The 230,686-nt window shown below is 51.2% G+C and carries 191 protein-coding genes, 6 tRNA genes, 6 rRNA genes, 5 pseudogenes, 1 riboswitch and 1 other annotated feature (2 of these 210 only partly in view); of the genes and pseudogenes, 61 read left to right on the top strand and 147 right to left on the bottom strand.

Annotated features, from left to right (window positions below):
* From carA to ribF, 7 genes are all read right to left on the bottom strand, one after another.
* Positions 1 to 303 carry the 5' portion of a glutamine-hydrolyzing carbamoyl-phosphate synthase small subunit gene (gene carA / locus JC793_RS02315; RefSeq protein ID WP_218427368.1) on the bottom strand. 837 nt of this gene lie to the left of the window's left edge, so only the first 303 of its 1,140 coding nucleotides appear in the window; the start codon lies at positions 301 to 303; the stop codon falls past the left edge of the window.
* Positions 304 to 738: 435 nt separating this feature from the next.
* Positions 739 to 1,554: a 4-hydroxy-tetrahydrodipicolinate reductase gene (gene dapB / locus JC793_RS02310; protein WP_218427366.1), complete on the bottom strand. Its 816-nt coding sequence runs from the start codon at positions 1,552 to 1,554 to the stop codon at positions 739 to 741.
* A 177-nt stretch (positions 1,555 to 1,731) separates the two neighbouring features.
* Positions 1,732 to 2,682: a 4-hydroxy-3-methylbut-2-enyl diphosphate reductase gene (gene ispH / locus JC793_RS02305; RefSeq protein WP_218427364.1), complete on the bottom strand. Its 951-nt coding sequence runs from the start codon at positions 2,680 to 2,682 to the stop codon at positions 1,732 to 1,734.
* 112 nt (positions 2,683 to 2,794) lie between these two features.
* Positions 2,795 to 3,226 carry an FKBP-type peptidyl-prolyl cis-trans isomerase gene (gene fkpB, locus JC793_RS02300; RefSeq protein ID WP_046894117.1) on the bottom strand — a complete coding sequence of 144 codons (432 nt, stop codon included), beginning with the start codon at positions 3,224 to 3,226 and terminating at the stop codon, positions 2,795 to 2,797.
* Positions 3,227 to 3,448: 222 nt separating this feature from the next.
* Positions 3,449 to 3,970 (bottom strand): signal peptidase II, encoded by a 522-nt coding sequence (gene lspA / locus JC793_RS02295; RefSeq protein ID WP_046894116.1) that lies wholly within the window; start codon positions 3,968 to 3,970, stop codon positions 3,449 to 3,451.
* 3 nt (positions 3,971 to 3,973) lie between these two features.
* A complete protein-coding gene (gene ileS / locus JC793_RS02290; protein ID WP_218427362.1) occupies positions 3,974 to 6,787 on the bottom strand; it encodes an isoleucine--tRNA ligase in 2,814 nt (937 codons plus the stop codon).
* A gap of 27 nt (positions 6,788 to 6,814) precedes the next feature.
* Entirely contained in the window at positions 6,815 to 7,759 is a 945-nt protein-coding gene (gene ribF / locus JC793_RS02285) for a bifunctional riboflavin kinase/FAD synthetase (RefSeq protein ID WP_166706954.1), read from the bottom strand.
* 351 nt (positions 7,760 to 8,110) lie between these two features.
* On the opposite strand from ribF, the gene rpsT reads away from it, so the two are divergent.
* Positions 8,111 to 8,371: a 30S ribosomal protein S20 gene (gene rpsT / locus JC793_RS02280; RefSeq protein ID WP_015422441.1), complete on the top strand. Its 261-nt coding sequence runs from the start codon at positions 8,111 to 8,113 to the stop codon at positions 8,369 to 8,371.
* A gap of 61 nt (positions 8,372 to 8,432) precedes the next feature.
* Here rpsT and nhaR read toward each other — a convergent pair whose 3' ends face one another.
* Positions 8,433 to 9,362: a transcriptional activator NhaR gene (nhaR, locus tag JC793_RS02275; RefSeq protein ID WP_046894114.1), complete on the bottom strand. Its 930-nt coding sequence runs from the start codon at positions 9,360 to 9,362 to the stop codon at positions 8,433 to 8,435.
* A 90-nt stretch (positions 9,363 to 9,452) separates the two neighbouring features.
* Complete coding sequence (gene nhaA, locus JC793_RS02270) at positions 9,453 to 10,631, bottom strand: Na+/H+ antiporter NhaA (RefSeq protein WP_052926318.1); 1,179 nt, start codon at positions 10,629 to 10,631, stop codon at positions 9,453 to 9,455.
* A 252-nt stretch (positions 10,632 to 10,883) separates the two neighbouring features.
* Here nhaA and JC793_RS02265 point away from each other — a divergent pair, with 252 nt between their 5' ends.
* Positions 10,884 to 11,726: a DMT family transporter gene (locus tag JC793_RS02265; RefSeq protein WP_218427360.1), complete on the top strand. Its 843-nt coding sequence runs from the start codon at positions 10,884 to 10,886 to the stop codon at positions 11,724 to 11,726.
* Positions 11,727 to 11,738: 12 nt separating this feature from the next.
* Here JC793_RS02265 and JC793_RS02260 read toward each other — a convergent pair whose 3' ends face one another.
* From JC793_RS02260 to tal, 6 genes are all read right to left on the bottom strand, one after another.
* Positions 11,739 to 12,317, bottom strand: a complete 579-nt coding sequence (locus tag JC793_RS02260; RefSeq protein WP_218427358.1) for a hypothetical protein — start codon at positions 12,315 to 12,317, stop codon at positions 11,739 to 11,741.
* 132 nt (positions 12,318 to 12,449) lie between these two features.
* Entirely contained in the window at positions 12,450 to 13,595 is a 1,146-nt protein-coding gene (gene dnaJ / locus JC793_RS02255; RefSeq protein WP_107680755.1) for a molecular chaperone DnaJ, read from the bottom strand.
* A gap of 102 nt (positions 13,596 to 13,697) precedes the next feature.
* Positions 13,698 to 15,620, bottom strand: a complete 1,923-nt coding sequence (gene dnaK, locus JC793_RS02250) for a molecular chaperone DnaK (RefSeq protein ID WP_107680754.1) — start codon at positions 15,618 to 15,620, stop codon at positions 13,698 to 13,700.
* Positions 15,621 to 15,947: 327 nt separating this feature from the next.
* Positions 15,948 to 17,246 carry an MFS transporter gene (locus JC793_RS02245; RefSeq protein WP_218427356.1) on the bottom strand — a complete coding sequence of 433 codons (1,299 nt, stop codon included), beginning with the start codon at positions 17,244 to 17,246 and terminating at the stop codon, positions 15,948 to 15,950.
* 121 nt (positions 17,247 to 17,367) lie between these two features.
* Positions 17,368 to 17,952, bottom strand: a complete 585-nt coding sequence (mog, locus tag JC793_RS02240) for a molybdopterin adenylyltransferase (RefSeq protein ID WP_052926315.1) — start codon at positions 17,950 to 17,952, stop codon at positions 17,368 to 17,370.
* Positions 17,953 to 18,057: 105 nt separating this feature from the next.
* Positions 18,058 to 19,011, bottom strand: coding sequence for a transaldolase (tal, locus tag JC793_RS02235; protein ID WP_004237118.1), 954 nt, complete (start codon positions 19,009 to 19,011; stop codon positions 18,058 to 18,060).
* A gap of 321 nt (positions 19,012 to 19,332) precedes the next feature.
* On the opposite strand from tal, the gene yaaA reads away from it, so the two are divergent.
* A complete protein-coding gene (gene yaaA, locus JC793_RS02230; RefSeq protein WP_218411142.1) occupies positions 19,333 to 20,115 on the top strand; it encodes a peroxide stress protein YaaA in 783 nt (260 codons plus the stop codon).
* A 91-nt stretch (positions 20,116 to 20,206) separates the two neighbouring features.
* On the opposite strand, the gene thrC is transcribed toward yaaA, so the two are convergent.
* The 4 genes from thrC to thrL all read right to left on the bottom strand — a co-directional run bounded on the left by thrC (position 20,207) and on the right by thrL (position 25,080).
* Positions 20,207 to 21,499 (bottom strand): threonine synthase, encoded by a 1,293-nt coding sequence (gene thrC, locus JC793_RS02225; RefSeq protein ID WP_218427354.1) that lies wholly within the window; start codon positions 21,497 to 21,499, stop codon positions 20,207 to 20,209.
* Positions 21,500 to 21,508: 9 nt separating this feature from the next.
* Entirely contained in the window at positions 21,509 to 22,441 is a 933-nt protein-coding gene (gene thrB, locus JC793_RS02220; protein WP_166706948.1) for a homoserine kinase, read from the bottom strand.
* Positions 22,442 to 22,444: 3 nt separating this feature from the next.
* Positions 22,445 to 24,904 (bottom strand): bifunctional aspartate kinase/homoserine dehydrogenase I, encoded by a 2,460-nt coding sequence (gene thrA, locus JC793_RS02215; RefSeq protein ID WP_218427352.1) that lies wholly within the window; start codon positions 24,902 to 24,904, stop codon positions 22,445 to 22,447.
* A 29-nt stretch (positions 24,905 to 24,933) separates the two neighbouring features.
* Positions 24,934 to 25,049 (bottom strand) — a sequence feature (Thr leader region).
* On the bottom strand, positions 24,991 to 25,080 hold the full coding sequence (thrL, locus tag JC793_RS02210; RefSeq protein ID WP_071243218.1) for a thr operon leader peptide: 90 nt from the start codon (positions 25,078 to 25,080) through the stop codon (positions 24,991 to 24,993). It overlaps the preceding feature by 59 nt.
* 615 nt (positions 25,081 to 25,695) lie before the next feature.
* Here thrL and arcA point away from each other — a divergent pair.
* Complete coding sequence (gene arcA, locus JC793_RS02205) at positions 25,696 to 26,412, top strand: two-component system response regulator ArcA (protein ID WP_004237112.1); 717 nt, start codon at positions 25,696 to 25,698, stop codon at positions 26,410 to 26,412.
* 78 nt (positions 26,413 to 26,490) lie between these two features.
* Here the strand turns inward: arcA and creA are convergent, their stop codons facing one another.
* On the bottom strand, positions 26,491 to 26,982 hold the full coding sequence (gene creA / locus JC793_RS02200; protein WP_146257328.1) for a protein CreA: 492 nt from the start codon (positions 26,980 to 26,982) through the stop codon (positions 26,491 to 26,493).
* Between the two features lie 211 nt (positions 26,983 to 27,193).
* Between creA and robA the strand changes: the two genes are divergently transcribed.
* Positions 27,194 to 28,114 (top strand): MDR efflux pump AcrAB transcriptional activator RobA, encoded by a 921-nt coding sequence (gene robA / locus JC793_RS02195; protein ID WP_166706946.1) that lies wholly within the window; start codon positions 27,194 to 27,196, stop codon positions 28,112 to 28,114.
* Positions 28,115 to 28,187: 73 nt separating this feature from the next.
* On the opposite strand, the gene gpmB is transcribed toward robA, so the two are convergent.
* Entirely contained in the window at positions 28,188 to 28,835 is a 648-nt protein-coding gene (gpmB, locus tag JC793_RS02190) for a 2,3-diphosphoglycerate-dependent phosphoglycerate mutase GpmB (RefSeq protein ID WP_107680494.1), read from the bottom strand.
* 187 nt (positions 28,836 to 29,022) lie between these two features.
* Between gpmB and yjjX the strand changes: the two genes are divergently transcribed.
* Complete coding sequence (gene yjjX, locus JC793_RS02185; protein WP_004242112.1) at positions 29,023 to 29,559, top strand: inosine/xanthosine triphosphatase; 537 nt, start codon at positions 29,023 to 29,025, stop codon at positions 29,557 to 29,559.
* Between the two features lie 50 nt (positions 29,560 to 29,609).
* Here the strand turns inward: yjjX and JC793_RS02180 are convergent, their stop codons facing one another.
* Entirely contained in the window at positions 29,610 to 30,152 is a 543-nt protein-coding gene (locus JC793_RS02180) for a GNAT family N-acetyltransferase (RefSeq protein WP_054423606.1), read from the bottom strand.
* Positions 30,153 to 30,321: 169 nt separating this feature from the next.
* Here JC793_RS02180 and JC793_RS02175 point away from each other — a divergent pair, with 169 nt between their 5' ends.
* Positions 30,322 to 31,185: a helix-turn-helix domain-containing protein gene (locus JC793_RS02175; RefSeq protein WP_166706944.1), complete on the top strand. Its 864-nt coding sequence runs from the start codon at positions 30,322 to 30,324 to the stop codon at positions 31,183 to 31,185.
* 1 nt (position 31,186) lies between these two features.
* Here JC793_RS02175 and trpR read toward each other — a convergent pair whose 3' ends face one another.
* Entirely contained in the window at positions 31,187 to 31,492 is a 306-nt protein-coding gene (gene trpR / locus JC793_RS02170) for a trp operon repressor (RefSeq protein WP_004237105.1), read from the bottom strand.
* A gap of 110 nt (positions 31,493 to 31,602) precedes the next feature.
* Positions 31,603 to 33,528, bottom strand: coding sequence for a murein transglycosylase (gene sltY / locus JC793_RS02165; RefSeq protein WP_218427350.1), 1,926 nt, complete (start codon positions 33,526 to 33,528; stop codon positions 31,603 to 31,605).
* Between the two features lie 613 nt (positions 33,529 to 34,141).
* On the opposite strand from sltY, the gene ettA reads away from it, so the two are divergent.
* The 3 genes from ettA (at position 34,142) to JC793_RS02150 (ending at position 36,449) form a co-directional block, all read left to right on the top strand.
* Entirely contained in the window at positions 34,142 to 35,809 is a 1,668-nt protein-coding gene (gene ettA / locus JC793_RS02160; protein ID WP_046894053.1) for an energy-dependent translational throttle protein EttA, read from the top strand.
* Positions 35,810 to 35,946: 137 nt separating this feature from the next.
* Complete coding sequence (yefM, locus tag JC793_RS02155; RefSeq protein WP_046894052.1) at positions 35,947 to 36,198, top strand: YoeB-YefM toxin-antitoxin system antitoxin YefM; 252 nt, start codon at positions 35,947 to 35,949, stop codon at positions 36,196 to 36,198.
* Positions 36,195 to 36,449: a Txe/YoeB family addiction module toxin gene (locus JC793_RS02150; protein WP_052926004.1), complete on the top strand. Its 255-nt coding sequence runs from the start codon at positions 36,195 to 36,197 to the stop codon at positions 36,447 to 36,449. The genes yefM and JC793_RS02150 overlap by 4 nt, the downstream gene beginning before the upstream one ends.
* Before the next feature lie 330 nt (positions 36,450 to 36,779).
* On the opposite strand, the gene nadR is transcribed toward JC793_RS02150, so the two are convergent.
* The 3 genes from nadR to serB are packed head-to-tail and all read right to left on the bottom strand — an operon-like array spanning position 36,780 to position 40,449.
* The gene (nadR, locus tag JC793_RS02145; RefSeq protein WP_046894050.1) at positions 36,780 to 38,042 is read right to left on the bottom strand and encodes a multifunctional transcriptional regulator/nicotinamide-nucleotide adenylyltransferase/ribosylnicotinamide kinase NadR; all 1,263 of its coding nucleotides are present in this window, start codon (positions 38,040 to 38,042) and stop codon (positions 36,780 to 36,782) included.
* A gap of 15 nt (positions 38,043 to 38,057) precedes the next feature.
* Positions 38,058 to 39,446 (bottom strand): DNA repair protein RadA, encoded by a 1,389-nt coding sequence (gene radA / locus JC793_RS02140; protein ID WP_046894049.1) that lies wholly within the window; start codon positions 39,444 to 39,446, stop codon positions 38,058 to 38,060.
* A 25-nt stretch (positions 39,447 to 39,471) separates the two neighbouring features.
* Positions 39,472 to 40,449 carry a phosphoserine phosphatase gene (gene serB / locus JC793_RS02135; protein WP_166706942.1) on the bottom strand — a complete coding sequence of 326 codons (978 nt, stop codon included), beginning with the start codon at positions 40,447 to 40,449 and terminating at the stop codon, positions 39,472 to 39,474.
* A 101-nt stretch (positions 40,450 to 40,550) separates the two neighbouring features.
* On the opposite strand from serB, the gene JC793_RS02130 reads away from it, so the two are divergent.
* Positions 40,551 to 41,210 (top strand): YtjB family periplasmic protein, encoded by a 660-nt coding sequence (locus JC793_RS02130; protein ID WP_046894048.1) that lies wholly within the window; start codon positions 40,551 to 40,553, stop codon positions 41,208 to 41,210.
* A gap of 8 nt (positions 41,211 to 41,218) precedes the next feature.
* On the top strand, positions 41,219 to 41,362 hold the full coding sequence (locus tag JC793_RS02125; protein ID WP_218427348.1) for a hypothetical protein: 144 nt from the start codon (positions 41,219 to 41,221) through the stop codon (positions 41,360 to 41,362).
* 41 nt (positions 41,363 to 41,403) lie between these two features.
* Here JC793_RS02125 and crcB read toward each other — a convergent pair whose 3' ends face one another.
* From crcB to JC793_RS02045, 16 genes are all read right to left on the bottom strand, one after another.
* Positions 41,404 to 41,787 carry a fluoride efflux transporter CrcB gene (gene crcB / locus JC793_RS02120; RefSeq protein ID WP_046894047.1) on the bottom strand — a complete coding sequence of 128 codons (384 nt, stop codon included), beginning with the start codon at positions 41,785 to 41,787 and terminating at the stop codon, positions 41,404 to 41,406.
* A 40-nt stretch (positions 41,788 to 41,827) separates the two neighbouring features.
* Complete coding sequence (locus tag JC793_RS02115; protein WP_107680486.1) at positions 41,828 to 42,910, bottom strand: FUSC family protein; 1,083 nt, start codon at positions 42,908 to 42,910, stop codon at positions 41,828 to 41,830.
* Positions 42,911 to 42,922: 12 nt separating this feature from the next.
* Positions 42,923 to 44,089 carry an NAD-binding protein gene (locus JC793_RS02110; protein WP_052926006.1) on the bottom strand — a complete coding sequence of 389 codons (1,167 nt, stop codon included), beginning with the start codon at positions 44,087 to 44,089 and terminating at the stop codon, positions 42,923 to 42,925.
* A gap of 12 nt (positions 44,090 to 44,101) precedes the next feature.
* Complete coding sequence (yut, locus tag JC793_RS02105) at positions 44,102 to 45,094, bottom strand: urea transporter (protein ID WP_046894045.1); 993 nt, start codon at positions 45,092 to 45,094, stop codon at positions 44,102 to 44,104.
* Positions 45,095 to 45,187: 93 nt separating this feature from the next.
* Positions 45,188 to 46,153 (bottom strand): urease accessory protein UreD, encoded by a 966-nt coding sequence (locus JC793_RS02100; protein WP_052926007.1) that lies wholly within the window; start codon positions 46,151 to 46,153, stop codon positions 45,188 to 45,190.
* Positions 46,150 to 46,785, bottom strand: a complete 636-nt coding sequence (gene ureG, locus JC793_RS02095; protein ID WP_046894043.1) for an urease accessory protein UreG — start codon at positions 46,783 to 46,785, stop codon at positions 46,150 to 46,152. The genes JC793_RS02100 and ureG overlap by 4 nt, the downstream gene beginning before the upstream one ends.
* A 32-nt stretch (positions 46,786 to 46,817) precedes the next feature.
* Entirely contained in the window at positions 46,818 to 47,504 is a 687-nt protein-coding gene (locus JC793_RS02090; RefSeq protein WP_004237086.1) for an urease accessory protein UreF, read from the bottom strand.
* Positions 47,505 to 47,528: 24 nt separating this feature from the next.
* On the bottom strand, positions 47,529 to 48,206 hold the full coding sequence (locus JC793_RS02085) for an urease accessory protein UreE (RefSeq protein WP_218427347.1): 678 nt from the start codon (positions 48,204 to 48,206) through the stop codon (positions 47,529 to 47,531).
* An 85-nt stretch (positions 48,207 to 48,291) separates the two neighbouring features.
* A complete protein-coding gene (locus tag JC793_RS02080) occupies positions 48,292 to 50,010 on the bottom strand; it encodes an urease subunit alpha (RefSeq protein ID WP_046894041.1) in 1,719 nt (572 codons plus the stop codon).
* A gap of 67 nt (positions 50,011 to 50,077) precedes the next feature.
* Positions 50,078 to 50,500 (bottom strand): urease subunit beta, encoded by a 423-nt coding sequence (locus JC793_RS02075; RefSeq protein ID WP_080948011.1) that lies wholly within the window; start codon positions 50,498 to 50,500, stop codon positions 50,078 to 50,080.
* A gap of 29 nt (positions 50,501 to 50,529) precedes the next feature.
* Positions 50,530 to 50,832 carry an urease subunit gamma gene (locus JC793_RS02070; RefSeq protein ID WP_025153862.1) on the bottom strand — a complete coding sequence of 101 codons (303 nt, stop codon included), beginning with the start codon at positions 50,830 to 50,832 and terminating at the stop codon, positions 50,530 to 50,532.
* Positions 50,833 to 51,232: 400 nt separating this feature from the next.
* Positions 51,233 to 52,021: an ATP-binding cassette domain-containing protein gene (locus JC793_RS02065; RefSeq protein ID WP_046894038.1), complete on the bottom strand. Its 789-nt coding sequence runs from the start codon at positions 52,019 to 52,021 to the stop codon at positions 51,233 to 51,235.
* Positions 52,021 to 52,827 (bottom strand): ABC transporter permease, encoded by an 807-nt coding sequence (locus tag JC793_RS02060; protein ID WP_107680484.1) that lies wholly within the window; start codon positions 52,825 to 52,827, stop codon positions 52,021 to 52,023. Before JC793_RS02060 ends, JC793_RS02065 begins: the two co-directional genes overlap by 1 nt.
* A complete protein-coding gene (locus tag JC793_RS02055) occupies positions 52,824 to 53,792 on the bottom strand; it encodes an ABC transporter permease (RefSeq protein ID WP_046894036.1) in 969 nt (322 codons plus the stop codon). Before JC793_RS02055 ends, JC793_RS02060 begins: the two co-directional genes overlap by 4 nt.
* Entirely contained in the window at positions 53,792 to 55,387 is a 1,596-nt protein-coding gene (locus tag JC793_RS02050) for an ABC transporter substrate-binding protein (protein WP_054425513.1), read from the bottom strand. Before JC793_RS02050 ends, JC793_RS02055 begins: the two co-directional genes overlap by 1 nt.
* Positions 55,388 to 56,057: 670 nt before the next feature.
* Positions 56,058 to 56,834, bottom strand: a complete 777-nt coding sequence (locus JC793_RS02045; RefSeq protein WP_166708902.1) for an energy transducer TonB — start codon at positions 56,832 to 56,834, stop codon at positions 56,058 to 56,060.
* A gap of 192 nt (positions 56,835 to 57,026) precedes the next feature.
* Here JC793_RS02045 and JC793_RS02040 point away from each other — a divergent pair, with 192 nt between their 5' ends.
* The 5 genes from JC793_RS02040 to JC793_RS02020 all read left to right on the top strand — a co-directional run bounded on the left by JC793_RS02040 (position 57,027) and on the right by JC793_RS02020 (position 65,899).
* Positions 57,027 to 57,569 carry an RNA polymerase sigma factor gene (locus tag JC793_RS02040; protein ID WP_046894033.1) on the top strand — a complete coding sequence of 181 codons (543 nt, stop codon included), beginning with the start codon at positions 57,027 to 57,029 and terminating at the stop codon, positions 57,567 to 57,569.
* Positions 57,566 to 58,528, top strand: coding sequence for a FecR family protein (locus JC793_RS02035; protein WP_218427345.1), 963 nt, complete (start codon positions 57,566 to 57,568; stop codon positions 58,526 to 58,528). Before JC793_RS02040 ends, JC793_RS02035 begins: the two co-directional genes overlap by 4 nt.
* A gap of 65 nt (positions 58,529 to 58,593) precedes the next feature.
* Positions 58,594 to 61,380 carry a secretin and TonB N-terminal domain-containing protein gene (locus JC793_RS02030; protein WP_218427343.1) on the top strand — a complete coding sequence of 929 codons (2,787 nt, stop codon included), beginning with the start codon at positions 58,594 to 58,596 and terminating at the stop codon, positions 61,378 to 61,380.
* Between the two features lie 42 nt (positions 61,381 to 61,422).
* Positions 61,423 to 63,123 (top strand): ABC transporter ATP-binding protein/permease, encoded by a 1,701-nt coding sequence (locus JC793_RS02025; protein ID WP_218427341.1) that lies wholly within the window; start codon positions 61,423 to 61,425, stop codon positions 63,121 to 63,123.
* Positions 63,113 to 65,899: a M16 family metallopeptidase gene (locus JC793_RS02020; protein WP_218427340.1), complete on the top strand. Its 2,787-nt coding sequence runs from the start codon at positions 63,113 to 63,115 to the stop codon at positions 65,897 to 65,899. The genes JC793_RS02025 and JC793_RS02020 overlap by 11 nt, the downstream gene beginning before the upstream one ends.
* Positions 65,900 to 66,754: 855 nt before the next feature.
* On the opposite strand, the gene deoD is transcribed toward JC793_RS02020, so the two are convergent.
* From deoD to JC793_RS01960, 12 genes and pseudogenes are all read right to left on the bottom strand, one after another.
* Positions 66,755 to 67,474, bottom strand: coding sequence for a purine-nucleoside phosphorylase (gene deoD / locus JC793_RS02015; protein WP_024475051.1), 720 nt, complete (start codon positions 67,472 to 67,474; stop codon positions 66,755 to 66,757).
* Positions 67,475 to 67,542: 68 nt separating this feature from the next.
* Entirely contained in the window at positions 67,543 to 68,766 is a 1,224-nt protein-coding gene (deoB, locus tag JC793_RS02010; protein ID WP_046894029.1) for a phosphopentomutase, read from the bottom strand.
* 62 nt (positions 68,767 to 68,828) lie between these two features.
* Positions 68,829 to 70,151, bottom strand: a complete 1,323-nt coding sequence (gene deoA / locus JC793_RS02005; protein ID WP_107680476.1) for a thymidine phosphorylase — start codon at positions 70,149 to 70,151, stop codon at positions 68,829 to 68,831.
* Between the two features lie 92 nt (positions 70,152 to 70,243).
* A complete protein-coding gene (gene deoC / locus JC793_RS02000; protein ID WP_107680475.1) occupies positions 70,244 to 71,023 on the bottom strand; it encodes a deoxyribose-phosphate aldolase in 780 nt (259 codons plus the stop codon).
* 445 nt (positions 71,024 to 71,468) lie between these two features.
* Positions 71,469 to 72,734 (bottom strand): NupC/NupG family nucleoside CNT transporter, encoded by a 1,266-nt coding sequence (locus JC793_RS01995; protein ID WP_171819742.1) that lies wholly within the window; start codon positions 72,732 to 72,734, stop codon positions 71,469 to 71,471.
* 359 nt (positions 72,735 to 73,093) lie between these two features.
* Positions 73,094 to 73,888: a TatD family hydrolase gene (locus JC793_RS01990; protein ID WP_218427338.1), complete on the bottom strand. Its 795-nt coding sequence runs from the start codon at positions 73,886 to 73,888 to the stop codon at positions 73,094 to 73,096.
* Positions 73,889 to 73,892: 4 nt separating this feature from the next.
* A pseudogene (locus tag JC793_RS01985) lies at positions 73,893 to 74,970 on the bottom strand (patatin-like phospholipase family protein).
* A gap of 32 nt (positions 74,971 to 75,002) precedes the next feature.
* The gene (locus JC793_RS01980; protein ID WP_218427336.1) at positions 75,003 to 75,440 is read right to left on the bottom strand and encodes a BON domain-containing protein; all 438 of its coding nucleotides are present in this window, start codon (positions 75,438 to 75,440) and stop codon (positions 75,003 to 75,005) included.
* Between the two features lie 228 nt (positions 75,441 to 75,668).
* A complete protein-coding gene (gene prfC, locus JC793_RS01975; RefSeq protein WP_046894183.1) occupies positions 75,669 to 77,258 on the bottom strand; it encodes a peptide chain release factor 3 in 1,590 nt (529 codons plus the stop codon).
* 125 nt (positions 77,259 to 77,383) lie between these two features.
* Positions 77,384 to 78,616: a flagellin lysine-N-methylase gene (gene fliB, locus JC793_RS01970; protein ID WP_218427334.1), complete on the bottom strand. Its 1,233-nt coding sequence runs from the start codon at positions 78,614 to 78,616 to the stop codon at positions 77,384 to 77,386.
* Between the two features lie 99 nt (positions 78,617 to 78,715).
* On the bottom strand, positions 78,716 to 79,168 hold the full coding sequence (rimI, locus tag JC793_RS01965) for a ribosomal protein S18-alanine N-acetyltransferase (RefSeq protein WP_054423847.1): 453 nt from the start codon (positions 79,166 to 79,168) through the stop codon (positions 78,716 to 78,718).
* Complete coding sequence (locus tag JC793_RS01960; protein ID WP_046894021.1) at positions 79,137 to 79,547, bottom strand: DNA polymerase III subunit psi; 411 nt, start codon at positions 79,545 to 79,547, stop codon at positions 79,137 to 79,139. The genes rimI and JC793_RS01960 overlap by 32 nt, the downstream gene beginning before the upstream one ends.
* Positions 79,548 to 79,638: 91 nt before the next feature.
* Between JC793_RS01960 and rsmC the strand changes: the two genes are divergently transcribed.
* The 3 genes from rsmC to JC793_RS01945 all read left to right on the top strand — a co-directional run bounded on the left by rsmC (position 79,639) and on the right by JC793_RS01945 (position 80,976).
* Entirely contained in the window at positions 79,639 to 80,652 is a 1,014-nt protein-coding gene (gene rsmC, locus JC793_RS01955; RefSeq protein ID WP_218427332.1) for a 16S rRNA (guanine(1207)-N(2))-methyltransferase RsmC, read from the top strand.
* 102 nt (positions 80,653 to 80,754) lie between these two features.
* Positions 80,755 to 80,841, top strand: a tRNA-Leu gene (locus JC793_RS01950).
* Positions 80,842 to 80,889: 48 nt separating this feature from the next.
* Positions 80,890 to 80,976, top strand: a tRNA-Leu gene (locus JC793_RS01945).
* Positions 80,977 to 81,017: 41 nt separating this feature from the next.
* Here JC793_RS01945 and JC793_RS01940 read toward each other — a convergent pair.
* The 7 genes from JC793_RS01940 to JC793_RS01910 form a co-directional block, all read right to left on the bottom strand.
* Positions 81,018 to 81,278 (bottom strand): DUF1435 family protein, encoded by a 261-nt coding sequence (locus tag JC793_RS01940; RefSeq protein WP_004237051.1) that lies wholly within the window; start codon positions 81,276 to 81,278, stop codon positions 81,018 to 81,020.
* A gap of 179 nt (positions 81,279 to 81,457) precedes the next feature.
* Positions 81,458 to 81,778: a hypothetical protein gene (locus JC793_RS01935; protein ID WP_431739823.1), complete on the bottom strand. Its 321-nt coding sequence runs from the start codon at positions 81,776 to 81,778 to the stop codon at positions 81,458 to 81,460.
* Positions 81,750 to 83,405, bottom strand: coding sequence for a Na/Pi cotransporter family protein (locus JC793_RS01930; protein ID WP_166706925.1), 1,656 nt, complete (start codon positions 83,403 to 83,405; stop codon positions 81,750 to 81,752). The genes JC793_RS01935 and JC793_RS01930 overlap by 29 nt, the downstream gene beginning before the upstream one ends.
* 404 nt (positions 83,406 to 83,809) lie before the next feature.
* Positions 83,810 to 85,246, bottom strand: a complete 1,437-nt coding sequence (gene phoA / locus JC793_RS01925; protein WP_247717305.1) for an alkaline phosphatase — start codon at positions 85,244 to 85,246, stop codon at positions 83,810 to 83,812.
* 81 nt (positions 85,247 to 85,327) lie between these two features.
* On the bottom strand, positions 85,328 to 86,908 hold the full coding sequence (locus JC793_RS01920; RefSeq protein ID WP_247717304.1) for an alpha/beta hydrolase-fold protein: 1,581 nt from the start codon (positions 86,906 to 86,908) through the stop codon (positions 85,328 to 85,330).
* Between the two features lie 79 nt (positions 86,909 to 86,987).
* A complete protein-coding gene (locus tag JC793_RS01915; protein WP_218427330.1) occupies positions 86,988 to 87,614 on the bottom strand; it encodes an ATP-binding cassette domain-containing protein in 627 nt (208 codons plus the stop codon).
* Between the two features lie 40 nt (positions 87,615 to 87,654).
* On the bottom strand, positions 87,655 to 88,551 hold the full coding sequence (locus JC793_RS01910) for a LysR family transcriptional regulator (protein WP_166706922.1): 897 nt from the start codon (positions 88,549 to 88,551) through the stop codon (positions 87,655 to 87,657).
* 104 nt (positions 88,552 to 88,655) lie between these two features.
* Here JC793_RS01910 and JC793_RS01905 point away from each other — a divergent pair, with 104 nt between their 5' ends.
* A complete protein-coding gene (locus JC793_RS01905; RefSeq protein ID WP_166706921.1) occupies positions 88,656 to 89,099 on the top strand; it encodes a PACE efflux transporter in 444 nt (147 codons plus the stop codon).
* 59 nt (positions 89,100 to 89,158) lie between these two features.
* Here JC793_RS01905 and JC793_RS01900 read toward each other — a convergent pair whose 3' ends face one another.
* A complete protein-coding gene (locus tag JC793_RS01900) occupies positions 89,159 to 91,318 on the bottom strand; it encodes an autotransporter outer membrane beta-barrel domain-containing protein (RefSeq protein ID WP_218427328.1) in 2,160 nt (719 codons plus the stop codon).
* A 174-nt stretch (positions 91,319 to 91,492) separates the two neighbouring features.
* On the opposite strand from JC793_RS01900, the pseudogene JC793_RS01895 reads away from it, so the two are divergent.
* Together JC793_RS01895 and umoC are read left to right on the top strand one after the other, a co-directional pair.
* Positions 91,493 to 93,380 (top strand): annotated as a pseudogene (locus tag JC793_RS01895) (glycoside hydrolase family 3 protein).
* A gap of 192 nt (positions 93,381 to 93,572) precedes the next feature.
* Entirely contained in the window at positions 93,573 to 93,950 is a 378-nt protein-coding gene (gene umoC / locus JC793_RS01890; RefSeq protein ID WP_247717301.1) for a lysozyme inhibitor LprI family protein, read from the top strand.
* A 354-nt stretch (positions 93,951 to 94,304) separates the two neighbouring features.
* On the opposite strand, the gene rrf (JC793_RS01885) is transcribed toward umoC, so the two are convergent.
* The 8 genes from rrf (JC793_RS01885) to pepQ form a co-directional block, all read right to left on the bottom strand.
* Positions 94,305 to 94,420: ribosomal RNA gene (gene rrf, locus JC793_RS01885) — 5S ribosomal RNA — on the bottom strand.
* 107 nt (positions 94,421 to 94,527) lie between these two features.
* A 23S ribosomal RNA gene (locus tag JC793_RS01880) occupies positions 94,528 to 97,434 on the bottom strand.
* 320 nt (positions 97,435 to 97,754) lie between these two features.
* Positions 97,755 to 97,831: transfer RNA gene (locus tag JC793_RS01875), tRNA-Glu, on the bottom strand.
* An 80-nt stretch (positions 97,832 to 97,911) separates the two neighbouring features.
* Positions 97,912 to 99,453: ribosomal RNA gene (locus tag JC793_RS01870) — 16S ribosomal RNA — on the bottom strand.
* The 16S, 23S and 5S rRNA genes sit together here with 1 tRNA gene alongside, the layout of an rRNA operon.
* A 422-nt stretch (positions 99,454 to 99,875) precedes the next feature.
* Positions 99,876 to 100,400, bottom strand: a complete 525-nt coding sequence (hemG, locus tag JC793_RS01865) for a menaquinone-dependent protoporphyrinogen IX dehydrogenase (RefSeq protein ID WP_218427324.1) — start codon at positions 100,398 to 100,400, stop codon at positions 99,876 to 99,878.
* A gap of 11 nt (positions 100,401 to 100,411) precedes the next feature.
* Positions 100,412 to 101,863, bottom strand: a complete 1,452-nt coding sequence (gene trkH / locus JC793_RS01860; protein WP_166706917.1) for a Trk system potassium transporter TrkH — start codon at positions 101,861 to 101,863, stop codon at positions 100,412 to 100,414.
* Between the two features lie 20 nt (positions 101,864 to 101,883).
* Positions 101,884 to 102,510 (bottom strand): IMPACT family protein, encoded by a 627-nt coding sequence (locus JC793_RS01855; RefSeq protein ID WP_052927771.1) that lies wholly within the window; start codon positions 102,508 to 102,510, stop codon positions 101,884 to 101,886.
* Positions 102,510 to 103,844, bottom strand: a complete 1,335-nt coding sequence (gene pepQ, locus JC793_RS01850) for a Xaa-Pro dipeptidase (RefSeq protein ID WP_218427322.1) — start codon at positions 103,842 to 103,844, stop codon at positions 102,510 to 102,512. Before pepQ ends, JC793_RS01855 begins: the two co-directional genes overlap by 1 nt.
* Positions 103,845 to 104,131: 287 nt before the next feature.
* On the opposite strand from pepQ, the gene fadB reads away from it, so the two are divergent.
* The gene (gene fadB / locus JC793_RS01845; protein ID WP_218427320.1) at positions 104,132 to 106,309 is read left to right on the top strand and encodes a fatty acid oxidation complex subunit alpha FadB; all 2,178 of its coding nucleotides are present in this window, start codon (positions 104,132 to 104,134) and stop codon (positions 106,307 to 106,309) included.
* Between the two features lie 7 nt (positions 106,310 to 106,316).
* Positions 106,317 to 107,483, top strand: coding sequence for an acetyl-CoA C-acyltransferase FadA (gene fadA / locus JC793_RS01840; protein WP_218427318.1), 1,167 nt, complete (start codon positions 106,317 to 106,319; stop codon positions 107,481 to 107,483).
* A gap of 143 nt (positions 107,484 to 107,626) precedes the next feature.
* On the opposite strand, the gene fre is transcribed toward fadA, so the two are convergent.
* The 3 genes from fre to pepE form a co-directional block, all read right to left on the bottom strand.
* The gene (gene fre / locus JC793_RS01835; protein ID WP_218427317.1) at positions 107,627 to 108,328 is read right to left on the bottom strand and encodes an NAD(P)H-flavin reductase; all 702 of its coding nucleotides are present in this window, start codon (positions 108,326 to 108,328) and stop codon (positions 107,627 to 107,629) included.
* An 8-nt stretch (positions 108,329 to 108,336) separates the two neighbouring features.
* Complete coding sequence (gene ubiD, locus JC793_RS01830; protein WP_046892766.1) at positions 108,337 to 109,809, bottom strand: 4-hydroxy-3-polyprenylbenzoate decarboxylase; 1,473 nt, start codon at positions 109,807 to 109,809, stop codon at positions 108,337 to 108,339.
* A gap of 73 nt (positions 109,810 to 109,882) precedes the next feature.
* Positions 109,883 to 110,608 carry a dipeptidase PepE gene (gene pepE / locus JC793_RS01825; protein WP_218427315.1) on the bottom strand — a complete coding sequence of 242 codons (726 nt, stop codon included), beginning with the start codon at positions 110,606 to 110,608 and terminating at the stop codon, positions 109,883 to 109,885.
* 204 nt (positions 110,609 to 110,812) lie between these two features.
* On the opposite strand from pepE, the gene rfaH reads away from it, so the two are divergent.
* Complete coding sequence (gene rfaH, locus JC793_RS01820) at positions 110,813 to 111,304, top strand: transcription/translation regulatory transformer protein RfaH (protein ID WP_046892764.1); 492 nt, start codon at positions 110,813 to 110,815, stop codon at positions 111,302 to 111,304.
* Positions 111,305 to 111,373: 69 nt separating this feature from the next.
* On the opposite strand, the gene tatC is transcribed toward rfaH, so the two are convergent.
* The 10 genes from tatC to udp all read right to left on the bottom strand — a co-directional run bounded on the left by tatC (position 111,374) and on the right by udp (position 119,958).
* Entirely contained in the window at positions 111,374 to 112,129 is a 756-nt protein-coding gene (gene tatC, locus JC793_RS01815; protein WP_046892763.1) for a Sec-independent protein translocase subunit TatC, read from the bottom strand.
* Positions 112,130 to 112,151: 22 nt separating this feature from the next.
* Complete coding sequence (gene tatB, locus JC793_RS01810; RefSeq protein ID WP_218427313.1) at positions 112,152 to 112,682, bottom strand: Sec-independent protein translocase protein TatB; 531 nt, start codon at positions 112,680 to 112,682, stop codon at positions 112,152 to 112,154.
* 3 nt (positions 112,683 to 112,685) lie between these two features.
* On the bottom strand, positions 112,686 to 112,946 hold the full coding sequence (gene tatA, locus JC793_RS01805; protein WP_218427311.1) for a Sec-independent protein translocase subunit TatA: 261 nt from the start codon (positions 112,944 to 112,946) through the stop codon (positions 112,686 to 112,688).
* 105 nt (positions 112,947 to 113,051) lie between these two features.
* Entirely contained in the window at positions 113,052 to 114,689 is a 1,638-nt protein-coding gene (ubiB, locus tag JC793_RS01800) for a ubiquinone biosynthesis regulatory protein kinase UbiB (protein ID WP_218427309.1), read from the bottom strand.
* Complete coding sequence (locus JC793_RS01795; RefSeq protein WP_218427307.1) at positions 114,676 to 115,350, bottom strand: ubiquinone biosynthesis accessory factor UbiJ; 675 nt, start codon at positions 115,348 to 115,350, stop codon at positions 114,676 to 114,678. Before JC793_RS01795 ends, ubiB begins: the two co-directional genes overlap by 14 nt.
* Position 115,351: 1 nt before the next feature.
* Positions 115,352 to 116,107, bottom strand: coding sequence for a bifunctional demethylmenaquinone methyltransferase/2-methoxy-6-polyprenyl-1,4-benzoquinol methylase UbiE (gene ubiE / locus JC793_RS01790; RefSeq protein WP_046892759.1), 756 nt, complete (start codon positions 116,105 to 116,107; stop codon positions 115,352 to 115,354).
* A gap of 60 nt (positions 116,108 to 116,167) precedes the next feature.
* On the bottom strand, positions 116,168 to 117,592 hold the full coding sequence (gene rmuC, locus JC793_RS01785; RefSeq protein WP_166706911.1) for a DNA recombination protein RmuC: 1,425 nt from the start codon (positions 117,590 to 117,592) through the stop codon (positions 116,168 to 116,170).
* A gap of 138 nt (positions 117,593 to 117,730) precedes the next feature.
* Positions 117,731 to 118,264 (bottom strand): DedA family protein, encoded by a 534-nt coding sequence (locus JC793_RS01780; RefSeq protein WP_166708899.1) that lies wholly within the window; start codon positions 118,262 to 118,264, stop codon positions 117,731 to 117,733.
* Between the two features lie 23 nt (positions 118,265 to 118,287).
* Positions 118,288 to 119,070: a tyrosine-protein phosphatase gene (locus JC793_RS01775; RefSeq protein ID WP_046892756.1), complete on the bottom strand. Its 783-nt coding sequence runs from the start codon at positions 119,068 to 119,070 to the stop codon at positions 118,288 to 118,290.
* A gap of 132 nt (positions 119,071 to 119,202) precedes the next feature.
* Positions 119,203 to 119,958 (bottom strand): uridine phosphorylase, encoded by a 756-nt coding sequence (gene udp, locus JC793_RS01770; RefSeq protein ID WP_004238238.1) that lies wholly within the window; start codon positions 119,956 to 119,958, stop codon positions 119,203 to 119,205.
* A gap of 442 nt (positions 119,959 to 120,400) precedes the next feature.
* On the opposite strand from udp, the pseudogene JC793_RS01765 reads away from it, so the two are divergent.
* A pseudogene (locus JC793_RS01765) lies at positions 120,401 to 121,538 on the top strand (RNA ligase RtcB family protein).
* Positions 121,538 to 122,146 carry a peptide chain release factor H gene (gene prfH / locus JC793_RS01760; RefSeq protein WP_218427305.1) on the top strand — a complete coding sequence of 203 codons (609 nt, stop codon included), beginning with the start codon at positions 121,538 to 121,540 and terminating at the stop codon, positions 122,144 to 122,146. The pseudogene JC793_RS01765 and the gene prfH overlap by 1 nt, the downstream one beginning before the upstream one ends.
* 62 nt (positions 122,147 to 122,208) lie before the next feature.
* Here the strand turns inward: prfH and metE are convergent, their stop codons facing one another.
* Positions 122,209 to 124,494, bottom strand: coding sequence for a 5-methyltetrahydropteroyltriglutamate--homocysteine S-methyltransferase (metE, locus tag JC793_RS01755; RefSeq protein ID WP_218427304.1), 2,286 nt, complete (start codon positions 124,492 to 124,494; stop codon positions 122,209 to 122,211).
* A 105-nt stretch (positions 124,495 to 124,599) separates the two neighbouring features.
* Between metE and metR the strand changes: the two genes are divergently transcribed.
* Entirely contained in the window at positions 124,600 to 125,562 is a 963-nt protein-coding gene (gene metR / locus JC793_RS01750; protein ID WP_054426156.1) for an HTH-type transcriptional regulator MetR, read from the top strand.
* Here the strand turns inward: metR and JC793_RS01745 are convergent.
* The 3 genes from JC793_RS01745 to JC793_RS01735 all read right to left on the bottom strand — a co-directional run bounded on the left by JC793_RS01745 (position 125,447) and on the right by JC793_RS01735 (position 129,617).
* Positions 125,447 to 126,346 (bottom strand): carboxylate/amino acid/amine transporter, encoded by a 900-nt coding sequence (locus tag JC793_RS01745; protein WP_218427302.1) that lies wholly within the window; start codon positions 126,344 to 126,346, stop codon positions 125,447 to 125,449. The two genes, metR and JC793_RS01745, sit on opposite strands and share 116 nt — an antisense overlap.
* A 3-nt stretch (positions 126,347 to 126,349) precedes the next feature.
* A complete protein-coding gene (locus tag JC793_RS01740; protein ID WP_046892750.1) occupies positions 126,350 to 127,999 on the bottom strand; it encodes a Na+/H+ antiporter in 1,650 nt (549 codons plus the stop codon).
* A 271-nt stretch (positions 128,000 to 128,270) separates the two neighbouring features.
* On the bottom strand, positions 128,271 to 129,617 hold the full coding sequence (locus tag JC793_RS01735) for an NCS2 family permease (protein WP_046892749.1): 1,347 nt from the start codon (positions 129,615 to 129,617) through the stop codon (positions 128,271 to 128,273).
* A 264-nt stretch (positions 129,618 to 129,881) separates the two neighbouring features.
* Between JC793_RS01735 and JC793_RS01730 the strand changes: the two genes are divergently transcribed.
* Positions 129,882 to 130,673, top strand: coding sequence for a M15 family metallopeptidase (locus JC793_RS01730; protein WP_247717300.1), 792 nt, complete (start codon positions 129,882 to 129,884; stop codon positions 130,671 to 130,673).
* A gap of 6 nt (positions 130,674 to 130,679) precedes the next feature.
* Here the strand turns inward: JC793_RS01730 and JC793_RS01725 are convergent, their stop codons facing one another.
* Positions 130,680 to 131,429: a sulfite exporter TauE/SafE family protein gene (locus tag JC793_RS01725; protein ID WP_218427298.1), complete on the bottom strand. Its 750-nt coding sequence runs from the start codon at positions 131,427 to 131,429 to the stop codon at positions 130,680 to 130,682.
* Positions 131,430 to 131,599: 170 nt separating this feature from the next.
* On the opposite strand from JC793_RS01725, the gene JC793_RS01720 reads away from it, so the two are divergent.
* Positions 131,600 to 132,157 carry a helix-turn-helix domain-containing protein gene (locus JC793_RS01720; RefSeq protein WP_046892746.1) on the top strand — a complete coding sequence of 186 codons (558 nt, stop codon included), beginning with the start codon at positions 131,600 to 131,602 and terminating at the stop codon, positions 132,155 to 132,157.
* Between the two features lie 42 nt (positions 132,158 to 132,199).
* On the opposite strand, the gene ilvN is transcribed toward JC793_RS01720, so the two are convergent.
* The gene (ilvN, locus tag JC793_RS01715; RefSeq protein ID WP_004238249.1) at positions 132,200 to 132,484 is read right to left on the bottom strand and encodes an acetolactate synthase small subunit; all 285 of its coding nucleotides are present in this window, start codon (positions 132,482 to 132,484) and stop codon (positions 132,200 to 132,202) included.
* A gap of 17 nt (positions 132,485 to 132,501) precedes the next feature.
* Positions 132,502 to 134,193, bottom strand: a complete 1,692-nt coding sequence (ilvB, locus tag JC793_RS01710; protein ID WP_046892745.1) for an acetolactate synthase large subunit — start codon at positions 134,191 to 134,193, stop codon at positions 132,502 to 132,504.
* A gap of 1,334 nt (positions 134,194 to 135,527) precedes the next feature.
* Between ilvB and JC793_RS01705 the strand changes: the two genes are divergently transcribed.
* Positions 135,528 to 135,995, top strand: a complete 468-nt coding sequence (locus tag JC793_RS01705; protein WP_218427296.1) for a hypothetical protein — start codon at positions 135,528 to 135,530, stop codon at positions 135,993 to 135,995.
* The gene (locus JC793_RS01700) at positions 135,992 to 136,921 is read left to right on the top strand and encodes a histone deacetylase family protein (RefSeq protein ID WP_348772305.1); all 930 of its coding nucleotides are present in this window, start codon (positions 135,992 to 135,994) and stop codon (positions 136,919 to 136,921) included. Before JC793_RS01705 ends, JC793_RS01700 begins: the two co-directional genes overlap by 4 nt.
* Before the next feature lie 68 nt (positions 136,922 to 136,989).
* On the opposite strand, the gene JC793_RS01695 is transcribed toward JC793_RS01700, so the two are convergent.
* Positions 136,990 to 137,511, bottom strand: a complete 522-nt coding sequence (locus JC793_RS01695) for a single-stranded DNA-binding protein (RefSeq protein WP_218427292.1) — start codon at positions 137,509 to 137,511, stop codon at positions 136,990 to 136,992.
* Positions 137,512 to 137,787: 276 nt separating this feature from the next.
* Here JC793_RS01695 and uvrA point away from each other — a divergent pair, with 276 nt between their 5' ends.
* A complete protein-coding gene (uvrA, locus tag JC793_RS01690) occupies positions 137,788 to 140,622 on the top strand; it encodes an excinuclease ABC subunit UvrA (RefSeq protein WP_218427291.1) in 2,835 nt (944 codons plus the stop codon).
* Between the two features lie 131 nt (positions 140,623 to 140,753).
* Positions 140,754 to 141,020, top strand: coding sequence for a DksA/TraR family C4-type zinc finger protein (locus JC793_RS01685; protein WP_052927756.1), 267 nt, complete (start codon positions 140,754 to 140,756; stop codon positions 141,018 to 141,020).
* Positions 141,021 to 141,071: 51 nt separating this feature from the next.
* Here JC793_RS01685 and JC793_RS01680 read toward each other — a convergent pair whose 3' ends face one another.
* The 3 genes from JC793_RS01680 to dnaB all read right to left on the bottom strand — a co-directional run bounded on the left by JC793_RS01680 (position 141,072) and on the right by dnaB (position 144,889).
* A complete protein-coding gene (locus JC793_RS01680; RefSeq protein WP_218427289.1) occupies positions 141,072 to 142,268 on the bottom strand; it encodes an amino acid aminotransferase in 1,197 nt (398 codons plus the stop codon).
* A 55-nt stretch (positions 142,269 to 142,323) separates the two neighbouring features.
* Complete coding sequence (alr, locus tag JC793_RS01675; protein ID WP_046892739.1) at positions 142,324 to 143,403, bottom strand: alanine racemase; 1,080 nt, start codon at positions 143,401 to 143,403, stop codon at positions 142,324 to 142,326.
* Between the two features lie 79 nt (positions 143,404 to 143,482).
* Entirely contained in the window at positions 143,483 to 144,889 is a 1,407-nt protein-coding gene (dnaB, locus tag JC793_RS01670; RefSeq protein WP_046892738.1) for a replicative DNA helicase, read from the bottom strand.
* A gap of 230 nt (positions 144,890 to 145,119) precedes the next feature.
* On the opposite strand from dnaB, the gene JC793_RS01665 reads away from it, so the two are divergent.
* Together JC793_RS01665 and JC793_RS01660 are read left to right on the top strand one after the other, a co-directional pair.
* Entirely contained in the window at positions 145,120 to 146,103 is a 984-nt protein-coding gene (locus tag JC793_RS01665) for an NADPH:quinone reductase (RefSeq protein ID WP_046892737.1), read from the top strand.
* 492 nt (positions 146,104 to 146,595) lie between these two features.
* Positions 146,596 to 147,075: pseudogene (locus JC793_RS01660) on the top strand (Hcp family type VI secretion system effector).
* Between the two features lie 237 nt (positions 147,076 to 147,312).
* Here JC793_RS01660 and JC793_RS01655 read toward each other — a convergent pair.
* The 4 genes from JC793_RS01655 to JC793_RS01640 form a co-directional block, all read right to left on the bottom strand.
* Positions 147,313 to 147,645, bottom strand: coding sequence for a hypothetical protein (locus JC793_RS01655; RefSeq protein WP_218427287.1), 333 nt, complete (start codon positions 147,643 to 147,645; stop codon positions 147,313 to 147,315).
* A gap of 35 nt (positions 147,646 to 147,680) precedes the next feature.
* Positions 147,681 to 147,986, bottom strand: a complete 306-nt coding sequence (locus JC793_RS01650; RefSeq protein ID WP_218427285.1) for a hypothetical protein — start codon at positions 147,984 to 147,986, stop codon at positions 147,681 to 147,683.
* A 461-nt stretch (positions 147,987 to 148,447) separates the two neighbouring features.
* Positions 148,448 to 149,494: a tRNA dihydrouridine(20/20a) synthase DusA gene (dusA, locus tag JC793_RS01645; RefSeq protein WP_218427283.1), complete on the bottom strand. Its 1,047-nt coding sequence runs from the start codon at positions 149,492 to 149,494 to the stop codon at positions 148,448 to 148,450.
* Between the two features lie 86 nt (positions 149,495 to 149,580).
* On the bottom strand, positions 149,581 to 150,762 hold the full coding sequence (locus tag JC793_RS01640) for a multidrug effflux MFS transporter (protein ID WP_218428320.1): 1,182 nt from the start codon (positions 150,760 to 150,762) through the stop codon (positions 149,581 to 149,583).
* Between the two features lie 728 nt (positions 150,763 to 151,490).
* Here JC793_RS01640 and JC793_RS01635 point away from each other — a divergent pair.
* A complete protein-coding gene (locus tag JC793_RS01635) occupies positions 151,491 to 151,733 on the top strand; it encodes a helix-turn-helix domain-containing protein (protein WP_107680339.1) in 243 nt (80 codons plus the stop codon).
* 55 nt (positions 151,734 to 151,788) lie between these two features.
* Complete coding sequence (locus JC793_RS01630) at positions 151,789 to 152,139, top strand: helix-turn-helix domain-containing protein (protein WP_247717299.1); 351 nt, start codon at positions 151,789 to 151,791, stop codon at positions 152,137 to 152,139.
* A 42-nt stretch (positions 152,140 to 152,181) separates the two neighbouring features.
* On the opposite strand, the gene JC793_RS01625 is transcribed toward JC793_RS01630, so the two are convergent.
* Entirely contained in the window at positions 152,182 to 152,652 is a 471-nt protein-coding gene (locus tag JC793_RS01625; protein ID WP_218427279.1) for a YbaK/EbsC family protein, read from the bottom strand.
* Between the two features lie 176 nt (positions 152,653 to 152,828).
* Here JC793_RS01625 and zur point away from each other — a divergent pair, with 176 nt between their 5' ends.
* A complete protein-coding gene (gene zur, locus JC793_RS01620) occupies positions 152,829 to 153,347 on the top strand; it encodes a zinc uptake transcriptional repressor Zur (RefSeq protein WP_218427277.1) in 519 nt (172 codons plus the stop codon).
* Between the two features lie 79 nt (positions 153,348 to 153,426).
* On the opposite strand, the gene lexA is transcribed toward zur, so the two are convergent.
* Positions 153,427 to 154,041: a transcriptional repressor LexA gene (lexA, locus tag JC793_RS01615; RefSeq protein WP_025155151.1), complete on the bottom strand. Its 615-nt coding sequence runs from the start codon at positions 154,039 to 154,041 to the stop codon at positions 153,427 to 153,429.
* A 117-nt stretch (positions 154,042 to 154,158) separates the two neighbouring features.
* The gene (locus tag JC793_RS01610; RefSeq protein WP_218427275.1) at positions 154,159 to 154,530 is read right to left on the bottom strand and encodes a diacylglycerol kinase; all 372 of its coding nucleotides are present in this window, start codon (positions 154,528 to 154,530) and stop codon (positions 154,159 to 154,161) included.
* Positions 154,531 to 154,668: 138 nt separating this feature from the next.
* On the opposite strand from JC793_RS01610, the gene plsB reads away from it, so the two are divergent.
* Positions 154,669 to 157,143: a glycerol-3-phosphate 1-O-acyltransferase PlsB gene (gene plsB / locus JC793_RS01605; protein ID WP_218427273.1), complete on the top strand. Its 2,475-nt coding sequence runs from the start codon at positions 154,669 to 154,671 to the stop codon at positions 157,141 to 157,143.
* Positions 157,144 to 157,318: 175 nt separating this feature from the next.
* On the opposite strand, the gene JC793_RS01600 is transcribed toward plsB, so the two are convergent.
* From JC793_RS01600 to pgi, 5 genes are all read right to left on the bottom strand, one after another.
* On the bottom strand, positions 157,319 to 157,573 hold the full coding sequence (locus JC793_RS01600) for a colicin E3-like toxin immunity protein (RefSeq protein WP_046892728.1): 255 nt from the start codon (positions 157,571 to 157,573) through the stop codon (positions 157,319 to 157,321).
* 14 nt (positions 157,574 to 157,587) lie between these two features.
* The gene (locus JC793_RS01595; protein ID WP_218427271.1) at positions 157,588 to 159,486 is read right to left on the bottom strand and encodes a colicin E3/pyocin S6 family cytotoxin; all 1,899 of its coding nucleotides are present in this window, start codon (positions 159,484 to 159,486) and stop codon (positions 157,588 to 157,590) included.
* Between the two features lie 401 nt (positions 159,487 to 159,887).
* On the bottom strand, positions 159,888 to 160,742 hold the full coding sequence (ubiA, locus tag JC793_RS01590) for a 4-hydroxybenzoate octaprenyltransferase (protein ID WP_218428318.1): 855 nt from the start codon (positions 160,740 to 160,742) through the stop codon (positions 159,888 to 159,890).
* A 37-nt stretch (positions 160,743 to 160,779) separates the two neighbouring features.
* Complete coding sequence (gene ubiC / locus JC793_RS01585; RefSeq protein ID WP_046892727.1) at positions 160,780 to 161,280, bottom strand: chorismate lyase; 501 nt, start codon at positions 161,278 to 161,280, stop codon at positions 160,780 to 160,782.
* 158 nt (positions 161,281 to 161,438) lie between these two features.
* Positions 161,439 to 163,091 carry a glucose-6-phosphate isomerase gene (gene pgi, locus JC793_RS01580; protein ID WP_218427270.1) on the bottom strand — a complete coding sequence of 551 codons (1,653 nt, stop codon included), beginning with the start codon at positions 163,089 to 163,091 and terminating at the stop codon, positions 161,439 to 161,441.
* A 281-nt stretch (positions 163,092 to 163,372) separates the two neighbouring features.
* On the opposite strand from pgi, the gene lysC reads away from it, so the two are divergent.
* A complete protein-coding gene (gene lysC / locus JC793_RS01575; protein WP_218427268.1) occupies positions 163,373 to 164,740 on the top strand; it encodes a lysine-sensitive aspartokinase 3 in 1,368 nt (455 codons plus the stop codon).
* 448 nt (positions 164,741 to 165,188) lie between these two features.
* On the opposite strand, the gene JC793_RS01570 is transcribed toward lysC, so the two are convergent.
* Both JC793_RS01570 and metH read right to left on the bottom strand, forming a co-directional pair.
* Positions 165,189 to 165,773, bottom strand: a complete 585-nt coding sequence (locus JC793_RS01570; protein ID WP_054423567.1) for a hypothetical protein — start codon at positions 165,771 to 165,773, stop codon at positions 165,189 to 165,191.
* 693 nt (positions 165,774 to 166,466) lie between these two features.
* Positions 166,467 to 170,147: a methionine synthase gene (gene metH, locus JC793_RS01565; RefSeq protein WP_218427266.1), complete on the bottom strand. Its 3,681-nt coding sequence runs from the start codon at positions 170,145 to 170,147 to the stop codon at positions 166,467 to 166,469.
* A gap of 321 nt (positions 170,148 to 170,468) precedes the next feature.
* Between metH and edd the strand changes: the two genes are divergently transcribed.
* Positions 170,469 to 172,328, top strand: a complete 1,860-nt coding sequence (gene edd, locus JC793_RS01560; protein WP_166706889.1) for a phosphogluconate dehydratase — start codon at positions 170,469 to 170,471, stop codon at positions 172,326 to 172,328.
* The gene (locus JC793_RS01555) at positions 172,321 to 172,962 is read left to right on the top strand and encodes a bifunctional 4-hydroxy-2-oxoglutarate aldolase/2-dehydro-3-deoxy-phosphogluconate aldolase (protein WP_052927737.1); all 642 of its coding nucleotides are present in this window, start codon (positions 172,321 to 172,323) and stop codon (positions 172,960 to 172,962) included. The genes edd and JC793_RS01555 overlap by 8 nt, the downstream gene beginning before the upstream one ends.
* Before the next feature lie 53 nt (positions 172,963 to 173,015).
* On the opposite strand, the gene metA is transcribed toward JC793_RS01555, so the two are convergent.
* The 7 genes from metA to JC793_RS01520 all read right to left on the bottom strand — a co-directional run bounded on the left by metA (position 173,016) and on the right by JC793_RS01520 (position 179,550).
* Positions 173,016 to 173,945: a homoserine O-acetyltransferase MetA gene (gene metA, locus JC793_RS01550; RefSeq protein ID WP_046892718.1), complete on the bottom strand. Its 930-nt coding sequence runs from the start codon at positions 173,943 to 173,945 to the stop codon at positions 173,016 to 173,018.
* Positions 173,946 to 174,092: 147 nt separating this feature from the next.
* A tRNA-Asp gene (locus JC793_RS01545) sits at positions 174,093 to 174,169 on the bottom strand.
* Between the two features lie 50 nt (positions 174,170 to 174,219).
* A 5S ribosomal RNA gene (gene rrf / locus JC793_RS01540) occupies positions 174,220 to 174,335 on the bottom strand.
* A gap of 108 nt (positions 174,336 to 174,443) precedes the next feature.
* A 23S ribosomal RNA gene (locus JC793_RS01535) occupies positions 174,444 to 177,348 on the bottom strand.
* A 315-nt stretch (positions 177,349 to 177,663) separates the two neighbouring features.
* Positions 177,664 to 177,739: transfer RNA gene (locus JC793_RS01530), tRNA-Ala, on the bottom strand.
* A gap of 124 nt (positions 177,740 to 177,863) precedes the next feature.
* Positions 177,864 to 177,940, bottom strand: a tRNA-Ile gene (locus JC793_RS01525).
* A 66-nt stretch (positions 177,941 to 178,006) separates the two neighbouring features.
* Positions 178,007 to 179,550: ribosomal RNA gene (locus tag JC793_RS01520) — 16S ribosomal RNA — on the bottom strand.
* Positions 179,551 to 180,145: 595 nt separating this feature from the next.
* On the opposite strand from JC793_RS01520, the gene purH reads away from it, so the two are divergent.
* Complete coding sequence (purH, locus tag JC793_RS01515; RefSeq protein ID WP_218427264.1) at positions 180,146 to 181,735, top strand: bifunctional phosphoribosylaminoimidazolecarboxamide formyltransferase/IMP cyclohydrolase; 1,590 nt, start codon at positions 180,146 to 180,148, stop codon at positions 181,733 to 181,735.
* Between the two features lie 16 nt (positions 181,736 to 181,751).
* Positions 181,752 to 183,035: a phosphoribosylamine--glycine ligase gene (gene purD / locus JC793_RS01510; RefSeq protein WP_218427262.1), complete on the top strand. Its 1,284-nt coding sequence runs from the start codon at positions 181,752 to 181,754 to the stop codon at positions 183,033 to 183,035.
* 25 nt (positions 183,036 to 183,060) lie between these two features.
* Here the strand turns inward: purD and JC793_RS01505 are convergent, their stop codons facing one another.
* The 6 genes from JC793_RS01505 to nudC all read right to left on the bottom strand — a co-directional run bounded on the left by JC793_RS01505 (position 183,061) and on the right by nudC (position 187,529).
* On the bottom strand, positions 183,061 to 183,720 hold the full coding sequence (locus JC793_RS01505; protein ID WP_309297279.1) for a DUF1481 domain-containing protein: 660 nt from the start codon (positions 183,718 to 183,720) through the stop codon (positions 183,061 to 183,063).
* Positions 183,721 to 183,764: 44 nt separating this feature from the next.
* A complete protein-coding gene (gene hupA, locus JC793_RS01500; protein WP_046895341.1) occupies positions 183,765 to 184,037 on the bottom strand; it encodes a nucleoid-associated protein HU-alpha in 273 nt (90 codons plus the stop codon).
* Between the two features lie 183 nt (positions 184,038 to 184,220).
* Positions 184,221 to 184,811: a YjaG family protein gene (locus JC793_RS01495; protein WP_046895342.1), complete on the bottom strand. Its 591-nt coding sequence runs from the start codon at positions 184,809 to 184,811 to the stop codon at positions 184,221 to 184,223.
* 6 nt (positions 184,812 to 184,817) lie between these two features.
* Positions 184,818 to 185,552: a deoxyribonuclease V gene (gene nfi, locus JC793_RS01490; protein ID WP_247717354.1), complete on the bottom strand. Its 735-nt coding sequence runs from the start codon at positions 185,550 to 185,552 to the stop codon at positions 184,818 to 184,820.
* Between the two features lie 34 nt (positions 185,553 to 185,586).
* Positions 185,587 to 186,654, bottom strand: coding sequence for a uroporphyrinogen decarboxylase (hemE, locus tag JC793_RS01485; RefSeq protein WP_166706885.1), 1,068 nt, complete (start codon positions 186,652 to 186,654; stop codon positions 185,587 to 185,589).
* 92 nt (positions 186,655 to 186,746) lie between these two features.
* Positions 186,747 to 187,529, bottom strand: a complete 783-nt coding sequence (nudC, locus tag JC793_RS01480; RefSeq protein ID WP_127378520.1) for an NAD(+) diphosphatase — start codon at positions 187,527 to 187,529, stop codon at positions 186,747 to 186,749.
* Positions 187,530 to 187,729: 200 nt separating this feature from the next.
* On the opposite strand from nudC, the gene JC793_RS01475 reads away from it, so the two are divergent.
* From JC793_RS01475 to JC793_RS01450, 6 genes are read left to right on the top strand one after another with little or no spacing between them, the layout of a single operon-like run.
* A complete protein-coding gene (locus JC793_RS01475; RefSeq protein WP_218427259.1) occupies positions 187,730 to 188,800 on the top strand; it encodes an ABC transporter substrate-binding protein in 1,071 nt (356 codons plus the stop codon).
* 10 nt (positions 188,801 to 188,810) lie between these two features.
* Complete coding sequence (locus tag JC793_RS01470; RefSeq protein ID WP_218427258.1) at positions 188,811 to 189,635, top strand: alkaline phosphatase family protein; 825 nt, start codon at positions 188,811 to 188,813, stop codon at positions 189,633 to 189,635.
* A gap of 22 nt (positions 189,636 to 189,657) precedes the next feature.
* Positions 189,658 to 190,521 carry an ABC transporter permease gene (locus JC793_RS01465; RefSeq protein ID WP_247717353.1) on the top strand — a complete coding sequence of 288 codons (864 nt, stop codon included), beginning with the start codon at positions 189,658 to 189,660 and terminating at the stop codon, positions 190,519 to 190,521.
* On the top strand, positions 190,508 to 191,308 hold the full coding sequence (locus JC793_RS01460; protein ID WP_431739822.1) for an ABC transporter permease: 801 nt from the start codon (positions 190,508 to 190,510) through the stop codon (positions 191,306 to 191,308). Before JC793_RS01465 ends, JC793_RS01460 begins: the two co-directional genes overlap by 14 nt.
* A 10-nt stretch (positions 191,309 to 191,318) precedes the next feature.
* Entirely contained in the window at positions 191,319 to 192,347 is a 1,029-nt protein-coding gene (locus JC793_RS01455; RefSeq protein WP_166706880.1) for an ABC transporter ATP-binding protein, read from the top strand.
* Between the two features lie 9 nt (positions 192,348 to 192,356).
* Positions 192,357 to 193,031, top strand: a complete 675-nt coding sequence (locus JC793_RS01450; RefSeq protein WP_166706879.1) for an HAD family hydrolase — start codon at positions 192,357 to 192,359, stop codon at positions 193,029 to 193,031.
* A gap of 67 nt (positions 193,032 to 193,098) precedes the next feature.
* On the opposite strand, the gene JC793_RS01445 is transcribed toward JC793_RS01450, so the two are convergent.
* Positions 193,099 to 194,676 (bottom strand): methyl-accepting chemotaxis protein, encoded by a 1,578-nt coding sequence (locus JC793_RS01445; RefSeq protein ID WP_166706878.1) that lies wholly within the window; start codon positions 194,674 to 194,676, stop codon positions 193,099 to 193,101.
* Between the two features lie 256 nt (positions 194,677 to 194,932).
* A riboswitch (TPP riboswitch) is annotated at positions 194,933 to 195,052 on the top strand.
* Between the two features lie 142 nt (positions 195,053 to 195,194).
* On the opposite strand from JC793_RS01445, the gene thiC reads away from it, so the two are divergent.
* From thiC to thiH, 6 genes are read left to right on the top strand one after another with little or no spacing between them, the layout of a single operon-like run.
* Positions 195,195 to 197,144: a phosphomethylpyrimidine synthase ThiC gene (gene thiC, locus JC793_RS01440; RefSeq protein ID WP_218427254.1), complete on the top strand. Its 1,950-nt coding sequence runs from the start codon at positions 195,195 to 195,197 to the stop codon at positions 197,142 to 197,144.
* Entirely contained in the window at positions 197,131 to 197,796 is a 666-nt protein-coding gene (gene thiE / locus JC793_RS01435; protein WP_218427253.1) for a thiamine phosphate synthase, read from the top strand. The genes thiC and thiE overlap by 14 nt, the downstream gene beginning before the upstream one ends.
* Positions 197,786 to 198,544, top strand: coding sequence for a HesA/MoeB/ThiF family protein (locus JC793_RS01430; protein ID WP_166706875.1), 759 nt, complete (start codon positions 197,786 to 197,788; stop codon positions 198,542 to 198,544). Before thiE ends, JC793_RS01430 begins: the two co-directional genes overlap by 11 nt.
* The gene (gene thiS / locus JC793_RS01425; protein ID WP_166706874.1) at positions 198,535 to 198,735 is read left to right on the top strand and encodes a sulfur carrier protein ThiS; all 201 of its coding nucleotides are present in this window, start codon (positions 198,535 to 198,537) and stop codon (positions 198,733 to 198,735) included. The genes JC793_RS01430 and thiS overlap by 10 nt, the downstream gene beginning before the upstream one ends.
* A gap of 2 nt (positions 198,736 to 198,737) precedes the next feature.
* Positions 198,738 to 199,505 (top strand): thiazole synthase, encoded by a 768-nt coding sequence (locus JC793_RS01420; protein ID WP_218427251.1) that lies wholly within the window; start codon positions 198,738 to 198,740, stop codon positions 199,503 to 199,505.
* Positions 199,505 to 200,632 carry a 2-iminoacetate synthase ThiH gene (gene thiH, locus JC793_RS01415; protein WP_166706872.1) on the top strand — a complete coding sequence of 376 codons (1,128 nt, stop codon included), beginning with the start codon at positions 199,505 to 199,507 and terminating at the stop codon, positions 200,630 to 200,632. The genes JC793_RS01420 and thiH overlap by 1 nt, the downstream gene beginning before the upstream one ends.
* 37 nt (positions 200,633 to 200,669) lie before the next feature.
* Here the strand turns inward: thiH and JC793_RS01410 are convergent, their stop codons facing one another.
* Positions 200,670 to 202,106 (bottom strand): alanine/glycine:cation symporter family protein, encoded by a 1,437-nt coding sequence (locus JC793_RS01410; protein WP_166706871.1) that lies wholly within the window; start codon positions 202,104 to 202,106, stop codon positions 200,670 to 200,672.
* Between the two features lie 14 nt (positions 202,107 to 202,120).
* Positions 202,121 to 203,293 carry a trans-sulfuration enzyme family protein gene (locus tag JC793_RS01405; protein WP_166706870.1) on the bottom strand — a complete coding sequence of 391 codons (1,173 nt, stop codon included), beginning with the start codon at positions 203,291 to 203,293 and terminating at the stop codon, positions 202,121 to 202,123.
* A 185-nt stretch (positions 203,294 to 203,478) separates the two neighbouring features.
* Between JC793_RS01405 and JC793_RS01400 the strand changes: the two genes are divergently transcribed.
* The gene (locus JC793_RS01400; RefSeq protein ID WP_218427249.1) at positions 203,479 to 204,282 is read left to right on the top strand and encodes a MerR family transcriptional regulator; all 804 of its coding nucleotides are present in this window, start codon (positions 203,479 to 203,481) and stop codon (positions 204,280 to 204,282) included.
* Between the two features lie 68 nt (positions 204,283 to 204,350).
* On the opposite strand, the gene JC793_RS01395 is transcribed toward JC793_RS01400, so the two are convergent.
* From JC793_RS01395 to fkpA, 18 genes and pseudogenes are all read right to left on the bottom strand, one after another.
* Positions 204,351 to 205,664 (bottom strand): polysaccharide deacetylase family protein, encoded by a 1,314-nt coding sequence (locus JC793_RS01395; RefSeq protein ID WP_218427247.1) that lies wholly within the window; start codon positions 205,662 to 205,664, stop codon positions 204,351 to 204,353.
* 84 nt (positions 205,665 to 205,748) lie between these two features.
* On the bottom strand, positions 205,749 to 209,975 hold the full coding sequence (gene rpoC / locus JC793_RS01390) for a DNA-directed RNA polymerase subunit beta' (RefSeq protein ID WP_107680699.1): 4,227 nt from the start codon (positions 209,973 to 209,975) through the stop codon (positions 205,749 to 205,751).
* A 108-nt stretch (positions 209,976 to 210,083) separates the two neighbouring features.
* Positions 210,084 to 214,112 (bottom strand): DNA-directed RNA polymerase subunit beta, encoded by a 4,029-nt coding sequence (gene rpoB, locus JC793_RS01385; protein WP_107680700.1) that lies wholly within the window; start codon positions 214,110 to 214,112, stop codon positions 210,084 to 210,086.
* Between the two features lie 347 nt (positions 214,113 to 214,459).
* Positions 214,460 to 214,825, bottom strand: coding sequence for a 50S ribosomal protein L7/L12 (gene rplL, locus JC793_RS01380; protein WP_004242306.1), 366 nt, complete (start codon positions 214,823 to 214,825; stop codon positions 214,460 to 214,462).
* A 66-nt stretch (positions 214,826 to 214,891) separates the two neighbouring features.
* The gene (gene rplJ, locus JC793_RS01375; protein ID WP_004242307.1) at positions 214,892 to 215,389 is read right to left on the bottom strand and encodes a 50S ribosomal protein L10; all 498 of its coding nucleotides are present in this window, start codon (positions 215,387 to 215,389) and stop codon (positions 214,892 to 214,894) included.
* Between the two features lie 319 nt (positions 215,390 to 215,708).
* Positions 215,709 to 216,410, bottom strand: coding sequence for a 50S ribosomal protein L1 (rplA, locus tag JC793_RS01370; RefSeq protein WP_046893914.1), 702 nt, complete (start codon positions 216,408 to 216,410; stop codon positions 215,709 to 215,711).
* Between the two features lie 3 nt (positions 216,411 to 216,413).
* Complete coding sequence (gene rplK, locus JC793_RS01365) at positions 216,414 to 216,842, bottom strand: 50S ribosomal protein L11 (protein WP_004238484.1); 429 nt, start codon at positions 216,840 to 216,842, stop codon at positions 216,414 to 216,416.
* A gap of 148 nt (positions 216,843 to 216,990) precedes the next feature.
* Positions 216,991 to 217,536, bottom strand: a complete 546-nt coding sequence (gene nusG, locus JC793_RS01360) for a transcription termination/antitermination protein NusG (protein WP_004238483.1) — start codon at positions 217,534 to 217,536, stop codon at positions 216,991 to 216,993.
* 10 nt (positions 217,537 to 217,546) lie between these two features.
* A complete protein-coding gene (gene secE / locus JC793_RS01355) occupies positions 217,547 to 217,924 on the bottom strand; it encodes a preprotein translocase subunit SecE (protein ID WP_004238482.1) in 378 nt (125 codons plus the stop codon).
* A 274-nt stretch (positions 217,925 to 218,198) separates the two neighbouring features.
* Entirely contained in the window at positions 218,199 to 219,383 is a 1,185-nt protein-coding gene (gene tuf, locus JC793_RS01350; protein ID WP_166706867.1) for an elongation factor Tu, read from the bottom strand.
* A 77-nt stretch (positions 219,384 to 219,460) separates the two neighbouring features.
* On the bottom strand, positions 219,461 to 221,587 hold the full coding sequence (gene fusA / locus JC793_RS01345; protein ID WP_218427245.1) for an elongation factor G: 2,127 nt from the start codon (positions 221,585 to 221,587) through the stop codon (positions 219,461 to 219,463).
* A gap of 80 nt (positions 221,588 to 221,667) precedes the next feature.
* A complete protein-coding gene (rpsG, locus tag JC793_RS01340) occupies positions 221,668 to 222,138 on the bottom strand; it encodes a 30S ribosomal protein S7 (protein WP_107680779.1) in 471 nt (156 codons plus the stop codon).
* A gap of 96 nt (positions 222,139 to 222,234) precedes the next feature.
* Positions 222,235 to 222,609: a 30S ribosomal protein S12 gene (gene rpsL, locus JC793_RS01335; RefSeq protein WP_004236497.1), complete on the bottom strand. Its 375-nt coding sequence runs from the start codon at positions 222,607 to 222,609 to the stop codon at positions 222,235 to 222,237.
* Positions 222,610 to 222,741: 132 nt separating this feature from the next.
* Positions 222,742 to 223,032 carry a sulfurtransferase complex subunit TusB gene (gene tusB, locus JC793_RS01330; RefSeq protein ID WP_025154801.1) on the bottom strand — a complete coding sequence of 97 codons (291 nt, stop codon included), beginning with the start codon at positions 223,030 to 223,032 and terminating at the stop codon, positions 222,742 to 222,744.
* Positions 223,033 to 223,051: 19 nt separating this feature from the next.
* A complete protein-coding gene (gene tusC, locus JC793_RS01325; protein ID WP_052927228.1) occupies positions 223,052 to 223,411 on the bottom strand; it encodes a sulfurtransferase complex subunit TusC in 360 nt (119 codons plus the stop codon).
* A 9-nt stretch (positions 223,412 to 223,420) separates the two neighbouring features.
* Positions 223,421 to 223,817: pseudogene (tusD, locus tag JC793_RS01320) on the bottom strand (sulfurtransferase complex subunit TusD).
* 14 nt (positions 223,818 to 223,831) lie between these two features.
* Positions 223,832 to 224,533 carry a helix-turn-helix transcriptional regulator gene (locus JC793_RS01315; protein WP_046894370.1) on the bottom strand — a complete coding sequence of 234 codons (702 nt, stop codon included), beginning with the start codon at positions 224,531 to 224,533 and terminating at the stop codon, positions 223,832 to 223,834.
* Positions 224,534 to 224,870: 337 nt separating this feature from the next.
* Positions 224,871 to 225,629 (bottom strand): FKBP-type peptidyl-prolyl cis-trans isomerase, encoded by a 759-nt coding sequence (gene fkpA / locus JC793_RS01310; RefSeq protein ID WP_218427243.1) that lies wholly within the window; start codon positions 225,627 to 225,629, stop codon positions 224,871 to 224,873.
* A 243-nt stretch (positions 225,630 to 225,872) separates the two neighbouring features.
* On the opposite strand from fkpA, the gene JC793_RS01305 reads away from it, so the two are divergent.
* A complete protein-coding gene (locus tag JC793_RS01305) occupies positions 225,873 to 226,091 on the top strand; it encodes a SlyX family protein (RefSeq protein ID WP_046894372.1) in 219 nt (72 codons plus the stop codon).
* Between the two features lie 78 nt (positions 226,092 to 226,169).
* Here the strand turns inward: JC793_RS01305 and slyD are convergent, their stop codons facing one another.
* The 4 genes from slyD to kefG form a co-directional block, all read right to left on the bottom strand.
* Complete coding sequence (slyD, locus tag JC793_RS01300) at positions 226,170 to 226,805, bottom strand: peptidylprolyl isomerase (protein ID WP_046894373.1); 636 nt, start codon at positions 226,803 to 226,805, stop codon at positions 226,170 to 226,172.
* Between the two features lie 126 nt (positions 226,806 to 226,931).
* The gene (locus JC793_RS01295; RefSeq protein ID WP_046894374.1) at positions 226,932 to 227,135 is read right to left on the bottom strand and encodes a YheV family putative zinc ribbon protein; all 204 of its coding nucleotides are present in this window, start codon (positions 227,133 to 227,135) and stop codon (positions 226,932 to 226,934) included.
* Between the two features lie 3 nt (positions 227,136 to 227,138).
* On the bottom strand, positions 227,139 to 228,986 hold the full coding sequence (gene kefB, locus JC793_RS01290) for a glutathione-regulated potassium-efflux system protein KefB (protein ID WP_166706864.1): 1,848 nt from the start codon (positions 228,984 to 228,986) through the stop codon (positions 227,139 to 227,141).
* Positions 228,973 to 229,539 (bottom strand): glutathione-regulated potassium-efflux system ancillary protein KefG, encoded by a 567-nt coding sequence (gene kefG / locus JC793_RS01285; protein WP_182105885.1) that lies wholly within the window; start codon positions 229,537 to 229,539, stop codon positions 228,973 to 228,975. Before kefG ends, kefB begins: the two co-directional genes overlap by 14 nt.
* 148 nt (positions 229,540 to 229,687) lie before the next feature.
* Between kefG and JC793_RS01280 the strand changes: the two genes are divergently transcribed.
* Positions 229,688 to 230,686 carry the 5' portion of an ABC transporter ATP-binding protein gene (locus JC793_RS01280; RefSeq protein WP_218427241.1) on the top strand. 930 nt of this gene lie beyond the right edge of the window, so 999 of the gene's 1,929 nt are visible here — the first part of the coding sequence; it begins with the start codon at positions 229,688 to 229,690; the stop codon falls past the right edge of the window.

The raw sequence follows: 230,686 nt of genomic DNA, 5'->3' as shown, positions 1-230,686 counted from the left end.
GTATTCAGAGAGGCTTTCTTCACTGCGGAAATTACTGGTGGTCAGCGGCAGGTCACGGATAACGAGGCCTTGCGCATACACATCCGGGGATTCTTCATCAGCACTGTTAGTGCCGGTATTACCAATATGGGGATAAGTGAGAGTGACTATCTGGCGGGAATAAGAGGGGTCGGTGAGAATTTCCTGATACCCCGTCATCGAGGTATTAAAAACGACTTCGCCGGTAACGGCACCCTCTGCGCCGATGGCGCGTCCGTGAAATGTGGTTCCGTCTTGCAGAACCAGGATTGCTGACTTAAACACAACACCCTCCGGAGGAATAATAAATCACAATTAGTGCATATTAATTCAGAATTGGGGCTATAAAGCAATGCCAAAATAAAAATTTAACCAATTTTTGACAAATTGCGGCGCATTCTAAAGATCGAACGGGCAGTTGTCCAGAAAAAATCGACTTTTTTATATTTTTTTACTCATCACGATCAAAACAGTCAGGAAGACAGCGATAAAACATCTTCATTATCAGATTTATGCTGAATTTATGATGAGATTACTGAAAAAAAGGCTCACAACCGGAAAAAGGGATGAGAAAGGCAAAAACAGAGATAAAAAAGCGCTGAAAACAGATGATGATACTTACAAATAACAATTATTGGTAAAAAACAGAAAAAACAGAACCAAAAGCAGTGACAACTAAAAATATCACTGCTTTATCATCCTGTTATAATTTATATTTTATTATAAATTTTCCAGATCAAGCACATCCTTCATGGTGAATAAACCGTTATTTTTATCACTCAGCCATACCGCTGCCTTAACTGCACCATTTGCAAATGTCATCCGGCTTGAGGCCTTGTGACTGATTTCAACACGTTCGCCGATATCCGCAAACATCGCGGTGTGCTCACCCACAATATCTCCGGCGCGTACAGTGGCAAATCCGATAGTATTCCGCTCCCGTTCGCCGGTGTAACCTTCACGGCTGTAAACCGCGCAATCCTTAAGGTCACGCCCCAGCGCCCCGGCAATCGATTCTCCCATCGCCAGTGCTGTTCCGGACGGAGCATCCACTTTGTGACGATGGTGTGCTTCAATAATTTCAATATCAGTATAGTCGCCCATGACTTTGGCGGCCTTTTCCAGCAGTTTCAGCACCAGATTGACGCCAACACTGAAATTCGCCGCAAAAACCACAGGAATGTGTTGTGCAGCCTGTGTAATGGCGGCTTTTCCGGCATCATCAAACCCGGTGGTGCCGATAATCATTCCCTTTCTGTTAGCGGTACAGAACGCCAGGTGTGTCAGCGTGCCTTCCGGGCGGGTGAAATCAATCAGGATATCAAAATTGTCTTTCTCGCTGTTCAGGTCAGCCGTCAGGAGCACGCCATTACGGCCAATACCAGCCAGTTCACCGGCATCGGTCCCGGTGAGTGAGGAGCCTTCGCGCTCAAATGCCGCCCCCAGCACCACATCATCATTCTGCGCAATTGCCTGAATCAGCTGGCGTCCCATGCGGCCACCGGCACCCGCTACCGCGAGCCGTAACTTACTCATATTTGTTATCCTCAGTTTTCTGTCTGTATGTCAGCAGATTAACGGCTGTCCGGCCGGATTACCAGTTACCCGCCGTTATCATCAGAAAATCACAATACAGCCCGCAGATTATCAGTAAAACTGTATTCACCGGGCAGCAGACAAAAAAAAGCAGAACCTCTGTTCTGCTTTTCGGTATCAGACCTCTTTGATATCCATCCGTAACTCTTTCGGGACTTCAAAGATAATATTTTCCTCACGCCCTTCAAGCTGGCTGATCTCATCCGCCCCCAGTTCCTGAAGACGGCTGATCACCTGCTGCACCAGCACATCCGGTGCGGATGCCCCGGCTGTCAGGCCGATAGTATCGACATCACGCAGCCAGACGGGATTGATGTCATCAGCAGAATCAATCAGATAAGAGGGTTTTCCGACCCGCTGCGCCAGTTCCGCCAGCCGGTTGGAGTTAGATGAGTTTTTAGAGCCGACCACCAGCACCAGATCCGCCTGACCGGCCAGATCGCGTACCGCTTCCTGACGGTTAGTCGTGGCATAACAGATATCATCTTTACGCGGACCGATGATTTTCGGGAAGCGGGCATTCAGCGCATCGATAACTTCCGATGTATCATCAACGGACAGTGTGGTTTGCGTCATAAAGCTGAGGTTTTCCTCATCTTTGACTGTCAGTTTCCACACATCCTCCGGGGATTCCACCAGATACATACCGCCTTCCGGGTTGTTGTACTGCCCCATCGTCCCTTCCACTTCCGGATGCCCGGCGTGGCCGATCAGAATGGCTTCTTTGCCTTTGCGGCTGGCGCGGGCGACTTCCATATGCACCTTGGTGACCAGCGGACAGGTGGCATCAAACAGCATAGTGAGGTTGCGGGAACGTGCTTCCTGACGGATCGCCTGCGAGACACCGTGAGCGGAGAAAATCAGAATGGCGTTATCCGGCACTTCCGAAATTTCCTCAATGAAAATCGCACCGCGCTCACGCAGATCATTGACCACATAGCGGTTGTGCACGACTTCATGACGGACGTAGATAGGCGCACCGTATAACTCCAGCGCCCGCTCCACAATACTGATTGCCCGGTCAACACCTGCACAGAACCCCCGCGGGTTAGCCAGTAAAATACGCACGTTCAGCCTCCAAACCATCGCCCGGACGGGCAGTAAAACAAAAATTCAACATTTGCGCGCTACTATACCAGAGCCATCCCCCGGACCGTAATGCTAATTATTGCTCTGTGTATCAGGCAGTGACGTCACGGACGCTGATATCAAACGTCACATCCTGCCCGCACAACGGATGGTTAAAATCCACTTCAACGGAGTCCTCTGTGACAGATTTGATAATTCCCGGCATTTCGCTGCCGTTCATTGCGGTAAACAGCATGATCGTGCCGGTTTCCGGCAAACCAGCTTCCAGGAAATCGGAGGCGGAGAAAAACTGAATCAGATCCGGGCTAGGTTTGCCGAAAACCGCCTCACCGGGCAGTGTGAAGGTTTTTTTATCTCCGGCAGATAAACCGAGTAATTGCTGCTCCAGCGCCGCTGACAAACTGCCGTCACCGAGACGGAACAGTGCCGGTTTACCCTGCGCCTCAGTGGAATCCGCCACCGAGCCGTCAGACAGTTTCAGGGTGTAATCCAGTAATACGCTGTGATGTTCTGCAACCTGCATATGATTATTACTCTCTGTATCAGATAAAAAATATCCGCCCGGCGGCGGATATGAGATTGCTGACAAAGCAGGATAAAACGTGGTTTTTCCTGCTTTGTGTTATCTGCCGAAAATCAATAAATTGATTTTCCTGGTTTATTTTTACAACCTCTGTCGGCCGTTGCCAATCCCTGCAGGTTTGTCAACGGCCGGATATCCGCCTGGCGGCGGATATCCGGGTCATCAGTCTGATGATGTCTTGTTCTCTGGTTTGTCGCCTTTCTTACCGTCAGGGATAAAGCTTTCAATAATGATAAGCCCTGCCCCGATGATGATCCAGCTGTCCGCCAGGTTGAACGTCGGCCAGTGCCAGTCACCGACATAGAAGTCGATGTAATCCACCACAAAGCCGTGCATCAGGCGATCGAGCAGATTGCCGATCGCCCCGCCGATAATCAGTGCATACGCAATATTACTGAGTTTGTTGCGCGCACTGGTACGGTACATCATCACTAATAATGTCACGGAGATACCGATAGCCACCGCTGTGAAGAACCAGCGCTGCCAGCCGCCCTGAGATGCGAGGAAGCTGAATGCGGCACCGTAATTCCGCACATAGGTCAGATTAAAGTACGGCATCAGAGATGTGGATTCATGCAGCCCGTAATTCGCTAAAATCAGCTGCTTTGAAATAGCATCCAGTACCAGTACCAGGACCGCCAGCCACAGCCAGCGTAATCCGGTCGAACACAGTGGTTTTTTCATTTATCAGGCAAACTTACGTTCTTCACCGTTTCCGGCTACGTTAGTCACACAGCGGCCGCACAGTTCAGGATGTTCACTGTCCTGACCGATGTCAGTCGTATAATGCCAGCAACGCGGGCACTTACTGCCTTCCGCTTTGCCGAAGCCGATACGCAGGCCGGCCAGCTCACTGTTTACCGCACTTTCCGGTGCCGCAGACAGTGGTTTCACATCAGCCTGAGAGGTCAGCAGTACGAAACGCAGTTCATTACCCAGGCTGTTCAGCTGTGCCGCCAGGGCATCATCCGCATACAGGGTAACGGCTGCTTCCAGCGAGCCGCCGATCAGTTTATCAGCACGGGCCTGTTCCAGTACCTTGTTAACTTCACCACGTACTGACAGCAGGACTGCCCAGTAATCATCATTCATGCTTTCCTGTGCATTCAGCCCGAACAGGCCGTCATACCACTCTTCGGTGAAGACGTACTGCGGACGTTTGCCCGGCATCACATTCCAGATTTCATCTGCGGTGAAGGACATAATTGGTGCCATCCAGCGAACCAGTGCTTCCGCGATGTGGAACAGCGCGGTCTGACAGCTGCGGCGGGCCAGGCCATCACTTTTCGCGGTGTACTGACGATCTTTGATGATATCCAGATAGAACGACCCCATTTCCACTGAGCAGAACTGCATCAGACGCTGCACAACTTCATGGAAATCATAGGCTTCATAGGACTTCAGGATATCTGCCTGTGCAGCCTGTGCACGGCCGACAGCCCAGCGGTCTGCCACAATCATCTCTTCCGGTTTCACCATATCGGTTTCCGGATTGAAGCCATTGAGGTTGGCCAGCAGGAAACGCGCGGTGTTACGGATACGGCGGTAAGAATCCGCAGAGCGTTTCAGGATTTCATCCGAAACGGCGATTTCACCGGAGTAGTCAGTAGAAGCCACCCACAGACGCAGAATATCTGCACCGAGTTTGTTCATCACGTCCTGCGGACTGACGGTATTACCCAGAGACTTAGACATTTTGCGGCCCTGACCATCCACGGTAAAGCCGTGAGTCAGCACTTCGCGGTACGGCGCTTTGCCTTTCATCGCGGTGGAAAGCATCAGTGAGGACATAAACCAGCCGCGGTGCTGGTCAGAACCTTCCAGATAGATATCCGCAGAATTGCCATGGAACTCCGGACGAGCATCCACTACCGCAGAATGGGTAGAACCGGAGTCAAACCAGACATCCAGCGTATCCGGCACTTTTTCATAGATATCGGCATCATCACCCAGCAGGTCGCGCGGGTCGAGATCCCACCACGCCTGAATACCGTGCTCTTCCACACGTTTGGCGACGTCTTCCATCAGTTCCAGCGTGCGCGGATGCAGCTCCTGAGTCTCTTTGTGAACAAACAGAGACATCGGTGTGCCCCAGGTGCGCTGACGGGAAATACACCAGTCCGGACGGTTTTCCACCATCGCGGTGATACGTGCTTCACCCCAGCCCGGAATCCATTTCACGCCTTTGATTTCATTCAGAGACTGCGAACGCAGGCCGTTCACATCCATTCCGATAAACCACTGCGGTGTTGCACGGAAGATGACCGGCGTTTTGTGGCGCCAGCAGCACGGATAGCTGTGCGAGATATTTTCGCTGTGCAGCAGTGCGCCTTTCTCTTTCAGCAGTTCCAGGATGATGTCATTGGCTTTCAGCACAAATACGCCATCCAGTGACGGATAGGTGCCGCTGACATAACAGCCGTTCGGACCGACCGGGTTAGCGGTTTCCAGACCGTATTTCTGACCGATTACATAGTCGTCAGGGCCGTGGCCCGGTGCGGTATGCACAGCACCGGTACCCGCATCCAGGGTGACGTGATCGCCGAGGATAGCCGGGATATCAAAGCCCATAAACGGATGATTAAAACGCAGCAGTTCCAGGTCGCTGCCTTTACAGTCATTTTCCACGATCCAGCTGGTGATACCGGCGCGTTTCATCACGCTTTCCACCAGATCGGCAGCCAGAATCAGGCGCTCATCGTTCACACGGACTAACTGATAATCAAATTCCGGGTTCAGAGAAATAGCGCGGTTCGCCGGTAAGGTCCACGGAGTAGTGGTCCAGATAACCAGAGAGACCGGCAGACCGTCATTTTTCACGCCGAATTTGGCGCAGACGGCATCCGCATCAGCGGCAGTGAAGCGCACGTCAATGGACGGAGAGGTTTTGTCGTAATATTCCACTTCCGCTTCCGCCAGGGAAGAGGCACAGGAGGTACACCAGTGAACCGGTTTCGCCCCTTTGACCAGATGGCCATTGGCAATCACTTTTGCCAGTGCGCGGATAATGTGCGCTTCGGTTTTGAAGTCCATGGTCAGGTACGGATGATCCCAGTCACCCAGCACGCCCAGACGGATAAAGTCTTCCTTCTGGCCTTCAATCTGCTCTTTTGCGTATTCGCGGCAGGCGGCACGGAACTCAGCCGGCGTGACTTTGTCACCCGGTTTGCCAATCACCTGTTCTACTTTGTGTTCAATCGGTAAGCCATGGCAGTCCCAGCCCGGAATATACGGGGAATCGAAACCGGCCATGCCTTTGGATTTAATAATAATATCTTTGAGAATTTTATTGACTGAGTGACCAATGTGAATGCTGCCGTTTGCATACGGAGGACCGTCATGCAGGATAAAGGTTTTTTTACCGGTTTTGGCTTTACGGATCGCCTGATACAGACCTTCTTTGTACCAGCGTTTCAGCATGTCAGGTTCGCGCTTTGCTAAGTCCCCGCGCATAGGGAACCCTGTCTCCGGGAGATTCAGGGTATTTTTATAGTCACTCATTCGATTCTCAGTTCCAATATTATTCCGTTAAACACATAACGAGGGGTTGGATTGTAAAAATTCCCTTGCCGCAATCTCATCCCGCGCAATTTGCGCTTTCAGCTCATCAAGTGAGGCAAACCGCTGTTCATTTCGCAATTTCTTGCGCAGTACCACATCCGGATGCTGCCCGTATAAATCCATAGACGCATCAATCAGATGAACTTCCAGTTGCTGGCCCTTACCCTGTACTGTCGGGCGGGAGCCGATATTGGCCACACCCGGCAGCGGATGCGGCCCGAGGCCGTATACGTCCACGGCATACACACCGTGCACCGGTGCAGCCAGACGTTTCAGGGGGATATTGGCGGTCGGAAAGCCGATGGTACGCCCGAGCTCATTGCCGTGAACCACCCGTCCGCTGATGCGGTAAGGGTGACCGAGCAATGCTTCGGCCTGTGCCAGATCGTCGTTTTCCAGCGCACGGCGGATGGCCGTGCTGCTGATCCGTTTGCCGTTATCACAAAAACTTTCCGTGCTGCGGACCGTGAAACCATACTGTTTCCCCGCTTCACACAGCCCGTTAAAATCGCCCTGACGATTTTTTCCGAAACGGAAATCATCGCCGACCACCAGAAACTTCACCCCCAGCTGTTCAACCAGCAGGTGTGAGATAAAGGCATCCGGTGTCAGTGATGCGAATTGTTTACTGAATTTAACACACAATAAGTAGTCCACACCGTACTGCGCAAGATATTTTACCTTATCGCGCAGCCGGGTCAGGCGTGCCGGCGCTTTATCCGGTGCAAAAAATTCCAGCGGCTGCGGCTCGAAGATCATGACGACCGACGGCAGCCCCAGGCGTTTTCCTTCCTGCGCCAGATGTGACAGTAATGCCTGATGTCCGCGATGAACGCCATCAAAATTACCGATAGTCAGCACGCAACCATGGTGACGCGCACGAATATTGTGAGTACCGCGAATTAGCTCCATAGCCGGCTCAATACAGTCAAAATTAGTCTGATTATACCTTGTCCGCCGCGTCAGGTTAACCCACTAATGCGGCTGAATCGCGAATTCTCTGCACAAAAAGCGGGGCATCTCTCTGCGCGGAAAGTGAAAAATCATTTTTTTCGTCAGAATCTTACCATTCAGACGACTTTTTTCCGCGTAAGGGCTGTATTCCCGATGAGTAAACTGATAAAATCCCCGCCCATCACAACGTACATTTGCGTCGCTGTACAACGACGCATATTTGCACAAATCCATTGACAAAATAAAGCGGAGCAGGCATATTCCTCCACCTTTGTATTGTCCTCGAAGAATATATTTGGGAGTTGGACCTTGGCTAATATCAAATCAGCTAAGAAACGCGCCATTCAGTCTGAAAAACGTCGTCAGCATAACGCTAGCCGTCGTTCTATGGTGCGCACCTTTATCAAGAAGGTTTACGCTGCTATCGCTGCCGGCGACAAAGAAGCTGCTCAGAACGCATTTAATGACATGCAACCACTTGTGGATCGTCACGCTGCTAAAGGCCTGATCCATAAGAACAAGGCTGCCCGTCATAAGGCGAACCTGGCTGCTCAGATCAAAGCAATGTAATCTGATTGTGCAGACATAAAAAAACCGGCTCACGCCGGTTTTTTTATGTCCTTTTTCTGCCTCAGTCCGGCAGACCGATATCCGCGGCTGACTGCGAACCGCTGAACAGTGCAGAGAAATCTTTGTTACACACCCGCTGAACCGCCGGATGCTGGATCATGCGCTCAGCAAAAATCACATAATACTCTTCTTTGATAGTGTCCACCGTTCCCAGCTCGACAATATCACTGTCAGCAAAAATACCTTTCGTGTAGAGCGACGGCGCCACAAAAATCGCATTGTGATACATACCGAATGCTTTCATCAGCGCCGCATCATCGAATTCACCCAGAATTTCCACTTCCAGGTTTTTATTGCGTATCCAGGTCAGTAACTGACGGCCGAGCATTGAGCGGCGGCCGGGAACCAGCAGACGGCGCTCTTCCAGACATTCCGGGAACGGCTTCTGCGGCGCGGGCTGGCGGCAGTAAAAACTCATACTGCACTCCCCGAGCTTCACGGAAAACAACCCTTCCTGCTGAGTGGAATCCACCGGACAGTCGGAGAGGATCATGTCCAGTTTGTGCTGGCTGAGCTGCTCGAGCAGCATTTCGTGAGTGGATTCAAAACAACGCAGATGGATTTGTTCATGCTCCATCACCGCCGTTTCCAGCACCTTGCTGACCAGACGTTTTGACAGCGCATCGGCGACCCCGACATCAAACAACAGATTGGATTCGCGGCTGTAAGTGACAATATCCAGCATTTCCTGGCTGAGCATAAACATCTTATCCGCATAGCGGAATACCAGCTGGCCCAGCTCCGACGGCACCAGGCCGCGTCCCTGGCGCTTAAACAGCTTGCCATCAAGGCGCTCTTCCAGTGCTTTGATTTGGCCGGTGATGGTTTGCGGGGTCAGATAGAGGGCTTCTGCCGCCCCCACCACCGAACCTTCTTTACAGACATGCCAGAAATAATAGAGGTGATTGTAGTTTAAATGGGAGACTCGCATAGTTTTTCCCGGACAGACCTTATCTTTTTTTGATGTTTAACTCGGAAATTCTGTTGTATTCACCGGCCGGGAAGGCCGGTGAATCACAGGTTACTGCCGGACTGTTTTCTTCGGTAACACGGAATGGAGCAGGAACAACCCGACAACTGCTGCCATCGTGGAACCAATCAGAATTCCCAGCTTGGAGTAGGTGTTAAATGCCTCAGGAAGTCCGGTAAATGCCAATCCCGCGATAAAGATAGACATTGTAAAACCGATCCCGCATAACACCGATACGGCAAATATATGGTTAAGAGTAATCCTCTCCGGCAGTTTTGCAAAGCCCAGTTTTACCGAAATCAGACATGCGGTGAAAATCCCCAGCGGTTTCCCGATAAACAGGCCGAGCAGGATCCCCAGCGGCAGTGTTCCCATCAGTGCGTCGAATGAAATTCCCTGAATACTGACACCGGCATTAGCAAAGGCAAACAGCGGCAGGATCAGATACGCCACCCACGGATGCAGCACATGTTCCAGCTCCTCTGACGGTGAGTGCTCACCATCTTTGCTCCGCAGCGGGATCAGGAAGCCGACGATCACCCCGGCCAGTGTGGCATGTACGCCGGATTTAAGAATACACACCCACAATATCAGCCCCGCAATCATATAGGCGGCGGTATTGCTGACGTTGCGCAGGTTCATCACACACAGTACAACCACCATCAGCGCAGCCAGCAGCAGTGCTGTCAGTGAGACAGTTTTGGTGTAAAACAGCGCGATAATGACGATAACCCCGAGGTCATCAATAATCGCCAGCGCCAGCAGAAAGACTTTCAGTTCTGTCGGCACCCGCTTGCCCAGTAAAGCCATCACGCCGAGTGCAAATGCAATGTCTGTCGCGGCCGGAATCGCCCAGCCCTGTGCGGCGGCGGCATCCCCGCCGTTAAACAGCAGATAGACCAGTGCCGGCGCGACCATACCGCCGAGTGCGGCAATCGCCGGAAACATCGCTTTATCGCGCCCGGCCAGAGAGCCGACCATCAGCTCCCTTTTTACTTCCAGCCCGACGACCAGGAAAAATATCGCCATCAGGGCGTCATTAATCCATAATAACAAGGGCTTATCAATTTCCAGTGCCGCAAATTTTACAGCAACAGGAATATCAAGAAACGACTGATACACCGCTGACAGCGGCGTATTCGCCATTACCAGCGCGATCAGTGCGGCAATAATCAGCAGTATGCCGCCTGCGGCTTCGAGTTTTAAGAACTGTCGGATAATTGCGGTCATGAGTTAACTCCTTTAAGACTGTCGGCGTTAATAATATGCAAACAATCAACTCGAAAAAAGCAGATTATTCAGCAATAATAACTCGGTTATTACTGGCAATAAGAGGCTTATATCACGGAATTTCCTGATAGATCCGCATAAATTAACTATATATTAACATTTTTATTTCTGTGAAATGCATTGTATAACCCCGCTTTCCGGCAGATATTCTGCTATCGTTACTGCCGTTCACTGAATAAAACGGGTTACCCCATGTCCGCCACGCTGTTTATTGCTGTTCTGTTTGCTGCTTTTTTTCATGCATCCTGGAATGCAGTGATTAAATTTGGTCAGGATCGCTTCCTGGGTATCGCAGTGATGACCATCTGGTCCGGTGCAGTCTCTGTTCCCGCCCTGTTCTGGTTGGGCCTGCCGGATCCGGCAGCCGTAAAGTGGCTGATACTGTCCGCCCTGTTTCATATCGGTTATGCCATCTGCCTGAGCAAAGCGTATTCAAAGGGTGATCTCAGCCAGATTTACCCGGTTTCCCGGGGTTGTGCCCCGCTGCTGACGACCCTGTTTGCGGTACTTCTGTTTGGTGAACATCTGCCTCTGCTCTCTCTGGCCGGTATTCTGCTGATTATTACCGGTGTGCTTCTTCCCGCCCTCAGACACAGAGCATCCGGGCATATCCGCAGCGGGTTGATATATGCAGTTATCACCGCCTTTTTTACGGCCTGTTACACACTTTCCGACGGCTTCGGTGCCCGCAGCAGTACAGATTCACTGACTTATATTTTCTGGCTGTTCGCCCTGAACGGTCTGGTGATGGTCGTCATGGGTTTTGCCCGTTACCGCCACCACTTCACCCGTGATTTTCTGCGTTACAGCAAGCCCGGACTGACCGGCGGCATCCTGCAAATCTTCAGCTACGGCATTGTGATATGGGCGATGGGACAAGCACCGATCATGATTGTCGCGGCGTTACGGGAGACCAGTGTGCTGTTCGCACTACTGCTCTCCGCGTATTTCCTGAAAGAAAAACTGACACCCACCCGGATTCTGGCCGCCTGTATTATTGTGGCCGGAGTAATTGTGACAAAACTGGGCGGTTAGTCCGGTTTTTTATCATACGACCGGCTGAGGTACCGGCAACTCAACTGTACCACTGGTCTGTATTGTAACTTGTGTACGTTTATCCGGATCGGCCAGATTTACCGGAGCACCATACTTTACGGCGCGCAGGCTTTTCTCAAGCACAAAAAGTCCCAGATCCTTATGTTTCCCCATAATCTCTTTGGTCGTATAAACCGCGGAATCCGGCAGTGTTGCGTCATGGAGCGATACCGGGGAACGGCTGCATTCCTTATTGATTTCAATAATTTTGGTGCATTGTTTCTGAATTTTATCCAGAACACGGCCTTTGAAGAAACGGCAGAAAGCTGACTGCCTTTCCCGGTACACCTTAATTTCATCCGAAATATTTTTGAAAGGAGTTATATCCCCAATGTCAGATGCGAACATATTCTTCAATACAATAAAGTTTCTGGTTCCTAATAGTTCAGCCCGCTCGGGTGTATCGCCAAACAGTTGTTCCTGCGAATTTTTAATCTCTGAGATAAAACGACGAAGTCCGCCGTTTCCGAACTTTTCTGATGTATCCTTAATTAATTCTGTAACAGATACTGCCTGACCGGTGATTTTCATATTGTTTGCCTTAACGAATAAATGGTTAAAACAGAATAAAAAAACCGGCGCTGAATGCTTGTATAAAGCACACAAAAAAACCGGCCGGAAAAATTTTCCGGCCGGTTTTGATATAACTTATCTGACAGTGACTTATTTGGTCAGGTCATCAAAGAATTTCTTCACGCCGTCAAAGAAGCGTTTTGCTTTCGGGGTATTGTCCTGACCGCTCTGGCCATCAACGGATTCACCGAACTCACGTAACAGTTCTTTCTGTTTTTCGCTCAGTTTCACCGGAGTTTCCACCACGACACGGCACATCAGGTCACCCTGCATTCCGCCGCGCGCCGGTCTGACACCTTTGCCTTTCATACGGAACATTTTGCCGGTCTGGGTTTCTGCCGGGATCTTCAGCTTAACGCGTCCGTCGAGTGTCGGTACTTCAATCTCACCACCCAGCGCCGCAACAGTAAAGCCAATCGGCACTTCACAGTAGAGATTGCTGCCGTCACGTTCGAAGATATTGTGCTGACGGACATGAACCTCGACATACAGATCGCCTGCCGGAGCCCCCATTTCGCCTGCTTCACCTTCACCGGTCAGACGGATACGGTCGCCGCTGTCCATCCCGGCCGGAATTTTGACCGACAGGGTTTTATAACGTTCAACACGTCCGTGACCATGACACTTGCTGCACGGATCTTTGATGATTTTGCCGCGACCATGACAGGTCGGACACGCCTGCTGCACCGCAAAGAAGCCCTGGCGCATCTGCACCTGGCCCATACCGTGACAGGTCGGACACTCCTGCGGCTCAGTACCTTCTTTCGCCCCGCTGCCGTGACATTTATCACAGGTTTCCAGGGTCGGAATACGGATCTCTTTGGTCACACCACGAACCGCTTCTTCAAGGGTCAGTTCGATGTTGTAACGCAGGTCTGCTCCGCGTGCCGCGCGTTGCTGACGGCGACCACCACCAAAAATATCACCGAAGACGTCACCAAAGATATCACCGAAGTCAGCACCGCCGAAACCGCCGCCGCCAAATCCGCCGCCGCCGCCCATACCGCCCTGCTCAAATGCCGCGTGGCCGTACTGGTCATAAGCCGCACGTTTTTGTGCGTCGGTGAGGATTTCGTAAGCCTCTTTAACTTCTTTAAATTTATCTTCCGCGTCTTTATCGCCCTGATTACGGTCAGGGTGATATTTCATCGCAAGGCGTTTGTAGGCTTTTTTAATCTCTTTATCATCCGCAGATTTCGAGACGCCCAACACCTCATAGTAATCTTTTTTTGCCATCCGTTTTGTCCCTTAACACACAGACACGGGCGCAGAGTTTCCTCAACGCCCGTGCCGGTTTTCAGTGATTAATAACAGTCATCACCGCGCCCGCTAAGGGCCTTATTTTTTGTCTTTGCTGTCGTCAACTTCTTCGAATTCAGCATCAACAACATCATCATTTTTACCTGCATCCTGCGCGGCATCAGCACCTGCTGCACCTGCCTGCGCCTGCTGCTGGGCAATTTCCATCAGTTTGGCAGAGGCGTCGATCAGAGCTTTCGTTTTCTCTTCGATAGCCGCTTTATCTTCACCTTTGGCTGCGATTTCCAGCTCACTTACCGCCTGCTCGATTTTCACTTTATCGTCGCCCGGCAGTTTGTCACCCGCTTCTTCAATCTGTTTACGGGTGGCGTGAACCAGCTGATCAGCCTGGTTACGAACCTGTACCAGCTCTTCGAACTTACGGTCAGCTTCGGCGTTCGCTTCCGCGTCACGTACCATTTTCTGGATCTCTTCCTCGTTCAGACCGGAAGAGGCCTTGATGGTGATGTTCTGCTCACGGCCGCTGTTTTTGTCTTTCGCAGACACATGCAGGATACCGTCGGCGTCGATGTCAAAGGTGACTTCGATCTGCGGCATACCGCGTGGTGCTGCCTGAATACCATCCAGGTTAAACTGACCCAGCGATTTGTTGTCACCGGAACGTTTACGCTCACCCTGCAGAACATGGATAGTTACCGCAGACTGGTTGTCTTCCGCTGTGGAGAACACCTGGCTGTGTTTGGTCGGGATAGTGGTGTTCTTCGCGATCAGCGGAGTCATCACGCCGCCCATGGTTTCGATACCCAGAGACAGCGGGGTAACATCCAGCAGCAGCACGTCTTTAACATCACCACCTAACACACCGCCCTGTACCGCAGCACCAACAGCCACAGCTTCGTCCGGGTTCACGTCTTTACGCGGTTCTTTACCGAAGAAATCAGCAACGGTTTTCTGAACCAGCGGCATACGGGTCTGACCACCTACCAGGATAACATCATTGATGTCATTCACTGACAGACCGGCATCCTGTAATGCAACTTTGACCGGGTCCATAGAGCGTTTAACCAGATCTTCAACCAGTGATTCCAGTTTTGCACGGGTCACTTTGATGTTCATGTGTTTAGGACCGGTCGCGTCCGCCGTGATATACGGCAGGTTAACGTCAGTCTGCTGTGCGGAAGAAAGCTCGATTTTTGCTTTCTCGGCAGCTTCTTTCAGACGCTGCATTGCCAGCGGGTCGTTACGCAGATCGATACCCTGTTCTTTCTTAAACTCTTCAACCAGATAGTTGATCATGCGGCTGTCGAAGTCTTCACCACCTAAGTGAGTGTCGCCGTTCGTTGCCAGCACTTCATAGGTTTTTTCGCCGTCAACTTCATCGATTTCGATGATAGAGATATCGAAAGTACCACCACCGAGGTCGAAGACCGCGATAGTACGGTTACCCACTTCACGATCCAGGCCGTAAGCCAGTGCCGCTGCAGTCGGTTCGTTGATAATACGTTTTACATCCAGACCTGCGATACGGCCGGCATCTTTGGTTGCCTGACGCTGAGCATCGTTAAAGTAAGCAGGTACGGTGATAACCGCTTCGGTTACCGGTTCGCCGAGATAATCTTCAGCGGTTTTCTTCATTTTTTTCAGGACTTCAGCAGAAACCTGTGGTGGTGCCATTTTCTGGCCTTTCGCTTCCACCCATGCGTCACCGTTATCAGCGCCGACAATTTTGTACGGCATGATGTTCATATCGCGGCGCACTTCTTCATCGTCAAAACGACGACCAATCAGACGTTTGATTGCAAACAGTGTGTTCTGCGGATTGGTAACAGCCTGACGTTTTGCCGGCTGACCGACCAGGATTTCACCATCCTGTGTATACGCGATGATTGACGGCGTTGTGCGGTCGCCTTCTGCGTTCTCCAGGACACGTGCCTGATTACCATCCATTACAGCAACACAAGAGTTGGTTGTACCTAAGTCGATACCAATAATTTTACCCATTTAAAGGCCTCCGAATAATTCTGTTCGTCTTACGCTACCGATGTATATGAGGTTCAATTTTCACTTTTCAAGAAAAAATTTTTACTCACCCGTCACCCGGAACATTTCCTGACGGTACCGGACATCCGCAGCGTTAAAGGGGATTCAACTGAGTTTCAGTTTCCGATGACAACTAGATGGGGCCATAAATGCATTCATCAAGGGGAAAATGAAAAAAAAACAGATTATTTAAAAGAAAATGATGAAACACTGAAAAATGCCGCGCTGACAGTCATATCAGCACGGCATTAAAACAGCATAATTGATACAGCATAAAAGCGGATGTTATCAGGAGCTGAACACCATCATCCGCTGACGCACCGCCGCTTTCCCCATATACAGCCCCAGCAGCAGGCCGATCAGAGAGAGCCCCAGCATGTAGTACGCCGGTGCCAGCGGGGTCCATTTCAGGAACAGCGTGACCACAACCGGTGTCAGTCCGCCGAAAATGGCATAAGAAAGATTGTAGGAGAAGGAAATACCGCTGAAGCGGATCTCCGCCGGATAGCTGTTCACCATCACAAACGGCACTGCCCCCACCACGCCGACACTGAATCCGGCCAGTCCGTAGGTCAGTGACAGCGGCGTACCCGGCTCACCGGCGGTCAGATAAAAATAGCCGGTACAGACCGCCAGCAGCAGGCTGCCGAAGGTAAAGACCACTGACGCACCCAGTTTGTCACACAGATAACCGGCGACCAGACATCCGCCGCACAGCGCCAGAATCGCCGTCATATTAGCAACAGACACCACCGCTTTTGCCAGGCCGAACTCCGTCTGCAAATAGGCCGGTGTCAGCAGGATCACCACCACAACCCCGGCGGAGAGCAGCCAGGTCAGCAGCATGGAGATCACAATCGCTTCTTTGTGGTTCACCACGACGGTTTTCAGCGGCAGCTCTTTCGCCAGTGCTTTTTGCTGTTTCATCTCCTGAAAGATCGGCGTTTCCGCCAGCCAGCGGCGCAGATAAAGTGCCACAAAGCCGAAAATCCCCCCGAGGAAGAACGGCACACGCCAGCCCCAGGCCAGTTGCTGTGCTTCAGTAAAGATTGTCGCCATCATCATCGCCACCAGCGAGCCGAGCAGAATACCGACCGTCAGCCCCGCTGTCAGCGTGCCGCAGGCAATACCGATACGGTGCTTCGGCACATGCTCGGAGACAAATACCCAGGCCCCCGGGACTTCCCCGCCAATCGCAGCCCCCTGCATGACCCGCATCAGCAGAAGCAATAACGGCGCGGCGATACCGATAGATTCATAAGTCGGCAGCAGACCGATACAAAGTGTCGGCACCGCCATCAGCAGGATGCTGAGAGAGAACATTTTTTTACGGCCGACCAGATCACCGAAGTGAGCCATCACAATGCCGCCCAGCGGACGCACCAGATAGCCGGCAGCAAAGATCCCGAAGGTCTGCATCTGCACCAGCCACGCAGGGATATCCGGCGGAAAGAACAGTTTGCCGATGGTAACGGCAAAGAAGATGAAAATAATAAAATCGTAAAATTCGAGTGCGCCACCCAGGGCCGCGAGAGAGAGTGTTTTATAATCCTGCCGGTTGAGTGTCCGGGGAATGGTCTGTGCCATGGGTTCACCTTTCCTGTCTTTACATTGCTGTTATCTTTACTTTACATAAACGGATAACCGCATCATAGGACAAGAAAGGTGTCCGGGGGAATACTTTTTATTTTATGCTAAAAACGCAGTATTACTGCGGCTTTATTGCTGATTTCGGACGAAATGCCGCGACAATTTCAGGGTCGGTTTCAATGTAAGGCCCGTCAAGCAACTGTATACAATACGGTACACTTGCGAAAATACCGGAAACGATCACTTTACCGTTTTCATCTTTCAGCCCTTCCAGGGTTTCAGCAATGGCTTTCGGCTGCCCCGGCAGATTAAGGATCAGCGACTGATTACGGATCACGCCCACCTGACGGGATAAGATTGCCGTCGGCACAAATTTCAGGCTGATCTGACGCATCTGTTCGCCGAAGCCCGGCATTTCGCGATCTGCCACCGCCAGTGTTGCATCCGGAGTCACATCACGCCGCGCCGGGCCGGTTCCGCCGGTTGTCAGCACCAGATGGCAGCCGAATTCATCCACCAGTTCGCACAGCGTCTGGCTGATCATCGCTTCTTCATCCGGGATCAGGCGGGTTTCTGTCTGAAAAGGCGTGGTGATAGTTTTTGCCAGCCATGCCTGTAAGGCCGGAATGCCTTTATCTTCATAAATACCACCGGATGCGCGGTCAGAAACCGAGACAAGACCGATGCGCAACACATTGTTCATAGTCACCTCAACGTCATTTTGACTCCGGGGCACAGCATAGCATTGCCGCCGGAAACAAAAAAGGCAGCCCCGGGGCTGCCTCCTGAATCTGACGTATTATAACGATTACAGCAGATCGGCGATCATTTTTTCCAGTTTGCCCTGGTCTACCGCAAACTTACGGATACCGTCCGCCAGTTTCTCGGTTGCCATCGCATCACTGTGGTGACCCCAGTAGAACTCAGCTTCTGTCAGCGGTGCAGGACGCGCTTTCACTTCGCCTTTGTATTCCAGCTTGCGTTCAACCGCACCGGTCGCTTCTGACAGCTCTTTCAGCAGTGCAGGGGCGATGGTCAGGCGGTCACAACCGGCCAGTTCCAGGATTTCACCTGAGTTACGGAAGCTTGCGCCCATAACCACGGTTTTGTAGCCGTGCTCTTTGTAGTAGTTGTAGATTTCAGTTACTGAAATCACGCCCGGATCTTCTGCCGGTGCGAACTCTTTCTTGTCGCTGTTTGCTTTGTACCAGTCGAGGATACGGCCGACGAACGGAGAAATCAGATACACACCTGCTTCCGCACAGGCACGCGCCTGAGCAAAGGAGAACAGCAGTGTCAGGTTACAGTTGATGCCTTCTTTTTCCAGCTGTTCCGCAGCACGGATACCCTGCCAGGTGGAGGCCAGTTTGATCAGGATACGATCGTTGCTGATACCGGCATCGTTATACAGTTTGATGAGACGTTTTGCTTTGGCGATACTTGCCTGCGTGTCATAAGAGAGACGGGCATCCACTTCGGTGGAGATACGACCCGGAATCAGTTTCAGAATTTCCAGACCGATATTCACCGCCAGTTTGTCACCGGCATCGATAATCTGCTGTTCACGTGAGTCGCTCTGTGCACGCGCCCAGGTTACCGCATCATCAATTAACTTACGGTATTCCGGAATCTGCGCCGCATTGAGGATCAGAGAAGGGTTGGTGGTGGCATCCTGTGGTTTATACAGTTTCATCGCTTCGATGTCACCGGTATCGGCCACGACCGTGGTCAGATTACGCAGGGAAGTTAATTTATCGGTCATTTTCGTCTCTCATCTTATGTCAGAAGATACCCGGAATAATTCGGGATGCCTGCCGGTGAACTTTGCGTAGTCAACACCCGGAAACCCTGAAGTATAACGAGTACAGATGGCAATATGCCGCAACTGCATTTGATAATATCACGGACAGCACGCCGCGCAAGCAGGGAAAATCCGGCTTGTCCCCTTTGCTCCGCCGTTATTCCGTTGTTATCCGGAGCGTTTCCTGTTTTGTGCGCCGTCACCGATTACAGTGATTTGCCCGTTATCCTCTTTTTTTTGTTAAAGTAACCGGAGAATGACAACATCAGACCGGAGCCGACTATGCTGCTGACTATTTCTCCTGCAAAAACCCTTGATTATGACAGCCCGTTAGCCACTGAGCGCCATACTCAGCCTGAGCTGCTGGCACAATCAGAAACCCTGATAGAAACCTGCCGCAAACTGACCCCGGCGGATATCGGCTCGCTGATGCATATCAGTGATAAGCTGGCCGGACTGAATGCCGCCCGTTTCGGGGAATGGCAGCCGGATTTCACGCCGGACAATGCCCGCCAGGCCATTCTGGCATTTAAAGGGGATGTCTATACCGGAATGCAGGCGGAGACCTTCAGTGAAGCCGATTTTGATTTTGCCCAGCAGCACCTGCGTATGCTTTCCGGCCTGTACGGCGTGCTGCGCCCGCTCGATCTGATGCAGCCTTACCGCCTGGAAATGGGAACGAAACTTGCCAATCCGCGCGGCAAAGATCTGTATACGTTCTGGGGGGATATTATTACGGATAATCTGAATCAGGCGCTGGCTGCACAGGGTGATAATGTACTGGTCAATCTGGCCTCTGATGAATACTTTAAAGCGGTAAATCCGAAGAAACTGAATGCGGTGATTATCAAACCGGTTTTCCTCGATGAGAAAAACGGCAAGTACAAAGTGATTAGTTTCTATGCCAAAAAAGCACGCGGGCTGATGAGCCGGTTTATTATTCAGAACCGCCTGACGCAGCCGTCTCAGCTGACGGAGTTTAATCTCGACGGTTACCGTTTTGATGAAAGTCAGTCCGGTGAACGGGAACTGGTGTTTACACGGCCGGAACACCACGCAGCATAACTGCCGGGTCATTCAGCTGCGCCATCCGTGGCGCAGTATGCTTTTTGTTCTCTTACCCGTTATCATCACACTGGTGACAATTGACAGGAAGTTACGGTTTCACCGTCTTCAGCAGATAGTCCCGCAACGCCGCAAAATCAGCCGGTAATACCGCAGACAGCAGCGGCAAATCAGCCCGCTCAGCCAGTTCCGCCGGTAACGGCAGTTTCCTGTCCAGAATCGCTTCCACACTCTCCAGGAATTTGGCCGGATGCGCTGTGCCGAGGAAAATACCGTACTCGCCCGGCTGCAAATCACTGCGCAGCAGACGATAAGCGATCGCGGCATGCGGCTCGGAAATATACCCTTTCGCAGCCAGTTCCCGCATGGTTTCGCGGGTTTCATCGTCGCTTACCGCGCCGGAACGCAGGTCTTTCAGTGACCAGCCTTTGCGTGCAAACAGCGCTTCAATACGCGGCCAGTTGTTCGGCTGGCTGACATCCATGGCATTGGATAACGTTGCCACGGTTGCCGCCGGTTTCCACTGCCCGTCCGCCAGATAGCGCGGTACGGTGTCATTGGCATTGGTTGCGGCGATAAAGCGTTTCACCGGCAGCCCCATCGCTTTTGCCAGCACTCCGGCGGTCAGGTCACCGAAGTTACCGCTCGGCACCGAGAACACCAGTTCACCGCGTTTTTCCGCCGGAACCTGTGCCACCGCTTCAAAGTAATAGCAGATTTGAGCCAGCAGACGGCTGATATTAATGGAGTTTGCCGAGTTCAGATGCAGCGTCTGTTTCAGTTCCTCATCATCAAACGCCTGTTTCACCAGCGCCTGACAGGCATCGAAATCATCCTGCACCGCCACGGTGTGAATATTGCCGCCGAGGGTACAGAACAGTTTTTCCTGTAACGGGCTGATTTTTCCCTGCGGATAGAGGATCACCACCTGCACGTTTTTCAGGCCGTAAAAAGCATGAGCAACCGCTGCACCGGTATCGCCGGAGGTGGCGGTAAGAATGGTGACTGGCTTGTCACCGGCAACGGCAGCCAGCGCCTGGGCCATAAAACGTCCGCCGAAATCTTTGAATGCCAGTGTCGGGCCGTGAAACAGCTCCAGACAGGCCACATCCGGCTCCACCGGACTGAGCGGTGCCGGAAAAGCAAAGGCGGCACGGACACGCGCTGCCAGCTCAGCTTCCGGAATCTCATCACCAATCAGTGCATGCTGAATGGCCGTGCTGCGGCTGACAAAATCCATCGCCAGCAGCTTATCCATTTCCGTTGCATCAAAAAACGGAATCTCACGCGGGAAGAACAGCCCCTGTCCGCGTCCCAGCCCCTGTTTTACCGCCTGTGCAAAACTGACTTTCTCACTCTCATCTTTTAAATTGTACAGTTCCATTTTTTACCTTTATGCACTTATCTGACGTGCGCCTTTGAGATCGAGACGGCACAGATGGACAAACCCTTCGCTGTTCTGCAAATACTGTGTGTTGAAGACATCCGCTGCCTGCTCTGCCGCTGATTTACTATCGCAGACCGCAAACAGCGTCGGCCCGGAGCCGGAGATACCGCATGCCTTCGCGCCGCGGGCAAGTACCTGCTCACGGACAGCATCAAAATTCGGCAGCAATTCACGGCGGTACGGCTCCGCCACCACATCGCGGATCATGGCGGCGGCCAGATCGGCCTGTCCGGTGTGGCAGGCGTGGATAAATCCGGCCAGGTTGCGCCCGTGACTGACAATATCCGCCCGTGAATAGGTGGCCGGTAAAATCGCCCGTGCCTGCGCCGTGGAGACTTTAATGCCCGGATACGCCATCACCCAGTACCAGTGTTCAAAGCCCGGTACCGTCTGGCTGACGCTGTCGCCGGTTTCAATATTGAGCTGTAATCCGCCCAGGAAACAAGGTGCGACATTGTCATAATGCACACTGCCGGAGATACGCCCTTCCATCTCACCCATCAGGCGCAGCAGTGACATCTCATCCAGCGGCCTGCCGGTGTATTCATTCAGTGCCACAAGAGCGGCCACCACCGAGCAGGCGCTGGAACCTAATCCTGACCCCACCGGCATATTTTTCTCCAGCACCATGGCGACCGGCAGATCGTCATTAATGATCTCACTGAACCGCTCATGGCACTGATATACAATATTGTGCTTCGGATTCACCGGCAGTTTACCGGCAAAATGACCGCTGTTTCTGAGTGAAAACGTCTCTGCTTTCGCGATGGACACACAGTCACCAAGCAGCGCCCCGCTGACCGGAGACACTGCCGCACCCAGCACATCGAACCCCACACTTACATTCCCGATTGACGCCGGTGCATAAATTTTTATCACGTTTTACACTCCCAGTTTCCATGACATTGTCCGCAGCACGTCCGCAAACACCCCTGCCGCTGTCACATCATTCCCCGCGCCGTAACCGCGCAGTACCAGCGGGATTGGCTGATAGTAGCGGGTATAAAACGCCAGGGCGTTTTCGCCGTTTTTCACTTTATACAGCGGATCATTGCCGTCTGCTTCCGTGATTTTCACCTGACAGCGGCCGTGATCGATAATGCCAACATAGCGTAAAACGCGCCCTGCTTCTGCGGCTTTCGCCACACGCGCAGCAAAGGCCGCATCCAGTGACGGCAGATTCGCCATAAAGGTGTTCACATCCCCGGAGGCATCAAAATCCGGCGGCAGCACAGAATCCACCTCAATATCCGCCAGCTCAAGAGAGAGTCCCGCTTCACGGGCGAGGATCAGCAGCTTACGTGCCACATCCATCCCGGAAAGATCATCACGCGGGTCCGGTTCGGTAAAGCCTTTGGCTTTAGCCGCCGCAGTTGCCTCAGACAGTGACATCCCCTCATCCAGCATGCCGAAAATAAAGGAGAGCGAGCCGGACAGAATGCCGCTGAACTGCACCAGTTCATCCCCTGCATTGAGCAGATTTTGCAGGTTTTCAATCACCGGCAGCCCGGCACCGACGTTGGTGTCATAACGGAACTGACGTTTTGAGGATGCCGCCGCACGGCGCAGTTCATGGTAATAATCCATGGACAGCGTGTTAGCTTTTTTATTCGGCGTCACCACGTTGAAACCGTCTTTCAGGAAATCCGCATATTGCAGGGCGATTTCCTCATTCGAGGTACAATCGACAATCACCGGATTGAGGAAGTGATATTCTTTTTCCAGACGGATCAGACGGCTGAGACTGAACGGCTCTTTGGCCTGCGACAGCGACTGACGCCAGTCCTGTAAATCAATGCCGCGCATATTGGTCAGCATCGCTTTGGAGTTGGCGATACCGCAGACCCGCAGATCGATGTTTCTGGCTTTCAGCCGTGCCTGCTGACGATGGATTTGTTCCAGCAGCGCACTGCCGACCCCGCCGGTCCCCACCACAAACACTTCCACAATGCGATCGGTGTTAAACAGCATCTGGTGGCACAGGCGGACTCCGGCAGCGGCAAGATCATTATCCACCACCGCAGAGATTGAGCGTTCGGACGAGCCCTGTGCGATAGCAATGATATTGATATTGGCGCGGGTCAGTGCCGAGAAGAACCGGGCGGAAATCCCTTTGAGTGTCCGCATACCATCCCCGACCACGGAGACAATAGCCAGGTTATCCAGCACATCCAGCGGGTCGAGTACGCCCTCTTTCAGCTCCAGATAAAACTCCTCTTCCAGCGCCTGCTGAGTACGTGCCTTGTCTTTCTGCGCCACACAAAAACTGATGCTGTATTCGGAAGATGACTGTGTAATCAGCACGATGGAAATATTACGGCGGGACATCACGGTAAACACCCGTGCCGCCATCCCGACCATTCCTTTCATTCCCGGCCCGGAGACGTTAAACATCGCCATGTTATTCAGGTTGGTGATCCCCTTCACCGGCAGGCTGTCGTCACGCTGGCCGTCACCGATTAATGTGCCCGGCGCATCCGGATTGAGCGTGTTTTTAATCAGGCACGGGATCTGGAACTGCGCAATCGGCGCGATAGTGCGCGGATGCAGGACTTTTGCCCCGAAATAAGAAAGCTCCATCGCTTCCTGATACGACATGCCTTTCAGCAGACGGGCATCCGGCACAAAACGCGGATCGCAGGTATACACACCGTCCACGTCAGTCCAGATCTCACAACAGGAGGCGCGCAGACAGGCAGCCAGCACCGCGGCGGAATAGTCGGAACCGTTACGCCCCAGCACCACCAGTTCGCCGTTTTCATTACCGGCTGTGAATCCTGCCATCAGAATGATGTGATCCGACGGAATATTCAGTGCGGAAATACGTTTTGTTGATTCATGGATATCAACAGTGGATTCCAGATAACCGCCGACCGCCAGCAGATTCACCACCGGATCAATCACCGTAACCTTATGACCGCGGGCTTTCAGCAGTGATGCCATCACGGCAATGGAAAAACGTTCACCGCAGCTGATCATATTGGCATTGATGCTGTCCGGACACTGCCCCAGCAATGACACGCCGTGCAGAACCTGACGTATCCGGCTGATTTCCTGCTCTGTTTCGTGCTTCAGCCGGTCATATTCAAAGCCCGGCACGGCATCACGCAACCCGTCCAGAATCGCCCCGAGAACAGCTGCGGCATCGTGTACCAATGTGTTTGCTTCCTGCCCGCTGACGGTCTGCTCCACCATCGCCACTAAGTAATTAGTGATTTTCGCCGGTGCCGAAAGCACCATAGCGAGCTGTCCCTGCGCGAGTTTTTTCTCTGCGATTCCTGCGATGTTCAGTATGCGATCCGCGTTTGCCACGGATGTTCCGCCAAATTTAAGTACACGCATGTGTTACCTGCTCCTGCCATTTTTAGTCCAAAAAAAAAGCCCGCACAGTCAATTGTGCGGGCTTTTTTCGTGATTTCAGATATGCGTCAGCCCGCACCGCCGGTGGTAATGGTGGTGGTGGTCGTAATAATAATCATGGTCAGGCTGTGATTACGCATGGAGTTCCTGTCTGTCATTTATCTGGTTAACCCTATTACGGTTAAAGGAAAGGCAGTGTGATGTCAAATTATTCTTCATATTTGCCGTCAGAATCAGACAGTTTGAAGCTGATCACATATCAGAATAAAAAGAAATGACGGTAAATTAACGCAGGTATCGCATCATCAACCGGCATTTAATTTTACAGAACCCTGAATTTCTGTATTTTTTCACTTTTATCGTGCAAGTTACGTTTTTCGCGGTTTATCCGGCAAAAAAATGTACAATAATCAGACAAGTCAGATATAATGCTTAACATTGTAGCTCTATTTATTTGACAATCATTAAAACCCGCAATTAACAATTGAAAATAGTGTTAACGTGCTACAATTGATTTTGATATGTATCAACAAAGGTTAGATTTCCGGATGGTAAATGATTGGGTTGCTGTTATATTGGTGTTAATAGACTAATATTGGTACGAATCGTTTCAATTCTTTACTTTTTGAATTGAGTGATTGTTAAAATGCGGTCTGAACAAGATTTTTTTCTGTTCGTGGTGATGTACCGGACATAACCACAACGATACCGGTACAGGTTACACGGACAGATAATCAGATTTCTTATTATTCTAAGTAATTTAGGTAGCGACTATGCAAACCCCGCATATTTTAATTGTTGAAGATGAGATCGTCACACGTAACACCCTGAAAAGTATTTTTGAAGCAGAGGGTTACGTGGTACATGAAGCCACTGACGGTGCAGAGATGCATAACGTACTGTCAGACCATGATATCAATTTGGTTATCATGGACATCAACCTCCCGGGAAAAAATGGTCTGTTGCTGGCGCGTGAGCTCCGCGAACAGGCAAATGTGGCACTGATGTTCTTAACCGGCCGTGATAATGAAGTAGATAAAATCCTCGGTCTGGAAATCGGTGCTGATGACTATATCACCAAGCCGTTTAACCCGCGTGAACTGACTATCCGCGCGCGTAACTTACTGTCACGGACCATGAATCTGGCCGGTGGCAGCGAAGAGCGCCGCAGTGTGGAAAGTTACAAGTTCAACGGCTGGGAACTGGATATCAACAGCCGCTCATTAATCGGACCAACCGGCGAGCAGTACAAACTGCCGCGCAGTGAATTCCGTGCAATGCTGCATTTCTGTGAGAATCCGGGCAAGATTCAGACCCGTGCTGAACTGCTGAAGAAAATGACCGGCCGTGAACTGAAACCGCATGACCGTACTGTGGATGTCACCATCCGCCGTATCCGCAAGCATTTCGAGTCCACACCGGATACCCCGGAAATCATCGCCACCATTCACGGCGAAGGTTACCGGTTCTGCGGCGACCTCGAAGAGTAATCTTCCGCTGCGGTAACATTATACGATATTCCCGGTGCCGCTCAGCGTCACCGGGGATTTTTTGATCCTGCTATCCGCTTACTTTGTCCACGGCATAATCGGGACCGCACTCAGGGCATTCTTCGGTGAACCGTCGACCACTTTATCTGAATAGGTCAGATAAATCAGCGCGTGACGTTTCTCGTCATAGAAACGAACCACCTGTAACTTCTTGAATACCATAGATGTCCGTTTCTGGAATACCACCTGACCTTTATCTTTGCGGCCTTTTTTCACTTTGTCACTGACCGTGACCGGACCGACCTGCTGACAGGAAATCGCGGCATCAGAGGTATCTTCCGCCAGACCAAGCCCGCCTTTTATCCCGCCGGTTTTTGCCCGGCTCAGATAACAGGTAACATTTTCCACATCAGGATCATCAAAGGCTTCCACCACAATTTTGTGGTCCGGCCCCAAAATTTTGAATACGGTATCCACAGAGCCGACTTCTTCAGCATGGCTCAAAAAGGATAACGAACTCAATGAAATAGCTGTAATAATTCCCAGTATAGACTGGCGAGTCTGATTCATAATCTTAATAGCCCAAGAAAATCATTTGAAAATTGTATGATTTTAAAGATAATCCATGTTACCAGTTTATGATAGTCGCCCTGTTCTTAAAACATTTTTTCCGGCCAAAAGTAAGAATTGGTAAATGATTATCTCGTTGATAATCACTCAAGTTAGAATATAAATTCGTTATATCTCTTTCAGAACTTCATCAATCCAATAAGGGAGATGTATGGATCAGACCAGCATCATTCGCGATTTACTCCGTTGGTTAGATGAGCATTTAGATCAGCCACTTTCCCTCGATAACGTCGCTGCGAAGGCAGGCTACTCCAAGTGGCATTTACAACGTATGTTCAAGGACGTCACCGGTGAGGCCATCGGCGCATACATCCGTGCCCGCCGGTTGTCACGCGCAGCCATTGCGCTGCGGCTGACAGCCCGTCCTATTTTAGATATTGCATTACAGTATCGTTTTGACTCTCAGCAAACCTTTACCCGCGCATTCAAGAAACAGTTTAATAAAACACCGGCACTGTACCGCCGTCTTGACGAATGGTGCTCTGACGGTATTTGCTCTGCCATCCGGCTGGATGACACACCACTGCCTGAACACGAGTTTGTCACACTGCCGGCGCGTACCGTAACCGGAATTGAACACAGTTGTTCACACCGTCTGGAGGACTGGGCAACCGCCTGTACGCATATGCGTCAGGAATTCTGGCTGCATCATATTTCCGTGGCGAAAACCATTCCGGATTATGTTTACGGGCTGTACAGCACAACGCGCAATCCGGATAAGGAAGATGAGCAGACGGTTACTTATACCACCGCTGTTGAGAGCGAGTTTGCCGCGTTCACCACAGAGGAAAATGTCAGGGAAATGGAAATGCCGGCCGGGGAATATCTCTGCTTTACCTTCAATGGCGTTCCTTACCGCGGGGCGATGCAGGAATTTCTGTTCACCATTTACGGTCAGTGTGTACCGCACCTGGGCATCACCCGCCGCCGCGGCTACGATATTGAGCGTTATAAGCTGAGAAAAGGGACTGACATCCGCTATCCGGATGTGGCGGATGTGGATGAATCCGATCCGCGCCATCATATCGAGGAATTTAAATACTATATTCCAGTCAGACGTGACCCGCAGTAACGACTCCCGCAGAACAAACACCGCCGCCGGTGGTGTCTTGTTCACCCGGCGGTGTCTGATATCACCGAATCACTCAGCGCTGCACTTCATCCAGCGACGGCAGGCTCAGATGAGTCGTATCACCGGCCGTTTCAACCACCCAGCCATCCGCCAGCCACGGGCTTTCCTGATATTCCAGAACGGATAATGAGCAGTTACGCAGACGCAGGCGGCGTTCCGCATAAGCCGGCAACCCGAGCACAGAGCCAATCAGGCATCCCAGCGCAATACCGTGACTGACCAGCAGGACTTTACTGCCTTCCGGCAGATCCAGCGTACTTTCCAGCGCCGCCCGCATCCGGCTTTCCAGCTCTGCGAGAGACTCACCTTCCGGAATACGCCCGTCTTCCGCACCGTTAAGCAGACTTTTACGCCAGCTCTCTTCTTCTGCGGTCAGGGTATGAATCTGACGTTTTTCCAGTACGCCCATATTGAGCTCACGCAGACGCGGGTCAGCAATCACCTCACAGCCGCAGGCATCCGCAATAAGTTTTGCGGTCTGTTGTGTTCGGCCCAGATCACTGGCGATAATGTGGGTGATACCTTCATTTTTCAGACGCGCGGCAACCTGCTTCGCCTGATCGATACCACTTTGGGTTAACGGACTGTCAGAATGACCCTGGATACGGCGCTGAACGTTCCATTCAGTTTCACCGTGACGGACAAGAAATACCTGTGACATAACTATCAATCTCTGCTTTTACTGTGTGAAAGTTTGATTACCCCGCTACCATACCGTAAAAACATTCCCGGGATCACGCTTTTCCCTGAAACAATTTCACTGCACAGCCATGTCTAAAAAAATCTGCGGAAAGCCGTCAATATTCGCTATACTGCGGCAAACAAAATTACGTGGATAGTTAATTATCATGTTTCATATCATCGCAGCGACGACTAATCCGGCCAAAATTCAGGCTATCCGTTCCGCTTTTGAAGTGGTACTGGGTAACGGCAATTTTGATATTGAAGATGTAAATGTGGACAGCAGTGTGCCGCAACAGCCAATCGGGAATACTGAAACCCGTACCGGTGCCCGCCAGCGCGTCAATGCCGCCCGTCAGGTCAGACCGGAAGCAGATTTCTGGGTTGGTGTTGAGGCGGGTATTGAAGGCGATATGACATTTGCCTGGATTGTGATTGAACACCGCCAGCTGCGCGGGGAATCCCGTTCCGCCAGTCTGATGCTGCCGGAAAAAATTCTTGCGGGGATCCGTGAAGGCCGTGAACTGGGTGATGAAATGGCTGACCTGACCGGGGTCGAAGATATCAGACAAAAAGGCGGGGCGATCGGTTTCTTCACCGGCGGTGCGCTGACCCGGACCAGTGTCTATGAGCAGGCGATTATCCTGGCGCTGGTGCCTATTCAGCATGAGATTTATAAATCCCTGAATACCAAAGAATCCTGATCTGAATAACCGGACCGGTAATAACCGGCCCGGTGACCTTTCCGGCACCGTTACTGCTGTGCCAGCCACTCTTCCCGTGTAATACGGCTGATATGTTCAGTCCGGTAATCATTCAGGAACTGATTGAATTTATTTTCTTCCGTATGATGATGACGGAATCCGCATTTGGCCTGCGCACGATGCGACTGTTCATTGTTTTCAAAATAACCGCACCACAGCGCATCCAGCTCCAGCGTTTCAAATGCATGGCGCATCACCTCTCTGACCGCTTCCGGAATCAGCCCCTGCCCCCAGTACGGCACACCAATCCAGTAGGCGATTTCGCCTTCCCGCTGACTGATATCAAAGTTGCTGTTTTCACCGATCAGAATCCCGATGCATCCCACCGCCCGTCCGCTATCCTTCAGTTCTGTGGCATAAACCTCATCGAGGTTAAAGACGGTACGGATAATATCCGCACTTTCCGCAACGCAGCTGTGCGGCGGCCAGCCTGCTATCGGGCCGACACGGTCATCTTTTGCCACTTCATATAAATCTGCGGCATCGGTTTCTGCCCACGGGCGCAAAATCATACGTTCTGTTTCTAATTTCATACTGCTTACCTTACTTCAGTTATACATCCAGCCATACCGGCTCTCTCTGTGATGGCAGGCAGTGTAAACTGACGATGGTTATCCGGTAAGCAACAAACCTCCGCACTTTCGGTACTTTTGAAAACTATTGTGATAAATTTTCGCTTATATCTGTTTCAGGATGGCAAAAATGACAACTCATGACAGCGAACTGACAGAACTGGTTCCGGTATTAACAGAAGAAACAGACACGCTTCTGACAGGAGAGAGCACACTGGCGGATCATGGCGGAGTACCACTGACGTTCGGCAGCGCCTATCTTGCCCTGCTGATTTGCCGGGCGGGATACGCGAATATGACACTGAATTTTAAACCTCATGCAGTGAGGGCGGGGGATATTCTGGTGCTGGCGGAAGACACGATTGCGCTGCTGAAAAAACGCTCACGGGGTTTCCGGGTATTTTACTGTCTGATCCCGGCGACCTTTTCAGCCGAAATCGCCTATGTTCTGCCTAACCCGCTGTTTCTGTTTCTGCATGAATATCCGCGCTGTATTCCGTTACCGGCAGAAAAACCGCTGCTGTCGATGTGGCTGGCACAAATGCGTGACATCACCCGCAACAGTCCGGTTTACCGGCATATCATGCAGCGTAATCATTTACAGAATCTGTTTTTGCGGATAGCGGAAAGAATGCCGCCGGATGCCCTTGCCGCCACACAGAAATACAGCAGAAAAGAGACACTGTGCTGGCAGTTCTGGGAGCTTATCTGCCGCCACAGCCGGGAGCACCGGGATGTGCAGTTCTATGCGCGGCAGTTAAATATCACGCCGTTTTATCTGTCACAGCTGACTAAAACGTTTTTTAATCATTCGCCCAAATCACTGATCAACCGCCGGGTTGTTCCGGAGATCAAAACACTGCTGCGGTACAGCACGCTCTCTGCGGAGCAGATCGCAGATAAGCTGCATTTTAATGATCCGTCTTATCTGTGCCGCTATTTCAGGCGGGAGACCGGCGTTTCTCTGACCGCTTACCGGCGGCAGCATACCTGAACTATTTTTTACCGGAGAGCAGCTCCTGCTCCAGCCAGGCTTTTACCTCTTCCGGGGCATATTTCAGGCTGTTGGAGCCGCGGGTGATGGTTGCAATTCCGACGCCCAGCTCACTTTTCAGTTCACGCTGGCTCATCTTACCGCGCAGGAGTTCCTCGACGATCCGCACGCGTGTTCCGAGTGCCGTGCGCTCATCAGGGGTAAACAGCAGCTGAAAAAGATGGGATTCAATATCCTGTGAATAGGCGTTGCGCAGCAGGCTGACAAAGCGCTGCCAGTCACTGTCCTGAAGTTGGTCTGTTGTCATGTGTCACCCCATAGGATCGTGAGTACAAAAAGTACCCGTTAACTAGTACAGCCAGAATAACACAAGCCCGGTGCAGCTGTCTTCTGCTGAACCGGGCCGGAAAGGGACTATCAGTAACGCATGGATTGTTCAGAAGGGGTCAGTACATCCGCCGGGCGCTGCCCTTTCAGGAAGTTCTGATAAAAGACATCAAACGCCAGCACATTCTTCACATAACCCCGTGTTTCCGCAAACGGAATGGTTTCCACAAAGGCAACCGCATCCAGCCGTCCGCCGCTGTTGCTCAGCCAGCGGGTTACCCGGTTAGGACCCGCGTTATAAGCGGCACTCGCCAGGATACGGTTCTGACCAAACTGGTTATACACGCCGTTGAGATACGCCGTACCTATCTCAATATTTTTGCGCGGATTAACCAGTTGCGCGGTATTGCTGTAATCCGTAATGCCGTTGTCGCGGACAGTCTGGCTTGCCGTTGCCGGCATCAGCTGCATCAGCCCGGTCGCACCGACCGGTGAACGCGCCTGCGGGTTCCAGGCACTTTCCTGACGGGCTATCGCCATCGCATAGCTTTTGCTGATATTTTTATTCTGTGTGAATTCATCAAACTCACTCTGCCAGGCCAGCGGGAAACGTTCTTCCAGATGATCCCACAGCTTGCCGTTGATCGTTGCCTGCACACTCAGATCCGCCCAGCCCTGTTCCAGCGCATAACGCGCCAGCTGCGCTTTGCGTGCCGGTGTCTGGCTGCTGACCAGGTTCAGCCACTCGGTACGGGCCAGCCCCTCCATCTGCCAGTACAGCAGTTCACGGATGCGCTGAATCTCAGGCAGATTACTGATCGTGTTGTCCGGTTTATCCGCTGCATTAACCATCATGACATACGGTTTGCCCAGACGCTGTGCCGCGACCATCGGGTAAAATCCGCGTCCCTGTGTGATTTTTTCCAGAATGGCATCTGCAGCCGCTTTATTACCGCCTTTTTCCAGCAGCACGGCGCGCCAGTACTGCCACTCCTCTTTCTGCTGCGCATCAGCCGGTAACCAGGTCAGCCAGCGATCCAGATCGCGATCATCGGCGTTGCTCAGTGCCAGACGCACACGGCGTTCACGCAGCGTCACCGAATCCGTTTCCTGAATCACCTCATCACGCCAGGCAGCCTGCTCCGGGGTGACATCACTTCCCATATACTGCCATGCAATGGCATCTTTCAGTTGCTGCCGCTCGCTGTCATTCATTTTCTGGGCGCGCGCCACACTGTTCAGATCCGCGCGGGCGGCATCCGGTGATTTGCGGGCGTAAGCGGAAAATGCAGAAATGGTAGCCTGACGGGTAAAATCAGTCGGGCTCAGTTGTGCAAATGTCACTACCGATGCCGGATTTTTCTGTAAATTAATCAGACCATTACTGATGGTCTGATAAGAAGCAGGTAAACGTTTTGCCAGATAACTGACCAGAGAGGAATTGCCGTTTTTCAGCGCGAGACTGATACGTTCGAGGATACGCTCCGGTGTCAGCCCGCCCGACTGATCCCAGACATCAAATAACTTGTCGCAGGAGGACGGCAGAGAATTACCTGCCGGCCAGATCGATTTTGCCCCGTCGAGCGCAACCTGACGGTTTCCGGTCTGCCAGTTGGCATAATAGTAATCACACTTCGCACTGACCGGTTTCGGCACGGTGGTGCTGAAGCTGATCAACCCCTGCCAGTCATTGCGTTTGGCCAGTTCACTGATAAATTTATTTTTCAGGCTTGCCGCTGACGGCAGATTCGGATGAGTATCCGTAAAGGTTTTCACCTGACCGGCTGTCAGCAGGCTCATATCCTGTGTCAGCTCACGGTATTCCAGATAAGGATAGAGCGGGTAGTCCCGCAGTGACGGCATCAGGCGTTCCACTTCCGCCATATTATTGGCATCCCACGCAGATTTGACATCCTGATAGCGCTGACGCTGCTCACTCAGTGAATCCGCTGACGCCAGTGCTGAAAACATCAGCATGCTGAGGGCCGCCACGCCCGGCCATGTACATTTCCTCATAATCTGCTCCTGTCTCCTTAATCCCGTTTATCTGTAGAATACTTCAGACCCTGATACACAGTGTAAGTGCCCTGCTCAGCAGACACAAATCATACCGTTGTACCGGATAACCAGACACTAAAAAATGATATTATTCAGAATATATGTCTGACTATTCATATTGTGTATTCCCTATGCCATAAATGATGGATTACCCGCCAATAAGTAGTTGTATAATCTGGCATCAGAGACGCAATTAATATATAATATTTTCAATTTAAAAATTATCATGATAACAATTTGAAATACTGCTTGCTGCGGTAAGCAGGAACCCGAACTCTATATCTATAAGAAGTGAAGATATTTAAGACGACTCCGGTCGTTTTTTTTTTTATAAAACCGCAGCTTCCGGCGCGGGGTATCACACCAGTTCCGTTCCGCTATGATACGGATCCCGCCTCCGGCACTATCATCGTGAGAATAAATCAGGCCAATGTTAGAATGCGTGATCTGCTGTACCCGCCGGTCACTGCCGGCAACCGGGCAATACTGACACCGGAGTGGCTTTAACTAAACGTAAAACTTAGTCATAATGCCCCACAGATGCCCCATCAACGAAAAAAGGTATACTACATTGGCTCAATACGTTTATTCGATGCACCGTGTCGGCAAAATTGTGCCGCCGAAGCGTCATATACTGAAAGATATCTCTCTGAGTTTCTTCCCGGGCGCCAAAATCGGTGTTCTCGGCCTGAATGGTGCCGGTAAATCAACCCTGCTGCGCATTATGGCAGGTGTGGATACCGATATTGAAGGTGAAGCACGCCCGCAGCCCGGCCTGAACATCGGTTATCTGCCGCAGGAACCAAAACTGAATCCGGAACACACTGTCCGTGAAGCAGTTGAAGAAGCGGTAGCTGAAGTGAAAAATGCCCTGACCCGTCTGGATGAGGTGTACGCACTGTACGCGGACCCGGATGCGGACTTTGACAAACTCGCCAAAGAACAGGGTGAACTGGAAGCGATTATCCAGTCTCATGACGGTCATAATCTGGAAAACCAGCTGGAACGTGCGGCAGACGCCCTGCGTTTACCGGCCTGGGATGCCAAAATCGGTAATCTTTCCGGGGGTGAGCGCCGCCGTGTGGCTATCTGCCGCCTGCTGCTGGAAAAACCGGATATGCTGTTGCTGGACGAACCAACCAACCACCTGGATGCGGAATCTGTTGCCTGGCTGGAACGCTTCCTGCACGACTACGAGGGCACCGTTGTGGCGATCACCCACGACCGTTACTTCCTCGATAATGTCGCCGGCTGGATCCTCGAACTCGACCGCGGTGAAGGTATTCCGTGGGAAGGCAACTACTCCAGCTGGCTGGAGCAGAAAGATGCCCGTCTGGCGCAGGAAGCTTCTTCCGAAGCTGCCCGCCGTAAGTCTATCGAGAAAGAGCTGGAGTGGATCCGTCAGAATCCGAAAGGCCGCCAGTCCAAAGGCAAGGCCCGTCTGGCCCGCTTTGAGGAACTGAACAGCGTCGAGTACCAGAAACGTAACGAGACTAACGAACTCTTTATTCCGCCTGGTCCGCGTCTGGGTGACAAAGTGCTGGAAGTGGAAAACCTGACCAAATCCTACGATGGCCGCACTCTGATTGATAATCTGAGTTTCTCTCTGCCGAAAGGCGCGATCGTCGGGATTATCGGGCCGAACGGTGCGGGTAAATCCACCCTGTTCCGCATGATCAGCGGTAAAGAACAGCCGGATTCCGGTACGATCACTCTCGGTGATACCGTCACTATCGCATCTGTCGATCAGTTCCGTGATGCGATGGATGATAAGAAAACCGTCTGGGAAGAAGTCTCCGGCGGGCAGGATATCATGCGTATCGGCACCACTGAAATTCCGAGCCGTGCTTATGTCGGGCGCTTTAACTTCAAAGGCGTTGATCAGGGCAAACGTGTCGGCGAATTATCCGGTGGTGAGCGTGGTCGTCTGCATCTGGCGAAACTGTTGCAGGTCGGCGGCAACATGCTGCTTCTCGATGAACCGACCAACGACCTGGATATCGAAACCCTGCGCGCACTGGAAAACGCCCTGCTGGAGTTCCCGGGCTGCGCGATGGTCATTTCCCATGACCGCTGGTTCCTTGACCGTATCGCTACCCATATCATCGACTATCAGGATGAGGGGAAAGTGGAGTTCTTCGAAGGTAACTTCAGTGAATATGAAGATTACAAGAAACGGACTCTCGGCGAGGCCGCACTGGAGCCGCACCGCATCAAGTACAAACGTATGACCAAGTAGGTCATATGACCAAAAAAGCCGCGTGGTGAAAATTACGCGGCTTTTTTTTCCCCCCGCACACATTGTACAATAACTTGTACCTGAAAGGCCGGTAAGCTATACTCTTCCTGTACAGAATTCGTACATGAGGAATCAAAATGAAAACATTAACATACAGTGAAGTACGGCAGAATCTCACCGCTGCGATGAATGAAACAGTGGATGACCGTATCCCTATTTTGATTACCCGGCAGAAAGGCACTGCATGTGTATTATTATCACTTGATGAATATCAGTCTCTGGAAGAGACCGCCTATTTAATGCGTTCACCTAATAACGCGCGACGTTTAATGGATTCCATTGATGAATTGAATGCCGGCAAGGGACTCAAAAAGGAAATCAATGAATGACATTGACGTTTTCGTCTCAGGCATGGGAAGACTATCTGTACTGGCAAAATACAGATAAAAAAACCCTCAGACGTATCAACGAATTAATTAAAGCTGCACAAAGAACGCCTTTCTCAGGTATAGGAAAGCCGGAACCACTGAAGAATAATCTCTCCGGCTGGTGGTCGCGGCGAATAACAGAAGAACACCGGTTAGTTTACCGTGTCACTAACCAGGGTGTTGAGGTGGCGGCCTGCCGGTATCATTACTGAAAATGCCGCGTGGTGAGGAACCGCGCGGCATTTTTGGTTGGATGGATAAAAGAGTGTTTTTTGTTACGGGTATTACATTGAACCTGGTACTTAAGGTACAACCGAAGCTGACTTACTACTTCATATTTACCGCTTTCTAACACTAAAACCGATCAACAAATCAATCAGTTAACACCATCAGTAAAGGGATCCTTTACTCTTCATCTTTCCTCCCTTTGTTGCCCTGAATTCTGCCGGACGCTGTGTGTTGTCCTTGTTCTTTCAGTATAGAAGAGAAAAATAATTTCTCCCGGAAATACCCCGATTAATTTTCAATTTTCTCTGTATTCTTTATTTTTGCTGATCCCCGTCACGAATTTCAGGGGTATCCAGCATCAGCAGATGCTGAACCAAATCCACACATTCAAGAAAACGGGTGTCATAGTCCCCTGATGTCACATGGACAAACTTAATGCCGTTTTCCCGCAGCATACTGATAAGCAGATCCTGAAACGCTTTACGGTCATTATCACTGCCGAGGCTGCGTAACCCGTCCGCCACCCACGGTGTGTTATTTTCCAGCAGGATCACCAGATCAAAGCGGTATTCGGCAATCAGCGCCTGCACAAACGGATGCTCTTTGCCTTCATAGCGTTTGCAAAACGCCTGTGTCGTGACAAAATCCGTATCCACAAAAGCAACTTTATTCGCATATTTTACTGCAAAATCAATGTACTGTGCATGTCCCAGTGCGATTTTGTCATAATCGGAATATTGCAGCGCCATTTCATCGCCGCCCAGATGGGAAAACACGTAATCACGCCCGTATTCCCAGGCACTGGTGGTATTGAACATATTCGCCAGTTTATTGACGAGTGTGGATTTACCGCTGGATTCCCCGCCGAGCACCGCCACGGTCCGCACAAAGAAAGGTTTTACCTCTGTCGGGATATAGTCCCAGTAGCGGAATGGCGCCTGACGGATCTGCCGTCCGCTGATATTCATAAAGGTGCGTTCCGGGTCGATAAGCACCGTTTCGATACCGAACGATTCACGGTAACGCGGCACATCCGCTTTCTCACCTGAATAGATAAAATCCGGTGTGATCCCTTTTTCCCGCATAAACTGGCACACGCCCTGACTCCAGTGTTCCCAGCCGTGCGGATACGGGTCATAGGCATGCTCATCAAATGAGTGAATACGGATATTTTTCTGATACTTAAACGTTTGCAGCAGCCAGCGCAGACGGTCACTGACTGTCGGCTGCTGAGACATAGAACTGTTGATAAATAACGCCTTATCACGCGGCTCGTCATGGCAGAGGATCACATGCAGCTCATCCACCTGGCTGCACGCGCGCTGGATCAGGTAGATATGCCCGGTATGCAGCGGATAAAACTTGCCGAACACCACTCCGACGCTTTTTTTCTTCAGCGGATAATCCAGCCCCAGCGCGCTGTGCAGACTGGCCAGTTTCTGACCGCCGGGACTTTTGATTTTGTTGTTAATCAGCTGGCTGAGATACCCTTTGGTCACCCCGCACTGATCCGCCAGTTGCTGAAGTGTCACACCGGCCTGTTTAATGGCTTGTTTCAGATAGGAAAAATCCGTCATTCTCTGCTGCCTCACTTATTCCAGTTCATCCAGTACAGACAGGGCATCCGATAATTTTTTCACTCCGAACACCTGCATGCCCGGCGGCGGATTTTTCGGGCGGTTGGCATTCGGTACAATCGCCCGCTTAAAGCCGTGTTTGGCTGCTTCCGAGATCCGCTCCTGGCCGCTCGGTACCGGACGGATCTCCCCCGCCAGTCCGACTTCACCGAAAATCACCACATCACGCGGGATCGGCCGGTCACGGAAACTGGACACCAGCGAGAGCAGCAATGCCAGATCCGCACTGGTTTCTGTCACTTTTACCCCGCCGACCACGTTGACGAACACATCCTGATCCGACATCTGCAATCCGCCGTGACGGTGCAGCACGGCCAGCAGGATCGCCAGCCGGTTCTGCTCCAGCCCGACCGCCACACGGCGCGGATTCGACATCATCGAGTGATCCACCAGCGCCTGGATTTCCACCAGCAGCGGACGCGTGCCTTCCCAGACCACCATCACTGAACTGCCGGACGTGATTTCATCCCCGCGGCTCAGGAAAATGGCGGACGGGTTGCTCACCTCGCGCAGCCCCTGCTCCGTCATGGCAAACACCCCCAGCTCATTCACCGCACCAAAGCGGTTTTTATGACTGCGCAGCGTACGGAAACGGGAATCGGCCTCGCCGTCGAGCATGACCGAGCAGTCAATACAGTGCTCAAGCACTTTCGGCCCGGCCAGAGAGCCGTCTTTGGTGACGTGACCGACCATAATGATCGCCACACCCCGGGTTTTGGCAAAGCGGGTCAGATAGGCGGCGGTTTCGCGCACCTGTGCCACACTGCCCGGCGAAGACTGAATATCCGCCATGTGCATCACCTGGATGGAGTCAATCACCATCAGCTTCGGCTGCTCCTGCTCTGCGATCAGGCAAATCTGCTCAATCGCCGTTTCCGACAGCATATTGAGGTTGTCCATCGGCAGTCCGAGACGGTGCGCCCGCATCGCCACCTGCTGCAGGGACTCTTCCCCCGTGACATACAGGGTTTTCATCTGTGCGGCGAGCTGACACATGGTCTGTAACAGCAGAGTACTTTTCCCGGCGCCCGGATTACCGCCGATCAGAATGGCACTGCCAGGCACCACGCCGCCGCCCAGCACGCGGTCAAATTCTTTGAAACCGGTGGAGAAACGCGGCAGTTCCTCAAGACTGATTTCCGACAGCTTCTGCACTTTGCTGATGCCGCTCTGTCCGGCATAACCGCTGAGACGGTCACTGCGTGCCGCCGAAGATGAAACAGAAGCCAGCCGGACTTCCGTGATGGTATTCCACGCCTGACACGCGGTGCACTGCCCCTGCCAGCGGGGATAATCCGCCCCGCACTCATTACAGACAAAGGCGCGTTTTGCTGGTTTTGCCACTCGTGACCCCGTAATAACTGATAAATTAACGTTCTTCGTGTTTCAGACCACCGCTGAGGGTACACATGACCCCCATCAGATCAGCGTGGCGGATAGCCACTTTTGCCCGTGCATAAACTTTCGGTTTGGCATGGAATGCAATTCCAAGGCCTGCTTTTTTCAGCATTTTCAGGTCATTGGCACCATCACCGATAGCCACGGTCTGTTCTAACGGAATATTGAGAAATTCTGCCAGTTTCACCAGCGCCTGTGCTTTGTATTTGGCATCCACCACCGGGCCTTTGACTTTTCCGGTCAGTTTGCCGTCTTTAATTTCCAGCTGATTGGCATAGACAGCAATCAGGCGCAGAGAATCTTTTAAATGATTGGCGTAGAAAGTAAATCCGCCTGAGGCAATCGCGACATGCCAGTCCATCGCCTGGAGTTTCCGCACCAGGCTGGTCAGCCCCGGCATCAGCGGCAGTGTATCCAGTACCTGCTGTAAAATAGCGGCATCTGCCCCGGCCAGCAGGCCGACGCGCGCTTTGAGGCTTTCGCTGAAATCCAGCTCGCCCTGCATCGCTCTTTCTGTCACGTCCGCAACTTCATCACCGACTCCGGCCAGCCGGGCAATTTCATCGATACATTCGATTTGGATCGCAGTGGAATCCATATCCATCATCAGTAGTCCCGGAGAACGCAATTTCGGAATGTTCCCCAGCGGCACCACATCCATCTGAAATTCATCAGCCACACGCTTGATACGCCCGGTCAGGCTGCCCGCAATCCGGACCACCTGATAGTCATCAATCCGCCATGACGAGACCACCACAATTGCCGCACCCAACCGGTGCTGGAAGTCGCTGATCCGCGCTTTATCCAGCCCGCGCCCGTACAGCAGCCAGCCGCTGTCGCCCGCCCGGTAGTCCAGCGGCATGACCTCATCACCGCTCAGGGAAAGAGGAAGACCCGGCCATTTATGGATTTCATTCGGCAAATAACAGTAGGTCAGACTCGTCGACATCAACAGATACTCCTATAATCCCTGATAATATTCATGATGGTAGCAGATAAAAATTGCCGCTTCTGGCAATATGGTGGCGACAACGGAAAAACGGATAAACAATGGCCAAAACGAAGTTAACATTCCGGCTGCACAAAACAGCCATTATTCTGATTTGTCTCGCCCTGATGGTGTGTCTGTTACAGGGCGTGTCTTATTTCAGCCGCGTACACCAGCAGTCGTCAATGGATCAGTTTAATGAACTGGCCTATTCACTGGCACAGCAGGTGGCGTTTAACCTTTCCGATGCTATAGACGATAACGGGAAAGTGCTCAATAAGAAACAGATTACGGCAAATTTAGAGCAACTGACCACCAACAGCCGTATTCTCGATGCCACAGTATATCAGGATGACGGGGTGCAGATAGCAGGCAGCGGCGAGAGTATTACTGTCCGTGACCGGCTGGCGCTGGACGGACAAAAAGCCGGCAGTTATTTTAACCATCAGATTGTCGCTGCTATCCCCGGGAAAAAAGGCCCGAAAGGCTTTCTGCGTCTGACCATTGATACTCACCGGCTGGCCACGGAATCCACTCAGGTGGATAACACCACGAACCTGCTGCGGGTAATGTTACTTCTCGCTCTCGGCATCGGTTTTGTCCTGGCTAATAATCTGCTGCAACTGACCCCGAGCCGCTGGCAGCAATCTCTGTATCTGCTGACCGCTAATCTGAAAAATGAAGATGAGAAGCAGGGGAATAAAGATAAAAAGGATGAATGAAATAAAGTATGGATAAAACACTTTTTGAAAATCTGGTCCGCAGCATGGAAGAGATGGTGGCAATTGAAAAAGGCCACGTTGTTCCGGCACCGGAAAATAAATACAAACTCCCGGTTCCGATGTTAAAGCAATCTGCAAACATACCGGATTAAAACAAGCAGAATTTGCAGATACTATTTTTATATTCAGCAAATTACCGGTGCTGCAACACCTGCCAGGTCAGCAGACCGAGCCAGGTCATCAGCAGGGAACTGATGACATGCAGGGCGATTTCGGCCATGCCGTGGTGGATGCGCCCGGCCTGAAAGGCCTGCACAATCTCCAGTGAGAACGTCGAGAATGTCGATAACGCACCGCAGAACCCGGTGACAATAAACAGCCGCCATTCCGCCGGGAGTGTCGGGTGCGAAGAGAAAAATGCCACAGCCAGGCCGATAATATAACCGGCAATAATATTGGCGAGATACGTTCCCAGCGGCATCATCGCCAGTACCGGATTGAATTTATTACTCAACACCCAGCGGCCAAGGCCGCCGAGTACTGATCCTGCGGAAATGCTGAGGATCACATTTAACATAGAAAAACCTTACGCCATTTTTATTTCAATGTTTCTGTGTTTATGCGCATTTCTTTAAAATGTCAATCTGAACAAGCCCGCACACTTCATCCAGCAGTTTGATAACCTCCACACTCATCCCGACCATCATGGCATCCGCCGAATTACTTTCCGGCTGTGCATTGATCTTCTGATGCAGCTCATGTGTGCTGGCACGCAGTGCCTGAAGCTTATCCATCGTGTCATCGTCTTTCCCCTGCACAAAGATATCAGAGAGAAGTTTCATAATTTCACTGTTACTTTTCTGTAACTGCACAATGTAAGGATTCTCGGTGTTCAGCGCGTGGGCGAAGTAGTTTTTACTGAAGGTGTCTGTCAGCAGTTCCAGTATCGCCACCAGCCGCCGGATGCGCCCGTGAATGGCAGTAAAAGTGGCCGCCGGGACATGGGTTTCTTTGACGGACGGCGCAATATAGGTATTACAGGCCAATAACGTCGATAACGTATCTTTCAGCTGATTATCCCATCGCTCCGGGTCTGTGCTGTTCAGTTTCATGATGTGCTCATCATATAATCTGGCGGTATCGCGCAGAATGGTACTGATATTCATCCGCCAGAACACAAACCCTTTCAGCGGCAGAATCGCCGAGAAGACCAGCGCCAGAATGGAGCCGCCCACGGTCTGCGCCGAACGGATAAGCGCGGAGTCCATATCCCCGACAGGTGCAGTGGCAACGATACTGATGGTCATCCCGATCAGCATCCCGACATACATGTTTTTGCCCAGCGCAATCAGGCCGCAGACAAACATTGCAATCGTTGCCAGCGCCAGCATCAGCGGAAAAGAGTGAGTTTCCGTGTACAGCAGCAGCATCCCTATCAGTGAGCCGATCACGGTGCCGAGCGTGCGCTGCATTGAACGTATCAGCACATTTCCCCAGTACGGCATCGGCATCAGGATAGAGATAAGTGTCATGATAATGTAATCGAGCTTATCGCTGTGTAATTCCCGGAACACCATAAACGTCAGTGTAAATGCCAGTGCAATGCGGATGCCGTGCAGCTGTTTAAACCGGGAATAAAAGAATGACTGAGCCCGGGTGATCCCGTGGCTCAGATTTATTTTTTTTTCTTTATGCTTCACAACCGGCCCTGCTTATGGCGCTTTGGCTAATAAGATGTCAGCCATGACGCTGTTATTGATGTTCTCGCCGCACAGCATTTTCATCAGCACTTCACTGCCGAGTTGTGACAGGGAGAAGGTCATATCCGCATGCAGCAGGCGCATTTTGTCGCGGTTCTCTTCCTGATTCACCACCGTCACGGTTTTCACGCCCTCACCGGCCAGCTGTTTTACCGCCAGCAGCGCAAAGGTGTTATCCGCGTCATTATCACTGATGGCCATCACACAGCGGGCGTCTTTCACATTCGCTTCATTCAGGGTCACCGCATCCGCGCTGTCACCGGCAACGGCCACCGTACCATCAGGGAAATGCGCTTTTTCGTCATCAGAACAGATCACGACCACCTGCAAACCGCGTTTTTTCAGGCCTTTATAGATATTGACCGCCAGCGGATTCGCGCCGATAACAACATAATGCTCTTTCATGTGCAGCAACCTCTTTTTGACAATCTCGCGTGTGCCGCGCAGAACGACACCCACAATGTACACAATAGATGTGGTGAAAATAGTGATACCAAACACCACCACTGTCAGGGTAAACATCCGCGCTTCCACGCTGATCGGGATGATATCCCCGAAGCCGACGGTGGTCATACAGACCAGGGCAAAGTAGAACGCTGCTGAGATGTCAGTAACATGCGGCTGGAACTCATTGCCGAGATACAGGGTGCCGAAAACGGAATACACCACCAGCAGGATAATACTGCTGACTGCCACCACGCCGGCACTGGTCAGGCTGTGATGCGGGAACTGGCGCCACAGACAGCCGCAGGCAATCAGCAGCGCCAGTGAGAACAGCCCCTGAAGTGTGTATTCATGTGCCAGCCCCAGATCCATCAGTACCATCGTGAGCAGGATAAACAGGGAGAACAGCCAGGCAATACGTGCACCTGTCATCATCAGCAGGGCCAGCAGCGCCAGCAGCAGCCCCAGCATAAAGCGGGGAATATCCAGTAATTTTATAAACCCGAGCGACTGTAACCACGCGGTGAAGCCGCCGTCCTGCCAGGCAATGTCTCCGGTATAGGAAAACAGAACCGGCGACAGGATCATCACCCCGTCAATAAACAGCAGCACCGACAGGATCACCCGCAGACTCAGTAACTTATGTAATCCTGTCTTCAGTAGATTACTCTGCATATCTCTCCCCTTTTACTGACGGTGTTCCGGCATGATGTCCTGATTCGGTACCAGGAACAGCCAGGAGGCCAGAACGAACGGCATGGTCAGTGTCGGAATGCCGAACGGCGATACCACCACATCCAGTGCACCCTGGACAAACACCGTGAAAATCACACCCACAACGGTATACACCAGTACTTTGAAGCTCGGTTTGTTAAATGTGGAGCCCAGCGCAATCGCGGTTAACACGGCGCTGAATGAATAAAGCCCGGTATGGACACTGCCGAAATCGGCTTTCAGGAATGACGCCACACCAAAGGCCAGCAGTGAACCGAGCACCGCAAAGATCGCCGCCCATACAGAGCTGACCGCCAGACCGATCACAAACAGTATCCCGACAGTGATGCTGCTCAGCAGGAAGACTTCGGATACACCGCGGAATATATCCGGGATCAGATCGGAATACGGGATACCGGCGATCGGCGCCACATACTGATCCGGCAGTGCCGGTCCCGGCAGGCTGACGCCCTTGATGCCGAAGAAACTGTAACTGGCCAGCAGAATAGTCCAGGTCACCAGCACGAAAGGCGCGGTCAGTGCTGCCACTTTCCAGTTTTTCAGAAAATCGGTCAGTGAGATGGTGGCGATCACCGCCACGATACTGCCGAGCACAATAGCCGCCCACATAAACGCTGAATTTTCCAGGAAAGTCGGCAGTGCAACACCGACCAGACAGCCGTTATAGCCGTACAGCCCGGCACGCAGTGAGGTGACATCCATTTTGCTGACGTACGCGGTCAGCGTGGATACGACCGTACCGAGCAGACAGCCCCAGCCGACTGCCGGAATGCCTTCACTGTATGCACCAATAAAAATAGCCGCAAAGAAGAACAGCCCGGTCAGCGGGTTGTTCTGAAACATCACCTGTGCGCAGCCGCGCAGTGTGATATCAATAAAATGTATGACAGGATTGGATCCGGCCAGTTTATTCCAGCCGTTCTGACTGACTGTTGAAGTTGCCATTGTCTTTCCCCTGAAGGTGAACCAGACAAAGGGACTGATTATGCTGATAATAATCAGTCCCCTGAGTAACTACCGGTATCATCCTGCGGCGCATCAGCGCCACAGGAACGGTTTCTGCAATGTGATGCCCAGGATCTCTTCCCGGGCGATTTGCCAGAAATAACGGACAGCCTCTTTGGTTTTCGGGCTGTCGATTCCCAGCACTTTGAAGACCAGGCCGCACTCGTTCGGCAACTGCGTTGCGCCGAATGCAACCTCTTCATCCGTGTCATAACGGGCTTCCAGGCGTTCCAGAATACGGGCATGATGCTCTTTCGGTGTCAGTAAAATCACATTACCGAAGACATCAAACCCGCCCATCACGCCGACGACATTCAAGGCTTCTTTTTTCGGTTCCAGAATATATTTTTCAACAAATAACTCTTTCCCCTCACTGTCTTCCGCCCTGATCTTTGATGAGAAAATATCAAATCCGAATTGTTCGTCCGGGTGGTGATATTTCCGTCCTGACATCAGGATCTCGGAATAGATCATCGTGGCCGTCGGATCAATCGTTATCTGTGTATCCGTTAAAAACCGGGCATTACGGTGCGGAATAATCGGGTCCGGCATAAACTCCAGATAACCGCCCGCTTCCACCACCACGTTCTGGTACTGCGTGGCGTAGTTCGCCTCCATCATGTGGATTTTGGTGGCGGACTGTGTGGTGACATGGGCACACGCCCCTTCTTCCACAATCAGATCCAGCGCCTGGCGGTCGCCCTGTAACAGGCAGCCGGAAGTTGAAATCATGGTGACACACGGCATCTGCGGCATCATTTCATCCCAGTACAGCGCACGCTGCACCAGAGAAGGGACCCGGCGCTCCATTTCCACCATTTCACTGCGGTATTCCCGTTTGGCAAACCGCAGTTTCAGATAGCCGCTTTTCCCGATGGCACCACTTTGCATCTGTTTTGGCTCATCCTGGTAAGGCGCCATTTCCGGCGCCTTTTCCCCTAAGAGATGAGCCCGGAGACGTGTCGGCGTCCCCGCAATCTCAGCCCTCAGTTGTGTCATGCTTTCGCTCCCGCCTGATGGGTGAACAGGAATTTATCCATGATCATATCCACCAGCTCAATCACACCTTCGCCGGTTTTGCAGTTGGTCATGACATACGGACGGTTGCCGCGCACCACTTTGGTGTCACTTTCCATGACTTCCAGACTCGCGCCGACGTACGGCGCCAGGTCGATTTTGTTGATCACCAGGATATCCGCCTGTACCAGGCCCGGTCCGTTTTTACGCGGGATTTTTTCCCCTTCCGCCACATCAATAACATAGATGTAGAAGTCAGCGAGTGCCGGACTGAAGGTCAGTGTCAGGTTGTCGCCGCCGCTTTCGATCATGATGACGTCACTGTCCGGGAAGCGCTCTTCCATATCTTCCACAGCGGCAATGTTCATACTCGGATCTTCGCGTACCGCGGTGTGCGGACAGGCACCGGTTTCAACGCCGAGGATTTTCTCTTCGTCGAGGATACCTTTCAGGGTACGTTTGACCTGTTTCGCATCTTCGGTGGTCACGATGTCATTAGTGATGATTAACGGTTTGATCCCGCGTTCAATCAGAATCGGAGTGATCACCTCAATAATCGCCGTTTTACCTGAGCCAACAGGGCCGCCGATGCCGATCCGTGTCATTTTTTTCATCAATATACTCCCGGAAATAAGTCAGCCGCCTGTCAGTTCATAAACAGGCGGACAAAAGATTTGGTATGAACTGCCGCAAGGACGTCGATCACCGGCACATAGGAAGACATCTGTTCAATGTCGCCGCAGGCTGCAATATCGCAGAAGGTTTCAATGTCGTTGTTCAGCTCAAATAAAATGTGCTGTGTTTCAAAGTGCGTAATCCGCATCAGGCGCATGGCGGCGCTGAGGATCGTCATCGCGATCCCGTACTGATGCATGACCACCACTTCGCGTTCGCCGATACCCTGTACCGCCATCACAATGGCCTGAGTCACAGGCTGTGTGCCGGGGGTGTCCCCGCTTTTAATCTGCGCCAGCCACCAGGCCACGAGCGGATCGTCAAAAATATGGACGGAAATCTCCGCCAGCTTTTTCCCCATCCGCGTTGCCATCAGACGGGCTTCTTCATTCAGTTTGCGGTTATTCACCGCCCGATCGACCCGCAGGATGGCATCATTATCCCCCGCCAGCACAGCGCGGTGTGCCGCGACAACGGCAATACCGTCACCACTGGCCGCCTGTTTCAGCGCAGTGCGGACAAACCCTTTCAGGGTTTCTGCATCATGTACCACGCCCGTCTGAATCGCCGATTCCACACCGTTTGAGAAAGTAAAGGCGCCGACGGGAAGTGCCGAATCACCAAACTGCATGATCCGGATAAGATCAGCCGCTTTCATCACACGTTCTCCCGTTCCGGTCTGTCAGTGTTTGTGGTCATGGTCGTGATCATGGTGATGATCATGGCCGTGGTCGTGACTGTGGTCATGATCATGGTTGTGTCCGTGATCGTGGCCGTGTGAATGTGAGTGCCCGTGGTTATGTGCCACATGCACATGCGTATCGGTTTCTTCCGCGCCGCCGAACAGCAGACGGGATTCTGAGTTGGTCAGGATCGGCAGAATGGTTTCGCCTTTGACAAAAGCAAACGTATCATTGCCGAAACCGTGGGTGCGCATCACGGATTCCATCACTTTTTCACTGACGGTCAGCGGGACATACACCTTGTTTTCTTTGATCACTGCTTTCCAGTGCTGGTTACCGAGCGCATGGCCCAGTTCAAAACTGATGCGGATCTGCTCTTCCGGCGTGCTGCCCTGAAGACGTTTAAGATCAACAACCATGACATCACGCAGATCGATCTGGACGACAACCATCGTATTGGTGGCATCATCGGTATGGATCACATCTCCGTCAGACAACAGCACGTTGCGATCCAGCGCGATCCCGATATCCAGCCCGTTTTGGGTATGTTTGCGGCAGCGGCTTTTCTGGGCTTCCCGCTGATCGAGGATCAGCATATCCACCGTCATATCGTTCGCTTTATCAGCCCACGCCTGCTCTTTTCTGACGTTGCCGAGAATGTGCTCAATGAGGATCATGGAATTACCTTTTTGTTATGCCCGGCAGGCTGACTGCGCCCGCCGGGGAAGTCTGTTAATCCGGGACGTTCAGCCCCGGATTCTGTTAACCAAAGAAATAACGCTGGTTCATCGCCGCCACCGAGATTGGCTGGCAGGTTGCGTGTTCTCCGTTGACTTTCACCGCGAAGGTTTCCGGGTCCACTTCAATATCCGGCGTTTCGCCGTTACGGACCAGGTCACGTTTGGTGGTGGTGCGCATGCCCTGAACCGCAACAACCTGGCGCTCCAGACCGGCTTTCTCTTTCACACCATCTTCCAGTGCAGCCTGAGAAACGAAGGTCACACAGGTATCCTGGAGGGTTTTACCCATCGCACCAAACATCGGACGATAGAAGACCGGCTGCGGTGTCGGCAGGGAGGCGTTAGGATCACCCATCGCTGCCCAGTTGATCATGCCGCCTTTGATAACCAGTTTTGGTTTCGCACCGAAGAAACGCGGATCCCACAGAACCAGGTCCGCCATTTTGCCGACTTCGATTGATCCGAGCACATGGCTGATACCCTGGGCAATCGCCGGGTTGATGGTGATTTTTGCCACGTAACGCAGAACACGGAAGTTATCGTTACCCGCCGCATCTTCCGGCAGTTTGCCGCGTGCCGCTTTCATCGCGTTAGCGGTCTGGATCACACGCAGCCAGTTCTCACCGACACGTCCCATCGCCTGGGAGTCACTGGAGAACATGGAGATAGCACCCATATCATGCAGCACGTTTTCCGCCGCAATGGTTTCCGGACGCACACGGCTTTCCGCGAAGGAAACGTCAGCCGGGACATTCGGGTTCAGGTTGTGACATACCATGATCATGTCGAACAGTTCTGCCTGGCTGTTGATACCGTACGGCAGGGTCGGGTTAGTGGAGCTCGGCAGCACGTTCGGCTGGCTGACCACTTTGATGATATCCGGCGCATGGCCACCGCCCGCACCTTCGGTGTGGTATGTGTGGATAGTGCGGCCTTCAAAGGCTTCGATGGTATCTTCCACATAGCCGCCTTCGTTCAGGCTGTCGGTGTGTACCGCAACCTGAATATCATAATCATCTGCCACACGCAGGGCATGACGGATGGCGTTGGAGGTTGCACCCCAGTCTTCGTGGACTTTCAGACCGGCAACACCGGCAATGATCTGTTCAACCAGCGGATCGCGGGCAAAAGAGTTACCTTTACCGAGCATACCGACGTTAACCGGTAAACCTTCCAGTGAACGCAGCATCGCGCGGATATTCCACGGACCGGCAGTAACCGTTGTACCGTTGGTGCCGTCTGTCGGCCCGATACCACCGCCGAAGAAGGTGGTGACACCGTTAGACAGCGCCGCATAAGCCTGCTGTGGTGAAATCAGGTGGATGTGGGTATCAATACCCGCCGCTGTCAGGATCAGATGTTCACCGGAGATAGCATCGGTCGATACACCGGCAACCATTCCCGGGGTGATTCCGTCCTGCAGGTTCGGGTTACCGCTCTTACCGATACCGACGATTTTACCGTCCTTCACACCCACGTCCGCTTTGATGACACCTAATTTGGCGTCCAGAATCGTAACGTTGGTGATCACCAGGTCGAGCACACCGTTATCGCTGGTCAGCGTGTTGTTCGCACCCATCCCGTCACGGAGGGATTTCCCGCCGCCGTAAACAGATTCTTCGCCGTAACCGCGTAAGTCTTTTTCAATTTCGATATAAAGATCAGTATCACCGAGACGGATTTTATCTCCGGTGGTCGGCCCGAACAGGCCGCAATATTCTTGTCTGGAAATCTGTGGCATAACGTGTTCCTTATTTCGTTCAGGATGCCTGAGCATCTCTGCCGGAAAATCGTATCAGGACGGAGAATTACTTCTTCGCTTCTGCTTTATGACTGAAACCGCGGGCAATCGCCTCATTCAGGGCAATCGCTTTTGCCGGACGTTCGCTGATGGCGACATTATTACCGGCCCAGCCGTCCACCAGGTTATTAAACCCGTACACTGTCTGTTTGCCGCCGTAAGGAATAAGAGAAACTTCCGTTTCATCACCCGGCTCAAAACGGATTGCGGTGGTGGATGAAATATTCAGGCGTTTGCCGTAAGCCGCTTCGCGGTCAAATTCCAGGGCATGGTTCACTTCAAAGAAGTGAAAATGCGAACCGATCTGAATCGGGCGATCCCCGGTATTACGGACTTTAATTTTGGTTTCCGGCTTACCGGTATTAAATTCAATCGGGGTATCCGCAAAAATGACTCCGCCTAACGGCGTGGGTTGTTTTGTATTACTCATAATCAGAACCTCACCTTTTTGCTGTACGTTTATTTGATTGGGTTATGAACCGTCACCAGACGGCTGCCGTCTGTGAAAATAGCCTCAACCTGCACATTCGGGATTAAATCATCCACCCCTTCCATCACGTCGGCTTTGGTCAGCACAGTAGCGGCTTCTTTCATCACATCTTCCACTGTTTTGCCGTCACGGGCGCCTTCCAGTGCTGTCACCGTGATAATCGCGACCGCTTCCGGGTAGTTCAGTTTTACCCCTCTGTCACGGCGTCGCTGCGCGACATCCGCCAGGGTGTATATCATCAGCTTTTCAACTTCTCTCGGGGTTAATTGCATAACGCCTCCACAATTGGATGAAAACAGAGTCATCAGACAGCAACCCGGATTATGATGGTTTCCGGATCACCGTGATTTCAGTTTTTATTTCAGTGACGCATCTGCTGAACAGCATGCACAATACGCCACCGGCCACCGGACATGCGCAGACGCACACCCGGAAATACAAAGCGTGAAAAAATGTAAGTGGCTAATCAGCCATAAAAAAATAAATCATTCACCGCTGTTCTCCTGAATAAGAAAACGATGTTCAGATCCTTTGATGACTATGCTGTGTTTCCGTTACCGCATATAGATGAATTAATATCTGCTACTGTGTTTAAATATAAAATCAATCACCATACTGATTTTCAGTAAATAAATAATAAATACTCAGATAAGGACGAAATAAAGCAGATTATCATCTGAGTTTATTCTGCCCGGATAAAAAACGATGCTCCGGCAGTGCATCCCACAGTGACTGCAGCCACGGACTGCCTTCTCCGTTCAGCAATGCCTGTGATGTCAGTGTTTCCTGTAAAACCCCGTGACGCAGCACCGCTATCCGGTCAGCAAAACGGGCCGCCATCGCCAGGTCATGCGTGACCCACAACACACCACGCCCGTCCGCACATAATACTTTCAGGTGCGCGAGTAATTGTGCGGCATGTTCATCATCCAGCCAGGATGTAATTTCATCCGCCAGGATATACTGCGCCCCGGTCAGGGTCGCCCCGCAGGTCAGCACCCGTTTTGCCATCCCGCCGGAGAGCCGGTTCGGAAAGGCGGCCGTCAGTTCCGGCCGGAGGTTATAACGTTGCAGCTGACGCGCCACATCATGCATCTTCACATGCATTCCGCTGAGTGTGGCTGCGCGTTCCAGCTGCGGCCCCACCCGCACCAGCGGATTGAGCGCACTGACCCCCTGCGGCACATAACACAGGGTATTGCCGCGATGCAGCTGTTTACTCTCTTCCGTCAGCGTTTCCCCCGCAAGCGAGATAGCACCGCGGCAGCGCATGTTGTCCGGCAGCAGACCCAGCGCACTTTGCAGCAGCAGGCTTTTGCCTTCTCCGCTGCTGCCGACCAGCGCCACCAGTTCACCGGGCTGAACCGCCAGGGAAATATCCGTCAGCAGCGGCTGCCAGCGTTTTTTCCGCAGCCAGCCGAACTGCGCGACATCAATGGCAAGCCGGTCAAATTTCAGCATTATGCGATCCTCAGCCAGAGCTGTTGTAACGCTTTCGCAAACTGATCAAACAGTAACACCAGTCCGACCAGCACCAGTCCCGGGAAAAATGCCAGCCACCAGGCGCCGGTACTGAGGTAACGCAGCGCATCTGACAGCAGTATCCCCAGAGATGCCTCATGCGGCGCAAGCCCGAAGCCCAGAAAACTGAGCGCCGCACTGTGCAGTACCGAATGCGGGAACATCAGCAGTGTGCCGACAATCCACTGCGGTAATAACATTGGCAGATAATGATGACGCCAGCAATACAACCGTGAATTTCCTATGCGCTGTGCCAGCATCACATAATCCGTTTCCCGTACCCGCAGAATTTCCGAGCGCAGGATCAGCGTCAGTTTCGGCCAGTGTGTCAGGGCTATCGCCCAGATCACGCCGGATTTTCCGCCGCCCAGGGTGAAACAGATTAAAATCAGCAGCAGCAGGTGCGGCAGTGCCAGCAGCGTATCAATCACCCCGCGCACCAGATAATCTGTCCCTTTGTTAATGGTGGATAACCCGGCCATGGTCAGTGCCACCAGCCCGCTGGTCAGGGCAGAAATCAGTCCGATTTGCAGACTGGTTGCCATGCCCTGAAAGGTGCGATCCCACAGATCACGCCCCAGGCTGTCAGTACCGAACCAGTGCGCGACAGAAGGTGCCTGCCGCCGCGCCAGGAAATCCATATCAATATCTGTGTGTGTGATCCAGATGGCATATACGCCCAGCAGGATCAGCATCAGTAATGTGCCCGTCAGTTTTAACAGGGCGCGGTTCGGGTTATACGTCATGACTCGCGGATCACTCCCTGATTCACGCGGCGCAGTAAAATATCCGCCGTGCTGTTACCGATAAAAATCAGGATCGCGCAAAACATCACAATACCCATCAGCAGCGGGATATCTCCCCGCAGCCCCGCATCTATCGTCGCCTGTCCCAGACCGGGATAGGCAAACACTTTCTCCGCCAGCAGTGAACCGCTCAGCAGTTCCCCCACCGAGGCAAACTGTAAACAGAGTGCCGGGGTAATAGCGTGACGCAGCACATGAAAATTAATCATCGGCCAGCCTTTATCCCCCTGCGCTCTGGCATAACGGATAAACTCTGTTCCCATCACTTCCGCCACTTTCGCCCGCGTATGCAGGGCAATGTTACCGACGCCGAGTAATCCCAGTGCCAGCACCGGCAGGATCAGGTGATGAAGTTTTTCACCGAACGTGGCAGTATCCGCATCCTCACCCATCGGCCAGGCACAGCAGATCGGTGCCCAGTTCAGGGTGACCGCAAACAGTGACAGCAGCAGCAGCCCTATCCAGAATGTCGGTATCGAAGCCAGCAGATACGACAGCGCCGAAATTATTTTGTCCGGCCAGCGGTTCAGATACCGCCCTGCCACCAGCCCCAGCAGCAGCCCGGTAATTCCCGAGAAAAACCAAGCACTGATAAGAAGTGCCAGTGAAGGCCCGAGCCGCGCCGAAATCACCTCTGAAACCGGCGCGTTATACAGCATGGAGTAGCCGAGATCACCGCGCAGCATCTGCGAGAACCAGATCCAGAACCGCTGCCACAGCGGCTGATCCAGTCCCCAGCGGGCGGCGATCGCCGGATACTGCTCCGGCGGCACATGCAGCAGATCATTTCCGATATAGGCTCTGATCGGGTCAACCGGCGAATAACTCAGGAGGATAAACACTCCCGCCGCCGTGACCGTCAGCAGACAAAAAAACCGCACGAAAAGGAACAGGGCACTGCGCATTATTTGCAGGTCCAGGCCCAGTCATCCACACTGTTGAGCAGTGACCATGATCCGTGGATCTCCGGCGCGCCTTTGCCCAGATCCACACAATCACTGACCACATAGGTATGCTGCACATTCAGCAGCCACGCCCAGGCAGCATCCCCTTTAATCCCCGTGCCGGTTTTACCGTTCCAGTCCACCTGCTGCCAGATTGGAATTGCAGCTTCCTGATCCGGCGCACTCACCGCTTTCTCAAGAATGGCATCCACCTGCGGATTTTTGTAATAGCCCGGGTTGTAGAACTCCACACCTGCCGCTTTGCTGCTGTAATGATGGACTAACTCCATCGGGTCAAGACTGCCCCAGCCGAACAGGGTCGGGTTTGCGTGCATATGGCGTTCGACGGTTTCCCAGCTGCCGGACTGTAAATCCAGTTCAATACCGATTGGTTTCAGGAATGCGCGGATAGCCTGTGCCAGGTCACGGCGGGTGGTATCCCCGCTGGTGTACCACAGCGTCAGTTTGGCGACTTTGCCGTCTTTCTCGCGCAGTCCGTCTTTATTCAGTTTCCAGCCTGCCTCTTCCAGGATCTGTTTGGCTTTTTCCGCATCACCATCTTTAAAAGCGGCTTCCGGATTGTTCCACGGCAGCCCGTGAACACCGGTAAAGGCCGGTACGGCATACCCTTCCATCACCTGCTCAGACAGTAATTTACGGTCAATGGCATAGTTGATGGCTTTACGGACAGCCACATCGGAGGTGATATCGTTACCGATCGGATTACCCTGTGCATCTTTTTCACCGGCTTTCGGAATCGGGAAGACAATACCGCGGTTTTCCACGCTGGCACGCTCTACCAGTTTCATCCCTTTGACATCACCGGCAGTCGCAGCGATCACCGGCGGAATGCGGACAACTTCAAGCTGACGGCTCTGCGCGGCTGCAAAAGCGGCATCTTCATCCAGGAAGACAAACACCAGCTTGTTAAAGTCGTTTTTCGGCCCGGCGTAATACGGGTTCGCCTCAACAATCAGCTGCTGGCCCGGCTGGAAAGCCACCAGGCGGTATGGCCCGGCACCCACCGGTTTTTGGGCATACTCTCTGGCATCATATTTATCGGCGGACACAATCCCGAGAGAGCCGAGTACGTTAATAAAGGTACTTTGCGGTTCGGACAGGGTCATTTTCACGGTCAGCGGGTCAATGACCTCCGCTTTGGCAAAATTCCCCATGTCGATTTTACCGCCGCCGGCGGCGGCATTGTTATAGGTGAAAGCAACGTCTTTGGCGGTCAGCGGGGAGCCGTCCGAGAATTTCAGATCTTTTTTCAGTTTCAGCGTCCACTCTTTGCCGTCGGCATTGTGGTCGTAACTGTCCAGCATATAGCTGTGCCAGGAAAGATCGGCCTTTTGTTTGAGCAGCGGGCTGTGCAGTAATAAGTAACTGCCGTGGCTCCAGCCGAGCATCGGGTCAAATCCCTCTGTCGGTTCTGCGCCGATAGCCAGCCGTAATGTATGACCGGTATTTTCTGCCGCAGCCAGCGCTGAAGCACTAATAGCTGTACCTAATAGCAAAGAGACGAGTGTTCTTGCAAAAACAGACTTTTTAGTCATCACTTATCCTTACCTAACTAAAATTCACGATGTTTAATTTTGAGTTAATCTGGTATTACGCAAAATCACCTATAAAAAATTAATCTATCAAAGAAAACAGAGTTTATATCACTAAAGTCACGTCCGAAAATGATGCATACTAATGAATAGTGATAAAAATCGGATTTCTTATATATTAAATTCTTTTATTCAATCCTGCTGCTGAATAATAACATTATTACATATTTTCCTGATAATTCACGGATGAAATATTTTGTAACAATATACCCTTAAACAGACTAAAAATGATTATTTGCCAAGGCATTATATTGTCCATTCACCAGCTCTCTGCCACAGTAAACACTACCATCGCCCGCTATTTTTTAGCAGTGTAACACACTCTTTTCGATAATCACCGCCGGATATCCACCAGCAATACTTATTAATTAAATTAATTATTTTCATTTTGGTACTTTTATTACGACGGGTAATAACAGAATTTTATCCGTGCCGGAACCGGCTTTACTGTGCTTGTTGCGATATGAGTGACTGAAACTCATTTAAATAAATTATGAGAACCTATAGAAAAACCGAAATGTTAAGCAGGGAAAAAATAAACAAGGAAACAAAAAAGGGGAAAATACAGACAATTCCTGGTAATAAAAATGGTATTTCGGGAATTGTCTGCTGGTTACAGGTAAAAACCGATGGGGGTGACTATCTCAATATGGCCGTTTTTGCTGCGCTCCTGTGGCGGCAGCGGGAAAGGTGATGCCCGTTGTACTGTGGCAAGCGCTTCTTTATCCAGCAGTTTTGTGCCCGATGAATTAACCAGTTCGGCAGAGACAACATTTCCCTGCATATTCAGCGTTACTCTCACATGAGAAACACCGGTGGATTTATAGCGCAGCAGTGCCCGCGGATAGCGTTTATATTTCGCCAGATGCGAATGTACTGTGCTTTCCCAGCCGGTACTGCCGCTGACCGGCTGCGGCGCATGACTGGTGAAATCAGCACGGCTGGCAGAGCTGTCGCCCTGACGCGGTGCGGATGTGCTCTCGGCAAGTACCGGTGACGGATTGTCCGTTTCCGGCATTTTAATCTCCGTTAGCGGCTTTTTCTCTGCTTTTTTCTTTGGTTTCTCCGCTTTTTTTGTCCAGGTGCCCTGATCAGATACCGCCAGTTTATCAACCGCAGATTCCCGCTCCGGTTCCGCCAACGGCTGTGGTGCCGGTTGTGACATCACCTGCCTGACCCCTTCCGCTTTTTCCGGTGGTGCACTTTCCAGCTGATAAACGCCCGGCATCAGCACAAATGCCGGCGGCAGCATGCCTTTCGGTTCTTCCGCAGAAAACGTCAGCCAGCCCAGGAACAATGCCAGCAACAGTACGTGTGCGCCCACACTGGCAACCGTACCGCCGACTGAATAGCGCCTGTTCTGATAACAGGCCGCAGCCACATTCAACATCACTCAACTCTCTTTTTTAATCGTTATTCACGTATTTCAATTTGTAAAATTACAGGCATAATGATAACGCAAATGATATTGCTTTTTATTATTAAATAATAATTCAAATAACAACAATGAGATTTTTTAGCTTTTTCTAAGCAATGCGTAATGACTCCCTCAATTACGATGACTTCGATACACACCAGAAAAATGACAACTGAAAAATCGGTAAGCAGGCTTATCGCCGGGGCTTATCACTCAACCTACCATCAGCTTGTCCGCTTCTTCCACAAGCGGCTGGGCAACAGTCAGGATGCACGGGATCTGTCGCAGGATGTGTTTGCCCGCTGGCTGAAAGGCGGCAACGATACTTCTGTGCAGGAAACCCGCGCGTTCCTGTTTAAGATCGCCAATAATGTGCTGACCGACCACTGGCGCTACAACCAGCGGAAGGGTCGTGACCGCGTCAGTGAGTGGGATGACTCGCTGACCGCGGAAGTGGCACAGGAGGAAGCCGATCCTCAGGTTCAGCTCGAACACCGCCAGCGGCTGGACAGGCTGTATCAGGTGCTGAATGAACTGCCGCCCCGTCAGCGGGAAGCTTTTGTGCTTTACCGGTTTGACGGACTTTCACAAAGTGACATTGCCGAACGGATGGATATCACTGTCAGTATGGTGGAGAAACATATCGCCCGTGCCCTGCTGCAATGTAAACGCGCCATGAATACCGAAGAACAGAAGGACGGGGAATGACTGACCGGCGTGAACAGGATGAACGGGAAGAAGCCGCCGCACTGTGGTTTACACGCTGGCACAGCCAGAGTATGACGGCGCAGCAGCAGCGTGACTTGCAGTCATGGCTGGCGGAATCTCCGGAAAACCGCCGGGCATTTGATGAGATGGCGCAACTGTGGGGTGATATGTCGGCCCTGCCGCGTCCTGACGTCACAGCCCCGGCACCTGACCGGCCGTTTTCGGTATTGCGCCCGCTGCGCCATACCCTCGCCGGGCTGTTTATCCTGGTGATGCTGTTTTTACCCTACAGCCAGTTACCTGCTTTACTGATGGATAACCTGACGCTCGCCACTGCCTCAGAGAGTAAATCCATGATCCTGCCGGACGGCAGCCGTATTTTTCTCAACCGTGACAGTGAAGCGGATATTGCCTATGAGCAGACACAACGCCGTATTACGCTGGTGCGCGGCAACGCTTTTTTTCAGGTGAAATCCAATCCGTGGCGGCCGTTTGTGATTCAGGCGGACGGCAGGGAGATAACGGTTGTCGGGACAGAATTTGATGTCAGCCGCCGGGGGACAGAAGTGGCTGTCTCTGTGGCGAACGGGATTGTCGCCCTGCGGGATGCCGCAGATAAAAAACCGGTTTATCTCCGTGCCGGGGATAACGCCGTCAGTCCCGCACCGGGGCACGCCCTGCTGCTCAGTCATATCCCGCCGGAACAGGCCGGAGAATGGCGTAACGGACAAATCACCCTCACGAATACCCCGCTGCACGATGTTGTTGCCCGCCTCGCACCTTACAGCAACCGCCCGGTGTCACTTGCCGCCAATGCGACGGATCTGACCGTCTCCGGCCGGGTCACCCTTTCTGAAACAGATGCTTTTTTCACGGCTCTGCCGCTGCTGTTACCGGTTGAAGTCACCGAGCTGCATGACGGCAGCCTGCTGATTGTGAAGAAAAATAAAAATAAATGAAAAAAAGAATGATTATCAGGTGAGGATAGTTCTCATTTCCGCGTCTTCTGATACAGGGGATAACTATGACACTTCCGGAAATGATAAAAATGACAATAACACCATCACCATTCAGCATCAGGGCGGTCAGTTCTGCCATTGTGCTGGCGCTCGGACTGACAGCGGCACCGGCAGGAGCAGCAGATCTCACTCTTGATTTGCCGGAACAGGCACTGAGCCGTTCACTGAATACTATCGCGCAACAGGGACAAATCCAGTTACTGTATGATGCCGGACAACTCGGCGCACTGCGTGCACCGGCGCTTCACGGCAGTTATTCAGCGCAGACCGCCATTCAGACACTGCTGGCAGGCTCCGGTCTGACACTGGTGCAGCAGGGCAGCAGTTATGTTATCCGCCCGCTGACCACCGAAGCGGAAACCATTTTAATCCCGGAAACACGGGTTCAGGGCGAACTGGCTTACCATCCGGCCACCGATGTCATGTCTGCCCCGCAGTATATTACCGCGGAGGAGATCCGCCAGCGCAATACCGGTGACGGTAACGTCACAGAACTGCTGCGCACCAACCCTGCCGTACAGTTTGCCGGTAATGACAGCTCGTCCCTCAACCAGGGCGAAATCAAACCGTCACGAATCTCCATTCACGGCGCCTCCAGTTTCCAGAACGCCTATAAGCTCGACGGCATCAGTTTTAACAACGATTTCGACCCGGCAAAAGATACGCTGGGCGAAACCTCCACGCGACTGGACAGCGGCGATCAGGGAATGTACATCGACAGCCGCCTGATCGACAGCGTGACCGTTTACGATAACAACATTCCGGTGGAATTCGGCGGCTTTACCGGCGGCAGTGTGGATGTCACCAGCCGCCGCTGGAACGGCGAAAACAGCGGTCATATGTATTACCGCACCACCCGCTCTTCCTGGAATCATCTGTTTGAGGATTCTTCGCAGCCGATTGATTCATCAAAAAATGATATCAGTCATCCGGCCCGTTTCCAGAATGAATATAACAAACACGATTTCGGCGGCTGGTTTGAAGTCGGTGTAACCGAAAACAGCGGCCTGACAGTATCGGCCTCCCGCCGCACCTCCACAATTCCGGCGAATACATCGGTACTGATGGCGGTGATGGAAGGTGAAGAGCTCGTCGGGTATGAATTTGATAAGCGCAAACGTAACCAGAAACGCACCTCAGACAACCTGTTTGTGAAGTATGCGATGGATCTCTCGCCGGTCACCACGGCGGATATTTCCCTGAATTACTCCGATTACAAGGCACGTTTGTTTGCCTCCAATATTGCCAACTCCGGTTATGACAATAACCATAAAGGCTTAGGTGTGACCGGTGTTCTGAAACACCAGACCAGCCTGGCTGATCTGGAATTCACCCTGGGTTATCAGAAACTGAAAGATAACCGCGTGAATGATGAGCAGAATTTCTATGAAATGAAGGATAAGTTACCGGACGGCAAAACGGTCATTAACACCAAAATGGGCGGGCTGGGTGATCTGCAGACAGAGCAGGACAATATCACCACCAAAGCCGTTGCCCGTTTCCTGCCGTCAGAGGGCTTCGGGATGACACACCGCCCGACCCTCGGGATGGAAACCACCCATACCAAAGGCCGTTATATCCGCGATAAGTCGCATTACCACACCAGCGAAGACTATGTCAGCTACGCGGAATGGGGGATTGAGGACCCGGTTGTCAATGTGCACCGCTTCCTGCCGGGAACCGCCTCGGTCAGTTATAACAACTACTCCCTGTTTGCCGATGACAATATTGAAATCGGCCGGCTGACGCTGCGTCCGGGTGTCCGTGTTGACCGTGATGACTTTGTCCGGCAAACCAATATCGCCCCGCGTCTGGCCGCAACTTATGACCTGTTCGGTAATAAAGAGACATTACTGATTGCCGGTGCCAACCGCTATTACGGCCGCTCTATGCTGACTTACGCCCTGTACGGCGCGCAGAATGCCGGGCTGGAAAAATGTTATATGTGCGGCTTTATGGGAATGGAACCGACCTGGGATAAAACCAATGATTATGAAGGTCTGGATTCACTGAAAACCCCGTATAACGATGAGATTTCTCTCGGTCTGCAACAGGAAATCCTCAGCACCACCTGGCGTCTGACCTATGTTCACCGTGAAGGTTACGATGAAGTGCGCAGCCGCACCAAATACAACAACCTGACCGGGTCGGATAAATACTCCGATAAAGGCAAAATCCGTACCTTTGATAATGCCGGACGCAGCAAACATGACTCCGTCACCCTGGCCGTCAGCAACAGTCAGCCGTGGGAATGGGGACAGGCAAGCCATGTCTTTACCTCCTCAATCGTCTGGCAGGATACCAAAACCAACTTCCCGTCTGACCAGGGTTATGCCTTCTTTGAACCGGGTACTGCCATTAACTCCGACAAAGTAATGTACGGCGGCAAAGTGATCGATGTCAGTGACCTGCCTGCCAGCAACTTTAACTCGCCGCTGAAACTGAACGTTGAGCTGACCAGTGACTGGGATAACTACAACATCTCCTGGTACAACCGCCTGCAATGGTGGGGAGCCCGTAATCAGGCCGTCCGTCATGACAACGAAGTGATCCGTGATCCGCAGTACGGTGAATTACGTGTTTATCAGAAAGAACATTTCGCATCCAAATTCACCTGGGATACCCGCGTGAACTGGAAACCGGAGTTTGCTTACGGCGCATCCGTTTCACTGGAAGTGAATAACGTTCTGAATAACAAAAATGTCGCGGATACCTTTATCTATGCCGGTAACAAGGTGATTGCCTATGATCCGGGCCGTCAGTTCTGGTTACAGCTGAATTACGATTTTTAATCTGAGCATGTGAGCAATGTCTCTTAACGTTATGAATAATCAATGAAAACAATAAAACAATTTATCTGGCTGGTGAAGCCGTTCTGGGGGCGGCGTGCCGCCCTGTTTTGCTGGTTCTTACTGTTGTTGTCTCTCGGGCTGACACTCTCTTCCGTCTGGTTCAATATCCGCATGAACCAGTGGAACGGGGATTTTTATAATGCATTACAGAAGCTGGACGGTGCGGCGCTGTATCAGCTGATCAAATTCTTTGTCGTGCTGGTCAGCGGACTGATTCTGGTGGTGGTACTCGGCACCTGGTTCCGGCAGAAACTGGCTATCCGCTGGCGGGAGGGGATGACAGAACAGATCCTCAGCCGCTGGCTGTCGCCGCAAAGCCGCCATTACCTGCTGCGCCTGACCGCGCAGGAGCCGGATAACCCGGATCAGCGGATTGCCGAGGATGTCCGCCTGCTGGTGGAATCCACCCTCAGCCTGCTGATCACATTCCTGCACTCGCTGCTGACCCTGATTTCTTTTGCCGCCATTCTCTGGCAGCTCTCCGGCAGTATTCTGCTCTCTGTTGCCGGGACGGACTGGCGGATCAACGGCTATATGTTCTGGGCCTGTATCGCTTACACCCTGGTGGGTATCGCGCTGACACAGCTTATCGGCGGGCCGCTGCGTAAACTGAATATGGAAAAACAGCAGCGCGAGGCGGATTACCGTGCGGCGCTGATCACCCGCAGACAGCATGGTGACGCCATCGCCGGACAGCGGGGAGAGTTGCAGGATAAACAGCAGTTGCTGACCCGTTTTGCCCGCGTGGCGGCCAACTGGAATCAGCTGATCCGCTGTGAGCGGAATCTGGCATTTTATACCGTGGGTTATCAGCAAGTTACCGCACTTGCGCCCATTCTGTTTGCACTGCCGAAATTCCTCGCCGGTGAACTGATGCTGGGCGGATTAATGCAGCTGCGTCAGGCATTTACCAGTGTCGCCACCTCTCTCGGCTGGTTTATTTTTGCCTATAAAGAAATTGCCGCCTGGCAGGCAACGGTAACCCGTCTGTACCATTTTGTCCGTCTTCTGGAAAATGATGCGGTGTCTGATGTCACTGAAACCCGTCAGTCGGCAGTACGCCTGGACGTTTCCGTCGATATTTTGCTGCCGGATAACCGCCCGCTGCTGGAAAATGTTTCTCTTTCCCTGCGTGCCGGGGAATTTGCCATTATCAGCGGCCGCTCCGGGCTGGGTAAATCCACCCTGCTGCGCGCGCTCAGCGGCCACTGGCCTTACTACCGCGGCAATATCAGCCGTGAACAGGATGTCATGTGGGTTCCGCAATCACTCTACCTGCCGTCAGGGACACTGAAATCCCTGCTGGCGTATCCGCATGCCGCATCACAGTTCACGACGGACGATTACCGTGATGTCCTCGGTGCCACCGGGCTTGCCGTACTCTCACCACAGCTGGATACCGATGCCGACTGGCGTCAGCGTCTGTCCGGCGGCGAACAGCAGCGCCTGCTGATAGCCCGTCTGCTGCTCAGTCAGCCGAAACTGATGCTGCTCGATGAAATTACCTCGGCACTGGATGATGACAATGCTGTCCGCATGATCCGCCTGCTCCGCAGCCGTCTGCCCGGCAGCACACTTCTGCTGGTCAGTCACCAGCGTTTTCTTCAGCAGGAGGCCGACCGTGTGATCGCCCTGTCCGCCCCTGCCGCCACCTGCACATCAGGAGTACGATATGCATTATAAACCGACCTTTGCCGGTGCGGTGCTGATCCTCACCGGCTGTACCGCAGCCGGCACCACGGGCACAGATAATCGTCCGCTGCCGCAGCGCAGTGATTTACAGCACATCCGCCTGGCAAACGGCATGAATGTGTATCTGCTGTCACGCCCGCAGCCCGGCGCGGAACTGCGCCTGCTGGTGGAAAGCGGCTCTTTGCAGGAAACAGAGGAACAGCGCGGCCTCGCACATTTTACCGAGCATATGGCCTTTAAAGGCACCACCCATTTTCCGGACACACAGAGCTTTAAACAGCTGGAAAAACAGGGGCTGAACCTCGGCAGCCATGTCAATGCCGCCACCAGCCTCAATTCAACTGTCTATAAACTGTCACTGCCGCAGGCCACGCCGGAACAAATCCAGACCGGTTTACAGGTTCTCGCCGACTGGGCACAGGGCATGACGTTTGACCCGGATGCCTTTGATAAAGAACGCTCTGTCATTATTGAGGAATGGCGGCTGCGCCAGGGTATCGGCTTCCGTATCAATAATGCTCTTGAGCAGCTGCGCTATGCAGGCAGTCTCTATGCGGAACGTGACCCGATCGGGTTATTGGATGTGATCCGCCACGCGCCGGTCAGCACGGCAAAAGACTACTATCAGACCTGGTATCAGCCGCAGCGTATGAGCCTGGTGGTTATCGGGCAGTTTAACCGCCACGATGTCAGCAATCTGGCGGAAGCGTATTTTAATCAGCCTGCCAAAAAAGACGCCGCACAGGATGATCCGGCCCGTCAGCGTTTTGCCCCTCAGCCGGGTCTGCTGGTAAAGCCGGTCTTTGATAAGGAGCAGGGACAGCGCATTATGCAGTTCGCGCTGCAGAGAGATATCCGTGCCCCGCTCAACACCCGCGACGGACAGTATGACGACCTGCTGGATAATCTCTGGGTGACAATTCTCAATCAGCGCCTGACTGCGCTGGTGGATAACGGACAGCTGCCTGCCGCCAGTATCAACCCGCAAGGGGCTATGCTGGACAGCCGCCGTCTTCAGCAACTGATGATAGTGCATCCTCAGGGCGGCGATTATCTCGGCAGCATCACCCTGTTGTGGACAGAGATTCAGCGCCTGGCGGTACAGCCGGTCACACAGGCAGAGCTGGATGATGCACGGCAGAGTCTGCTGGCAAAACTCAGTCAGCAGGCCGCCGGAGAATCCCGCTACGGCCATGATTATCTCGCGGATACCATCACCACCGCACTGGAATACCGGATGCCGGTTCAGGACAAACGTCAGCAGCTTACTACTGCCTGGGAATTGCTCAAACCGGTTACGCCGGATACGCTGAAAACGCATGTGTCCGGATTCCTGAATCAGGCATCACCACGTCTGGCGCTGCTCGGGCCGGACAGCGAACAGACACGTTTTACGGAAAAAGCGTTTACTGACCGCTGGCAGCAAATCCGCCAATCAGCCCCGGGACCGTTCTCCCTGACTGTGCGGCAGGTGGCGCTGAATGTCACCCCGGCCGCCGCCGGTACCATCGTGCAGGAACAATCACTGCCGCTGCCGTCCACGGAGTCGTGGCAGTTATCCAATGGTCTGCGGGTGATTGTGCATCAGGATAAAAATCTGAAAGACAATATTCAGATCAACCTGCGCATCCCGGGCGGTCGTTCACTGGAACCCGCCGGACAGGAAGGTCTGACCGACTGGGCACTGAAACTGCCGGAAAGCAGCGGTTATGGTGAACTGAGTGCCCGTGAGCTGACATTATTCAGTAAGCAGCACAGCCTCACACTGCGGCCGTACAGTGAACTGCTGAATCACGGCTTCCGTGGTGAGGCACCACCGGAAGAGCTGGATACGCTGCTGAAACTGCTGCATCTGAAGATCACACAGCCGCAGTTCAGCGGTGAGAAACTCCTCCGCAATCAGCAAATGATGCTGGAAAGCCTGAGCAGTACCCCGGTGGAGCGCCGTTTCCTGGATGCCATCAACCGCGAAAGCCATACTAACGGCGATCGTCTGGTGATCAGTGAAAACGGCGGCTGGCGTCAGTTTACGGCTGCACAGTTACAGAACAATCACCGGCTTCTGCTCAGCCCGGTACAGGACATGACGTTAGTGATCAGTGGTGCGGCAGATAAAAAACAGATAAAACAGGCTGTTGAGAAATGGATTGCCACCCTGCCCGCTTCCGGGCAGCGCCTGCAATGGCGGGACCCGGCCATTGCGCCGAAAATGACATCTTTCAGCCGGACTTACCCGATCGCCAGTTCTGACAAGACCATGGTAAGTATTCAGTATACCGCACCGGCACAGTGGTCACATCAAGAGAGCCTGACCCTGCAACTGGCTGACAGCATCATCAGTAAACAGCTGCGCACCGCGCTGCGTGAACAGGCCGGCGGTATTTACGCCCTGAGTTTCTCCTCTATGCTGGCAAAACTGCCATCACCGTACTACAGCGCCCGGCTGAATTTCACCACCGATCCTCAGCGCGCAGCAGAGATGACCGCATTAAGCCGGACTGTGCTGAAAAAACTGAAAGCAGAAGGTATCAGTGAAAATGCGCTGAAAGAAGCCAAAGCCAACTGGTTGCTGGAAAAACAGCAGGTTTATCAGAGTGCTGCATTCTGGACAGAATCACTGGCTCAGATTGCCGGGGATGATAATGAATTTACCCGCATAGTAACGGAAGAGGCGTTAATCAATCAGATTACCGCAGAAGATATTAACCGTGCATTATCCCGCTACAGCGGTGAGAATGAAAAATTATTTATGCTCACTCCGCCATAATAATATAAAGCCGCTTAATAGCGGCTTTATTATTTCCGCTAACTTAGCAAAATAACAATCATTGTATTAACGGATAGTGAGACTAATATTTTGTGATATATCTCCGTATTATCCCCCGAACGGGTTAGAGATAAAGAGAAACACAGTTGTTATATTTTCTGCGGGTGCCTGATTCTGTCCGGATCAGGCTATATATTCCCTTGTTCCGTACAGAAGAAAGCCCCGATTACGTTTTTCAACATAAACCGGGGCCGAATCTCTACCCAACAATAGGGATTTTGCCTCCTTAAATTAAAGGAGTCAAGAGAAATGACCGAAAGATCAATAACAACATTAGCTATAGTTGCAGTGGTATTAATAATCGCTCTTACAATTTCTGATGTTGTAAATTCGTTACTCAATAATCATCGGGTATCCGATTTTTCATTGAAAGGCGGAGACATGCTGGTTGACGCAACATTGTCCTGTAGTGATAAATGATGCTGAGGGGGGAGAAATCCCCCCGGTTTTCTCTGTTGCAGGTAGCGGTTAATCAGGCACCTTATTTTACTTTCTTATTAACTTACTTATGTGTTCTTTTAATATGATAAAAATACCAGAATTACCCATAGTTATTTTTAACTTTATAATATCCGCCGCAAGAATAATCAGCTTATCCTTTATGGTAGTATTATTGACGTTAATTATATTCATAGCCTATGCCAAAGTTCTCAATAAAACCTGTGATTTTAGTTTTAAAATTGCGATAGGAAATGGTGTTTCAGAAATTCATACCGGACCTGATAACAGTAAATAATAAAAAAACCGCTGCCGGAGAATAATACCGGCAGCGGTTTTTATAATGACTGAAATAAATTACTTCTTATCGCCCAGTAAAACAGATTCCAGCGCAATAGTGATCATTTCATTAAAAGTAGTCTGACGTTCTTCTGCCGGTAAATTTTCACCGGTACGGATATGGTCAGAAACAGTACAGATAGTCAGCGCTTTCGCTCCGAATTCCGCTGCTACGCCATAAATACCGGCAGCTTCCATTTCCACGCCCAGGATGCCGTATTTTTCCATCACGTCAAACATTTGCGGGTCCGGCGTATAGAATAAATCTGCAGAGAAGATATTACCGACACGCGCCGGAATACCGGCAGTTTCAGCAGCTTCAACGGCATTGCGTACCAGGCCGAAATCCGCGATAGCCGCGAAGTCGTTATCCTTGAAACGCAGACGGTTCACTTTGGAATCCGTACTCGCACCCATCCCGATAACCACATCACGCAGTTTGACATCACGGCTGATAGCCCCGCAGGAGCCGACACGGATAATGGTTTTCACATCAAATTCGGTGATCAGCTCTTTGGCATAAATGGAGCAGGACGGGATACCCATACCGTGACCCATCACGGAAATACGGCGGCCTTTATAGGTTCCGGTAAAACCCAGCATGCCACGCACATTGTTAACCTGTTTAATATCTTCCAGAAAATTTTCTGCAATGTATTTTGCACGCAGCGGGTCGCCGGGCATCAGAACAACATCAGCAAAATCACCACGTTCAGCATTAATGTGAGGGGTAGCCATAAAAAAATCCTTTCAGTCAATCCAAAGGGAAAGGGCAGACTGACTGTCTGCCCGAAAAAAGAAACACATTACAGCATGTTTTTGCCGTAATCCATCGGGGATAAATTAAAATAGGACGCAACTGTCTGCCCGATATCCGCAAATGTTTCACGGTAGCCCAGTGAGCCCGGTTTGACTTTCGGTCCGTAAACCAATACCGGAATATGCTCGCGGGTATGATCGGTACCCGGCCAGGTCGGATCACAGCCGTGATCAGCGGTCAGGATCAGAATATCATCCTCTTTCACCAGCTTCAGCATTTCCGGCAGACGGCGGTCAAATAACTCCAGCGCTGCGGCATAACCGGCTACATCACGGCGGTGGCCGTAGGAGGAATCGAAATCAACAAAGTTGGTAAAGACGATAGTGTTATCGCCAGCCAGTTTCATCTCTTCCAGCGATGCGTCAAACAGCGCATCAATCCCGGTTGCTTTCACTTTTTTGGTGATACCCACATGGGCATAAATATCCGCGATTTTACCGATGGAGACCACTTCCCCCTGCTTTTCCTCCGCCAGCTTTTGCAGCATGGTGGCTGACGGCGGCTCTACCGCGTAGTCGTGACGGTTGCCGGTACGTTCAAATGAACCGGCTTTTTCGCCGGTAAACGGACGGGCAATCACACGGCCGATGTTGTAACCGCCTTTGGTCAGTTCTTCACGGGCAATTTCACACAGCTCATACAGTTTTTCCAGGCCGTATGTTTCTTCGTGGCAGGCAATCTGGAAAACGGAGTCCGCAGAGGTATAGAAAATCGGTTTGCCGGTTTTCATATGCTCTTCGCCGAGCTGATCTAAAATCACGGTGCCGGATGAGTGGCAGTTACCGAGATAGCCCGGCAGATTGGCGCGTTTAACGAGAATATCCAGTAATTCCTGCGGGAAGCTGTTTTCATGATCGCTGAAATAGCCCCAGTCAAACAGAACCGGTACACCGGCAATTTCCCAGTGACCGGACGGGGTATCTTTACCGGAAGATAATTCCCCGGCGTAGCCGTATGCGCCGATGATCTCTGCATCTTTATCCAGACCTTCCGGGAAATGCCCGGTGGATTCTTCTGCGGCTTTCCCCAGTCCCAGACGGGACAGATTCGGCAGATGCAGCGGCCCTTTACGGCCTTTGTCTGCTTCACCGCGGGCACAGGCCTGTGCGATATGACCTAACGTGTCAGCACCGGTGTCGCCGAAATCAGCGGCATCATGTGCGGCGCCGATACCGAATGAATCCAGCACCATAATAAATGTACGTTTCATACTTCTCTCCTGTGTCAGATCACGTCAGGATGCAGGGCTCCGCGTGAATAACAAAATTGTTCTTATTCGCTGATCCGGCGGTAAATCAGCGGGGTATCCGTAACCGGGTGTTCACTCAGTGTGATGGCCTGACGTACTGCCTGAGCCGCTTCATTCCACGCTTCTTCATTATTGGCATGGATCATCGCCAGCGGCATCTGTCCGTCCGCAATACTGTTGATCGGCGCAATATCACTTAACCCGACGCTGTAGTCAATCGGATCGCTTGCTTTACGGCGTCCGCCGCCCAGTGCAACAACCGCCATGCCCAGTGCGCGGGTATCCATCGCGGTGACAATGCCTTCAGTTTCAGCATAGACCGGTTTGCTGAGTACTGCCGATGGCAGATAGTGCGAATAGCGTTCGATAAAATCAGCCGGTCCGCTCTGTGCGGCTACCATCCGGCCGAAAATTTCCGCCGCTTTGCCATTATCCAGCACACGCTGCAGTTTTTCTTCCGCCTCTGTGCGGTCAGCCGCCAGTCCGCCGGAGACCAGCATCTCTTTGCACAGTGCCATGGTAACGTCATACAGACGCGGATTGCGGTACTCACCGGTCAGGAAACGCACCGCTTCACGCACTTCCACCGCATTACCGGCACTGGAGGCCAGCACCTGATTCATGTCAGTCAGCAGTGCGGTCGTCCGGCAGCCCGCGCCGTTGGCAACCTGTACGATCGCCTGCGCCAGCTGCTCTGATAATTCATATGTCGGCATAAATGCCCCGGAGCCCACTTTCACATCCATCACCAGCGCATCCAGGCCTTCAGCCAGTTTTTTGCCGAGGATAGAGGCGGTGATAAGCGGGATTGAATCTACGGTTGCCGTAATATCGCGGGTTGCATAAAAACGCTTGTCCGCCGGTGCCAGAGAGTTAGTCTGGCCGATAATCGCCACACCGGTCTCTTTGATGATGCGGCGGAAGGTTTCATCATCCGGGAAAATGTCAAAACCGGGAATCGCTTCCAGTTTGTCGAGCGTACCGCCGGTATGCCCCAGACCGCGGCCGGAGATCATCGGGATATAGCCGCCGCAGGCAGCGACCATCGGTCCGAGCATCAGAGAGGTTACATCCCCGACACCACCGGTGGAATGTTTATCCACAACCGGTCCCGGTAAATTAAGGTGTTTCCAGTCCAGAACCGATCCGGAGTCCCGCATCGCCAGTGTCAGCGAGACGCGCTCCTGCGGGTTCATATCATGGAAATAAATAGTCATCGCCAGCGCCGCAATTTGTCCCTCAGAGACTGAATTATCACGTACGCCGTTAATAAAGAAACGAATTTCCTCATCAGAGAGCGGATGTCCGTCCCGTTTTTTGCGGATAATTTCCTGAGCCAGAAACACGGTGTTCTCCTTAAAAATACCGGATCCGTCCCGGTACCTGAGGTGCCGGGTTAATCAAAAAACCGGACTGCAAAGCAGCCCGGTAAATGTGATTAATACTTGCTGTCAGATTTGGCGTCTGCATAGCCCAGCGTATTAAGCAGGCTGGCCAGCAGGCTGGATGCGCCAAAGCGGAAGTGACGGGAGTCGGCCCAGCCTTCCCCCATGATGCGGTCAGCCATCGCCAGATACTGCGCGGCTTCTTCCGCAGTGCGGACACCACCGGCCGGTTTGAAACCAACGGTTTTACCAACACCCATATCACGGATCACTGTCATCATGATTTCCGCGGTTTCCGGCGTGGCGTTGACCGGGACTTTACCGGTGGAGGTTTTAATAAAGTCAGCACCGGCTTTGATGGAGATTTCAGATGCCTGACGAATTAATGCCGGATCTTTCAGCTCACCGCTTTCGATGATCACTTTCAGCAGTACATTGTGTTTGGCACAGGCTTCTTTGCAGGCTTTTACCATATCAAAACCAACCTGCGTATTACCGGCCATCAGAGCACGGTACGGGAATACCACGTCCACATCATCTGCGCCGTAGGCAATCGCAGCATTGGTTTCCGCCAGCGCGATTTCAATATCATCATTACCGTGCGGGAAATTGGTGACAGTTGCGATACGCACTTCCGGCGTCCCCTGCTCACGCAGAACTTTACGGGCTAACGGGATAAAACGCGGATAAATACAGACAGCCGCAGTCTGGCCTGCCGGACTTTTCGCCTGATGACACAACGCAGTGACTTTCGCGTCAGTATCATCATCATTCAGGGTGGTTAAATCCATTAAAGACAACGCGCGCTGCGCTGCGGCGGTTAAATCGGTCATAAAACTCTCCAACGTATGTCTGCGCCATTAGCGGGCAGACGCAATATCTGAACGATGCAAAATGTGTTGGCGAGCGGGACTTGGTTCCGTGAAGACGTTGCCTCTCTTGTGATAAGAGTTAACGCAGAGGTCCTTCTCACCGCGCTGTAATACAGGTGACTGTAAACAGAACACCGAATCCGTTATAAGGTATCCATGCCTTATTGGAGCATGTCTTGGCACTATAATACGTGCCTTTCATCACGTTTATATAACGGCATTTACATCAATACATACAGTTATGTGATAAAAATCACAATAACAGCCTGATATGCACAAAATAACAGCACATATTCACAGCATAGTATAGCGCAGGAAACAGATAGACAGGGAGAGACAGAAAGACAAGTACACCGAATCAGTAAAACGCACAGGTGAACCGGATTCACCTGTGCGGGAGGAGCAGTTACAGTGCCAGGAAGAAGCCGGCGATGGTTGCACTCATCAGGTTGGAGAGTGTACCGGCCATTACCGCTTTCATACCCAGACGTGCCACGTCTTTACGGCGGTTAGGCGCCATACCGCCCAGGCCGCCCAGCAGGATCGCGACTGAAGACAGGTTGGCAAAGCCGCACAGTGCAAAGGAGATAATCGCTTTGGTGTGATCAGACAGCGGCTGTAAACCGGCAGCAATAACCTGCGCATCCGGCTTCATGTATTCACCGAAGTTCATGAAGGCAACAAATTCGTTGACCACAATTTTCTGTCCGATAAACGAACCGGCAGTCATCGCCTCATTCCACGGTACACCGATCAGGAAAGCAATTGGTGAGAAGAGCCAGCCGAGGATCAGTTCCAGTGACAGCTGCGGATAGTCAAACCAGCCGCCGACACCGCCTAAGATCCCGTTGATTAACGCGATCAGCGCAATAAACGCCAGCAGCATTGCACCTACGTTCAGCGCCAGTTGCATACCGGAAGATGCACCGCTTGCCGCCGCATCAATGATGTTGGCAGGGCGCTCTTCTTCCGCCATACCGGCCATGGCTTCGGTACGGTCATCAAAGTGCTCGGTCTCAGGTACCATCAGTTTCGCAAACAGCAGACCACCCGGTGCCGCCATAAAGGATGCTGCGATCAGGTACTCCAGCGGAACGCCCATCTGCGCATACCCGGCGAGAACAGAACCGGCCACGGATGCCAGACCACCACACATTACCGCGAACAGTTCGGAATTGGTCATCCCGGAGATATACGGACGCACCACCAGCGGGGCTTCTGTTTGTCCCACAAAGATGTTGGCTGTCGCGGACAGGGATTCGGTACGGGATGTGCCCAGCAGTTTCTGTAAGCCGCCGCCGAGAATTTTAATCACAAACTGCATAATACCGAGGTAATACAGAACAGCAATCAGCGAGGAGAAGAACACAATAACCGGCAGAACACGCAGGGCAAAGACGAAACCGCCGCCGCCGAATACCTCAAACATTTTGTCAGAGACCAGGCCGCCGAAAATGAAGTCCATCCCTTTCTGGCCGTAGCCGATAACACTGGCGACACCGTCAGACATTGCAAGGAGGATTTTGCGTCCCATCGGGACATAAAGAACCAGCGCGCCGATCAGCACCTGAATAATAAAGGCACCGATAACAGTCCGCAGTTTGATTGCCCGGCGATCACTGGAAAACAGTACTGCGATAAAGATCAGCACTGCCATCCCGACCAGACTCATAAGGAGTTGCATGGAAGTATCCCTGTTCACGATAATGAAGATTAATAGTCCTGTTCCGCATGCAGCTCAGAGCAGGACCCTGTGGCGCTGATTATACCCGGTCAGTCCGGTTAACAATCAACTTGCGTCACAAATAACGACTGAAAAAAGTAACAAAAAATACGAAAACATGATGACAATCACATTATTGAACTGTTTTTCTCTGAAAAATCCCTGAGAATCCGGGAATTGACGGATATTTAATCAGATAACTAACATGAAATAACATCTGCTTACAATTGTAGGTGATTTCAGGTGTTTTGGCACACGGAATACCGGCTGCAACAGAACAAAATCGGGGGAAAATCGATTCAGGAATCTTAATCAGATGATTGCAGGGAAAAAAGTGTACAGCTATTGCGATAAATCTGAGCAGCAATGTCCTCCGGAGATTCACTGCGCAGTGAACAGAGCACCTCAAACGTACGGACAATCCGCTCCGGGCGGTTCGGTTCGCCCTGAAAACCGCTGAGCGGCATATCCGGAGCATCAGTTTCCAGTAATAACGCAGAAAGCGGGAGCTGTGCGATTGCCCGCCGGGTTTTCTGCGCCCGCTCATAAGTAATCGTACCGCCGACGCCGATGTAATACCCCAGTTTCACAAACGCATCTGCCTGGGCAAAACTGCCTGCAAAACCGTGAACCACACCACCGCGGGGAACCGGATGGCGGCGCAGAACAGCCGCCAGCGTGTCATGGGTTTTACGGGAATGCAGAATAACCGGTTTATCCGCCCGCGCAGCTAACTTCAGCTGAGCGATAAAAAAATCAAGCTGCTTATCCCACTGCGGGTCGTCCATATAGCGATCCAGACCGATCTCCCCGACAGCCGCGCATTCTGCTCCGCTTTCGCTGATCAGCAACTCAAGCTGTTCCAGATGCGCTGGTGTATGTTCCGCAATATAAAGCGGATGCAGACCGAATGCGGCATGCAGGCGGGGAGGCTCACTGCCGGATGAGCGGCATAACCCGGCGACAGTACCGAGATTCCAATGACTGACCGCCGGGATAATAATATCAGTCAGCCCGGCCTGTGCCGCTGCGGCTTTGTGACGGGCAAGGTCATCCGTAAAAAACGGAAAATCAAAATGGCAGTGAGTATCAATAAATGACATTTATTTAATCCGCCGGCTTTTCTGGTGAGTGTCCCGGTGAATATTCCGGTGAGTGTAATACTGCTGCGGAGCCATCAGTAACCGGTAATTGTGAATCATTGTCGTTAGAAGCAGGCGGAACACGCAGTACAGATGTCCGTACCGGCTCATAAGCTGCCCAGCGGTTACCGAGTGTTGCAAGAAAATAGCGTCCGCTGCGGCGGCCCAGGCGGTAATCCTGCATCAGGGTTTTTACCCGGCTGCCGAGTGCATTGCTCGCCAGCGGCGCATTCGGATAAATTTCGGCAATTTCAACACCCGGCGGCGGTGACTGAATAAACTTTTGTGTCCGGTAATAGCTTTTGGCGTGCTGTTTCATCATCGCCACCATCCGCTTCAGATGACTTTTTTCCAGCCAGCGCTCCATGCGTTTCACCCACTCCGGCGTGTAATAGAGCTGTGACGGGACAGTACGGATCACCACAATCCGGGTAGCCCCCCGCCGCCATGCCTCAATAACCGGCACGGCATCGCTGATCCCCCCCGTCATGATATGTAATGCCGTCAATCTCCACCCCTTCGCGGTAAAACCCGGGGATGGCGCTGGACGCTTTGATATATTCCAGCCAGTCTCCGGCCTGCGGACTAAAATAGGCGGCATCCAGATTATCCGCCCGGCTGGCACACATATAAAACTCCTGCCCCTGCTCAAAACGCCGCAAGGCATGTGCGATATCCAGCGGGCATTCCGCCGACGTCGTGTTAATCAGCCAGTCGAGATCAATAAGATTGCCGCCGCGGATAAAACGCAGCGGATTAAAGAATTGTTTATCAGTGGTATAACGGGTAATGATATGACGGGCATACCCGCGCTGGCCGCACAGATATGCTGACAGGTTTTGCGCACCGGCAGATGTCCCTATCAGTAAGTCAAACGGGTTAAACCCGGCTTTAAGGAATTCATCCAGCACACCGGCTGTAAAGATCCCGCGCTGTCCGCCGCCTTCGCAGACCAGCGCCAGTTTTCCGGTTGCCTGAAGCGGATCAGGCAACCAGGCCAGTGGTGCGATTTTCCCGGGTGTCACCGGGATATACGTTCCCATTCTCTCATCCCCCGGCACGAACAGCCGGCCGGTTATTTATACTGTCCGATGCTGACTTCCACCGCACGGACGCCGGGAATACCTTTGGCAATATTAATAATCTGTGTACGCTGAGCCTCTGTGGTGACAAACCCGGAGAGATACACAGTACCATTAATGGTTTTCACCGCGATATCATTACTGTCAATGCCATCAGCGCTTAACAGCTGACCGCGGATTTTGGCGGTAATCGTGCTGTCATCCACCAGCAGTGAGGCATCTTTTACCGCACCGTCAAATTTCTGCTCCGCTTGTTTACCCAGATCTCCAGCAGACTGAGAAGCACTGTCCCACGCCTGTCCGGCTTTCTGACTCAGGGATTCTTCCGCCATTGCGGATGCACTGAACAGCGCACCGCTGACCAGCAGGACGGCCAGTGATTTCATGGTATTGCGCATTATCTTATCCTTCTTCATTTTCATGATGAACATAATCTCTCCGTCAGTGTATCTTAACTCCGGCATAAAAAAAAACGCGCCCGGAGGCGCGCTGAGATTGCTGACAAAGCAGGATAAAACGCGGTTTTCCTGCTTTGTATTATCAGCCGAAAATCAACAGATTGATTTTCCTGGTTTATTTTTACAACCTCTGGCGGTCGTCGCCAACCCCTGCGGGTTTGTCAACGGCCTGAACGCGCCCGGAGGCGCGTTATTTTTCTGTCAGTGCTCACGGGTTTTGTGGAAGCTCACATCCGGATAGCGTTCTGCGGTGAGATTCAGGTTCACCATCGTCGGTGCGATATAAGAAAGGTTATCGCCGCCGTCGAGTGCCAGATGCAGTTCGTTTTTGCGTTTGAACTCTTCCAGTTTTTTCGCATCGTCACATTCCACCCAGCGGGCGGTAGAGACGTTAACCGCCTCATAAATAGCTTCGACGTTGTACTCGCTTTTCAGACGGGCAACCACCACATCAAACTGAAGCACACCCACCGCCCCGACAATCAGGTCGTTGTTTGCCAGCGGACGGAAGACCTGTACCGCGCCTTCTTCAGACAACTGAACCAGCCCTTTGAGCAGCTGTTTCTGTTTCAGCGGATCGCGCAGACGGATACGGCGGAACAGTTCCGGTGCAAAGTTAGGGATACCGGTGAATTTCAGAATCTCGCCCTGTGTGAAGGTATCACCAATCTGAATAGTACCGTGGTTATGCAACCCGATGATATCGCCGGGATACGCACAATCCACATGCGCACGGTCACCGGCCATAAAGGTCAGCGCATCAGAAATCACGACATCTTTTTTGAGACGCACCTGATGCAGTTTCATCCCTTTTTCATACACACCGGACACAATGCGCAGGAAAGCCACGCGGTCACGGTGTTTAGGATCCATATTGGCCTGAATTTTAAACACAAATCCGGTGAATTTGTCTTCTTTCGCCGTCACTTCGCGGACATCGGTCTGACGCGGCATCGGTGCCGGTGCCCAGGAAACCAGGCCGTCCAGCATATGATCCACCCCGAAATTCCCCAGTGCGGTACCGAAGAAGACCGGTGTCAGTTCACCGGCGAGGAACAGTTCCTCATCGAATTCATGGGATGCGCCCTGCACCAGTTCCAGTTCATCACGCAGTTGCGCCGCCAGCTCTTCACCGACAGCAGCATCCAGATCCGGGTTATTCAGCCCTTTTACGGTGCGGACTTCCTGAATGGTATGCCCCTGACCGGTCTGATACAGATAAGTTTCATCGCGGTACAGGTGATAGACCCCTTTGAACAGCTTACCGCAGCCGATAGGCCAGGTGATTGGCGAGCAGGCAATTTTCAGCTCGTTTTCCACCTCATCCAGTAACTCCATCGGGTCACGGATATCACGGTCAAGTTTGTTCATAAAAGTCAGGATCGGCGTATCACGCAGACGGGTAACTTCCATCAGCTTACGGGTACGATCTTCGACCCCTTTTGCCGCATCGATAACCATCAGACAGCAGTCAACCGCCGTCAGGGTACGGTAGGTATCTTCGGAGAAGTCTTCATGCCCCGGGGTATCCAGCAGGTTTACCAGTGCATCGTGATACGGGAACTGCATCACCGATGTGGTGATAGAGATCCCGCGCTGTTTTTCCATCTCCATCCAGTCAGATTTGGCGTGCTGGTTAGAGCCGCGGCCTTTGACCGTACCGGCTTTCTGGATAGCCTGTCCGAACAGCAGGACTTTTTCGGTAATAGTAGTTTTACCGGCATCGGGGTGCGAAATGATCGCAAAGGTGCGGCGCTTGGCCACTTCCTGTAAAAATGCATTATTTGACATCTGAGTGTTCTTCTGGGGCTGCGGGACAGAAACACGCGGTTCCCGCCCCTGATTTCTCATTAATGGCGCTTATTTTCGCCCGGATTGCCCCGTGAGACAACAAAAGCCTGAAAAATGCCCCGGGTTCAGTTATCAAGCAGGCAGATGCAGGCGACCGCATCACTCATCTGACAACGATCCATCAGTGCCAGCAAGTACGTATTAATATCACCCATATGCATTTTCAGGGCAAAATAGGCGCCCATCAGCAACTGCACATCACTTTCTTTCAGGGGCCGTTTTTCCGTTGCCGCCAGTGCCGCCAGATTGGTGCGCAGATAAAAATAATCCATCACCAGCAGACTGAAATGAGACATTGCATTACGGGTACCGGTAACCTCACCGGTGAAATTATCCGCGTGCGGAAACTGGCTGTGATACAGCAGATAAGAAAACAGATTGCGCAGTGAGTACGGTTCATTCAGACAGCTGTTCTGCTGCTGTACCTTCCATTCCGCCCGCAGACGCGCCATGTTTTCTTCTGTGCGTTCTGTGGTCTGCTGCTCATCCATTCCCAGTTGGTTCAGCGTGTTGATATAGGTGGAGAGTAAAAAAGTACCGCTGCGGGACAGTTTCGGGATAAATTTACCGTAAACACTCAGCACTGCGGTCTGAAAACTGACCGGATGCGGCAATGCTCTGCGTTCTGCTGTCAGTTCCCCGTTTTCCGTTGCATTGAGCAGAAATTCATACACGCCCTGAATACGGTCAAAATTCGCCTCAATGTCATAACTGAGTTTACTGATAAACGTCAGCAGCTGCATAACGGCATAGAGGTTATCCTCAAACTCCGGTGACGGTGCCTGCACCAGATTCAGACACCAGAGATACACCAGGTATTGCGGATCAGTCAGTGCCGCGTCATCAGGTACTTTTTTCAGATACAGGTCTTCTTCCGTCAGCTGCATGGCATCAGCGGAAAACAGCAACTGGCGGACAACTTCCGGACAGGAGAGTGACAAACGTTTAAATGTCGCATTCTGATATTTTGCTTCACTGCGCGGATACTCACGGCAGGTATCACTCATCGCGGAAGGCCCGAGTTTACTGTAGATCCCGCACAGGCGTTTTTCCGTCAGAAACGGGCACTGTTTTTCGTCAGTCAGCCGGATATAGGCATATGCATTGGTGCGCTCTGATTTAAGCACATGTTCCTGAGAAATCTGTTTAATCTCAATGCTGTCAGCACTGTGATATTTTTTATAGGTTTTCTTATCAATACTGATAAACCAGTCCTGGCAGCAGTGCGAAAGACACTCAGAACCGGCGCATTCAAAGCGCCGGATAAATATCGGTGTGATAATTTTATGGATAAACATGAGGAGGCGTACCTGTGATAGATATATACCATCACGGTAGCACGCAGAAAATTACCGAAAAGGATAAAAAAACACCGTTTTATCCGGTTTATCCTGCTATTACATTCCGAAACTCAGATAAAGCGCCATAATCAGCGCATCTTCTTTGCCCTGCGCCGCCGGATAATAATTCTTCCGGACAGAAACCTCATTAAAACCGAGCGATTCATACAGCGCAATCGCCGGTCTGTTTGACGCCCGGACCTCCAGCCAGAGTGTCGCAATCCCTTTTGCGGTCAGATCCTCAATCACTTTTTCCAAAAGCTGACGGCCATAGCCTTTTCCCTGATGTTCAGGTGAAACGGCAATGTTAAACAGTGTTGCTTCATCCAGCACAGTCTGATTGATAGCGAATCCGGCCAGTTCCCCGTCTGTTTCCAGCTTCAGGTTATGGTAGCGTTCGCCGTGATTACTGCGGAATGTGGCGTCACTCCAGGGATAGGCGTGAGCGGCCTGCTCAATACGGAATGCGGCGGCAAAATCAGCGGGAAGCAGCGGTGACAGCGTGATCATAATGATAAATTTGTGTCCATAAACCCCGTTTTGCCTGCGCATCCTGATACAGATCGGCAATACGGGGTGAGTGTAATGAAGGCAGTGAATCCGGCAGTTCAGCTTCCGTTCCCGGCAGCCAGCACAGGCAATTTGTCTGCGCCGGGATACTCTGTACATTATCCGGCGTGATGCAGTAAACATCTTCCGCCGTGATATTCAGGCTGCGAAATATATCGCTGAGTAAATCACAGGTGAGATCTGCCTGCTCATCGGTTATGATCAGCAGACGTGCCGAAGCCGGGATCTGTACAGACAGCTCCCCTTTCAGGCGCTGCGGCTGACGCAGCGTCCATTGGGTGATCCCCATCTGAGCCAGCATTCTGTCTCGTCGCGTCATAATGTATCCCTGAAATAACAAACGACACTATCTTAGCAAAGCGCGCTGCCCGCGCCAATGCTGCCGAATTATGATTTACAGGAGTTAACGGATGTCCATGCTTACCCCGGCCAGTGAAGTGATTTTACGTCATGCAGACGAATTTACCGGGAGCCGTGTCCTGCTTGCCGGGGACATTCAGGATCCCCTTGCCGCACAGCTTTCCGCACAGTCAGTGTATGTCAGCACCAGTCAGTATCATCAGTGGCAGGCTTTGCGTGCACCGCTGGGTGATCGCGCTGCCTTTGCACTGACTGTCAGCCCGGAAGCGGCTGCACAGTGCGACACACTGATCTATTTCTGGCCGAAGAGTAAACAGGAAGCCCTGTTCCAGCTGACGCAGATTTTTTCCTGTCTGCCGGTTGGCAGCAATATTTTTATTGTCGGTGAAAACCGCAGCGGTGTCCGCAGTGCGGAAAAAATGACAGAGCCGTTCACGGCACTCCGTAAAATCGACAGCGCCCGCCGCTGCGGTCTTTATTACGGTGAACTGACCACGCCGGCACACTTTGCCCTGAAAGAGTGGTTCGGCAGTTATACCGCAGAAGGTGCGCAAATCGTGACGCTGCCGGGGGTATTCAGTCAGGATAATATTGATGTCGGCAGTGCGCTGCTGCTGGAATCACTGAACCAGCCGGTGACCGGCTCACTGCTGGATATCGCCTGCGGCAGTGGTGTTATCGCAACCGTACTGGCTAAACGCAATCCGGGACTGACCCTGACACTCAGTGATGTCTCTGCCGCCGCTCTTGAGGCCGGACGCGAAACGCTGGTGCACAATCAGCTGGAAGGGCGTGTTATCGCCAGTGATGTGTATTCTGATATCAGCGACCGCTATGACTGGATCGTCGCTAACCCGCCGTTCCACGACGGACTGAACACCAGCTACAGCGCGGCACAACGCCTTATCTCCGGTGCCAAAGCCCGACTGAACCGCGGCGGAAAACTCTGCATCGTGGCGAACGCCTTTTTGCCGTACCCGGATCTGCTGGACAGCACGTTTGGTCAGCATAAGGTGCTGGCACAAACCGGCAAATTTAAGATCTACCTGGCCACAAATGCCTAATAATTAAGCGAAGTCACCAATTTTGATAAAAAATTATTGACGGCGCGGATAAAACCGCTAAAATCCGCCTCCATGCTATCAGTAACAAGATAGTTCTGAATTGCGAGGGTGGCGGAATTGGTAGACGCGCTAGCTTCAGGTGTTAGTGTCCTTACGGACGTGGGGGTTCAAGTCCCCCCCTTCGCACCAATCAGATCTTATCACACACAACTGACAGCAGATTGAATGACAGTACCTGCGAGGGTGGCGGAATTGGTAGACGCGCTAGCTTCAGGTGTTAGTGTTCTTACGGACGTGGGGGTTCAAGTCCCCCCCTTCGCACCACTGTTATGACAATCTTCTGCAATAATCTTTACTTCCGGATATCACATCCTCAGATGCTCAAACCAGAGCAGACTTCCCAGAACAAATGCAATACCTGCCGGAATCAGCAGGAAATGACGCAATACGCGGTTATACAGCATCGGCATTGTCAGCAGAATCACCACCGCTAATGCAATGCGGGCAGCATCCTGTTCATGCCCCTGTGATAAAAACAACACGACCGGTATCAGCGCCAGCATCATGCCACCGACTCCGGTTAACTGCTGCCAGAAAAACGATGAAAGCGGGTGTTTGATTTGCATCACAGCCACTCCTTACAATAACGAAATGAGAATCATTCCTGTTATCATAAATAATCTGCTGCCCGTTGCAACCGCTTTTTCACATAAAATGCAAAAAAGGTGTATGATTATATACCTTAAAATCATACACCTATAATTAATGCGTCTATAAATTGACCGGATATTAATGTGTTAAATGATCAGTCACGGAAAAAAAACACGAAATGGATATCTTCCGGTTCAAGGGCAAACAGCGCCGGGTCCGGCTTTGCAATCAGTTCGCATCCCGGGTGCTGATAAAAATGCACGGTATTTTCTGACGGAATGGATGAAATATAAAACCCTTTCGCGCCCATCTCTTTTGCCGCTGTTTTACAGCAGGCAAAGAGCTGACGCTGCGCAGAGAGCACCAGTTCACCTTTCTGATGCAGGTACAGATGTTCAATCAGTTCAGTCCGGTCGATTGACCAGACCTGCGGAATCTCCTGCCGTTCAAGCAGTCTCGTGAGAAGTGTCATCATTTGTTGTCTCTGCTTTTATATCTGCGACACCTTCTAACACATGATAGGCCACAGAGCAAAACAGAGAATTCAGACGCTTCATATCCCCCAGCAGCCCGATATGTAACCGGCTGCTGCCGATACTCTGCAGATTATTGACATGCAGCCGTTCCACGTGAGCAAAAGAATAACGCTGATTCAGCAGACGGAACCGGTGTTTTGCCCGGCGCAACCGCCGCGCATTATCCACATCCCCGGACACAAACACTGACATCGCCAGATTAAGGTTATTTTGCAGCCGCGACATCATGGTGGTCAGTTCACTGTAGCCGTCTTTTGAGAAGATGCGCTGCGGATCAGCAGTCTGATTCGCCACATCGTGCGACATCCGCCCGATAATCAGGGAAGACTGCTGAAGCGACATCGCGGTATCAATCACTTCCGCCCAGCGCCGGGAATCACTCTCTCCCAGCTCAGTCTGCTGCAACTGCGCCAGATAGAGCTTGATACTGCTGTGCAGCAGTTCCGCTTCCTCTTCCAGATGGCCGATCAGCCGTTTCTGTTCACCTTTTCCCGCAAGCTGGCTGTCAAAACGCTGTAACATCTGCTCAATCACATCCCCCAGCCGCAGGGTTTCCCGTACCGCATTGGCGAGTGCGAGAGACGGCGTATCCAGTGCGCTCTGATCCAGATAACGGGGGGCCGCCGTGTCTTCTGCCGCCTCCGGTTCAGCGACCAGCCGCTGACACAATCGTGCCATCGGTTTTACCAGTGCCAGCATCAGCACACAGCGGGCCAGGTTATACACAACATGGAACCAGATAACCACTTCCGCCGCCGGCAGATTGTACTGGCCGATCCAGAGTGCCAGCGGTTTTACCCACGGCAGTACCAGCACACAGCCAATCAGCTTGAAAAACAGGCTGCCGAGCATGACCTGACGGGCAACGGCATTCTGGCCCCGGCTGCTCATCAGCGCCAGAAAACCGCTGCCGAGATTGGAACCGATCACTATCGCCAGACTGATATGCAGCGGCACCAGACCGGTGGCACTCAGAGTGGCTGTCAGCAGAACCGCCGCCAGGCTGGAATAACTGACCATGGCGAACAGCGCGCCCACCAGCAGAGCCAGCACCGCATCCCCGCTCAGTGAAGTAAAAACGGCCTGAACCGCAGAAGCCTGTGTAATCGGCTCTGCGGAGGTAACGATCAGCTGAAGTGCCAGAAGAATCAGACCCAGCCCGATACCAACACGCCCGAGCTGCCCTGTCCGGCTCTTTTTCTGACTGAGAAACGTGCTGACCCCCGCCAGAATCAGCAGTGGTGATAACCAGGAGAGGTCAAACGTCAGTACCCGCGCCATCAGCGCCGTTCCGACATCAGCCCCCAGCATAATCACCAGTGCGGGCGGCAGTGCAATCATGCCCTGCGCCACAAATGAGATCACCAGCAATGCGGTGGCGTTACTGCTCTGCACCAGTGCAGTCACACCCAGACCGGCCAGAAACGCCCGTGATGTTTTCCGGATGCTTTTTCCGAGCAGACTCCGCAAATCCGCACCAAAAACGCGCATAATCCCGGTCCGGACAATATGTGTCCCCCAGACCAGCAGCGCAACGGATGAAAGAAGATGGAGTAATGTCAGCATAATGTTTTCGTCAGCCTGGTGTTGTCATTAGTATGGTGTTCCCGTTAAAACGATCAGATCAACGGTATATCACACGATCACCGTGTCACAATGTGATAATAGTAATAAACACCGCTGCCATCAGAAGAAAAAAATCGCATAAAACACACAGTTTTACGGAATACAGGATGTCTGTCCCCGGGCGGAGACATCGGATAAGTATACCTTATGGTAAATATATTTCAAAAATCATCATGTTACAAAAGATAATAAAAAACCGCCGGTACAGAGTACCGGCGGCAGCCACTGCTGAAATCAGCAAAATAATACCATCAACGTAAAACCATCAACGTAATACCATCAACGTAAAACTATCAACATGAAGAAAAGCATTTCAGAACATTGTGAATATCAGGTACCGCAGATTACTTCAGTTCCATCGCATCCCGCATGGTGAAGAATAAATCTGTCTGATCCGTCAGACCTACCACATTCGCCGCCCCCGGACCGTATGCCGCCACACGCAGCTGGGCACCCGTATGCTCCTGCGAATCTGATTCCGAGTTACCGTAGTTGACTGCCATCACGCTGCCGTCTTTGGTCAGCAGTGCCTGAGTCAGCCCCGGTGATACCACATCAGCTTCAATAATCTGACTGGAATGGGCATGGTCAGCGGTGACAATCACCAGTGTATCACCATGTTTTTTGGCGTATTCCATACCGATTTGTACCGCTTCATCCAGTGCAACGGTTTCGCCGATCTGACCACAGGCATTTGCAGCGTGATCCTGTTTATCGATAGATGCGCTTTCCACCTGTAAGAAGAAACCGTTTTCGTGATCTTTCAGCAGGTCAACGGCTTTTTCCGTCATCTGAGCCAGTGTCGGTGCATCCGGGTCAAGTTTTGAGTTTGGTTTGCACTCCACCACCGGCTTATCGAGACTGCCGCGGTAAGAGGCTTTCGGACCTTCCCACGCGACTTCCATATTGCCGTCACTGAATAAACCGAGTACCGGTTTATCCTGATTTGCCGCTTTTATATCCGCCAGTGATTTAGCATCTTTGACGACCAGATAACCCCGTGCCGCGGCCTGCTCTTCCAGCGTTTTCCCGGCATATTCACCGGCTTTCGCTGTCTGACGGAAACTCTTCGCCCCGCCGCCGAGTGTGACATCCGCGCGGGCATTCAGCAGTTGCTCACTGATAGAGCCCAATCCGCCGTTTTCCAGGGCATCGGCACTGCAACGCTCAGCCGTTTCTTCCGGACCGTAGCATTTACGCTGGCTGATATGAGAGATCAGGGCTGCCGGCGTGGCATCCTGAATTTCAGAAGTGGTGACATTCCCGGTCGCTTTGCCGTTTTTCTTTGCCAGCTCGAGAATCGTGGTGTGCGGTTTGCCGGTGACATCAATGCCCAGCGCTCCGTTATAGGTTTTCACGCCGGATGCCCAGGCTGTCGCGGACGCGGCGGAGTCAGTAACATAATTCGGTTTCTGTGTTTTTTTATCGAGCGCATATGTGGTGTACTGACCGGTCAGCGGCAGGGCATCAATCCCTTTAAACACACCGCCTGCACCCTCTGCGTAGTTACGCGCCACGGTAATTTCGGAATCCCCCATACCGTCGCCGATAAACAGAATCACATTTTTTGCTTTAGTCTGACCGATAGCCGCTTTCAGCGCCTCAGTCTGATCGGACGACAGGCGGCGTGCACCGCCGAACTCCGTGATATTGCCTTTCGCAGCGCGATCCTGTGCCAGAATGGCATCTGCATTCCCTGCGGCAACCGCCGGTAATGCAGAACCTGTCAGCAGTGCCAGAACGGCGGCCGCAACCCGTGTTTTCATCGTCGCATGAAGCATGAGCAGAATCCTTGTCATTAATAAAATTATCAGTTATCAACGCAGGACAGCCTAATCCGCTCTTATGACATCAGCGTGACACTATTGTGACCCCTTTGTGTCAGTCAGGTGTATCAGTCCGGACTGCAGCGTTTCACACCATGAAACATAATCATGCCCGCCCGGACGCTCCTCACGAACAACGTTATAGCCTTTTTCCTGTAACACCTGATGCAGTGCCCGGTTGTTATGTAAAATTCCGCCGGCACCGGCACGGGTTTCAAAAACACCGGCCTCCAGGAAAAACCGCAGCGGAAGTTTGTGAGTACCTGCAAACTCACGAATCAGCCATTCCGGTGGTTCTCCTTCAGGTGACCACCAATAGGAACCGGACATACTCAGCACATTACCGAAACGATGGGGTAATTTCATGGCATTCCAGGAAGAAGCCAGGCCGCCGTAACTGCTGCCGGAAATAATTGTCCGCGCCGCCGGGATATCAATACCCTGCTGAACAAGCCACGGCATCAGCTCTTTATCCAGAAACTGCGGAAACTGCTCATTCGGCGGCAATTCTTTGCCGCGCTGCTCACTGCTGATACTGTCCACCATCACCACATACAGCGGCGGAATTTCCCCGCGGGTCAGCCATTGGTCAATAAATGTGACGATATGATAGTTCTTGCGGTATATCTGCCCGTCAAACAGCACCAGCAGCCAGGGCTCTTTTCCCGGAACGGCCGGCGTGTAAACGGCAATTTCCCGCTGATTATTCAGGATCTGACTGCGCAGTGAATGTAATGCCACCGTGCCGGAAACCGGTTGCTGCCCGGCCGTCCGGAAATCACATATCCGGTTGTTATCCAATGCAATGATAGCATGACGGTTAAACTCATCTGCCCCGTCAGCCCCCGCACTCAGCGGATTACGCGGATCAGCCTGTGCAGTACTCAGCAGCGCTTTACGGCGGGCGCCTTCAACAGAACCGTCAAGCAACGGAATGTCGGGGGCAATTTTATACTGGCTGAATGTCCCGGCAGGGACAATATAGGAGCGATACCAGATATCAGTATCATTCAGTCTGGCCATCGGATCATGCTGCCCGGAAGGTGCACCAAGTATGTAAGCGTTCACTTTCGCACTACGCCAGAGGAAAGTGATTCGCTTGTGATGCTCATCATATTCCTCAACCAGCGGCGTTTCTGTCACTGCCTGCCAGAATGCAGAGGTATCACGCCCGTTGATCAGGGTTATCAGCTGCTGTAAACGCACGCTGTCCACCGGCAGAGAGATATTTTCAGCCACCGGCTGATATGAATAGTTTGTAAGTGCTAACTTCCATTCTGAACCGGGTACACCCTGCGGTGCCAGCGTCCAGGTGTCATCAAACGGTAACGTGAATGACACAGATTGCATTTCTGTGACAGGATTGTCCGTAATCAGTGTCCGGCGGGGTGTCATCTGACTGTCATAGAGTGACAAATCACGGATATTCTCACTTTCCGCGATCACAACCTGCTTTTCAGACAGCGGCACCTGCACACACGCCTGCCCATTGTGATCAAAAGTCCCGGTGACAATCATCGTCTGTTTCTCATCCGGAACAGACAATGACTGGCAGGAAGAAGAGGCCTGCGCGGAAAATGCGGAGAATGCCGCGCAGCAGAGCAGAGTTTTTTTCACGTCGCTGATCCTTCAAAATCAGTAATAATTATCATTATTATTTATCAGCTTCGTATTTTTATGTTACCGGCCGGAAAAGTCAAACTGCCAAATCAGGTAATTGCATGCCTTCCTGTTCCCCCGCAACCCAAACCGACGTACATACCTTCTCCAGTAACGCTTTATTATGACTGAACACCACCAGCCCGAGCGGCCGATTTTCCGATTCTTCAATCAGTACCTGCCAGACCTGCGCCTGAATATGTGCATCCAGCTGAGCGGTCACCTCATCAGCGATCAGAAAGCGGGTACGCGGGTCTAACGCCCGCAGCAGTGCAATTCTCGCCAGCTCGCCGCCGGACAGTTCATCCGGACGCCGTTCCAGCCAGTGAGACTCAATACAGAGCTTTTCCAGCCATTCCGCATCCGGTTTCCAGGCATCGTATAACCCGGCACCGGTTGTGCGGTACGGATTAAAACACTTCTCCGGATGCTGGGGCACCAGCTGCACCGGACAATAGCCGTTTTTCGGTACCGGCTTTCCGTCCAGCAGCAGCTCACCGGAATGCGGCTGCTGCCACTGTGCCAGAATCCGTCCCAGCGTTGTTTTACCAAACCCGCTGGGTGCGGAAATCCCCAGACGCTCCCCGGCATTCAGCCGGAAAGAAAAGCCATCCCACAATGTTTTCCCGCCCTGAATAACCTGTAAATCACGGACTTCGAACATACGCGCACCTCTCTGCTGATTCATCCCGTTATCATAACAATTAATTTCCCGCGGACACACGGCTTTCCGTCAGCAGTCCGATACACTCCTGTGCACCGCGTTTCAGCACATCTCCTTTCCGGCTGACGATATGCACCGGCAGCACCAGACCATTGCGGGTATTGCGGAATGACAGCACTTTCAGTGTACCGGCCGCCACATCTTCCCGGATCATGGATTCCGGCAGATTCCCCCAGCCGATACCGGCTTTAACCAGCCCCAGCGCCATCATAAAATTATCTGTCTGCCAGGTTTTCGTCGCCATCTGTGAACGCACATCACTGAGAGAATGGTGAAGACTGGCAATAACAATTTGTTTCGCCTGTACCAAATCCTCAATATAAACAGACTGTTGCTGTGAAAGAGAAGGATGTGCGGCAGAAATCGTGGCCACCAGGGCTTCATGGCCGATACAGTGAAACTGCTCAAGCGGGTCCACATACAGCCCGCCGAAGACCAGTGCCAGCTGGATACGCCCCTGATGCAGCAGCGGCAGAATGTCATCCTGTGATCCGGATAAAATTTCCGTCTTCAGCAACGGATAACGCTGATTCAGTATCTGCAATGCAGAAAACAGGCAATTCGGATTCACACAGGTTGCGACACCCACCGCCAGGGTACTCTCCACATCCTGTGTCAGTTCGCGGGTAAACACATTCAGCTGATGAATTTTATCGGTTATTTCTCTGGCATACGGCGCCAGCGCCATCGCCCTTTCAGTCGGAACCGGTGCCCGTCCTGATCGCTCAAATAACGCAAATCCCAGTTCCGCCTCCAGATTACTGACAGCCATACTGACAGCAGACGGCACGCGGTGCAGTGCTCTCGCGGCAGCTGAAAATGATCCCTTTTCCAGTACCGTCAGAAAGAGCTGTAAATTATCACTATTAAACGGCATATCCCCTCCTGCCTGTCAGAAAATCTGATAGTAGCTGACTTTTATTATCATCTCTATTGATTTACTTTCGCTGAATTCTTCACAGTAAGCAGCAGGATATAACTATGCAGGGTTTAAAACGAAAACTGGTCTTTATCACCACCTATGAACTCATCGGCTGGGCTATTTCATCAGTAGCACTGGCAGTCCTTTCCGGTAATTCCGCCGGTGTTACCGGGCCGCTGGCACTGGCTATTACCACCATCGCCGTCAGCTGGAATTTTATTTTTAATACCCTGTTTGAATTATGGGAATCCCGGCAGATCTCCCGTATCCGGACATTCCGCCGCAGACTGGTACACGCCGTTCTGTTTCAGCTGACACTGGTGGTTTTCCTTATTCCGCTGATTGCATGGTGGTTATCTGTAAGTTTAATACAGGCTTTCCTGCTCGATTTTGCCCTGATTATTTTTATCCCGATCTACACGTTTTTCTTTAACTGGGCATTTGACAAACTCTTCGGAGTTCCGGCCTCCGCATTACCCCGGAAAGAAAGTACCACGCATTAACGCAATAAAAACCACCATACCGGAGATACGGTATGGTGGTTTTTGTATCGGCACAAAAATTAAAAACTGACTTTCAATCCGATATAAGCATTAACAGGGGATTCATTTTTATCACCATGACGATAACCCAGGCTGCCGGTTATCAGGGTATCCGGTGTTAATGCAATAGTGGCACCCATCTGATATTTACCGGTGGTGGTTTCATTTCTGGCTGAAAAATCTTTTTTATTCAGTGTCACTTTATTGTTTTTCACAAACTCATGTGAAACACCGATATTCATAAAAGGACTTATTTTAATATCACCAATTTGTGTATCCATGCTCAGACGCGAACCCATTTCACCGTTCACACTGTCACTGTTATGTTCATGAATATCCATACCGTTGGATAATGCGTATTTAGCCTGACTGAAACGACTGTAATCTATCCGGCCATAAGGCGTTAAACTGATATCCGGCGTAATATTCAGTTTTTTACCCGCTTCCGCACTGACTGTCAGTGCATTTTGCTTAAAGGAACCGCTGACCGCCGCCCCTCCGCTGCTTTGTGTATTCAGCTGATTTTTAAAATGGGAGCCTTTCAGCATCCCGGAGATATACCAGTCCTGATACTGCCAATAGGTATACCCGCCGATAGCAAAGCTGTCGGTATGTCCCTGCCCCGGCGTATAATCAAATGTCGATTTGGTCTTTCCCGCACTGGTAAATAAACCGAATGCAATATCACCGTAACGCGCTTTATTGAGTTTGTCGTAACCGATTTCCAGAATATTCAGGCTGTTTCTGAATGCACGGCTTTCACTGTCACTGAATTTTGAATTATCGTAGCGATAATTTGCCCAGGCGCCGTATTTTTTATCCGACAAGTGATCAGTGATATGACGACGCGATGGCCCGCTCATATTTTCACTGCGCAATATCTGACGATTTACTGACGCCATGGATAATCCGGCCAGTGCACTGTTGGACAACACGTCTCTCAATTCAGGTACGCTGGTATCAGCTGTAACATCTTTTCCGGTTTCTGTATCTATTTCCTGAATATACTCATCATTTTCATCGATATCCGGTATCCCCTGGGTTTCACCGTCAGGATCAATATCAGGATACGGAATATGATCGGCTTTGGTTGCTAAATACCAGGTTGATTTTCCGTTACTTTTTATACCTTTAATCAGACGGTATTTATAAATACCAAGATCAACCACGCCATTATTCCCGGCAAGTTTAAATTCCGCATCACCTTTGTTATTTTCAATAAGTTCAACGGTTTCATCCGGATCGGAAATATCTTTTCCTGTATCATAAACATTAACCTTAAAATCGCCGGTTGCATTATTGGTTACTACCAATTTATCACTGATATCATCCGCGATCTGAGAATGGAATGAAAATGTTCCCTGTCCGCTGAGATCTTTTACAACCAGTTCATTAAATATCGCATTCGTGCCATTTATTTTGGGCTTCAGACTGACAGAACCATGGTCTAAATGAAGACTATCAATATTTGCGACCTGAAAATAGCTTATCGGATCAATGCTGATATTACGGCCTTCCCATTCTATATTAAAATCTTTATTGTCTCTCTCTGTTCTCATATCCTGAATTAAGAGATTACCCGCAAGATTAACTTTTTCTATTAAAGTATTTTTTCCGGTACTATCAAAATTATCATTATCCAGAATGAGAAATGCCTGCCGCTCAACATTCAGATCATCCCGGCTTTCCCCGCCGACATGAAAACGCAGAACCCCCATCTCTTTTACTGATGTATTACTGACAAGCGCATTTTCATAAACGTTAACGATTCCCTTACCAATAATTTGTGTATCCGTTGCCTTTCCGCCGCCAAATATACGGACTTCCCCGTCAAGATTGGTCGGCTCATATAAATTCTGGCGACTTCCGTTGTTCAGCTCAGCGGCTGTTCTCGGGGCACCCACTTTAGCTTTATCCAGTATGCCACCGTCATCCACCTCAACTGTACCGCGATCAAAAATCCAGCTATTGACTGACTTTCCGCCCCGGCCAATAACCTGCTTCCCATCGTAATAAGGATCACCCGGCCGCAGATTCGGATTCATACCGACCTGATTATCATAAACAGTTCGTCCGGTAACATCCTTTTCATATTTATACGTTATGGCCGCAGAAGCTGTGATTGAATTCAGTAATAACACACCACAGATAGCACGAGCCAATGCTGTTTTTTTCATCATTTTTTGATTTCCTTATTTATCCGTTATATCCTGCTGACAAACGGAAATTAGAGCAAAAATCCGGCAAACCGGGCTATCAGCATAAAAGGAATTATTAGCGGTCTGATTAATAAGAAAATAAAAAATTCCGGTGAAAATAAACAACAAAAATAACATCATGAAAAGGATGTCAATGTGAAAAAAAGTATACTGTTATTTATATCATTGCTGCATTTTCAGCTGGCAGCGGCTCCGCTGACACCACAGGAACTTGAAAAACTCAGATATAATCCTGAACAGAGCGCTGAATATATTGTCGCCGGCATGAGTCAGACAGAAAAAATCGGTCAGTTGATGATACTCGATTTTCGCTATTGGGATATATTCCGGAGCCCTGTTCCTGTTCCGGTTATTAATATAAATAATGATATTAAAAAAATTATTTTTCATTACAGATTAGGTGGCGTGATATTATTCCGTGAAAATTTGATTGATACGCCTCAGACGGTACAGTTAATTAATGATATTCAGTCATCCCGTTACAAACTGCCTTTATTTGTCAGTACGGATCAGGAAGGCGGTTATATCACCCGGTTACGGGTCGGTACTGAAATGCCGGGCAATATGGCCCTCGGTGCAGCCAGAGATCCGGAATTAGCAAAACTGACAGGCGATATTCATGGCAGTGAGTTATCTGCTTTGGGATTTAACATGAATTTTGGCCCGGTCGCGGATATCAACAATAATCAAAATAATCCGGTTATCGGGGTACGGGCTTATTCTGACCGAAAAGAACTGACAGAAATTCTGTCAGTGGCCTATATCGACGGAATTCATCAGCACGGCATTATCACTGCATTAAAACATTTTCCCGGGCACGGCAATGTCTCAGCAGACTCACATGTTGCCCTTCCTGTTGTGACATCAGATGAAAAAAGCTGGCGGCAAACAGAATTACCCCCCTTTACTTACGCGTTACAGCTCGGGGCTGATGCTGTTATGACAGCCCATATTATTGTTCCTGCCCTGGACGACACAAAAATAATAACCCGTGACGGATCAGAAGCCGGTACACCGGCGACATTATCCAAACCTATCCTGACCGGTATATTACGTGATGAACTTCATTTTCAGGGGCTGATCATTACGGATGCCATGGATATGAAAGCCATTAGCGATAATTTTAATCTCAATTTCGCCGTGGAACGCGCACTGACAGCAGGCGCTGATATTATTCTGATGCCGGTGAAAATGTGGGACGAGGATGCTGTTAAGCGCCTGGATAATCTGTACCGTTATCTGGATGAACAGGCACAAAAGAACCCGGAACTGCAGCAGCGTATAGATGAATCAGTCCGGAGGGTTGTTCTGATGAAGCTGAATAAAGCTATCAGTGGATCAGCCGCTGATCCGCTGATAGCACAGCATATTGTTGCTTCAGAACAGCATAAAAATCAGGAAAACTATGTGTCAGAACAAGCGGTTACTGTCATAAAAAATGACGGTATTCTGCCTTATCATCTGAAACAGAATAACCGGATTTTGGTTATTTCTGATGAACATCCCCGTAATCGGTTAATTAAGAAACACTTAGATGATATCGCGCGGGAAACAGAAACCCATATTCATGTCAGTACACAAAAAATAAAAACGGATAAAAAAAAGACTCTCAGAAAAGAAAATAAACAGCATGATCAGCGGACAGGATCTTATTTTGCTGGTTACCTACAATCTGAAAAACCGGAATACTGACGCACAATTTATTATTGATTCTGCCAATAGTGCCGGTATTCCAGTAGTCGTGATATCTGCGCGTGATCCTTATGATATTGCGTATCTGAATAATGTAAAAGCCAATATCGCCATCTATGGTATTACCGGCTTTGATATTACGAATGGCCAGCGCAACGCGCTGGAAACTAATATCCGGAGTGGCCTGAGGACACTGTTCCCCGGAAAAAACAGTGAACCGCTTAACTCTCCCGCCGGACGTTTACCTGTAGATATTAAAGATCCGGAAAGTGGCATTGTTTTATATCCTTATGGTACGGGAGAAATCTATGACAAACAGAATACTCAATAACATAACAGCACAAACAGCCATGTCAGCCGGTACAGGTATTATATTATTTTTAAATTCTGTTTTAGACGTGTTTTCATGGAATGCTCCTCAGGATGAGTTTATGAACCGGGAGCTTCTCCGGTAATAACGAATATAAAATAAGGCGTTAAAATGTATCTATCCCGTATGGCAATAATTGCAGGCGTTATCAGTATGAGTATTGGTTTTTCTGCTGTAAGCGCTGCAGAGGAAAAAAAAGCTGATCCACTGGCAGAGTGTTATCAGACTATCGGAGATATGCCACGGACAAAACTTGCAGGCTGTCTGGATAAAAAACTGAATACTGCTGAAACACAGCTGAATACTGTTCTGCTACAGAAAAAACAGGAAATTACATCACTCAATTCTGCCGGAAGCGAAGAAGCTATCCGCTCGCTGAATGCATCACAATCTGCCTTTATTACTTTCCGCGATTCTGAATGCCGGTATCGCTATGATGCAACGTTTGGCGGTAGTGGTGCGGGCGATATAATGAAAGCCTGCCAGATTGAACTGACTGAATGGCGAACGCAGCAATTGCAGGAAAATTAATTTTAAGGAATCGCAGCAGATAGTTTTATTCTGGTTTGATGATACTGCTATTCACACCGCAGGTTTTATCCATCCGTCTTCTGCCGCTTTTCAACGTCCTCTGTATCATTTCCTGTATTACTATTCTCATACTTATTTGATTATCCCAGCTATATTGATACAGACAAACAGGGCCATCAGGGGAAGAGAATCAGGCGAAATACTCAGATATTTTCAGCGGCTCCTGCGGCATAAGCGGATCCGGGTATATGTCAGGGGGGATACATTGTTTCGGCGACTATCAGGAGGAGTTATTTTTTCTTTCGCCCAAACGCAAAAAAGCCACCCAAAGGGTGGCTTCTTCACTTAATAATAACCTGGCGGTTCCCTACTCTCACATGGGGAGACCCCACACTACCATCGGCGCTACGGCGTTTCACTTCTGAGTTCGGCATGGGGTCAGGTGGGACCACCGCGCTACGGCCGCCAGGCAAATTCATTTAATCCAAAACAAGCTTTCATAATGAATGACTCTGTTGTCTCTTCACTATGCTGAAAAATCTCTTCGTCTCTCAACTCAAAACACCTTCGGTGTTGTCAGGTTAAGCCTCTCGGTTCATTAGTACTGGTTAGCTCAATACATCGCTGCACTTACACACCCAGCCTATCAACGTCTTAGTCTCAAACGTTCCTTCAGGACCCTTAAAGGGTCAGGGAAGACTCATCTCGAGGCAAGTTTCCCGCTTAGATGCTTTCAGCGGTTATCTCTTCCGCACTTAGCTACCGGGCAATGCAATTGGCATCACAACCCGTACACCAGTGGTGCGTTCACTCCGGTCCTCTCGTACTAGGAGCAACCCCTCTCAATCTTCCAGCGCCCACGGCAGATAGGGACCGAACTGTCTCACGACGTTCTAAACCCAGCTCGCGTACCACTTTAAATGGCGAACAGCCATACCCTTGGGACCTACTTCAGCCCCAGGATGTGATGAGCCGACATCGAGGTGCCAAACACCGCCGTCGATATGAACTCTTGGGCGGTATCAGCCTGTTATCCCCGGAGTACCTTTTATCCGTTGAGCGATGGCCCTTCCATTCAGAACCACCGGATCGCCAAGACCTACTTTCGTACCTGCTCGAGCCGTCACTCTCGCAGTCAAGCTGGCTTATGCCTTTGCACTAACCGCATGATGTCCGACCATGCTTAGCCAACCTTCGTGCTCCTCCGTTACTCTTTGGGAGGAGACCGCCCCAGTCAAACTACCCACCAGACACGGTCCCCGACCCGGATTACGGGTCTGGGTTAGAACATCAAACGTTAAAGGGTGGTATTTCAAGGTCGGCTCCGTGCAGACTGGCGTCCACACTTCATTGCCTCCCACCTATCCTACACATCAAGGCTCAATGTTCAGTGTCAAGCTATAGTAAAGGTTCACGGGGTCTTTCCGTCTTGCCGCGGGTACACTGCATCTTCACAGCGAGTTCAATTTCACTGAGTCTCGGGTGGAGACAGCCTGGCCATCATTACGCCATTCGTGCAGGTCGGAACTTACCCGACAAGGAATTTCGCTACCTTAGGACCGTTATAGTTACGGCCGCCGTTTACCGGGGCTTCGATCAGAAGCTTCGCTTGCGCTAACCTCATCAATTAACCTTCCGGCACCGGGCAGGCGTCACACCGTATACGTCCACTTTCGTGTTTGCACAGTGCTGTGTTTTTAATAAACAGTTGCAGCCAGCTGGTATCTGCGGCTGGCTTCAGCTCCATGGGTAAACCACTTCACCTAATGCCAGCGTGCCTTCTCCCGAAGTTACGGCACCATTTTGCCTAGTTCCTTCACCCGAGTTCTCTCAAGCGCCTGAGTATTCTCTACCTGACCACCTGTGTCGGTTTGGGGTACGATTAATGGTAACCTGGAGCTTAGAGGCTTTTCCCGGAAGCAGAGCATCAATCACTTCACCACCGTAGTGGCTCGTCGTCACGCCTCAGTGTTAACAACCGACCGGATTTGCCTGGTCAGTCCACCTGCACGCTTAAACCGGGACAACCGTCGCCCGGATGATTTAGCTTTCTCCGTCCCCCCCTTCGCAGTTACCACCAGTACGGGAATATTAACCCGTTGCCCATCGACTACGCTTTTCAGCCTCGCCTTAGGGGTCGACTCACCCTGCCCCGATTAACGTTGGACAGGAACCCTTGGTCTTCCGGCGTGCGGGTTTTTCACCCGCATTATCGTTACTTATGTCAGCATTCGCACTTCTGATACCTCCAGCATGCCTCACAGCACACCTTCACAGGCTTACAGAACGCTCCCCTACCCAACAATATTTACATATCGCTGCCGCGGCTTCGGTGCATAATTTAGCCCCGTTACATCTTCCGCGCAGGCCGACTCGACCAGTGAGCTATTACGCTTTCTTTAAATGATGGCTGCTTCTAAGCCAACATCCTGGCTGTCTGAGCCTTCCCACTTCGTTTCCCACTTAATTATGACTTTGGGACCTTAGCCGGCGGTCTGGGTTGTTTCCCTCTTCACGACGAACGTTAGCACCCGCCGTGTGTCTCCCGTGATAACATTCTCCGGTATTCGCAGTTTGCATCGGGTTGGTAAGTCGGGATGACCCCCTAGCCGAAACAGTGCTCTACCCCAGAGATGAATTCACGAGGCGCTACCTAAATAGCTTTTGGGGAGAACCAGCTATCTCCCGGTTTGATTGGCCTTTCACCCCCAGCCACAAGTCATCCGCTAATTTTTCAACATTAGTCGGTTCGGTCCTCCAGTTAGTGTTACCCAACCTTCAACCTGCCCATGGCTAGATCACCGGGTTTCGGGTCTATACCCTGCAACTAAGACGCCCAGTTAAGACTCGGTTTCCCTGCGGCTCCCCTATTCGGTTAACCTTGCTACAGAATATAAGTCGCTGACCCATTATACAAAAGGTACGCAGTCACACCATAAAGGTGCTCCCACTGCTTGTACGTACACGGTTTCAGGTTCTTTTTCACTCCCCTCGCCGGGGTTCTTTTCGCCTTTCCCTCACGGTACTGGTTCACTATCGGTCAGTCAGGAGTATTTAGCCTTGGAGGATGGTCCCCCCCATATTCAGACAGGATAACACGTGTCCCGCCTTACTCATCGGACTCACAACACCAGTGCTTTCAGATACAGGGCTATCACCTGCTGTGGCCAGCCTTTCCAGACTGTTCTCTTAACACTGATACTGATTAAGGTCCTGGGCTGCTCCCCGTTCGCTCGCCGCTACTGGGGGAATCTCGTTTGATTTCTTTTCCTCGGGGTACTTAGATGTTTCAGTTCTCCCGGTTCGCTTCATTACCCTATGTATTCAGGTAATGATAGTGTGACGAATCACACTGGGTTTCCCCATTCGGAAATCGCCGGTTATAACGGTTCATATCACCTTACCGGCGCTTATCGCAGATTAGCACGTCCTTCATCGCCTCTGACTGCCTAGGCATCCACCGTGTACGCTTATTCGCTTAACCTCACAACCCGAAAGTGTCTTTCTGTACGGGTCGCTGCGCGTCATAATTTCTTTGTCGGGCGGTGCTCGCAATGCTCACATACCTGAGTATGCTCCGCTTGCTGTGCGCCGGCCTTCGCGAAATTATTTAGCTCGCTTCCCTCGAAAGTGAGTACTTTCAAAGTTGTTCGGCTGAGAGACTCATCAATATTACCTCGGTGATAATATTGATTGTTTCAATTTTTCAGCTTGTTCCGGATTGTTAAAGAGCATAATTGTTAAGCTGACTCTTGAATCAGCTTAATCATTATTTGCAGATGACTTTCACTCACCCGCGCAGACTGGCGTCCCCCTAGGGGATTCGAACCCCTGTTACCGCCGTGAAAGGGCGGTGTCCTGGGCCTCTAGACGAAGGGGACATTAGTCAGCTTCGCAGACGCTCTCTGCTCATTTTCTATCAGACAATCTGTGTGAACACTCACATTCCAAATCAACTAGGTAAGGAGGTGATCCAACCGCAGGTTCCCCCTACGGTTACCTTGTTACGACTTCACCCCAGTCATGAATCACAAAGTGGTAAGCGCCCTCCCGAAGGTTAAGCTACCTACTTCTTTTGCAACCCACTCCCATGGTGTGACGGGCGGTGTGTACAAGGCCCGGGAACGTATTCACCGTAGCATTCTGATCTACGATTACTAGCGATTCCGACTTCATGGAGTCGAGTTGCAGACTCCAATCCGGACTACGACGTACTTTATGAGTTCCGCTTGCCTTCGCAGGGTCGCTTCCCTTTGTATACGCCATTGTAGCACGTGTGTAGCCCTACTCGTAAGGGCCATGATGACTTGACGTCATCCCCACCTTCCTCCGGTTTATCACCGGCAGTCTCCTTTGAGTTCCCGCCATCACGCGCTGGCAACAAAGGATAAGGGTTGCGCTCGTTGCGGGACTTAACCCAACATTTCACAACACGAGCTGACGACAGCCATGCAGCACCTGTCTCAGAGTTCCCGAAGGCACCAAAGCATCTCTGCTAAGTTCTCTGGATGTCAAGAGTAGGTAAGGTTCTTCGCGTTGCATCGAATTAAACCACATGCTCCACCGCTTGTGCGGGCCCCCGTCAATTCATTTGAGTTTTAACCTTGCGGCCGTACTCCCCAGGCGGTCGACTTAACGCGTTAGCTCCGGAAGCCACGCCTCAAGGGCACAACCTCCAAGTCGACATCGTTTACAGCGTGGACTACCAGGGTATCTAATCCTGTTTGCTCCCCACGCTTTCGCACCTGAGCGTCAGTCTTTGTCCAGGGGGCCGCCTTCGCCACCGGTATTCCTCCACATCTCTACGCATTTCACCGCTACACATGGAATTCTACCCCCTCTACAAGATCTCTAGCTGACCAGTATCAGATGCAATTCCCGGGTTAAGCCCGGGATTTCACATCTGACTCAATCAACCGCCTGCGTGCGCTTTACGCCCAGTAATTCCGATTAACGCTTGCACCCTCCGTATTACCGCGGCTGCTGGCACGGAGTTAGCCGGTGCTTCTTCTGTCGGTAACGTCAATTGTCAAGGTTATTAACCTTAACACCTTCCTCCCGACTGAAAGTACTTTACAACCCGAAGGCCTTCTTCATACACGCGGCATGGCTGCATCAGGCTTGCGCCCATTGTGCAATATTCCCCACTGCTGCCTCCCGTAGGAGTCTGGGCCGTGTCTCAGTCCCAGTGTGGCTGATCATCCTCTCAGACCAGCTAGGGATCGTCGCCTAGGTGAGCCGTTACCTCACCTACAAGCTAATCCCATATGGGTTCATCCTGATGGTGCGAGGCCCGAAGGTCCCCCGCTTTGGTCCGGAGACATTATGCGGTATTAGCTACCGTTTCCAGTAGTTATCCCCTCCATCAGGCAGACCCCATACATTACTCACCCGTCCGCCGCTCGTCAGCAGAGAAGCAAGCTTCTCCCTGTTACCGCCCGACTTGCATGTGTTAGGCCTGCCGCCAGCGTTCAATCTGAGCCATGATCAAACTCTTCAATTAAAAGTGTTTGATGCTCAAAGAATTAAACTGTTTACTGCTGCTTATTTCTAAGCTGCTGTATTGGTCACTCTTCAAGACTTCTCAAAAGTATATTTTTTGTGATATGTCCTGCGAGTGCCCACACAGATTGTCTGATAAATTGTTAAAGAGCAGTTGCAACATTCGCTGCCGTTGCCGGTCTTCTGCGTTGTTGCGAGGCTGCGTATATTACGTTTCCAGCCCCTTCGAGTCAAGCGTTGTTTTTCAATTTTTCGCTTTTTCTCTTTCTGCCGGAACCGCGTGTTATCGCGTTGTTCCGTGTCAGTGGTGGCGCATTATAGACACTCGCTGAGATCACGCAAGTGTTTATTTCAAAAAAATGTTTGTTCGCCACTTTTTTCACCACAACGGTGGTTTACCGGGCAAAAAGCCCGTCACTTGCTTTAAATCTGTACAAATTCTGCTGCGAATACTTCAACCTGCAGCCAATCCGTGTATTCCACTTCTTTACTTGTATCTGTTTCACCTTTTGTCATCTTCATAATCAGGCGAATCATCATCCGGTCAAACCAGCCGTAACGCGGATACAGCAATGCGCCGGCAAAGACAGTGCAGACCGTCGGCTTCCAGGGCGTTGCTGCAAGGAATTTCCGTACATACACATTTGTCTCCGGTGTCCGCTTCTCCGGTTTACGGGCTGTCAGGTTCACGCCGAAGAATGCGGTTTTCATCTGATTCAGTTGTCCCGCATGCAACTTCGCAAATTTATCCAGCGCGCGGTTAAAATGTCCGTAACGGATAGACGCGCCGACCAGCACTTTTTCATACGGTGCCAGATTCAGTGACTGATTGTCCTGTAAAGAGCGGACATCACATTCCGCTCCCGCTTTGCGCAGATGCAGCGCAATTTCAGTAATGATTTTTTTTGTCTGCCCGTCATGGCCGGAATAAAGCAACAAGTACGACATGAAACACTCCGTTAATCACGCCAGAAAGTCGGCGTCAGTAATACCAGCAAAGTAAAGACTTCCAGACGACCAAATAACATCGTCACGACAAGGATCCATTTCCCGGCCGGATTCAGGGTTGTAAAGTTCTCACCCAGAGTTCCCAGCCCCGGCCCCAGGTTATTCAGAGTGGTCGATATTGCTGAGAAAGCAGAAAACTCATCAACGCCTGTCGCTATCAGTAACAGCATACTGACCACAAAGACCAGTGCATAAGCGGAGAAAAATCCCCAGACAGCTTCGATGATTCGTTCCGGTAATGCCCGGCGGCCCAATTTGATTGTGTAAACCGCATTCGGATGCACCAGACGTTTCAGCTCACGCGCCCCCTGAAGGAACAGCAGCATAATACGGATAACCTTCAGGCCACCACCGGTTGACCCCGCACATCCGCCGACAAACGCCGCGCACAGCAGCAGCATCGGCAGGAACAGCGGCCACTTGTAGAAACTGTCTGTAGAGAACCCGGCCGTCGTCGCCATTGAGACAACCTGGAAAAAAGCCTGGTTGAGGGTTTGTCCCTCCGTAGCATAAACATCAAACTTCCACAAAACCAACGCACAGATCACGACCAGCACACACTGAAGGGAAATAAACATCCGGAATTCCAGATCCCGCCAGTAAACCCCGAGGCTGCGCCCGGTCAGCACCGCAAAGTGCAGGCCATAGTTACAGCCGGAGATCAGCAGAAAGATGGCAATAATGGTATTAATGGCCGGGCTGTTAAAGTAACCGATACTGGCATCATGCGTGGAAAACCCGCCGATGGCGATAGTGGAAAAGCTGTGGGATATCGCATCAAAGACATCCATCCCCGCAAACCAGAGGGCAATTGCGCAGACGATGGTAAGGAAAACATAAATAAGCCAGAGTGTTTTTGCAGTTTCCGCGATCCTCGGACGCATTTTGTTATCTTTCAGCGGGCCCGGCATTTCCGCGCGGTACAGCTGCATTCCCCCGACACCCAGCAGCGGCAGAATAGCAACAGCCAGTACGATGATCCCCATCCCGCCCAGCCACTGCAGCATCTGCCGGTAGAACAAAATCGCTTTTGGCAGTGTATCCAGCCCGACAAGAGTGGTGGCACCGGTTGTGGTTAACCCGGAAAATGATTCAAAAAACGCATCTGTCACTGACAGATTCGGACGTTCTGAAAAGATAAAAGGTAATGCCCCGACACTGCCCAGCACCGTCCAGAACAGAACCACAATCAGAAAACCTTCTTTCGGTTTTAATTCACTCTTTTTATTGCGGTTCGGTATCCAGAGCAGCAGGCCGATAATCAGTGCTGCCAGGAACGTCTGACTAAATGCTTTACCTGCACCGTCTTTATAGATAAGCGCCACGATCCCGGGGATGATCATGGTGACAGAAAAAATAATGACGAGTAACCCGACAATACGGGTTATGGCGCGAAAATGCATTGCGGCAGAGTCCTCAGAAATCAGTTTCCGGTGGTGTCTTCAGAGCATTTAAGCTCAAACATCCCCCGGCTCAGGTCACGTAATTTAGCATTAACCTCACTCAGTAAGGTAGCAGGAATCGAAATACGTAACGTCACATCCGCACCGAACTCACTGTTGATTACCGTGCCACCCACCTGCCGGACTAATAATTCAGCCTGGCTGATAAAGCTGTAATCACAGGTTATTTCACCGATCACCTGCGGGATTTTTGTTTTGGTCACCAGGAGTTTCAGTGCCTGCTGAACCCCGCTGCCGTAAGCCCTGACCAACCCGCCGGTACCCAGTTTTATTCCGCCGAAATAGCGGACAACCACTGCCGTAATTTCCCCTATTCCGCTGCCGAGCAACGGGGCAATCATAGGTTTTCCGGCTGTTCCTGTCGGCTCACCGTCATCAGAAAATCCCAGTTGCTGCGAATCATCCGGACGCCCTGCAACAAATGCCCAGCAATGGTGCCGGGCATCGGGATATTCATCTTTGACGGACTGAATAAACTGCTTTGCTTCATCCACCCCGTCCGTATGCTGCAACAGGGTGATGAAACGACTTTTTTTTATCTCTTCAGTAAACATAACCGGCTCAGCCGGTATAAGGTACGATTTCATTACGGCAGATTCAGATCCCGTGTCATATTTTCCACACTGTTTCCATGGATAATAATGTTATCCTCAATGCGGATCCCGCCACAAGGTTTAAACTGCTCAATGCGTTTCCAGTCAAAGTGCTGACTGAACTTCCCTTCACGCCACGGTGCCAGCAGAGACTCAATAAAATACAATCCCGGCTCAATAGTCAGCACCATACGCGGCTCCAGAACACGGGTGCAGCGCAGGAACGGGTACATTTCCGGCGCAGCCAGGTGTTCACCCCGGTCATTCTGCATAAACCCGGCAGCATCATGTACCTGAAGACCCAGAGGATGCCCCAGACCGTGCGGCAGGAACGGGGTGGTTACCCCTTCGCTGACCATGGCTTCTTCAGACATACCGGTAATGATCTTATGTTTTCTCAGCAGCTTAGCGATTCGGTGATGCATCTGAATATGGTAATCGGTATAGCGGACACCGGCTTTGATATCACTGATCAGTGACTGCTGTTCATCATTGAGATCAGAAACCAGCTGAGCAAAATCACTGTCCGCATCAGCAGCATATGTCCGGGTTAAATCAGCGGCATAGCCGTTGAATTCAGCGCCTGCATCTATCAGGAAACTGTGCCGTACACGCGGTGTATGTTTATTCAGTTTGGTGTAATGCAGAACGGCCGCATTTTCATTGATCGCAACAATATTGTCATACGGAACATCAGTATCACGATGGCCGGTTGCCATCAGATACGCCATATTGATATCAAACTCACTCAGACCGGACAAAAACGCCTCATGTGCGGCAAGATGCCCGTTAACCGCCATTTTTTGTGCTTCACGCATGCAGGCCAGTTCATAATCTGTCTTATATGAACGATGAAACGCGAAGAAATCCAGTACCGCTTTCGGGTTAATATGATTGCTGCTGATCCCCAAAGCACCGGCGCGATCCGCATCCGGTCCGATATACGCCGTACGGGATTTATCCTGAGCTGCCAGCATTGATGCAATGTCACCGGCATTCTTCAGGTGAATAACCTCAACATCGTTTGTCCAGAAAGAAGAAGGTAACGCCTCGACACTGTGCCAGTAATCAACCGGGGAATAGAACCATAACTTTGGTTTATTCACGCCGTCAGTCCACAGCCAGCAATGCGGTACATCAGTAACCGGAACCCATGCCTTAAAATGCACATTACTTTTAAACGGGTAGTCACGATCATCAAGAAAAATACGGATCGGTGCACCGGAATGGATCAGTAATGAGTCCAGTTTCTCACGCGCAAGAATATCGCGGGTCCGCTGTAATAATGTTGCGATGTGCTCACGGTAGAGGGATGCCATTTTTTCCATGGGAATTGACCTTTTTTCATTATGATAGTGACAAAAGCTTAGCATGATCTCCGCGATGATGGATATGGCAGGCGATATCATCCCCGGTTATTTACCGGGAATCTTCGGCGCGTCACGACGTTTTTCTTTTCTGTTTCTGCATATTGAGACATTTTGCGTGATCTTTCGCGCAAAAAATCATCATTTCATTTGCTTTTGTTAACAAAAAAATCACAATTACCTCATCTGGTCATACCACCTGGCGTTCTCATCCTTTGCCGGAACGATGCAACATTAAGGAGAACCATATGCTTTATCACAGTGAATCAATGAAGGTCAGCTGGGAAAAAGAGGGAATTGCAAAACTTGTTTTTGATGCGCAGGGAGCGATAAATAAACTGGATACCCGGACAATTGCCTCACTGGATGAAGCCGTTGCCAGCCTTGAGAAAACACCTCAGCTGAAAGGCCTTATTATTACCTCCTCCAAAGAAAGCTTTATTCTGGGAGCAGATATTACAGAATTTATTTCTCTGTTTAATGCACCGGCGGAGCAACTGACTGAATGGCTGAATTTTGCCAACCATCTGTTTAACCGTATTGAAGATCTGCCTGTACCCACTGTCGCCGCACTGAGGAAATTCACACTCGGCGGAGGGTGCGAGTGCGCACTGACAACAGACTACCGCCTCGCAACAGATGATCTGCGCATCGGTCTGCCGGAAACCAAACTCGGTATAATGCCGGGCTTCGGCGGTTCAGTCCGTCTGCCCCGCCTGATTGGCTGTGATAATGCCCTTGAACTTATCACGCAGGGAAAAACAGTGACAGCGGGAGAAGCACTGAAACTCGGTCTCACTGACGGTATTGTGCCGGATGACGAACTGCTCAGTGGTTCAGTGATACTGCTGGAACAGGCCATCAGTGGCCATATTGACTGGCAGGCACGGCGGCGGCAGAAAAAAGCGGCGTTACAGTTACGCCCGGCAGAGTTACAGATGAGTTTTATCACAGCCAAAGCCCTTGTCCGGCAAAAAGCCGGAAAACACTACCCTGCACCTATGGCGGCAGTAAACGGAATCGAGGCCGGAGCCGGATTGTCCCGTGATGAGGCATTACTCTGCGAAACCGCTCACTTTGTGCCGCTGACCCGGACGCTGACAGCCCGCGCTCTGGTTTCACTTTTCCTGAATGAACAATATGTCAAAGGCCTTATTCGCCGGCAGACAGCATTACGTGATGCACCGAAGCAGGCTGCGGTTATCGGTGCCGGCATTATGGGTGGTGGTATCGCCTACCAGTCGGCTTACAGCGGTATCCCCGTTCAACTGAAAGATATTCAGCCCGCCGCATTGCAGGCCGGTATTGATGAAGCGGTAAAATTACTGGAAAAACAGTGCCGGTCAGGAAAAATGACGCTGGTTCAGGCCGCCGGGATACGCGCGGCTATCCACCCGGTCCGTCATGATAACGATATCAGTGACTGTGATATTGTGGTTGAAGCCGTTGTTGAAAATAAGGCCGTCAAACAAAAGGTACTGGCGGATATTGAACAACTGGTCAGCGAACACTGCATCCTGACATCAAACACATCCTCCATTCCTGTCAGTGAACTGGCTCAGGCACTGAAACGTCCGCAAAATTTCTGCGGAATGCATTTTTTTAACCCCGTTCCAAAAATGCCGCTGGTAGAAGTGATCCGGGGAGAACAAACCGCGGATAACACAATTGCCGCTGTGGTGCATTATGCGCACAAAATGGGGAAAACACCTGTTGTGGTGAGAGACTGCCCCGGATTTTTTATCAACCGGGTGCTGTTTCCGTATCTGAATGCTTTCTCTCTGCTGGTTTCCGCCGGTGCTGATATTAAAACTGTTGATCGCGTGATGGAGCAGGAATTCGGCTGGCCGATGGGCCCGGCATTATTACTTGATGTTGTCGGTCTGGATACTGCCAACCATGTACAACACGTGATGGCAGAAGGTTATCCGGATCGGATGGCCGTCGCTGAGAATAATGTCATCAGCCTGTTTGCCGGACTAAAACGACTGGGGCAAAAAAACCGTCTCGGCTTTTACCGTCATTCGGATGACGGCAAAGGACGCCTGCAAAAACAGTCTGATGAACAGCTTGAGGACGTGCTTGCCCCACTGAAGCGAACGCCCCGCGATTTTACGCCGGATGAAATTATCGATCGCCTGATGATTCCGATGGTGAATGAAGTTATCCGCTGCTATGAAGAAGGCATTATCAGCAGCCCGGCCGAAGCTGACCTGGCACTGGTTTATGGTCTTGGTTTTCCGCCGTTCCGGGGCGGTATTTTCCGTTATCTGGATGATACCGGCACCCGGGCTTTCTGTGAAAAAGCAGAACAATACAGCACGCTGGGGCCGCTTTATATCATCCCGGACAGCCTGCGGGCACATGCTGTTAATAACACGACCTATTATCCGCAGCCGGATAGTCACCCTGTTACCGCACAATGAGGTTTATATGGAAAAAGTCATGATAATTGATGGTCTCCGCACCTCAATGGGACGTTCAAAAAACGGTATTTTCAGGCATGTACGGGCAGAAACTCTCTCTGCAGAAGTCATGAGTGCGGTAATAAAACGCAATAAAATCAATGCGGGTGATATTGATGACATTATCTGGGGTTGTGTGCAGCAGACCGGAGAACAGGGGTTCAACATCGCCCGTAATGCCGCCCTGCTGACAAATATTCCGCATACCGTGCCGGCTGTTACCGTTAACCGTCTGTGCGGCTCATCGATGCAGGCGCTGCACGACGCTGCCCGTCTGATTCAGACCGGTGACGGCAGGCTGGTTCTTGCCGGTGGTGTCGAACATATGGGTCATATCCCGATGACACACGGTATCGATATCAATCCGGCTGCGGCGCTGTACACCGCCAAAGCATCCGGCATGATGGGATTAACGGCCGAAGCACTGGCGCAGCAGTTTTCTGTCAGCCGGGAATCCCAGGATGAATTTGCCCTGCGCTCCCATCGGTTAGCTGCTCTGGCATTCCGGGATAACAAATTCAGCCGTGAGATCCATCCGGTTCAGGGACATAACCCGGCAGGGGTGCCTGTTGCTGCCATCCGGGATGAAACCGTGCGGGATAACAGCAGCCTCACCGAACTGGCGGCCCTGCGTCCGGTGTTCGATCCGGTAAACGGCACCGTTACCGCCGGTAACTCATCTGCCATATCGGATGGTGCTTCAGTAACATTGCTGGCCGGAGAACACTATGCCCGCGAGAATGGCTTGTCTCCGCGGGCAGTGATACGGGCAATGAGCGTCACCGGCTGTGAACCTGCACTAATGGGGTACGGCCCGGTAGAGGCAACACAAAAAGCACTGAAAAAGGCAGGGCTGGCACTGAATGATATTGATGTTATCGAGCTGAATGAAGCATTTGCAGCGCAGGCTCTCGCCTGCCTGAAAGGCATGGGATTATCCGGCTGCTATGACGACAAAGTGAATCTGCATGGCGGCGCGATTGCACTCGGACACCCTCTTGGCTGCTCCGGCACCCGGATCATCAACTCACTGCTGACAGTCATGGAGCAACGGGATGCACAGTTCGGCCTGGCAACAATGTGTATTGGTTTCGGTCAGGGGATTGCAACCGTGATTGAACGTGTTCCCGGCTGAACACAGATAATCTGATAAACAACAGCGACGTTTTCTGCTTCACCACACAGCACAATACGTCGCTGATACCGTCTCTGATACCCTTTAACCGTTTAGCTGACCTGTTATCAGCATACTCCCGCCGTCAGGGGGCGGGATTTTCTTTAAATAAATTCGAACGCATCACCAAACAGGCGGGCAGCATCAGCACCGCGTTCCTGACAGAAACGCTCCCGGGCAATTTTAGCCATTTCAAAACGACCGGCAATATAGATATCTTTTCCGGCCAGTGATCCAAAATCATCCAGAACAGCACTGAGTACAGTACCTGTCCGGCCGCGCCAGGTATCATCCGGCTGTTCAACAACAGGGATTATTTTCAGGTTGGAATGTGTTTCGGCAAGAGCCTGCAATTCACCCAGATCATAGAGATAGATATGCTCTCTGGCACCCCAGTAAAACGTAATATCACGCTGCGGGTTTTCTTCCAGTGCCGCCAGCAAAACAGAACGGGTGTAAGAAAAACCGGTTCCTCCGGCGATCAGGAGCATCGGTGCATCGCTGTTTTCACGAAACCAGGCATTACCGTGCGGAATATCAATGGTTACCTGACGATTATCCAGAATCCGATCCATCACTGCCATCGCATAAAGATTGAACTCGGACGCACCAATGTGCAGCTCAATTTCTTTCTGTGATGACGGTGCCGATGCCATTGAAAACGGGCGCTTATCCCGCTCATCCATCACTACCATCAGGTATTGTCCGGCTTTGAATGAAAAATCACCGTCCGGTAATAATTTTATGCGGTATACCGTATCCGTTATCGATTCAACAGAGGTAACTTTGCAGTTTAACGTTGCCATGTGCTCCCTCAATCATTGAGAATATTTAATTCATCCCATAAGGCGTCAACACGTTGTCTGACTTCATCGGTCATGACAATCGGTTTTCCCCACTCACGCGAGGTTTCGCCGGGCCATTTATTTGTTGCGTCCAGCCCCATCTTCGACCCCAGCCCCGATACCGGTGACGCAAAGTCGAGATAGTCGATCGGAGTATTTTCCATCATCACCGTGTCCCGGGCAGGATCCATCCGGGTGGTAATCGCCCAGATCACATCATTCCAGTCACGGGCATTGATATCATCATCGCAGACAATAACAAATTTTGTGTACATAAATTGCCGTAAATACGACCAGACTCCCATCATGACCCGCTTTGCATGTCCCGCATACTGCTTTTTCATGGTGACAACGGCCAGGCGGTAAGAACATCCTTCCGGCGGCAGGTAAAAATCCACAATTTCAGGGAACTGCTTCTGCAGAATCGGCACCAGAACTTCATTCAGCGCCACACCCAGTGTTGCCGGTTCATCCGGCGGACGACCGGTATAGGTTGAGTGATAGATAGGCTCATCACGCTGGGTAATATGTGTGACCGTAAAGACAGGGAAATCATCCACTTCATTATAATAACCGGTGTGATCCCCGTAAGGCCCTTCCGGCGCTGTTTCCCCCGGTTCAATATACCCTTCAAGAATGATCTCCGCACCGGCAGGAACTTCCAGGTCATTCGAGATACATTTGACCACTTCTGACTTATTACCGCGCAGTAACCCGGCAAAGGCATATTCGGACAAGGTATCCGGAACCGGTGTCACCGCTCCGAGAATTGTTGCGGGATCAGCGCCCAGCGCCACCGCAACCGGGAAACGTTCACCGGGATGTGCCTGACACCATTCCTGAAAATCGAGTGCACCACCGCGATGCGATAACCAGCGCATAATCAGTTTATTTTTCCCCAGCACCTGCTGGCGGTAAATACCTAAATTCTGGCGATCTTTAAACGGACCGCGGGTTACGGTCAGTCCCCAGGTAATCAGCGGTGCCGCATCATCCGGCCAGCAGTGCATAACCGGGATTTTTGTCAGATCCACATCATCGCCGGTAAAAACATGCGTCTGACACGGTGCGGAACTCAGCCGTTTGGTCGGCATATTCAGCACCTGCTTAAATTTCGGCAGCTTATCGATAAGATCACGGAACCCTTTCGGTGGATCCGGCTCTTTCAGGAAGGCCAGCAGTTTGCCGACATCGTGTAATGCTTTGACATCCTCCTGCCCCATTCCCATCGCAACCCGTTTGGTTGTGCCGAACAGATTACAGAGAACCGGTATTGAATAACCTTTCGGATTTTCAAACAGCAACGCAGGGCCGCCCGCACGCAGTGTGCGATCAGCAATTTCCGTCATTTCGAGATAAGGATCGACTTCAGTTTTGATCCGTTTAAGCTCGCCCTGACTTTCCAGAATAGTGAGAAAATCTCTCAGGTCCCGATATTTCATGATGTTATTAATCTGTCAGCAGGTGGAAAGGACTCCATTATAGGAATCCCGTCCACTGTTACAAGTACAGGGATCAGCAGCAGCGGAACGGAACCCATTCTGCCAGAGCGCTGGTATCGAATTGTTCCGGGAATGTTTTGTTGTGCTGAAAGAGTTTAAATCCTTCATTTTTTCCGCTGAAATAGTGCAGCTCATTTCCTGAAATATGGAAGCCGCTGCCTTCACGAAGCGCCACAACAATTTCGTCCGGGTTGACAGCACAGAACTCCGCAATCCGCTCATCACGGGTTTCCCCCATGTGTCCGCTGATGACCGCATCAATATAATGAGGGTTAATCTGGACAGGGAACAATCCCAGAGACGGCATCACCACACAATTACGCACCGGCATATCATTGGTGGTTCTGATACTCGGTGTAGCCACGTTACACCCGGCACTCCAGCCGATATACGGGATATTCCGCTCACGAACCGCGCGCTGTATCGGCACAACCAGGCCATTTTCATGCAGTAACTGGTTCAGCAGCCAGGTATTCCCGCCGCTGACAAGAATACATTCTGCATTTTCAATCGCCTGAACCGGGGAATCATAGTGTTCAATGCAGGTAACATCAATACCCAGAGCTTCGGAGAGTTCACGGGCACGCTGGTCGTGATCAGCACGGATAACCGCATATGCAATCAGTACCGCAGAGCGGATACCGCGTGTTTTTATCATTGCCCGGATACGTGACTGTGCATAGCTCAGCCATTGCGGGTTACCGGAAAGTTTACCGTTACTGAGTAAAAAAACGTCCATCGACATTGCCCTTATTATTCTGTCATTATAGATAGATAAATAGTTTATAACTCATTAAATGACATCATTCTACGGTAAAAAGCAACTCAATTAAGGGACTGAATTCACACTCATTTGTCTTAAATCGTGATTTGCTGCATTCATCGTAAAACAAATTTGGTATTATCAGGCTTTATATAAGCCCCGTCTGTGTTGGATAGAGTAATGAAGGATTGGTATTTATTGTACTGCAAACGCGGACAACTTCCGCGGGCAATGGAACATTTGCAGCGGCAGCAGGTGGAATGCCTGACACCGATGGCGAATATTGAAAAGGTGGTTCGCGGCAAACGTGTGACTGTTAACGAGCCCTTATTCCCGAATTATCTGTTTATCTCTTTTGATCCTGAAACCATTCATACAACCACAATTAATTCAACGCGCGGTGTAAATCATTTCGTCCGTTTCGGACCACTGCCTGCGGTTGTTCCCGCATCATTGATTGAAGAGCTGAAAAATGCTGAATGTATCAGCCTGGCAGAGAAAAATGTTCCTCAGCCGGGAGATATTGTGGAAATCACTGAAGGTATGTTTAAAGGCCTGGAAGCCATCTATCAGGAGCCGGATGGTGAAACCCGTTCAGTGCTGTTACTGACACTGATCAGTAAGGAACTGACCAAAAAAGTGGATAACACCAGTTTTATAAAGAAACACTGAATATTGTCCGGAGCCCGGAAACAAAAAACCGCCATATTACAGGCGGTTTTTATCTGACGCGGTATCACGTTACTCTTCGGCTTCTTCATCCTGCGGTTGTGCTTTACTGCGCGGCACATAGAAACGGGCGAAGAACACACCGACTTCAAACAGCAGATACATCGGAATAGCCAGCAGTGTCTGCGAGAACACATCCGGCGGTGTCAGCAGCATGCCCACCACAAAAGCCCCGACCAGAATATACGGTCGCTTCTGCTTCAGCGCGGTAACCGTTGTGGCACCACTCCAGCACATCAGAATAATGGCAATCGGAACCTCAAAGGAGATACCAAACGCCATAAACAACGCCATGACAAAGCTGAGATAGTTATTAATATCTGTCGCAATGACCACATCCTGTGGTGCTGTCGAGGTAAAGAAACCAAACGCCAGCGGGAAGACAACGAAATATGCAAACGCCATCCCCATATAAAACAGCACTGTGCTGAAAAACAGCAGCGGCATTAATAACCGGCGTTCATGCTTATACAGCGCCGGTGCGATAAAAGCCCAGACCTGATACAGAATGTAGGGTGCCGAAATAAAAATGGAGACCATAACGGTCAGCTTAATCGGTGCCAGGAACGGTGATGCAACATCTGTTGCTATCATGTTCGAGCCCTGGGGCAATTTGCTCACCAGCGGCGATGATACAAGCTGATAGATATCATTTGAGAAGTACGCCAGCGCAACAAACACAACAAAGACAGCAATCAGGCTGTTGAGAATGCGTTTTCGTAGTTCGATTAAATGAGTGATCAGCGGTTGCGTGTCTTCAACAGCCATAACGTACTTTTACCGTAATCTATTAATGTTTCTGTGAATCTGACGCAGCAGCGGTTACCGGTGACGGTGTTGGTTCTGAGTCACGGACTTCCGGTGATGGCCGGGCCGGAATTTCCTCAGCAGAGGCCGGGGATGGTGCTGCCGGAGACGGATTTTGTACCGCCGGTGTACCGGCTGACGCCGGACGGGCAGGCGGAACTTCTATTTCCTGATCAGCCAGTGCTTCCGGATCGAGTTGCTTTTTCAGTGAATCCACCGGTTCCTGATAAGAGCGGCGCAATGTATCCGCAGCTTCTTTCAGGTCATCCATCGACGCTTTCAATTCAGGTGAAATCGCTTTACCGGCCTGCTCTTCCATCTTTTTCAGGTTATCCTGAAGTTCCTGGAGCTTGAGCTCCTGGGTCAGTTCATTCTGCACATTGGCAGCCATTGAACGCATCACACGTATCCAGCCGGCTACTGTTTTCACAGCAACCGGAAGACGTTCAGGCCCCAGAACCACAAGTCCGATAACCAATACTAAGATCAGTTCACCAAAACCGATGTCAAACACGGGTTATACCTGCTCTTTGTTTTTATTCTCTTGCTGCTCAGCTGAATCAGCTTTCTTTTCTGCGATATTTTTTTGTTCAAAATCCGCATCTTTTCCGGCTGTTGTTGTATCTGCTTTGTTCTGATCGTCATCACCGATGGCTTTTTTAAAGCCCTTGATAGATGCGCCCAAATCAGAACCCAGGGTACGAAGTTTGTTTGTTCCGAACAGGAGAACAACAATCACAGCAATAATTAATAATTGCCAAATATTAATACCGGCCATTAGTTTTACCTCAAATTGATATGGACCTACTTACTTCATTATATACAACCACAGCCGTATACGGAAATACACAACATAGGTTGAAACCTTGTCTTAACTCAACCTTTACTTCATTTTACCGGATTGCCACCATCCTGTTACCCAGGTGAGCACACCAAAAAACATCAGAACCCATGGTGCAACAGGCGCACCGGCCAGATAAAACAGACTGGCGCAGACAAACAGGGTTGCCCCGATACCCAGTGAAAAATTTGCTTTCCGCTGAGCGGCCTGCTGCTGTTTCATTTGTTCAGTCAGCCGTTCAACACCGGATTGCAGGCGGCGCTGCTGTTTAAGACTGTCATACACCAGCTCCGGTAATTCCGGTAATTTTTCCGCCCAGAACGGCGCTTTTTCTTTGATCCCGCGGATGACGGCTTTTATACCGATTTGACTTTTCAGCCAGGATTCAAGGAATGGCTTCGCCGTTTTCCACAGGTCAAGCTGCGGGTAGAGCTGACGTCCCAGCCCTTCAACATACAGCAGCGTTTTTTGTAATAAAACCAGCTGCGGTTGTACTTCCATATTAAAACGGCGGGCAGTATTAAACAGATTCAGCAGTACATGACCGAAGGAGATCTCTTCCAGCGGCTTTTCAAAAATCGGTTCACAGACAGTGCGGATAGCAAATTCAAAATCTTCCACATTGGTATCCGGCGGCACCCATCCTGAATCCACATGAAGCTCAGCCACCTTCCGGTAATCACGATTAAAGAAAGCGATAAAGTTCTCAGCGAGATAGCGCTTATCTTCTTTATTCAGAGAACCGACAATACCGCAGTCGATACCAATATACTGAGGATCGTCCGGATGCTCACGGCTGACAAAAATATTACCCGGGTGCATATCCGCATGGAAGAAACTGTCGCGGAAAACCTGAGTGAAGAAGACCTGAACGCCACGCTCGGCTAACAGCTTCATATTAGTGCCCTGCTCATGCAGAGCCGCAATATCAGAAACCGGAATACCGTAAATACGCTCCATGATCAGCACATTTTCACGGCAGAGATCGGGATAAACCTCCGGAACATAGAGCATCGGGCTGTTTTCAAAATTACGGCGCAACTGAATGGCATTAGCCGCTTCACGTTGCAGATTCAGTTCATCCAGCAGCGTTTTTTCATACTCGCGGACAACTTCTTTCGGCCGCAGACGTCTGCCGTCTGGTAACAGGGGAACCATGTTCGCCAGCCGGTACATCAGATGAATATCAGCCTGAATCACCGGCAGGATATCCGGGCGGATCACTTTAAGTACTACCGCCTGTCCGTTTTCTTTCAGGACAGCGGTATGCACCTGTGCAATTGATGCGGATGCCAGCGGGGTAATATCAAAATCATCGAACCAGGTTTCCACCGGCCCTTCCAGGGCATCCTCAATGGTTTTCTTTGCCAGATTGCCGTCAAACGACGAAACGCGATCCTGCAACAGCGCCAGCTGGTCAGCAATGGCCGGCGGGAACAGATCCCGGCGGGTGGAGAGCATTTGCCCGAATTTGATCCATACCGGTCCCAGTTCCTGAAGCGCCAGACGCAGACGCTCACCCAGCGCTTTGTCTTTATGCTTGTTCGGCATCCAGAACAGTGAACGCCGCCAGAGACGTATCGCCCAGCTCAGGCGGTTTTTGGGGATCAGCTCATCCAGCCCGTAGTTCAGGAGGGTACGGATGATAAAATAGAGGCGTTTTATTTCACTCGGTCTCATACCCGCTTCCTGTTCTTTTTTCCAGGCGGGCGAGGCGCGCCTCTAGTTCATCCGCGATGTGTGCCACATCCGCGACTTCATCACAGAAATGGGCCGCTTCCAGCGCAGAAGGTGCCAGCGCCCATTCACGGGTGACAGCACCGGTCAGGTATTCCTGCTGACGGCATACCGCCCGCCGGAACAACTGCCCGCCTTTCACGGCAATCTGTGTCAGTGTCTGCGCGGCAATATCACCGGTATACGGTGCCAGATAGTGTGCAGGGTCCCATTCAGCCATATCCAGCAGTGCTGAAAAATGCTGAATAACCTGCATATCACCGTCAATAATGACATCACCCTGACGGATCAGAGTTGAAAGCTGTTGTTTATCTTTCAGTTTCAGCAACGTAAGAAAACGGGTTTGCAGCACACAGTCCGCCGGATCTTCCCAGCGGGAAATCACATCCAGCTGTTTTTCACTGAAAATCAGCGTGAACTGCATATCCGGTTCTGTCAGCCGGAGCGTCAGTGTTTTTCCGGTCAGACGGGCGCGGGCCGGTTTCAGTACACTTTCGCTGTACAGCAGACGGTTGAGCACCGTTTCCAGAAATCCGGCAACCACAGGATAAAGTGCCTGCGGACTGACAGGAGACGGGATATTTTCTGCAAACGTATCAGACATATCAGAATTTGAATCCTTTATGCAGTGCCACAATACCGCCGGTCATGTTGGTGTAGGAGACATGCTCAAAACCGGCATTTTCCATCATACCTTTCAGGGTTTCCTGATCCGGATGCATGCGGATGGATTCTGCAAGATAGCGGTAGCTGTCCGCATCATTCACAACCGCCTGCCCGATACGCGGCAGTACGTGGAAAGAATAAGCGTCATACACTTTACTCAGCGGCTCAAGCACCGGTTTGGAGAATTCCAGCACCAGCAGGCGGCCACCCGGTTTTAACACACGGAACATAGAGCGGAGCGCTTTGTCTTTATCGGTGACATTACGCAGCCCGAAAGAGATGATGATGCAGTTGAAGTAGTCATCCGGAAACGGCAGTTCTTCAGCATTCGCCTGAACATAATTCACATTACCGACAACCCCGTGATTACGCAGCTTTTCCCGTCCCATTTTCAGCATGGAATCATTGATATCCGCGAGGATCACCTGACCGTTTTCGCCGACCATACGGGAGAATTTTGCCGTGAAGTCGCCGGTTCCCCCGGCAAGATCCAGCACCCGCTGGCCACGACGGACACCACTGGCATCAATAGTAAAACGTTTCCAGACACGATGGATGCCGAAAGACATCAGGTCATTCATCAGATCGTATTTTGCGGCAACAGAATGAAAGACGTTTGCCACCATACCTGCTTTTTCGTTTCTGTTAACAGTGCGAAAACCAAAATCGATTGTATCCCGGGATTGCTCTTCCATTCTCTTCTTGCCTGTTTTGCCTGTGTGCATGAATTTATGATCGGAAAAGTGTATCAGCCTTTACCGCAAAACCCTATGCCCATTGTGTTGTTCTGCGAAATTAGCCGGAACCTCCGGTGGTTCATCCGCCCCGCTATCCTGTTGTTCACTGAGACGGGCTTTCTGTACCAGAATTTCATCCAGCGGGCGCTTTACCTCAACCCCCAGTTCACGGAAACCTTCTGCCTGTGACAGCAGATTTCCCCGGCCGGTGGTCAGTTTTTTCATCGCCCCGTGGTAGGTATTCTGAGCTTTATCCAGCGCCTGGCCGATACCGTCCATTTCCTCGGTAAACAGGCGAAGCTTGTCATAGAGACGGGCAGCACGCTGTGCGATCGCCTGACTGTTCTCATGCTGATGTTCATAGCGCCAGAGGTTGGCGATTGTCCGCAGTGCCACCAGCAGTGTGGATGGGCTGACCAGCATGATATTGCTTCTGAGGGCTTCGTCCAGTAGCACACTTTCCTGCCCGACAGCCGCCAGAAATGCCGGTTCGACAGGGATAAACATCAGCACATAATCCAGTGAGTTGATCCCGCTGAGATCCTGATATTCTTTTCGGCTCAGGCCGCGTATATGCTGACGCACAGAGTTGATATGTTCGGTCAGTGCCGCCTGCTGTGCTTCCGGGGTTTCACTGTTGAAGTAACGCTCATAGGCCACCAGCGACACTTTGGCATCAACAATGACCTGTTTGTTCTGCGGCAGGTAAATCACCACATCCGGCTGATAACGGCTTTGCTGTTCATTTTTCAGGCTGACCTGAGTGGCGAATTCATGGCCTTCCCGCAGACCGGAGGCTTCCAGGATACGGGCAAGAATCGTTTCCCCCCAGTTACCCTGCATTTTGTTATCACCTTTCAGGGCATTGGTGAGATTGACCGCTTCCTGTGCCATCCGCAGATTAAGCTGTTGCAGACGCTGAATTTCATGTGTCAGGGTGTGCCGTTCACGGCTTTCCTGGCTGTAACTTTCCTGAACCTGCCGGTTAAAGTTATCCAGCTGTTCACGGAACGGGCGCAGCAGCATAGACAGGCTCTGGCGGTTGAGTTCATCCGTCCGGCGGCCGCTCTGTTCAAAGATGCGGGAAGCCAGGTTTTCAAACTGGGTATTCAGGCGTTGCTCACTGTTGAGCAGCAGCCGCTGTTTTTCTTCGGCGGCCAGGCGGCTCTCTTCCAGCCGGGTGGTCAGCTCACGGATTTCAGCTTCCTGCTGTGCGCTGATATGACGGGCATTTTCCAGTGATTGTTCACTCTGTTCTCTGGCCTGTTGCCAGTACGCAGCCTGGCGCCGTGTTTCATCCAGCAGGGCAAGTTGTGCAATATTGTCCTGTAACAGCCGGTTTTTGTCCGCCAGCCGCTGTTGCAGGCTGAACCAGACCACCCCGCCGCCCAGCAGAATACCGCTCAGAATGCCGATAAAACCATAAAGCCACTGAATATCCACGATGGCTGTCTCCTCCGCGAGTCACTTACGCCGCTTACGGTAAAATAGCACTGTACAGATGTCCACTGTCTTTTTACTGTCCGCCGTTTTTTTCGGCGCGTCACGCAAAAACCAATGTAATCCGGTGAAAATGCGGTGCTATCCGCCCATCAGCCCGGCCATCCATTTCAGTCCGAATGCGCCGGGGGCCAGCAGACCAAATGCCCAGATCACGGCAGAAAACAGATTGGCCAGCTGAAAATGGCGCTGCGGCATCGCACAGATCCCGGCCACCAGCGGCACCACCGCCCGGAACGGCCCGAAAAAGCGCCCGAGGAAGACACCCCATATCCCCCACTTTTCAAAGAACTGATGTCCTCTGACCAGGGTTTGCGGGGATCGGGAAATCGGCCACATATGACGGACATTGTCTTTGTAGTAGTAGCCGATGTAATAGGAAACCCAGTCGCCGAAAAAGGCACCGGTGGCCGCCACGAGGAAAACCGGCAGAAAATTCAGTCCGCCTTCCCCGATCAGTGCCCCGACCCCGAGCAGGATCACTGTCGCCGGAAACAACAGGGAAAGAAATGCGAGAGATTCACCGAATGCCAGCGCAAAAATAATCGGCAATGCCCAGAACTCATGTTCACGGACAAACGCGGTGACAGTGGTAATAATATCTGCCGGTGCCAGAGAATCCCCCTTACTATCGGATCTTATTCAAGGAAATGGTTACGGATTTTATCGCGGACAGCGGTAGTCAGTCCGATATCTTTCGCCAGCCAGGTATCAATACTGCCATAATGTGAGTGAATGCTTTTCAATGCAGTATTCAGGAAATCAGACTGTACGGAATACACATAGGCGAATTTTTCCACCACCGCTTCCGGCATGGTTTTCGCGTGTTCTGCCAGCAGTTCATGGCGGTAAGGTGCCAGCGTGTCGTTGGTCAGCAGGTAATCTTCCATCACCATATCGGTATCCGCGCCGAGCGCAAACAACACCAGTGCCGAGCCCACACCGGTCCGGTCTTTCCCGACGGCACAGTGCTGTACAATGCCGCCTTTTTCCGGGTTGCGCAGCATATCACCGAGTGCATGATAAGCCGGGTTTCCCAGCGGCAGCAGTTCATAAAGACGCAGCATAAAGGCTTTCGGATCAAACTCCGTCAGTGCCTCATTGCCGAGTTTCTCAAGATTGGCGTCCACTTCTTTTGACATCGGATTTGCCGGTGCGTTCGTGTACAGCGCACCATTCCACAGGCGATCCGGTTTATCCGCAATTTCGCCGCTGTCGCGGTAATCCAGGATCTGAAACAGATTCTGCTCTGTCAGCCGGGTTAAGTCATTGTCGCTCAGGCGATCCAGCGCCCCGGCACGGAACAGCAGGCCGGGTTTGATTTTACTGCCGTCCGGCAGCACTTTGTTTCCCAGGTCCCGGAAATTGATCCCGCCGTCAAGCGGCAGCACGGAAGGATGCGGTAATGGCTGTCTGGTCATTGATACCTCTTTATCATTATTATCAGTATGTTCGGCACGATCACTGTATCAGATTTACAGAATGAATGATTAAAAAAAAACCGTACCACCGGAAAATCCGGCGATACGGCTGATTCATGAAACCGGTAACGATCAGATGAGATGACGGGCGGCTTCCACCACAATATCCAGGGTATTGGATTCGGTTTTCTTCATCTTCGCTTCATCAGGAATTTCCTGCTGGGTGCGGTTAACAATAACCCCGGCAACCATCCCCGCACGCAGCCCCTGGCTGGCGCACATGGTCAGCAGTGTGGCGGATTCCATTTCAAAGTTCATCACGCCCATTTCCTGCCACTCTTTCATTGATCCTTTGAACCGGCGGGTCACACGGCCGCTGAACGTATCATAACGCTCCTGGCCCGGATAGAAAGTATCAGAAGAAGCGGTCACACCAATATGGACGGTAGCTTTGGCTGCTTTCGCTGCATTTACCAGTGCTGTGGTACATTCAAAGTCAGCCACGGCCGGGAATTCCATCGGCGCAAAGTGCAGACTTGCACCATCCAGGCGCACAGCAGCCGTGGTCACAAGGACATCACCGACATTAATGTTTTCCTGAATCGCACCGGTGGTACCGATACGCAGGAACGTGCGGATACCCAGTTGTGCCAGCTCTTCCACCGCAATTGAGGTGGACGGGCCGCCGATACCGGTTGAGCAGACGATCACCGCTTTACCGTCCAGTTCACCGCGCCATGAGGTGAATTCACGCAGAGACGCGAGATGAACAGGGTTATCCATCAGGCGGGCAATTTTTTCGACCCGGTTCGGATCGCCCGGCACGATAGCCAGTGTCGCACCCTGTAAATCTGCTTTAGTCAAACCTAAATGAAATACATCAGCCATCCTGAACTCCTTTGCGAAAAAGTGATTATTGAGGACACTCTAACGTGTCGTCACACAAAATTTAGTGATTATTATCACTTCATTGATACTAACAAATGAATCAATTACATAAAAATGAGATTCAAATCACATAAACAGTGATTTGTGCTGAAAATGTCACCGGACTGCTCTCTGAAAAAGGTAAACACAGGTTGCTTTTTTGTCCGCCTCACTCTACTATCCGCACCATTCCGGCACACTATCCGTGCTGACCTGTCACTTTCAGAACGTAAGGAGGTTCATATGACAACATTACTGTGCACTCTTTGCGGGCTCTTGCAGAACTGATTATCACACCGGTATTACAGCGTTATTTCTCCGTATTACCCGTCCCTGTTTCCTGTCTGTTTCTTCCTGACTGCCCGCCGTAAACCCGAATTTTCACTATTTTCCGGAATGGATTATGGGCAATTATATGCATTTTGTCGCGCCGGGCGTCTCTTATATCGCCTCGGATGCGACGTGGATCGAAAGTAACGCGATTCAGCAACTGATCACCACCGCACAATTACCGGGTATGACGGCTGTTGCCGGTATGCCGGATCTGCACCCCGGCAGAGGCTATCCGGTGGGTGCGGCATTTTTCTCTGAAGGCCGTTTTTATCCCGCACTGGTCGGTAACGATATCGGCTGCGGTATGGCGCTGTATCAGACTGAGCTGAAAGTCAGCAAACTCAATGCTGACAAGGCAGAAAAGCAACTGCGCAGCATGCATGACCATGCAGATGCTGAGTGGCTGACAGAGCACGTGAGCGATCACTTTGTATCACATCCGTTTGCAGCGTCTCTGTCTTCTGTCGGCGGCGGAAATCATTTCGCTGAGTTTCAGCAGATCGATAAGATCTGTGATGACGGGCTGTTTGCTGCGTCCGGGCTGGATAAACAGCGGGTCGTGCTGCTGGTTCACAGCGGTTCACGCGGGCTGGGACAGATGGTTCTGCGTCATCATGTTGAGCAGTTCAGCCACGGCGGACTGACAGAAAACACACCGGAAGCGGCTGAATATCTGGCAGCACATCAGCAGGCACTGGATTTTGCACAGCACAACCGGGCGCTGATTGCACTGCGGATGATGCAGCAACTGCGTACCGGGGGTGAAGCGATACTCGATATCAATCACAACCTGGTGGAGGCCTGCACGATCAACGGACGTGACGGCTGGCTGCACCGGAAAGGGGCAACCCCGGTAAATCATGGTTATGTGGTGATCCCCGGTTCACGGGGGGGATTACAGTTATCTGGTGAGACCGCAGGCCACCGCTGACAGCCTTTACTCTCTCGCGCACGGCGCGGGACGTAAATGGATGCGCACCGAGTGCAAAGGACGTCTTTCTCACCGTTATACGCCCGCACAATTATCCCGGACTGATCTCGGCAGCCGGGTTATCTGCGCCAATAAACAGCTGATTTATGAGGAAGCGCCGCAATCCTATAAATCGATTGAGACAGTGATCGACAGTCTGTGCGGTGCCGGACTGATTACCGTAGTGGCACGGCTGAAACCGTTGCTGACCTACAAAACGAGCGGGGAGTACTGCTGATGTTATTACAGTTTTCTGCCGCTCACGGCCCGGAAGAGTGCTGCCTGGCAGTGAAGCATGCGTTACGTGTCTTTTTGCAGGATGCCGCACAGTCAGCAGTAACGGTGACAATTGCAGAGGAAATGCCGTCACAGCACGGTCTGCATTCTGTATTGCTGTTACTGGACGGAGAGTATGCGGATGCCCTGGCGGATCTCTGGTGCGGGACATTGCAGTGGCAGTGTGCCAGCCCGTTCCGCCCGAAACACCGGCGTAAAAACTGGTTTATCGGTATCCGGCGTTTTACTGCGCCGCAGGCGGTATCAGACAGTGAAATTATCTTTGAACGTCTTAAATCACAGGGGCCGGGCGGTCAGCATGTGAATAAGACTGAATCCGCTGTCCGGGCCACGCACATTGCCACCGGTATTACGGTTAAAGTGCAGTCTGAACGCAGTCAGCACGCCAACAAAAAACTGGCCTGCCGCCTGATTGAATGGCATCTCAGCCAGTATCAGCAACAGCAGTCCGCATCACTGAACGGCGAGCGTCACCGGTCACATCATCAGATCGAACGCGGCCGGGCAACGCGCTGCTTCAGCGGGCCGGATTTCCGTCCGGTCAGCTGACAGCACATAACACAAAGCCGGTCATCACTGACCGGCTTCTTTCTTCTTTTATATAAATTAACTCAGCGGGATGTCAGCGGATTTTCCCGCAGACGGCGCGCCGCTTCCACCATGTTTGCCAGGGCTTTGCGGGTTTCATCCCAGCCGCGGGTTTTCAGGCCGCAGTCCGGGTTAACCCACAGACGCTCCACGGCGATCTTATCCGCCGCTTTGCGCAGCAGCGCTTCAATCCACTCCACTTCCGGCACATTCGGCGAGTGAATATCATAAACGCCCGGTCCGATTTCATTCGGATAATCGAAATCTTCAAATGCTTCCAGCAGTTCCATATCCGAACGTGATGTTTCAATGGTGATCACATCCGCATCCAGCGCCGCGATGGAATCCATGATGTCATTGAATTCGCAGTAACACATATGGGTGTGGATCTGAGTGTCATTCTCTGCGACTGCGGCATTGAGCCGGAAGGCATCCACCGCCCAGGTGAGATACTCCGCCCATTCTTCGCGGCGCAGCGGCAGCCCTTCACGCAGTGCCGGTTCATCGATCTGGATAATACCGATCCCGGCTTTCTGCAAATCATCCACTTCATCACGCAGTGCCAGAGCAATCTGTTTGGCAATGGTTTCACGGCTGACATCCTCACGCGGGAATGACCAGCAGAGAATGGTCACCGGCCCGGTCAGCATACCTTTCACCGGTTTGCTGGTGAGGGATTGCGCGTACGTCGCCCAGTCAACCGTGATAGGTTCCGGACGGCTGATATCTCCGATAATCACCGGCGGTTTGACACAGCGGGAGCCGTAACTCTGCACCCAGCCGTTCTGCGTAAAGACATAACCGTCGAGATGCTCGCCGAAATACTCCACCATGTCATTACGTTCCGCTTCACCGTGAACCAGCACATCCAGTCCGAGCCGTTCCTGCTCATTAATCGCCTGCTTAATATGTTCAGAGATATTAGTGCGGTAGAACGCTTTATCGATATTTCCTTTTTTGAAGTTCAGACGCAACCCGCGGATTTCCGTCGTTTGCGGGAAAGAACCGATTGTGGTAGTCGGCCACAGCGGCAGACTGAAACGGCGGCGCTGTTCTTCTGCCCGTTCAGCGTACGGCGCGGCACGTTCACTGTCGCGGGCGGTTACCGCCGCCAGCCGGGCCGCGACTGCGGCGTTATGCACGCGGGAAGAGTGGCGGCGCAGCGTGATAGGTGCACTGTATTTCTCCAGCGCGGCAATATCATCCGCCGTGCCGCTGTTGACCGCACGGGTCAGCAGTGCCAGTTCCTCACATTTCTGCTGTGCGAAGGCAAACCAGCTTTTGACTTCCTCATCCAGTTTGGTTTCGTCACGCAGGTCAATCGGACTGTGCAGCAGCGAGCAGGATGTGCCGACCCACAGATCACGTTTTCCGGCCAGCGGTGCTATCACATCATATTTTTGCCGCAGATCGGCACGCCAGACATTGCGCCCGTTAATCAGACCGGCGGAGAGCAGCCAGTCTGCCGGTAAGGCTTCATGAATAGCCTGAATATCATCGCTGCCTGCAACAAAATCAACATGCAGCCCCTGCACCGGTAGTTCACGGATAAGCGGCAGATGGTGGCCCACGCTGTCAAAATAGGTGGTCAGCAGCAGTTTGGTATGCCCCTGCAAAGCATCATACGCGGTACGGTAAGCGGACTGCCATTCCGGCGGTAAATCCAGTACCAGAGCCGGTTCATCAATCTGAATCCATTCAATACCGCGCTCCGCCAGTTTTTCCAGCACGGTTTTATAGGCTGCCAGCAGTGACGGCAGTAATGATAAGCGATCAAACTGAGCGCCTTTCACTTTGCCGAGCCACAGATACGTGATCGGCCCGAGCAGTACCGGTTTCACCGCAAAGCCCTGCTCCAGTGCCTCATCCACCTCATCAAACAGCTGCGGCCAGCTCACGCTGAAGGTTTGCCCGCGCTGAAACTCCGGCACAATATAGTGATAATTGGTGTTAAACCATTTTGTCATTTCCGCTGCTGCGGCCGGTTCACCGGAAGGCGCGCGGCCACGGGCGATACGGAACAGAGTATCGAGGTCAATTTTCCCGTCGGCACCGGCATGACGCGGCGGCACATTACCAAACAGCAGACTGGTGCCGAGAACATGATCGTACCAGGCGAAATCGCCAACCGGTAATAATTCAACCCCGGCCTCTTTTTGCAGCTGCCAGTGGCGGCGGCGTAATTCACGACCGGTATCGCGCAGCTCATCCTGCGAAATCTGCCCTGCCCAGTAACCTTCAAGCGCTTTTTTCAGTTCTCTTTTCAGACCGATACGCGGAAAACCCAGAGTGTGATTATGTGTCGTCATAAAAAATCCTATCATTTAGCCATCCAGATGTTTACACATCCATAATCAACGGGTACTGTATAAGAAACAAGCGCAAATTCTTCATCGCTAACCTGAAGGTTCCTCATGATAGAAATAAAACATTTAAAAACGATTCAGGCACTGAATCAGTCAGGGTCGCTCGCAGGAGCAGCAGGTGCGTTGCATCAGACACAATCCGCTCTTTCCCATCAGTTCAGTGAACTGGAACACCGGCTCGGTTACCGGATTTTTATCCGCAAAACCCAGCCGCTGCAATTCACCCCGCAGGGACAGGTGTTGCTGCAACTGGCAGAGCAGGTGCTGCCGCTGGTAAAAGATGCTATCCGCGAGTGTAATGAGCCGGGGCTGACCGCGCTGCGCGTGGCGATTGAGTGCCACAGCTGCATTCAGTGGCTGACCCCCGCACTGGCTCATTTCCGCGAAAGCTGGCCGCAGATTAATGTCGATTTCACTTCCGGCGTCAGTTTTGATCCGCAGCCGGAACTGCTGAAACGCGAACTCGATGTGGTGCTGACATCCGACATTGATGAGCAGCACAACGGGAAGCTGACATACACGCCGCTGTTTGATTATGAGGTGAAACTGGTGGTGGCACCGGATCATCCGCTGGCCCGCCGTCTGCATATTCAGCCGCAGGATCTGACAGCAGAAACCCTGCTGATTTATCCGGTACAGCGTCAGCGCTTTGATATCTGGCGGCGCTTCCTGCAACCGGCCGGTGTTTCCCCGCAGATAAAAACCGTGGATAACACCCTGCTGATGATCCAGATGGTGGCCGCCCGTATGGGGATCGCCGCACTGCCGCACTGGGCGGTGGAAAATTTCGAAAGACAGGGAATGGTGGTGACCAAAACCTTAGGGGAAGGATTGTGGAGCCGGCTGTATGCCGCAAACCGCAGCGGGGAACAGCGTCAGCCGGCTGTTGAGTCGTTTATTCGTGCGACGCGTCAGCACGCGGTGGACAATCTGCCTTTTGTAAAGACGGCTTCAGTATCCATACCCGGTGCACCCACAGCGATGCAACAATCAGGGTTGCGCCAATGCTGAACGTGAGCCAGTCCGGATGCTGCTGCCAGATGGCGAAGTTCACCAGTAACCCCGCCGGAACCATCATGTTGTTCATGATCGCGAGTGTTCCGGCGTCCACCTGCGTGGCACCGTAGTTCCACATAAAGTAGCCGATCCCGGAAGCACCAATCCCCAGCCACAGCAGGACGCCCCACTGTAGCTGCGTGGACGGCATTTTGGCGAAATTACCGAACAGCAGCCAGCCCGCCAGCGCCACCACACAGGCACCGAGGTAGAACCAGGAGAATGCCGTGCGCTGCACCAGCGGATGCACTTCCATCAGCCGCTTGTAACCCACCTGGCCGATGGCAAAGAAGATATTCGCCAGCTGCACCAGAATCAGCCCTGTCCAGAAAGAATCACTGAGATGGTCATAGCGGATCACCGCCGCACCAATCACCGCCAGCAGCGAACTGAACACATATCCCCACCGCAATCCGCGCCGCTCCAGCAGATCATAAATCAGTGTCACATAAAGCGGCGTCAGCACGGTGAACAGCAGAAATTCCGCGACAGTCAGGTAGTTGTAGGCATGGAAAACAAAGAGATACATAATGCCGAGCTGACAGGCACCCACCGCCATATACATCAGAATGACTTTCGGGGCGATCCCGCGCCAGCGCAAAAACGGCAGGAAAACCAGTGCCGCCAGCGACACACGGACTAATACAGAGAACCAGCTGTCCACCTGACCGGCGAGATACTCGCCGATCAGGCTGAATGATGCGGCCCATAAAATCGTGGTAATAATCAGTAACGGCATCGGTTATGTTTCTTTCTCAACCAGCAGGGCTTCCAGCAGATCCAGATCATGCAGCAGCAGTTGCAGGGTTTCATTGCTGATATTACGGGTCGCACGCTGGTGATACAGCTCCCCGCGCTCGGCACGCAGTGCGGTCAGACGGAAACGGCGTTCCAGATCTTCCACCTGGAGGTTATATTCCATCTCATCCCCCCCGGCGGTACGCCGCCTGAGGTGTCCGGCAACCCGCGAGGCCACCTCGCTGATCGCTTCCGCATCCAGCGCCTCGTCCGAACTGGCGGACAAACGCTCTTCCATCTTGCCGATACTGACAATCGCCACTTCCGCCATCGCCGCTTTCGCCGCACGGATTTCATTGGCATCTGCCTGTTTATCCCCGACATTCATGCCTTTGAGCAGGAACGGCAGTGATACCACCCCCATAAAGAGCGAGAAGATAATCACCCCGGCGGCGATAAACACCATCTGATAACGGGCCGGGAACGGCGTGCCGTCCGGCAGGAACAGCGGGATGGAAAGCACACCCGCCAGTGTTATCGCCCCGCGCACCCCGGCAAATGACGCCAGCCACAGATCACGGGTGGTATAGAATGTGAAGTCCAGCGGTTTACGTTTTAAGGTCAGGCGGCTGACGGTTTTCATCATCCACAGCCAGCAGAAACGCAGTACCAGCAGGGCAAAATAGATCACAATAACCGCGGTAAACAGCATCCAGGTTTCTACTGTCGGGTCCAGTTCCGCCTCAATAACGGACACCTGCCAGATCCCCGGCAGTTGCAGGCCGAGCATAATAAAGACCAGACCGTTAAAGACGAATTCCAGCATCCCCCAGACATTATCTGCCCGCAGACGCATCGCCAGCGGCGCATTGCGGATCACGCCGGATTTGCTGATAGTCATCCCGGCTGCCACGGCCGCCAGGATACCGGACACCCCGATATGTTCCGCGATCAGATAAGAAGCAAACGGCAGGAGCAACATAAAGACGATTTGCGTGGCCGGGTCATCCCCGCTCCAGCGGCTCATCAGACGCAGCGATTTACTGTACAGCCAGGTGACAGCCACCCCCGCCAGCAGACCGCCGATAGCGACTTTGAAGAATTCCAGCGTGACCCCGGTAACCGAGAAAATCATCGTGCCCATGACAATTGCCACGGCAAATTTCAGCGCCACCAGGCCGGAGGCGTCGTTCATCAGCGCCTCGCCTTCCAGAATGCCCATCATCTGTTTCGGAATGCGCCCTTTGCCTACAATCGACGACAGCGCCACAGCATCTGTCGGTGACAGTACCGCCGCAAGAGCAAAGGCCGGGATCAGCTCAATCCCCGGCATCAGCCAGTAGATCAGATACCCGATACCGATAACGGTGACCAGCACCAGGAACAGCACCAGAATGAAGATTTCCCGCCCTTTCTGCATAAATTCCCGGGTCGGGGTTTTCCAGCCGTCAACAAACAGCAACGGCGGTATCAGCAGGACAAGAAACAGTTCAGGGTCGAACGTGACATGCAGACCAAACTGCGGGAAGGCAAGCAGTGCCCCCATTGCGATCTGAATAATGGGTAACGGAATACGATACGGAATCATTTTGGTGAGAACACCGGACACCGACACGACCAGAATCAAAATAAGAATCGTAAAGAATATTTCCATATTACCCTTACTGAACTTAGGGCTTAACCAGCCCGCTGACAAAGAAGATACTGTTAATAACGGCAAAAAAACCGTAATAAGACCCCGGAAGAGAAAAAATTACCGCCGGTTGCCACTATCATACAAAAAAAGCAGCGGCGGATGCGTTATCCGCCACTGCTATTTTATCTTCTCATGCCATTAATTCGGGCAATTAATTAGTATTTTGAGACAAATCGTATAAATAAAGCGTATCGTCACCACCAACTTCCGTTAAGTGGTGATTTATGACTTAAATTGCCCAGCCGCCAGCATAAAACGCCACCAGTGCCGCTGCGATAAGAACAGTGCCGATATTCAGCTTACGCCATTCGCCCCCGGCGATACGGCCGATAACCAGTGAAGCAAAGCCCAGCATAATCCCGGTTACAATGTTACCGGTCAGCACAATAAACACCGCACACAGTAAACCGGACATCGAACCGACAAAGTCACCGAAATCCAGTTTGCTGACATTACTCAGCATCAGCAGGCCGACATACATCAGTGCCGGTGCCGTGGCATAGGCCGGAACCAGATAAGAGAGCGGAGAGAGAAACAGTATCAGCAGGAACAGCACGCCGACTACCGTTGCGGTCAGACCGGTACGGCCGCCCGCAGCAGCACCGGCCGCAGATTCGATATACACCGCAGCAGGCGCCGCGCCGACAACACCGGCCACAATGCTGCTGACTGAGTCAGTTGTCAGTGCTTTGCCGCCGTTAATGATCTGATTATCTTTATCCAGCAGATTTGCCTGACCGGCAACCGCGCGGATCGTACCTGTCGCATCAAACACCGCCGTCATCACCAGTGCCAGGACTGTCGGCAACACCAGCGGCTTCAGTGCGCCCATGATATCCATGCTGAAGAAGAGTGACAGCCCGTCATCACCGAGGGACGGTAATTTGAAAAAGCCCTGATATTTCACATTCGGGTCAAAAATCAGCCCGATAACGGAAATCGCAATAATAACCAGCAGTACCGCACCCGGGACTTTCAGACGTTCCAGGCCGAAAATCACCGCCAGACCGGCCAGTGCAATCATGACAGGGAAAGAGGTGAAATCCCCCAGCACCACCGGCATACCTGCGTTCGGGTTTTTAATCACAAGGTCGATATTGGTGGCAGCGATCAGCAGCAGGAACAGACCGATACCGATACCGGTACCGTGCGCAATTCCCATCGGAATATTACGCAGGATCCATGTCCGGATACCGGTTACGGAGATCAGGGTAAACAGAACCCCCATCAGGAAGACCGCGCCCAATACAACCGGAATCGGGATATTCTGACCAAGCACCATGCTGAATGCCGTAAAGGCTGTCAGGGAGATCGCACAGCCGATCGCCATCGGCAGATTTGCCCACAGCCCCATCAGCAGAGAGCCAAACCCGGCAACCAGACAGGTGGCGATAAAAACTGCCGTATGCGGGAAACCCGCCTGGCCGAGCATGCCCGGCACAACAATCACGGAGTACACCATCGCCAGGAATGTGGTCAGTCCGGCGAGAACTTCACGGCGGACAGTCGTCCCGCGCTCAGTCAGTTTAAAAAATTGGTCTAATTTGCACCCGCTTTGCGGCTGTGTCGCAGACATGTCATCACCTGTGTTAATGAATTTTGTGTCACATCACGTAAACGATTGCGTTTTCAGAAAAAATCTGCCGGTTTCCGGGTAAAAAAACCGGATACATACGACGCAAACGTTTGGCTTTCAACAGAGAAAAGATGTGATTTTTTGAGGCAAACGATTATCTTAGGAAAAATCCTGATAATCAAGGCCAAATCCGGGAATTTTTTCACATCTGCCGTACGGACGGGTTATCATCATCCGTCCCGGTGCCTGATGACGGAATCTGTAATGAAACTGACTGCTTATCTCCTCCCCGTGAGCCTGTTCTGCGCTGTTTTACCGGCGGCACATGCAGCGATCACCCCGCTCAGCCCGGACACCTGCCGCGCTATGACCGCACTTGGCATTATCACACCGGAAAACCCGGTGCCCTGTGAACGGCTGGTGAATGTGGATGTCCGGTTTATCACCTTTGAGGGCGAAACCCGCACCGGCACTATTACTGTCGCCGATATTATTGCCCCTGAAACGGAAGCACTGTTCGGTGAGTTGTACCGGCGAAAATTCCCGCTGCACAGTGTGCTGCCGATAGAGGCCTTCGGCGGTGATGATGAGGCATCTATGGCCGCCAATAATACGTCGGCATTTAACGGCCGCCGTCAGGCAAGTCAGAAAGCCTGGTCAAAACACGCTTACGGCATGGCGATCGATATTAATCCGCAGCAAAACCCTTACCGCTTCCGCGATAAAAACGGCCGTGTGACCATCAGCCCGCCGCAATCCGCCGCTGCACTGACCAGCAGAGAAAACATTCGTAACGGAAAAATGGAAACGGTTCTGCCGCTGGTTTTCAGCCACGGTTTTCTCCGCTGGGGCGGGGAATGGAAAAATCCGGTGGATTTTCAGCATGCGGAGATCGGCAGTTTTACCTTTATTAATCATCTGCTGTCACTGCCGCTGCCGGACGCACAGGCGGAATACAGTGCCTATGCCGCCCGCTACCGCGACTGTTTCCGTAAAAGCAAAACCGGTGATGAGCTGCTGCGCGCCCGGCAATGTGCTAAAAAAGTGCTGCGCTGACCGCCGTCAGTGCACCAGGTTACTGATCAGCAGCGTCAGCCCGGCCAGCAGGATCACCATATTCAGAAAACGGAAAAAGGCCTCTTTCGGGATACGCATAGTGATATGCCGCCCGAGGACAATCCCCGCCACCATCGCAGGCAGAAACAGCAGCGCAGTAATGGCAATTTCGCTGTTCCAATAGATGCCCATGCTCAGAAAAATAATCACGCGGGTTAATGTACTGAAGCCAATCAGCGTGGTCTGCGTGATACGGAACCGGTTTCTGTCCTCAATCCGCCCGGCAAAATAGATGGCATACACAAACCCGCCCGCCCCGAACAGCGCACTCAGAATACCGCCGCCGATACCGAACGGAATAATGTATTTCTGCGGATAATGCCGTGCCGTCTTCTTAATAAAGAGGGAATAAAGCGCATAGAGAACAATAAACGCCCCGAGGAATACTGCCAGCAGATCCGGATGTGTTTTCAGCAGAATCGCCGCACCAATCAGACTGCCGCCGATCATCAGCGGCACCATCCATTTCAGCTCGGCAAAATCGGCTTTGCGCCCGTCACGGGTGACGTTAATCACCGCGGCGCCCAGATCCATCAGTGCCAGCATCGGCACAATGTGCGAAACCGGAATAAAGAAAGCCAGCACCGGGCTTGCAATCAGCGCAGAGCCGAATCCGACCATCCCGAAGACCAGATAACCGGCGAAGAGCACCGTAAAACAGATGAAAAAATCTGCCCATGGCAGGGTGTAGATCATGGTGAGCACCCGTTTAATGACATATGTTAATTATCACCATGCCGGACGCTTTCCTCTGATAACATCATTTATCAGACCTGTCTTTCCGGAAAATCACGGCTTACTGTTGTACAACAAGTGTGCAATACTAACAGGGTTTCCCTGCAAATTTCATTGGTATCAATTACATTATGCTAAAAACCAGTGCCCACATCGGCCAGAAAGTCAAACTGCTGCGTCAGGCGCGTAACCTGTCGCTCAATGATCTTTCAAAACTCTCCGGCATCTCGAAAGCCGCGCTGTCCAAACTGGAATCCGGTGATTCCAATCCGCGTATCGATACACTGGAGGCCATTGCCGTTGCACTGCGTTTTCCGCTGGGCGATCTGTTTACCGCCAGTAATGAAGGTTATCCCCGTTACGAAAAAAATAAAGTCTTTAAAGGGGAATATGCGGAAGATTTTAAATTCCGTGTCGGTATGGGGAATATTTCGGAGATCTGGCACCTGAAGATGATCCGTGGTGCGATTATTAACAGTCCCGCGCACAGTACCGGTACCCATGAACATATTCTTATCCACCAGGGTACGCTGATGATGCGCTTTAATGAAGATCAGACAGTACTGCTGGAACCGGGGGATTTCTATGCGTTCTCCTGTGATATTCCCCACTCTTATATCTGCATGGAAGGCGATCTGAGCGGTACGCTGATTATGTCTTATTCCCATATCGGCCAGACATCACCGTAATCCCGGACAAAAAACCGGGCTTATCCGCCCGGTTTTATCACGCTACTGAATGTACTTATTCAGTTGTTCAAAGATACTGATATCTTCGTTGTATTTCACGTCCTGCACGTCTTCCAGTTTTTCCACCTGACTGACCATCTGGCTTAGTCGATCATCTGATTTCACCAGCAGCCAGATATGGCTGTGATCCTGTCCCGGCAGCGGCAGACACAGAATACCGTCCACGTTAAACGCCCGGCGGGCAAACAGACCGCAAATGTGCGTCATAACACCGGGGTGGTTACGGACGACCAGTTCCAGAGCGATAGGCTGATTATTTTTTTCCATGATTCTGTCCTCTGTCATCAGGCTGTGACCATATCGATATTGGCATCACCCGGCAATACCATCGGCCACACTTTTTCACTGACATCGATTAATGCGTGGATCAGACACGGCCCGGGATGGTCAATCGCCGCCTGCAATGCAGCATGCGGATCACTCTCTTTATTCAGATCACAGGTATGCAATCCGAAACCTTTGGCAATCGTCACAAAATCAGTCTGATACGGATAGGCAGATGCCACAATATGCTCATCGAACATCAGCGTCTGCTGCTGGTGAACCATCCCCAGCGCCTGGTTGTTCATCAGAATAATTTTGATATCCAGATTATGCTCCGCGGCTGTCGCCATCTCCTGGATATTCATCATAATACTGCCGTCACCGGTAAAGCAGATAATTTTGCGTGACGGCTCCGCCAGTGCGGCACCAATCGCCGCCGGTAAACCAAAGCCCATGGTTCCCAGCCCGCCGGAGGTCAGCCACTGGCGCGGACGGCATAACGGATACGCCTGCGCCACCCACATCTGGTGCTGCCCGACATCCGTGGTGATAATGGCATCGTTATCCACCGCATCCGCCACCGCAGCGATCAGCCCGAAGTGACTTAACGGGTTGCTCTTGTTGATCTGCTCCAGCGGGAATTCCTGCTTGATCTGCGTGATATGATCATTCCACGCCTGGCGGGTATTCACCTCAATCTGCGGCAGCAACATGGCGAGAACCTGTCCGGCATCCGCGTTGATCGCGATATCCGGCTGCTTGATCTTGCTGATCTCCGCACGGTCGATATCCACATGAATAATTTTGGCATCCGGGCAGAACTGTTCGGCTTTGCCGATGGCCCGGTCGTCAAAACGCGCTCCGACCACAATCAGCAAATCAGATTCCTGCAAAATCATGTTGGTATAGCGGGCGCCGTGCATCCCTAACATCCCCAGATAGAGCGGATGCTGCTGCGGAATGGTGCCTAACCCCATCAGGGTCATGGTGGTCGGCAACCCGGCACGTTCGGCAAAACTCTGCACCAGCTGCTGTGACTGAGAAGCCACAATACCACCGCCGATATACAGGATCGGGCGCTTCGCCTGATTAATCATGGCGGCCGCTTCGCTGACTTTTTCAGCATCAAACAGCGGTAACGAATCTTTTGGCATGATTGGCGGCAATTCATCAATCTCAATGATGGCTGCCTGAACATCTTTCGGCACATCCACCCAGACCGGTCCCGGACGGCCGGATTCCGCAATACGGAATGCATCCGCAATAATACCCGGCAGATCCTGAACATTGCGCACCAGATAATTATGCTTGGTGATAGGGATAGACATGCCGTAAGTGTCCACTTCCTGGAAGGCATCGGTGCCGATCATCGGCGAAGAGACCTGGGCGGTGATACAGACCAGCGGAACCGAATCCAGTTTGGCATCCGCAATCGCGGTCATCAGGTTGGTCGCACCCGGCCCGCTGGAGGAGATACACACCGCCGCTTTGCCGGTTGTGCGGGCAATACCCTGTGCGATAAACCCGGCCCCCTGTTCGTGACGGGCGAGGATATGGCGGATGCGGCTTTTGCCCAGTGCATCATACAGCGGCAGCGCCGCCCCGCCCGGAATCCCGGAGACAGAGGTGATCCCGTGCTGTTCTAACATGCGGATAATTAATTCCGCCCCCGTCATCCGGGTTTTTGCCTGAGTCTGCTGTGAAGCTCCCATAACATCATCCTTTTCTTAACAACCGGTTCAGTTTCGCGGAGCCTGACATAAAAAAACCCCGCTCGGTTTACGCCGGCGGGGTTAGTGATCCTGTTGCTGATCCCAGCCCGTTACGGCGCGCTGCCGACGACCACCACCACTACCACACGCACGACGACAACCGCGTCTGATAGCGCGGTTGTTAGTAGTACGTTTTGCGGACGGGTGAATGGTTTCACGGGGTATCTCTCAACAGTAAATTGTGTATGAATAAATTCGGTTCGTACTTTAAAAAAACATAAGAATGAAATCTGTACAAGCCTTTTTTCATTTATTTTTTATTCAGCCGCTGAATTGTGATCATTATCACTAATAAATCACTACTATAAAAATCGAAAATAACTAACCCATTGATTTAAAATGAAATATAAAAATACCCAATTTACTGTTACAGCGGGAAACAGCACTGTTCCTGCTAAAAAACAGCGATAAAAAAGGGAAAAGAAACAATTATCCGGAGCTATACAAACCATGGAACGAAAATCACAGCGGAATATATCGCAGGGAGATCACTGAAAACAGCGCCTGTTCACATTATCGCTGTCAGTCACTAAAAATCATTTTTTTATCTGTTTTATTGCTCAGTGCAATAAAAAACAGGATTTATTCAATTACCGGGTCGATTAACAGAACACATTAAAATGTGATTATTTGGTTAAAAATAACCTGACGAGTTACATTGAAATTACAAATACAGCTAAAACAGGCGTTTTTACGTGACCCTGATCACATATAATTACTGCCGTGATTGTCACGTTTCAGGTTTACAGATAAAACGTAATCCGACACATGCTCTTTAAGCCTCTTATCATATTTTAATAAAAATCGAGTATATAACGCATTGATACCCAATGGTTTCATTGGGTTTTTTCTTTAAAAAGAGCAAACACACATCCGGTTACGACAGACATTTATAATAAAAATACCCGTTCTGATAAAAAATCAGACAAACAGGATAAAAACAGGACTTATAAAAACATAAGCTGTACTGCCTGTTAACCCCGGGCAATCTCATGTGTTCATCCAACGGCATGAGACATCACCCCTTACTGTCACCCGATTGTAAGGGGTATTTTTTTGCCGCTGACTATGCAGAACTACGCAGAAAAATAATTTTTTTCTTATTTATTCTGAGCTGATAACACCTTATTTTCATCTGTGATATTTCAGCAAAGTACATATCATGTTTCATATGCAGACGATATACATGAAAAAATAAGATTAAGACTAATCATTATTTCGCTTTACGGATAAAAAAATACATTTAGCACTCAGTTAAAAACAAGGAGTGTTACATGTTAAAAGTTTATATCTGGTTGCCGGAAGGAAAATATATCGGACATGCATCTCTTTCGTTTCAGGGAAACTACGTCAGTTTCTGGCCAAAAGACAGTGCAGGAAAAAAAGATCTGAAAATTAAATCCAATAGTCACCCGGGTGCCTTTATGGGCGCGTTAAAGGAAGATATTGAAAATGAAGGCAACAGACAACCCCGGGTTGTCACTATTAATGAAATCAATGAAGAAAAACTTGCATTTCATATCGCAGAACTGATGAGTAACACACCGAGATATCAGCTGGCCCGCAATAACTGCTCTCATATTGTTGCTGAATGCCTGGCTGTTGCCTGTGATAAAAAACCCGGCTTTACCCCATCAGCCAGTAATTATTCCAAATATTTAGGTTCAACTCTGAGTAGAGGGATCTGGACACCTCATGATATCTTACGGTATGCACAGGAACTCTCGGTAAATATAGTATGAATGTAATCTATAGTGAGAATTATAATTTTGACATCGGACTGTTGAGTTACTTTCATCCGTTTTACGGGATGAAATTCAAATCTATTTTTAATGATTTGAAAAATAACAGTAAAATCCGGTTTCACATGCCTGATTCCGCTATAGATGAGCAGATCACAGAAGATTATCTTTCCGGGATAATGAAATACAGAGTCAAAAATAAAAAGGGTATCCTCAGAGCACTCGAGTTCCCCCCGGTACCCTTCCTCAGCTATTCCTATCTGGATAAGCATGTATTAACTCCCATGCGTTTTGGTATCGCCGGTACATTGCTGGGAGCACAAAAAGCGATACAGGAAAACACCATTTTCTGGAATCTTGCCGGTGGTTATCACCACGCATCTCACCAGAATATGGAGGGGTTCTGTATCTATAATGACATCACGATTTGCTATCAGGAATTACGCCGGAGAAATATCCTGTCCGCGGATGACAGAATATTAATTATTGATACGGATGCACATCATGGCAATGGTAATGCTGTCGATTTTATGGATAACAACAGAGTGACGATCCTTGATATTTATAATCAGGATATTTATCCGCAGTCAAAATATACACGTGAACGTGTTGATATCCCGGTTCCGCTTCCGGAAAAAACCCGCGGTAATCATTATCTGAGCCAATACCGTGATGCCTTAAATAAGATAAACGGTAACTATAAAATAGCATTTGTCATTACCGGCACAGATCCGCTTGAAGCAGATAAACTCGGCGGCCTTTCACTGACAATCAGTGATATTGCAGAAAGAGACAAAACAACCTGGCAGTTCCTGTCAGAAAAACAAATCCCCGCTGTTTTTCTTGGCGGAGGTGGTTACTCAAAACTCAGTGCAACCTGTGTCACCCGCGCCATTAACGGCATTATCACCGACACTGCGGACTAATTTCAGATCACAGATATAAAAAATCCCGCGTTAGCGGGATTTTTTATATGAAATAACAGATATTCAGATCAGAACGGAATATCGTCATCAAAATCCATCGGCGGTTCATTGCTTTGCGGTGCAGCTGCTGCCGGTTGTTGTGCAGGGCGCGGGTTACCGCCGCCGCTGAACTGCTGGGATTGTTGCGGCTGCTGTGGTTGTCCCCAGCCACCGCCCTGTGATGCATTATCACCGCCACCGCTGCGGCCGCCCAGCATCTGCATGCTGCCGCCGATATTGACCACGACTTCCGTGGTGTAGCGTTCCTGGCCGCTCTGATCCTGCCATTTGCGGGTCTGGAGTGCGCCTTCGATATAAACCTGTGAACCTTTTTTCAGATATTCACCGGCAATTTCTGCCAGTTTGCCGAAGATCACCACACGGTGCCATTCGGTTTTCTCTTTCATTTCGCCGGTTTGTTTATCACGCCATGATTCTGATGTCGCCAGTGTGATGTTGGTAACCGCACCGCCGTTAGGCATGTAACGCACTTCCGGATCCTGACCCAGGTTCCCGATAAGAATGACTTTGTTGACGCCTCTGCTGGCCATGAAATGCTCCCGATGAAATTGTTTAAAACATATAAGGATCTAGTCTAACACGTCTGGGTGACTTTTTTGAATCGGTAATCTTTTGCCGCGATCGGCTTTTCATATTTGCGTGTCTTCTCTAAAATCTGCTGCGCAAAATGCCATCAGCTGTCAGGCAAATGCTGCTGAGATTATACACAGATTTCTTCTGATACTGGATATCCATTCAGTAAATTATGTGCAATAATATCAGGCTGAATAAATTTGTCGCTATCTGAAACTCCCGGGAAGTGGTACATGGATAATATCGATATACGGGGCGCCCGCACCCACAATCTGAAGAATATCAACCTCATTATTCCGCGTGATAAACTGATTGTTATCACGGGGTTATCCGGCTCCGGGAAGTCGTCCCTCGCCTTTGATACACTCTATGCCGAGGGACAGCGCCGCTATGTGGAATCGCTGTCCGCCTATGCGCGTCAGTTCCTGTCGCTGATGGAAAAACCGGATGTGGATCATATTGAAGGGCTTTCCCCGGCGATTTCCATCGAGCAGAAATCCACTTCCCATAACCCGCGTTCCACCGTGGGCACCATTACTGAGATCCATGACTATCTGCGTCTGCTGTTTGCCCGTGTGGGTGAGCCGCGCTGTCCGGATCACGATATTCCGCTGACGGCACAGACGGTCAGCCAGATGGTGGATAATGTTCTGACTCTGCCGGAAGGCAAACGTCTGATGCTGCTGGCACCGGTCGTCAAAGAGCGTAAAGGCGAACACACCAAACTGCTCGATAACCTGGCGGCACAGGGCTATATCCGTGCGCGGATCGACGGGGAAATCTGTGATCTCTCTGATCCGCCGAAACTGGAATTACAGATCAAACACACCATCGAAGTGGTGGTTGACCGTTTCAAAGTCCGGGATGATCTGACACAGCGCCTGGCAGAATCCTTCGAAACCGCGCTGGCACTGTCCGGCGGTACCGCTGTTATCGCCGATATGGAAGATAACAGTGCCGAAGAGCTGGTATTTTCAGCGAACTTTGCCTGTCCGGTCTGCGGATACAGCATGAGTGAACTGGAGCCGCGCCTGTTCTCCTTCAATAACCCGGCAGGAGCCTGCCCGACCTGTGACGGCCTGGGTGTACAGCAGTTTTTCGATCCGGATCGCGTGGTGCAGAACCCGAATCTGTCACTCGGCGGCGGAGCTATCCGCGGCTGGGATCGCCGTAATTTCTATTATTATCAGATGCTGATGTCCCTGGCGGATCATTATAAGTTTGATATTGAATCCCCGTATTCCGAATTACCGGCCAAAATTCAGAAAGTGATCCTCAATGGTTCAGGTCGTGAATCCATTGAATTTAAATATTCCAATGACCGGGGTGATGTGACGGTCCGTCATCATCCGTTTGAAGGTGTGCTGCACAATATGGAACGCCGCTATAAAGAGACGGAATCCATGGCGGTACGCGAAGAACTGGCCAAATATATCAGCAACCGTCCATGTATTTCCTGCGGCGGCACCCGTCTGAAAAAAGAAGCCCGCTTTGTGTTTGTCGGTGACACCACACTGCCGCAGATTTCTGATTTCAGCATCGGCCATGCGATGGATTTCTTTAATAACCTGAAATTCAGCGGCCAGCGCGCGAAAATCGCCGAAAAAGTACTGAAAGAGATTCAGGATCGCCTGAAATTCCTGGTTAACGTCGGTCTGAATTACCTGACCCTCTCCCGCTCCGCAGAAACGCTGTCCGGCGGTGAGGCGCAGCGTATCCGTCTTGCCAGTCAGATCGGCGCCGGTCTGGTCGGTGTGATGTATGTGCTGGATGAACCGTCTATCGGGCTGCATCAGCGCGATAATGACCGTTTGCTGGAAACCCTGGTTCACCTGCGTGATCTCGGCAATACCGTGATTGTGGTTGAACATGATGAAGATGCTATCCGTGCCGCTGATCATATTATCGATATCGGCCCGGGCGCGGGTGTCCACGGCGGGGAAATTGTTGCTCAGGGATCGCTGGACGACATTATCGGCACACCGGAGTCCCTGACCGGGAAGTTCCTCAGCGGCGAACGGCGGATCACCATCCCGGAAAAACGCAATGCGGCAGATCCGGCCAAAATGCTGACTATCACCGGTGCCAGCGGCAACAACCTGAAGAATGTGACACTGAATCTGCCGGTCGGGCTGTTTACCTGCATCACCGGGGTTTCCGGTTCAGGGAAATCCACCCTGATCAATGACACGCTGTTCCCGATTGCCCAGACACAGCTCAACGGTGCGACTACCGTCACCCCGGCGCCGTATAAATCAGTCGAAGGTCTGGAGCATTTCGATAAAGTGATCGACATCGACCAGAGCCCTATCGGCCGGACACCGCGTTCAAACCCGGCAACCTATACCGGCGTGTTCACTCCTGTCCGCGAACTGTTCGCCGGCGTACCGGAATCCCGCTCACGCGGCTACACACCGGGGCGGTTCAGTTTCAACGTCAAAGGTGGCCGCTGTGAAGCCTGCCAGGGTGACGGTGTGCTGAAAGTGGAAATGCACTTCCTGCCGGATGTGTATGTGCCGTGCGATCAGTGCAAAGGCAAACGCTATAACCGCGAAACCCTGGAAGTGAAATACAAAGGGAAAAATATCCACGAAGTGCTGGATATGACTATCGAGGAAGCCCGTGAGTTCTTCGATGTGGTTCCGGCGCTGGCGCGTAAATTACAGACACTGATGGATGTCGGCCTCTCTTATATCCGCCTCGGGCAGTCGGCAACTACACTCTCCGGCGGTGAAGCGCAGCGGGTGAAACTGGCGAAGGAACTGTCCAAACGCGGCACAGGGCAGACACTCTATATCCTCGATGAACCGACTACCGGTCTGCACTTCGCGGATATCGAACAACTACTGGCAGTGCTGCATCAGCTGCGCGACCAGGGCAACAGTATTGTGGTTATCGAACATAACCTGGATGTGATTAAAACCGCAGACTGGATTGTGGATCTGGGCCCGGAAGGCGGCAGCGGCGGCGGTGAAATCCTTATCGCCGGAACCCCGGAAGAAGTGGCGGCATGTGAACGCTCACACACCGCCCGCTTCCTGAAGCCGATTCTGAAAAGAGGCTATTAATTTTCCCCGCCTCTGAAAATACCGCGGCTTTCGCTGCGGTATTTTTTTTGTCCGTTTTCCGTCCTGGTGAAATAATAAGCAATTCGTGATAAAATAGAGTATCAGGCAACCACCGGATACAGGAGGCAAAAATGGCAAGCGGATGGGCAAGTGATTCTGCTGTTCAGGAGCAGATTGATGCCACACTGGATGATGCGGTCGCGCGGGTGCGCAGTCAGCTGGCGACAGGAGAAAGTGCGCTGTTTTGTGAGGAGTGCGGTGACCCGATCCCGCAGGCGCGGCGTGAAGCGATACCCGGTGTGCAGTTGTGTGTGAATTGTCAGGCAGAAGCAGATAAAAAGCAGGCCGCATACAGCGGCTATAACCGGCGCGGCAGTAAAGACAGTCAGTTGCGCTGAAACAGGCGCGGAATACAATGATTCCGCGCATCATCATTTCATTGCTGAGGATTAACGGCTGACCGCCGCAAAGGCCCGTGCAATCGCATCCACATTATGACGGTTCACCCCCGCCATGCAGACACGCCCGGAACCGACCAGATACACCGCATGCTGCTCACGCAGTGCCGTGACCTGCTCCGGACTGAACCCGGTATAACTGAACATCCCGCGCTGATGCAGCAGATGATCAAAATTCTTCTCCGGCAGTGTATTTTTCAGGGTATCCACCAGCACCGTGCGCATATCCGCGATCCGGCTGCGCATGGTTTCCACCTCCGCCAGCCATTGTGCTTTCAGTACGGTATCGTTCAGCACTTCAGACACCAGTTTTGCACCGTAAGACGGTGCGCTGGAATAGACACGGCGTACGCCCGCTTTCAGCTGGCCCAGTACCCGCTCTGCTTCCTGCTGTGACGGACAGAGAACAGACAGCCCGCCCACACGCTCACCGTACAGTGAGAAGATTTTTGAGAACGAGTTACTGATAAAACATGGTACTTCTGCCGCCGCCATGGCGCGGATAGCATAAGCATCCTCTTCCATTCCGCCGCCGAATCCCTGATAAGCAATATCCAGGAACGGGATCAGTTCTCGCTTTTTCACCACCGCAACAACCTTATCCCACTGTTCCGGTGTCAGATCAGAACCGGTCGGGTTATGACAGCACGGATGCAGTAAAATGATGCTTTTTGCCGGTAACGTCTCAAATGTTGCCAGCATCTCATCAAATCTGACGCCTTTGGTCTGCGGATCGAAATACGGATAATAATGGGTTTTAAATCCGGCCCCGGCAAAGATCGCCTGATGGTTTTCCCATGTCGGATCACTGAGCCAGACATCCGATCCAGGGAACCAGCGGTGCAGGAAATCCGCGCCGATCTTCAGTGCGCCGGAACCGCCCAGCGTTTGTATCGTCGCCACGCGCCCTTCGCGGATAAGCTCGCTGTCATCACCCAGCAGCAGCGTTTGTATCGCGCTGCGGTAAGGGGCAAAACCTTCCATCGGCAGATACAGGGAGGCTCCGGTATCCTGCGCGTTATAGCGCTGTTTCGCCTGTGTGATGCTGTTCAGTTGCGGAGTCACCCCGGAATCGTCGTAATAGAGGCCAATGCTGAGATTGACCTTCTCCTTCCGGGGATCCTGTTTGAAATGCTCAACGAGCGTTAAGATCGGGTCGCCGCCGTAGGCGTCTACATGTTCGAACACAAGCGATACTCCTGATTGTTATTTTTCTCACTCTCAGAACATATCGCGTCACATTTTATTCGTCCAGATATTCCATCGCCACGCGGGAGGTCAGTTTGGTGATCAGTTCATAGGCGCTGATACCGCTGGCTTCTGCAATTTGCTCCACCGGCAGTGAATCGCCCCATAAAATGACTTCATCACCCGCTTTATCACTGCAATCCGGCCCCAGGTCGATAGTTATCATGTCCATGGAAACACGCCCGGCAATGGGAACACGGCGTCCGTTAATCACCACCGGTGTGCCCGATGGCGCACTGCGCGGATAGCCGTCACCGTAACCGACCGCGATCACACCCAGACAGGTATCGCGATCACTGACCCATGTACCGCCGTAACCGACTGCTTCCCCGGCTTTGTGTTTGCGCACCGCAATCAGACGGGATTTGAGGGTCATCACCGGTTTCAGGCCGTAATCACCGGCTTCGGTGCCGCTTTTCGGCGACACACCGTACAGAATGATCCCCGGACGTACCCAGTCGAGGTGCGCCTGAGGCCAGTAAAGAATACCGCCGGAAGCGGAAATCGATTTCTCCCCCGGTTTACCGGCAGCAAATGCCATAAAGCGGGCGATCTGCGCTTCTGTCGGCTGTGCGTCATCTTCATCGGCACGGCTGAAATGGCTGATGATATTCACCGGCTGCTGCACATTTTTGCAGTTGCACAGCCGCTGATAAAACGCTTCCGCTTCTTCCGGACGCACGCCGAGACGGTGCATACCGGTATCAATTTTCATCCAGACTTTGACCGGATCAGATAACTCCGCCTGCTCCAGCGCCATTAACTGCTCTTCAAAATGAACCGCGACTTCCAGACGACTGGCAACAATGACCGGTAAATCGGTCGCATCAAAAAAACCTTCCAGCAGGATGATCGGTTTGACAATACCCCCGGCGCGCAGCGCGTGCGCTTCACTCAGACGCGCCACCGCAAACGCATCCGCCTCATTGAGTTCACGGGCGATTTCGACTAATCCGTGGCCGTAGGCGTTTGCTTTGACCACCGCAACATGACGGCTGTCCGGCGCAAGCGCCCGGATCTGCTGCCAGTTGTGGCGAAGCGCACCACGGTCAATGACGGCTGTTGCCGCTTTCATAGGGGTTCCTTGGTTATGGGTTGTTGATGTCTGGTTTGTTATCAGGGTTATTATGCCGCCTGCGTTATATTCAGGCGGTTTATTCATCGTCATAACTCGGCCCTGCATAGTTATCAAAACGCGACCACTGGCCGTTGAAGGTCAGACGGACGGTTCCGATAGGGCCGTTACGCTGTTTACCGATGATGATTTCTGCCACGCCTTTCAGATCACTGCTTTCGTGATACACCTCATCACGATAAATAAACATAATAAGGTCGGCATCCTGCTCGATAGATCCGGATTCACGCAGGTCGGAGTTTACCGGGCGTTTATCAGCACGCTGTTCCAGACTACGGTTTAGCTGGGACAGTGCGACAACCGGTACCTGTAACTCTTTGGCCAGCGCCTTGAGTGAGCGGGAAATCTCGGCGATTTCCAGGGTACGGTTATCGGAGAGGGACGGTACACGCATTAATTGCAGGTAGTCGATCATAATCAGACTTAAACCGCCGTGTTCGCGGAAAATCCGTCGTGCACGGGAGCGGACTTCAGTCGGCGTCAGGCCGGACGAGTCATCAATATACATATTGCGCTTTTCCAGCAGAATGCCCATGGTGCTGGAGATGCGCGCCCAATCCTCATCATCGAGCTGACCGGTACGGATACGGGTCTGGTCAACACGGGAAAGGGAGGCCAGCATACGCATCATGATCTGGTTGCCGGGCATCTCGAGGCTGAAAATCAGAACCGGTTTTTCTTCGGTCATGGCGGCGTTTTCGCACAGGTTCATGGCGAATGTCGTTTTCCCCATGGACGGACGCGCCGCAACAATAATTAAATCAGAAGGTTGCAGACCAGCTGTTTTTTTATCCAGATCCTGATAACCGGACGATACCCCGGTCACACCGTCATGCGGCTGGGCATACAGCTTTTCGATCTTCTCGACGGTTTCTTCGAGGATGGCTTCGATCCCTTTTGGCCCTTCATCTTTATTGGCACGGTTTTCGGCGATCTGGAACACGCGGGATTCCGCCAGATCGAGCAGATCTTCACTGGAACGCCCCTGCGGATCATAACCGGCATCGGCGATCTCATTGGCGACAGAAATCATGTCGCGGATCACCGCACGTTCGCGGACGATATCAGCATAAGCATTAATATTCGCCGCACTTGGCGTGTTTTTCGAGAGTTCTGCCAGGTAGGCAAACCCGCCGACGTTTTCCAGCTCTCCGCCGGTTTCCAGTGCTTCGGACAGGGTGATCAGGTCAATCGGCCGTCCCTGCTCCAGCAGGCGCTGCATCTGGCCGAAAATCGTCCGGTGCGGACGGCTGAAAAAGTCCTCGCCGGTCACGCGCTCAGAGACATTATCCCAACGCTCGTTATCCAGCATCAGTCCGCCGAGAACAGATTGTTCGGCTTCCAGGGAATGCGGCGGTAATTTCAGCCCTTCCATCTGATGGTCACGGGGTTTATCGGTCTTGGTGTCCTTGGGATATTTGGCCATGAAACTCTCTTACTTATCAGTGCGTCGCCGGGGAGAATACCTGCGTCCCTGAACGGGACAGAGCGGGTAGTATAGCCCTCCTTTGCCGCTGATTGCACGAAGCTTGAGTAATTTTCAGTGACATGCAATTATGCCAAATACAATAAATCACATGATTAACTGTCCCGCTTACTGTTTCTGCGCTGTTCGCAGGTAAGTGGTCACTCTTTTTTCCGAATGAGGTTCCCTCCATGGCTAAACGTATTGAATTTGATGCACCCGGCGGCACCGATGTGCTGGTTTATCGTGACTTTACGCCGGCAGACCCGGCGCCGGGTGAAGTTCAGGTGGAAAACAAAGCAATCGGCGTGAACTATATTGATACCTATTTCCGCAGCGGCCTGTACCCTGCACCGGTATCCCCTTCCGGTGTCGGCTCTGAAGCAGCGGGTGTGGTGGTAAAAATTGGTGCTGATGTAAAACACATTAAAGTCGGCGACCGCGTGGTTTACGGACAGTCACCGCTGGGGGCGTACAGCCAAATCCATAATGTGCCGGAAGAAAAACTCGCTATTCTGCCGGACGGTATCAGTTTTGAAACTGCCGCCGCCTGCTTTATGAAAGGTCTGACCGCGTTTTACCTGCTGCGCAAGACGTATGAAGTAAAAGCCGGGGAAATTTTCCTGTTCCATGCTGCCGCAGGCGGTGTCGGGCAAATCGCCTGCCAGTGGGCCAAAGCGCTGGGCGCGAAAATGATCGGTACTGTCGGTTCAGATGAAAAGGCGCAAAAAGCCAAAGCCGCCGGTGCCTGGGAAACCATCAACTACAATAAAGAAGATATTGCTGAGCGGGTGCTGGCACTCACTGACGGTGAAAAAGTCGGTGTGGTGTATGACTCCGTCGGTAAAGACACCTGGCTGCCGTCGCTGGACTGCCTGAAACGCCGCGGTCTGATGGTCAGTTACGGCAACGCCTCCGGCCCGGTGACCGGTGTCGATCTGGGGATCTTAAATAAGAAAGGCTCACTGTATGTAACCCGCCCTTCCGTCTTCGGTTATATCACCAATCGTGAAGAGCTTAACGAAGCCAGCAAAGCAATTTTTGATCTGATCCTGAGCGGTCAACTGACTATTTCTATCCCTGCGGATCAGGTTTATCCGCTGAAAGATGCCGCCCTGGCACACAAGCGCCTGGAAAGCCGCGCAACAACCGGCTCCAGCATTCTGATTCCGTAATCGACGCAGAATGTAAAATGCCCGCCGGTTCTGAGAAACGGCGGGCATTTTTATCACTGATTTATTATTCCGCTGTATTTTTCCGCGTGACAAATTCCAGCGCCGCTTCAATCACGCGCAGGTCTGACCCGGCTTTATATATCCGCCGGTTGCTACGTAATTGCTGGCTTTCAATATTTTTTTTGTTAGTACTTTTAGTGCATTTTTTATTTATCATCACACTATAAAAGAACCCTCATCATGATTGAAAAATAAATAATTATGATAAATGACAATCATATAATTTAAATATATTAACCAGAATAAAACCCCCATATCACATTCTTATCTCATTCTATTTTAAAGGATTTATTTAAAAAAATTAACATATAACCAAGCAGTCAAAATATTTATTTAATTTATGATATTAGAACTATCCGATATAAAAATAATCCTATCTGATGATAAAGTAAGCTAGCTATTTAGCTATCATCAGAAAGGAAATGAATATTTATGGCAAACTTAATTTATCTTACAATGGAAGGTAATAAACAAGGACTTATCTCCAGGGGCTGTTCCTCATTAGATTCTATCGGAAATAAAAGCCAGGCAGGGAAAGAAGATAAAATTTTCATTCTGTAATTTAAAAATTCAATAACACGACATCAAAATATTAATCATTTACCCGTAGACTTTATAAAACAGATAGATAAATCATCGCCACTCATACTAAGTGCAATATCTAATAACGAAATATTAAAATTACAATTTGATTTTTACAGAACCTCTCAGGAAGGACGACAGGATAAATATTATTCAATACTAATCCAGGGAGCACAGATAATTAATTTTTCAACGCGATACCCTCACAGCCTGACTCACAATATGAGCCAGCCTGAAGAATTAATATCTGTTAATTACAGAGATATTACCTGTACTCATCATATGGCCGGCACATCCGGTTATAGTATAAGGGAAAATAATATTTTTTGATTATAAAAGAGTAGTCGTATTTTAATGCGACTACTTTATGACATATCTCATGGTAAAACAAACATACTAAGTAAAAACATAATAATGATAATGACAGCACTTCCTCCTGCCGCTATCGCTAATGTTGGTGAAAAAAGGAAACACAGGTAACATAGCACAGCTGTAATAGCCACATGAATAAGATCACTAAACTGCTTATATATAAATATAAAAACATTTTTTATAGAACGCAAAAATTTATTGTCCATTACTTAACAATCCATCCAGGTTATCAATAATTAACTTATCCATATCAGCTGTATCATTACCATAGTAATATAAATCAATTAAGCCCCCCATATGAGGCTCAATAAAAAAATAGGTCAAATCAAGATTATCTGGTTTTAGCTTTAAGTATAATCGTGGGTATTTAACTTTTAACCTGTCAGATGCCATGATCATTTGTTCAAAAAGACCATATGTAGTTAACGCAGATAACTGCCAGGTAATAAATCTTTTCACCACAACATTCTTTGTTATATCTTTAATTATTTTCTGTGCTATTACATATGCAATGACATATACAACCATTTTTTTAATTAATTGTTTTTGTATTAGTGGATTAGCTATTTTTTTGTTGTTTCTGCATACTGTTCTATTTTTTTCTTTCGTTCCTCTGATGAGGAATTGATTAAATCATTAATAATTACTTCAACAGCATTGATAATGGCATCAGGATTCCTGACAATCTCCCAAATCAAATTTATAACCCGCTCATCTTCTTCCTTTGTTTTCTTGCCAAACTCTTCATATGTAGCGTCTCGTATTTCATCATACATATCTCCGAGATCTTCACGGTGTAAAAACATATAAGAAGTTCTGTGGATAGTCCTTTTACCACCCAAATACGCTGTATAGCCGATATCTTCCATATCACTTACAATAGAATCAAGTATATCTACATATTTTTCTGCTCATCCGGTGTCATAACTCACCTTCATAGTATAAAATCGATTCGTAGTATTTATCTTAAATTAGCGATGAAATCAAATGTATAAGCGTATTTTAAGACTTAACCTTAGTATAAAATAATTTATTTGTGTAACTTACTATTCAGTAAAAGATAAAAAAAGAAATATGACTCAACTTCAATATTTCCTTTTTTGCACCACACCTGATGCTGTTATTTCTACTCCTCCGATACGCATTCCATGACAGTCGTGCACTGCGTAGTATAGTGAAGTCAGCATAGTTTTCGGTGACAGGGAATGCAATAGTAACCAGCATCAGTACAGCGCAACAACCGGCTCCGGTATTCTGATTCCGTAATCGACGCAAAATGTAAAATGCCCGCCGTTTCTGAGAAACGGCGGGCATTTTTATCACTGATTTATTATTCTGCTGTATTTTTCCGCGTGACAAATTCCAGCGCCGCTTCAATTACACGCAGGTCTGATCCGGCTTTATGGGCATTTTCACTCAGATGACGCCGCCACTGACGCGCGCCCGGAATCCCCTGGAAAATCCCCAGCATATGACGGGTGATGTGGCCGAGATACGTTCCTTTCGCCAGTTCCGCTTCAATATACGGATACATGGCTTCCACCGCCGCGACGGTATCTGTCACCGGCAGCGCCGCATCAAACAGGGCATTATCCACCAGTGCCAGGATTGACGGGTTCTGATATGCCTCACGCCCGACCATCACGCCATCCATATACTGCAGATGGGTTTTCGCCTCTTCCAATGTTTTGATGCCACCGTTAAGTGCCATAATCAGGTGAGGGAAATCTTTTTTCAATTGATATACACGCGGATAATCCAGCGGCGGAATCTCACGGTTCTCTTTCGGGCTCAGACCGGAGAGCCAGGCTTTACGGGCATGGATGACAAACATCTCACAACCGCCGCGCTCCGCCACGGTACCGACAAAATCACACAAAAATTCATAACTGTCCTGATCATCAATCCCGATCCGGGTTTTGACGGTAACAGGAATATCAGTCACATTCCGCATTGCGGCGACACAATCCGCCACCAGTGACGCATTGCCCATCAGACAGGCACCGAACATCCCGTTCTGTACGCGGTCAGAAGGACAGCCGACATTCAGATTGATTTCATCATAGCCCCGTTCCTGCGCGATCTTCGCACACTTCGCCAGTGCCGCCGGGTCACTGCCGCCGAGCTGCAATGCAACCGGGTGCTCCGCCTCGTTATACGCCAGATAATCCCCTTTCCCGAACAGAATCGCCCCGGTTGTCACCATTTCGGTATACAGCAACGCATGGCGGCTGAGCTTGCGGTGAAAATAACGGCAATGACGATCAGTCCAGTCCAGCATCGGTGCAACGGAGAAACGGTTAAGGTTCTTATAGCCGCTCACATCGCGTAATTGCCGGGTTTCAGTGGTTTTTTCTGTTGGCGTATTTTGGTGCATGGCGTATCCGGGATCTCAGTACATCAGTCAGAAAGAAAAACGAAGGCGGAGTATATCACAGAGGTATGATATCTCCGCTTTCTGCATCACGCCTGCCGCTGCTCGTTTTTACTCACCCGGTACGCATTCCATGCCAGCAGGGCACCGCACAGCATAGTAACGGCAAGCGCTGTTTTTGGTGGCAGCGGAGATGCGATAACAGCCAGCGTCAGCACCGCACCACCCGCCATCTGCATAAAACCGACCAGTGAAGAGGCGACACCGGCATTATCAGAATAAGGTTCCAGGGCATAACTGGTAGCCGGACCCATAATAAATGCCAGTCCTGCACAGGCAGCGGCCACAGGCAGCATATAAATCAGCCAGTGACTCTGTATTTGTGCGGAGAACAGCACCGGACTCAGTGCCAGAGCGGCACACCCCAGAGCCATCAGAACGCCGCCGGATACCAGACAAACCGGACGCCCGGCTTTACGTATCACCCGGTTGGCGATCATACTGATCCCCATGATCCAGAAGCCGTTAGCGCCGAACACAACCGAAAACTGCAACGGACTGAGAGCCGCATCCCCCATCAGCACTGCCGGCGCAAGCGAGACATAGGTTAATACCATTCCCATCGTCCCGGCATTCACCAGTGAAAATATTAAAAACCGCTTATTAAATAATACGGAAGCAAGGCTCTTCAGCGGATTCGCTTTATGCTGCAAACTGCCTTCGGGCCGGGTTTCCGGTAAATATTTTGCCGTCATAATCAGCAGAATAAAGGCATACAGAGCCAGAAAACCAAAAGGAACCCGCCAGCCGTAATACTCCGCCATAATACCGCCCAGCAGTGGCGCCAGCGCCGGTACAATATTCAGGGTGCCGTTTAAAAAGCCAAATGCACGCGCTGCTTCATTGCCGTTAAAGCAGTCCCGGACACAGGTAAATGCCACCACCGAGGTACAGCAGACCCCCGCTCCCTGGATTAACCGGGAAGCAATAAACATCGCCGGGGTAACGGCAAATGCCGCGGTCAGGGAACCGGCGATATACAATACCATCCCCGCCATCGCCATCGGTCTGCGGCCGAATTTATCCGCCAGATAACCGGAAATCAACTGACCCGCACCTAATATAAGGATAAACAACGAGATAGTTGACTGAATCAATGACTCACTGCTGCCCAGTCCTTTTGCAATAGCCGGAATAGCCGGTAAATAAAGATCAATACCCAATGGTCCTAATAACACAATAACTAACAACAAAAACAATAAATTCCGCATATCGTTGAACTTCACTCATCACCTTCCGACAGCAAAAAATACACGTTATTGTTGTTTTTTACAACTACCATCAATAACTAACCCCGTGAATTAAAAGAAAAATAATGCTGTATATTTCGTTATACAATGAAATTATAATCAACTGTCATTTTATTATTAAATAAGGCGGTCAGTAACCTGGACATTACTTATTTTATAAGTAAATATAAAATTACACATTAATACAATTACTGACAAGCATTACCAGCCTGATTTATGTATTTTACAGAAATATTCAGATATTTTAGCCGTTCTGTTTTCTCATAATACCATCCGGGAATTTAACAAACTATCACCTGCAATGTTGTAAGACCGCAATCACACTTACGTCCTGTCTGCCATTCCGCCAAAGTATGAAAAGGCAGTTAATCTAACCATTTTCAACTCAAAACCAGCATCAATATCTTTATATTAGGTATAATCCCGACTAAATATCAGAATATTCCCCTTACTCATCATTCATGTAAGATGTTAAAAACCGGGTATTCTTTATAACAATATGAAATAGCTGAGGTTATCATGCTTCCATATCGTATTTTCGTTCTTATTGTTTCGTGTTTGTTGATTTTTTGTATCTATTACATATTAAAAGGGTATCGATTATACTTTTTAAAGAAACCATTTGAGGAAACAAATACGTCAAGTTAAATTTCAATATTATTAATGACAACCATTTATCTTCATAATTTATGACAATATATGATAAATATGAGTTGGCAATGTTTATTGGCGGCAGAATAAAATGTCAGAGACTAAAAAACTGTCTGACAGGTAAAGAGCTTTCAATAAAAATTAATATCTCACAACAGCAATTATCCCGCTATGAAACGGGAGCGAGCTTAATTCCTCTGGATAAATTATTAATGCTCGCGGACATACTGAATATTAATGTTAATTATTTTTTTGATGAAATTGGTTGTGATGAAGAATAAATTTTAATTTGACAAACATTAATATGTTATTGTTTAACCAGACTGACAGATGATAATGAGTAATAAAACAGATAGTAACCTGAACACCAGCATTAACGAAATGTACAAGATCATCGGCGGGCAAATCCGGAAAATACGCAGGATCACCGGTGTCACATCGACAGAACTGGGTAACCTGATTGGTGTATCACAACAGCAAATCTCCCGCTATGAAATCGGCAGTACTAAAATTTCGCTGGAAATCATACTGAGGATCTCTCAGGCCCTGGGCGTTTCCCCTTATTACTTTATAGAAGACAGCCTGCTTTTCTTTACCCGCCACCATCTGCCTGATGAGAACGGGCATACCGGCAGTACCGATGCCGGTGTGAATACAGAACCGGATTTCCGTCCGCCTGAACACTGACATGATGCAGCGCCGCTGAGGTGGCGCTGCAGCCGGCCGGGTTTATACCGGCAGCGTCGTGACATCCAGCCACTGCGCGTTTGTCAGCTCCGCCAGCCGTTCAGGTGTCAGCCGGACAGCAGAATTAGCCGAACCCGCAGCCGGTAATACCGTGTCATACTCACGAAGTGAATGATCCGCATAAACCGTCAGTGGTACAGATAACCCGAACGGACAGACGCCGCCGACCGGATGACCGGTAAAGAGCATCACCTCTTCCGCATTCAGCATTTTGGCTTTACAGCCGAATTGTGTTTTGAATTTTTTATTATCCAGCCGGGCATCTCCCGCCATCACAATCAGGATGGCGTTGTCATCCGTCAGCTTAAAAGACAGTGTTTTACAGATCTGGCCGGGGCGGACACCGTGAACTTCCGCAGCCTGGGTGACCGTCGCGGTCGGCTGTGCAGTTTCAATAATCGTGACATCCGGGGCATGCGTGCCGAACCAGGCACGAACCGTTTCGATACTCATTCAGGACTCCGTTTTATTCTCATGTGCTTTTTATGTGTTTGCACCAACAATTCACCATAATTTGCCCTGAATTGGCACCCCTTTTTTGACAAAATAGCGCGGACAACAGTTATTCTGCCGGAATTCATGTTAGAGTGGGCTGTTCATATATTTATTGATTAGCGGAAGGTGATGTCATGCAACCTGTTGATATTCAGACTGTATTAAAAAAAGCAGAGGCGCTGTGTCTGTCACGCAGTGTACGCATGACTTCTCAGCGGAAATCCATTCTGCAGCTGATTGCCGGTCAGCCCGGTGCTATCAGCGCTTATGAACTGCTGGATCTGCTGCGCGAAACAGAACCACAGGCAAAACCGCCGACAATCTACCGCGGTCTGGAGTTTCTGCTGGAGCAGGGGTTTATTCATAAAATTGAGTCCACTAACAGCTTTGTGATGTGCCCGCATTTTGATAAACCCAGCCATACTTCCGTACTGTTTATCTGCGATCGCTGTAATAGTGTGACAGAGCGGGATGGTGAGGCGATTGATTCACAAATCAATCAGCTGGCGGATGCCGCACAGTTTCATATCCGCCACAGTGTGATTGAGGCACACGGGTACTGCCGTCCTTGTTATGATATCGAATCCTGTACCCGCAGAGATAAATGTCTGCATGACCATGAACATGATGAGCCGCGCAAACGCGGGCGCTGAAAAACAAAAACCACAGTGACCGTCTCCGGCATACTGTGGCTTTTAAGCGGATACCGTTTTCAGGCGGATATCCCGGAAATCAGTGCCAGTCGTTATTACGGATCACACCCACTGCCAGACCTTCGACAGTAAAGTTTTGTTCCCGTAAATCCACCACGATCGGGCTGAATTCCTCGTTTTCGGCGTGCAGCTCAATCTTGCTGCCCACTTTCTTAAACCGTTTGACCGTGACTTCATCTTCAATACGGGCAACCACCACCTGGCCGTTATGTACGTCCTGGGTTTTATGCACCGCAAGTAAGTCACCGTCCATAATACCGATATCTTTCATTGACATACCATTTACCCGCAGCAGAAAATCTGCGCTGGGTTTAAACAGCATCGGGTCAACCCGGTAATGACTTTCGATATGTTCCTGCGCTAATAAAGGCTCACCCGCAGCCACACGGCCGATTAATGGTAAACCTTCATCCTCTTCTTCTTCCAGAAGCAGACGGATGCCCCGGGATGCCCCGGAAACAATCTCAATGACGCCTTTGCGCGCCAGGGCTTTCAGATGCTCTTCCGCCGCATTCGGAGAACGAAAACCCAGGCGTGCCGCAATTTCTGCACGCGTCGGTGGCATGCCCGTCTGCGAAATATGGTCACGAACAAGGTCATAGACCTGTTGCTGCCGTGCCGTCAGTGCTTTCATTTCGCCCCCTGTTTGTTTATACAGTCAGACTGTGAGTATATACAGGTATTCCGGGATTGGAAACCACAACATGAGGAAAATACGTGTTACGCCGCAGGTTTCACAAAAAATCGTCTGTCAGAGACGGGAGAACCAGCTGATAAACAGCATAATCCAGATAAACAGCCCCAGTAATGTGGCAATCAGTACCGCCGCGGAGCCCATATCTTTCGCGCGCCCGGACAGTTCGTGATATTCCGTGCCGATACGGTCAACCACCGCCTCAATCGCACTGTTGATGAGTTCAATGATCACCACCAGCACCACCGAACCGATCAGCAGCACCCGCTCAACCGCGGTAAAAGGGAAAGCAAACGCAATAATGACGGCCGGGATCAGCGTCAGTAACTCCTGGCGGATAGCGGCCTCATTTTTCCATGCTGCTGTGAGTCCCTTTTTTGAATAACCTGCCGCTTTAATTAATCGTGTAAATCCGGTATTTTTCTTCATTTCCGTCACTGTTAATAATCTGATTATCTGACTGACTGCCGCCGTTTTTCCGTGATTTTATTGCTGACGCAACACAGATCTGGCTTCGCCTTTCTGGTATGCTGAAGACGAATTGTCAACAAGAGGCTTCATACATTTATGTCACTTTGGCGTAAAATATACTATAACGTATTGAATTTACCATTAAAACTATTGGTAAAAAGCAAGCCGATCCCGACGGATCCGGTCAGTGAACTGGGGCTGGATACACAGCGTCCGACACTCTATGTTCTTCCTTATCACTCTAAGGCGGATCTGCTGACACTGCGCCGCCAGTGTCTCGCACAGGGAATGCCTGACCCGCTGGAAGATAATGTCATCGGTAATACCACATTACCGGGCTATGTCTTTATTGATGACGGCCCGCGGGTGTTCAGTTATTACGCCCTGAATCCGCGTAAAGATTCCGTCAATATTTTCCACGCCTACCTGGATTTGCACCGTAATAATCCGTCACTGGATATTCAGATGCTGCCGGTGTCCGTGATGTTCGGACGCTCACCGGGCCGCGAAGGGCACCACGGTGTACCGCATTTACGTCTGTTAAACGGGATCCAGAAATTTTTCGCCGTACTCTGGCTGGGACGTGACAGTTTTGTCCGGTTCTCACAGCCGGTGTCCATGGGCGCAATGGCCTCTGAACACGGTACTGATACTATTATCGCCAATAAACTGGCCCGTGTCGCGCGTATTCACTTCTCCCGCCAGCGCATGGCCGCTATCGGTCCGAAACTGCCGGTACGCCAGGAATTGTTCAGTAAACTGCTGAAATCCAAGGCGATTGAAAAAGCAGTTGAAGATGAGGCGAAAGCCAAAAAAATCACCATTGAAAAGGCACGTCAGAATGCCGTTTCAATGATGAACGAAGTGGCTGCTAACTTTACTTATGATGCCCTGCGTGTGGCCGACCGTGTCCTCAGCTGGACCTGGAACCGCCTGTATCAGGGGCTGAATGTCCATAATGCCGAGCGGGTACGCCAGCTGGCACAGGACGGCCACGAGATAGTGTATGTGCCCTGTCACCGCAGCCACATGGACTACCTGCTGCTCTCCTATGTGCTCTATCATCAGGGGCTGGTACCGCCGCACATTGCGGCCGGGATTAACCTCAATTTCTGGCCGGCGGGACCGATTTTCCGCCGCCTCGGCGCATTCTTTATCCGCCGCAGTTTCAAAGGCAACAAGCTGTACTCCACTGTTTTCCGTGAGTACCTGAGTGAGCTGTTCTCACGCGGTTATTCCATTGAATACTTTGTCGAGGGTGGCCGTTCCCGTACCGGCCGTCTGCTGGAACCGAAAACCGGCACACTGTCGATGACACTTCAGGCTATGCTGCGCGGTGACTCGCGGCCTATCACCCTGGTGCCGGTGTATATCGGCTATGAGCATGTGATGGAAGTGGGTACTTACGCCAAAGAACTGCGCGGTGCCACCAAGCAGAAAGAAGGGTTTATGCAGATGGTGCGCGGCCTGCGCAAACTGCGCAACCTCGGTCAGGGTTATGTGAACTTCGGACAACCTATTCCGCTGTCACAATACCTGACAAAACAGGTACCGGAATGGCGTGAGGCAATCGATCCAATCGAACCGCAACGTCCGTCCTGGCTGACGCCGACCGCGACATCACTGGCTGATAACATTATGGTGAGCATCAATAATGCTGCTGCCGCCAATGCTATCAACCTGTGCACCACCGCACTGCTGGCATCCCGGCAGCGCTCTCTGACCCGTGAACAGCTGATCGAGCAGCTCGACTGCTATCTCAGCCTCCTGCGCAATGTACCGTACTCACCGGACAGCACCACCCCGGCGAAAAGTGCGGAAGAGCTGCTGGAACACGCATTACAGATGAATAAGTTCGAGGTCGAGAAAGACAGCCTCGGTGACATCATCATTCTGCCGCGTGAAAATGCGGTTCTGATGACGTATTACCGGAATAACATTCTGCATATGCTGGTACTGCCATCCCTGGTGACCAGTTTCCTGATCCACCACCGCCGTATCAGTACAGAAACGCTGCGTGCGCATATCGGGATGATCTACCCGCTGCTGAAAGCCGAGCTGTTTATGCGTTACAGTCAGGAAGAACTGCCGGCGATCCTCGATACCATCATTGATGAGCTGTGCGGTCAGAAACTGATCTGCCGCCGTGATGATAATATGCTGGTGATCAACCCGGCCCGCATCCGTCCGTTACAATTGCTGGCGGCCGGAGTCCGTGAAACATTACAGCGTTATGCGATCACCCTGTCGCTGCTGAATGCCACTCCGGAAATCAGCCGTTCCGCACTGGAAAAAGAGAGCCGGATGCTGGCGCAGCGTCTGTCCGTTCTGCACGGTATCAACGCACCGGAATTCTTCGATAAAGCGGTATTTGCCACCCTGGTAAGCACACTGCGCGAAGAGGGCTATATCAATGACAATGATGATGTAATTGAAGCCAACGCCGGTGAATTCTATAACGTACTGGCAGAGCTGATGTCTCCGGAAGTCCGTCTGACTATCGAAAGTGTCAGTCTGGAGCCGGAAGAATCTGTACCGGCGGAAAGCGATGACAGTAATCCGGCTGACTGACAGCGGTAAGTGCTGAGTACAAAAAAAAGGAGACTGGATAACCAGTCTCCTTTTTTATTGCCGGTCCGCAGACTGAGCCCGGCGGAAACCACGCTGATATTATCGGTCTGCCATCTCCGTCGCTCATCCGTAAGCAACAGGGATTCGCCTTCATTTCATCCCTGACAGAAATGAGTTACCACTTATCACGGTAATCAAATGACACCTGATAATCGTATTTACTCAGGTCAATTTTATTAGTCAGATGCTTCTGAAGGCAGGGAACCCACGCAGAAATAACATCAAAACTACCTGCATTGATGATATTTTCATTTGGATTAACCGTTTGATGAATAATGGTATCGTCATCACCAAGATCTTCCGAATATTCATCATTAATAAAATCTTCTGTTTTTTTATCAAACCACTTTACATATACCTTTAATCCCATGATTGATTATCTCCTTATAAATATTTTTTGATATTACGTTTCGGATCTGCCGGTTTCAGCTGATTACCGGTTTTCGGGTCAAATGCACCAAGATGCTGCCCATCACTGGCCCGATAACCCTCGATTTCGCCATGCTGATAGTCCCACTCATAAATTTTACGGCCTTTATCTCCTAACCATCGTTTACGTGTACCCGCACCACCTTGTTTCGGCGTTTTATCTTTACCTGGCTTCAATTCTCCCAGCCCTTTAATTTCTTCGGTTTTTGGAGCCGGGTGGTAACTATGCCCCTGATCCTTAACGCCCTGTCGTTTTTTATCCTGCTCAGCCTTAACCTTATCCTCGGCGGCTTTTTTCTTGTCTTCCGCCTTTTTACGACTTTCCATCGCATCCGACAAGGCTTTTTCCAGCTGACCTATTTCGGTGGAAAGCTGATTGCTCACCGCGTTGAATTCACGTTCTTTTTCGCTGAATCTCATTCCACTTCTTGCAAAAGGACCGGCTCGCTTATATTTATCCAGAAATGCCTGAAACTCAGCCTGCGTAATCTTCAGTACCCGGCGTTTATTCGCTAACTGTTTTTCCTTTTCAGTTGCCACGGCTCCGGCAACTTCCAGCTCTTTCTCTGCCACCGCCAGGAATTTTCTTGCCTCTTCCGGGATTTGAATCTGATTCAGCGCCTGCTCCAGTGCTTTCATCTCAGCCAATGTTTTTTCATTCAGCGCCTTATTCCCCGTCGCATCTTCAAGTTCTTTCTGCAAACTGCTGACTTCAGCGGTAATCTGATCGATCTCCGCCTTAAGCGGGCCTTTCTTTTCACTGTATTTTTGTCCGCTATTCTCAAAAGGACTGGCCCGGTTATATTTATCCAAAAGCGCCTGTTTACTTTTCAGTACCTGCCGCTTTTCTGCCAGCAACTTCTCCTTCTCAGCGATCAGTGTGTTGATCTCTGCCAGAAACCGGCTCACACCGGCCGGATTATCAGCCACCCACGCATCCCTCGCTTTCTCAGCCTGCTTTGTGGCCTCTTCAGGTGTCACCTGTTTCGTAACCGAAATATAAAGTGGTGCATGGTCACTGCCGAAATCAATCACCGCATGATGGGAAATATTGTCTTTTTCTTCCGGGACGGACAGATAGTGTTTCGATACAGGCAGTGAACCCGTTTGAGCCGCAGCGGGTTTTACCTGTTTTGAATTATCAACGGTGATACGCAACGGCTTCATACCCGGAATCACCTGAGCGGTATACACATCCGGTTTGTCGGTTTTCTGTGCTCTGACAACCGGGATCGGTGTGGATTTTACCGGGGTAAGAACCACCGGCCGGGTTTTTGCCAGATCATCAATCACTGCCTGCGCTATTATGCCGGCCGGAATGCTCGTATGTTCAGGAATATCCTCAACCGGAACACGGGTCATCTGCTCCGCCGGTAATGTGACTAAGACGTGAGGATTATCAATATCAAAATCTTTAACGTGAATGTAAACCTTAGGGTCAGGCGCTATCTGGCTGGGATAAAACAGCCCCAAAAGACCGAATACACGTCCGCTGATAACCGTTACATTGGCAAGAAGTGCCATCAGCGCTTCTTTTTGTAACTGACTGAGAGCAAACAGCGTGACTCCCAGCCCCAGGCTCAGCGTATCCCCGCCGGCATACACCGTTACCGGTGTTCCCGGAGTATCAATGTAATTCAGTGTTTTCTGATCGTTATTACGGGAGGATGAGGAACCACTGCTGCTTCCCCCGTCACCACGGCTCCAGCCATGCTCCCCTTTATTGCTGCCGTTATCTGTATGGTGACCAATGTCACCACGGTTATCCGAGGTAGTTGACCAGCCGTTACCGTGGTCGGTGGTATGACCGCCCAGGCTACTGCCGTCATAACCGCCGCTGTTATTTTTACCCATCGTAAAATCCTTTTTTGCTTAAAAATCCGGCCCGAAAAACTGCTTATGTACATCAGTGAAATTACTGCAAATCTCACAGTACAGAATGTTAAAAGTCTTTCGGTGAAAATACTTTTCTATTTAAGATTAATAGATTAACAAAAAAGATAAGATGTCTGAGCAGGCAGGACAGATCGGGGCAACAGGTTTGGAGAACTGGCAGGGAGAACAGGAAAACGGCAGGGGGTCCGGATACACACCAAACCCCTTCAGTGACACAAATCTATCCTGAACGTTTATAACGATTTCTGTCACGTTCGGTGCCGCTTTTAATATTCCTTATTTCTTTCGGTTTTTATCGTCAAACCGATGCAATTCCTTAATTATTGACTGATTTTTCTTTATTACATGCTTATCCGGATTTACAGATAACTGACCAGCATGCCGAGAAACAGAATAAATCCGACATAGTTATTATTCATAAAGGCCTGGAAACACGGGTCACGCTCACGATCAGCCATCAGGCGCTGCTGATAGACAAATAGCGCACCGGCCAGCAGCAGCGACCAGTAAAAGATCCCGGACAGATTCGCCATCATGCCGGTCCATAACAGCATCAGAATCATCACCAGCTGCAATACGCCGATAATAATTTTATCAAAGCGCCCGAACAGGATAGCCGTGGATTTTACGCCGATTTTCAGGTCATCGTTGCGATCCACCATCGCGTACTGCGTATCATAAATCACAGACCAGATAATATTGACCGCAAACAGTAACCAGCACACTGCGGGCAGTGATTCACTGACGGCCGCAAACGCCATCGGAATCGACCAGCCGAATGCCGCACCGAGCACCACCTGCGGCAGATGACTGACCCGCTTAACGAACGGATAGATCCAGGCCAGCGCCAGTCCGGCAACGGACAGCCAGATGGTCATCGTATTGAGTGTCAGCACCAGCCCGAATGACACCAGTACCAGTACGGCAAACAGAATTTTCGCTTCTTTTTCTGTAACATCACCACGCGGCAGCGGCCTGTTTTTCGTCCGCTCCACCGAGCCGTCAAATTTGCGGTCCGCGAAATCATTAATCACACATCCGGCGGCGCGCATGCTGAACACACCAATGGTAAAGATAATCAGAATGTGCCAGTCCGGGACACCTCTGGCCGCTATCCATAACGCCCAGTAGGTCGGCCAGAGCAGTAACAGTGAGCCAATCGGGCGGTCTGTCCGCATCAGACGGCTGTATGCCTGCCACTTGCTGCGTACCATGCTTCGTTCCACGTTATTCTTCTCCGAGATATTCATTTTATGCGGGGTATGCCGGAGAGGCCGGCAGAAAAACTTCAGTCAGCAGCAGCGGTTTACCGGCCAGGCACAACCGCGAACAGCGGGCCCAGTCAGTGCCTGACAGCCCGAAGCGGATATAGTCCCGCGTCAGGCAGCCGCTGGTAAAGAGATAGCGCCCGAGCGGCACATTTCCCATTTTCAGTAACTGCTGCTCTTCCCCTGTCAGCGTCTCCTCCGGCACCACTGTCCGGCCGGTCAGCCAGGGAACCCCGTCACCATATAACACCACCTCCCGTAACCAGTAGCGCGCACTGCCGGGCAGATGCATCCGCTCTTCTTCAGTCAGCGCTTCACGGGAGATATATTTTTCACAAGACGGTTTGACCGTCACTTCATTGCAGTGCTGTTCAAAGCGCCGCGTCATCGACCCTAATTCTGATAACCAGTCCAGCACCCCGGCAGGGATCGTTTCCGCATTATCAAACCAGCGGATGGGGGGTGTTATCACTGTTTGTGTCATGAATGTATCCGGTTATCAGGGGCATGATATGTATTCTGATACACTTTAACAAAACCCGGCGGGAAATGAGCGCGTTACTGACATTTTTTTGCTAAAAATAAAGCCGCTCTGCGCAATGCAGAGCGGCTTTGTTTATAAAACGCGCGGTTAAAGAAAAATCAGCGCTGACGCCAGTTTTTAAACCGGTTAATCAGACCATTGGTGGAGCTGTCATGACTATCAACCGGTGTTTCATCCGCCAGTTCCGGCAGGATGCGGTTTGCAAGCTGTTTACCCAGCTCCACACCCCACTGGTCAAAGGTATAGATATTCATGATCACGCCCTGCACAAAAATCTTATGCTCATACATCGCGATCAGTGCCCCGAGGCTGAACGGGGTAATCGATTTCAGCAGGATGGAGTTTGTCGGGCGGTTACCTTCAAAGACTTTGAACGGTGCGACATAATCCATATCTGCCGGATTTTTACCCTGTGCGGCAAATTCCGCATCCACCTGTTCGCGGGTTTTGCCGAAGGCCAGCGCTTCTGTCTGCGCAAAGAAATTCGACAGCAGCTTGCTGTGATGATCCCCCAGCGGATTATGACTCTGCGCCGGTGCGATAAAATCACACGGAATCAGTTTGGTGCCCTGATGGATCAGCTGATAAAACGCGTGCTGTCCGTTGGTGCCCGGCTCACCCCAGATAACCGGCCCGGTCTGATGAGAAGCCACCTTGCCATTACGATCCACATATTTCCCGTTGGACTCCATATTGCCCTGCTGGAAATAGGCCGCAAAGCGGTGCATATACTGATCGTAAGGCAGAATCGCCTCTGTTTCCGCGCCGAAGAAATTGTTGTACCACAGACCGATCAGCGCCAGCAGCACCGGGATATTCTGTGAGAATTCTGTTTCGGTAAAGTGTTTGTCCATGGCATATGCGCCATCGAGCAGTGCGCTGAAATTGTCATAACCGACAGAGAGCACGATAGACAAGCCAATGGCAGACCACAGGGAATAACGTCCGCCGACCCAGTCCCAGAACTCAAACATATTTGCGGTATCAATACCAAACTCAGCTACCGCATCCGCATTCGTGGACAGCGCCGCAAAGTGTTTCGCCACCTGTGCCGGGTCTTCAGCGGCTGCCAGGAACCAGTCACGTGCGGAGTGAGCATTGGTCATGGTTTCCTGGGTGGTAAAGGTTTTGGATGCGATGAGGAACAGCGTGGTTTCCGGGTTCAGGTCTTTCAGCGTTTCGGCAATATGTGTGCCGTCAACATTGGAGACAAAATGCATTTCCAGATGATTTTTATACGGGCGCAGTGCTTCTGTCACCATATAAGGGCCGAGGTCAGAGCCGCCGATACCGATATTCACCACATCAGTAATCGCTTTGCCGGTATAACCTTTCCACTCCCCGCTGATAATCCGCTCACTGAACACGCGCATTTTTTCCAGCACCGCACGAACCTCAGGCATCACATCCTGCCCGTCAGTCATCACCGGCGTGTTATCACGGTGACGCAGCGCCGTGTGCAGAACCGCACGGTTTTCTGTCCGGTTGATTTTCTCACCGGAAAACATACTGCGGACAGCCCCACGCACATCACACTCATCAGCCAGTGCCAGCAGCTTATCAAGCGTTTCCTGTGTGATACGGTTTTTGGAATAATCCACCAGCATATCTTCGCCGAATGTGGCAGAAAAACGGCTGAACCGGTCGTTATCCTGCGCAAATAAGTCACGGAGATGCACAGTCTTCATTGTGTTGTAATGCTGTTCCAGCGCCTTCCAGGCCGCAGTATCAGTGGGGTTAATATTTTTCATTGCAGCTCTCTTTTCATTGAAAACCAAAACTGAATCGTGTCAACAAAGTGTACTCTGTCCTGACGATAAAGACGTTATGCATCTGTCATTCCGTGATGTTGCTCAAAAAACAGAAACAAAACCAGAGCAGAAACGGAATATTGCAAAAAACGATAATTTGCCTGTCATTATGAAAGATATTGATTATCCGTTAATCAATATTGACTCATTCCGGCAATCCCTATAATTCTATCAGTGTAACACAGCTCACATTTTTCACTTTACGGGATAAGGAATTCATTATGGCGTCAGCATCTTCCGCGCCTGCTCAGCAGGTCATTGCAAAATTCGGTGGTACCAGTGTGGCAAATTATGACGCCATGCGGAAAAGTGCCGGGGTCGTTCTGCAGACCCCCGGTGTGGCACTGGTGGTGTTGTCCGCCTCAGCCGGGATCACCAATGCATTAATCGAATTAGCTCAGGGATGCCCGCGCGCGCAGCGTGAAAAATGTCTGAAACAGATACGCGATACGCAATATGAAATCCTGTCTCACCTGCCGGAAAACGCAGCAGTACAGAATGAGATTGACCGCCTGCTGGGTAATATCACCACATTGTCCGATGCAGCCGCCCTGGCAACATCCAGCGCGCTGGTGGACGAAATAGTCAGTCATGGTGAAATTATGTCGACGCTGCTGTTTACCGAAGTGCTGCGGGAACAGGGCGCACCGGCGCAATGGTTTGATGTCCGTGAGGTCATGCAGACAGATGACAGTTTCGGCCGGGCAGAGCCGGATACCGGGGTGCTGCACACGCGCTGTGATCAGCTGCTTGCCCCGCGTCTGTCACAGGGCACGGTGATCACACAGGGATTTATCGGCCGTGAAGCAACCGGGCGTACCACCACACTCGGACGCGGCGGCAGTGATTACACGGCAGCACTGCTGGCAGAGGCTCTCGGTTGCCAGCGTGTGGATATCTGGACAGATGTGCCGGGGATCTACACAACAGACCCGCGCATTGTGCCGGACGCTTATCCGATTGACCATATTACCTTTGATGAAGCGGCGGAAATGGCGAACTTCGGGGCGAAAATCCTGCATCCGGCCACGCTGCTGCCTGCCGTGCGCAGCGGTATCCCGGTATTTGTCGGCTCCAGCAAAGAGAGCGGTGCGGGCGGCACCCTGGTGTGTGACAATGATCCGAACCCGCCGCTGTTCCGTGCCCTGACATTACGCCGCCATCAGACTCTGCTGACACTGCACAGCCTGAAAATGCTGCATGCCCGCGGCTTTCTGGCGGAGATTTTTACTATCCTCTCCCGCCATAATATTTCCGTGGATGTCATTACCACATCAGAAGTCAGCATTGCCCTGACGCTGGATACCGTCGGTTCCACGCACACCAACGGTACATTGCTCAGTGATGAACTGACCGCGGAGTTATCAGCCCTGTGCCGCATAGAAGTTGAGCAGGATCTGGCACTGGTCGCCGTTATCGGTAATGAGCTCACCCGTGCACACGGGCTGGGTAAAACGATTTTCAGCGCCCTTGAGCCGTTTAACATTCGCATGATCAGTTATGGTGCAAGCGGACACAACATGTGTCTGCTGGTTCCGGGTAATGATGCCGAAAACATCATCCGTGCGCTCCACCGCGATCTGTTCTGAGTGCTTTCCATTGCGGATAAAAAAAACGCCTGACGCGGTCAGCGTCAGGCGATCAAATCACACGAAACGGGGATCAACATGAAACACAAGGACGGGTACTTACATACCGTATACTGTCCGCTGTATAACAATATTGAGCGCTCCTGCATATAAAGAAGAGTAAGACGATCATGGGAGGAAACATAAATAACAATGAATTATTTATCAGTATTACCTCTGCCCCTCATAAAAAATTATACGGTGTATCCCGGGTTTTAACATTAATAAAATTAATGCTGCCACAAAAACAATATAAATATTTTTAATCAATAGTGCCGGGAATTAATTATGCTGATTACGATCATTCGTTATGTATTATTACTTCCCGGTGAATTAATTTTATTTGCTGATGACACAAAGTAACATCATCTGTCTGACAGGTTACTTTGCCTGAAATATGGTCAGACCATCAGCAAACCTGATATCCGCCATGTTTTGCCGCGAATAAATTAAATTCCCGCCAGCCTCTCAGCGCATACTCCAGTGTTTTGTGACTGATCTTACACAGTGATGCGATGTTATTGACCACCAGGTTATTATCTTCCAGCATGTGATCTGTCAGAACACCGGCAATAATAAGACATTCTTCCGGCATGATCCGCCAGGCATCCTGTGTGGCAAATTTGTGGACAGGCACATACCCCTCTTTCGGGCTGCGCCGGCTCAGTAATGCCAGCTCATCCGCTCTCGCCTGTTTAAATGCGGCGATTTCATCCGGTGACGGTACCGGTTCCGGCAATTGCTGCTGATATAAGAAGTGATAAACTTCTGATGCCCGGGCGGGAGTCAGTTCGCTTTTCAGCCAGATACGGTTAAAACAGTCATCATCAGGTATGTTGTCTGTATCCAGCACATCAGTGATCTGCATGATATTCAGTGCAGCATTGAGGATGCTCTCGTCCAACTCATAATAATGAGGCTGATCTGCTTTCGGCAGCGAATACGCGGGCAGGCACCCGGCAGGTAAAGTATCCTGAATATAGAAACGGTACATTGTCTCATCACTCCCTTTTATGACTGAATCGGATATGCCCGGTCACGGCTGTTGACTGCCATAGTACGGGATAATTGCTTCTCTATAAATGGGGATGAAAAAAACAATGACAAGAGCGGGCTGTCACATCAGATGATAATTGAGAAGAGAGGGTAACAGGATCCCGGCCGGTTATCCTGTTTCGTTTCAGATTATGGTGTGGTGTCCGGTGAGATATTCACAGGAAGTATTCTTTCACAGGTCTTCGGAACTGTGATGACCTCAAACATGTCAAACGGTGAAAATTCTCCCGGCCGAAAACAAGAAAACGGAACGTCTCTTTTCTCAACTGCTGAGGGCCGGCACAGAGCCGGGCAGGCAGGTAACGGTTCTTTGCTGAAGCATGTTACGCCATCCGGTATTATAACTTTATTTCGCTTAATCATTTCTGTACATGGCAAATCAGCCTCCGCCCGGCAGTTACCGGCAAATGCACTGCATAATACAAAAGTAGCGGATATCACTAACGGTCTGAAAACGGGAAATGTCATATAGCCTCCCCTGCCAGGCCGTTAATAATGATAAATAACGAATTCATACGATTCTCCTTCTGTTCTGATAATGGCGTACAGTGATACTGCGTGATTCACTATACGCAGAACAGATACCGGCAGTTAACGCAAACCGGAACAGGAGACTGATACCCGATAATACTCAGTCTTCCGGGTCATACCCCAGATTGGGTGCCAGCCAGCGCTCAAGCTCTTTCACCGGCATGCCTTTACGGGTGGCATAATCCTCAATCTGATCTTTCTGAATCTGAGCCACCGCAAAATAGCGGCTCTGAGGATGACTGAAATACCAGCCGGAGACCGATGCCCCCGGCCACATGGCATACGATTCTGTCAGACGCATACCGGTATGGCTTTCCACATCCAGCAATTCCCAGATTTTGCTTTTCTCCGTATGTTCCGGACAGGCAGGATAACCCGGCGCCGGGCGGATACCCTGATAGTTTTCCCTGATCAGCAAATCATTATCCAGGTCTTCATCCGGACTGTAGCCCCAGACTGTTTTGCGCACCTGTTCATGCAGATACTCCGCAAAGCCTTCCGCCAGCCGGTCAGAAAGTGCTTTTACCATGATTTTATTGTAATCATCATGTTTCGCCTCAAACTGTGCAGCCAGAGTATCCTCCTCAAGCCCGCCGGTGACCGCAAATGCCCCGAGGTAATCAGGAATACCCGGCGGGGCGACAAAATCCGCCAGACAGGCATTCGGGAAATTATCTTTCTTCTGTGTCTGCTGACGCAGGTGATGACTGTATAACAGGATTTCTTCACGGGATTCATCACGGTAAACCGCAATATCATCACCGATCCGGTTAGCCGGGAAGATACCGGCCACACCGCGCGGTGTCAGCGTGCCGGTTTTATCCAGTTCGTCCAGCATCGCATTTGCATCCTTAAACAGGCGGCGGGCCTCTTCACCGACAACATCATCTTCCAGAATGCGCGGGTATTTACCGGCCAGAGACCAGGTCATAAAGAAAGGTGTCCAGTCAATATAACGGCGCAATACCGAAATCGGTGCGCTGACTGTTTTCACCCCGGTAAACGCCGGGCGCGGCGGTGTGTAGTTATCCCAATCAGGTGTGAAGGCGTTTGCCCGCGCCTGTGCGAGTGTTACCGGGGCTGAACGCGGCTGACGGCGGGCAAACTGGTCGCGGACAACCTCATATTCTTTACGGGTCCGGGCGACAAATTCATCCCGCTGCTTATCCGACAGTAATGCCGCCACGACTCCGACCGTCCGCGATGCATTTTGTACATACGTCACCGGCCCGCTGTAGTTCGGTTCAATTTTCACTGCCGTATGTGCTTTTGATGTGGTGGCACCGCCGATCAGCAGCGGCAGAGAAAATCCCTGCCGTTCCATCTCTTTGGCCACATGCACCATTTCATCCAGCGATGGCGTGATAAGCCCGGACAGCCCGATAATATCCACTTTTTCCTCAATCGCTGTCCGCAGGATAGTTTCACAGGGTACCATCACCCCGAGGTCGATAATTTCATAGTTATTACATTGCAGCACCACACCGACAATATTCTTGCCGATATCATGCACATCGCCTTTTACTGTCGCCAGCAGAACTTTCCCGGCACTGGTACCGCTGGCTTTCGCAGCCTGAATATAGGGCTCCAGATACGCCACTGCCTGTTTCATTACCCGTGCGGATTTCACCACCTGCGGCAGAAACATTTTACCCTCGCTGAACAAATCACCGACCACATTCATACCATTCATCAGCGGGCCTTCGATCACTTCAATCGGGATATCCGCGCGCAAACGTGCCGCTTCGGTATCTTCAATAATAAATTCAGTGATCCCTTTTACCAGCGCATATTCCAGACGTTTTTCAACATCCCAGCCCCGCCATTCCGCGAGCTGCTGCTGATCATTTTCCCCTTTGCTGCCGCGATATTCTTCCGCCAGTGCCAGCAGCCGGTCTGTGGCATCCTCACGCCGGTTCAGAATGACATCCTCCACCGCATCACGCAGTACCGACGGCAAGTCATCATAAATAGCGAGCTGCCCGGCATTCACAATCCCCATATCCATACCGTTACGGATGGCGTAATAGAGGAAAACCGCGTGAATGGCTTCACGTACCGGGTCATTTCCCCGGAACGAGAAAGAGACGTTGGATACCCCGCCGGAGATCAGCGCATGCGGGAGTGTCGCCTTAATGTCCTTACAGGCTTCAATAAAATCAACCGCATAGTTGTTATGTTCCGCAATCCCGGTTGCCACCGCAAAAATATTCGGGTCAAAAATAATATCTTCCGGCGGGAAACCCACCTGTTCGGTCAGGATGCGGTAAGCCCGCTGACAGATTTCTGTCTTGCGCTGCCGGGTATCCGCCTGACCGGTTTCATCGAAGGCCATCACAATCACGGCAGCACCGTAACGCAGCACTTTTTTGGCATGATCGATAAAGGCTTCTTCTCCCTCTTTCAGGGAAATCGAGTTCACAATACCTTTACCCTGGATACATTTCAGCCCGGCCTCGATCACCTCCCATTTTGAAGAGTCGATCATAATGGGTACACGGGCGATATCCGGCTCGCCGGAGATCATATTCAGGAAGCGCACCATGGCGGCCTGTGAATCCAGCATGCCCTCATCCATATTGATATCAATGATCTGTGCGCCGTTTTCCACCTGGTTACGGGCGATATCCAGTGCTTCCTGGTAATTACCCTCTTTAATCAGCCGCTTAAACCGGGCTGAGCCGGTGATATTGGTTCTCTCCCCCACGTTGACGAACAGGGAGTTTTCGTCGATGGTCAGCGGCTCCAGCCCCGCCAGACGGCAGGCGACCGGGCGTTCAGGAATGACACGCGGCGGAATATCCGCCACGGCCTGAGCTATCGCGCGGATATGATCCGGCGTGGTACCGCAGCAGCCGCCGACAATATTCAGCAGACCGGATTGTGCCCATTCGCGGATATAATCCGCCATATTAGCCGCATCCAGATCATAACCGCCGAACGCATTCGGCAGACCGGCATTCGGATGGGTGCTGACACAGCAATCTGCCACACGGGACAGCTCCGCCACATACTGACGCAATTCGGCAGGCCCGAGGGCGCAGTTCAGCCCGAAAGAGATCGGGCGGATGTGGCGCATGGAGTTATAAAAGGCTTCGGTCGTCTGGCCGGTCAGTGTCCGACCGGAAGCATCCGTGATGGTGCCGGAGAGCATGACCGGTAATTTAACGCCCAGCGCCTCAAATTCAGTTTCGACGGCATAAATCGCCGCCTTGGCATTCAGCGTATCGAAAATAGTTTCGATCATAATGATATCCGCACCACCACGGATCAATGCCCGCACTGAGCTGCGGTAAGCCTCAACCAGTGCATCATAAGAGACATTGCGGTAAGCAGGATCATTCACATCAGGGGAAATCGATGCTGTCCGGTTGGTCGGCCCCAGAATTCCGGCCACATAGCGGGGTTTTTCCGGTGTTTTGCGTGTCCACTCATCAGCACACTCACGCGCCAGTTTTGCGGCGGCTTCATTTATTTCATCAGACAGTGATTCCATCTGATAATCCGCCATGGAAATGACCGTGGAGTTAAAGCTGTTGGTTTCAATAATATCCGCACCGGCTTCCAGATAGGCATGATGAATTTCACGGATAATCGCCGGCTGAGTAATGGATAACAGGTCGTTATTTCCCTTCAGATCGACCGGCCAGTCAGCGAAACGCTCACCGCGATATTCCTTTTCATTCAGTGCATAGCGCTGGATCATTGTTCCCATTGCACCATCAAGAATCAGAATCCGTTGATTAAGCGCTTCTTTTAATACACTGATTTTATTATCCATTTATCTGACTCCGCTCTGCAATGCCTGTTTGAATAGCCGTCTGAACGTCTATACTACCACAACTTTCCCTGAGTGCATTAAAGCGCAACCTGAGCGTTTTTCATGTTGATGTGATCCGCACTGGTACTCAACCCTCTTTTTCTGATTATTCGATCCCCGCCGAAAGCTTTCTCGTTTCAGCTAAATTTGAGGTGGATCATATTCAGGAAAGAGAATTGCTCATAAAAGTTGCAATCCGTGACTGATCTATGCCAATGTTACCGGTAACAAAATAAGACTTTGATACTGCCACAGGCCGATTATCAGCACGGAGCTATGACTATGACACATTCTGCGTACCCGCCGGTTCATCCGCGACTTTCAGACATTACCGCCCGCATTGCTGCGCGTTCCCGTGTATCCCGCGCCCGGTATCTTGAAAAAATCAGCGCCGCACGCAGTAAAACCGTTCATCGCGCTCAGCTCGCCTGCGGTAACCTGGCTCACGGTTTTGCCGCCTGCCAGCCGGATGAGAAACAGCAGCTGCGTAATATGGCGCATAACGATATTGCGATTATTACGGCTTACAATGATATGTTGTCGGCTCATAAGCCTTATGAATACTATCCTGAACAGATTAAAGCGGCGCTGCACAGCGCGGGGGCTATCGGTCAGGTTGCCGGAGGCGTTCCGGCCATGTGTGACGGCGTGACCCAGGGGCAGGATGGTATGGAATTATCTCTGCTGAGCCGCGATGTTATTGCAATGTCAGCCGCGGTCGGGCTTTCCCACAATATGTTTGATGGTGCGCTCTACCTCGGGATCTGCGACAAAATCGTTCCCGGGATGATGATGGCTGCACTCTCTTTCGGACACCTGCCATCAATCTTTATTCCGGCGGGACCAATGACCAGCGGCCTGCCAAATAAAGAAAAAGTACATGTCCGTCAGTTATTTGCTGAAGGGAAAGTTGATCGCCGTGCATTGCTGGATGCAGAGGCAGCGTCTTATCATGCTGCCGGAACCTGTACCTTTTACGGCACCGCGAATTCCAACCAGATGGTGATGGAAATCATGGGTCTGCATTTGCCGGGAGCGTCTTTTGTCCATCCTGATACACCACTGCGTACTGCCCTGACAGATGCCGCAGCCCGCCAGGTGGTCCGCTTTACCGAAAACAGCGGCAATTATCTGCCGGTCGGGCAACTGGTGGATGAGAAAGTCATTGTGAACGGCATTGTCGGTTTGCTGGCTACCGGCGGTTCGACTAACCTCACCATGCATCTTATCGCCATGGCCGCTGCCGCAGGTATCATCATCAACTGGGATGATTTTTCTGAGCTGTCCGATATTATTCCGCTGCTCAGCCGCATCTATCCGAACGGACCCGCAGATATCAACCAGTTCCATGCCGCCGGCGGGTTACAGCTGATTATCCGTGAACTGCTCAGCCTGGGACTGCTGCATGAAGATGTGCATACGGTCGCCGGTTTCGGTTTATCGCGCTATACACAGGAGCCGTGGCTGGATAACGGTGAACTGAAATGGCGGGAGGGGGCACTCAGCTCTCTTGATGACAGCGTGATTGCATCCGGAAGTACACCGTTCTCCTCTCACGGCGGCACCAAAGTGCTGACCGGAAATCTCGGGCGTGCGGTGATGAAGACGTCGGCAGTACCTGCGGAGAACCAGATTATTGAGGCACCGGCTATCGTGTTCAACAGTCAGCATGATATCGTGCCCGCCTTTGAGGCCGGAAAACTGAACAAAGATTGTATTGTGGTGGTGCGTTTTCAGGGGCCGCAGGCTAACGGCATGCCGGAACTTCACAAACTGATGCCGCCGCTGGGTGTGCTGATGGATAAAGGCTACCGCGTGGCACTGGTCACCGACGGTCGTTTATCCGGTGCATCCGGCAAGGTGCCTTCCGCTATCCACGTTACTCCGGAGGCATACACCGGCGGGCTGCTGACCAAAGTCCGTGACGGCGATATGATCCGGGTGAACGGACAGACCGGTGAGCTGACACTGCTTGTTGATGAGGCCGTTCTGACGGAACGTCAGAGTATCATCCCTGACCTCAGTGCAGAGCGGGACGGCTCCGGTCGTGAACTATTCAGTGCGTTACGCACGCAACTCTCAGGTGCGGAAGAAGGTGCCTGCTGTATTCGTTTTTATAAAGGTGAGAATGGCGATGAATGATCAGAAATTAGATGCGCAATCCGTTTTAAATGCAGGGCCGGTTGTGCCTGTCATTGTTATCCGTGAACTGCATCAGGCAGTCCCGCTGGCCCGTGCACTGGTCGCGGGCGGAATCCGTGTGCTGGAAGTCACATTGCGCACTGAGTGTGCCATTGAGGCAATCCGCGCCATTGCAGAAGAAGTACCGGAGGCGATTGTCGGTGCCGGTACCGTGATTAATCCGGAACAACTGAAAGCCGTGACTGACGCCGGTGCACAGTTTGCTATCAGTCCGGGTCTGACAGAATCACTGTTACAGGCAGCCGATCAGGGCTCTGTCCCGCTGATCCCCGGGATCGCCACTGTTTCTGAACTGATGGCTGGTATGGCTCACGGGCTGACAAACTTTAAATTCTTCCCGGCAGAAGCAAATGGTGGTGTGAAAGCTCTGAAAGCCATCTCCGGTCCTTTCCCGGATATCCGTTTCTGCCCGACCGGCGGGATCTCCCTGAATAACTACCGGGATTATCTTGCTCTCAGCAGTGTTTCCTGTGTCGGCGGTTCATGGCTGGTGCCGGAGGATGCACTCCGTGACGGTGACTATGATCGTATTACCACACTGGCAGCACAGGCTGTTGCCGGTGCCGCAGCATAAAGACATCATGCATTAAGTCTGCCTTTTGCCACCGTCCGCGGTGGCTTTTTTTATCAGTCCGCCGTCGGGTTCATGATGCTCAGATCAAACGGTGTTATCTGATAAACACAATAATTCAGCCAGTTAGCATAAAGCAGATGACCGTGTCCGCGCCAGCTGGATACCGGCGTTTTCGACGGATCGTTATCCGGAAAATAATTCACCGGGACAGCAGGATCTAATCCGGCATCCGAATCACGCTGATATTCTCCTGCCAGCGTATCCGCGTCATACTCAGCATGTCCGGTCACATAGACCTGACGCTTATCTTTACTGGCAAACAGATAGGCTCCGGCTTCTTCAGAAGCAGCCAGGATCTCAAGATCGGTATTTTCACGGATCATGGCTTCAGGGAATGCCGCGTAGCGTGAGTGCGGAGCGGAAAACTGTCCGTCAAAACCGCGGGTCAGTAAAGCATGCGGCATCAGTGTCGTGTGGGTATACACGCCGGAGATTTTTTCCGGCAGCGTTTGTTTGGGGATATTGTAAAGCGTGTTCAGTCCTGCCTGCACCGCCCAGCAGACAAACAGTGTTGATGTGACGTGCGTCTGCGACCAGCGGATAATTTCATCCAGTTCCGGCCAGTAATCCACGTCCTGAAATTCAACCAGACCGAGTGGTGCACCGGTAATCACCAGACCATCAAAATTCTGCTCTTTTATCTTATCAAAATCACAATAGAAGGCGTCCAGGTGCGCCCTTGGTGTGTTTTTTGACTCATGATGGCTGATACGCAGTAACTGAATATCAACCTGAAGCGGTGTATTAGAGAGCAAACGCAGAAATTGCAGTTCTGTTTCAATCTTTTTGGGCATCAGATTTAAAAACAGGACCTTCAGCGGCCGTATATCCTGAAATTGTGCCCGTGATGATGTCATCACAAAGATATTTTCATCACGCAGATCGGTAACAGCAGGAAGTTCATCAGGGATACGGATTGGCATAGCAGCGGGCTCTCCTTGTTATTTTAGACATCCGGACATCTAAAAATAACGAAAAAGAGCGAAGCAGTCGAGGGAAAAACAGCAAGGTGAATTTATTTCATACAAAAAACAAAACCCCGATAGTTTCCTATCGGGGTTAATGTTTGTTGGCGGAACGGACGGGACTCGAACCCGCGACCCCCTGCGTGACAGGCAGGTATTCTAACCAACTGAACTACCGCTCCGCGTATCTCTGTGTGACTGACGCAGTTCTCTGCATCCTCACTTAATAATAACCTGGCGGTTCCCTACTCTCACATGGGGAGACCCCACACTACCATCGGCGCTACGGCGTTTCACTTCTGAGTTCGGCATGGGGTCAGGTGGGACCACCGCGCTACGGCCGCCAGGCAAATTCGTTTAATCCAAAACAAGCTTTTCATAATGAATGACTCTGTCGTCTCTTCACTATGCTGAAAAATCTCTTCGTCTCTCAACTCAAAACACCTTCGGTGTTGTCAGGTTAAGCCTCTCGGTTCATTAGTACTGGTTAGCTCAATACATCGCTGCACTTACACACCCAGCCTATCAACGTCTTAGTCTCAAACGTTCCTTCAGGACCCTTAAAGGGTCAGGGAAGACTCATCTCGAGGCAAGTTTCCCGCTTAGATGCTTTCAGCGGTTATCTCTTCCGCACTTAGCTACCGGGCAATGCAATTGGCATCACAACCCGTACACCAGTGGTGCGTTCACTCCGGTCCTCTCGTACTAGGAGCAACCCCTCTCAATCTTCCAGCGCCCACGGCAGATAGGGACCGAACTGTCTCACGACGTTCTAAACCCAGCTCGCGTACCACTTTAAATGGCGAACAGCCATACCCTTGGGACCTACTTCAGCCCCAGGATGTGATGAGCCGACATCGAGGTGCCAAACACCGCCGTCGATATGAACTCTTGGGCGGTATCAGCCTGTTATCCCCGGAGTACCTTTTATCCGTTGAGCGATGGCCCTTCCATTCAGAACCACCGGATCACTAAGACCTACTTTCGTACCTGCTCGAGCCGTCACTCTCGCAGTCAAGCTGGCTTATGCCTTTGCACTAACCGCATGATGTCCGACCATGCTTAGCCAACCTTCGTGCTCCTCCGTTACTCTTTGGGAGGAGACCGCCCCAGTCAAACTACCCACCAGACACGGTCCCCGACCCGGATTACGGGTCTGGGTTAGAACATCAAACGTTAAAGGGTGGTATTTCAAGGTCGGCTCCGTGCAGACTGGCGTCCACACTTCGTTGCCTCCCACCTATCCTACACATCAAGGCTCAATGTTCAGTGTCAAGCTATAGTAAAGGTTCACGGGGTCTTTCCGTCTTGCCGCGGGTACACTGCATCTTCACAGCGAGTTCAATTTCACTGAGTCTCGGTGGAGACAGCCTGGCCATCATTACGCCATTCGTGCAGGTCGGAACTTACCCGACAAGGAATTTCGCTACCTTAGGACCGTTATAGTTACGGCCGCCGTTTACCGGGGCTTCGATCAGAAGCTTCGCTTGCGCTAACCTCATCAATTAACCTTCCGGCACCGGGCAGGCGTCACACCGTATACGTCCACTTTCGTGTTTGCACAGTGCTGTGTTTTTAATAAACAGTTGCAGCCAGCTGGTATCTGCGGCTGGCTTCAGCTCCGTCCGCGAGGGACTTCACCTGAGTGCCAGCGTGCCTTCTCCCGAAGTTACGGCACCATTTTGCCTGGTTCCTTCACCCGAGTTCTCTCAAGCGCCTGAGTGTTCTCTACCTGACCACCTGTGTCGGGTTCGGGTACGATTAATGGTAACCTGGAGCTTAGAGGCTTTTCCCGGAAGCAGAGCATCAATCACTTCACCACCGTAGTGGCTCGTCGTCACGCCTCAGTGTTAACAACCGACCGGATTTGCCTGGTCAGTCCACCTGCACGCTTAAACCGGGACAACCGTCGCCCGGATGATTTAGCTTTCTCCGTCCCCCCTTCGCAGTTACCACCAGTACGGGAATATTAACCCGTTGCCCATCGACTACGCTTTTCAGCCTCGCCTTAGGGGTCGACTCACCCTGCCCCGATTAACGTTGGACAGGAACCCTTGGTCTTCCGGCGTGCGGGTTTTTCACCCGCATTATCGTTACTTATGTCAGCATTCGCACTTCTGATACCTCCAGCATGCCTCACAGCACACCTTCACAGGCTTACAGAACGCTCCCCTACCCGACAATATTTACATATCGCTGCCGCGGCTTCGGTGCATAATTTAGCCCCGTTACATCTTCCGCGCAGGCCGACTCGACCAGTGAGCTATTACGCTTTCTTTAAATGATGGCTGCTTCTAAGCCAACATCCTGGCTGTCTGAGCCTTCCCACTTCGTTTCCCACTTAATTATGACTTTGGGACCTTAGCCGGCGGTCTGGGTTGTTTCCCTCTTCACGACGAACGTTAGCACCCGCCGTGTGTCTCCCGTGATAACATTCTCCGGTATTCGCAGTTTGCATCGGGTTGGTAAGTCGGGATGACCCCCCTAGCCGAAACAGTGCTCTACCCCGGAGATGAATTCACGAGGCGCTACCTAAATAGCTTTTCGGGGAGAACCAGCTATCTCCCGGTTTGATTGGCCTTTCACCCCCAGCCACAAGTCATCCGCTAATTTTTCAACATTAGTCGGTTCGGTCCTCCAGTTAGTGTTACCCAACCTTCAACCTGCCCATGGCTAGATCACCGGGTTTCGGGTCTATACCCTGCAACTAAGACGCCCAGTTAAGACTCGGTTTCCCTGCGGCTCCCCTATTCGGTTAACCTTGCTACAGAATATAAGTCGCTGACCCATTATACAAAAGGTACGCAGTCACACCATAAAGGTGCTCCCACTGCTTGTACGTACACGGTTTCAGGTTCTTTTTCACTCCCCTCGCGGGTTCTTTTCGCCTTTCCCTCACGGTACTGGTTCACTATCGGTCAGTCAGGAGTATTTAGCCTTGGAGGATGGTCCCCCCATATTCAGACAGGATAACACGTGTCCCGCCTTACTCATCGGACTCACAACACCAGTGCTTTCAGATACAGGGCTATCACCTGCTGTGGCCAGCCTTTCCAGACTGTTCTCTTAACACTGATGCTGATTAAGGTCCTGGGCTGCTCCCCGTTCGCTCGCCGCTACTGGGGGAATCTCGTTTGATTTCTTTTCCTCGGGGTACTTAGATGTTTCAGTTCTCCCGGTTCGCTTCATTACCCTATGTATTCAGGTAATGATAGTGTGACGGATCACACTGGGTTTCCCCATTCGGAAATCGCCGGTTATAACGGTTCATATCACCTTACCGGCGCTTATCGCAGATTAGCACGTCCTTCATCGCCTCTGACTGCCTAGGCATCCACCGTGTACGCTTATTCGCTTAACCTCACAACCCGAAGGTGTCTTATATGAACCGACGGACTGCGCTTTGCGATTTCTTTGTCGGGCGGTGCTCGTGATGCTCACATACCTGAGTATGCTGCGCTCACTGTGCTCCGGCCTTCGCGAAATCACTTCGCTCGCCGCGTCTTACACTGAAGAACACGTTCAAAGTTGTTCGGCTGAGAGACTCATCAATATTACCTCGGTGATAATATTGATTGTTTCAATTTTTCAGCTTGTTCCGGATTGTTAAAGAGCATAATAATTCACAGCATACCGTTTCCGGTAAACTCTGAATTATTTTTCAGATATCAGATAATGGTGGAGCTAAGCGGGATCGAACCGCTGACCTCCTGCGTGCAAGGCAGGCGCTCTCCCAGCTGAGCTATAGCCCCATTATTTGGTTTTTCCGGGTCACCTTCACCTTCCTCAAAAGGTGCTTTTTACTGAGACAAGGCGTGGGTTCGCGAAGTTTACTGACGTAAACGAGCGGAGCCGCAACGCAGTATCAGTGAAAAGTGGTAGGCCTGAGTGGACTTGAACCACCGACCTCACCCTTATCAGGGGTGCGCTCTAACCACCTGAGCTACAAGCCTATTCCCGGTATCTGCTTCTTTCTATCAGACAATCTGTGTGAACACTCACATTCCAAATCAACTAGGTAAGGAGGTGATCCAACCGCAGGTTCCCCTACGGTTACCTTGTTACGACTTCACCCCAGTCATGAATCACAAAGTGGTAAGCGCCCTCCCGAAGGTTAAGCTACCTACTTCTTTTGCAACCCACTCCCATGGTGTGACGGGCGGTGTGTACAAGGCCCGGGAACGTATTCACCGTAGCATTCTGATCTACGATTACTAGCGATTCCGACTTCATGGAGTCGAGTTGCAGACTCCAATCCGGACTACGACGTACTTTATGAGTTCCGCTTGCCTTCGCAGGGTCGCTTCCCTTTGTATACGCCATTGTAGCACGTGTGTAGCCCTACTCGTAAGGGCCATGATGACTTGACGTCATCCCCACCTTCCTCCGGTTTATCACCGGCAGTCTCCTTTGAGTTCCCGACATTACTCGCTGGCAACAAAGGATAAGGGTTGCGCTCGTTGCGGGACTTAACCCAACATTTCACAACACGAGCTGACGACAGCCATGCAGCACCTGTCTCAGAGTTCCCGAAGGCACCAAAGCATCTCTGCTAAGTTCTCTGGATGTCAAGAGTAGGTAAGGTTCTTCGCGTTGCATCGAATTAAACCACATGCTCCACCGCTTGTGCGGGCCCCCGTCAATTCATTTGAGTTTTAACCTTGCGGCCGTACTCCCCAGGCGGTCGACTTAACGCGTTAGCTCCGGAAGCCACGCCTCAAGGGCACAGCCTCCAAGTCGACATCGTTTACAGCGTGGACTACCAGGGTATCTAATCCTGTTTGCTCCCCACGCTTTCGCACCTGAGCGTCAGTCTTTGTCCAGGGGGCCGCCTTCGCCACCGGTATTCCTCCACATCTCTACGCATTTCACCGCTACACATGGAATTCTACCCCCCTCTACAAGACTCTAGCTGACCAGTATCAGATGCAATTCCCGGGTTAAGCCCGGGGATTTCACATCTGACTCAATCAACCGCCTGCGTGCGCTTTACGCCCAGTAATTCCGATTAACGCTTGCACCCTCCGTATTACCGCGGCTGCTGGCACGGAGTTAGCCGGTGCTTCTTCTGTCGGTAACGTCAATTGTTAAGGTTATTAACCTTAACACCTTTCCTCCCGACTGAAAGTACTTTACAACCCGAAGGCCTTCTTCATACACGCGGCATGGCTGCATCAGGCTTGCGCCCATTGTGCAATATTCCCCACTGCTGCCTCCCGTAGGAGTCTGGGCCGTGTCTCAGTCCCAGTGTGGCTGATCATCCTCTCAGACCAGCTAGGGATCGTCGCCTAGGTGAGCCGTTACCTCACCTACAAGCTAATCCCATATGGGTTCATCTGATGGTGCGAGGCCCGAAGGTCCCCCGCTTTGGTCCGGAGACATTATGCGGTATTAGCTACCGTTTCCAGTAGTTATCCCCCTCCATCAGGCAGATCCCCATACATTACTCACCCGTCCGCCGCTCGTCAGCAGAGAAGCAAGCTTCTCCCTGTTACCGCCCGACTTGCATGTGTTAGGCCTGCCGCCAGCGTTCAATCTGAGCCATGATCAAACTCTTCAATTAAAAGTGTTTGATGCTCAAAGAATTAAACTGTTTACTGCTGCTTATTTCTAAGCTGCTGTATTGGTCACTCTTCAAGACTTCTCAAAAATAATATTTTTTGTGATATGTCCTGCGAGTGCCCACACAGATTGTCTGATAAATTGTTAAAGAGCAGTTGCAACATTCGCTGCCGTTGCCGGTCTTCTGCGTTGTTGCGAGGCTGCGTATATTACGTTTTCAGCCCCTTCGAGTCAAGCAATAATTTCTTATCCGCCGTTCTCTTTTTTCCTGCCGGACCGCGTGTTACCGCGTTGTTCCGTGTCAGTGGAGGTGCATTATAGGGAGTCGCTTTCAGAAGACAAGTGTTAATTTTCTATTTTCTGACTGTTTGCTGCATTCCCCAGCAAAACCCCTGTTTATACCGGGTTACACACAAAGTTATCCACAGACAGTAAAAAATCACAAAATTCACAAGCATCACGCAAACGTTTGCGTTACAATCTGCTGCATTCGTGTACCGTTGCTTTTTACTCCGGGTTTTGAAATCTTATGAGATACACCGATTTCACCTGCAACCTATTGTCATCTATTCGTTGAATTCAAGGGATCCAAACTCATGCAACAGCTTCGCCCAATCCGTCGCGCCCTGCTCAGTGTCTCTGACAAAACCGGCATCACTGAATTTGCTCAGGCACTTTCCGCCCGTGGTGTTGAATTGTTATCAACCGGCGGTACTGCCCGCCTGCTGGCTGACGCCGGTTTGCCGGTGACTGAAGTCTCCGATTACACCGGCTTTCCGGAAATGATGGACGGACGCGTCAAAACCCTGCATCCGAAAGTACACGGCGGAATACTCGGCCGCCGCGGCACGGATGATGAGATTATGGCGAAGCATCAGATCTCTGCTATCGACATGGTGGTTGTGAATCTCTATCCGTTTGCGGAAACGGTGGCAAAACCCGGCTGCACATTGGAAGATGCAGTTGAAAATATTGATATCGGCGGCCCGACCATGGTGCGCTCCGCCGCGAAGAACCATAAAGATGTGGCGATTGTGGTAAAAAGCAGTGACTACAGCAATATCATTGCCGAGATGGATGCCGGGCAAAACAGCCTGAGTTTCGATACCCGTTTTGATCTCGCGATCAAAGCCTTTGAGCATACCGCAGCCTATGACAGCATGATCGCCAACTATTTCGGTCAGAAGGTAAAACCGTACTTCGGCGATACCACTCAGCCTTCCGGTCAGTTCCCGCGTACCCTGAATCTCAACTTTATTAAAAAGCAGGATATGCGTTACGGCGAAAACAGCCATCAGAATGCAGCTTTCTATATAGAAGAGAATATTCAGGAAGCGTCTATCAGTACTGCCGTACAGTTACAGGGTAAAGCCCTCTCTTATAATAATATCGCTGATACTGATGCCGCACTTGAATGTGTGAAACAGTTTGATAAGCCGGCCTGTGTGATCGTCAAGCACGCCAACCCGTGTGGTGTAGCTGTTGCTGATACCTTACTGACCGCTTATGACAACGCCTTTAAAACTGACCCGACCTCCGCATTCGGCGGTATTATTGCTTTTAACCGCGAACTGGATGCCAAAACAGCAGCAGAAATTACCGGACGTCAGTTTGTGGAAGTGATTATTGCCCCGTCCGTCGCGGCAGACGCCCTGCCGGTACTCGCCGCCAAACAGAATGTCCGCGTGCTGACCTGCGGTCAGTGGCAGCATCCGGTTGCAACCCTTGATTTCAAACGGGTGAATGGCGGCCTGCTGGTGCAGGATCGTGATCTCGGGATGGTCAGCGATGACGATCTGAAAGTGGTCAGCAAACGTCAGCCGACAGAGAAAGAACTGAAAGATGCGCTGTTCTGCTGGAAAGTGGCGAAGTTCGTTAAATCCAATGCCATTGTTTACGCTAAGAATAATATGACCATCGGCGTGGGTGCCGGGCAGATGAGCCGGGTTTACTCCGCGAAGATTGCCGGGATCAAAGCCGGTGACGAAGGACTGGAAGTGGCGGGATGCGCCATGGCATCCGATGCGTTCTTCCCGTTCCGCGATGGTATTGATGCGGCAGCCGCTGTCGGCATTACCTGTGTGATCCAGCCGGGCGGTTCTATCCGTGATGATGAAGTCATTGCCGCAGCGGATGAACACAATATCGCGATGATTTTCACCGGCATGCGCCATTTCCGTCATTAATACCCGGAGCTGACTTATGAATATCCTGATTATCGGTAATGGCGGACGCGAGCACGCGCTGGCCTGGAAAGCCGCCCAATCCCCGCTGGCAAAAACTGTCTATGTCGCGCCCGGTAACGCCGGTACCGCACAAGAACCGAATCTGACCAATGTGGATATCAGTGCGACAGATATTGACGGCCTGGTCGCCTTTGCCCGCGCCAATAATATCGGCCTGACCATTGTCGGCCCGGAAGCCCCGCTGGTGCTGGGTGTGGTTGATGCATTCAAGGCTGCGGGTCTGACAATCTTCGGCCCGTCAAAAGGTGCCGCACAACTGGAAGGTTCCAAAGCATTTACCAAAGATTTTCTGGCGCGTCACCACATCCCGACGGCAGACTATCAGAACTTTACTGAGATTGAACCGGCACTGGCTTATCTGGACAAAACCGGTGCGCCGGTGGTGATCAAAGCTGACGGCCTGGCGGCCGGTAAAGGCGTGATCGTCGCCATGACCCTGAAAGAAGCACAGGACGCGGTACATGACATGCTGGCCGGCAATGCCTTCGGGGATGCCGGGCACCGTATTGTGATTGAAGAGTTCCTGACCGGCGAGGAAGCCAGTTTTATCGTCATGGTGGACGGTAAAAATGTGGTACCGATGGCAACCAGCCAGGATCACAAACGGGTCGGTGACAATGATACCGGGCCGAACACCGGCGGCATGGGCGCTTACTCCCCGGCACCGGTGGTGACCGATGACGTTCATCAGCGTGTGATGGAGAAAGTGATTTACCCGACGGTTGAAGGCATGGCGGCAGAAGGTCATACCTATCAGGGCTTTTTATATGCAGGGCTGATGATTGATGAACAGGGCGAGCCGAAAGTTATCGAATTCAACTGCCGCTTTGGTGATCCGGAAACCCAGCCGATCATGATGCGGTTGCAGTCAGATTTGGTTGAGCTCTGTCTGGCCGGTGCGCAAGGGAAACTGGCCGGTAAAACTTCACAGTGGGACCCGCGTCCGGCACTCGGTGTGGTCATGGCAGCCGGTGGTTACCCGGGTGATTACCGTAAAGGTGATGTTATTGAAGGTCTGGATATTCAGGAAGCAAACTGCAAAGTCTTCCAGGCCGGGACAGCACTGAAAAATGGCGCCGTAGTGACTGATGGCGGCCGGGTATTGTGTGTGACGGCATTGGGTGAGGATATTGCTCAGGCACAGAAACAGGCTTATGCCGCGCTGCAACACATTCACTGGAATGATGCGTTTTGCCGCAGTGATATCGGTTACCGGGCGATTGCCCGCCTGAATAAGTAAACAGCGTTAATAACCTGCGGGAGATTTACAGTGAATCTTCCGTAGGTTCCCATTTACAGAAGTTATCATTTGCCGCCAGCAGAATTTCCCGTCCTTCCGGTGAATCCAGCCATGCAATATAGATAGGTGATGCGCTGCTGCGCTGGCGCTTCGCCAGAAACTGTTCTGTTTTCGCATCAAATTCAATATACGATTTGTTACCCTGACAATCCGTGACATAGCTGTCACGCCACTGTCCCTGCTTCAGACGGATATCACCAATCACCAGCGCGCTGTTCAGCGTCAGTTGTCTGCCTGCCACAAAGGTCATCCGCGTGATTTCATCTGCTGTCAGCGGAGATTTATGGCCGTCTTTTTCACGCTGCATAAAGATAGCATTGCCTTCGTGATCCAGCCGTAACTGTTCGGAAAAGCCGTTATCGCCCAGATATTCTGAACGGATCTGCCAGAGCTGACCTCTGCGGTATTCATAAACGGTGACGACGGTTTGTTGTCCGCTGTGATAGGGACTGAAGACACTCATCAGGACACGGGGCTGATTATCAGCGTTGAGACGCCACATTCTGACAGCGCCGTCATCCGCGATATAGCCGGATGCGCTGAAGGGAGGAAGATCAGGCTGAACAGAGCAGGCGCTGAGCAATGAGCCAAAGCCCAGTGCAAGCAGCCCCTGTCTGATCAACAAAAGGGGACGAAATCCCCCTCTATCAATCTGTTTTTGCAACGCAATTATTTTACTGCGTCTTTCAGTGCTTTACCGGCAGTGAAAGCAGGCACGTTTGCTGCTGCAATTTTGATTTCTTTACCGGTCTGCGGGTTACGGCCAGTACGCTCTGCACGATGGTTAACTTTAAAAGTACCGAAGCCAACTAATTGTACAGCATCGCCTTCTTTCAGAGAGTCAGTGATGGCAGCCAGAGTTGATTCCAGCGCTGCTTTAGCTTGTGCTTTAGACAGCTCTGCTTTTTCTGCGATAGCATCAATCAATTGAGTCTTATTCATAAAATATCCTTACAGTGTGTTTATCGTTTGCAAAGCATCGAGTGCGTCGGATGTGCCATTTGACAGCCCTGATACACGCGCCCCGATAGCCACTTCTTTTCGCCCCCCCACTGTAGACCAGAGACGGGGCAATTGTGAAGCCTTTAACACCGGCATTTATAGGCTTAAATCACGTTTTTTGATTTAATCGCCTAAACTAACACCAATATTGCTGATCCCCGCATCACGGAGATCGGATTTCAAGCCTTTTATCAACTCAATATCGCGCTCTTCGCAGGCGGCCAATAAGCGGAAAATTTCCCACTGAATGTCCCACTCTTCTTCAACAGCGGACAATTCATTTAATTCGTCGTCGGACATTTCGCGTCCGGCATGTGTCATTTCCAGTACGGCGACAGTGCCGACTGAAATCTCACTGACCGCAATAGCATGTTCCAGTGTTTCCCCGCTCAGGCGGGTATGGATAAGCTCACTGAGTGCCGCACAGGCATCAATCGCCGGATACACACCGTAAATATCATAGTTATCTGCATCAGGGATGACATCTTCCAGCTTTTCCAGCTGATTATCAAAGTTCACTTTTGCGTCTTTGACCGTCAGGATTTCCCAGATGAGATCCAGAATACGCCGGTAAAGCGACGGATCGGCAAACCCGGTCTGCTGACAGAAAACGGCATAATTCGGGTACATTCTCTCGCACAGACATGCCGCGAAGGTGAGATGCTGCCAGCTCTCCAGTTTTTCCAGCCGTAAATGGATCGGGTTCTTTAACATTCCGCTTTACTCGTTACTCTGACGTGAGCCGCAGTTTACCTGAAAATCCGTGATATCCACATCTTTACGTGGAAAATCGGGAAATTTCTGCTTCAACCGGACAAAAAACGTTCGATTTGAGGCAATGCCATCAGCCCAGCGGGTCGGTTCAGGCAGGCGATAGCCGCGTGTCAGGGCTTTTACCCAGGTCAGCGCGGTATCAATACTCATATGATGACCCGGTGAAATAAACAACGGATTGCAACGGGTTTTGCTGCGCCAGACCCAGCCGAGCGGCTCACCTTTGTCTGTCAGCAGCGACTGCGCCCCGGCCTCTTCCGCCAGCGGTTCAAACGTACCGCATAACCGGCTCTTGGCAACACCAATCGCAGGTAAATCCAGCAGTACCCCGAGATGCCCGGCGACGCCGAGACGGCGCGGATGAGCACGCCCCTGGCCGTCCACCAGCACCAGTTCAGGTTTTAAGGTCAGCTTTTCCCAGGCGGCAAGTGCAGCGGGAATTTCACGGAAGGAGAGCAGCCCCGGAATATAGGGCAGTTGTGTGGGGATGCGGGCGGTCTGATACTCCGCCACCTCCAGCTCAGGCCAGGTGAGGATCACCACGGCAGCCCGTGTGACATTTCCCCCGTCCTCAAAACCGACATCCACCCCCGCAATATAGCGGGGACTGAGAGGCACATCCTGCAGACTGACCTGTTGTGCCAGTTCCGTCTGCCGGGCTTTCAGGGCGCGGGTGTCAATGGCTGTCATGGTGACCTCCGTTATCTGTCAGTGATCAGCCCTGATGGTATTTGGCTGACAGACGATGAACAGACTCAACGAATGCGCCGGCATGCTCAGGCGGAACATCCTGGTGGATGCCGTGTCCGAGGTTGAACACATGGCCTTCGCCCTGCCCGAACCCGGCCAGGATAGATGCCACTTCCGCTTCAATGCGGGCAGGCGGCGCATAGAGCATGGACGGGTCCATATTGCCCTGTAAGGCTACTTTATTACCGACCCGGCGGCGGGCATCCGCGATATCCATGGTCCAGTCCAGCCCCAGGGCATCACAGCCGGTTTCCGCCATCGCTTCCAGCCACTGTCCGCCGCCTTTGGTGAACAGCGTAACCGGCACACGGCGCCCGTCATTTTCACGGATCAGACCATCGACAATCTTATGCATGTAATTGAGTGAAAACTCACGGTAATCACGCCCGGTCAGTACCCCGCCCCAGGTGTCAAAAATCATCACGGACTGCGCACCGGCTTTAATCTGCGCGTTGAGATAGAGGATCACACTGTCTGCCAGTTTATCCAGCAGCAGATGCAGGGTCTGCGGTTCGGCGTACATCATCTTTTTGATTTTGGTAAAGGCTTTGCTGCTGCCGCCTTCCACCATATAAGTAGCCAGTGTCCACGGACTGCCGGAGAAACCGATCAGCGGCACATCGCCGTTCAGGGCTTTGCGGATGGCGCGTACGGCATTCATGACATAACCGAGTTCCTGCTCCGGGTCCGGTACCGGCAGTTTTTCAACATCACGGGCATTCTGGATCGGATGGACAAAACGCGGCCCTTCGCCGGTTTCAAAATAGAGCCCGAGACCCATCGCATCAGGAATAGTCAGAATATCGGAAAAGAGAATTGCCGCATCCAGCGGGAAACGACGCAGCGGTTGCAGGGTGACTTCACAGGCCAGTTCGGTGTTTTTGCACAGTGCCATAAAATCCCCCGCCTGTTCGCGGGTGGCTTTATATTCAGGCAGATAACGCCCGGCCTGACGCATCATCCACACAGGGGTTATATCCACCGGCTGACGCAGTAATGCCCGCAGATAGCGGTCGTTTTTCAGTTCACTCATGACAGACTCCAAAAAGTTGTTGGCCGCGTAACGTATTGACGTCCTGAATAAAACCCATTGTAACACGCCTGTCGTCCGGGGTCAGGGCGGTGTTACGCGTCTTCGTCATCCTGACGGCACAATGCGACGGTATCTTCAATCAGACGGCGGGCGATGGTATCCGGCGGCGGAATAACCGGCAGATTATCATACCGGTACCAGTCTGCGCTGAGCAGTTCTGACGGATCGTGATGAATTTCACCGTCCGCGTAATCCGCCAGGAATCCCATCATCAGCGAGTGCGGGAACGGCCACGGCTGCGAGGAGACATAACGGATATTCTGAATCTCAATCCGGCTCTCTTCCATCACCTCACGGGCAACGGCTTCTTCCAGAGTTTCACCGACTTCGACAAACCCGGCGAGCACGGTAAACAGCGGCGCACTTTTGTGGCGGCGGTGCTGTGCCAGCAGAATGGAGTCATGACGGCGGATACCGACAATAATACACGGCGCTATCTGCGGATAGTAACGCTCGCGGCAGCTGTCACACAGACACGCCCACTCACTTGCACTGTATTTCATGGCTGCGCCGCAATAGCCGCAATAGCGGTGTGAGCGGTAAAATTCCGCCAGCTGCACGCCGCGTCCGGCCATTTTGAAAAGATCATCATTCTCTGCGGCAATAATGCGCGGCGAACACATATCGGAACGCATTTTTTCGCGGATAAGCCAGACAGGTAATCCCTGCCACTCCCCGATACGCACGGCCGGTTTCCCGGTCAGCATCCATTGTGCCGCACTGCCCTCCGGCAGTTGTCCTTCCGGCAGCCAGACGCGGTTATCCGCGCTGATCACCCAGTAACCGGTTTCATTGCCTGTTAAAATCTGCTGCATAATAGAGACATCATGTTAATGAAATAATAATGGATTAAATCATACTCCCTTTGCCGGGAGAATACTCAGCAGAACGGGGGATGTTTTTCCGTGTCACCCGCCTGTCAGAAAAGTGTCACACCGATGTCAGTTGCCTGTCACAAACGCGTCATACCCTAGCCACACCACTGATACTGAATCAGTTAACTGACGAGGGTTTTATGACACGCTTTCCTTCTGCCAAACTAGTACTGACCGCCGCAGCGGTTACTGCCTCTTTCTCTGCTTTTTCTGCCGGGCAAAATACCATTCCTGAAGAACTGATTGCCGCAGCCAAAAAAGAGGGCGTGGTTTACAGTGTCGGGATGCCGGATACCTGGGCTAACTGGAAAGGCACCTGGGCTGATCTTGAAAAGCTCTACGGTATCCGCCATCAGGATACCGATATGAGCTCCGCCCAGGAAATTGCCAAGTTCGCCGCTGAAAAAAATAATGCCACTGCGGATATCGGGGATGTGGGTGCCGCTTTCGGCCCTGTCGCCGTACAGAAAGATGTGGTGCAGCCTTACAAACCGACCACCTGGGATCAGATCCCGGACTGGGCAAAAGATAAAGACGGTAACTGGGCACTGGCCTATACCGGTACCATTGCATTCATCATCAATAATGATCTTGTCAAAGAACAACCGAAAAGCTGGGCCGATCTGCGCAACGGTAACTACCGCGTGACTATCGGTGATGTCGGTATCGCAGCACAGGCCAACAGCGGTGTGCTTTCCGCAGCCTTTGCCCTCGGCGGTAATGAAACCAATATTCAGCCTGCGATTGAATTGTTTGCGGATCTCGCCAAACAAAAACGTTTATCCCTGAATGACCCGAGCGTGGCAAACCTGGAAAAAGGCGAAGTGGAAGTGGCGGTGATGTGGGATTTCAACGCCCTTAACTACCGCGACCAGATTGATGCCAAACGCTTTACCGTGGTGATCCCGTCTGACGGTTCAGTCACCTCCGGTTACACCACGATCATCAACAAATACGCGAAGAACCCGAACGCCGCCAAACTGACGCGTGAATTTATCTTCAGTGATAAAGGACAACTCAACCTGGCCGAAGGTTATGCCCGCCCTATCCGCGCTGCACATCTGACGTTGCCGGACGATATCAAAGCCAAACTGCTGCCTGAATCCCAGTACAGCAACGCCAAACCGATTACCGATTTTGACGGCTGGGAAAAAACCTCCCGCCAGTTGCCGAAGCTGTGGCAGCAAAACGTTATCATCAACATGAATTAACGGAATGACAATGAATAACCCTGTTATCCTGGTTGTTCTGGATGGCTTAAACTACCGCACAGCCCATGACTGCATGGGCTTTATGCAGGGATTAGCCGAATCCGGGGACGCCACACTGTACCGCCTGAACTGTGAACTGCCCTCACTCTCCCGCCCGCTCTATGAATGTATTCTGACCGGCGTGCGTCCGGTTGACAGCGGCGTGGTGCACAATCAGGTGGTACGTCTGTCACACAACGACAGTATTTTCTCCCTCGCACAAAAAGCCGGAAAAACCACCGCTGCCGCCGCTTATCACTGGGTCAGTGAGCTGTATAACCGTGCGCCGTTTGATGCCGTCCGTGACCGTTTCACTCACGATGATTCGCTTGCAATACAACACGGCTGTTTTTATCAGGCGGATCACTATCCGGACGATCATTTATTTCTCGATGCGGAATATTTACGCCGCCAATACCATCCCGACTTTCTGCTTATTCACCCGATGAATATTGATAATGCCGGACATAAATTCGGCGGTGATTCACAGCAGTACCGCAACAGTGCCCGCCGTGCAGACGGCCTGCTCTCCGCGTATCTGCCTGCGTGGATTGAAGCGGGTTATCAGGTGCTCGTCACGGCTGACCACGGCATGAATAATGATCGCTCCCACGGCGGAATTCTGGATGAGGAACGTGCAGTGCCGCTGTTTGTTGTTGGTGATGCATTCTCTCACGAAGCAGACCTCCCGGTGCAGCAGACACAACTGTGCGGCACTGTCTGCCGGTTGCTCGGCCTGAGCGGACATAATAAAGCTGCTGCACCGCGCCTGCTGCGGGAGACACACCATGGCTGATATTCTGCCGGAGCTGACCGCGATGAAAAGTAAGCAACATACCCGCTCTCTGTCACGCCGTCTGCCGCTGAAACCGATGCTGTTACTGCTCCCTGCCGCGCTGCTGTTCACGCTTTTCCAGCTTGCGCCGATGTTATGGGTGATTATCAACAGCTTCGTGTATGAAGATGCCTGGTCATTGGGCAATTTCACCGAAATCTTCAGCAGCCCTTTTTATATTCAGTCCTTCGAAAACACGCTGTGGATTTCCGGGATATCGGCGGTCGGCGGGCTTCTCCTCGCGACGCTGTTCGCCGCTTCCTTACAGCACGCCCCGCCGCGTCCGCGCCGCTGGCTGATTGCTTTCACCAACATGACCGGCAATTTCAGCGGTGTGCCGCTGGCGTTTGCCTTTATCATTATTCTCGGCGTCAACGGCGCTATCACCCTGCAACTGAAAGCCTGGGGGATAATTGAGGATTTCAATCTCTACAGCGCTTCCGGACTGATGCTGATTTACCTCTATTTTCAGATCCCGCTGGGAATTCTGCTGCTCTATCCGGCCTTTGATGCCCTGAAACCGGAATGGGAAGATGCAGCCAAAACCATGGGAGCCGGCCGCCTTGCCTACTGGCGTTATGTCGCGCTGCCGGTGCTCTCTCCGGCACTGCTTGGTACGTTTATCATTCTGTTTGCCAATGCCGCCGGGGCTTATGCCTCCACCTATGCGCTGACTACCGGGAACTACAATATGGTGACCATCCGTATCGCCAGCCTGGTGTCCGGCGATCTGTTCCTGGAACCGAATATGGCGGCGGCACTCTCTGTCCTGCTGATGGTTATCCTTGGATTCATCACTGCTGTCTATCACTGGCTGCTGAAACGGAGTTACCATGCCAAGTGCTGATCTCACACTCAATCCGCCGTCCATGGCGCGTTATCACAAATTCATGCTCAGCCTGATTGTGATCCTGCTGCTGTTACCGATTATCGCGACACTGGTGTATTCCTTCTCCACCCGCTGGGGTGCCACGGTGCTGCCGGACGGCCTGACGTTACAGTGGTATCTGAAGCTGTGGCAGGACCCGCGTTTCGTCGCGGCATTCGGCCGCTCGCTGTTTATCTGTTTTGTCACACTCGCTCTCAGCACGCTGGTGATCCTGCCGCTGGTATTTGCCGTGTTTTATTACTTCCCGCGGCTGAAAGGGCTGATGGAGATCCTGATTATTCTGCCGTTCGCGGTACCCCCGGTTGTCTCCTCCGTCGGATTGCTGCAACTGTTTGCTGACGGGCCGCTGCCGATCGCCGGTACGCCGTGGATTCTGATCGGTACCTATTTCACCATCACCCTGCCGTTTATGTACCGGGCGCTGGCCAACAGCCTGAACGGCGTGCCGCTGAAAGACCTGCTGGATGCCGCCCATCTGCTCGGCGCAGGTACTTTTAAAGCATTCCTGCTGGTGGTGGTGCCGAATATCCGCAAAGGACTGCTGGTGTCATTGCTGATCGCGTTCTCTTTCCTGTTCGGTGAGTTTGTGTTTGCCAATATCCTGGTCGGCACCCGTTACGAAACACTGCAAATCTATCTCTACAACATGCGTCAGACCAGCGGGCATTTCACCTCTGCCCTGGTGATGAGCTACTTTATTTTCACCCTGATCCTGACCCTGATCGCGACACGCTTAAGCCGCTGAGGAATCACCGATGAGCTATGTAATTGCTGAAAACCTGACAAAATCCTTTGCTGCCACCCCGGTCTTTTCCGGTCTGAATTTTTCTGTCAGCAAAGGGGAATTTATTACCCTGCTTGGCCCGAGCGGCTGCGGTAAATCCACTCTGCTGCGCTGTCTCGCCGGGCTGGAGCCTGTCAATGACGGAAGAATTTATGTGAATAAACATGACATTACGCTATCTCCGCCACAACAGCGGGAGATCGGAATGGTGTTTCAGAGCTACGCGCTGTTCCCGAATATGACGACCGAACGCAACATTGCTTTCGGCCTGAAGATGCAGAAAATCCCGGAAAATGAACAGCGCAAAGCCGTTGCGGAAGTGATTGAGCTGGTGGGTCTGAAAGGAAAAGAGCAGTATCTGCCGCATCAGCTTTCCGGCGGTCAGCGTCAGCGGGTGGCGCTCGCACGGGCACTGGTGATGAAACCGCGTATCCTGCTGCTGGATGAACCGCTCTCCGCGCTGGATGCGCAAATCCGCAAACACCTGCGTCAGCAAATCCGTCAGATCCAGCGGGAACTGAATCTGACCACGATTTTTGTCACCCACGACCAGGAAGAAGCCATGCTGATGTCAGACCGCATCTTCCTGATGAACAAAGGTGAAATCGTGCAGAGTGATACGGCTGAAAACCTCTACACCCAGCCCGCCAATGAGTTTGTCGCGCGCTTTATGGGTCATTACAATCTGGTGAACGCACACAACGCCAACAGCCTGCTCGGCCTGAATCTCAGCGGCATTGTGGCGATCCGCCCGGAGTCCATTTATGTCCGCGAGGCCGGAAGACAGTACGGAGAACACATTTCCCGTCCGGTTTCAGGTACAATCCGTGACAGTCAGTTACTGGGCAATATTATTCGTTATCAGGTGGATACCGGAATGGGCGCACTGACCGTGGATCTGCTGAACCGCTCCTCTGAGCGGCTGTTTGAACAGGGCACACAGCTGGAGCTGATGTTTAATAAAAATGAAATCCGCGCCCTTGCCCCGTCAGTTAATTAAAGGAACGTCATGTCAACATTAGCGGTTTTCGACCTCGATCACACCTTAATCGCTGCGGACAGCAGCCTGTTATGGACAGACTATCTGTGGGAGAAAGGCATTATCACTGATCCGGCCTTTTTTGCCGCAGATAAGCAGATGATGGCAGATTACAGCGCCGGGAAGCTGGATATGGCTGCGTATATGGCCTTCAGCCTTAAGGCATTGGGTAATGCCACCGTTGCACAGATTGATGAATGGGTGGCTGAGTTTACCGAAAGCAAAGTGCGCCCGCTGGTCTACCCGGATGCCATCAAAACCCTCGCGTTTTACAAAGAACACGGCGTACCGGTGATTATTATTTCCGCCACCGCCGATTTTATTGTCAAACCGGTGGCGAAGATGCTGGGGGTGAATCTGGCGTTTGGTATCGAACTGGAAATCAAAGATGACCATTACACCGGCGCATTACAGGGGATCACCACTTTCCGTGAAGGCAAAGTAGAAAAACTAGCTAACTTTTTGGATATTCGCCAGTTTTTACCGGAACGTACGATTTTTTATACCGATTCCGCCAACGATTTACCGCTGTGCCGCTATGCCACCGATGTGCTGACGGTCAACGCCGACCCGGTATTGCAGGCAGAGGCAGAAAAACAGGGTTGGATGCAGCTGACGTGGTCATTAAACACAATAAACAGCTAATCTTCCTGCCCGTCACTGATAAATATGATACCCGCAGCCGAAGATACGTCAGCGGGTATCAGCCGGATCAGGCAGCGCTGCTTCCCAGTCTGAATTGGGTCATGACCTGCATGAGCTGCCCCGCCTGCTGATGCAGGCTTTCCGCTGCGGCCGCATTTTCAACCACCAGCGCGGCATTCTGCTGTGTGACCTCATCAATCTGCTGCACAGCAATCCCGACCTGCGAAATACCCTGAGACTGCTCATTCGCCGCCAGTGTCAGCTCGTCAATCATCTGGCTGACGCCTTGTGTCTGAGTGACAATCACCTGCATCGACTCACCGGCTTCTGCCACCAGTTTACTGCCGGCATCCACCTGTTCAACACTGGTATTAATCAGATTTTTTATTTCACCGGCCGCCTGCGCACTCCGCTGTGCCAGTGTCCGGACTTCGCCGGATACCACAGCAAAACCGCGCCCGTGTTCACCGGCACGTGCGGCTTCCACCGCTGCGTTCAGCGCAAGGATATTGGTCTGGAATGCAATGGAATCAATCACACCGATAATGTCAGTGATTGTCCGTGAAGAGTGTGAGATATCCTGCATGGCATGAATAACCAGATCCACTTTCTCACCACCGTGACGGGCCGTTTCGGACGCTTCCGCTGCCATCATGTTCGCTTTTGCGGCAATCTCCGCACTGCTTTTCACCGTGGCAGACAGCTGCTCCATTGATGCCGCTGTCTGTTGCAGACTGCTGGCCTGAGATTCCGTCCGCTGACTCAGATCCGCATTACCGCTGGTTATCTGCATTGTCCCGGTCACAATACTGTCACTGTTATTACGCACTGTACCGACGATACCGGCCAGATTCCTCTGCATTGCCTTCAGGGTACTCAGCACGCTACCGTCCGGAACCGGATGCGTTTCATCGGACGGCGACAGATCACCGGAAGCGACACGTTCAGCCACTTCTTTCAGTTGTGCGGGTTCGGCACCCAGCGCACGGGTCAGGTTCCGGATAATCATCACCCCGGAAACAATCGCCAGCGTTAATGCCAGCAGTGCGAACACCAGAATAATGTTGCTCTGACGCTCAAAATTCGTATTAAACTGCTGAATAAGCTGATTACCGGTTTCAGTGCCGTGATCTCTGCTGGCACGGAATGACAGGATATAGGCATCCGATGCCGCATATTCCGCATCCATCATTTTCGCAATGGCTTCCTCATGCCGGCCCTGCTTATCCAGTGCGAGTACTTCCCGGGTCACGGCGGCATAGTGTTTTTCATCCGCTATCATTTTATCAAGCAGGTCCCGCCCCTGCGGATCCATACCGAACTCATTAACCATATCCAGCAGCGTCTGAGTTCTTTCACTCACTTTCCCGTCTTCTTCTTCAAAACGGTTCAGTTCTTCTGTTTTATCTTTCTTATCAGTCGAATTGATCATATCCCGCAGCATGATCGCCCGCTCTTCCGTTGCATGGCGGACTTCATACGCCTGAACCTGAAGTGCATATGTCCCGTTGACGTAATCCGTGAACATTTCCTTGTCTTTGTACAGGTTCATAACCGCCATCCCGGAAACCAGCGCCAGAATGGCGATCAGAACACCGAATGTGACAGATAACCTGACCCGGATCGTCATATTTTTAAGATTCATTTTTTTTCCTGATGCAGAAAGCAATCAATAAGGCCAATAAATAACCAAATATCTTTTCTTAATATGCCGTAATAAGGCACGCCGACAGAAAACATCGGCAACTGGCCGGAAATTATCAGTTTTAATTTAATTTTTTTTATATTTAGCCACTGCGGTGTAACTGCTGACTATCAGAGGGGAATGATCGGGAACGCTTCAGGTAAATAAATGATGTTATAAAAAGGTTGTAGTTTCCGGGCAGCTTCTTATACTGAAATCTTTCTTGTCGGAGTGCCCAGCATTTATCCCTGTGATAAATCGGGCTGAGACCGTTAATTCGGGATCCGCGGAACCTGATCGGGTTAGTACCCGCGAAGGGAACAAGAGTAATCTTTCCTTTTTTAACCGCCGTTTTTCAGCCGCCGCCATGCGGATGTTGTGTACAGCCGGTTATCACGCATTACTCCTGACGCACCTCCAGACAAGCAATTTCTCACTTTTTCTTCCGGCGTTGCCGGTTTCACTGTAAGGAATTTGCTATGTCCCGTGAACAACGTATTGATACCACTGATCTCTCCCCGGGCGCGGAAACCGCGGCCCCCTCCAAAGCCCGTACCCGCCGTGAGCAGCGCGACGCGGCTGAGGAATATATCAGCACGCTGAAAGGCGTCAATTTCCCGAATTCGTCCCGTATTTATCTCACCGGCTCCCGCCCGGATATTCGTGTGCCGATGCGGGAAATTGCCCTGTCAGCCACACTGATCGGCGGTGACAAGGCCAATCCGCAATATGAAGAGAATGAGCCGGTACCGGTTTATGACACCGCCGGGCCGTACGGCGACCCGCAGGTGAAACTGGATGTCCGCGCCGGTCTTGCCCGTCTGCGTGAACAATGGGTTGCAGAGCGCGGCGATACCGAAGCAGTGACACATCTGAGTTCTGATTTTACCCGTGACCGGCTGGCTGATAACGGACTGGATCATCTGCGCTACCCGGATCGTCCGGCGCCGCTGAAAGCCAAAGCCGGAAAATGCGTGACGCAGCTGCATTATGCCCGGAAAGGGATTGTTACCCCTGAGATGGAATTTATCGCCATCCGCGAAAATATGGGACGTGAACGTATCCGTGGCGAAGTCCTGCTGCAACAGCATCCGGGACAGCATTTCGGCGCCAATCTGCCGGATAACATCACCCCGGAGTTTGTCCGCGATGAAGTCGCCGCCGGACGTGCCATTATCCCGTCCAATATTAACCACCCGGAATCCGAACCGATGATTATCGGCCGCAATTTCCTGGTGAAAGTGAATGCCAATATCGGTAACTCTTCTGTTACCTCCTCCATTGAAGAAGAAGTGGAAAAACTGGTCTGGTCCACCCGCTGGGGGGCAGATACGGTGATGGATCTCTCCACCGGCCGTTATATTCATGAAACCCGCGAATGGATACTGCGTAACAGCCCGGTGCCTATCGGTACCGTACCGATCTATCAGGCTCTCGAAAAAGTGAACGGTGTGGCCGAAGATCTGACCTGGGAAATGTTCCGCGATACGCTGCTGGAGCAGGCGGAACAAGGGGTGGATTACTTCACCATTCACGCCGGGGTTCTGCTGCGCTATGTGCCGATGACCGCAAAACGCCTGACCGGCATTGTGTCACGCGGCGGCTCGATTATGGCGAAATGGTGCCTGTCTCATCATCAGGAAAATTTCCTGTATCAGCACTTCCGTGACATCTGTGAAATCTGTGCGGCCTATGATGTGGCGCTGTCTCTCGGTGATGGCCTGCGTCCGGGGTCAATTCAGGATGCCAACGACGAAGCTCAGTTTGCGGAACTGCATACCCTCGGCGAACTGACCAAAATCGCGTGGGAATATGATGTGCAGGTGATGATTGAAGGCCCGGGTCATGTGCCGATGCAGATGATCCGCAAAAACATGACGGAAGAGCTGGAGCATTGCCACGAAGCACCGTTCTACACGCTGGGGCCGCTGACCACCGATATCGCGCCGGGTTATGACCACTTCACGTCCGGTATCGGCGCGGCACTGATCGGCTGGTTCGGTTGCGCGATGCTCTGTTATGTCACACCGAAAGAGCATCTCGGACTACCGAATAAAGAAGATGTTAAACAAGGGCTTATCACCTATAAAATCGCTGCGCACGCCGCCGATCTTGCCAAGGGGCATCCGGGAGCCCAAATCCGCGATAACGCGATGTCAAAAGCACGTTTCGAATTCCGCTGGGAAGATCAGTTCAATCTGGCGCTGGATCCGGAAACCGCCCGGACTTACCACGATGAAACGCTGCCGCAGGCATCCGGAAAAGTCGCGCATTTCTGTTCCATGTGCGGGCCGAAATTCTGTTCAATGAAAATCTCACAGGAAGTCCGCGACTACGCCGCCGGGATGGAAGAGATGTCTGACGCCTTCCGTGCCAAAGGCAGCGAGCTGTATCACAGTGCAGAGGAGCGTATCGATGAATCTGCCTGACGCGCCGTTTGCCCGGACGGAACATAAATTAGGGCTGTATCCGGTAGTGGATTCGCTGGTATGGATTGAGCGGCTGCTGGCATACGGTGTGCGGACCATTCAGTTACGCATCAAAGACAAAACCGATGCACAGGTGGATGAGCAGATCCGCACCGCCGTCGCGCTGGGAAAACAGTATCAGGCGCGGTTGTTTATCAACGATTACTGGCGCCCGGCGATAAAACACGGTGCTTATGGTGTGCATCTCGGCCAGGAAGATCTGGATATTGCCGACCTGCGGGCTATTCAGCAGGCCGGGCTGCGTCTCGGGATTTCCACTCACGATGATACGGAATTGCAGCGCGCCAAAGCGCTGCATCCCTCCTATATCGCACTGGGACATATTTTCCCGACACAAACCAAAATCATGCCTTCTTCCCCGCAGGGATTAGAAAACTTAGCCCGCCAGGTTGCCGCCACGCCGGATTTCCCGCTGGTCGCCATCGGCGGTATTTCCCTTGATCGTGCTCCTGCTGTTGCTGCCACCGGGGTCGGCGGCATTGCGGTGGTCAGTGCGATCACCAAAGCCGCTGACTGGCAGACCGCCACCCGGCAACTGATGATACTGACCGGGGAAATCACAGAGCATCAGGAGGTTAACCATGCTGAATGATCACGACTTTATGCGCTACAGCCGCCAGCTGCTGCTGGAGGATATCGGCCCGGAAGGTCAGCTGAAACTCAAACGGTCTCATGCGGTGATCACCGGCCTCGGCGGACTGGGATCACCTGCAGCGCTGTATCTGGCTGCGGCCGGTGTCGGTGAGCTGACACTGATTGATGATGATGAAGTGCATCTCTCCAATCTTCAGCGTCAGATTTTATATACCGAAGCCGATGTGCCGGACAATAAAGCCCGTACCGCAGCGGCGCGTCTGCGGGCGCTGAATCCCGCACTGACACTCAATGTGATCACCGAACGCCAGACCGGGGAAACGCTGCAACATATTGTACAGACAGCGGATATTGTCCTCGACTGTACCGATAACATGGCGACCCGCCATGCTATCAATACCGCTTGTGTCACGCAGCAAAAAACCCTGGTCAGCGGCAGTGCGGTCGGATTCAGCGGACAGCTTCTGGTGTTGCAGCCACCGTTTGAGCACGGCTGTTACTGTTGTCTGTATCCCGATGATGTGATTCCGGAACGCAACTGCCGCACCGCCGGTGTTCTCGGTCCGGTTGTCGGCGTGATCGGCACGCTCCAGGCGCTGGAAGCGATTAAACTGCTGGCCGGATTACCCTCCCCGCTGAACGGAAAATTACGTCTCTTCGACGGCAGACAGCAAAGCTGGAGCACACTGCAACTACGGCGGGATACCGGTTGCCCTGTATGTCAGGAGGCAGCCGCATGCGCATAACGGTTAATGACGAGATCATGAATTTTGATGCTCCTGTCACCGTCAGTGAACTGCTGGCATCCCTCGGCCGCCCGGCGGCGGGTATGGCTGTCGCGGTCAATCAGACCATTGTTGTCCGCGGCTGCTGGTCAGAACACGTTGTCCGCGACGGCGATCAGATTTTACTTTTTCAGGCTATCGCAGGAGGTTAATCATGCTGACGATTGCAGATACTACATTTACATCTCATTTATTTACCGGCACCGGGAAATACACCAGCAGCCGGGTGATGCAGGAAGCCATTGCCGCCTCCGGCAGCCAGTTAGTCACCATGGCAATGAAACGTATCGATCTTTCTCAGGGACACGATGATATCCTTGCCCCGCTCCGTGAACTCGGTATTAAACTGCTGCCGAATACCTCCGGGGCGAATAACGCCCGGGAAGCGGTCTTTGCCGCACAACTGGCGCGGGAAGCACTCGGCACCAACTGGATCAAACTGGAGATCCACCCCGATACCCGTTACCTGCTGCCGGACCCGGTTGAAACCCTGGCAGCGGCAGAAATACTGGTAAAAGAGGGCTTTGTTGTCCTGCCCTATTGCAGTGCGGACCCGGTGTTATGCCGCCGGTTGCAGGAAGCCGGATGTGCTGCTGTTATGCCGCTGGGTGCGCCTATCGGCTCCAATCAGGGATTACAGACCCGTGATATGCTGCGCATTATTATTGAGCAGGCAACGGTTCCGGTAGTGATTGATGCCGGGATTGGTGCGCCCGGGCATGCCCTGGAAGCCATCGAACTGGGTGCGGACGCCGTGCTGGTCAACACCGCCATGGCGGTTGCCCGCTCGCCGGTCATCATGGCGAAAGCGTTCCGTCAGGCCGTTGAGGCAGGACTGCTGGCACGGGAAGCCGGACTTGCACCGAAGCAGCAGCAGGCATCGGCATCCAGCCCGCTGACCTCATTCCTGGAGGCGTTGTGATGCGTGAAACAACCTTCAGCGATCACTGGCGGCTGCTGGACTGGGATGACCTCACCCTGCAACTCAACAGCAAAACTGCCCGCGATGTCGAACGGGCACTGAGTGCGGACACGCTGACCACGGCGGATTTTATGGCGCTGATTTCCCCTGCCGCCCGTCCGTATCTCGAAGTGATGGCGCAGAAAGCACAGACGCTGACCCGGCAGCGTTTCGGTCATGTCGTCGGAATGTATGTCCCGCTTTATCTCTCTAATCTGTGTGCCAATGACTGCACTTACTGTGGTTTCTCCATGAGCAACCACATTAAACGCAAGACCCTGACACCGGAAGAAATCCATACAGAATGCAGGGCGATAAAAGCCCTCGGGTTTGACAGCCTGCTGCTGGTCACCGGCGAACATCAACGCAAAGTGGGAATGGACTACTTCCGTGAAACATTCCCGCTGATCCGCGATTATTTCAGTACCATGATGATGGAAGTGCAGCCGATGGCGACAGAGGAGTACGCCGAACTGCGCACGCTGGGGCTGGACGGAGTGATGGTGTACCAGGAAACCTACCATGAAAGCACCTATCAGCGGCACCATCTGAAAGGGAAAAAACAGGATTTTCACTGGCGGTTACAGACACCGGATCGTCTCGGTCAGGCCGGGATCAGCAAGATCGGCCTCGGCGCGCTGATCGGTCTGTCCGGACAGTGGCGGACAGATTGCTATATGGTCGCGGAGCATCTGCATTATCTGCGTCAGCGCTACTGGAAAGCCCGTTATTCCATCTCTTTCCCGCGTCTGCGCCCGTGCGCAGGTGGTATTGAGCCGGAATCCCTGATGAATGAAACGGAGCTGGTACAGCTTATCTGTGCTTTCCGCCTGTTCGCACCGGATATTGAACTGTCTCTCTCCACCCGCGAATCACCGTATTTCCGTGATCATATGGTGCCGGTGGCGATAAACCAGGTCAGTGCCGGTTCCCGGACGCAACCCGGCGGCTATGCCGAAGATGATGATCCGGAACTGGAACAGTTCAGTCCGCATGATAACCGCTCTCCGCAACAGGTCGCCGATGCCCTGCTGGCCGCCGGTCTTCAGCCGGTCTGGAAAGACTGGGATAAATATCTGGGACGATGATGTAAAAAGGCCGGTGAAGAATACCGGCCTTGTTTTTTTAGTCTATCCGCTTACAGTAAGTTACCGGCGGCACATCCTGCCCGGCATTTTTCGCCGGAATATAGCGATCCCAGAAATCATTAAACAACCGGAAAATCTCTTTTCGTCTGCTCAGTATTAATGTCATGGTGATCAGCACATAAACCGCGCTCAGAATATCCGTCAGCGCCCATAAAATATCAGCCTGAAGGTTGGTAAATAACACAATCGGCGCCAGATAATAAACCCGGTACAGGTTTTTCGCGATTTTATTGGCTTTGGTATCCCCGAAGAAAAAGTTAACCGCTTTCTCACAGGTAAAATACATACCGATGGTCGTCGTACAGGCCAGCAGAGTAATAAATATCGCCATAAACCAGCTGCCTGCGTCGCCGTATGTCACTTTAAATGCCAGCGTGGTCAGGCGTGATGAGGTGATACCGGCGTAATCCACCCAGACATTGGTGGTCAGAATAGCCAGTGCCGTCACGGTACAGATAATAATGGTCAGGAAAACCTCGCCAAAACCCCAGCTGGACTGGCGGATCGGGTGATCCGTTGTTGCTGCCGCATGTGCCACAATACCGTAACCGGTTCCGGCATCATTGGAATAAATCCCCCGCGCGATCCCGAAACGGATGGCTTCCATCACGGTTGCCCCGGCAAATCCGCCGACACCGGCAGCCGGTGAAAAGGCCGATTTAAAGATCAGGGCAAATGCAGACAGGATCTGATCATAATTCATCACCAGCAGAATCACCGCGACGGTCAGATAGGTGATCGCCAGTTTCGGCACCACACTTTCCATTTTGGAGGAAATACCTTTTAATCCGCCGATGATGACACTGGCAATAAAAATAACCATCACCAGCAATGTCAGATAACTGTCGACATTAAACGCTTCTTCGATAGAGGATGTTGCGGATTCACTTTGCACCAGACATGTCCACGGCCCGAGCATAAAACAGCACACCGACAATGCAACCGCACCTTTTTTCCAGCCCAGAGCATGTTCCATCACAAATGAACGGTCACAGACATATTCATCCATCGATTTTTCATATTTGACGCGGTAACGCTGGCCGAGAATAATTTCACAGGCTTTCGTTGCGATTCCGAAAAAGGCGGAGAACCAAAGCCAGAATATCGCACCCGGCCCACCCATCGTAATCGCGGTTGCCACCCCGCCGATACTGCCGATACCCACGGTATTCGCCAGTGCGGTACAAGCGGCGGCAAAACTGGACACCGATCCCGTACCCTGAATTTGTTCACCGGCATTTTTTTTCTTAAATAATCCGCCGTAGGTATTTTTAATATTAAAACGAAAATTAAGCTGGTATTTAAAACGGAATTTAATAGTCAGCCAGATACCGAGACTGACTAATAAAACCGGCATCGGATAAGTCCAGATAAAATCTGAAAACTGATTAATAAGATTAAGAATCGTGTCCATAATGAGTATCCGGTTTAATTAAACACATCAAGTGCCTGAGTAATATCAGCAATTAAATCTTCGGCAGCTTCGCATCCGGCAGAAATACGGATAAGCCCTTCGTACATACCAAAATCAATCAGCTGCTGCGGTGTAAATTCAGTGCGGAATGCGGTCGCCGGATGCGCCAGAGAGGTACGGAACCCGCCCAGCGTGCCCAGATAGGTAATGAGATTTAAGCGGCGGATAAAATCATCGACCTTTGTCTGGTCGTCAGCAACACGGAAACTGAGCATCGGACCGCAGCCCTGCAGAAACAGGGATTTCGCCAAATCATGCTGCGGATGTGAAGCCAGTCCCGGATAGTTCACTTGTGCCACACGCGGGTCGCTGCTGAGCGCCTCCGCAATACGCTGCGCATTTTCCATCTGGCGTGATACCCGCATTTCCATTGTCCGGATACTGCGCAGACAGAGCCAGGCAGTATAAGGATCACTGCATCCCCCCAGCAGGCGGGCTTTCAGCTCAATTTTCTGCATCAGCGCCTGAGAACAGGTCACCGAACCGGCTGTTAAATCACTGTGTCCGCCGAAAAACTTGGTCAGGCTGTGGATCACGATATCCGCGCCGTGCTGCAATGGTTTGATAACAAACGGCGTTGAAAAAGTATTGTCCACCACCAGCAGACAATCATTCGCTTTACTGATACGGGCAATAGCATCGATATCGACAACTTTAATCAGCGGGTTACTGATAATTTCGGTATACAGCATCACCGTTTCCGGTCTGACAGCCGCCAGCACCGATTCCGGTGACAGGAAATCTGCATAAGTGACCGTCACACCGAACGGAATCAGAATTAAATCAATCAGCTCAATGGTTTCACCGTAGATAGCCTCATTGACGACAATGTGATCGCCCTGTCTGAGCAGGCTCAGTAATACTGCCGAAATGGCCGCCATCCCGGACGCCATAACAGCAGATACCTCACCGTCTTCCATCAGTGAAATTGCCGCCGATAAGCTGTCACGGTTAGGGTTTGCGGTACGGTTATACTGATACTCACCATTGCCGCTGCTGACAGCAAAATAGTGCTGTGTATCCTGCATGGCATAGGCGGTGGCCGGAAAAATAGCGGGTGCATCCGGGTGAATATGACCCGGTAAATTCATTTCCCCTGAATACAATAGCTGTGTGCGTTCTTTCATTTTTTATCCTGCTTTTTTTAACAATAAATAACAATGCGCACACCCTAAACCTTATAGCTGGAATAAGGTTAAATCCGTAATTCAGGTTATGAGAAGATAATCACAAAATTATTTCCCCGGGAAATAGTATGTTAATTTTAAATCTGATAATTTAAATAAAAGTAATTATTTTACAGGCAGCAATCATGAAGAAATATTTTACTATCGGGGAAACCGCTGCGTTATTAGGTATCTCAACGCAGACACTGCGTTTTTATGATAAGAAATCCATTCTCAAACCCGGTTATACGGATAATGAAAACGGATACCGTTATTATACATTTGAACAATTTCATTATATCGACAGAATTAAATATCTTCAGAAGATGAACATGAATCTGAATGATATTAAAACCATTATGGAAAGCGGTGATAAAAATAAATTAACCGAATACTTAATTCAGGAAAAATCCCGTAAATTACAGCAGATGGCAGAATTAAAAAAAACCATTGAAACACTGGACTGGTATCTGGATTACTTTACCTTCACCGATAATAAACCACGTAACGGGGCTTTTTATACTACTGAATTACCGGAACGCTGGTGTCTGTTTGTTCCCTGTTATCCGGCAGATCGCCCGATTTCAAAAATGGAACTGCGGCTGGCTGAAATGAAAGCCAGACCGGAAAATCAGTCACTGGATTATCTGCGGCAGTACGCCTATGTGCTGGATTATAAAAATATTATTGAACAAACCTTCTACCCGTCAAAATACCTGATTTACTTAAAAGAAAAACCGGATTTTGATTCGCCTAACCTGGTGTGTTTACCGGCGGGATTTTACCTTTGCTGTATCTGTCATTATCTCAGTGAAAATATCGATGCAGAAATGGTTAAACGTTATTTTCACGGAAAAGAAAAACCACGGATGGTTATTGCCAATGAATTTGAAGATAACCTGGTCAGCTATGAATCTGCGCCTTATGAACTGCAATTTTTAATTTCATAATATATTCTGTAAAAAAACGGCCTGATAATCGTGATTAACAGGCCGTGAGTTGTTATATAAAAACAATATTATCTGTCGACAACAATATCCTTATTCACCACTTCCGGACCACTGTTGCCAATCATGGTGGCAAATTTTTCAACCGGGTCAGTTCGCAGTGCATAGAGACGTTTCAGGGCATACGGATTATCACCGAGACGGACCTTTCCCTGAATAGTCGTGACGGCCATCGTCATGCCGGCCTGCTGTGCAGCATCCATAGCATCCTGATTATATGCACCGAAAGGATATGCCAGATAGTGCTGCTGCGGATTCAGTTTCGCCAGCACGCGCTGTGAACGCTGGTAATCCAGCAGGAGTGTATGTTCTTTGCGGCTGAAAATAATCGGGTTTTTGCGGTTATCGAGACGATGTAAGAAATGAGTATGTGACTGAATATCGAATACATCCCGTGACTGCATCAGTTCCGGCCAGCACATAAACTGCAATCCGTCCGGCGCCCATTTCTGTGATTTTGATTTCACCCGGGAAGAAATCACAAATAGCGTGGCCTTCTGATCATTCTGTTTCAGAATCGGATAAGCATACCGGTACACCGATTTCAGACCATCATCGAACGTCAGCGCGACCACTTTCCCCGGCAGGTTATTTTCTTTCGCCAGATAACCGGCCACATCATCAAGAGAAATTGTCCGGTAACCGGCCTGCTTCAGATAGTCCATCTGCGCCTTAAAGGCTTCCACTGATGTTGTGGTTGAAGTATGGCGGAAGTTTCTGTTTTCACTGTCTTTCAGGATATGGTGATACGTCAGGATCGGGATACCTTTATCCAGTTCCACATCCGGTAAACGGATATAGGCCAGCCTGTCCGCCAGACGGATCGTCAGCCAGACAACTTTTTCACCTTCCCGGTTTTCTCTGACCATTTTAGCCAGAACCGGATAACGCAGATCACCAAACAGAGTGGCAACCGGGGATACCGAATCATCCGGCGTGCCGAAAACAGGAGTGTTGCTGATAGTGATCAGATAGTCATAGATCGGATTATTCAGTTCATTCAGCGTATCCAGCGGCGGCACGACTTTAGGTTTTTTATCCGACAGATACTCACTGCCGATAAAACCGCGGTCATTACCAAACTGTAACTCGCGGAATTCCCCTTTCATCGGGTAAATATAAAAACCGTGTGACGGATTCAGTTCAGCAACGCCCTGCATCGTACCGGCAACCGGTGCAAAAATGACCTGTGGCTCTTTTACCTGGATCAGTACCGGCGGTTCATCTTTCAGTAACCATTCCTGTGAATCTGACGGGACTTCCGCCGCCCGGCTGATACCGGTGACGGAGAATAAAACTATAATAATAAACAATACGTTGCGCATAATATGCCCATTTACTTACGGTACTGCACAAAAAAGCCCTCCTTAAAAAGGAGGGCTGTTCAGTCAGTTACATCGCTGTATCACTTACTCTTTACTGCCACCGAAGCCGGCGTTCAGAAGCTCAGCTAAGTTAGCTGTTGCTTCATCAGCACTGACCTGCTGTGGTGCTGCATCGGCAGTTTCTGCCAGATGGCGGCGGCGGATACGATCCTGGTGGTACGCGAAACCGGTACCGGCCGGGATCAGGCGACCCACGATGACGTTCTCTTTCAGACCGCGCAGTTCGTCGCGTTTACCCGCAACGGCCGCTTCGGTCAGAACGCGGGTGGTCTCCTGGAACGATGCCGCAGAGATAAAGGACTCTGTTGCCAGAGACGCTTTGGTGATACCCAGCAGATCACGTTCGAAGGTTGCAGGGATTTTGCCTTCCTGCTCCAGCTGACGGTTTGCCACTTTCACGCGTGCATATTCAACCTGCTCACCTTCGAGGAACTCAGAGCTTCCCGCAGAGGTGATGGTGACTTTACGCAGCATCTGACGAACGATAACTTCAATGTGTTTATCGTTAATCTTAACGCCCTGTAAGCGGTAAACTTCCTGGACTTCGTTCGCGATATAACGGGCAACCGCATTCACGCCACGCAGACGCAGGATATCGTGCGGTGATTCCGGACCATCGGATACGACGTCACCACGTTCAACCATTTCACCTTCAAACACGTTGAGCTGACGCCATTTCGGAATCATCTCTTCGTATGGATCGCTGCCGTCGATTGGTGTGATCACCAGACGACGCTTACCTTTGGTCTCTTTACCGAACGAGATGATACCGCTGATTTCAGCCAGGATAGCAGGCTCTTTCGGACGACGCGCTTCGAACAGGTCAGCAACGCGCGGCAGACCACCGGTAATATCCTTGGTACCGACAGATTCCTGCGGGATACGTGCCAGCGTGTCACCGGCGTTGATGGTAACACCATCATCCAGCTGAACAATTGCTTTACCCGGCAGGAAGTAAGCAGCAGGCATATCAGTGTTCGGGATCAGAACGTCGTTACCCTGTGCATCGATAATTTTCAGTGCCGGACGCATTTCTTTCGCACTGGCGGTACGTTCTGCAGAATCCAGAACAACCAGTGAGGACAGACCGGTTAATTCATCAGTCTGACGGGTAATGGTCTGGCCATCGTGCATGTCGGTAAAGCGGATAACACCGGATACTTCACTGACAACCGGCATGGTATGCGGATCCCAGTTAGCGACCGTTTCACCGCCGTTAACAGCTTCGCCATCACCTTTGGAAAGCTGAGCACCGTAAGGAACTTTATAGCTTTCTTTCGTACGGCCGAATTCATCGATCAGACGCAGTTCAGTGTTACGTGAAGTCACCACCAGTTTACCGGCAGTGTTACCGATAAGCTTCGCGTTGAACAGTTTCACTGTACCTTTGTTACGAACCTGAATGCTGGATTCCGCAGCAGCACGGGATGCCGCACCACCGATGTGGAACGTACGCATCGTCAGCTGTGTACCCGGCTCACCGATTGACTGTGCAGCAATAACACCAACGGCTTCGCCTGAGTTGATGATATGACCGCGCGCCAGGTCACGACCGTAGCATTTCGCACACACACCGAAGTCAGTTTCACAACTAACCACAGAGCGGACTTTCACGCTGTCGACTGAGTTTTCTTCTAACAGGTCACACTGTTTTTCGTGCAGCAGGGTGTTACGCGGGATAAGAATATCCGCAGTACCCGGCTTCAGAATGTCTTCAGCAGCCACACGGCCTAATACGCGGTCGCGCAGAGGTTCTTTAACATCACCACCCTCGATAACCGGGGTCATGACGATACCTTCGTGCGTACCACAGTCATCTTCAGTGATGACGAGGTCTTGTGCCACGTCAACCAGACGACGGGTCAGGTAACCGGAGTTTGCTGTTTTCAGTGCGGTATCCGCCAGACCTTTACGCGCACCGTGGGTTGAGATGAAGTACTGGAGTACGTCAAGACCTTCACGGAAGTTCGCGGTGATTGGCGTTTCGATGATGGAACCATCCGGTTTCGCCATCAGACCACGCATACCGGCCAGCTGACGAATCTGTGCGGCAGAACCACGCGCACCGGAGTCGGCCATCATAAAGATACTGTTGAAAGAAACCTGCTGTTCTTCTTCGCCGTCGCGGTTAACCACGGTTTCAACAGACAGGTTTTCCATCATCGCCTTGGCAACACGTTCGTTCGCCGCGGCCCAGATATCGATAACCTTGTTATAACGTTCGCCGGCGGTAACCAGACCAGACTGGAACTGCTCCTGGATTTCGGCCACTTCCGCTTCAGCTTCTGCGATGATCCCGGCTTTTTTCTCCGGAATAACCATGTCATCGATACCAACGGATGCACCTGAACGGGCAGCGTAGGCAAAACCGGTGTACATGATCTGGTCAGCAAAGATAACGGTCGGCTTCAGACCCAGAATACGGTAACAGGTGTTCAGCATTTTGGAGATTGCTTTTTTACCCAGCGGCTGGTTAACCAGTGAGTAAGGCAGACCACGCGGAACGATACGCCATAAGATGGCACGGCCGACAGTAGTATCAATCATGCTGGTACGCTTGGTGACATTACCTTCGCCGTCTTTCACTTCTTCAGTGATACGGACTTTCACACGGGCATGCAGAGACGCATGACCGGCGCGGTATACACGCTCAGCTTCTGTTGAACCGTTCAGTACCATGCCTTCGCCTTTGGCGTTAACACAGTCACGGGTCATGTAGTACAGACCCAGAACAACGTCCTGAGAAGGTACGATAATCGGATCGCCGCTTGCCGGTGACAGGATGTTGTTGGTGGACATCATCAGGGCACGGGCTTCGAGCTGCGCTTCCAGGGTCAGAGGGACGTGAACCGCCATCTGGTCACCATCGAAGTCGGCGTTATATGCCGCACAAACGAGCGGGTGCAGCTGGATAGCTTTACCTTCGATAAGGATTGGTTCAAACGCCTGAATACCCAGACGGTGAAGTGTCGGTGCACGGTTCAGGAGAACCGGGTGCTCACGGATAACTTCATCCAGGATATCCCATACGACCGCTTCTTCGCGCTCAACCATTTTCTTGGCAGCTTTGATGGTGGTAGCAAGACCACGCAGTTCCAGCTTACCGTAGATGAACGGTTTGAACAGTTCCAGTGCCATTTTCTTAGGCAGACCGCACTGATGCAGACGCAGGTAAGGACCTACGGTGATTACAGAACGACCGGAATAGTCAACACGCTTACCGAGCAGGTTCTGACGGAAACGACCCTGTTTACCTTTGATCATGTCTGCCAGAGATTTCAGCGGACGCTTGTTAGAGCCGGTAATTGCACGACCACGACGGCCGTTATCCAGCAGCGCATCCACGGCTTCCTGCAGCATACGTTTTTCGTTACGTACGATGATGTCAGGCGCAGCCAGATCCAGCAGGCGTTTCAGACGGTTGTTACGGTTGATCACACGACGGTACAGATCGTTCAGATCTGATGTCGCAAAACGACCACCATCGAGCGGAACTAACGGACGCAGATCCGGTGGTAACACCGGCAGCACTGTCAGGATCATCCACTCAGGTTTGTTACCTGACTGAATGAAGGCTTCCAGCAGCTTGATACGCTTGGTCAGTTTCTTACGTTTGGTTTCTGAATTGGTTTCATTCAGTTCTTCGCGCAGGTTTTCGACTTCCTGCTCCAGATCCATTGCTTTCAGCAATGCCTGGATGGCTTCCGCACCCATTTTCGCGTCGAACTCATCACCGAACTCTTCCAGAGCGTCGAGATACTGTTCTTCTGTCAGGATCTGGCTGCGTTCCAGGCTGGTCATCCCGCCTTCAACAACAACATAAGATTCAAAGTACAGAACACGTTCGATATCACGCAGCGGCATATCCAGCAGCAGGCCGATACGGGACGGCAGTGATTTCAGGAACCAGATGTGTGCGGTCGGTGATGCCAGTTCGATGTGACCCATGCGCTCACGGCGCACTTTAGTCTGAGTCACTTCAACACCACACTTCTCACAAATCACACCACGGTGTTTCAGACGTTTGTACTTACCGCACAAACATTCGTAATCTTTTACCGGCCCGAAGATACGCGCACAGAAAAGCCCGTCACGCTCAGGTTTGAACGTACGGTAGTTAATGGTTTCCGGCTTTTTCACTTCACCAAATGACCATGAACGAATCATGTCAGGTGAGGCCAGACCAATTTTGATCGCATCAAACTCTTCGGTCTTGGTTTGCGCTTTCAGAAACTTTAATAAGTCTTTCACGAAATGGCTCCTGTCGGAGTTAGACCTGTGAGACAAACGGTAATCTGTCTGTCCCTTAAACCAGATTTACTGGTGCTGCCCGTGTACCACGGGCAGCCACAACGGTAATTACTCGTCTTCCAGCTCGATATTGATACCGAGGGAACGGATTTCTTTCAGCAATACGTTGAAAGATTCCGGCATTCCCGGCTCCATCTGATGACTGCCGTCGACGATGTTTTTGTACATCTTCGTACGACCGTTAACGTCATCCGATTTCACAGTCAGCATCTCCTGGAGGGTGTAAGCTGCACCGTATGCTTCCAGTGCCCACACTTCCATCTCCCCGAAACGCTGACCACCGAACTGCGCCTTACCACCCAGCGGCTGCTGGGTAACCAGGCTGTAAGAACCGGTAGAACGTGCATGCATCTTGTCATCAACCAGGTGGTTCAGTTTCAGCATGTACATATAGCCGACGGTAACCTGACGCTCGAACTGCTCGCCGGTACGGCCATCAAACAGTGTGATCTGACCGGAAGTCGGTAAGCCACCCAGAGTCAGTAATGCTTTGATTTCCTGCTCTTTAGCACCATCAAATACTGGTGTCGCTGTCGGCATACCTTTTTTCAGGTTGTCCGCCAGGCGCAGAACTTCTTCATCACTGAAGGTGTTCAGATCCACTTTCTGACGCGGGTCGTTACCCAGGTCATAGGCTTTCTGGATGAATTCACGTAATTTCGCGACTTCCTGCTGCTCTTTGATCATCTGGTTGATTTTGTCACCGATGCCTTTCGCAGCCATACCCAGGTGGGTTTCCAGAATCTGACCGATGTTCATACGCGATGGTACGCCCAGCGGGTTCAGTACGATGTCAACAGGGTTACCTTTTTCATCGTATGGCATATCTTCGATAGGGTTAATTTTAGAGATAACCCCTTTGTTACCGTGACGACCCGCCATTTTATCACCAGGCTGGATCTGACGTTTAACAGCCAGATACACTTTAACGATTTTCAGCACGCCCGGTGCCAGATCATCGCCCTGAGTGATTTTGCGGCGTTTCGCTTCCAGTTTCTTGGCGAACTCAGATTTCAGTTCGTCATACTGCTCTGCCAGCTGTTCTAACTGATTTTGTTTTTCTTCATCAGTCAGAGCCAGTTCTAACCAGCGCTCGCGCGGCAGTTTGTCCAGTTTGTCAGCTTCCATGCCGCCGTTGATCAGAACGGAACGGATACGGCTGAACAGACCGGCTTCCAGAATCTGGAGCTCTTCGGTCAGGTCTTTCTTCGCGTCACGCAGCTGCATCTCTTCGATTTCGAGAGCACGCTTGTCTTTTTCCACGCCATCGCGGGTAAAGACCTGGACGTCGATAACAGTACCGGAAACACCGTTCGGTACGCGCAGAGATGAATCTTTCACATCTGACGCTTTTTCACCGAAGATAGCACGCAGCAGTTTCTCTTCCGGGGTTAACTGTGTTTCACCTTTAGGTGTCACTTTACCGACCAGAATGTCGCCGCCTTTCACTTCCGCACCGATATACACGATACCGGATTCATCCAGTTTGGAGAGCGCTGCTTCACCCACGTTAGGGATGTCGGCGGTGATCTCTTCAGGCCCCAGTTTGGTGTCACGGGACACACAAGCCAGTTCCTGGATGTGGATAGTGGTGAAACGGTCTTCCTGAACAACACGCTCGGATACGAGGATGGAGTCTTCGAAGTTGTAACCGTTCCATGGCATGAATGCCACGCGCATGTTCTGACCCAGTGCCAGTTCGCCGAGGTCAGTTGACGGACCATCAGCCAGCACATCACCGCGTTCAACCGGCTCACCCAGCGATACGCAAGGAGTCTGGTTGATACAGGTGTTCTGGTTAGAACGGGTATATTTGGTCAGGCTGTAGATGTCGATGCCCGCTTCGCCGGCATACATTTCATCTTCATTAACCTTGATAACGATACGTGATGCGTCAACGTACTGAACCATACCGCCGCGTTTGGCTACGGCTGTAACACCGGAGTCAACCGCTACCGCACGTTCCATACCGGTACCAACCAGCGGCTTATCAGCGCGCAGAGTCGGAACCGCCTGACGTTGCATGTTCGCACCCATCAATGCACGGTTGGCGTCATCGTGTTCCAGGAACGGGATCAGGGATGCACCGACAGAAACCACCTGCTGGGTGGAAACGTCCATGTACTGAACCTGATCACGGCTGAATAAGCTGGATTCACCTTTGTTACGGCAGGTGATCAGTTCATCAACGAAGTGTCCATCGTCATCTAATACGGTGTTTGCCTGTGCAATGATGAAGTTGCCTTCTTCGATTGCAGACAGGTAATGAATTTCATCGGTAACAACATCGTCACGCACTAAACGGTACGGGGTTTCCAGGAAACCATATTCGTTAGTCTGTGCATAAACAGATAAGGAGTTGATCAGACCGATGTTCGGACCTTCAGGGGTCTCGATAGGACATACGCGGCCGTAGTGAGTCGGGTGAACGTCTCGTACTTCGAAGCCGGCACGCTCACGGGTCAGACCACCCGGGCCTAATGCTGAGATACGGCGTTTGTGCGTGATTTCTGACAGCGGGTTGTTCTGGTCCATAAACTGGGACAGCTGGCTGGAACCAAAGAACTCTTTAACGGCAGCAGAAATCGGCTTGGCGTTGATCATATCCTGAGGCATCAGGTTATCCAGATCACCCAGGGACAGACGCTCTTTCACCGCACGCTCAACACGGACCAGACCCACACGGAACTGGTTTTCTGCCATTTCACCGACAGAACGGATACGACGGTTACCTAAGTGGTCGATATCATCCACTTCACCACGGCCGTTACGGATGTCGATGAGTTTCTTCATGACATCAGTAATGTCCTGCTGGCTCAGGATACCGGTACCGTCAGAGTCATCACGACCCAGTGAACGGTTGAACTTCATGCGGCCGACCGCAGACAGATCGTAACGATCTTCAGAGAAGAACAGGTTCTCGAACAGGTTTTCAGCAGCTTCGCGGGTTGGCGGCTCACCAGGACGCATCATACGGTAGATTTCCACCAGTGCGCTTAAACGATCGTTGGTCGGGTCCACACGCAGGGTTTCTGACATGTAGGCGCCGTGATCCAGGTCGTTGGTGAACAGCGTTTCAATGGTTTTGTGACCGGACTGGCTCAGACGCGCCAGCAGATCCAGTGACATTTCCATGTTCGCTGCACAAATTAATTCACCGGTCGCTTCATCGATGTAATCACGTGCAACCACTTTGCCTGCGATATATTCAACAGGAACTTCAATCTGGCTGACTTCGTCTTTTTCCAGCTGACGGATATGACGGGCAGTGATACGACGGCCTTTCTCAATATAAACTTTACCGTTCGCTTCGATATCGAAGGATGCGGTTTCACCACGCAGACGCTCAGGAATGAGGGTCATGGTCAGTTTATTATTGCGGATTTCAAAGGTGGTCTTCTCGAAGAACAGATTCAGAATGTCTTCGGTGCTGAAATTCATCGCACGCAGAATGATCGATGCCGGTAATTTACGGCGGCGGTCAATACGGACAAATAAGTTGTCTTTCGGATCGAATTCGAAGTCCAGCCATGAACCACGGTAAGGAATAATACGTGCGTTATACAGCACTTTACCGGAAGAGTGTGTTTTACCTTTGTCACTGTCAAAGAACACGCCCGGGCTGCGGTGTAACTGAGAAACGATAACACGCTCAGTACCGTTGATAACGAACGTTCCGTTTTCGGTCATGAGCGGAATCTCGCCCATGTAAACTTCCTGTTCTTTAATATCTTTAACTGTGCCTTCCGGTGCTTCACGCTCGTAAACAACCAGACGCAGTTTTACGCGCAGCGGTGCGGAAAAGGTAACGCCGCGGATCTGACATTCTTTAACGTCAAATACCGGCTCACCCAGACGGAAGCTGACATATTGCAGTTCAGCATTACCACTGTAGCTCTGAATCGGGAAAACGGAACGGAACGCGGCTTCCAGGCCGTTCTGACCGTCCGGATCGAGTTCAATGAATTTCTGGAATGAATCCAGCTGGATAGAAAGGAGATAAGGTACATCCAGCACTTGCGGACGTTTACCAAAATCCTTACGAATACGTTTCTTCTCGGTATAGGAGTAAACCATAGGGTTCCTCAGCTCGCTTGATCAGTGACCCGGCCTGCCCGTATTAACGGACAGTCGCTACAACTATCTAATTTGGACAGAAAATTGAACATTTTCTGTTAATACCCATTGCTATTACTCTTAAATCATTTCATTGCGCTGCTGACTACCGAGCTACCCGAGCGAATCGCAGTCATAAACACAGTATATTAAGTCGTCAATAGCAAAAAGTATTCGGAGAGTTTGCGGGTGTCAGATAACACAACTGTTACCCCGAAAACACACGCATGCGCATTAGCGCAAAAAGGCTGGTGACCAATAAGTCACCAGCCATCAGCCATTTTCAGGCTGCTACTGCAAAAAGTGGCTTATTTAACTTCAACTTCTGCGCCAGCTTCTTCCAGAGATTTTTTCAGAGTTTCAGCTTCATCTTTGCTCACACCTTCTTTCAGTGCAGCAGGTGCGCTTTCAACTAAATCTTTAGCTTCTTTCAGGCCCAGACCAGTTGCGCCGCGAACAGCTTTGATTACTGCAACTTTGTTAGCGCCGGCAGCTTTCAGAATAACGTCGAACTCAGTTTTCTCTTCAGCAGCTTCAGCAGGACCCGCAGCAACTGCTACAGCAGCAGCAGCAGAAACGCCGAATTTTTCTTCCATCATGGTGATCAGTTCAACAACGTCCATTACAGACATTTCAGCAACTGCGTCCAGGATTTGTTCTTTAGTGATAGACATACGATATGTTCCTAAAATTCAGAATAAGTTTATACGTTAAAAAGCAACGAAGAAAAGAAAGGGCAATTAAGCTGCTTCTTTCTGATCGCGTAACGCTGCCAGAGTGCGAACCAGTTTGCCTGCAGAGGCTTCTTTCATGGTTGCCATCAGGCGCGCGATTGCTTCTTCGTAAGTCGGGAGTGTTGCTAAACGATCGATATCTTTCGCTGCAATTAACTCACCTTCAAAGGCTGCGGCTTTAATCTCGAATGCAGGGTTCGCTTTCGCGAATTCTTTGAACAGACGAGCAGCAGCGCCCGGATGTTCATGAGAAAATGCAATCAAGGTAGGACCGACGAATACGTCTTTCAGGCACTCAGAAGAGGTACCTTCAACAGCACGACGCAGCAGGGTGTTACGTACTACACGTACAGTAACGCCAGCTTCACGACATGCTTTACGCAGACCGGTCATTTTATCTACAGTTACACCACGGGAATCCGCGACAACTGCAGACAGCGCGCCTTTGGCAACTTCGCTGACTTCAGCAACAATCGCTTGTTTGTCTTGAAGATTTAATGCCATTAGCTTCTTGCTCCTGGTTTAGCCGGGTATACAACCCCGGAACTCACTTCACTCAGCACCGGAAGGTGGAGAGCGCTAAAACACGGTGAGCAGAATACTCGAATAAAATTCTTGTGGCTCTGTCACCGTCTACGCAGGAAAATTAAGTAATCACTTACACCTGCGGTCTTGGACGGGGCCCGGAAAAGGCCGGGCTCCAACCGAAATTCTGAGCTGTTCCTGATCCTGTGATAATTTCACAAATCAAATACAGCAAACATTGGGCGTCAGATTCTACAGAAACCTGACCCCAATGTAAAGTGCTTATTATCAGCAGATATTAAGCAGCAGCAGTCAGACCAGACTGGTCGATTGCAACACCCGCACCCATGGTGGTAGACAGGCTGATTTTCTTGATGTACACGCCTTTCGCTGAAGATGGTTTTGCTTTTTTCAGCGCAACCAGCAGAGCTTCCAGGTTTTCTTTCAGTTTATCAGTATCGAAATCTACTTTACCGATGGTAGTGTGGATGATCCCGTTTTTATCGTTACGGTAACGAACCTGACCCGCTTTAGCGTTGTTCACAGCTTCAGCAACGTTAGGAGTTACAGTACCTACTTTCGGGTTTGGCATCAGGCCGCGCGGCCCTAAGATCTGACCTAATTGGCCAACAACGCGCATTGCATCCGGAGATGCGATAACAACGTCGAAGTCCATTTCGCCGGCTTTGATTTTGTCAGCCAGGTCTTCCATACCAACCAGTTCTGCGCCTGCAGCTTTAGCAGCTTCAGCGTTAGCGCCCTGTGCGAACACAGCTACGCGGACAGAACGACCGGTACCGTTCGGCAGTACAGTTGCACCGCGGACGTTTTGGTCAGATTTACGTGCATCGATACCCAGGTTGACAGCAACGTCAACGCTTTCAACGAATTTAGCAGTTGCTAATTCTTTCAGCAGGGCTACGGCTTCATTGATGTCGTACTGTTTGGTAGCATCAACTTTTTCACGGATATTGCGCATGCGCTTGGTCAGTTTAGCCATCGATTAACCCTCCACTACCAGGCCCATGGAACGAGCAGTACCTTCGATAGAACGCATCATAGCTTCTACATCGGCACCAGTCATATCCGCTGCTTTAGTCTCAGCAATCTCACGAACCTGAGCAGAAGTAATTTTACCTACTTTCTCTTTGTTCGGTTTGCCGGAACCAGATTTCAGACCTGCAGCTTTCTTCAGTAAAACTGCCGCTGGCGGAGTTTTAGTGATGAAAGTGAAAGAACGGTCAGCGTAAACGGTAATAACAACCGGGATTGGTAAACCTTTTTCCATGCTGTCTGTTTTGGCGTTAAACGCTTTACAGAATTCCATGATGTTCACACCCTGCTGACCCAGTGCCGGACCAACCGGTGGACTAGGGTTTGCCATACCAGCTGCAACCTGCAGTTTGATATAGGCTTGTACTTTCTTAGCCATTTAAAAAATCCTCAATGTGGGTAATAGCGCCGGTTATCCCGGCTCCCCTATGAATACAGGCCCGCGTGAAAACGCGAACCCCTGAAAAACAAAAGGCGCGAAATTGTAGATAAATTTCCCGCCCTTTGCAAGTCCGGAAAAGAAACCGTTACGGTTTTTCGACCTGACTGAAATCCAGTTCGACCGGTGTTGCACGACCAAAAATAGAGACTGATACCTTCAGGCGGCTCTTTTCGTAATCGACTTCTTCAACCACACCGTTAAAGTCTGCAAACGGACCATCGGAAACGCGGACCATTTCGCCCGGTTCGAACAGCGTTTTCGGACGCGGCTTATCACCCACCTGCTGCAGGCGGTTCATAATCGCATCAACTTCTTTATCGCTGATCGGTGCGGGACGATCGGATGTACCGCCGATGAACCCCATTACACGCGGCACATTACGTACCAGATGCCAGGATGCATCGTTCATCGCCATCTGAACCAGGACATAGCCCGGGAAGAATTTGCGCTCACTTTTGCGGCGCTGACCGCTGCGGATCTCGACGACTTCTTCCGTTGGCACCATGACTTCGCCAAATGAATCTTCCATCCCGTTGATTTTGATATGTTCACGCAGAGACTGCGCAACCCGGCTCTCAAATCCGGAGAAAGCCTGGATGACATACCAACGTTTTTTAGGAGAATCCGACATCTTTAGAACCTCAGAAGGATGTTATATAGGAAACAAGACGGACAAGGATACCATCAAGGCCCCATAACACTAACGACATAACTGCTGTGACAGCCGCAACGATAAGTGTTGTATGCAGTGTTTCCTGACGTGTAGGCCAGATCACTTTACGCATTTCAACCCGTGCTTCGCGGGCAAAAGTCAGTGTCGCTTTGCCTTTCGTTGTCCACAGTGCAATACCACCGGCTAATGCGATGACGACAACGACTGCCAGCGCACGCAGCGCAAGATTAAATTCGCGGAAGTAGTAGTTCCCGCCGATGGCAGCGATCAGCAGAACTGCGACCACTAACCATTTGGCAATGTCAGCACCACGGCCGTTTTGTTGAGCTTCGCTATTCGCACTCATAAACCAACCTGTAACCATGAAATAAAAAAGTCAGCCGGACTGCCTCGCAGTTGCAAAACAAATCAGACCAAAATTAAGGACAGATGCAATTGTATCTGACTTGGCGTCATAATCCAGCATGAGTTTCGTATTCTTCGAGATACTCACCATTCGTTGCGTGAGAGCCTATCTCACCAGTAGTTGATGATCAACTAGTGATGAGATAGGTTCTTCATAAGACAACGCAGAAAAAGGGCATCATTTGATGCCCTTTTTAGGATTATTACATCCGTAATTAACCCAGAACTTTCGCTACAACACCCGCGCCAACGGTACGGCCGCCTTCACGGATTGCGAAACGCAGACCTTCGTCCATTGCGATTGGGTGGATCAGGGTTACGTGCATCTGGATGTTATCACCAGGCATAACCATTTCCACGCCTTCCGGCAGTTCAATTGCACCGGTTACGTCAGTTGTACGGAAGTAGAACTGAGGACGGTAGCCTTTGAAGAACGGAGTATGACGACCACCTTCATCTTTGCTCAGAATATAAACTTCTGATTCAAATTTGGTGTGTGGTTTGATTGAACCTGGTTTAGCCAGTACCTGACCACGTTCGATTTCTTCACGCTTAGTACCACGCAGCAGAACACCGACGTTCTCACCCGCACGGCCTTCGTCCAGCAGTTTGCGGAACATTTCAACACCGGTACAGGTAGTTTTGATCGTGTCTTTGATACCCACGATTTCAACTTCTTCGCCCACTTTAACGATACCGCGCTCAACACGACCGGTAACAACTGTACCACGGCCGGAGATTGAGAATACGTCTTCGATTGGCAGCAGGAACGGCTTGTCAATTGCACGCTCTGGCTCAGGGATGTAAGAATCCAGGAAACCAGCCAGTTCAACGATTTTCGCTTCCCACTCTGCTTCGCCTTCCAGTGCTTTCAGCGCTGAACCGCGAACGATTGGGGTATCGTCGCCAGGGAAATCGTACTGAGACAGAAGTTCACGAACTTCCATTTCAACCAGTTCCAGCAGCTCTTCATCATCAACCATGTCACATTTGTTCAGGAATACGATGATGTAAGGAACGCCAACCTGACGACCTAACAGGATGTGCTCACGGGTCTGTGGCATAGGGCCATCAGTTGCAGCAACAACCAGGATTGCGCCGTCCATCTGAGCAGCACCGGTGATCATGTTTTTAACGTAGTCGGCGTGCCCCGGGCAGTCAACGTGCGCATAGTGGCGGCTTGGGGTATCGTATTCTACGTGAGAAGTAGAGATGGTGATACCACGCGCTTTTTCTTCTGGTGCGTTATCGATTTGATCGAATGCACGAGCGCTACCACCGTAGGTTTTTGCCAGAACGGTAGTGATTGCAGCAGTCAGGGTAGTTTTACCGTGGTCAACGTGGCCGATAGTACCAACGTTAACGTGCGGTTTCGTACGTTCAAATTTTTCTTTAGACACGACTCTATTCCTTATGGAGTCCCTTCTTCATTCTGAGAAGGGACTGAAATTAACGAGTTAAACCGGTAAATTACCGATTATTTTGCATTACGAGCTTCAATAACAGCCTGAGCTACGTTGTTTGGTGCTTCATTATACTTCAGGAATTCCATGGAGTAAGAAGCACGGCCCTGGGTCTGTGAACGCAGGTCAGTTGCATAACCAAACATTTCAGACAGTGGCACTTGCGCACGGACGATTTTACCGGTAGGCATGTCATCCATACCTTCAATCATACCGCGACGACGGTTCAGGTCACCAATGACGTCACCCATGTAGTCTTCCGGTGTTTCCACCTCAACTTTCATGATTGGTTCCAGCAGAACTGGTTTCGCTTTTTTGAAGCCGTCTTTAAACGCCAGAGATGCCGCCAGTTTAAACGCCAGTTCAGAGGAGTCAACATCATGGTATGAACCGTAATGCAGACGAACACCCATGTTCACAACAGGGTAGCCTGCTAACGGACCAGATTTCAGCTGCTCCTGAATACCTTTATCAACCGCAGGGATGTATTCACCAGGAATCACACCACCTTTGATTTCGTTGACAAATTCGTATTCCATGTTGATGCCGTCAGCATCTTTCTTGTTCAGCGGGTACATGTCGATAACAACATGACCATACTGACCACGACCACCAGACTGTTTAGCGTGTTTACCTTCGATATCAGTCACTTTCATAGTGATTGCTTCGCGGTAAGCTACCTGTGGTTTACCCACGTTCGCTTCAACTTTGAACTCACGACGCATACGGTCGACCAGAACGTCCAGGTGTAATTCACCCATACCGGCGATGATAGTCTGATTAGTCTCTTCATCACTTGATACGCGGAATGACGGGTCTTCCTGTGCCAGACGGCCCAGTGCGATACCCATTTTTTCCTGGTCAACTTTGGTTTTCGGTTCAATTGCAACAGAGATTACCGGCTCAGGGAATTCCATACGCTCCAGGATAATTGGTGCATCAATCGCACACAGAGTATCACCAGTAGTGACGTCTTTCAGACCGATAGCAGCCGCGATGTCACCAGCGCGAACTTCTTTAATCTCTTCACGTTTGTTAGCGTGCATCTGAACGATACGACCGAAACGCTCTTTCTTGGATTTAACCGGGTTCAGTACGGTATCACCGGAGTTAACAACACCAGAGTATACGCGGAAGAACGTCAGGTTACCCACAAACGGGTCGGTTGCAATTTTAAATGCCAGCGCAGCAAACGGATCTTCGTCAGAAGAGTGACGTTCAGCAGGAGTATCTTTACCGTCGTCCAGAATACCTTTAATAGCAGGAACTTCTGTCGGAGATGGCAGGTACTCAACAACCGCATCCAGCATCGCCTGAACACCTTTGTTCTTAAATGCAGAACCACAGGTTACCAGGATAATTTCGTTAGCCAGTACGCGCTGACGTAATGCTGTTTTGATTTCAGCTTCAGTCAGTTCTTCACCGCCGAGATATTTTTCCATCAGCTCTTCAGAAGCTTCAGCTGCGGCTTCAACCAGATTCTGGTGCCATTCAGCAGCTAATTCCTGCATGTTTGCCGGGATATCTTCGTAAGTGAAAGTAACGCCCTGGTCTTCTTCACTCCACTGAATCGCTTTCATTTTAACCAGGTCAACAACACCGGTGAATGACTCTTCAGCGCCGATAGCTAACTGAAGTGGTACCGGGTTGGCCGCTAAGCGGGTTTTGATCTGATCAACAACTTTCAGGAAGTTTGCACCCATACGGTCCATTTTGTTAACGAACGCGATACGAGGTACATGATATTTGTTTGCCTGGCGCCATACGGTTTCAGACTGTGGCTGAACACCACCAACGGCACAGTAAACCATTACAGCACCATCAAGAACACGCATAGAACGTTCTACTTCGATTGTGAAGTCAACGTGCCCCGGGGTGTCGATGATGTTGATGCGGTGTGGTTCAAATTGTTTACCCATACCAGACCAGAACGCAGTGGTTGCTGCGGAGGTGATAGTAATACCACGCTCTTGTTCCTGCTCCATCCAGTCCATCGTTGCTGAACCTTCGTGGGTCTCACCAATTTTATGGTTCACACCTGTATAAAACAGAATACGTTCTGTTGTGGTGGTTTTACCGGCGTCGATATGTGCACTGATACCGATATTACGGTAACGTGAAATGGGTGTTTGACGAGCCATTTTTTCCTCTCTCTTGGACGTTCGTTTAATTTGGTCGGGCAGCCTTACGGCTACCCTATACACAATTCACTACGGTTTGATTACCAACGGTAGTGTGCGAACGCCTTGTTAGCTTCTGCCATACGGTGAACGTCTTCACGTTTCTTAACGGCAGTGCCTTTGTTTTCAGCTGCATCGGATAATTCATTTGCCAGGCGCAGAGCCATGGACTTATCACCGCGTTTACGGGCAGCTTCAACGATCCAGCGCATTGCTAATGCATTACGACGGACCGGACGAACTTCAACCGGTACCTGGTAAGTAGAACCACCAACACGGCGGGACTTAACTTCGACAGTCGGACGCACGTTATCCAGTGCGGTTTCGAATGCTTCCAGGTGATCTTTACCTGAACGCTGAGCCAGGGTCTCAAGCGCGGTATATACGATTGATTCTGCGGTAGATTTTTTACCGTCTACCATCAGGATATTTACAAATTTGGCCAGCAGCTCTGATCCGAACTTAGGATCTGGCAGAATTTTACGTTGACCAATTACACGACGACGTGGCATGGAAATACTCCGTTGTTAATTCAGGGTTGTCCAAAACTCAATGAGTTTATTTGACATTAATGCGATAAATGTTTGGCCTTACTTAACGGAGAACCATTAAGCTTTTGGCTTCTTCACACCGTACTTAGAACGAGCTTGTTTACGGTCTTTAACACCGGAACAGTCCAGTGCGCCGCGAACAGTGTGGTAGCGAACACCCGGTAAGTCTTTAACACGACCACCGCGGATCAGGATCACGCTGTGTTCCTGCAGGTTATGACCTTCACCACCGATGTATGAAGAAACTTCAAAACCGTTGGTTAAACGTACACGGCATACTTTACGCAGTGCTGAGTTAGGTTTTTTAGGTGTGGTGGTATATACACGGGTACATACGCCACGTTTTTGCGGGCAGGCTTCCAGTGCAGGAACGTTGCTTTTCACAACTTTCGAGCTACGGGATTTGCGAACCAGCTGATTAATCGTTGCCATTATAAAAAAAGCTCCTGGTTTTTTGCTTCGTAAACACGGATTTGTGCCTCGTATCTGTCAAAGACAAAACACGAGGACGCGAAATTTTATTGCTGACGCAACAGGGTGTCAAGAAATATACAATGATATTTGCTATTCCCACGCAAAATGTTGCGTGTGTGTGACGGTGAGTGCCACAAAACCAGTATAGTCTGTGATTCTCACTTTGCCCGAAAGGAACGGTAATAAACCGCGTGCTTCGGCATCCTCCCGCAGCACACAGGGAATATGACCCGACTGAATAAGCGCCTGCAACAACGGGTTACCTTCCGTTGCTGCGATTACGCCATCTTCGGTAAAAAGGATGTCATCCTCAGGGGATAACAGATTCAGTAATGATTGGATATCAGTACGAAATGGCGATTGGCTGACAGTATATAGCATCTTGCTCACCGTATGTAGATCAAAATGACACCACAGCGTCAAATGCCGCCAGTTTCCGCGCCAGTTCCGCCGCACTCAGACAGGTCACCGGCAGAATATACGGTGTCTCCGGGGACAATCCCCGTGCGGCCATATCTTCTGTGCAGCAGTAGCACTCTTCAATATCGTAAAGCGGCAGGACTTTGAAGGTGGAAATATAATCACGGGCGAGAATATTTGCCGGTGTTTGTTCCGGTAATAACTGTAACACCCCGTCCGACACAAAAAAGGCCGCGACCCCTTCCGTATAATTACTGGTTGCCAGCAGCGCATCCAGCCCTTCCCGGCCACCGCTGCTGCCGTGAGGCGCACTTCTGAAAACAAAGGCAATACGTTTCACCGGATCTCCCTAAAACTGGATAACACGGTCACAGGTCACCATGGCTTCCGCCAGCGTGCCCAGACCGCTGAGGGCGAACCCGTCCGCCAGATTAGCCGCAGCCAGTTGCAGCGATGCCGCCTGAGCAGCATCAGTGACACCACGGCGCAGTGCCGCCGCCACACAAACCGCAAGCTGAATATCGTTGTCACGGGCAAGCTGCTGCCACTGACGCACCATATCGGTTTCGTCCCCGGCCGGTGATGTCAGCACATTAGCGTTGCTGACCCCTTCACGGTAAAAAAAACACACACTGAATCCGGTGTCCGGCCGCAATCACATGCCGGGCAAACAACAACGCGCTGCCGGCACGCTGTGTGCCGTAGGCAGGGCCGGTAACCAGCAGGCAGTAAGATAACGGTGTCATTGCTCCGTGCTGCCTTACTCGCCGTTTTTAAACTGGCGGATGTAGAGATAAACCGTGTGTTTGGAGATATTCAGACGCACAGCAACAAGGTTGATGGCATCTTTGATATCAAATATCCCTTTCTCGTACAGGTTCAGCACCACTTGTTTGTTCTTCGCGTTGTTTGCCACATTGCGGTCGGCATTCACTTCTTCGATTGTCTGTTCCAGCGTCTGTGCCACCAGGTCTTCAACGGAAGAGGCGAAGTTTACATTGGACGTTTCTTCTGCCAGTTCTTTCGGGATGAAGGTCTGAACGACCTGAGAAAAAGGCACATCCAAGTTCATGTTGATACACAATAACCCGATGATACGGCGTGACTTATTGCGGATAGCAATAGTCAGCGATTTCATCAGTGCCCCGGTTTTCGCCCGGGTAAAATAGGCTTTCGACGTGCTGCAGTCTTCATCAGTAATGTCGTGCAGCATACGCAGCGCCAGGTCTGTGATCGGGGAACCGACTTTACGGCCGGTATGGTGACCGTTTGCGATCTTCACCGCTGAGCGCTTCAGGTCTTCCAGTGAGTGGAGAACGATTTCACAGTGCTCACCGATGAGCAGCGCCAGACCATCAACGGCCGCCTCATAGGATTTCAGAATTTCATAATCCGTTTCAGTAAACGGATGATTTACGATGTAATCTGAATCATTGTCATTAAATAATACTGGGTTAGACATTTAATACACCACTCTTTGTAACGTGTGAACGTCGTTGGTTTTACTCATCTGTAATCTTTCACTGCAGGAGGATTACCCTGTCATCATGTATCAATTATATACCCGTATTTACCGGGTGCAGGAAAGCTGCAAATGACGGGCTTCCGGTTCTGTGCAGATACCCGCAGGTTAAGTTATAGCGAAAAACAGGCCGTTTTGCGCCTGAGGTGATCAAATTCTGGTAAAAAATACAAAAAAACACGGATGTTTTGCAAATTTTTCATAATCCTGATCGCCGCGGAAACAAAAACCCGCACAGAAAAGTGCGGGTTTTGTCAGTTTCCGGTATCAGCAGGGCTTATTTGGCTGCTGGTTTGATATCCAGTAACTCAACGTCAAAGACCAGGGTTGAGTTTGCAGGGATACCCGGAACACCATCGGTGCCGTAAGCGGCTTCCGGCGGGATAACCAGTTTGGCTTTACCGCCTTTTTTCATCTGCTTCAGACCTTCGGCCCAGCCTTTAATCACGCTGTCCAGACGGATAGTCAGCGGCTCGTTACGATCGTAAGAGCTGTCAAACTGAGTGCCGTCGATTAATGCGCCTTTATAGTGAACGACAACGCTGTCAGTTTCTTTCGGAGATGCACCGTTACCGTTTTTCTCAGATTTGTAAAGCACACCGCTTTTGGTTTTTTCCACGCCTTTTTCTTTGGCGAATGTCGCACGGTATTTATCACCGGCTGCTTTGTTCTCAGTGGCCTCACGTGCCATTTTTTCCTGGGCGGCACCTTTCACCTGCTCTTCAAAACCGCGCAGAGTCTGGTTGATCTCTTCATCACTCAGCTTACTTTTGTTGCTGAATGCATCCTGAACACCCGCCATCATCTGGTCACGATCCAGATCCAGACCAATGGATTTCTGCTCATTCAGGGCATTTTCCATATAACGACCCAGTGACGCCCCCAGCGCATAAGCATTCTGCTGACTTGCGGTTTTAAATGCGCTGTTCAGTTTTACTTCTTCTTTTTTCGGCGCGGTATCCGCATAAGCCTGTGACATACCTAATGTCATTGCCAGCGAGGTTGCGACAACAGTCGCTTTAAACAGTGATTTCATCCTTTTCTCCATAAGTTTTGCAACAGTTACAGGACATACCGCACAGCAGATCACGCCAGAGAGTCCTTGCAGCCGTCACCGGGCGACATCATAATGTCACGGTTTTGTGATGCTGAGACAACCTTAGCAAAAAGAGGTTTCATAGTAACCCCCCAATAAAATATATCCTCTCACACTAAGTGTATTTCACAGGAATATTACATACTTTTACACAGTAATCCCCGTCTCAGACAGGAGAAAACGATGGACCTTTTTGAACTGGAACAACGCCTCGAACAACTGGAGAGCAAAACTGCCTTTCAGGATATGACTATTGAGGAACTCAATCAGGTGGTCACACAGCAGCAGATGGATATCACCCGGCTGAATGAAAGGCTCCGCCTGCTGACCGAACGCCTGAAAGCCACCCCGGGCTCAAATGTGGCACCGCTGTCAGAAGAAGTGCCGCCGCCGCACTACTGATAAACTGATAAACAGCGGATATAAAAAAAGCGCATTCCTGACGGATGCGCTTTTTTTGTCCGGTTCAGACGCGGATTATCAGTGACAACCGCAGCCGCCGTTACCGTGGCCGTGACCTTTACCGTGACCACCGCCGCCACAGCAGCCGCCTTCACCGTGTTCGTGACCATGGTCGTGATCGTGACCATGACCGCCGCCGCAGCAACCGCCCTCTTCGCCGTGGTCGTGACCACCGCAGCAGCCGCCTTCTTCACCGTGAACGTGACCATGCTCCAGCTCTTCTGCTGTTGCTTCACGCACACCGATAACTTCGACGTGGAATTTCAGGTTCTGACCGGCCAGCATATGGTTACCGTCAACAATCACTTCGTCACCTTCGATACCGGTGATTTCAACCGGTACAGGACCCATATCGGTGTCTGCCAGGAAACGCATGCCGACTTCCAGCTCGTCAACACCGACGAAAACGTCTTTCGGTACGCGCTGAACCAGGTTTTCGTCATACTGACCGTATGCATCATTTGCGCCGACATCAACGTCGAACACATCACCGGCAACGCGGCCGTCCAGTGCACTTTCCAGCCCGCTGATCAGCGCACCGCGACCGTGCAGATAGTCTAACGGAGCACTTGCCGGAGACTCATCAACTAATACACCGTCTTCTGTTCTTACCTGATAAGCCAGGCTCACTACCAGGTCTTTTGCTACTTTCATTGGTATCTCCTACACATCCGCGGGGGATAAGATTTTAATTAACGCGCCGATTGTAACGGAATTTACAGCCACTGTATCTGTTTTGGGACAAATTCCCCCAAATTCTCTGTGAAAAACCGTTGCCTGTTATTCCCCCGGTGTAAAGATACCAATTACCTGTTCATCTTTACGTATATGCTGCTCCGCGGGTGCATCCGCCCGGCGCTCAAGATGGCCGCACTGCACGCACTGAACCACATCCACATTATCTTCACGCCACATTGCGAGTGTGTCCTGCGTCTGACACTCAGGGCATACCGCACCCGCAATAAACCGTTTCCGGTTACTCATTTTTCAGCTCCTGTCATCCGTCCGTCCGCTGCCCGGAGAGTCTTCCGTCAGGTTCCAGCTGTCCGGCAGATGTTTTTCCCGTTTCATTTCATTATCAAACAGATTTTCCAGCTCACGCCGCGCTTCTTTGACGCGGGAGATATGCGAGATTTCCTCTTCCGCCTGCGGAATCAGCTCACGCAGCAGCTGCATATCCAGCCTGCGGAATAACTGTTGTGCCCGGTGAGCCTCTGCCGGGTGTGTTCCCAGCCCGATCAGGGTTTTTCGTGCCAGTTCCAGTGCCGACGAGAACGTTTCACGGCTGAACTGCGTCACGCCGTGCGTGAGCAGCTCATGCGCTTCCACCCTGCCCCGTGCGCGGGCAATGATTTGCAGGTGCGGAAAGTGCTCCTGACACAACTGCACAATCGTCATGGTATCTTCCGGCTTATCACAGGTAATGACAATCACCTTTGCTGTCTCTGCCCCGGCAGAACGCAACAATGCGAGTCCGGTCGCATCCCCGTAATACACTTTATAACCGTAACGCCGCATGGCGCTGACCGCACTGACATCTTTTTCCAGCACCGTCGGATGGATTTTGTTGGCCATCAGAAGGCGGCCGATGACCTGTCCCATCCGTCCGAAACCGACCAGAATCACATGCGGGTGATTATCTTCCACAAACGGCGTTTCACCCGTTCCCGGTTCAGCATTATTGTAACGGCGCGCCAGAATCATATCGATACCCTGCATCAGCAGCGGCGTGGTCATCATGGAAAGAGTAACCACCACCAGCAGCAGTGCCATCTGGTGATCCGTGATAACACGGCTGGCCAGCGCCGCCGAGAACAGGACGAAAGCAAATTCACCGCCCTGACTGAGCACTCCGGCAAACTGTAAGCGCCCGCTGCGACGGCAGGTAAGATGTGCCAGCAGATACAGCACCATCATTTTGACACTCACCAGCACAATCACACCCAGCAGGATTTGCGGCAGATACTGCCACAGCACGCCGATATTCAGCGACATACCGACAGAAATGAAGAACATCCCCAGCAGCAGCCCTTTGAACGGCTCGATGGTGATCTCCAGCTCATGGCGGTATTCCGTATCCGCCAGCATGACACCCGCAATAAACGTCCCGAGCGCCATGGAGAACCCGAGCTGCTCCATAAACACCGCGGAGCCGATCACCACCAGCAGCGAGGCAGCGGTAAAGACTTCACTGACCCCGGATTTCACCACCAGCCGGAACAGCGGCCGCAGCAGGTAGCGCCCGCCAATCAGCAGTCCGGCGAAAGCCAGAATTTTGATACCGATACGATACCAGTCGCTGCCCGCAGTTTCCCCGCCCAGCAGCGGGATCACCGCGAGAATCGGGATCACCGCCATATCCTGGAACAGCAGCACAGAAAATCCCATCTGGCCGCTGTCGTTGTTGGTCATGCCCTTTTCATCCATCAGCTGTAATGCCATCGCGGTGGAGGACATCGCCAGTCCCAGCCCGCCGACAACGGCCGCCTGCCAGGAAAAATCAGTCAGCCAGAGCAGTATCCCGAGGATCAGTGCGGAAAACACCACCTGGGCGGTTCCGGTACCGAAAATAGATCGCCGCAGTTTCCATAACTCACGCGGATTCAGTTCCAGCCCGATCAGAAACATCAGGAACACCACCCCCAGTTCGGAGAAGTGCAGCAATTCATTGACGTTTTTGATAAATCCCAGCCCCCACGGGCCGATAGCAATCCCCGCCAGCAGATACCCCAGTACCGCACCGATGCGCAACCGCTGCGCCACCGGCACCATCACCACGGCCGCCGCAAGAAAAACAATACCTGCATGCAGCAGGTTGCCGTCAGCTGGCTCCATAATTACGTCCTCCGGTCAGTTGTGGTTCCCGCAGCCAGTCACAATAAGCCTGCGCCTGTTCATGCAGCATCGCTTTCCCCTGACGGCGCGCGGCATACAGGATCACCGGCGCCAGCCAGTGCATTTCACACAGTGCCGCGGTCAGTTCAAAGGGACGCAGTAATTCACTGAGCGGAAAGCGATTATAACCGCCGTGACGGTACGCTTCGGCAGGTTCTCCGGTGGTGATCACCTGCCGCCAGTATTTGCCCGACAGCTGTCTGCCGCCCTGCTCACCGGAGAAATCACGGGTCAGCACGCGGTCAAACCACTCTTTCAGCAGTGCAGGACAGCTGTAGGTATACAGCGGGTGCTGAAACACAATGATGTCATGCTGCCGCAGCAGTTCCTGCTCATGCCGGATATCGATAAAAAAGTCCGGATAAGTGCCGTACAGGTCGTGCACCGTGACATGCCCGAGTTCCGACGCCGCAGAGATAAGCGCCTTGTTGGCGATGGAGTGATGCGGTTCCGGATGCGCGTAAATCAGTAATATGGTCGGATTATTTATCATCACTTCCTCTTAAAAACGTGAGAATCTTTGTGATTTTCGCTACTATGCCCGCTGCAACGATACTCCTCGCCTGCTGACGGGTGATTTGCTGCTGACAACGCACGAATTACATTAATTTTACTCTCAATTACTTACCCTATCGATATTTATGATTGTTTTCTCTTCACTTCAGGTCCGCCGCGGCGTCCGTGTTCTGCTCGACAACGCAACGGCCACCATCAATCCGGGCCAGAAAGTCGGCCTGGTGGGAAAAAACGGCTGTGGTAAATCCACTCTGCTGGCACTGCTCAAAGGCGAATTACAGGCCGAAGCAGGCAGTGTGACGTTTCCGGGAAACTGGTCCATGGCCTGGGTCAACCAGGAAACACCGGCACTGGATGAACCGGCGATTGAGTATGTCATTGACGGTGACCGTGAATTCCGTGAGCTTGAGGCAAAATTACAGCAGGCGAATGAACAGAATGACGGCCATGCGATTGCCGTGATCCACGGCCAGCTCGATACCCTCGATGCCTGGACCATCCGTTCCCGTGCCGCCACACTGCTGCACGGGCTGGGATTCTCGCAGGAACAGCTGGAAACTCCGGTGCGGGCTTTCTCCGGGGGCTGGCGGATGCGTCTGAACCTGGCACAGGCACTGATTTGCCGCTCAGATCTGCTGCTGCTCGATGAACCGACCAACCACCTGGATCTCGATGCCGTGATCTGGCTGGAAAAATGGCTGAAAAGCTATCCCGGCACCCTGATCCTGATCTCCCATGACCGCGATTTCCTCGATCCGATCATCGATAAAGTGCTGCATATTGAACAGAACGGCCTGTTTGAATACACCGGCAACTATTCCTCCTTTGAAGTGCAGCGCGCCGAAAAAATGGCACAGCAGCAGGCTCAGTATGAAAGCCAGCAGTTACGCCGCGCACATCTGCAAAAATATGTGGATCGCTTCCGCGCCCAGGCCACCAAAGCCAAACAGGCACAGAGCCGCCTGAAAATGCTGGAACGCATGGAACTGATCGCCCCGGCCCTGGCGGATAACCCGTTCCGTTTCAGCTTCCGCCCGCCTGAAGTGCTGCCGAACCCGCTGCTGAAAATGGAAAAAGTCAGCGCCGGATACGGAGAGAAAGTGGTGCTGGACAATATCAAACTG

Source organism: Morganella morganii (genome assembly GCF_019242955.1).
In the GTDB taxonomy this organism is placed as follows: Bacteria; Pseudomonadota; Gammaproteobacteria; order Enterobacterales; family Enterobacteriaceae; genus Morganella; species Morganella sibonii.
Note: the sequence above shows the minus strand (reverse complement) of the source record. Positions and strands in the feature narration are given on the sequence as shown.

Excerpts from the sequence above, each read along its gene's own strand:
- JC793_RS01695 (WP_218427292.1), bottom strand. The coding sequence starts at position 137,511 with ATGGCCAGCAGAGGCGTCAACAAAGTCATTCTTATCGGGAACCTGGGT.
- rpsG (WP_107680779.1), bottom strand. The coding sequence starts at position 222,138 with ATGCCACGTCGTCGTGTAATTGGTCAACGTAAAATTCTGCCAGATCCT.
- JC793_RS01740 (WP_046892750.1), bottom strand. The coding sequence starts at position 127,999 with ATGGAAATATTCTTTACGATTCTTATTTTGATTCTGGTCGTGTCGGTG.
- phoA (WP_247717305.1), bottom strand. The coding sequence starts at position 85,246 with ATGCTTCATGCGACGATGAAAACACGGGTTGCGGCCGCCGTTCTGGCA.
- dnaB (WP_046892738.1), bottom strand. The coding sequence starts at position 144,889 with ATGGCCAAATATCCCAAGGACACCAAGACCGATAAACCCCGTGACCAT.
- JC793_RS01795 (WP_218427307.1), bottom strand. The coding sequence starts at position 115,350 with ATGTCTGATACGTTTGCAGAAAATATCCCGTCTCCTGTCAGTCCGCAG.
- JC793_RS01655 (WP_218427287.1), bottom strand. The coding sequence starts at position 147,645 with ATGGTTGTATATGTCATTGCATATGTAATAGCACAGAAAATAATTAAA.
- JC793_RS01295 (WP_046894374.1), bottom strand. The coding sequence starts at position 227,135 with ATGAGTAACCGGAAACGGTTTATTGCGGGTGCGGTATGCCCTGAGTGT.
- JC793_RS02040 (WP_046894033.1), top strand. The coding sequence starts at position 57,027 with ATGACAACTGAAAAATCGGTAAGCAGGCTTATCGCCGGGGCTTATCAC.
- kefB (WP_166706864.1), bottom strand. The coding sequence starts at position 228,986 with ATGGAGCCAGCTGACGGCAACCTGCTGCATGCAGGTATTGTTTTTCTT.
- JC793_RS01470 (WP_218427258.1), top strand. The coding sequence starts at position 188,811 with ATGAATAACCCTGTTATCCTGGTTGTTCTGGATGGCTTAAACTACCGC.
- metR (WP_054426156.1), top strand. The coding sequence starts at position 124,600 with ATGATAGAAATAAAACATTTAAAAACGATTCAGGCACTGAATCAGTCA.
- mog (WP_052926315.1), bottom strand. The coding sequence starts at position 17,952 with ATGAACAATGTGTTGCGCATCGGTCTTGTCTCGGTTTCTGACCGCGCA.
- fkpB (WP_046894117.1), bottom strand. The coding sequence starts at position 3,226 with ATGCAGGTTGCAGAACATCACAGCGTATTACTGGATTACACCCTGAAA.
- JC793_RS01735 (WP_046892749.1), bottom strand. The coding sequence starts at position 129,617 with ATGTCTGCGACACAGCCGCAAAGCGGGTGCAAATTAGACCAATTTTTT.
- JC793_RS01405 (WP_166706870.1), bottom strand. The coding sequence starts at position 203,293 with ATGAAAGAACGCACACAGCTATTGTATTCAGGGGAAATGAATTTACCG.
- rplA (WP_046893914.1), bottom strand. The coding sequence starts at position 216,410 with ATGGCTAAACTGACCAAGCGCATGCGCAATATCCGTGAAAAAGTTGAT.
- JC793_RS01730 (WP_247717300.1), top strand. The coding sequence starts at position 129,882 with ATGAAACTGACTGCTTATCTCCTCCCCGTGAGCCTGTTCTGCGCTGTT.
- JC793_RS01915 (WP_218427330.1), bottom strand. The coding sequence starts at position 87,614 with ATGTTCGAAGTCCGTGATTTACAGGTTATTCAGGGCGGGAAAACATTG.
- JC793_RS01700 (WP_348772305.1), top strand. The coding sequence starts at position 135,992 with ATGAATGTAATCTATAGTGAGAATTATAATTTTGACATCGGACTGTTG.
- JC793_RS01630 (WP_247717299.1), top strand. The coding sequence starts at position 151,789 with ATGAGTAATAAAACAGATAGTAACCTGAACACCAGCATTAACGAAATG.
- JC793_RS01705 (WP_218427296.1), top strand. The coding sequence starts at position 135,528 with ATGTTAAAAGTTTATATCTGGTTGCCGGAAGGAAAATATATCGGACAT.
- rplL (WP_004242306.1), bottom strand. The coding sequence starts at position 214,825 with ATGTCTATCACTAAAGAACAAATCCTGGACGCAGTTGCTGAAATGTCT.
- yjjX (WP_004242112.1), top strand. The coding sequence starts at position 29,023 with ATGTTTCATATCATCGCAGCGACGACTAATCCGGCCAAAATTCAGGCT.
- JC793_RS02070 (WP_025153862.1), bottom strand. The coding sequence starts at position 50,832 with ATGCAATTAACCCCGAGAGAAGTTGAAAAGCTGATGATATACACCCTG.
- ilvN (WP_004238249.1), bottom strand. The coding sequence starts at position 132,484 with ATGGAAAAAAATAATCAGCCTATCGCTCTGGAACTGGTCGTCCGTAAC.
- hemE (WP_166706885.1), bottom strand. The coding sequence starts at position 186,654 with ATGAGTGAACTGAAAAACGACCGCTATCTGCGGGCATTACTGCGTCAG.
- JC793_RS01980 (WP_218427336.1), bottom strand. The coding sequence starts at position 75,440 with ATGTTCATCATGAAAATGAAGAAGGATAAGATAATGCGCAATACCATG.
- JC793_RS01960 (WP_046894021.1), bottom strand. The coding sequence starts at position 79,547 with ATGACGCGACGAGACAGAATGCTGGCTCAGATGGGGATCACCCAATGG.
- yaaA (WP_218411142.1), top strand. The coding sequence starts at position 19,333 with ATGCTGCTGACTATTTCTCCTGCAAAAACCCTTGATTATGACAGCCCG.
- thiC (WP_218427254.1), top strand. The coding sequence starts at position 195,195 with ATGTCCCGTGAACAACGTATTGATACCACTGATCTCTCCCCGGGCGCG.
- tusB (WP_025154801.1), bottom strand. The coding sequence starts at position 223,032 with ATGCTATATACTGTCAGCCAATCGCCATTTCGTACTGATATCCAATCA.
- JC793_RS01570 (WP_054423567.1), bottom strand. The coding sequence starts at position 165,773 with ATGTACCGTTTCTATATTCAGGATACTTTACCTGCCGGGTGCCTGCCC.
- ilvB (WP_046892745.1), bottom strand. The coding sequence starts at position 134,193 with ATGGGAGCTTCACAGCAGACTCAGGCAAAAACCCGGATGACGGGGGCG.
- JC793_RS02080 (WP_046894041.1), bottom strand. The coding sequence starts at position 50,010 with ATGCCACAGATTTCCAGACAAGAATATTGCGGCCTGTTCGGGCCGACC.
- yefM (WP_046894052.1), top strand. The coding sequence starts at position 35,947 with ATGAAAACATTAACATACAGTGAAGTACGGCAGAATCTCACCGCTGCG.
- nhaR (WP_046894114.1), bottom strand. The coding sequence starts at position 9,362 with ATGCGAGTCTCCCATTTAAACTACAATCACCTCTATTATTTCTGGCAT.
- nudC (WP_127378520.1), bottom strand. The coding sequence starts at position 187,529 with ATGCAGCAGATTTTAACAGGCAATGAAACCGGTTACTGGGTGATCAGC.
- ubiE (WP_046892759.1), bottom strand. The coding sequence starts at position 116,107 with ATGGAAGAGCAATCCCGGGATACAATCGATTTTGGTTTTCGCACTGTT.
- JC793_RS01315 (WP_046894370.1), bottom strand. The coding sequence starts at position 224,533 with ATGTCTAACCCAGTATTATTTAATGACAATGATTCAGATTACATCGTA.
- JC793_RS01650 (WP_218427285.1), bottom strand. The coding sequence starts at position 147,986 with ATGGAAGATATCGGCTATACAGCGTATTTGGGTGGTAAAAGGACTATC.
- plsB (WP_218427273.1), top strand. The coding sequence starts at position 154,669 with ATGTCACTTTGGCGTAAAATATACTATAACGTATTGAATTTACCATTA.
- dnaK (WP_107680754.1), bottom strand. The coding sequence starts at position 15,620 with ATGGGTAAAATTATTGGTATCGACTTAGGTACAACCAACTCTTGTGTT.
- thrC (WP_218427354.1), bottom strand. The coding sequence starts at position 21,499 with ATGGAACTGTACAATTTAAAAGATGAGAGTGAGAAAGTCAGTTTTGCA.
- JC793_RS02020 (WP_218427340.1), top strand. The coding sequence starts at position 63,113 with ATGCATTATAAACCGACCTTTGCCGGTGCGGTGCTGATCCTCACCGGC.
- JC793_RS02055 (WP_046894036.1), bottom strand. The coding sequence starts at position 53,792 with ATGCGCAGTGCCCTGTTCCTTTTCGTGCGGTTTTTTTGTCTGCTGACG.
- JC793_RS01420 (WP_218427251.1), top strand. The coding sequence starts at position 198,738 with ATGCTGACGATTGCAGATACTACATTTACATCTCATTTATTTACCGGC.
- JC793_RS01990 (WP_218427338.1), bottom strand. The coding sequence starts at position 73,888 with ATGTCATTTATTGATACTCACTGCCATTTTGATTTTCCGTTTTTTACG.
- JC793_RS01455 (WP_166706880.1), top strand. The coding sequence starts at position 191,319 with ATGAGCTATGTAATTGCTGAAAACCTGACAAAATCCTTTGCTGCCACC.
- edd (WP_166706889.1), top strand. The coding sequence starts at position 170,469 with ATGACACATTCTGCGTACCCGCCGGTTCATCCGCGACTTTCAGACATT.
- fadB (WP_218427320.1), top strand. The coding sequence starts at position 104,132 with ATGCTTTATCACAGTGAATCAATGAAGGTCAGCTGGGAAAAAGAGGGA.
- JC793_RS01410 (WP_166706871.1), bottom strand. The coding sequence starts at position 202,106 with ATGGACACGATTCTTAATCTTATTAATCAGTTTTCAGATTTTATCTGG.
- JC793_RS02180 (WP_054423606.1), bottom strand. The coding sequence starts at position 30,152 with ATGAAATTAGAAACAGAACGTATGATTTTGCGCCCGTGGGCAGAAACC.
- thrA (WP_218427352.1), bottom strand. The coding sequence starts at position 24,904 with ATGCGTGTACTTAAATTTGGCGGAACATCCGTGGCAAACGCGGATCGC.
- nadR (WP_046894050.1), bottom strand. The coding sequence starts at position 38,042 with ATGACGGATTTTTCCTATCTGAAACAAGCCATTAAACAGGCCGGTGTG.
- ubiB (WP_218427309.1), bottom strand. The coding sequence starts at position 114,689 with ATGAGACCGAGTGAAATAAAACGCCTCTATTTTATCATCCGTACCCTC.
- JC793_RS01600 (WP_046892728.1), bottom strand. The coding sequence starts at position 157,573 with ATGGGATTAAAGGTATATGTAAAGTGGTTTGATAAAAAAACAGAAGAT.
- JC793_RS01460 (WP_431739822.1), top strand. The coding sequence starts at position 190,508 with ATGCCAAGTGCTGATCTCACACTCAATCCGCCGTCCATGGCGCGTTAT.
- zur (WP_218427277.1), top strand. The coding sequence starts at position 152,829 with ATGCAACCTGTTGATATTCAGACTGTATTAAAAAAAGCAGAGGCGCTG.
- JC793_RS02065 (WP_046894038.1), bottom strand. The coding sequence starts at position 52,021 with ATGCTGAAATTTGACCGGCTTGCCATTGATGTCGCGCAGTTCGGCTGG.
- hemG (WP_218427324.1), bottom strand. The coding sequence starts at position 100,400 with ATGTCGTACTTGTTGCTTTATTCCGGCCATGACGGGCAGACAAAAAAA.
- ileS (WP_218427362.1), bottom strand. The coding sequence starts at position 6,787 with ATGAGTGACTATAAAAATACCCTGAATCTCCCGGAGACAGGGTTCCCT.
- tal (WP_004237118.1), bottom strand. The coding sequence starts at position 19,011 with ATGACCGATAAATTAACTTCCCTGCGTAATCTGACCACGGTCGTGGCC.
- JC793_RS01665 (WP_046892737.1), top strand. The coding sequence starts at position 145,120 with ATGGCTAAACGTATTGAATTTGATGCACCCGGCGGCACCGATGTGCTG.
- slyD (WP_046894373.1), bottom strand. The coding sequence starts at position 226,805 with ATGAAAGTAGCAAAAGACCTGGTAGTGAGCCTGGCTTATCAGGTAAGA.
- JC793_RS01910 (WP_166706922.1), bottom strand. The coding sequence starts at position 88,551 with ATGCCGTTTAATAGTGATAATTTACAGCTCTTTCTGACGGTACTGGAA.
- JC793_RS01395 (WP_218427247.1), bottom strand. The coding sequence starts at position 205,664 with ATGCGCAACGTATTGTTTATTATTATAGTTTTATTCTCCGTCACCGGT.
- JC793_RS02085 (WP_218427347.1), bottom strand. The coding sequence starts at position 48,206 with ATGATCCTCATTGAGCACATTCTCGGCAACGTCAGAAAAGAGCAGGCG.
- purH (WP_218427264.1), top strand. The coding sequence starts at position 180,146 with ATGCAACAGCTTCGCCCAATCCGTCGCGCCCTGCTCAGTGTCTCTGAC.
- JC793_RS01775 (WP_046892756.1), bottom strand. The coding sequence starts at position 119,070 with ATGACCAGACAGCCATTACCGCATCCTTCCGTGCTGCCGCTTGACGGC.
- lysC (WP_218427268.1), top strand. The coding sequence starts at position 163,373 with ATGGCGTCAGCATCTTCCGCGCCTGCTCAGCAGGTCATTGCAAAATTC.
- crcB (WP_046894047.1), bottom strand. The coding sequence starts at position 41,787 with ATGTTAAATGTGATCCTCAGCATTTCCGCAGGATCAGTACTCGGCGGC.
- JC793_RS02045 (WP_166708902.1), bottom strand. The coding sequence starts at position 56,834 with ATGTTGAATGTGGCTGCGGCCTGTTATCAGAACAGGCGCTATTCAGTC.
- JC793_RS01635 (WP_107680339.1), top strand. The coding sequence starts at position 151,491 with ATGACAATATATGATAAATATGAGTTGGCAATGTTTATTGGCGGCAGA.
- JC793_RS01745 (WP_218427302.1), bottom strand. The coding sequence starts at position 126,346 with ATGCCGTTACTGATTATTACCACGATTTTATGGGCCGCATCATTCAGC.
- fusA (WP_218427245.1), bottom strand. The coding sequence starts at position 221,587 with ATGGCTCGTCAAACACCCATTTCACGTTACCGTAATATCGGTATCAGT.
- metH (WP_218427266.1), bottom strand. The coding sequence starts at position 170,147 with ATGGATAATAAAATCAGTGTATTAAAAGAAGCGCTTAATCAACGGATT.
- JC793_RS02150 (WP_052926004.1), top strand. The coding sequence starts at position 36,195 with ATGACATTGACGTTTTCGTCTCAGGCATGGGAAGACTATCTGTACTGG.
- JC793_RS01475 (WP_218427259.1), top strand. The coding sequence starts at position 187,730 with ATGACACGCTTTCCTTCTGCCAAACTAGTACTGACCGCCGCAGCGGTT.
- trpR (WP_004237105.1), bottom strand. The coding sequence starts at position 31,492 with ATGACAACAGACCAACTTCAGGACAGTGACTGGCAGCGCTTTGTCAGC.
- JC793_RS01900 (WP_218427328.1), bottom strand. The coding sequence starts at position 91,318 with ATGATGAAAAAAACAGCATTGGCTCGTGCTATCTGTGGTGTGTTATTA.
- sltY (WP_218427350.1), bottom strand. The coding sequence starts at position 33,528 with ATGAGGAAATGTACATGGCCGGGCGTGGCGGCCCTCAGCATGCTGATG.
- JC793_RS01400 (WP_218427249.1), top strand. The coding sequence starts at position 203,479 with ATGAAGAAATATTTTACTATCGGGGAAACCGCTGCGTTATTAGGTATC.
- JC793_RS01450 (WP_166706879.1), top strand. The coding sequence starts at position 192,357 with ATGTCAACATTAGCGGTTTTCGACCTCGATCACACCTTAATCGCTGCG.
- JC793_RS01855 (WP_052927771.1), bottom strand. The coding sequence starts at position 102,510 with ATGAAATCGTACCTTATACCGGCTGAGCCGGTTATGTTTACTGAAGAG.
- lspA (WP_046894116.1), bottom strand. The coding sequence starts at position 3,970 with ATGAAAAAACCACTGTGTTCGACCGGATTACGCTGGCTGTGGCTGGCG.
- JC793_RS02025 (WP_218427341.1), top strand. The coding sequence starts at position 61,423 with ATGAAAACAATAAAACAATTTATCTGGCTGGTGAAGCCGTTCTGGGGG.
- JC793_RS01905 (WP_166706921.1), top strand. The coding sequence starts at position 88,656 with ATGCAGGGTTTAAAACGAAAACTGGTCTTTATCACCACCTATGAACTC.
- JC793_RS02035 (WP_218427345.1), top strand. The coding sequence starts at position 57,566 with ATGACTGACCGGCGTGAACAGGATGAACGGGAAGAAGCCGCCGCACTG.
- rpsL (WP_004236497.1), bottom strand. The coding sequence starts at position 222,609 with ATGGCAACGATTAATCAGCTGGTTCGCAAATCCCGTAGCTCGAAAGTT.
- JC793_RS02175 (WP_166706944.1), top strand. The coding sequence starts at position 30,322 with ATGACAACTCATGACAGCGAACTGACAGAACTGGTTCCGGTATTAACA.
- JC793_RS01685 (WP_052927756.1), top strand. The coding sequence starts at position 140,754 with ATGGCAAGCGGATGGGCAAGTGATTCTGCTGTTCAGGAGCAGATTGAT.
- JC793_RS01725 (WP_218427298.1), bottom strand. The coding sequence starts at position 131,429 with ATGATCTACACCCTGCCATGGGCAGATTTTTTCATCTGTTTTACGGTG.
- pepE (WP_218427315.1), bottom strand. The coding sequence starts at position 110,608 with ATGGACGTTTTTTTACTCAGTAACGGTAAACTTTCCGGTAACCCGCAA.
- robA (WP_166706946.1), top strand. The coding sequence starts at position 27,194 with ATGGATCAGACCAGCATCATTCGCGATTTACTCCGTTGGTTAGATGAG.
- trkH (WP_166706917.1), bottom strand. The coding sequence starts at position 101,863 with ATGCATTTTCGCGCCATAACCCGTATTGTCGGGTTACTCGTCATTATT.
- JC793_RS02245 (WP_218427356.1), bottom strand. The coding sequence starts at position 17,246 with ATGGCACAGACCATTCCCCGGACACTCAACCGGCAGGATTATAAAACA.
- JC793_RS02110 (WP_052926006.1), bottom strand. The coding sequence starts at position 44,089 with ATGCAGAGTAATCTACTGAAGACAGGATTACATAAGTTACTGAGTCTG.
- rsmC (WP_218427332.1), top strand. The coding sequence starts at position 79,639 with ATGTCCATGCTTACCCCGGCCAGTGAAGTGATTTTACGTCATGCAGAC.
- rplJ (WP_004242307.1), bottom strand. The coding sequence starts at position 215,389 with ATGGCATTAAATCTTCAAGACAAACAAGCGATTGTTGCTGAAGTCAGC.
- JC793_RS01640 (WP_218428320.1), bottom strand. The coding sequence starts at position 150,762 with ATGCGGAATTTATTGTTTTTGTTGTTAGTTATTGTGTTATTAGGACCA.
- prfC (WP_046894183.1), bottom strand. The coding sequence starts at position 77,258 with ATGTCAAATAATGCATTTTTACAGGAAGTGGCCAAGCGCCGCACCTTT.
- fkpA (WP_218427243.1), bottom strand. The coding sequence starts at position 225,629 with ATGAAATCACTGTTTAAAGCGACTGTTGTCGCAACCTCGCTGGCAATG.
- alr (WP_046892739.1), bottom strand. The coding sequence starts at position 143,403 with ATGAAAGCGGCAACAGCCGTCATTGACCGTGGTGCGCTTCGCCACAAC.
- pgi (WP_218427270.1), bottom strand. The coding sequence starts at position 163,091 with ATGAAAAATATTAACCCCACTGATACTGCGGCCTGGAAGGCGCTGGAA.
- JC793_RS02260 (WP_218427358.1), bottom strand. The coding sequence starts at position 12,317 with ATGAAAATCACCGGTCAGGCAGTATCTGTTACAGAATTAATTAAGGAT.
- JC793_RS01930 (WP_166706925.1), bottom strand. The coding sequence starts at position 83,405 with ATGCTGACATTACTCCATCTTCTTTCATCCGTTGCGCTGCTGGTCTGG.
- thiS (WP_166706874.1), top strand. The coding sequence starts at position 198,535 with ATGCGCATAACGGTTAATGACGAGATCATGAATTTTGATGCTCCTGTC.
- JC793_RS02075 (WP_080948011.1), bottom strand. The coding sequence starts at position 50,500 with ATGAGTAATACAAAACAACCCACGCCGTTAGGCGGAGTCATTTTTGCG.
- deoD (WP_024475051.1), bottom strand. The coding sequence starts at position 67,474 with ATGGCTACCCCTCACATTAATGCTGAACGTGGTGATTTTGCTGATGTT.
- JC793_RS01940 (WP_004237051.1), bottom strand. The coding sequence starts at position 81,278 with ATGCAAATCAAACACCCGCTTTCATCGTTTTTCTGGCAGCAGTTAACC.
- kefG (WP_182105885.1), bottom strand. The coding sequence starts at position 229,539 with ATGATAAATAATCCGACCATATTACTGATTTACGCGCATCCGGAACCG.
- tatA (WP_218427311.1), bottom strand. The coding sequence starts at position 112,946 with ATGGCCGGTATTAATATTTGGCAATTATTAATTATTGCTGTGATTGTT.
- dnaJ (WP_107680755.1), bottom strand. The coding sequence starts at position 13,595 with ATGGCAAAAAAAGATTACTATGAGGTGTTGGGCGTCTCGAAATCTGCG.
- metE (WP_218427304.1), bottom strand. The coding sequence starts at position 124,494 with ATGACGACACATAATCACACTCTGGGTTTTCCGCGTATCGGTCTGAAA.
- JC793_RS01305 (WP_046894372.1), top strand. The coding sequence starts at position 225,873 with ATGGACCTTTTTGAACTGGAACAACGCCTCGAACAACTGGAGAGCAAA.
- JC793_RS01495 (WP_046895342.1), bottom strand. The coding sequence starts at position 184,811 with ATGTTAAAGAACCCGATCCATTTACGGCTGGAAAAACTGGAGAGCTGG.
- dusA (WP_218427283.1), bottom strand. The coding sequence starts at position 149,494 with ATGCACCAAAATACGCCAACAGAAAAAACCACTGAAACCCGGCAATTA.
- JC793_RS02125 (WP_218427348.1), top strand. The coding sequence starts at position 41,219 with ATGGATAAAACACTTTTTGAAAATCTGGTCCGCAGCATGGAAGAGATG.
- JC793_RS01935 (WP_431739823.1), bottom strand. The coding sequence starts at position 81,778 with ATGATGACACTTCTCACGAGACTGCTTGAACGGCAGGAGATTCCGCAG.
- thiH (WP_166706872.1), top strand. The coding sequence starts at position 199,505 with ATGCGTGAAACAACCTTCAGCGATCACTGGCGGCTGCTGGACTGGGAT.
- secE (WP_004238482.1), bottom strand. The coding sequence starts at position 217,924 with ATGAGTGCGAATAGCGAAGCTCAACAAAACGGCCGTGGTGCTGACATT.
- pepQ (WP_218427322.1), bottom strand. The coding sequence starts at position 103,844 with ATGGAAAAAATGGCATCCCTCTACCGTGAGCACATCGCAACATTATTA.
- uvrA (WP_218427291.1), top strand. The coding sequence starts at position 137,788 with ATGGATAATATCGATATACGGGGCGCCCGCACCCACAATCTGAAGAAT.
- thrL (WP_071243218.1), bottom strand. The coding sequence starts at position 25,080 with ATGACAGACAGGAACTCCATGCGTAATCACAGCCTGACCATGATTATT.
- fadA (WP_218427318.1), top strand. The coding sequence starts at position 106,317 with ATGGAAAAAGTCATGATAATTGATGGTCTCCGCACCTCAATGGGACGT.
- gpmB (WP_107680494.1), bottom strand. The coding sequence starts at position 28,835 with ATGTCACAGGTATTTCTTGTCCGTCACGGTGAAACTGAATGGAACGTT.
- fliB (WP_218427334.1), bottom strand. The coding sequence starts at position 78,616 with ATGTTTATCCATAAAATTATCACACCGATATTTATCCGGCGCTTTGAA.
- JC793_RS02060 (WP_107680484.1), bottom strand. The coding sequence starts at position 52,827 with ATGACGTATAACCCGAACCGCGCCCTGTTAAAACTGACGGGCACATTA.
- arcA (WP_004237112.1), top strand. The coding sequence starts at position 25,696 with ATGCAAACCCCGCATATTTTAATTGTTGAAGATGAGATCGTCACACGT.
- yut (WP_046894045.1), bottom strand. The coding sequence starts at position 45,094 with ATGGCAACTTCAACAGTCAGTCAGAACGGCTGGAATAAACTGGCCGGA.
- rfaH (WP_046892764.1), top strand. The coding sequence starts at position 110,813 with ATGAAGGATTGGTATTTATTGTACTGCAAACGCGGACAACTTCCGCGG.
- JC793_RS02050 (WP_054425513.1), bottom strand. The coding sequence starts at position 55,387 with ATGACTAAAAAGTCTGTTTTTGCAAGAACACTCGTCTCTTTGCTATTA.
- JC793_RS01555 (WP_052927737.1), top strand. The coding sequence starts at position 172,321 with ATGAATGATCAGAAATTAGATGCGCAATCCGTTTTAAATGCAGGGCCG.
- ribF (WP_166706954.1), bottom strand. The coding sequence starts at position 7,759 with ATGGAGCTAATTCGCGGTACTCACAATATTCGTGCGCGTCACCATGGT.
- rpoB (WP_107680700.1), bottom strand. The coding sequence starts at position 214,112 with ATGGTTTACTCCTATACCGAGAAGAAACGTATTCGTAAGGATTTTGGT.
- JC793_RS01430 (WP_166706875.1), top strand. The coding sequence starts at position 197,786 with ATGCTGAATGATCACGACTTTATGCGCTACAGCCGCCAGCTGCTGCTG.
- ubiC (WP_046892727.1), bottom strand. The coding sequence starts at position 161,280 with ATGACACAAACAGTGATAACACCCCCCATCCGCTGGTTTGATAATGCG.
- hupA (WP_046895341.1), bottom strand. The coding sequence starts at position 184,037 with ATGAATAAGACTCAATTGATTGATGCTATCGCAGAAAAAGCAGAGCTG.
- nhaA (WP_052926318.1), bottom strand. The coding sequence starts at position 10,631 with ATGACCGCAATTATCCGACAGTTCTTAAAACTCGAAGCCGCAGGCGGC.
- ureG (WP_046894043.1), bottom strand. The coding sequence starts at position 46,785 with ATGAAAAAAATGACACGGATCGGCATCGGCGGCCCTGTTGGCTCAGGT.
- rimI (WP_054423847.1), bottom strand. The coding sequence starts at position 79,168 with ATGATCACGCTGTCACCGCTGCTTCCCGCTGATTTTGCCGCCGCATTC.
- creA (WP_146257328.1), bottom strand. The coding sequence starts at position 26,982 with ATGAATCAGACTCGCCAGTCTATACTGGGAATTATTACAGCTATTTCA.
- fre (WP_218427317.1), bottom strand. The coding sequence starts at position 108,328 with ATGGCAACGTTAAACTGCAAAGTTACCTCTGTTGAATCGATAACGGAT.
- umoC (WP_247717301.1), top strand. The coding sequence starts at position 93,573 with ATGAGTATTGGTTTTTCTGCTGTAAGCGCTGCAGAGGAAAAAAAAGCT.
- deoC (WP_107680475.1), bottom strand. The coding sequence starts at position 71,023 with ATGACCGATTTAACCGCCGCAGCGCAGCGCGCGTTGTCTTTAATGGAT.
- JC793_RS02130 (WP_046894048.1), top strand. The coding sequence starts at position 40,551 with ATGGCCAAAACGAAGTTAACATTCCGGCTGCACAAAACAGCCATTATT.
- JC793_RS01465 (WP_247717353.1), top strand. The coding sequence starts at position 189,658 with ATGAAAAGTAAGCAACATACCCGCTCTCTGTCACGCCGTCTGCCGCTG.
- purD (WP_218427262.1), top strand. The coding sequence starts at position 181,752 with ATGAATATCCTGATTATCGGTAATGGCGGACGCGAGCACGCGCTGGCC.
- JC793_RS01595 (WP_218427271.1), bottom strand. The coding sequence starts at position 159,486 with ATGGGTAAAAATAACAGCGGCGGTTATGACGGCAGTAGCCTGGGCGGT.
- rplK (WP_004238484.1), bottom strand. The coding sequence starts at position 216,842 with ATGGCTAAGAAAGTACAAGCCTATATCAAACTGCAGGTTGCAGCTGGT.
- JC793_RS01995 (WP_171819742.1), bottom strand. The coding sequence starts at position 72,734 with ATGAGTCTGGTCGGGATGGCAGTGCTGATCTTTATCGCAGTACTGTTT.
- JC793_RS02090 (WP_004237086.1), bottom strand. The coding sequence starts at position 47,504 with ATGAAAGCGGCTGATCTTATCCGGATCATGCAGTTTGGTGATTCGGCA.
- JC793_RS02265 (WP_218427360.1), top strand. The coding sequence starts at position 10,884 with ATGTCCGCCACGCTGTTTATTGCTGTTCTGTTTGCTGCTTTTTTTCAT.
- JC793_RS01720 (WP_046892746.1), top strand. The coding sequence starts at position 131,600 with ATGCTAAAAACCAGTGCCCACATCGGCCAGAAAGTCAAACTGCTGCGT.
- ubiD (WP_046892766.1), bottom strand. The coding sequence starts at position 109,809 with ATGAAATATCGGGACCTGAGAGATTTTCTCACTATTCTGGAAAGTCAG.
- nusG (WP_004238483.1), bottom strand. The coding sequence starts at position 217,536 with ATGTCGGATTCTCCTAAAAAACGTTGGTATGTCATCCAGGCTTTCTCC.
- dapB (WP_218427366.1), bottom strand. The coding sequence starts at position 1,554 with ATGAGTAAGTTACGGCTCGCGGTAGCGGGTGCCGGTGGCCGCATGGGA.
- deoB (WP_046894029.1), bottom strand. The coding sequence starts at position 68,766 with ATGAAACGTACATTTATTATGGTGCTGGATTCATTCGGTATCGGCGCC.
- JC793_RS02100 (WP_052926007.1), bottom strand. The coding sequence starts at position 46,153 with ATGACACAACTGAGGGCTGAGATTGCGGGGACGCCGACACGTCTCCGG.
- prfH (WP_218427305.1), top strand. The coding sequence starts at position 121,538 with ATGTTATTACAGTTTTCTGCCGCTCACGGCCCGGAAGAGTGCTGCCTG.
- JC793_RS01625 (WP_218427279.1), bottom strand. The coding sequence starts at position 152,652 with ATGAGTATCGAAACGGTTCGTGCCTGGTTCGGCACGCATGCCCCGGAT.
- udp (WP_004238238.1), bottom strand. The coding sequence starts at position 119,958 with ATGGCTGATGTATTTCATTTAGGTTTGACTAAAGCAGATTTACAGGGT.
- JC793_RS02030 (WP_218427343.1), top strand. The coding sequence starts at position 58,594 with ATGACACTTCCGGAAATGATAAAAATGACAATAACACCATCACCATTC.
- thiE (WP_218427253.1), top strand. The coding sequence starts at position 197,131 with ATGAATCTGCCTGACGCGCCGTTTGCCCGGACGGAACATAAATTAGGG.
- JC793_RS01610 (WP_218427275.1), bottom strand. The coding sequence starts at position 154,530 with ATGAAGAAAAATACCGGATTTACACGATTAATTAAAGCGGCAGGTTAT.
- lexA (WP_025155151.1), bottom strand. The coding sequence starts at position 154,041 with ATGAAAGCACTGACGGCACGGCAGCAACAGGTCTATGACCTTGTTCGT.
- serB (WP_166706942.1), bottom strand. The coding sequence starts at position 40,449 with ATGTCGACGAGTCTGACCTACTGTTATTTGCCGAATGAAATCCATAAA.
- ubiA (WP_218428318.1), bottom strand. The coding sequence starts at position 160,742 with ATGGTACGCAGCAAGTGGCAGGCATACAGCCGTCTGATGCGGACAGAC.
- tatC (WP_046892763.1), bottom strand. The coding sequence starts at position 112,129 with ATGGCTGTTGAAGACACGCAACCGCTGATCACTCATTTAATCGAACTA.
- JC793_RS01445 (WP_166706878.1), bottom strand. The coding sequence starts at position 194,676 with ATGAATCTTAAAAATATGACGATCCGGGTCAGGTTATCTGTCACATTC.
- metA (WP_046892718.1), bottom strand. The coding sequence starts at position 173,945 with ATGCCAATCCGTATCCCTGATGAACTTCCTGCTGTTACCGATCTGCGT.